The organism is Qipengyuania sp. NPDC077410 (assembly GCF_044543405.1).
GTDB lineage: Bacteria > Pseudomonadota > Alphaproteobacteria > Sphingomonadales > Sphingomonadaceae > Qipengyuania > Qipengyuania pacifica.
On the sequence record NZ_JBITWB010000004.1, the window covers coordinates 111,602 to 295,636 of the forward strand.

At 60.1% G+C, this 184,035-nt stretch carries 192 protein-coding genes, 4 tRNA genes, 2 other RNA genes and 2 pseudogenes (1 of these 200 running past the window's edge); 86 read left to right on the top strand and 114 right to left on the bottom strand.

Features of this window, described 5'->3' with window-relative positions; translation table 11 throughout:
• Positions 1-1,919: the 5' portion of an ABC transporter permease gene (locus ACIGGE_RS15940; RefSeq protein ID WP_397491079.1), read on the bottom strand. It extends 589 nt beyond the left edge of the window; the window shows 1,919 of its 2,508 coding nt (coding positions 1-1,919); it begins with the start codon at positions 1,917-1,919; its stop codon lies off the left edge, out of view.
• Positions 1,916-2,605 (bottom strand): ABC transporter ATP-binding protein, encoded by a 690-nt coding sequence (locus ACIGGE_RS15945; protein ID WP_397491080.1) that lies wholly within the window; start codon positions 2,603-2,605, stop codon positions 1,916-1,918. The genes ACIGGE_RS15940 and ACIGGE_RS15945 overlap by 4 nt, the downstream gene beginning before the upstream one ends.
• A 47-nt stretch (positions 2,606-2,652) precedes the next feature.
• Here ACIGGE_RS15945 and ACIGGE_RS15950 point away from each other — a divergent pair, with 47 nt between their 5' ends.
• Positions 2,653-3,354 carry an arylesterase gene (locus ACIGGE_RS15950; protein WP_397491081.1) on the top strand — a complete coding sequence of 234 codons (702 nt, stop codon included), beginning with the start codon at positions 2,653-2,655 and terminating at the stop codon, positions 3,352-3,354.
• Here ACIGGE_RS15950 and recF read toward each other — a convergent pair.
• Positions 3,351-4,430, bottom strand: a complete 1,080-nt coding sequence (recF, locus tag ACIGGE_RS15955; RefSeq protein ID WP_397491082.1) for a DNA replication/repair protein RecF — start codon at positions 4,428-4,430, stop codon at positions 3,351-3,353. The two genes, ACIGGE_RS15950 and recF, sit on opposite strands and share 4 nt — an antisense overlap.
• Before the next feature lie 231 nt (positions 4,431-4,661).
• On the opposite strand from recF, the gene ACIGGE_RS15960 reads away from it, so the two are divergent.
• From ACIGGE_RS15960 to ACIGGE_RS15970, 3 genes are read left to right on the top strand one after another with little or no spacing between them, the layout of a single operon-like run.
• The gene (locus ACIGGE_RS15960; protein WP_103024306.1) at positions 4,662-4,781 is read left to right on the top strand and encodes a recombination protein F; all 120 of its coding nucleotides are present in this window, start codon (positions 4,662-4,664) and stop codon (positions 4,779-4,781) included.
• Between the two features lie 32 nt (positions 4,782-4,813).
• Positions 4,814-4,930 carry a recombination protein F gene (locus tag ACIGGE_RS15965; protein ID WP_196845730.1) on the top strand — a complete coding sequence of 39 codons (117 nt, stop codon included), beginning with the start codon at positions 4,814-4,816 and terminating at the stop codon, positions 4,928-4,930.
• Positions 4,927-5,148, top strand: a complete 222-nt coding sequence (locus ACIGGE_RS15970; protein WP_196845731.1) for a PspC domain-containing protein — start codon at positions 4,927-4,929, stop codon at positions 5,146-5,148. Before ACIGGE_RS15965 ends, ACIGGE_RS15970 begins: the two co-directional genes overlap by 4 nt.
• A gap of 105 nt (positions 5,149-5,253) precedes the next feature.
• Here the strand turns inward: ACIGGE_RS15970 and ACIGGE_RS15975 are convergent, their stop codons facing one another.
• The 5 genes from ACIGGE_RS15975 to ACIGGE_RS15995 are packed head-to-tail and all read right to left on the bottom strand — an operon-like array spanning position 5,254 to position 8,738.
• Positions 5,254-6,036 carry an SDR family oxidoreductase gene (locus ACIGGE_RS15975; protein WP_397491083.1) on the bottom strand — a complete coding sequence of 261 codons (783 nt, stop codon included), beginning with the start codon at positions 6,034-6,036 and terminating at the stop codon, positions 5,254-5,256.
• Between the two features lie 2 nt (positions 6,037-6,038).
• Positions 6,039-6,584 carry an NUDIX hydrolase gene (locus tag ACIGGE_RS15980; protein ID WP_103024309.1) on the bottom strand — a complete coding sequence of 182 codons (546 nt, stop codon included), beginning with the start codon at positions 6,582-6,584 and terminating at the stop codon, positions 6,039-6,041.
• Between the two features lie 2 nt (positions 6,585-6,586).
• Positions 6,587-7,261, bottom strand: coding sequence for a TPM domain-containing protein (locus ACIGGE_RS15985; protein ID WP_370297987.1), 675 nt, complete (start codon positions 7,259-7,261; stop codon positions 6,587-6,589).
• Positions 7,261-8,103, bottom strand: a complete 843-nt coding sequence (locus ACIGGE_RS15990) for a YgcG family protein (protein WP_103024311.1) — start codon at positions 8,101-8,103, stop codon at positions 7,261-7,263. Before ACIGGE_RS15990 ends, ACIGGE_RS15985 begins: the two co-directional genes overlap by 1 nt.
• An 11-nt stretch (positions 8,104-8,114) precedes the next feature.
• Complete coding sequence (locus tag ACIGGE_RS15995; RefSeq protein ID WP_103024312.1) at positions 8,115-8,738, bottom strand: LemA family protein; 624 nt, start codon at positions 8,736-8,738, stop codon at positions 8,115-8,117.
• Positions 8,739-8,889: 151 nt separating this feature from the next.
• Here ACIGGE_RS15995 and mscL point away from each other — a divergent pair, with 151 nt between their 5' ends.
• Positions 8,890-9,366 carry a large conductance mechanosensitive channel protein MscL gene (mscL, locus tag ACIGGE_RS16000; protein WP_103024313.1) on the top strand — a complete coding sequence of 159 codons (477 nt, stop codon included), beginning with the start codon at positions 8,890-8,892 and terminating at the stop codon, positions 9,364-9,366.
• A gap of 79 nt (positions 9,367-9,445) precedes the next feature.
• Positions 9,446-9,790: a transfer-messenger RNA gene (ssrA, locus tag ACIGGE_RS16005) on the top strand.
• Between the two features lie 54 nt (positions 9,791-9,844).
• On the opposite strand, the gene ACIGGE_RS16010 is transcribed toward ssrA, so the two are convergent.
• From ACIGGE_RS16010 to ACIGGE_RS16025, 4 genes are all read right to left on the bottom strand, one after another.
• The gene (locus tag ACIGGE_RS16010; RefSeq protein WP_196845736.1) at positions 9,845-10,096 is read right to left on the bottom strand and encodes a hypothetical protein; all 252 of its coding nucleotides are present in this window, start codon (positions 10,094-10,096) and stop codon (positions 9,845-9,847) included.
• 144 nt (positions 10,097-10,240) lie between these two features.
• On the bottom strand, positions 10,241-11,494 hold the full coding sequence (locus ACIGGE_RS16015; RefSeq protein ID WP_397491084.1) for an N-succinylarginine dihydrolase: 1,254 nt from the start codon (positions 11,492-11,494) through the stop codon (positions 10,241-10,243).
• The gene (locus ACIGGE_RS16020; RefSeq protein WP_221598591.1) at positions 11,491-12,507 is read right to left on the bottom strand and encodes an arginine N-succinyltransferase; all 1,017 of its coding nucleotides are present in this window, start codon (positions 12,505-12,507) and stop codon (positions 11,491-11,493) included. Before ACIGGE_RS16020 ends, ACIGGE_RS16015 begins: the two co-directional genes overlap by 4 nt.
• Positions 12,504-13,712: a hydrolase gene (locus ACIGGE_RS16025; protein WP_397491085.1), complete on the bottom strand. Its 1,209-nt coding sequence runs from the start codon at positions 13,710-13,712 to the stop codon at positions 12,504-12,506. The genes ACIGGE_RS16020 and ACIGGE_RS16025 overlap by 4 nt, the downstream gene beginning before the upstream one ends.
• Positions 13,713-13,846: 134 nt before the next feature.
• On the opposite strand from ACIGGE_RS16025, the gene ACIGGE_RS16030 reads away from it, so the two are divergent.
• Positions 13,847-15,943: a malate synthase G gene (locus tag ACIGGE_RS16030; protein ID WP_397491086.1), complete on the top strand. Its 2,097-nt coding sequence runs from the start codon at positions 13,847-13,849 to the stop codon at positions 15,941-15,943.
• Positions 15,944-16,024: 81 nt separating this feature from the next.
• Here the strand turns inward: ACIGGE_RS16030 and ACIGGE_RS16035 are convergent, their stop codons facing one another.
• From ACIGGE_RS16035 to ACIGGE_RS16070, 8 genes are all read right to left on the bottom strand, one after another.
• A complete protein-coding gene (locus ACIGGE_RS16035) occupies positions 16,025-16,240 on the bottom strand; it encodes a hypothetical protein (protein WP_196845741.1) in 216 nt (71 codons plus the stop codon).
• Between the two features lie 90 nt (positions 16,241-16,330).
• Entirely contained in the window at positions 16,331-16,543 is a 213-nt protein-coding gene (locus ACIGGE_RS16040) for a cold-shock protein (RefSeq protein ID WP_103024320.1), read from the bottom strand.
• 247 nt (positions 16,544-16,790) lie between these two features.
• The gene (locus ACIGGE_RS16045; protein ID WP_397491087.1) at positions 16,791-17,564 is read right to left on the bottom strand and encodes a hypothetical protein; all 774 of its coding nucleotides are present in this window, start codon (positions 17,562-17,564) and stop codon (positions 16,791-16,793) included.
• Positions 17,565-17,604: 40 nt separating this feature from the next.
• On the bottom strand, positions 17,605-18,279 hold the full coding sequence (locus ACIGGE_RS16050; RefSeq protein WP_196845743.1) for a hypothetical protein: 675 nt from the start codon (positions 18,277-18,279) through the stop codon (positions 17,605-17,607).
• A 493-nt stretch (positions 18,280-18,772) separates the two neighbouring features.
• Positions 18,773-18,922, bottom strand: a complete 150-nt coding sequence (locus tag ACIGGE_RS16055) for a hypothetical protein (RefSeq protein WP_397489127.1) — start codon at positions 18,920-18,922, stop codon at positions 18,773-18,775.
• A 173-nt stretch (positions 18,923-19,095) separates the two neighbouring features.
• Positions 19,096-19,464, bottom strand: coding sequence for a cupin domain-containing protein (locus ACIGGE_RS16060; protein WP_397491088.1), 369 nt, complete (start codon positions 19,462-19,464; stop codon positions 19,096-19,098).
• A gap of 91 nt (positions 19,465-19,555) precedes the next feature.
• The gene (locus ACIGGE_RS16065; RefSeq protein WP_397491089.1) at positions 19,556-19,756 is read right to left on the bottom strand and encodes a hypothetical protein; all 201 of its coding nucleotides are present in this window, start codon (positions 19,754-19,756) and stop codon (positions 19,556-19,558) included.
• A gap of 116 nt (positions 19,757-19,872) precedes the next feature.
• Entirely contained in the window at positions 19,873-20,541 is a 669-nt protein-coding gene (locus tag ACIGGE_RS16070) for a glutathione S-transferase family protein (protein WP_397491090.1), read from the bottom strand.
• Positions 20,542-21,256: 715 nt separating this feature from the next.
• Between ACIGGE_RS16070 and ACIGGE_RS16075 the strand changes: the two genes are divergently transcribed.
• Complete coding sequence (locus ACIGGE_RS16075; RefSeq protein ID WP_397491091.1) at positions 21,257-21,922, top strand: hypothetical protein; 666 nt, start codon at positions 21,257-21,259, stop codon at positions 21,920-21,922.
• An 83-nt stretch (positions 21,923-22,005) separates the two neighbouring features.
• On the opposite strand, the gene ACIGGE_RS16080 is transcribed toward ACIGGE_RS16075, so the two are convergent.
• From ACIGGE_RS16080 to ACIGGE_RS16095, 4 genes are all read right to left on the bottom strand, one after another.
• The gene (locus tag ACIGGE_RS16080) at positions 22,006-22,704 is read right to left on the bottom strand and encodes a glutathione S-transferase family protein (protein ID WP_397491092.1); all 699 of its coding nucleotides are present in this window, start codon (positions 22,702-22,704) and stop codon (positions 22,006-22,008) included.
• 87 nt (positions 22,705-22,791) lie between these two features.
• The gene (locus ACIGGE_RS16085; RefSeq protein ID WP_397491093.1) at positions 22,792-23,343 is read right to left on the bottom strand and encodes a cation diffusion facilitator family transporter; all 552 of its coding nucleotides are present in this window, start codon (positions 23,341-23,343) and stop codon (positions 22,792-22,794) included.
• Positions 23,344-23,930: 587 nt separating this feature from the next.
• Entirely contained in the window at positions 23,931-24,875 is a 945-nt protein-coding gene (locus ACIGGE_RS16090; RefSeq protein WP_196845750.1) for a hypothetical protein, read from the bottom strand.
• Positions 24,872-25,384, bottom strand: a complete 513-nt coding sequence (locus ACIGGE_RS16095) for a hypothetical protein (protein WP_397491094.1) — start codon at positions 25,382-25,384, stop codon at positions 24,872-24,874. The genes ACIGGE_RS16090 and ACIGGE_RS16095 overlap by 4 nt, the downstream gene beginning before the upstream one ends.
• Before the next feature lie 1,012 nt (positions 25,385-26,396).
• On the opposite strand from ACIGGE_RS16095, the gene ACIGGE_RS16100 reads away from it, so the two are divergent.
• From ACIGGE_RS16100 to ACIGGE_RS16115, 4 genes and pseudogenes are all read left to right on the top strand, one after another.
• Positions 26,397-27,176: a hypothetical protein gene (locus tag ACIGGE_RS16100; protein ID WP_397491095.1), complete on the top strand. Its 780-nt coding sequence runs from the start codon at positions 26,397-26,399 to the stop codon at positions 27,174-27,176.
• Between the two features lie 106 nt (positions 27,177-27,282).
• Positions 27,283-27,339: pseudogene (locus tag ACIGGE_RS16105) on the top strand (SEC-C metal-binding domain-containing protein); the annotation flags it as partial.
• A 51-nt stretch (positions 27,340-27,390) separates the two neighbouring features.
• Complete coding sequence (locus ACIGGE_RS16110) at positions 27,391-28,269, top strand: hypothetical protein (RefSeq protein ID WP_397491207.1); 879 nt, start codon at positions 27,391-27,393, stop codon at positions 28,267-28,269.
• 630 nt (positions 28,270-28,899) lie between these two features.
• A complete protein-coding gene (locus tag ACIGGE_RS16115) occupies positions 28,900-29,412 on the top strand; it encodes a hypothetical protein (protein ID WP_397491096.1) in 513 nt (170 codons plus the stop codon).
• Positions 29,413-30,133: 721 nt separating this feature from the next.
• Here ACIGGE_RS16115 and ACIGGE_RS16120 read toward each other — a convergent pair.
• The 3 genes from ACIGGE_RS16120 to ACIGGE_RS16130 all read right to left on the bottom strand — a co-directional run bounded on the left by ACIGGE_RS16120 (position 30,134) and on the right by ACIGGE_RS16130 (position 31,553).
• Positions 30,134-30,511, bottom strand: a complete 378-nt coding sequence (locus ACIGGE_RS16120) for a hypothetical protein (protein WP_397491097.1) — start codon at positions 30,509-30,511, stop codon at positions 30,134-30,136.
• Positions 30,512-30,717: 206 nt separating this feature from the next.
• The gene (locus ACIGGE_RS16125; RefSeq protein ID WP_397491098.1) at positions 30,718-30,900 is read right to left on the bottom strand and encodes a hypothetical protein; all 183 of its coding nucleotides are present in this window, start codon (positions 30,898-30,900) and stop codon (positions 30,718-30,720) included.
• Entirely contained in the window at positions 30,897-31,553 is a 657-nt protein-coding gene (locus tag ACIGGE_RS16130; protein WP_397491099.1) for a hypothetical protein, read from the bottom strand. The genes ACIGGE_RS16125 and ACIGGE_RS16130 overlap by 4 nt, the downstream gene beginning before the upstream one ends.
• Before the next feature lie 380 nt (positions 31,554-31,933).
• Here ACIGGE_RS16130 and ACIGGE_RS16135 point away from each other — a divergent pair, with 380 nt between their 5' ends.
• Complete coding sequence (locus ACIGGE_RS16135) at positions 31,934-32,824, top strand: hypothetical protein (RefSeq protein ID WP_397491100.1); 891 nt, start codon at positions 31,934-31,936, stop codon at positions 32,822-32,824.
• A gap of 88 nt (positions 32,825-32,912) precedes the next feature.
• Here the strand turns inward: ACIGGE_RS16135 and ACIGGE_RS16140 are convergent, their stop codons facing one another.
• The 20 genes from ACIGGE_RS16140 to ACIGGE_RS16235 all read right to left on the bottom strand — a co-directional run bounded on the left by ACIGGE_RS16140 (position 32,913) and on the right by ACIGGE_RS16235 (position 55,775).
• Complete coding sequence (locus tag ACIGGE_RS16140; protein WP_397491101.1) at positions 32,913-33,179, bottom strand: hypothetical protein; 267 nt, start codon at positions 33,177-33,179, stop codon at positions 32,913-32,915.
• A gap of 52 nt (positions 33,180-33,231) precedes the next feature.
• Positions 33,232-33,471 carry a hypothetical protein gene (locus ACIGGE_RS16145; protein WP_196845761.1) on the bottom strand — a complete coding sequence of 80 codons (240 nt, stop codon included), beginning with the start codon at positions 33,469-33,471 and terminating at the stop codon, positions 33,232-33,234.
• 26 nt (positions 33,472-33,497) lie between these two features.
• Positions 33,498-37,415 carry a hypothetical protein gene (locus tag ACIGGE_RS16150; protein ID WP_397491102.1) on the bottom strand — a complete coding sequence of 1,306 codons (3,918 nt, stop codon included), beginning with the start codon at positions 37,413-37,415 and terminating at the stop codon, positions 33,498-33,500.
• On the bottom strand, positions 37,415-37,783 hold the full coding sequence (locus tag ACIGGE_RS16155) for a hypothetical protein (protein WP_397491103.1): 369 nt from the start codon (positions 37,781-37,783) through the stop codon (positions 37,415-37,417). The genes ACIGGE_RS16150 and ACIGGE_RS16155 overlap by 1 nt, the downstream gene beginning before the upstream one ends.
• Before the next feature lie 42 nt (positions 37,784-37,825).
• The gene (locus ACIGGE_RS16160; RefSeq protein ID WP_397491104.1) at positions 37,826-41,683 is read right to left on the bottom strand and encodes a collagen-like protein; all 3,858 of its coding nucleotides are present in this window, start codon (positions 41,681-41,683) and stop codon (positions 37,826-37,828) included.
• A 40-nt stretch (positions 41,684-41,723) separates the two neighbouring features.
• Positions 41,724-42,509: a hypothetical protein gene (locus ACIGGE_RS16165; RefSeq protein ID WP_397491105.1), complete on the bottom strand. Its 786-nt coding sequence runs from the start codon at positions 42,507-42,509 to the stop codon at positions 41,724-41,726.
• On the bottom strand, positions 42,509-42,880 hold the full coding sequence (locus ACIGGE_RS16170; protein ID WP_397491106.1) for a hypothetical protein: 372 nt from the start codon (positions 42,878-42,880) through the stop codon (positions 42,509-42,511). The genes ACIGGE_RS16165 and ACIGGE_RS16170 overlap by 1 nt, the downstream gene beginning before the upstream one ends.
• A gap of 20 nt (positions 42,881-42,900) precedes the next feature.
• Positions 42,901-47,322, bottom strand: a complete 4,422-nt coding sequence (locus ACIGGE_RS16175) for a tape measure protein (RefSeq protein WP_397491107.1) — start codon at positions 47,320-47,322, stop codon at positions 42,901-42,903.
• A 47-nt stretch (positions 47,323-47,369) separates the two neighbouring features.
• Complete coding sequence (locus ACIGGE_RS16180) at positions 47,370-47,666, bottom strand: hypothetical protein (protein WP_397491108.1); 297 nt, start codon at positions 47,664-47,666, stop codon at positions 47,370-47,372.
• A 62-nt stretch (positions 47,667-47,728) separates the two neighbouring features.
• Complete coding sequence (locus tag ACIGGE_RS16185) at positions 47,729-48,160, bottom strand: hypothetical protein (protein ID WP_397491109.1); 432 nt, start codon at positions 48,158-48,160, stop codon at positions 47,729-47,731.
• A 120-nt stretch (positions 48,161-48,280) separates the two neighbouring features.
• On the bottom strand, positions 48,281-49,186 hold the full coding sequence (locus ACIGGE_RS16190) for a phage tail tube protein (RefSeq protein WP_397491110.1): 906 nt from the start codon (positions 49,184-49,186) through the stop codon (positions 48,281-48,283).
• Between the two features lie 67 nt (positions 49,187-49,253).
• The gene (locus ACIGGE_RS16195) at positions 49,254-49,673 is read right to left on the bottom strand and encodes a phage tail terminator-like protein (RefSeq protein ID WP_397491111.1); all 420 of its coding nucleotides are present in this window, start codon (positions 49,671-49,673) and stop codon (positions 49,254-49,256) included.
• Complete coding sequence (locus ACIGGE_RS16200) at positions 49,670-50,053, bottom strand: hypothetical protein (protein WP_397491112.1); 384 nt, start codon at positions 50,051-50,053, stop codon at positions 49,670-49,672. The genes ACIGGE_RS16195 and ACIGGE_RS16200 overlap by 4 nt, the downstream gene beginning before the upstream one ends.
• A gap of 11 nt (positions 50,054-50,064) precedes the next feature.
• Complete coding sequence (locus tag ACIGGE_RS16205; RefSeq protein WP_397491113.1) at positions 50,065-50,469, bottom strand: hypothetical protein; 405 nt, start codon at positions 50,467-50,469, stop codon at positions 50,065-50,067.
• Positions 50,417-50,695, bottom strand: coding sequence for a hypothetical protein (locus tag ACIGGE_RS16210; protein ID WP_397491114.1), 279 nt, complete (start codon positions 50,693-50,695; stop codon positions 50,417-50,419). Before ACIGGE_RS16210 ends, ACIGGE_RS16205 begins: the two co-directional genes overlap by 53 nt.
• 9 nt (positions 50,696-50,704) lie before the next feature.
• On the bottom strand, positions 50,705-51,127 hold the full coding sequence (locus tag ACIGGE_RS16215; RefSeq protein ID WP_397491115.1) for a hypothetical protein: 423 nt from the start codon (positions 51,125-51,127) through the stop codon (positions 50,705-50,707).
• 75 nt (positions 51,128-51,202) lie between these two features.
• Positions 51,203-52,219 (bottom strand): hypothetical protein, encoded by a 1,017-nt coding sequence (locus tag ACIGGE_RS16220; protein ID WP_397491116.1) that lies wholly within the window; start codon positions 52,217-52,219, stop codon positions 51,203-51,205.
• A gap of 94 nt (positions 52,220-52,313) precedes the next feature.
• On the bottom strand, positions 52,314-52,937 hold the full coding sequence (locus ACIGGE_RS16225; protein ID WP_397491117.1) for a hypothetical protein: 624 nt from the start codon (positions 52,935-52,937) through the stop codon (positions 52,314-52,316).
• Positions 52,938-53,020: 83 nt separating this feature from the next.
• The gene (locus ACIGGE_RS16230; RefSeq protein WP_397491118.1) at positions 53,021-54,406 is read right to left on the bottom strand and encodes a DUF4055 domain-containing protein; all 1,386 of its coding nucleotides are present in this window, start codon (positions 54,404-54,406) and stop codon (positions 53,021-53,023) included.
• A gap of 37 nt (positions 54,407-54,443) precedes the next feature.
• Positions 54,444-55,775, bottom strand: coding sequence for a phage terminase large subunit (locus ACIGGE_RS16235; protein ID WP_397491119.1), 1,332 nt, complete (start codon positions 55,773-55,775; stop codon positions 54,444-54,446).
• A gap of 220 nt (positions 55,776-55,995) precedes the next feature.
• On the opposite strand from ACIGGE_RS16235, the gene ACIGGE_RS16240 reads away from it, so the two are divergent.
• Positions 55,996-56,607 (top strand): hypothetical protein, encoded by a 612-nt coding sequence (locus ACIGGE_RS16240; RefSeq protein WP_397491120.1) that lies wholly within the window; start codon positions 55,996-55,998, stop codon positions 56,605-56,607.
• A 23-nt stretch (positions 56,608-56,630) separates the two neighbouring features.
• Here the strand turns inward: ACIGGE_RS16240 and ACIGGE_RS16245 are convergent, their stop codons facing one another.
• From ACIGGE_RS16245 to ACIGGE_RS16255, 3 genes are all read right to left on the bottom strand, one after another.
• Positions 56,631-57,149: a hypothetical protein gene (locus ACIGGE_RS16245; protein ID WP_397491121.1), complete on the bottom strand. Its 519-nt coding sequence runs from the start codon at positions 57,147-57,149 to the stop codon at positions 56,631-56,633.
• Positions 57,150-57,168: 19 nt separating this feature from the next.
• Entirely contained in the window at positions 57,169-57,813 is a 645-nt protein-coding gene (locus ACIGGE_RS16250; protein ID WP_397491122.1) for a hypothetical protein, read from the bottom strand.
• A gap of 772 nt (positions 57,814-58,585) precedes the next feature.
• Positions 58,586-59,230 (bottom strand): hypothetical protein, encoded by a 645-nt coding sequence (locus tag ACIGGE_RS16255; RefSeq protein WP_397491123.1) that lies wholly within the window; start codon positions 59,228-59,230, stop codon positions 58,586-58,588.
• 562 nt (positions 59,231-59,792) lie between these two features.
• Between ACIGGE_RS16255 and ACIGGE_RS16260 the strand changes: the two genes are divergently transcribed.
• A complete protein-coding gene (locus ACIGGE_RS16260) occupies positions 59,793-60,320 on the top strand; it encodes a tyrosine-type recombinase/integrase (RefSeq protein WP_397491124.1) in 528 nt (175 codons plus the stop codon).
• A 78-nt stretch (positions 60,321-60,398) separates the two neighbouring features.
• Here ACIGGE_RS16260 and ACIGGE_RS16265 read toward each other — a convergent pair whose 3' ends face one another.
• Positions 60,399-60,914, bottom strand: a complete 516-nt coding sequence (locus ACIGGE_RS16265; RefSeq protein WP_397491125.1) for an NUMOD3 domain-containing DNA-binding protein — start codon at positions 60,912-60,914, stop codon at positions 60,399-60,401.
• 554 nt (positions 60,915-61,468) lie between these two features.
• Here ACIGGE_RS16265 and ACIGGE_RS16270 point away from each other — a divergent pair.
• On the top strand, positions 61,469-62,014 hold the full coding sequence (locus tag ACIGGE_RS16270) for a hypothetical protein (protein WP_397491126.1): 546 nt from the start codon (positions 61,469-61,471) through the stop codon (positions 62,012-62,014).
• A 105-nt stretch (positions 62,015-62,119) separates the two neighbouring features.
• On the opposite strand, the gene ACIGGE_RS16275 is transcribed toward ACIGGE_RS16270, so the two are convergent.
• A complete protein-coding gene (locus ACIGGE_RS16275; protein WP_397491127.1) occupies positions 62,120-62,956 on the bottom strand; it encodes a hypothetical protein in 837 nt (278 codons plus the stop codon).
• 252 nt (positions 62,957-63,208) lie between these two features.
• Between ACIGGE_RS16275 and ACIGGE_RS16280 the strand changes: the two genes are divergently transcribed.
• Positions 63,209-63,727: a hypothetical protein gene (locus tag ACIGGE_RS16280; RefSeq protein ID WP_397491128.1), complete on the top strand. Its 519-nt coding sequence runs from the start codon at positions 63,209-63,211 to the stop codon at positions 63,725-63,727.
• A gap of 234 nt (positions 63,728-63,961) precedes the next feature.
• On the opposite strand, the gene ACIGGE_RS16285 is transcribed toward ACIGGE_RS16280, so the two are convergent.
• Entirely contained in the window at positions 63,962-64,324 is a 363-nt protein-coding gene (locus tag ACIGGE_RS16285; RefSeq protein WP_397491129.1) for a DUF2958 domain-containing protein, read from the bottom strand.
• Positions 64,325-64,559: 235 nt separating this feature from the next.
• Here ACIGGE_RS16285 and ACIGGE_RS16290 point away from each other — a divergent pair, with 235 nt between their 5' ends.
• Positions 64,560-64,736, top strand: coding sequence for a hypothetical protein (locus tag ACIGGE_RS16290; RefSeq protein WP_397491130.1), 177 nt, complete (start codon positions 64,560-64,562; stop codon positions 64,734-64,736).
• Here the strand turns inward: ACIGGE_RS16290 and ACIGGE_RS16295 are convergent.
• The 8 genes and pseudogenes from ACIGGE_RS16295 to ACIGGE_RS16330 form a co-directional block, all read right to left on the bottom strand.
• A complete protein-coding gene (locus ACIGGE_RS16295; RefSeq protein ID WP_397491131.1) occupies positions 64,733-66,298 on the bottom strand; it encodes a recombinase family protein in 1,566 nt (521 codons plus the stop codon). The two genes, ACIGGE_RS16290 and ACIGGE_RS16295, sit on opposite strands and share 4 nt — an antisense overlap.
• An 83-nt stretch (positions 66,299-66,381) precedes the next feature.
• The gene (locus ACIGGE_RS16300; protein ID WP_397491132.1) at positions 66,382-67,056 is read right to left on the bottom strand and encodes a dihydrofolate reductase family protein; all 675 of its coding nucleotides are present in this window, start codon (positions 67,054-67,056) and stop codon (positions 66,382-66,384) included.
• Positions 67,057-67,060: 4 nt separating this feature from the next.
• Positions 67,061-67,540 (bottom strand): VOC family protein, encoded by a 480-nt coding sequence (locus ACIGGE_RS16305; RefSeq protein ID WP_397491133.1) that lies wholly within the window; start codon positions 67,538-67,540, stop codon positions 67,061-67,063.
• On the bottom strand, positions 67,533-68,162 hold the full coding sequence (locus tag ACIGGE_RS16310) for a glutathione S-transferase family protein (RefSeq protein ID WP_397491134.1): 630 nt from the start codon (positions 68,160-68,162) through the stop codon (positions 67,533-67,535). Before ACIGGE_RS16310 ends, ACIGGE_RS16305 begins: the two co-directional genes overlap by 8 nt.
• Before the next feature lie 3 nt (positions 68,163-68,165).
• Positions 68,166-68,942 carry a VOC family protein gene (locus tag ACIGGE_RS16315; RefSeq protein ID WP_397491135.1) on the bottom strand — a complete coding sequence of 259 codons (777 nt, stop codon included), beginning with the start codon at positions 68,940-68,942 and terminating at the stop codon, positions 68,166-68,168.
• Positions 68,935-69,588, bottom strand: a complete 654-nt coding sequence (locus tag ACIGGE_RS16320; protein ID WP_397491136.1) for a glutathione S-transferase family protein — start codon at positions 69,586-69,588, stop codon at positions 68,935-68,937. Before ACIGGE_RS16320 ends, ACIGGE_RS16315 begins: the two co-directional genes overlap by 8 nt.
• A 3-nt stretch (positions 69,589-69,591) precedes the next feature.
• Complete coding sequence (locus ACIGGE_RS16325; RefSeq protein WP_397491201.1) at positions 69,592-69,993, bottom strand: DUF1428 domain-containing protein; 402 nt, start codon at positions 69,991-69,993, stop codon at positions 69,592-69,594.
• Positions 69,976-70,317 (bottom strand): annotated as a pseudogene (locus tag ACIGGE_RS16330) (DUF1428 domain-containing protein); the annotation flags it as partial. The pseudogene ACIGGE_RS16330 and the gene ACIGGE_RS16325, both read right to left, overlap by 18 nt.
• 230 nt (positions 70,318-70,547) lie before the next feature.
• On the opposite strand from ACIGGE_RS16330, the gene ACIGGE_RS16335 reads away from it, so the two are divergent.
• From ACIGGE_RS16335 to ACIGGE_RS16345, 3 genes are all read left to right on the top strand, one after another.
• A complete protein-coding gene (locus ACIGGE_RS16335; RefSeq protein WP_397491137.1) occupies positions 70,548-71,240 on the top strand; it encodes a winged helix-turn-helix transcriptional regulator in 693 nt (230 codons plus the stop codon).
• A 114-nt stretch (positions 71,241-71,354) separates the two neighbouring features.
• On the top strand, positions 71,355-71,561 hold the full coding sequence (locus tag ACIGGE_RS16340) for a helix-turn-helix transcriptional regulator (protein WP_103024332.1): 207 nt from the start codon (positions 71,355-71,357) through the stop codon (positions 71,559-71,561).
• Entirely contained in the window at positions 71,558-72,217 is a 660-nt protein-coding gene (locus tag ACIGGE_RS16345; protein WP_397491138.1) for a hypothetical protein, read from the top strand. Before ACIGGE_RS16340 ends, ACIGGE_RS16345 begins: the two co-directional genes overlap by 4 nt.
• Before the next feature lie 25 nt (positions 72,218-72,242).
• Here the strand turns inward: ACIGGE_RS16345 and ACIGGE_RS16350 are convergent, their stop codons facing one another.
• Entirely contained in the window at positions 72,243-73,088 is an 846-nt protein-coding gene (locus tag ACIGGE_RS16350; RefSeq protein ID WP_397491139.1) for an oxygenase MpaB family protein, read from the bottom strand.
• A gap of 107 nt (positions 73,089-73,195) precedes the next feature.
• On the opposite strand from ACIGGE_RS16350, the gene cobS reads away from it, so the two are divergent.
• Positions 73,196-74,188, top strand: a complete 993-nt coding sequence (gene cobS / locus ACIGGE_RS16355) for a cobaltochelatase subunit CobS (protein ID WP_397491140.1) — start codon at positions 73,196-73,198, stop codon at positions 74,186-74,188.
• Positions 74,189-74,237: 49 nt separating this feature from the next.
• Positions 74,238-76,430, top strand: coding sequence for a transglycosylase domain-containing protein (locus ACIGGE_RS16360; protein WP_397491141.1), 2,193 nt, complete (start codon positions 74,238-74,240; stop codon positions 76,428-76,430).
• Here the strand turns inward: ACIGGE_RS16360 and ACIGGE_RS16365 are convergent.
• From ACIGGE_RS16365 to pyrE, 9 genes are all read right to left on the bottom strand, one after another.
• Positions 76,427-76,840 carry a PaaI family thioesterase gene (locus ACIGGE_RS16365; RefSeq protein ID WP_397491142.1) on the bottom strand — a complete coding sequence of 138 codons (414 nt, stop codon included), beginning with the start codon at positions 76,838-76,840 and terminating at the stop codon, positions 76,427-76,429. The genes ACIGGE_RS16360 and ACIGGE_RS16365 overlap by 4 nt on opposite strands.
• Position 76,841: 1 nt before the next feature.
• Positions 76,842-77,288 (bottom strand): PaaI family thioesterase, encoded by a 447-nt coding sequence (locus tag ACIGGE_RS16370; protein ID WP_103024338.1) that lies wholly within the window; start codon positions 77,286-77,288, stop codon positions 76,842-76,844.
• 67 nt (positions 77,289-77,355) lie between these two features.
• Positions 77,356-77,844 (bottom strand): Holliday junction resolvase RuvX, encoded by a 489-nt coding sequence (ruvX, locus tag ACIGGE_RS16375; RefSeq protein WP_103024339.1) that lies wholly within the window; start codon positions 77,842-77,844, stop codon positions 77,356-77,358.
• Positions 77,820-79,058, bottom strand: coding sequence for a DUF3089 domain-containing protein (locus tag ACIGGE_RS16380; RefSeq protein WP_103024340.1), 1,239 nt, complete (start codon positions 79,056-79,058; stop codon positions 77,820-77,822). The genes ruvX and ACIGGE_RS16380 overlap by 25 nt, the downstream gene beginning before the upstream one ends.
• Complete coding sequence (locus tag ACIGGE_RS16385; RefSeq protein WP_222827760.1) at positions 79,048-80,160, bottom strand: AI-2E family transporter; 1,113 nt, start codon at positions 80,158-80,160, stop codon at positions 79,048-79,050. The genes ACIGGE_RS16380 and ACIGGE_RS16385 overlap by 11 nt, the downstream gene beginning before the upstream one ends.
• 24 nt (positions 80,161-80,184) lie before the next feature.
• Positions 80,185-81,108 carry a signal peptidase I gene (lepB, locus tag ACIGGE_RS16390; protein ID WP_196845801.1) on the bottom strand — a complete coding sequence of 308 codons (924 nt, stop codon included), beginning with the start codon at positions 81,106-81,108 and terminating at the stop codon, positions 80,185-80,187.
• Positions 81,066-81,467: a holo-ACP synthase gene (acpS, locus tag ACIGGE_RS16395; protein WP_397491143.1), complete on the bottom strand. Its 402-nt coding sequence runs from the start codon at positions 81,465-81,467 to the stop codon at positions 81,066-81,068. The genes lepB and acpS overlap by 43 nt, the downstream gene beginning before the upstream one ends.
• Complete coding sequence (locus tag ACIGGE_RS16400; RefSeq protein WP_397491202.1) at positions 81,464-82,219, bottom strand: pyridoxine 5'-phosphate synthase; 756 nt, start codon at positions 82,217-82,219, stop codon at positions 81,464-81,466. Before ACIGGE_RS16400 ends, acpS begins: the two co-directional genes overlap by 4 nt.
• The gene (pyrE, locus tag ACIGGE_RS16405; RefSeq protein WP_301641435.1) at positions 82,219-82,800 is read right to left on the bottom strand and encodes an orotate phosphoribosyltransferase; all 582 of its coding nucleotides are present in this window, start codon (positions 82,798-82,800) and stop codon (positions 82,219-82,221) included. Before pyrE ends, ACIGGE_RS16400 begins: the two co-directional genes overlap by 1 nt.
• A 211-nt stretch (positions 82,801-83,011) precedes the next feature.
• Here pyrE and coxB point away from each other — a divergent pair, with 211 nt between their 5' ends.
• The 15 genes from coxB (at position 83,012) to ACIGGE_RS16480 (ending at position 94,364) form a co-directional block, all read left to right on the top strand.
• Entirely contained in the window at positions 83,012-84,073 is a 1,062-nt protein-coding gene (gene coxB, locus ACIGGE_RS16410) for a cytochrome c oxidase subunit II (protein WP_234036325.1), read from the top strand.
• Between the two features lie 30 nt (positions 84,074-84,103).
• Positions 84,104-85,816, top strand: a complete 1,713-nt coding sequence (gene ctaD, locus ACIGGE_RS16415) for a cytochrome c oxidase subunit I (protein ID WP_103024346.1) — start codon at positions 84,104-84,106, stop codon at positions 85,814-85,816.
• Between the two features lie 83 nt (positions 85,817-85,899).
• The gene (locus ACIGGE_RS16420) at positions 85,900-86,859 is read left to right on the top strand and encodes an alpha/beta fold hydrolase (RefSeq protein ID WP_397491144.1); all 960 of its coding nucleotides are present in this window, start codon (positions 85,900-85,902) and stop codon (positions 86,857-86,859) included.
• 23 nt (positions 86,860-86,882) lie between these two features.
• The gene (locus tag ACIGGE_RS16425) at positions 86,883-87,800 is read left to right on the top strand and encodes a heme o synthase (RefSeq protein WP_397491145.1); all 918 of its coding nucleotides are present in this window, start codon (positions 86,883-86,885) and stop codon (positions 87,798-87,800) included.
• A gap of 123 nt (positions 87,801-87,923) precedes the next feature.
• The gene (locus tag ACIGGE_RS16430; RefSeq protein WP_103024348.1) at positions 87,924-88,496 is read left to right on the top strand and encodes a cytochrome c oxidase assembly protein; all 573 of its coding nucleotides are present in this window, start codon (positions 87,924-87,926) and stop codon (positions 88,494-88,496) included.
• 66 nt (positions 88,497-88,562) lie between these two features.
• Positions 88,563-89,384, top strand: coding sequence for a cytochrome c oxidase subunit 3 (locus ACIGGE_RS16435; protein WP_103024349.1), 822 nt, complete (start codon positions 88,563-88,565; stop codon positions 89,382-89,384).
• Positions 89,384-89,530, top strand: a complete 147-nt coding sequence (locus tag ACIGGE_RS16440; RefSeq protein ID WP_397491146.1) for a hypothetical protein — start codon at positions 89,384-89,386, stop codon at positions 89,528-89,530. Before ACIGGE_RS16435 ends, ACIGGE_RS16440 begins: the two co-directional genes overlap by 1 nt.
• Positions 89,531-89,544: 14 nt before the next feature.
• Positions 89,545-90,117 carry an SURF1 family protein gene (locus ACIGGE_RS16445; RefSeq protein ID WP_397491147.1) on the top strand — a complete coding sequence of 191 codons (573 nt, stop codon included), beginning with the start codon at positions 89,545-89,547 and terminating at the stop codon, positions 90,115-90,117.
• Between the two features lie 50 nt (positions 90,118-90,167).
• Complete coding sequence (gene thrC / locus ACIGGE_RS16450; protein WP_196845806.1) at positions 90,168-91,559, top strand: threonine synthase; 1,392 nt, start codon at positions 90,168-90,170, stop codon at positions 91,557-91,559.
• On the top strand, positions 91,559-92,476 hold the full coding sequence (locus tag ACIGGE_RS16455) for a class I SAM-dependent methyltransferase (protein WP_222827754.1): 918 nt from the start codon (positions 91,559-91,561) through the stop codon (positions 92,474-92,476). Before thrC ends, ACIGGE_RS16455 begins: the two co-directional genes overlap by 1 nt.
• A gap of 11 nt (positions 92,477-92,487) precedes the next feature.
• On the top strand, positions 92,488-92,862 hold the full coding sequence (locus tag ACIGGE_RS16460) for a dihydroneopterin aldolase (protein ID WP_103024353.1): 375 nt from the start codon (positions 92,488-92,490) through the stop codon (positions 92,860-92,862).
• Positions 92,859-93,161: a Rossmann fold domain-containing protein gene (locus tag ACIGGE_RS16465; RefSeq protein WP_397491148.1), complete on the top strand. Its 303-nt coding sequence runs from the start codon at positions 92,859-92,861 to the stop codon at positions 93,159-93,161. The genes ACIGGE_RS16460 and ACIGGE_RS16465 overlap by 4 nt, the downstream gene beginning before the upstream one ends.
• 3 nt (positions 93,162-93,164) lie before the next feature.
• The gene (locus tag ACIGGE_RS16470) at positions 93,165-93,413 is read left to right on the top strand and encodes a MoaD/ThiS family protein (RefSeq protein ID WP_103024355.1); all 249 of its coding nucleotides are present in this window, start codon (positions 93,165-93,167) and stop codon (positions 93,411-93,413) included.
• Entirely contained in the window at positions 93,400-93,867 is a 468-nt protein-coding gene (locus tag ACIGGE_RS16475) for a molybdenum cofactor biosynthesis protein MoaE (protein ID WP_196845811.1), read from the top strand. Before ACIGGE_RS16470 ends, ACIGGE_RS16475 begins: the two co-directional genes overlap by 14 nt.
• Positions 93,868-93,941: 74 nt before the next feature.
• Entirely contained in the window at positions 93,942-94,364 is a 423-nt protein-coding gene (locus ACIGGE_RS16480) for a hypothetical protein (protein WP_103024357.1), read from the top strand.
• A gap of 62 nt (positions 94,365-94,426) precedes the next feature.
• On the opposite strand, the gene ACIGGE_RS16485 is transcribed toward ACIGGE_RS16480, so the two are convergent.
• A complete protein-coding gene (locus ACIGGE_RS16485; protein ID WP_196845812.1) occupies positions 94,427-94,942 on the bottom strand; it encodes a hypothetical protein in 516 nt (171 codons plus the stop codon).
• 202 nt (positions 94,943-95,144) lie between these two features.
• Between ACIGGE_RS16485 and rplU the strand changes: the two genes are divergently transcribed.
• From rplU to ACIGGE_RS16500, 3 genes are all read left to right on the top strand, one after another.
• Positions 95,145-95,603: a 50S ribosomal protein L21 gene (gene rplU / locus ACIGGE_RS16490; protein ID WP_196845813.1), complete on the top strand. Its 459-nt coding sequence runs from the start codon at positions 95,145-95,147 to the stop codon at positions 95,601-95,603.
• 12 nt (positions 95,604-95,615) lie between these two features.
• Positions 95,616-95,885, top strand: a complete 270-nt coding sequence (rpmA, locus tag ACIGGE_RS16495) for a 50S ribosomal protein L27 (protein WP_103024360.1) — start codon at positions 95,616-95,618, stop codon at positions 95,883-95,885.
• Positions 95,886-96,093: 208 nt separating this feature from the next.
• Positions 96,094-96,636: a GNAT family N-acetyltransferase gene (locus ACIGGE_RS16500; RefSeq protein ID WP_397491149.1), complete on the top strand. Its 543-nt coding sequence runs from the start codon at positions 96,094-96,096 to the stop codon at positions 96,634-96,636.
• Between the two features lie 65 nt (positions 96,637-96,701).
• Here ACIGGE_RS16500 and ACIGGE_RS16505 read toward each other — a convergent pair whose 3' ends face one another.
• The gene (locus ACIGGE_RS16505; protein ID WP_196845815.1) at positions 96,702-97,580 is read right to left on the bottom strand and encodes a metal-dependent hydrolase; all 879 of its coding nucleotides are present in this window, start codon (positions 97,578-97,580) and stop codon (positions 96,702-96,704) included.
• A gap of 117 nt (positions 97,581-97,697) precedes the next feature.
• On the opposite strand from ACIGGE_RS16505, the gene ACIGGE_RS16510 reads away from it, so the two are divergent.
• The gene (locus ACIGGE_RS16510) at positions 97,698-98,297 is read left to right on the top strand and encodes a TetR/AcrR family transcriptional regulator (RefSeq protein WP_103024363.1); all 600 of its coding nucleotides are present in this window, start codon (positions 97,698-97,700) and stop codon (positions 98,295-98,297) included.
• On the opposite strand, the gene ACIGGE_RS16515 is transcribed toward ACIGGE_RS16510, so the two are convergent.
• Positions 98,278-99,021: a YgfZ/GcvT domain-containing protein gene (locus ACIGGE_RS16515; RefSeq protein WP_397491150.1), complete on the bottom strand. Its 744-nt coding sequence runs from the start codon at positions 99,019-99,021 to the stop codon at positions 98,278-98,280. The two genes, ACIGGE_RS16510 and ACIGGE_RS16515, sit on opposite strands and share 20 nt — an antisense overlap.
• Positions 99,022-99,059: 38 nt before the next feature.
• On the opposite strand from ACIGGE_RS16515, the gene pyrC reads away from it, so the two are divergent.
• Positions 99,060-100,097, top strand: coding sequence for a dihydroorotase (pyrC, locus tag ACIGGE_RS16520; protein WP_397491151.1), 1,038 nt, complete (start codon positions 99,060-99,062; stop codon positions 100,095-100,097).
• Here the strand turns inward: pyrC and rarD are convergent.
• Positions 100,057-100,977 carry an EamA family transporter RarD gene (gene rarD, locus ACIGGE_RS16525; protein WP_397491152.1) on the bottom strand — a complete coding sequence of 307 codons (921 nt, stop codon included), beginning with the start codon at positions 100,975-100,977 and terminating at the stop codon, positions 100,057-100,059. The genes pyrC and rarD overlap by 41 nt on opposite strands.
• A 182-nt stretch (positions 100,978-101,159) precedes the next feature.
• On the opposite strand from rarD, the gene ACIGGE_RS16530 reads away from it, so the two are divergent.
• Positions 101,160-101,648 carry a glycine zipper 2TM domain-containing protein gene (locus ACIGGE_RS16530; RefSeq protein WP_196845818.1) on the top strand — a complete coding sequence of 163 codons (489 nt, stop codon included), beginning with the start codon at positions 101,160-101,162 and terminating at the stop codon, positions 101,646-101,648.
• Between the two features lie 217 nt (positions 101,649-101,865).
• On the top strand, positions 101,866-102,576 hold the full coding sequence (locus tag ACIGGE_RS16535) for a hypothetical protein (protein ID WP_397491153.1): 711 nt from the start codon (positions 101,866-101,868) through the stop codon (positions 102,574-102,576).
• Positions 102,577-102,582: 6 nt separating this feature from the next.
• Here the strand turns inward: ACIGGE_RS16535 and astD are convergent, their stop codons facing one another.
• Positions 102,583-103,995, bottom strand: coding sequence for a succinylglutamate-semialdehyde dehydrogenase (gene astD, locus ACIGGE_RS16540; protein ID WP_397491154.1), 1,413 nt, complete (start codon positions 103,993-103,995; stop codon positions 102,583-102,585).
• A gap of 65 nt (positions 103,996-104,060) precedes the next feature.
• Entirely contained in the window at positions 104,061-105,482 is a 1,422-nt protein-coding gene (locus ACIGGE_RS16545) for a protein adenylyltransferase SelO family protein (RefSeq protein WP_397491155.1), read from the bottom strand.
• Between the two features lie 75 nt (positions 105,483-105,557).
• Between ACIGGE_RS16545 and ACIGGE_RS16550 the strand changes: the two genes are divergently transcribed.
• From ACIGGE_RS16550 to ACIGGE_RS16570, 5 genes are all read left to right on the top strand, one after another.
• Positions 105,558-106,424, top strand: coding sequence for an alpha/beta fold hydrolase (locus ACIGGE_RS16550; protein WP_397491156.1), 867 nt, complete (start codon positions 105,558-105,560; stop codon positions 106,422-106,424).
• The gene (locus ACIGGE_RS16555) at positions 106,421-107,566 is read left to right on the top strand and encodes a glycosyltransferase family 4 protein (RefSeq protein WP_397491157.1); all 1,146 of its coding nucleotides are present in this window, start codon (positions 106,421-106,423) and stop codon (positions 107,564-107,566) included. Before ACIGGE_RS16550 ends, ACIGGE_RS16555 begins: the two co-directional genes overlap by 4 nt.
• A 117-nt stretch (positions 107,567-107,683) precedes the next feature.
• On the top strand, positions 107,684-108,484 hold the full coding sequence (locus ACIGGE_RS16560; protein WP_158246648.1) for a tetratricopeptide repeat protein: 801 nt from the start codon (positions 107,684-107,686) through the stop codon (positions 108,482-108,484).
• Positions 108,485-108,527: 43 nt separating this feature from the next.
• A complete protein-coding gene (locus tag ACIGGE_RS16565) occupies positions 108,528-109,871 on the top strand; it encodes a PQQ-binding-like beta-propeller repeat protein (protein WP_196845824.1) in 1,344 nt (447 codons plus the stop codon).
• Between the two features lie 55 nt (positions 109,872-109,926).
• Positions 109,927-111,282: a methyltransferase family protein gene (locus ACIGGE_RS16570; RefSeq protein WP_397491158.1), complete on the top strand. Its 1,356-nt coding sequence runs from the start codon at positions 109,927-109,929 to the stop codon at positions 111,280-111,282.
• Here the strand turns inward: ACIGGE_RS16570 and ACIGGE_RS16575 are convergent, their stop codons facing one another.
• The 3 genes from ACIGGE_RS16575 to ACIGGE_RS16585 are packed head-to-tail and all read right to left on the bottom strand — an operon-like array spanning position 111,283 to position 113,772.
• Positions 111,283-111,585 (bottom strand): putative quinol monooxygenase, encoded by a 303-nt coding sequence (locus ACIGGE_RS16575; RefSeq protein ID WP_103024376.1) that lies wholly within the window; start codon positions 111,583-111,585, stop codon positions 111,283-111,285. It abuts the gene before it with no gap.
• 19 nt (positions 111,586-111,604) lie between these two features.
• Positions 111,605-112,975, bottom strand: coding sequence for a glutamate--cysteine ligase (locus ACIGGE_RS16580; protein WP_397491159.1), 1,371 nt, complete (start codon positions 112,973-112,975; stop codon positions 111,605-111,607).
• 41 nt (positions 112,976-113,016) lie between these two features.
• A complete protein-coding gene (locus ACIGGE_RS16585; RefSeq protein ID WP_397491160.1) occupies positions 113,017-113,772 on the bottom strand; it encodes a 16S rRNA (uracil(1498)-N(3))-methyltransferase in 756 nt (251 codons plus the stop codon).
• Positions 113,773-113,811: 39 nt separating this feature from the next.
• On the opposite strand from ACIGGE_RS16585, the gene ubiA reads away from it, so the two are divergent.
• The 4 genes from ubiA (at position 113,812) to ACIGGE_RS16605 (ending at position 116,202) form a co-directional block, all read left to right on the top strand.
• Positions 113,812-114,726 carry a 4-hydroxybenzoate octaprenyltransferase gene (ubiA, locus tag ACIGGE_RS16590; protein WP_103024379.1) on the top strand — a complete coding sequence of 305 codons (915 nt, stop codon included), beginning with the start codon at positions 113,812-113,814 and terminating at the stop codon, positions 114,724-114,726.
• Positions 114,726-115,352 carry an SOS response-associated peptidase gene (locus tag ACIGGE_RS16595; RefSeq protein WP_397491161.1) on the top strand — a complete coding sequence of 209 codons (627 nt, stop codon included), beginning with the start codon at positions 114,726-114,728 and terminating at the stop codon, positions 115,350-115,352. The genes ubiA and ACIGGE_RS16595 overlap by 1 nt, the downstream gene beginning before the upstream one ends.
• A gap of 5 nt (positions 115,353-115,357) precedes the next feature.
• The gene (locus tag ACIGGE_RS16600) at positions 115,358-115,810 is read left to right on the top strand and encodes a tRNA (cytidine(34)-2'-O)-methyltransferase (protein ID WP_397491162.1); all 453 of its coding nucleotides are present in this window, start codon (positions 115,358-115,360) and stop codon (positions 115,808-115,810) included.
• 68 nt (positions 115,811-115,878) lie between these two features.
• Positions 115,879-116,202 (top strand): helix-turn-helix transcriptional regulator, encoded by a 324-nt coding sequence (locus ACIGGE_RS16605; protein ID WP_103024382.1) that lies wholly within the window; start codon positions 115,879-115,881, stop codon positions 116,200-116,202.
• A 17-nt stretch (positions 116,203-116,219) separates the two neighbouring features.
• Here the strand turns inward: ACIGGE_RS16605 and ACIGGE_RS16610 are convergent, their stop codons facing one another.
• Positions 116,220-116,591, bottom strand: coding sequence for a VOC family protein (locus tag ACIGGE_RS16610; protein ID WP_397491163.1), 372 nt, complete (start codon positions 116,589-116,591; stop codon positions 116,220-116,222).
• Between the two features lie 125 nt (positions 116,592-116,716).
• Here ACIGGE_RS16610 and soxR point away from each other — a divergent pair, with 125 nt between their 5' ends.
• Together soxR and ACIGGE_RS16620 are read left to right on the top strand one after the other, a co-directional pair.
• Positions 116,717-117,154, top strand: a complete 438-nt coding sequence (gene soxR / locus ACIGGE_RS16615; RefSeq protein WP_397491164.1) for a redox-sensitive transcriptional activator SoxR — start codon at positions 116,717-116,719, stop codon at positions 117,152-117,154.
• A 124-nt stretch (positions 117,155-117,278) separates the two neighbouring features.
• On the top strand, positions 117,279-117,599 hold the full coding sequence (locus tag ACIGGE_RS16620; RefSeq protein ID WP_103024385.1) for a multidrug efflux SMR transporter: 321 nt from the start codon (positions 117,279-117,281) through the stop codon (positions 117,597-117,599).
• A 21-nt stretch (positions 117,600-117,620) separates the two neighbouring features.
• Here the strand turns inward: ACIGGE_RS16620 and ACIGGE_RS16625 are convergent, their stop codons facing one another.
• Positions 117,621-118,148 carry a histidine phosphatase family protein gene (locus tag ACIGGE_RS16625; protein ID WP_196845833.1) on the bottom strand — a complete coding sequence of 176 codons (528 nt, stop codon included), beginning with the start codon at positions 118,146-118,148 and terminating at the stop codon, positions 117,621-117,623.
• Positions 118,149-118,158: 10 nt separating this feature from the next.
• Positions 118,159-120,897 carry an ATP-dependent DNA helicase gene (locus ACIGGE_RS16630; protein WP_397491203.1) on the bottom strand — a complete coding sequence of 913 codons (2,739 nt, stop codon included), beginning with the start codon at positions 120,895-120,897 and terminating at the stop codon, positions 118,159-118,161.
• A 216-nt stretch (positions 120,898-121,113) separates the two neighbouring features.
• Between ACIGGE_RS16630 and ACIGGE_RS16635 the strand changes: the two genes are divergently transcribed.
• A complete protein-coding gene (locus tag ACIGGE_RS16635) occupies positions 121,114-122,055 on the top strand; it encodes a hypothetical protein (RefSeq protein WP_397491165.1) in 942 nt (313 codons plus the stop codon).
• An 87-nt stretch (positions 122,056-122,142) separates the two neighbouring features.
• On the opposite strand, the gene ACIGGE_RS16640 is transcribed toward ACIGGE_RS16635, so the two are convergent.
• Together ACIGGE_RS16640 and ACIGGE_RS16645 are read right to left on the bottom strand one after the other, a co-directional pair.
• Positions 122,143-122,802, bottom strand: a complete 660-nt coding sequence (locus ACIGGE_RS16640) for a TrkA family potassium uptake protein (protein ID WP_234003214.1) — start codon at positions 122,800-122,802, stop codon at positions 122,143-122,145.
• Entirely contained in the window at positions 122,792-124,120 is a 1,329-nt protein-coding gene (locus tag ACIGGE_RS16645) for a TrkH family potassium uptake protein (protein WP_397491166.1), read from the bottom strand. Before ACIGGE_RS16645 ends, ACIGGE_RS16640 begins: the two co-directional genes overlap by 11 nt.
• 121 nt (positions 124,121-124,241) lie before the next feature.
• Here ACIGGE_RS16645 and ACIGGE_RS16650 point away from each other — a divergent pair, with 121 nt between their 5' ends.
• Positions 124,242-125,867 (top strand): lysine--tRNA ligase, encoded by a 1,626-nt coding sequence (locus ACIGGE_RS16650; protein WP_397491167.1) that lies wholly within the window; start codon positions 124,242-124,244, stop codon positions 125,865-125,867.
• Between the two features lie 39 nt (positions 125,868-125,906).
• On the opposite strand, the gene ACIGGE_RS16655 is transcribed toward ACIGGE_RS16650, so the two are convergent.
• Positions 125,907-126,578: a 2OG-Fe(II) oxygenase gene (locus tag ACIGGE_RS16655; protein ID WP_103024389.1), complete on the bottom strand. Its 672-nt coding sequence runs from the start codon at positions 126,576-126,578 to the stop codon at positions 125,907-125,909.
• A gap of 98 nt (positions 126,579-126,676) precedes the next feature.
• Here ACIGGE_RS16655 and ACIGGE_RS16660 point away from each other — a divergent pair, with 98 nt between their 5' ends.
• Positions 126,677-127,231, top strand: coding sequence for a cytochrome b (locus ACIGGE_RS16660; protein WP_103024390.1), 555 nt, complete (start codon positions 126,677-126,679; stop codon positions 127,229-127,231).
• An 84-nt stretch (positions 127,232-127,315) separates the two neighbouring features.
• Here the strand turns inward: ACIGGE_RS16660 and ACIGGE_RS16665 are convergent, their stop codons facing one another.
• The 3 genes from ACIGGE_RS16665 to ACIGGE_RS16675 all read right to left on the bottom strand — a co-directional run bounded on the left by ACIGGE_RS16665 (position 127,316) and on the right by ACIGGE_RS16675 (position 129,719).
• The gene (locus ACIGGE_RS16665) at positions 127,316-128,290 is read right to left on the bottom strand and encodes an RcnB family protein (RefSeq protein ID WP_397491168.1); all 975 of its coding nucleotides are present in this window, start codon (positions 128,288-128,290) and stop codon (positions 127,316-127,318) included.
• 211 nt (positions 128,291-128,501) lie between these two features.
• Positions 128,502-128,939 carry a peptidylprolyl isomerase gene (locus tag ACIGGE_RS16670; RefSeq protein WP_196845835.1) on the bottom strand — a complete coding sequence of 146 codons (438 nt, stop codon included), beginning with the start codon at positions 128,937-128,939 and terminating at the stop codon, positions 128,502-128,504.
• Between the two features lie 621 nt (positions 128,940-129,560).
• Entirely contained in the window at positions 129,561-129,719 is a 159-nt protein-coding gene (locus ACIGGE_RS16675) for a hypothetical protein (protein ID WP_397491169.1), read from the bottom strand.
• A 235-nt stretch (positions 129,720-129,954) separates the two neighbouring features.
• Between ACIGGE_RS16675 and ACIGGE_RS16680 the strand changes: the two genes are divergently transcribed.
• On the top strand, positions 129,955-131,334 hold the full coding sequence (locus ACIGGE_RS16680) for an NAD-dependent succinate-semialdehyde dehydrogenase (RefSeq protein WP_397491170.1): 1,380 nt from the start codon (positions 129,955-129,957) through the stop codon (positions 131,332-131,334).
• A gap of 65 nt (positions 131,335-131,399) precedes the next feature.
• Here ACIGGE_RS16680 and ACIGGE_RS16685 read toward each other — a convergent pair whose 3' ends face one another.
• Together ACIGGE_RS16685 and ettA are read right to left on the bottom strand one after the other, a co-directional pair.
• A complete protein-coding gene (locus tag ACIGGE_RS16685) occupies positions 131,400-132,104 on the bottom strand; it encodes a hypothetical protein (RefSeq protein WP_301641409.1) in 705 nt (234 codons plus the stop codon).
• A 65-nt stretch (positions 132,105-132,169) separates the two neighbouring features.
• Positions 132,170-133,843 carry an energy-dependent translational throttle protein EttA gene (gene ettA, locus ACIGGE_RS16690; RefSeq protein ID WP_103025173.1) on the bottom strand — a complete coding sequence of 558 codons (1,674 nt, stop codon included), beginning with the start codon at positions 133,841-133,843 and terminating at the stop codon, positions 132,170-132,172.
• A 147-nt stretch (positions 133,844-133,990) separates the two neighbouring features.
• Between ettA and ACIGGE_RS16695 the strand changes: the two genes are divergently transcribed.
• Complete coding sequence (locus ACIGGE_RS16695) at positions 133,991-135,340, top strand: M20/M25/M40 family metallo-hydrolase (protein WP_397491171.1); 1,350 nt, start codon at positions 133,991-133,993, stop codon at positions 135,338-135,340.
• 7 nt (positions 135,341-135,347) lie between these two features.
• On the opposite strand, the gene ACIGGE_RS16700 is transcribed toward ACIGGE_RS16695, so the two are convergent.
• The 5 genes from ACIGGE_RS16700 to ACIGGE_RS16720 all read right to left on the bottom strand — a co-directional run bounded on the left by ACIGGE_RS16700 (position 135,348) and on the right by ACIGGE_RS16720 (position 139,840).
• The gene (locus ACIGGE_RS16700) at positions 135,348-136,694 is read right to left on the bottom strand and encodes an MATE family efflux transporter (RefSeq protein WP_397491172.1); all 1,347 of its coding nucleotides are present in this window, start codon (positions 136,692-136,694) and stop codon (positions 135,348-135,350) included.
• 51 nt (positions 136,695-136,745) lie between these two features.
• Positions 136,746-136,822 (bottom strand) — tRNA-Pro (locus ACIGGE_RS16705).
• A gap of 26 nt (positions 136,823-136,848) precedes the next feature.
• A tRNA-Ile gene (locus tag ACIGGE_RS16710) sits at positions 136,849-136,925 on the bottom strand.
• Positions 136,926-136,981: 56 nt separating this feature from the next.
• Positions 136,982-137,983: a polysaccharide deacetylase family protein gene (locus tag ACIGGE_RS16715; protein WP_397491204.1), complete on the bottom strand. Its 1,002-nt coding sequence runs from the start codon at positions 137,981-137,983 to the stop codon at positions 136,982-136,984.
• A gap of 12 nt (positions 137,984-137,995) precedes the next feature.
• Positions 137,996-139,840: a sensor histidine kinase gene (locus ACIGGE_RS16720; protein ID WP_397491173.1), complete on the bottom strand. Its 1,845-nt coding sequence runs from the start codon at positions 139,838-139,840 to the stop codon at positions 137,996-137,998.
• Between the two features lie 228 nt (positions 139,841-140,068).
• Between ACIGGE_RS16720 and ACIGGE_RS16725 the strand changes: the two genes are divergently transcribed.
• Both ACIGGE_RS16725 and ACIGGE_RS16730 read left to right on the top strand, forming a co-directional pair.
• On the top strand, positions 140,069-140,530 hold the full coding sequence (locus ACIGGE_RS16725; RefSeq protein WP_103025164.1) for an Lrp/AsnC family transcriptional regulator: 462 nt from the start codon (positions 140,069-140,071) through the stop codon (positions 140,528-140,530).
• Entirely contained in the window at positions 140,527-140,961 is a 435-nt protein-coding gene (locus ACIGGE_RS16730) for a GFA family protein (protein ID WP_397491174.1), read from the top strand. Before ACIGGE_RS16725 ends, ACIGGE_RS16730 begins: the two co-directional genes overlap by 4 nt.
• 316 nt (positions 140,962-141,277) lie before the next feature.
• Here ACIGGE_RS16730 and accC read toward each other — a convergent pair whose 3' ends face one another.
• From accC to ACIGGE_RS16780, 10 genes are all read right to left on the bottom strand, one after another.
• Positions 141,278-142,627 (bottom strand): acetyl-CoA carboxylase biotin carboxylase subunit, encoded by a 1,350-nt coding sequence (gene accC / locus ACIGGE_RS16735; protein ID WP_196845843.1) that lies wholly within the window; start codon positions 142,625-142,627, stop codon positions 141,278-141,280.
• Positions 142,628-142,635: 8 nt separating this feature from the next.
• Positions 142,636-143,121, bottom strand: coding sequence for an acetyl-CoA carboxylase biotin carboxyl carrier protein (gene accB, locus ACIGGE_RS16740; RefSeq protein ID WP_103025161.1), 486 nt, complete (start codon positions 143,119-143,121; stop codon positions 142,636-142,638).
• Between the two features lie 72 nt (positions 143,122-143,193).
• The gene (locus ACIGGE_RS16745; RefSeq protein ID WP_397491175.1) at positions 143,194-143,628 is read right to left on the bottom strand and encodes a type II 3-dehydroquinate dehydratase; all 435 of its coding nucleotides are present in this window, start codon (positions 143,626-143,628) and stop codon (positions 143,194-143,196) included.
• A 30-nt stretch (positions 143,629-143,658) separates the two neighbouring features.
• A complete protein-coding gene (locus ACIGGE_RS16750) occupies positions 143,659-144,069 on the bottom strand; it encodes a holin family protein (protein ID WP_397491176.1) in 411 nt (136 codons plus the stop codon).
• A 112-nt stretch (positions 144,070-144,181) separates the two neighbouring features.
• Positions 144,182-146,209, bottom strand: a complete 2,028-nt coding sequence (locus tag ACIGGE_RS16755) for a proprotein convertase P-domain-containing protein (protein ID WP_397491177.1) — start codon at positions 146,207-146,209, stop codon at positions 144,182-144,184.
• Positions 146,210-146,310: 101 nt separating this feature from the next.
• On the bottom strand, positions 146,311-151,389 hold the full coding sequence (locus tag ACIGGE_RS16760; RefSeq protein ID WP_397491178.1) for a hypothetical protein: 5,079 nt from the start codon (positions 151,387-151,389) through the stop codon (positions 146,311-146,313).
• 22 nt (positions 151,390-151,411) lie between these two features.
• Positions 151,412-152,467 (bottom strand): hypothetical protein, encoded by a 1,056-nt coding sequence (locus ACIGGE_RS16765; RefSeq protein WP_301641397.1) that lies wholly within the window; start codon positions 152,465-152,467, stop codon positions 151,412-151,414.
• Between the two features lie 71 nt (positions 152,468-152,538).
• Complete coding sequence (locus ACIGGE_RS16770) at positions 152,539-153,015, bottom strand: hypothetical protein (protein ID WP_397491179.1); 477 nt, start codon at positions 153,013-153,015, stop codon at positions 152,539-152,541.
• A gap of 31 nt (positions 153,016-153,046) precedes the next feature.
• Positions 153,047-154,021: a hypothetical protein gene (locus tag ACIGGE_RS16775; protein ID WP_397491180.1), complete on the bottom strand. Its 975-nt coding sequence runs from the start codon at positions 154,019-154,021 to the stop codon at positions 153,047-153,049.
• Positions 154,022-154,289: 268 nt separating this feature from the next.
• Positions 154,290-154,366 (bottom strand) — tRNA-Pro (locus ACIGGE_RS16780).
• 202 nt (positions 154,367-154,568) lie between these two features.
• Between ACIGGE_RS16780 and yajC the strand changes: the two genes are divergently transcribed.
• From yajC to secF, 3 genes are read left to right on the top strand one after another with little or no spacing between them, the layout of a single operon-like run.
• Positions 154,569-154,892 carry a preprotein translocase subunit YajC gene (gene yajC, locus ACIGGE_RS16785; protein WP_103025153.1) on the top strand — a complete coding sequence of 108 codons (324 nt, stop codon included), beginning with the start codon at positions 154,569-154,571 and terminating at the stop codon, positions 154,890-154,892.
• 18 nt (positions 154,893-154,910) lie between these two features.
• Positions 154,911-156,509, top strand: a complete 1,599-nt coding sequence (gene secD / locus ACIGGE_RS16790; RefSeq protein ID WP_397491181.1) for a protein translocase subunit SecD — start codon at positions 154,911-154,913, stop codon at positions 156,507-156,509.
• Positions 156,510-156,522: 13 nt separating this feature from the next.
• A complete protein-coding gene (gene secF, locus ACIGGE_RS16795; RefSeq protein WP_397491182.1) occupies positions 156,523-157,500 on the top strand; it encodes a protein translocase subunit SecF in 978 nt (325 codons plus the stop codon).
• Here secF and ACIGGE_RS16800 read toward each other — a convergent pair.
• Positions 157,497-158,687 carry a glycosyltransferase gene (locus tag ACIGGE_RS16800; protein WP_397491183.1) on the bottom strand — a complete coding sequence of 397 codons (1,191 nt, stop codon included), beginning with the start codon at positions 158,685-158,687 and terminating at the stop codon, positions 157,497-157,499. The genes secF and ACIGGE_RS16800 overlap by 4 nt on opposite strands.
• Positions 158,684-159,256: a helix-turn-helix transcriptional regulator gene (locus tag ACIGGE_RS16805; RefSeq protein WP_222828795.1), complete on the bottom strand. Its 573-nt coding sequence runs from the start codon at positions 159,254-159,256 to the stop codon at positions 158,684-158,686. Before ACIGGE_RS16805 ends, ACIGGE_RS16800 begins: the two co-directional genes overlap by 4 nt.
• 92 nt (positions 159,257-159,348) lie before the next feature.
• On the opposite strand from ACIGGE_RS16805, the gene ACIGGE_RS16810 reads away from it, so the two are divergent.
• Both ACIGGE_RS16810 and ACIGGE_RS16815 read left to right on the top strand, forming a co-directional pair.
• Positions 159,349-159,822, top strand: coding sequence for a DUF6456 domain-containing protein (locus ACIGGE_RS16810; protein WP_397491184.1), 474 nt, complete (start codon positions 159,349-159,351; stop codon positions 159,820-159,822).
• 114 nt (positions 159,823-159,936) lie between these two features.
• On the top strand, positions 159,937-160,518 hold the full coding sequence (locus tag ACIGGE_RS16815; RefSeq protein WP_397491185.1) for a glutathione binding-like protein: 582 nt from the start codon (positions 159,937-159,939) through the stop codon (positions 160,516-160,518).
• Positions 160,519-160,543: 25 nt separating this feature from the next.
• On the opposite strand, the gene ACIGGE_RS16820 is transcribed toward ACIGGE_RS16815, so the two are convergent.
• The 3 genes from ACIGGE_RS16820 to ACIGGE_RS16830 all read right to left on the bottom strand — a co-directional run bounded on the left by ACIGGE_RS16820 (position 160,544) and on the right by ACIGGE_RS16830 (position 164,580).
• Positions 160,544-161,119 carry a uracil-DNA glycosylase family protein gene (locus ACIGGE_RS16820; RefSeq protein WP_397491186.1) on the bottom strand — a complete coding sequence of 192 codons (576 nt, stop codon included), beginning with the start codon at positions 161,117-161,119 and terminating at the stop codon, positions 160,544-160,546.
• Positions 161,116-162,921, bottom strand: a complete 1,806-nt coding sequence (locus ACIGGE_RS16825; protein WP_397491187.1) for an ABC-F family ATP-binding cassette domain-containing protein — start codon at positions 162,919-162,921, stop codon at positions 161,116-161,118. Before ACIGGE_RS16825 ends, ACIGGE_RS16820 begins: the two co-directional genes overlap by 4 nt.
• Positions 162,922-163,014: 93 nt before the next feature.
• Positions 163,015-164,580, bottom strand: coding sequence for an amidohydrolase family protein (locus ACIGGE_RS16830; RefSeq protein ID WP_397491188.1), 1,566 nt, complete (start codon positions 164,578-164,580; stop codon positions 163,015-163,017).
• A gap of 126 nt (positions 164,581-164,706) precedes the next feature.
• Here ACIGGE_RS16830 and ACIGGE_RS16835 point away from each other — a divergent pair, with 126 nt between their 5' ends.
• From ACIGGE_RS16835 to ACIGGE_RS16850, 4 genes are all read left to right on the top strand, one after another.
• A complete protein-coding gene (locus ACIGGE_RS16835) occupies positions 164,707-165,426 on the top strand; it encodes an SIMPL domain-containing protein (protein WP_397491189.1) in 720 nt (239 codons plus the stop codon).
• Between the two features lie 69 nt (positions 165,427-165,495).
• Positions 165,496-165,801, top strand: a complete 306-nt coding sequence (locus ACIGGE_RS16840; RefSeq protein ID WP_103025142.1) for a PepSY domain-containing protein — start codon at positions 165,496-165,498, stop codon at positions 165,799-165,801.
• Between the two features lie 96 nt (positions 165,802-165,897).
• Positions 165,898-166,578, top strand: coding sequence for a response regulator transcription factor (locus ACIGGE_RS16845; RefSeq protein WP_103025141.1), 681 nt, complete (start codon positions 165,898-165,900; stop codon positions 166,576-166,578).
• Between the two features lie 112 nt (positions 166,579-166,690).
• Complete coding sequence (locus tag ACIGGE_RS16850; RefSeq protein WP_397491205.1) at positions 166,691-168,007, top strand: ATP-binding protein; 1,317 nt, start codon at positions 166,691-166,693, stop codon at positions 168,005-168,007.
• 7 nt (positions 168,008-168,014) lie between these two features.
• On the opposite strand, the gene ACIGGE_RS16855 is transcribed toward ACIGGE_RS16850, so the two are convergent.
• Positions 168,015-168,311: a chorismate mutase gene (locus tag ACIGGE_RS16855; protein ID WP_103025140.1), complete on the bottom strand. Its 297-nt coding sequence runs from the start codon at positions 168,309-168,311 to the stop codon at positions 168,015-168,017.
• A gap of 65 nt (positions 168,312-168,376) precedes the next feature.
• Here ACIGGE_RS16855 and ACIGGE_RS16860 point away from each other — a divergent pair, with 65 nt between their 5' ends.
• The 11 genes from ACIGGE_RS16860 (at position 168,377) to ACIGGE_RS16910 (ending at position 179,706) form a co-directional block, all read left to right on the top strand.
• Positions 168,377-169,393 (top strand): polyprenyl synthetase family protein, encoded by a 1,017-nt coding sequence (locus ACIGGE_RS16860; protein WP_196845861.1) that lies wholly within the window; start codon positions 168,377-168,379, stop codon positions 169,391-169,393.
• A 28-nt stretch (positions 169,394-169,421) separates the two neighbouring features.
• Complete coding sequence (gene hrpB / locus ACIGGE_RS16865; RefSeq protein ID WP_397491190.1) at positions 169,422-171,860, top strand: ATP-dependent helicase HrpB; 2,439 nt, start codon at positions 169,422-169,424, stop codon at positions 171,858-171,860.
• A 16-nt stretch (positions 171,861-171,876) separates the two neighbouring features.
• Positions 171,877-172,155: an ETC complex I subunit gene (locus tag ACIGGE_RS16870; RefSeq protein ID WP_103025283.1), complete on the top strand. Its 279-nt coding sequence runs from the start codon at positions 171,877-171,879 to the stop codon at positions 172,153-172,155.
• 8 nt (positions 172,156-172,163) lie between these two features.
• A complete protein-coding gene (gene bla, locus ACIGGE_RS16875) occupies positions 172,164-173,066 on the top strand; it encodes a class A beta-lactamase (RefSeq protein WP_397491191.1) in 903 nt (300 codons plus the stop codon).
• A gap of 30 nt (positions 173,067-173,096) precedes the next feature.
• Positions 173,097-173,191, top strand: an RNA gene (gene ffs / locus ACIGGE_RS16880) — signal recognition particle sRNA small type.
• Between the two features lie 61 nt (positions 173,192-173,252).
• Positions 173,253-175,049: a DNA polymerase III subunit gamma/tau gene (locus tag ACIGGE_RS16885; protein ID WP_397491192.1), complete on the top strand. Its 1,797-nt coding sequence runs from the start codon at positions 173,253-173,255 to the stop codon at positions 175,047-175,049.
• Positions 175,046-175,381: a YbaB/EbfC family nucleoid-associated protein gene (locus tag ACIGGE_RS16890; protein WP_103025286.1), complete on the top strand. Its 336-nt coding sequence runs from the start codon at positions 175,046-175,048 to the stop codon at positions 175,379-175,381. Before ACIGGE_RS16885 ends, ACIGGE_RS16890 begins: the two co-directional genes overlap by 4 nt.
• Before the next feature lie 114 nt (positions 175,382-175,495).
• Positions 175,496-176,008, top strand: coding sequence for a spore coat U domain-containing protein (locus tag ACIGGE_RS16895; RefSeq protein ID WP_397491193.1), 513 nt, complete (start codon positions 175,496-175,498; stop codon positions 176,006-176,008).
• Positions 176,009-176,111: 103 nt separating this feature from the next.
• Positions 176,112-176,597, top strand: a complete 486-nt coding sequence (locus ACIGGE_RS16900; protein WP_158246690.1) for a spore coat U domain-containing protein — start codon at positions 176,112-176,114, stop codon at positions 176,595-176,597.
• Positions 176,598-176,794: 197 nt separating this feature from the next.
• Positions 176,795-179,182: an endopeptidase La gene (gene lon, locus ACIGGE_RS16905; protein ID WP_397491194.1), complete on the top strand. Its 2,388-nt coding sequence runs from the start codon at positions 176,795-176,797 to the stop codon at positions 179,180-179,182.
• A gap of 251 nt (positions 179,183-179,433) precedes the next feature.
• Entirely contained in the window at positions 179,434-179,706 is a 273-nt protein-coding gene (locus ACIGGE_RS16910; RefSeq protein WP_103025290.1) for an HU family DNA-binding protein, read from the top strand.
• 109 nt (positions 179,707-179,815) lie between these two features.
• Here ACIGGE_RS16910 and rlmB read toward each other — a convergent pair whose 3' ends face one another.
• Positions 179,816-180,604 (bottom strand): 23S rRNA (guanosine(2251)-2'-O)-methyltransferase RlmB, encoded by a 789-nt coding sequence (gene rlmB, locus ACIGGE_RS16915; protein WP_103025291.1) that lies wholly within the window; start codon positions 180,602-180,604, stop codon positions 179,816-179,818.
• Between the two features lie 141 nt (positions 180,605-180,745).
• On the opposite strand from rlmB, the gene ACIGGE_RS16920 reads away from it, so the two are divergent.
• Positions 180,746-180,831, top strand: a tRNA-Tyr gene (locus ACIGGE_RS16920).
• A 206-nt stretch (positions 180,832-181,037) separates the two neighbouring features.
• The gene (locus ACIGGE_RS16925) at positions 181,038-182,261 is read left to right on the top strand and encodes a tyrosine-type recombinase/integrase (protein WP_397491195.1); all 1,224 of its coding nucleotides are present in this window, start codon (positions 181,038-181,040) and stop codon (positions 182,259-182,261) included.
• Between the two features lie 98 nt (positions 182,262-182,359).
• On the opposite strand, the gene ACIGGE_RS16930 is transcribed toward ACIGGE_RS16925, so the two are convergent.
• On the bottom strand, positions 182,360-182,794 hold the full coding sequence (locus ACIGGE_RS16930; RefSeq protein ID WP_397491206.1) for a MucR family transcriptional regulator: 435 nt from the start codon (positions 182,792-182,794) through the stop codon (positions 182,360-182,362).
• A 68-nt stretch (positions 182,795-182,862) separates the two neighbouring features.
• Between ACIGGE_RS16930 and ACIGGE_RS16935 the strand changes: the two genes are divergently transcribed.
• On the top strand, positions 182,863-183,684 hold the full coding sequence (locus ACIGGE_RS16935) for an IS5 family transposase (protein WP_397491196.1): 822 nt from the start codon (positions 182,863-182,865) through the stop codon (positions 183,682-183,684).
• Positions 183,685-184,035: the final 351 nt, after the last annotated feature.

A 184,035-nucleotide genomic window follows, 5' to 3' on the forward strand; every position in this document is an offset into this window, starting at 1 on the left:
CAGTCGATGCGGCGCAGATTGGCGATGCGGGCGGTCCGCTCTACGCCGAGTACGCCAAAGGTCAGCATGTCGCCGACCTTCAGGCCGGCGGCGTCGGCAAAATCCTCATCGACCGAAACCAGCGGCTCGCCTGCATACATTGGGCCCCACCACGTGCCTTCGGTCAACTCGTTGCCTTCCGGCAGACGATCGGCATAGGTCAGGCCGCGTTCCCCGCGCAGGGCCCACGCGCCGTCCGGAATTTCGTCCAGATCAGCGGTGCGGGTCATTGCCCCTTCGGAGCCGAATGCGAGCACGGAGCCACGCAGTGCAGGGACCGTGCGCCAGCTTGCGCCCGGATCCGCATTGCGGACCAACGTCTCGAATTCGTCGACCTGATCGCGCGGGATATCGAGCACGAAATAGTCGGGCGCACGGTCCGGCACGCGTTTGGCGATATTGCCGTCGATGGCGCTCTGAACCGCTGCCAGCAGGACAAAGGCCGAAAGTCCGAAACCGAGCGCGGTTACCAGCGCGCCGGTGGATGAGCCCGGGCGATGCAGGTTGGCGAGCGCATTGCGCGCGACCGGGTTGCGCGGCCGGGGAAGGGCGGCGGCGAGCCGGCGAATGCCAAGGCCGAGCAAGGCGAGCAGGCCGAGTATGGCGGCGGCTCCGGCCAGGAAGCTGCCCGAAAGCATGGGGTTGTCGGATGTCAGCAGGGCCAGGGCGACGATGGCGGCGAGACCCCCGCCGACCAAAGCCAGTGCGCGGGGATCGCGCGCCAGCGGCGCGACGCGGGCGCGCATCAGCGCCATGGCCGGGAAATTGCGGGCGCGCAGCAAGGGCGGGGCCGCGAATACCAGCGCCACCAGCATGCCGTAGGCCAATGCCAACACGATCGCGCCGGGATCGATGATCACTCCGCTGGAAACGGGCAACAGACCCTGCAACGCCGTTGCCAGAAGCGGGACGATGGCGATGCCCGCGGCAATTCCTGCAAGGCTGCCCGCTAGCGTCGCCGCCACGATTTGCAGTGCGTAGATACGCGCGATGTCATTGCTGGTCGCGCCGAGGATCTTGAGGGTGGCGATCCCCTGCCTGCGCGCGTCGAGATAGGATGTGACGCCCCCACCGATACCGATACCGGCAATGACCAGCGCCGCGAGACCGACAAGCGTCAGAAACTCGCTCATGCGGTCCACGAACCGGTCGGTGCCGGGTGCGGCGCGGTCCGCCGTATCGATATCGAAGCCGGCGTCGGGAAATTGCTGCTTCAGTTCTTCGCCGACCGCCTCGGTATCGCGGCTTTGCGTGAAACGAACCCTAGTCTTGGACTGATACATCGATCCTGGCGCGATCAGCCCGGCGCGGATGGGTAGATCCTCTGCCACGATGATCGTCGGACCCAACTGAAAACCTTCGCCGAGACGATCGGGTTCATCGGCGATGATCCCGCCGATCGACAACTTCTCTGTGCCGATGTCGATAGTGTCGCCCGGCGCGACGCCCAAGCGATCGGCTGCACCCTGCGACAGCCAAGCTTCATCGGAACCTGGAGCGCCCACCGCACGGCCGTCTTCGAGGGTCAAATCACCATAAAGCGGATAGGCCTTATCGACGGCCTTCAGTTCGATCGGCGCGGCCTGCTCACCAAATCGCGCCATGGCCTGCATGCGGGTTCCGGCTGAAACATCGCCGAGCTGAGCGAGTGCAGCGCGTTCTTCATCGGTAAGGTCACGCTGCCAGAGTTCGATCTGCAGATCGCCGCCGAGATAGGTCCGGCCGTTGGTTTCGATCTCGCGCTCGATCGCTGCGGTCAGCGATCCGATCGCTGCCAATGCTCCCGTGCCGAGAAACAGACAAACGAGCAGAAGGCGCAAGCCGCGAAAGCGAGCGTTGAGATCGCGGCGCGCGATCCGCCAGGCAATCGCCCAGGTCACGCCGCAGTGTCGCTGGCGATGCGACCATCACCGAGCTGCAGCACGCGCTCGCAATGCTCGGCAAGTTCAGGATCGTGCGTAATGACGAGCAACGTCGCCCCGGTTTCGGCGCGGCGGTTGAAGAGAAGTTCCACGATTTCGTGACCCGTGGCGGCATCGAGATTGCCGGTAGGCTCATCGGCGAAGATCAGGTCGGGACGCGGGGCGATTGCACGGGCGATAGCGACGCGCTGCTGTTCGCCGCCCGACAATTGCTGCGGGTAATGATCCAGCCTGTGGCCAAGGCCAACCGCTTCGAGTTCGGCTTTGGCCCGCGCCTGGGCGTCGCGTTCGCCAGCCAGTTCCATCGGGGTGGCGACGTTTTCCAGCGCGGTCATGGTCGGTAACAGGTGGAACGCCTGCAACACGATGCCGATACGCCCGCGCCGGGCATGTGCAAGAGCGTCCTCGTCCAGCGTCGCGAAATCTTCACCCGCTACGACCAGGGTTCCCCCGCTGGCACGCTCGAGGCCCGAAAGAACGGCCATCAGCGAGCTTTTGCCCGAGCCGGAAGGACCGAGCAGTGCGACAGTCGATCCACGCGCAATGTCGAGATCGATCCCGCGAAGGATTTCGACGGGAGCATCGCTGGAGCCGAGGGTCAGGGTGAGGTTGCGGGCGGAAATCGCTGCTTGAGAGTTCGTCACGGTACTGCGATGGCATGGAGCGGAAAACTGCACAAGGAAACTCGCCGATGCGTTTGCGGCATTTGTCGATCCTGTTCGCCGCCATGGCACTGTCCGCTTGCGGCGGCGCGCAAGATGCGGCGCCATCAACCGAAGCGGAAGCGAGCCAGCAAACCCCTGCGGCCGATATCGCTGTCGAAGGGCCGGAGAGGCGCATACTGGCTTTCGGCGACAGCCTGTTCGCAGGCTATGGGCTGGAAGAGAACGAGGGCTATCCCGAACAGCTTGAAGATGCACTGCGCAAGGACGGAATCAACGCGCGGGTGATCGATGCCGGCGTTTCGGGAGATACCAGTGCAGCCGGTCTGCAGCGGCTGGCCTTCACGCTCGATGCGCAGGAGGTCAAACCCGATCTCGTCATCCTCGAACTTGGCGGCAATGATATGCTGCGCGGTATCCAGCCTGGACAGACACGCGCCAATTTCGAGGCGATGCTGCAGGAACTGAGCCAGCGAGAGATCCCTGTCCTGCTCATGGGTATGCGGGCGCCGCCGAATTACGGGCCGGAATACCAGCAGCAGTTCGACAGCCTGTATAGCGAGCTGGCCAGCCAATACGATGCGGCTTTGATCCCGTTCTGGCTCGAGAGCATCTATGAGGACCGTAGCCTCTTCCTCGACGACCGCATCCATCCCACCGCCGATGGAATTGCGGCGCTTGTGCGCGATACCATGGGCAATGTCGAACAGGCGCTGCCGCCCAAGCCCTAGGCGCGCGTCACCAATCCCGCCGTTACCGCCCAGACGGCGGATTCCGTCGCTATGCTGCTGAAAGGGGCTGGCTCGGTTCCGGTCATCCAAACCTGCGCTCCACTGCTGCGCAATTGTTCGAAAAGAGCGGCGCGGCGAACGGGATCGAGATGCGCGGCCACTTCGTCCAGCAAAAGCAAGCCTGCTCGCCCTTGTGCCGCCAGCCCGGCATGGGCCAGCGTCATGGCGACCAGCATCGCTTTCTGTTCACCTGTCGAGCTTTGCGCAGCGGGGACCCGCTTGGCTGCGTGGATGACTTCAAGCTCGTCGCGATGCGGGCCGAGCAGGGTGCGCTGTGCGGCGCGGTCGCGCTTGCGGTTGTCATAGAGCGCTTGCGACAGACCATCCGAATGATCAGGTGCGCTGGGGGCATAGGTAAGGGCGGGGCGGGCGAAAGGTTCGGCAGGCATTTCCGCCAGCCTTACCGCCAGCGTTTCAACGAGGCGCGCGCGGCCTGCCATTAGGGCGGAGCCATGCTGGACCATTTGGGCTTCGATGGCATCGAGCCAGGCGCTCTCAGGCTCTCGCAGATCGGATAACAGGCGATTGCGTTCGCGCAGGGCACCTTCGTAGCGGGCTGCATGACTGGCGTGCGCTGGTTCGAGTGCAAGCGCCAGCCGGTCCATGTAGCGGCGGCGGTCGCCGGCGGCGCCGGTGAACAAGCCATCCATGGCGGGAGTGAGCCATGTCACCGCGAGCCATTCGCCGAGGCTGGTCGCACTGCTTTCCGCCCCGTTTACCCGGACGCGGCGGCGGCCCGGGTTGGCGCTTTCCGAATATGTGGCGAGCCGTACGGCTTCACCATCCTGCAGCAGGCTGGCCCCCACGCCGAAGCCAGCATCGCTGCCATTGCGGACCATGTCGCCCAAGGCAGCGCGGCGCAGGCCGCGCCCTGGGGCAAGCAGGGAAAGCGCTTCGAGAATATTGGTCTTTCCCGCACCGTTTTCGCCCACGAGCAGATTGAATTGCGCGGTATCGCCCAGTTCGGTCGAACCGTGGTTGCGAAAGTCGGTCAGGGAGATGCGATCGAGCGCCATGAGGTGAGCGTTCGATAGCGCGCCGTCGTCACGCCCGCCACTTCAAAACATATCATTTCCAACAGTTGGGGAAATTCCCCAACCTTTCGGATTGGTGAACGACGTCTGCTCTCATGGTTCAGGAAGAATTGACGGAATTCCGCCATTTTTCGAGTTTGGCACACCCGTTGCAAAGTACTTGGCATCCCGGATGGTCCGGGAAAAACGAACCAAGGATCAAGGAGCAACACAATGTCCATCTTCGAATATGCCAGCAACCGTGCACTCGCCGCCGTCTTCGCCCTGGGTGTCTCGGCAATGTTCATGGCCGCCGCCATCGTCCCCGCAAGCCCCGCCGGTCTCGTCGCCTGATCGGCCAACCGCCCATTCTTCAGGAGGAAAACATGTTCAACTCTGACAACGGCCACAAGCTCTTCGCAGCCGCCTTTTCACTGGCCCTTTCAGCCCTCTTCTTCGCCACCGCCATCGTACCTGCATCGCCCAATGGACTTATCGCATGAGCAATCTGAAATTCCGCGAAGGGGACGATGCCGTCCGTCCAGCCAAGAGCTTTGCGCTCGATCGCACGAATGGCAAGATGATGGGGGTCTGCTCCGGCATCGCCCGCTATTTCGACATCGACGCCACCTGGGTCCGGCTCGGCTTCGTCGCAGGAACACTGCTCGGATTTGGCAGCTTCATCCTGCTTTACCTGGCGATCGCACTGATCGCAGACTGACCACGGCCCCGCGCCTACCGTCCCGGTTTTCGTGCCGGCCGTGGCTCACACAAAGAGAACCGGGAGGGGCCGCATGGCCCCTCTCTTGATTCTGCAGTCGTGGAATTACATCGCGGAAATGCCGCCATCGAGCTTGAGCTCGGCACCGGTCATGAAGCGGCTCTCGTCGCTGGCGAGATAGACCACGGCATTGGCGATATCGTTCGGCTCGCCCACGAATTTGAGCGGAATTTGCCGCGCCAGCTTTTCCAGCAATGCAGACTTGTCGAGATTGTGATTGAGCGCCGTGCCATCGAGAATCGGCGTATCGACGAAGGTCGGGTGCACGGAATTGCAGCGGATCTGCATATTCTTCTTCGCACAGTGCAGCGCGATCGATTTGGTCAGCATCCAGACCGCGGCCTTGGACGAGTTGTAGGCGGGCATGGTGTCGCTGGCGATCAGCCCGGCAATGCTGGAAATGTTCACGATCGAGCCGGGTGCATGCTCGCGCATCAACGGCAGCGCCTTCTGGCAACCATGAAAAATGGAATCGACATTGATCGCAAAGCAGCGCTTCCAATCGTCGAAATCGCAGGTCTCGATATTGCCGCCCACGCCGATACCGGCATTGTTCACCAGGACATTGAGACCGCCGATATTCTCGCGCGCAGCGTCCACGGCGGCTTCCCAGTCAATGGGATCGGTAACGTCGTGCCGGATCGCATGGGCGGTGCCGTCACCCAGATCCGCGTTGATGAGCGAGGCGGTTTCGGCAGCGCCATCACCGTTGATATCGGTGCACAGCACCCGCGCGCCCTCTTCTGCCAGCCGGGTTGCATGAGCCCGGCCGAGCCCCTGCGCCGCGCCTGTCACCAGTGCCAGCTTGCCTGCACACCGTCCTGCCATCGTCACTCTCCTGCCAATATTCCCTGTCCCAGCAGCAAGAGCACGCGCACATCGATCCCGCAACCATCGGCGCGTTTGGCGGCGGTAAAAGCGGCAATGTCGGATAGGGCGACACGGTGAACGGTGATGTTCTCTCCGCCGACCCCGCCGCCTTCGCCGACTTTCGCCAGCTGGCTGGCGCGGACCAGAGTGAAGCTTTCGCTGACCATTCCGGGAGAGGACCAGAACGTGCCCAGATCTTCGAGTACATCGGCGCGGTAGCCCGTTTCCTCTACCAGTTCCCGTCCGGCAGCAACGAGAGGGTCTTCGCCTTCGAAATCAGCCTCGTCGCCAATGAGACCCGCCGGTAGCTCGATACAGGGCCGGCCAAGCGGCACCCGGTACTGCTCCACCAGAAGCACGTGGTCGTCTTCGTCGACGGCAAGGATCACCGCCGCGCGGATGTTGCGGGGACGACCCACATATTCCCATCGACCGCGCGTTTTGGCGGTGATGTATTTGCCCTGCCAGACGATCTTCTCGTCCGCATCGTGATCGGGGACGGGCATGGTCAGACTTCTATCAGTCGGTCGGGAAGCTCGTTGCGATCGTCATCGGCGCGCGGGAAATGTTCTGCCAGTACCATGCCGACGTCGCGTACCCCGATGGCCAGGCTTTCGGCGATGTGGCCCTGTTTGAGCTCTTCCAGCATGTCCGCCATCGCTTCGCCCCAGACTTCTGCCGGCACAATTGCGGCAATGGGCTGGTCGGCAACGATTTCGGCGCGGTGTTCGCGCATGGACAGATAGAGAAGTACGCCCGTGCGGCCATGCGTGCGCTGTTCCGCGCCGACTTTGAAATGCCTGATTGCGCTGCTGTGAACGCGGGCACTCTTGACCGGGCCGGGGGTAAGGGCGAAGCGCAGCGGGTCCCAGCTCAGCAACAGCCATCCCAGCGTGAAGGCGACCAGCCCCAGGGCGATGGTCATGCTGGCGAGTTCGCCGGTCGTCCATTCGTGCATCCAGCCACCGACGAGCGAATCCCATAGATCCATGAAGGGCTGCGGGATCACCGCAAACAGGCTCATGGCCGTGAAGGCCAGCGCCACGGCCCACACCAGTACGACATCCGAATAGCCATCGCTGCGATCGGCCAGAACGGTCACGATTTCGCCGCTGGTGGTAAGTTCGGCCGCCGCGACGGCATCGGATACGATCTTGTGATCGGATTGAGAAAGATAGCCCATTACCACCCCCCGGAGGCGCCACCGCCCCCGAAACTGCCGCCGCCGCCACCAAAGCCGCCGCCTCCGAAGCCACCGCCGCCGCCGAAGCCGCCACCTCCGCCCCAGCCGCCACCGCCGCCCCAGTCGTCATCGGTGAGACCGCGTGCGATCGCCTTGCCGGCTTCCCAGAGAATGATGTCGCGTGCGGCATTGCCCCACGGTCCCTTGCGATAACGCCGCCGCCGGCCGCGCCCGCTCAGCATGGGGAGGACGAAGAAGAAAAAGATAAAGCCGAGCCAGATCAGCGCACCGATGGGGAAGCCGCCGTCGCTTTCGCGCTGTTCGTTCACCTGCTGGGCCACCTTGGCCGCTTCTTCAGGAGGCAGTTCGAGCTGTTTGATGATCTGGTCTGCCCCCCAGCTAATCCCGCCGGAATAGTCGCCATCGCGGAAATATGGCTTCATCCCTTCGACATATTCGAAAGCAAGCCCGTCAGGGATGATGCCCTCCAGGCCGTAGCCGACCTCGACGCGCATTTTCTTCTCGTTCGGAGCGACGATCAGAATGATGCCATCATTACGCTCAGCATCGCCCAGCGCCCATTCCCGGCCAAGGCGATAGCCATAGTCGGAAATGTCGTAACCCTCGAGATCGGGGATCGTCGCGATCACGAACTGGCGCTGGTTGCGCTGCTCGAACGCGTCCAGTTTTTCGGTCAGAGCGGCTTCGGTTGCGTCATCGATGATGTTCGCAGCGTCCACCACCGGCGCGGTGCCGCGTTCGGGAAAGGTCTGGGCAGCGGCGGGCAGGGCAAAGCCGAGCGCCGCCGCCACGGGCAGGATTACTGAGAGAAGCAGGCGCATGTTTGTGCCGCTCAGTTTGCGGCGCTGCTATCCGAACGCATGTCCAGGGTTGGAGCGACTTCTGCACCCTGCGTCACGGCTTCGTAGGGAACCATGGGTTCTGCACCGTGAATGATGTTGGCGCCGATGGTATCGGGGAAGGTGCGGATCGTCGTGTTATAGGCGCGCACCGCTTCGTTATAGTCGCGAATGGCGACGCGGATCCGGTTTTCCTGACCTTCGATCTGGGTCATGAAGCGGCCGAAATTGTCCTGGCTGCGCAGTTCGGGATAAGCTTCCACATTGGCCATCAGCCGCGACAGCGCGCCGCCGAAGGTGTTCTGCGCCTGCTGATACTGGGCCATCTTGTCCGCATCGCTCAGATCGTTGCCATCGAGCTGGATTTCCGGACGGGTGGCGGATGCGCGGGCCTGTATGACCGATTCAAGCGTCGCACGCTCCTGTTCAGCCGAGCTCATCACGATCTGTTCGAGGTTGGGGACCAGATTGGCGCGTTCCTGGAAGGCGGCCTCCACATCGGCCCACTTGGCCTTTGCCGTTTCTTCAGCAGCAGGCACCGAGTTGATCCCGCAGGCCGATATCGCCAGCGCAGCGGCGGCGACGATCGAGGCACGGAAAGCGGCGAATCGGTTCATTTCAAGAATCCTTCTTAGGAAGTCGGGGGACGTACTGCTTTATCTAGATAGCACACCATGGCGCCGGTTCAAGATTAACGCCCGCTTGTGACTGCCAAACCATCATGGCAGGGAAGGCGCCAGTTTTAAGGGTTAAGGGAATCATACCGCCATGAGCCTGGGAAAAGAATTCAAGAAGTTCGTCGCGCGCGGGAATGTTGTCGATCTGGCAGTCGGTGTCGTAATCGGCGCCGCGTTCAGCGGTATCGTTACGCAGCTGACCGAAGCGATAATAATGCCGCTGATCGGCTGGATCTTCGGCGACATCGATTTTTCCAACTGGTTCCTGCAGCTGGGCGAGATACCCGAAGGCTACGAAGGCGCGCTCGACAATTACGAGCAGCTCAAGGAAGCAGGCGTGGCGATGATCGGCTACGGCGCGCTCATCACCGCCGTGATCAATTTCTTCATCGTCGCCTTTGCGCTCTTCATGCTCGTTCGCAGCGTGAACAAGATCACCGAAGACATGCAGCGCAAGGCCGCCGCGACCGAGGACAGCTCGACGAACGCAGACGTGCCGACGAATCCCGAACTCGACGTGCTGAAGAAAATCCTGGCGGAACTGCGCAAGGATGGCGGCGCGGCCTAGGGCAAGGGCCTGCATCCGAAGAGGTAGGCTCGAAGAAAGGGCGGGGGGCTACACTGCCACGGCAAAAGGCGCGCTCCGCTCACTTCACATTAAGCTCCGCATCGCTATATAGGGGCTGTCGGCTTCGGCCGGATATGGCGATAAACTGCGCTGTGTAATAGGTACAACGGACCCGGGGGCAGTACCCGGCGGCTCCACCACAAACCGCCTTTTCCGGCGGGTTATGACGGGGCCGAACTAGGATCGACGTGTGCTGAAAGGCAGTGTTTTCGCCCGGGCTGAGTAACCCGTAAAACTGTTCACAACACACAAGTGCCAACGATAACGAAGCACTCGCTCTCGCAGCGTAATCTGATGGGCTAACGCCCTGATCTTACAAAGCTAAAGCGCGGTTGGACCCACCGGGCAACAGAAGCGGATTCCGGGGCTCCGGGGGTAGCTAGCAACAGAAACCCCCACCCATTTCATTGATCGGCTTTTATTCGGACGCGGCGTCACCCGGCGCTGCTTCCTGCGCTTCGCGTTCGTAGCGCAAGGCGTCGAGGATTTTCGCGCCGCCGAGGAAGACTGCGCCCGATGTCGCTGCGAAGAGCAGATAGCCGCCCACGCCGGGATATTGCAGCGTGTAGTCGGCGCCGCGGGTCATTGCGCCAAGTGCCAGGGCGAAGATGATCAGATAGGCTTCGAAGCGCGTCTTGATCACGAACAGCCGTTTCACCTTCTTCAGCACGCGCGCCTCACTCCGTTTCTTAACGCCCCGCGATGCAATTCGCGTGCCAGCGGCGCGAATCTGCGGGTTCGCCTAGTTAATGCGCGAAGAAGTGTAAAAGTGCCCGACGATGTATCTACGCGCCCCAATCTGGGGCGGTGGAAATTATGCCAGCTCGTCCAGCGACAAGACAGCCAGCAGGGCTTCGCGCGCTTCGATGACCTTTGCTGCGAGAGCTTCGGTCCCAATTTCATCGGGCTGAATTGTTTCCGGCCACATCTGCGCAATCACCGCCTCGATCCGTTCGGCCTTCGCCTCGTCCAGCAAGAACCGCGCGTCGACCGTTGCAGGATCTGCCACCACGCGCAGCCGCAGGCAGGCCGGGCCGCCGCCATTCGCCATCGATTGGCGTACATCGACGGGGATGACGTGGCGGATCGGACCGTTGGACGCGAGCATGCGTTCGCACCACGACCAGACGCTGGCGCTTTCCTGGCATTCACTTGGAACGACCAGCGCCATTTCGCCGGTGGGCAATGTCACGAGCTGCGCATTGAAGAGATAGGTGCGGATCGCCTCTTCGAGAGTAACCTGGCTTTCCGGCACTTCCACGACATGGAGGTCGGGGAATACGGCCCGGATGGCTTCGTAGGCGTCGATCTGGTCGGCAAAGGCCTGATCGTGCGTGAAGAGGACCTTCTCGTTCGCCACGGCGACGACGTCGTTGTGAAAGGCTCCGGCCTCGATGGCCGCGGGGTTCTGTTCGATGAAAACGCAGCGCCGGGGCTCGAGGCCATGCAGCCGGGCGACGGCGCGGCTTGCCTGCTCGTGCTGGCGCGCGGGAAAGCGGCCGCCGGGCCGGCCATAGACGAACACCTCCACGCCGGGTGCATCGTGACTGTCGCAAAACCGCATGTGATTGGCCGCACCTTCGTCGCCGAAGCTGGACGGGACCGCATCGTGCACCGCGAAATGCCGCTGATCACCGAATGCGATCTTCAGCTGCGCCTGCGTATCGCGCCATTCCTGGCCGCGGTGCAGCATGGTGACCAGATTGGCCGGCGTCAGATGGCAGCGGCCATCGCCGGTATCCGGCGCGGGACTGACGGTGGCGGCATTGGCAGTCCACATCGAACTGGCCGACCATGCTGCCGCCACGAGCGCCGGGTTGGTATCGTCGCCTACCGCCAGATCGCGCAGCAGGCCGAAATTGGGCCGGGGAAGGGGAAGCAAAAAGCCCTGTGCAAGCCCGCGCTCCAAATTGCCGCGCATCTTCGCGATCCCCTGCAACGCTGCCGCGCGCGGGTAGGAAGCGTTGCCCTTGTGGCTGGCGCTGGCAATATTGCCGAGACTGAGGCCGGCATAATTGTGACTGGGTCCGACGATCCCGTCGAAATTGATTTCGACCAGCTTGCTCATCGCGCCACGCTCCACACCTCGTCGCCTTCGCCGACTTCGAGTGTTTCGGCACAGATCGCGTCGATGGCGACGGATCCGTCCTCGCCCGTCTCCCGCATGCCGTAGGCGCAGCGAAACGTGCCCAGCGTGCCGGTGGCGATCAGCGCACGCTCGCCAATGTCGAGATCGGTCGCGGAGACCCGGCCCGGAGTGGACCCGGCGATGCTTTTCACATTGTCGGTGCGTGCCGTCATGGAAGGGCCGCCATCGAAGATGTCGACATAGCCTTCCGCGGCGAAGCCCTCGTTCTCCAGCATCCGCATGGCGGCGCGGCCCGACGGGTGGGGGACGCCGATAACCTTCTTCGCTTCGTCATCCAGCATGGCGACATAGACGGGGTGCTTGGGCATCAGATCGGCAATGAACTGATTGCCGTTGATGGCATTGAAATAGTCGGCTTCCTGAAAGGTCATGCCGAAGAAGCGGCCGGCCACGCCGTCCCAGAAGGGCGAGCCGCCGCGATCGTCGATCACGCCGCGCAATTCGGCCAAAATGCGATTGGCGAAGCGGTGGCGGTGCATGGCGATGAACAGATAGCGGCTGCGTGCCAGCAGCAGGCCGAGCCCGCCTGCGCGTTCTCCCGGGTGGAGGAAGAGACCGCCCACTTCGGACGACCCCTCAAGATCGGTAACCAGGCTGAGGAGTTCGGCCCGCACGGTGCGATCGAGTTCCTGACTGTGCTGGGTCAGCGTGTTGAGGCGATAGCTGTAAAATGGCCATTGCTGGCCGACCTGGCTGAAAAGCTGACAGGTGCCGCGCACCTGCCCGGTTTCAGTATTTTCGAGCACGAGCGTAAACTGGTCGTCGCCAAGTTCGTCGGCGTCGCGCGAAAAGGCATCATCCGCCCGTTCAAGCTTCTTGGTCAGCGCTGCGCGATCGGCCGGCAGATTGGTGAAACCGCCGCCGGTCAGCTTGGCCATCTCGTAGAGGTGTTCGAGGTCGCTGATATGCGCGGCGCGCAGGCGAAAGGTCACAGATGGTCTCCGGAAGATAGCTTGGCGAGAACCAGCGCGCTAAGCGCGGCGCGTTCGCGAAGGGAAGGAACGATCATGAATTCGTCGGGCGAATGAATGGCGCCGCCGCGGACGCCCATGGTGTCCACGACGGGTACGCCGGTGGCAGCGATATTGTTGCCATCGCACACGCCGCCGGTCGGTTTCCAGCCGATGTCCTGCCCGAGTTCCGCGCCGCATGTCTTGACGAGATCGAACAGGCGCTGCGCCTTTTTGTCGACCGGTTTGGGAGGACGGGTCACCCCGCCGTGACGGTGGATGCCGACCTCATGATCGGCCTCGATGGCAGCGAGAGCAGCGTCGAGCTGCCCATCGAACCGGTTCATGGCGTCGGTCGATTTGGGGCGAATGTTGAACCGCAGGATGGCAAGGTCGGGCACGACATTGTTCGCGCTGCCGCCTTCGATCTTGGCGGGGTTGACGGTGATGTCGTCCGCTTCGAGAGCCTTGATCCGCAACACGAGATCGGATGCCGCGACGATGGCATTGCGCCCATCGTGCGGATTGCGCCCGGCATGGGCGGACTTGCCCGTGAAGGTGATTGAATAATTGCCCGTACCGCCGCGCGCATGCGCCAGCGTTCCATCGGGCAGGGCGCTGGGTTCATAGGTGAGCGCGGCATATTTTCCGCGGGCCAGTTCCTCGATCAGGGAGCGGCTGGCGAGGCTGCCGGTTTCCTCGTCCGAGTTGATCATCACATCGTATCCGACCCGCTGGGCGCACTCCATCGTCTCGAACGTCTTCAGCGCATGGAGGATGACATCGAGGCCGCCCTTCATATCGGCAGTGCCGGGGCCGTTGATCGTGTCATCGTCGATCCAGCTGACCTCCTGGAACGGATGATCGACGGGGAAGACCGTGTCCATGTGGCCGGTCAGCACGAAGCGCCGTTCCGCATTGGGCCGGACGCGCAGCACCATGTGCCGCCCGTGCGGTTTTTCGAATTCGCGCCCTTCGGCGGATATGGCCGTTACGGTAGCAGGGTCGATCAGTTCGACGTCGCCCGGCAGGACGCTGAAAGCATCGGCCAGGATGCCGGCCATGCGATCCAGCCCTTCGATATTGGCGGTGCCGGTATTGATGGCTGCCCAGTCCTGCACTTCGCGCAGCATCGTATCGGCATCGATCGTGTCGAGCAGGGCTTGCGGTGCAATATCAGGTTTCATGTGCAACGTCCTTAATCCCGAGCAAGCCCGAGTCCACCCCGCGCCTTGCATTGATCAACGGCTGGCGGCATAGACCGTGCCGTTCCTCCCCGGGTCCGACATTGCCACGACTGCATCTGCCCCCGAGGAGTTTCATGACACAATACGTAACGCGCGCCGGGATCGAAGCCGACCCCAAGCTTGCCGATTTCATCGAAACCGAAGTGCTTGGCCCGCTGAGCCGCGATGTCGACGGGTTCTGGCAGGGCTTTGCCGCGCTGCTGGAGGAATTCGCGCCGCGCAACGCCGCCTTGCTTGCCAAGCGCGAGGATTTGCAGGCGAAGATCGATGCCTGGCACGGCGAGCAGGCGGGCAAGCCGCACGATGGCGGCGCCTATCGCGCATTCCTGCAGGAGATCGGCTATCTCGTCCCCGTGCCGGGTGATTTCACCATCGGCACGCAGAACGTCGATCCCGAGATCGCGACCATGGCGGGGCCGCAGTTGGTGGTTCCGATCCTCAATGCACGCTTCCTGCTCAATGCCGCCAATGCGCGCTGGGGCAGCCTGTACGATGCGCTTTACGGCACCGACGTGCTGGATGCGCCGCCTGCGAAGCCGGGCGGCTACGACGAGGAGCGCGGGTCTGCGGTGATCGCCGAAGGGCGCAGGCTGCTCGACGAGATCGTGCCGCTCGCCAGCGGGGGCTGGGCCGATCTCGCAGACCTCGATGCCATCGAACTCGCCGATCCGGCACAGCACATCGGCAGGACGGATCGCGGGCCGCTGTTCCGGCATAACGGGCTGCATATCGAACTGGTCGTCGACCCCGACAGCCAGGTCGGCAGGACGGACCGGCTCGGCATCGCGGATATCGTTTTCGAAGCCGCGCTGACGACGATCGCGGACTGCGAGGACTCGGTCGCGGCAGTGGATGCCGAGGACAAGCTCGTCGCCTATCGCAACTGGCTGGGCATCATGCGCGGCGACCTGTCGGAGAGTTTCGAAAAAGGCGGGCGCACCGTCACGCGCGAACTCGCCAGCGATGTGGTCTGGACCGACGACAAGGGAGCACAGCATTCGCTGCCCGGCCGCAGCCTGATGTTCGTGCGCAATGTCGGGCATCTGATGACCAACCCGGCGATGCGCTGGGACGGTAAGGAAATCCCCGAAGGCATCATGGATGCCGTCGTCACCAGCGCGATCGGCGCGCAGGACGTTGCTAAGCTGGGCCGCCATGGCAATTCGCGCTGCGGCAGCATCTACATCGTGAAGCCCAAGATGCATGGGCCGGAAGAATGCGCTTTCACCAACGATCTGTTCGATGCGGCGGAGGATTTGCTGGGGCTCGAACGGCACACGATCAAGGTCGGCGTGATGGACGAGGAACGGCGCACATCGGCCAATCTCGCCGCCTGCATCCATGCGGTGAAAGACCGGATCGTCTTCATCAACACAGGCTTCCTCGACCGCACGGGCGACGAAATCCACACCTCGATGCGGGCGGGGCCGATGATGCGCAAGGGGGCAATGAAGAACTCCGCCTGGCTCAAGGCCTATGAGGCGCGCAATGTCGGGATCGGTCTGGAATGCGGCCTGTCGGGCAGGGCACAGATCGGTAAGGGCATGTGGGCCGCGCCCGATCAGATGGGGCAGATGATGATCGAGAAGATCGGGCATTTGCGCGCCGGGGCGAACACGGCCTGGGTGCCGAGCCCGACCGCCGCGACGCTGCACGCGATCCATTATCACCGTGAGGACGTGTTCGAGATACAGAAGGGCCTGCCCGCCGCGGCAAAGCTGGACGAATTGCTGACCATTCCGCTGGCGGACAGCACGAACTGGTCGCAGGACGAAATCCGCGAGGAACTGGACAATAATTGCCAGGGATTGCTGGGCTATGTGGTGCGCTGGATCGATCAGGGCGTCGGCTGTTCCAAGGTCCCGGACATCAACGATGTCGGCCTGATGGAAGACCGCGCGACGCTGCGCATTTCCAGCCAGCATATCGCCAACTGGCTGCTGCACGGCGTGATTTCCGAGGAGCAGGTGATGGACAGCCTGCGGCGGATGGCCGCCAAGGTCGACGGCCAGAATGCTGGCGATCCCTTCTACCGGCCGCTGCTGGAAAACGAGGACGGTCCCGCTTTCAGTGCGGCAAAGGATCTGATCTTCAAGGGTGTCGAGCAGCCGAGCGGATATACAGAACCGCTGCTGCATGCCTGGCGCCGGAAAGCGAAGGCGTCGGGGTAGACGCTAACGTCGGCTAACGGGGCGGGCCGTGTGCCGGAAGTAAGCTTCCAGCTGACGCGCTCCGGCCCGATAGGGCGCCTGTTACTGGCTGGCGCTTTCGGCCAGTTGGCGGGCGGCGAGGCGTTCGCTCTCGTGCCTTTCGCGGTCCGCTTTCACCTTGCGGGCCTGATTGGCCAAGCCGCGCCAGGTCTTTTCAGCGCGAAGGCTGCGTTCCTTGACGTTGTCGAGCGTGGCCGCTTCTGCTTCGACGGCAGCTTCGCGGGCACGGGTATCGTAGAATTCGAATGTCTGGCTCATGATAGCGCTCCGCAAAGTGTGGTCATAGGGTAGGGTGCCCCTTCCGCGTGCAGGGTCGCACGAGCACGCGGAAGAGACCTTGGCAGGTGCTTAGTCGGCAGCCGACAGATTGATCGCACTGGCCTTGCCATTACGGCCGGTTTCGACTTCGTAATTAAGGCGCTGGTCCTTATCGAGCGAGTTCATGCCAGCAGCCTGTACGGCGCTGATGTGAACGAAGCTGTCGTCCGAACCGTCGTCGGGCTGGATGAAGCCGTAGCCCTTGTCGGTGTTGAAGAATTTTACGGTTCCGGTCTTGCTCATGATAGTTCCTTTCAAGAACGCATGGGGTTGCCCCGCCGCAGCATGCGGCAAGGTCGTGCTTAGAATCGTCCGATGAAAGGAAGTCGTCGTCTGGTTTGCGCCGGGGCTATCGAAAGCAAGCGGCGGTCGTCAAAATCCGAAGTCCGTCGCATAATTCGACGTCAGCAACTGCGTTGTAGCACGGGCGGGCCGGATTACCTAATTTTCAATTCCCGGGCCTGGATCGGCGGCGGGATACGAGCAGCCGTCAGAAGCGCCGCTGCTCGTTATCCACCGTGTCGCAAGTGCCGGAAAAAGCATAATCGGAGGCGCCCCGGATAGAGATGCGTCCGCTTCTGCGGTCGATCGAAAGCCTGGGCTTGTTGAGCCCGTTGAGACGATATTGCGCCGTGATCGTGTCGCGCGTGGCGACGACCGCGTCGAGATTCCACCAGCCATCCTGACCGCGCGAGTGGAGCGGCGGGATGAGTTTCTTGGGAAGCCGGATCCGGCCGCCCCCGTCCCACAACTGGATGCTCACGGATGCATCGAAGTCTTCGGCGGCGAGTTCCGTGCGATTGCCGTAGGTATAACGCTCCTTCTTGTCGTCCCAGGTGTAGCCGTACTTCGTCGCGAGCTGCGGCCGCTGGCCTTCGCCAAAACATACCAGGCCGAGGTTCGAAGCTGCTGCATCGGGATCCGAGGGGACTGGCATGGGGCGGACCGGTCTGTCCGGAAGAGTGGTCGGGCGAGTCTGGGCCTGGCCGCAATCCGGCGCGGGCGAGGGGGTGATTGCCTCGTAGTGGCCGTTGACCGTCGATACCGTTATGCAAACCTGCGTTCGTGGGTTCCACCAATAGGTCCACACGCGATCGTCACCTGTCTGACCGCGAACGTAATCGTAGCCGCGCGCTTCCAGCTGCGTCTCCCCGCCTGCTGCGCGGGCGCCGACCAGATCCGCGATGTCGGGAGGAGCCTGAGCCTGGCTGGGTTGAGCCGACACAAGCGCCGATAGCGAGACAAATGCAATTGCGAGTCGCATGCGCATCTCCTGTCACGATGACCGCTAAAGTGTATCACCACTAGGTGAAAAGCCAAGCCAGCCCGATGGCAGTGCAAATACCTACGGCAAAAGCGGCTGCCGCTCTTCCGGTCGCCTTTAGCCACCCGCAATGTAGGCGCCGGCGCAGCCAGCGGATTTCAAGCGCCAGGAACAGCAGTAGCGCAACGACAATCAGAAGCTGCGCGGCCAGTCTTGGCCCCTCGCCAGTGTTCGACGAGAGTATGGAGGTGCACACGCCCAGCGTCAGCGCCAGGGCAGCCACGGGGTAGCATTGTGCATAGAAGGGAGCCTGAAGGCCCTTGCGGGTCATCCGCCTTTTCCGTCCGCCGACCTGGCTTACGGCAAAGGCCATCGGGATGAGCGAGAAAACGGCCAGACGCAGGAGCAGGAACGAGGTATCGTCCTGGATCAGGCTCGCCAGGCCTGCCTGATCCGCGACGAATGTGTTCGTGCCGGAGTCGACCGACATGGAAATGGCCTGGGTGATCAGTATCGCGAGAAGCAGGAACAGTGGCGGACTGAGCGCATCCTCATATTGCTGTTCTTCGGGATCATGCAGTTCGCTGTCCGCATACTCCATCATCGTGATGGGCTGCGTAAGTGTTCGCCAGAGCGTGAGCGGGAAGAAGACCAGCCAGCTCATCACCTCGTAGAGAAGTTCATCGAGCGACTTCAGAAGCTGCATGAAATGCATAGGCGCCTCCCGCATGTGACAGAGGTACCTTATGCGCGAATTTCAAGCGGCTCGGCAATGAGGTTGTTTCCGCACACACGAAAACATCCGGCGGCGAGCCCGGACTGTAATGCCTATAGAACAAGATCACGCGGCCGGGGCGAACCTTGCGCGAGACGCGCGGCGTAGCCCGGGAGCGGGATGGCGGTGGCCGGGACGTGTCGGCGCGGTTCGCGTGGCTGCCTGCCGGGCCTCGTGCGACGGGGCGGTAAAGCCGCCTCGCACGGATATTTCATGCACTGCCGTAGCCTTGAGGCGGCAGGGCATGAACACGAACCTGAACCCCGATTATACTCGAGTGCGACATGGGCAATCGGTGCGACGGGGAGGGTTCGCCTTACAAAGCGTGGAGCCCCTGCCGCTGTCCGCGCGGGCGAAAGGGCCCCGCAACCGCTATCGTACTGCCTGCCGCATCCGGTGAAGGAGGAGAGGTGTCCTTGCGATCCGGATGAGGTCATCCGATCCCGATCTGGACGCCCGCGCCTTTCGCACCGGCCGCGTCGCCCTTCCGGACACCGCCGTCGCGGGCCATGGGGGCAAGGAAGGGGGTGCACCAGCTTTCGCGCCCTCCCGATCCGGCGGGGTCTATGCCGAAAAGATGCATGAAAGTCAAGTATTTAGCGAGAGAATAGGATTGTTCGAGAGGGGGTCCTACGGCTGGTGGCGGGGACGGCTGCGGTCATCGGCGAGAGGGCGATGACGCGCCGCGTAAGGCTGGATTCCCGCCTGCGCGGGAATGACGAGGGCGGGTGTGGGACGGAGTAGGCAGCCGTACGGCTATTGGCCGAGCTGTTCCTGAAGGCTGCGGGTGCGCGATGTGATCTCTTCACCAGTATGCTTTGTTGCAGCTGGCTCGATCAGCAGCACCCAGCATTCCTCCCGCGCGACAGGATTGTGGCGGACGCCGCTGGGTACGGTCAGGAAGTCGCCCTGCTCGAGATCGACGGCTTCGTCCTCAAACTCTATTCGAAGCGATCCTTTGACGATGTAAAAGAGCTCGTCCTGCCCCTCGTGCGCATGCCACACGAATTCCCCCTTGAGCTTTGCGACCTTGAGAAGCTGATCGTTGACCTGACCGATCACCTTGGGCGACCAGTATTCCGACACCCGGTCGAATGCGGCGGCAAGCGTTGTCGGCGATAGCATTCAAACCTCCGGGATTACGCAGGCTCGAAACCGGATCGCGCCCTGGCTCATGATCATACACGCCGGTCTTGCGGCAGCAGGTGGACGGCTGTCACTGCTTAGCTTTGGAGCCGATGACCTTTCGAAACCGCTCAGCCTGAGCCTTTGCGTTATCAATGGCCTCTTCCGAGCAATCTGCTTCTGCCAGATCATCGAGCTCGTCTGCGGCTCGTTTCACCAAGCCTTTAAGCGCGAGTTTTTCCTGCTCGGCATTCTTCAACTGATGACGAAGCTCGCGCTTTTCCTGATCCATTTGCACAAAATAAAATAGTATTTCTCGTTACACAAGAGCGACTGCTTTTGGGGTGGGAAGCGGACTTGACTGGGCGACGCAAGCGGGGCTCACTTTCCCGTAGACCAAACGCGAAATCAGAGCGGCCTATAAGAACCTCTGAGGTCGTCAAATGGAACCATTGCATTCTGTTGGTAGGCTGTCCGCTGTTGGAGTTTCTCATAATAGTCCCGCAACATTGGAAGGTCGGGACGGTCCCAATCCAGACTGAAATAGCGATGGAGGATGTGGCCACATGCAATATCGGCGAAAGTAAAGTGATCCCCTCCCACCCACTCTCTACCCCGCAGAAATCCCTCGAAAATTTTAGCTAGAGGAATGAGGTTTTCGATGGCTGCTGCCAAGAATGCAGGATCGCGAGTGGCAGGTGACATTCGAACTTCGTACACGAATATCCTTAGAACTCCTTCGGCAAAGGTATTCTTGCCCCACTCGGCAATAGCGTCGAGTGAAGCGCGGGATCGAGGACAAGCCGGCCAGAACGTTTCGCTGCCGTATCCGGCACCAAGGTAGCGCAATATCGCTGCGCTTTCGAACATAGTAACAGGACCATCCTGCAAAACGGGAACTCTGCCCATCGGGTTCATAGCTAGGTAAGCAGGAGTATTGGTCGTCTTAAACCCGTGCCCATAGTCCAAACGTTCGAAATCGACACCGATCTCATTGATAGCCCACATGACGAGTTGCACACTACTCGAATTGCGACGCCCAAGAATAGTTATCATCAAAGCGATCCAATCGTTCATGCACGATGCCGAGGCAGCGAGCGTCGAATCATAGTTCGGATATATCTCATGTGGAAAGTCTGTAATGGGGTCGTTGGCAGCTGGACCGCTTTAGTCGTGCGTGCTCGATTATCATACGGTGGACTTTTGGGCGCTGTGCGAATGGCCGTAGTGTCTGCAATTGGAGTGGGAAACCGAAATGATCTGTCGCGCTATTCTAATGTATTGCCTGCCGAGGGACGTACTTGCTCGCACTTCTGCGATCATTTAGTTCGTGCTGCTCCATGGTTGAAATCGAAAAAATCCTCTCGCGCGGAATTCTCTCGGCCGAAGTATTAGCCATTTGCAGAAGCGTTTGCTCACTAACTTGCGCGCACCACTCTTTCGACATGGTCGGAGCGAGCAAATGGAAGTTGGAAAAGTTGGACCTCAAGCCAGGCGATCGCGTGACGTTAAAAGTACGACGACCCTATCCGCGACCGGGTGAACAGTTAGTCTCTCGAAGGATCGTCTCTTTCATTTCTACCCATTCCGCTAGCAGCTAATTTACCTGAACATCTCGCTCGAATTGCATGGGCGTTCGCGTGGAAAGGAGCGGCCGCAATGGGGTCGGTTCCGGGCCGGCCACTCTTCGAACAATACTAAAGCATCGCGACTTGAACTGGGAAGCGAACACAGACTGGCAAGCAGGCATCATCATTGACAGCACTTTGCCACCAAGCGAATGAAAATGTGCATGAACTCGCTTCTTTCTTCCGCCGTTCTCTCGGCCGTGCTCGTTGCAATTCCGGAGCCAGCTTCGGTTCCGGTTGAAGAGCTTGGACGCCTGATACTCGAAGAGCGCTCTTCTCAGCCAATCGTGAGCCAGACCCTTTGGCCTCCCCGCATTTTCCGCCCCACTTCCGTCCTACTCCTCAACGAACAGGCGATACGCCAAGGGCTGCCATGTCTGCGAACACAGTGGCGCATCAGGCTGACACCGACCGGGAAGGATAGTGATAAGGAAGTTTGGTGGATCGATAGGAAAAGAGGGGTCCATAACCAACGCCAGATTGGTCCGACAGAGCCTTCGGGCGAATGTCCTGACGAGGGCTATGTCGCCATCTCTGATCATCGCCCCGATGATCTCGACCGAGCGGGGTGGGGTCTTGCTCGCTATCGTGCCTTTCTAAACGATGACGAGGCAATTGATTTTCGTTGCGTAGCTGAGGATGCGTTGTTTCTTGAAGCCTGCTTAGACGTAGAGGGCCTACGCGAAAGGTTTAGCCAGAAACCGCCAACCAATCTTGAGATCAATGATCAACGCGTTTCGATCAACATCGACAGCATGAGCGATGCTGAGATCACCTTCGCCACTCCCCACCGACTGACCGTAAAATTGCATCGTCCCGCACCGTTCTAGCTGCGCACTCAACGTGCCTAGCTACGTCCGCAATGGGGTCGTTATCTGCCCGTCTGCTTCCAGCACGGAACGCTCGAATGCGATCAGTCCCGATCAGGGGCGCCGAGGGGGAAATAGTGGCGATAGGGGCGCGCGTCGTCGATGCAGCGGGCGACCGGGGGCAAGGCGAGGATTTCGGCGCGCAGGGCGGCGACGCGGGGGCAGTCTTCGGGGATGCGCTCGACCCAGTCGGCGTAAAACAGCGCGGGCGCTGCCGCACAGGTGACGAGGCTGACGTGAGGCGGCAGGCTGCGATCGGCCAGCCAGCCTTCGAGCCAGCGATAGGCGCGCAGCAGGCCCGTGCGTCCGAGGTCGAGCTGCTCCAGATCGGGAGTTTGCGCATCGGCGATATAGGCGTTCACCACGAGTTGTGCGGTGCCCATCACGTAATTGTCGAACACCCGGTCCATCATTCGGGCGACGGCAGCCTCTGCCGGATCGGCGAGGATGAGCGGGGCCGGGCCCGGGTGATGGACGGCGAGGTGTTCGACGATCGCGGTCGCCTCGATAATGGTGGCATCGCGGTCCGCCAGCACCGGGAATTTTCCCGCGGGGTGGGCCTTGCGCACGAAATCCATGTTGGCCGGGCCATCGGGGGCGCCGGGATCGACATCGCGAAATTCGAATTCGGTGCCGTTGGCGTAGAGCGGGATCAGCGCTTTCCACGTGTAGGAGCAATCCCATAGAGTTGTATGCGCAAAATCAGTCGTGAATGACTGCTCTTGGGAATTTAAGAACCACAATCAATTGTCCGAAATTGGGGTGGGAAGCGGTATGGCAGCTTTTGAAAACGAGGTTCCGGAAAACCGCCGTTGAGCGAGAAATTATCCTTACTCGCTCTCTATCCGAGCTTTCTTCGCTTCACGAAGAATTTCGAGCGCTTCCTTGACAACGTACAATCCTATCGCTGCGCCAACAACCAGGTCGAAATAGCCGATACTGGTAAGCAGAACCGCAACGCCTGAAGCAATGACGGCAGAGTTAGCTACGATGTCCGCGCGCGTAAAGATCCATGCCGCGCGAATGTGAACCTCGTCCCGCCGCTGCTTACTCAGCAGGCGAAGAACAACAACGTTCACAACCAACGCGACCAGCGCGATAGCGATCATCCAACTGCCTTCGGGCGTTGTCCCGACAATTGCACGTCGGACGACATCCGCAAGAACTCCGATTCCGACGAGCATGAGCAAGCTACCGCTCAGCGTTGCGGCCTTGGCCTTGAAGTTCGCGCTTCGCCCAATTGCTGCCAATGCAATTGCGTATGCGCTTGCGTCGGTTAGCATGTCCAAGCCGTCTGCGATCAGGCCAGTCGACTGAGCGATAATGCCCGCCGTGACTTCGACGATGAACATGATGCCGTTTAAGATCAATGCGATCCACAAGGCACGGCGCTGCTCTTTCGTTTCGACTTCGGTTGGTCCGCACCCACAATCGCTCATAAGTTGCAGATAACCGAGTGTCGCAAAGCCGTAAACACGTGATCCTACGACGATCTAATCTGATAAACGTTGAGATTTGCCATCAGTCTGCCCATAACTCGATCACGACTGGTTACGGCGATTTCATTTGCAACCCATTGTGACTGCACCCTTGGTCGCTTCGAGATTCTGCTTATGGGGGAATGGAGGCTTAAGCTGAAAGGCAGCTTTCAGATTATACTTGCGCCACTCACAGAACGGGAGATCAGGAAAGCGGCTTATTATCAGTTAGTTAAGCCAGTTGTGCAACTGTAGCTTGTTTTATGGGGTCGTTGCCGATTCCAATTTGCGCTTAACTCATTGTATTCTAAGAACAATTATCTGTGAGCGGCAGCTTTTCCCGCTTGTGGCAGCTTTTAGGAATTGCGCGAGGTGAGGGGAATGGCCGATTTGGGGTGGCAAGCTGATGGTCTGCTATCGGTCGATCCGGAACCAATTACGGACATTATGGCGAGCGGGCCGCTAGAGAGCCAGACAGGTGCCCAGCGTAATCATGACATCCAAGAAACGCCCACCGTCTTGATCTTCCACCCGCCCGCGACCGGTTGCAGGGTGTAGCCTTGACCTTCGCCACCAAGATTTCCGGATACTCGCGCACCCTCTGCCACACATCGCTCGTTTCCGTCGCAATCGAGGTTTGCACTTACAAAAACGGCCTCTCTTTCGTCCCGCCGGAGAACCACGCCGCCATCGATCCAACGGCATTCGCTGGCGCGGTATAGCTCGTCGAAACGCTGAGAAAGGCGCGCAAAAAGTTCATTGTCGACTTCGCGCAGGCACGCCGGGGCATTTCTGCGACCCTGGTCGTCGCGTATCTCGGAAAGCACATGCATGAACAGCGCCTCGCGCGGATCATCAACGGCTCGGATGTCTCCCGCTACCGCGCCTCCAGCGTCGGCGTGACGTCTGACGGTGTCGAGAAAGGACGGCGCAGGTGGTGGAGGCGGAGGCGGGCGGTCGTCGGGCGTGTCTTTGCGAGCGGTTTCCACTATCTCGACACTGTGAAGTTGCACCGCATTGCCGGTAGCGCATTCGTCCGGCACAGGCTCATTGGTGAAGTCCGAGATTGGTCGGCGGGTAGGCAGATTGCCACCCCTGCCGCGTAGCGTGTCGCCTTCGGCTATGTGCAGGCCGGACGGCAAAACAACAGTGAGGCCGCGCTCGTCCGCGGGATTGATCATTGTGCCTTCCTCCCACAGGATCACCGCTTCTTCCGGACCTGAACTGAGGTGAAAGCACGGCCCACGGCGAATCAGCGTGCCCGCAGTGCTTGCCTCCATCGCGTCGAGCCTCTTCCGCGTCAGGATTACCGGCCAGTCGTAGAGCTCGGCGCCCGGCAATTTACCGTCCGGCACTCCCGGCACGTCCAGCCCATTCGCGCCCTCGCAACCCGCGAGAACGAGTCCTCCGGCAATCAACCAAGCGCAATTTTTCATCGTATCGTAGCCCTCAACGCCACGTCGCCTGACGGCAGATTGAGCATGCCCATCCAGACGCGCCCCAAGCAACTTTCCGGCAAAGGTTCGGAAAGTTCTTCGTTGATACTCTCATCAACCGTTACTGCGCCGCCCTGGAGCTCGATTTCGGTTCCCACAGCCGCAGCGCCGCCAGTTCTCGGATCTCGAATACGGCGCGTCCGAGCGTCCCATCTGGTGCCGGCCGCCCATACCACCGGATAGGCGAAGTTGCCGTTGTCTACCCGCAGGCAGCCATCGGAAAACACGAGCGATCCGGTGATGGAGGATAGCATGGGAGGCATCTGTCGACTCAGTGCGGAAACAGCGAACGGCGCATTATCGCCATTTTCCGATTCCGCCTTCGTTTCATGCGGCTCCTGGCCGCTCGGATTTTTGAGCCCGTCTGAACAGCTCGCCAGGTTAATCGCTACAGCGATCCCAATTAGCATCTGAATTGGTCCGTTCGGCATGATAGTTGAACCGAACATGAGACCCGCTGTTCCCGTTGGCGCATCCGGCCCAACGGTCAGCTTTCCACTCAGTTCTCACGAATACGGTCCAGCTAATTCGAATGACCGATAAGGGGTCGTTTCCTGACCGTCTGCTATTGTAGCAGCGAATTGATCGATGTGAGGGACATTGTCTGTCCAGCAGTGTCGAGGAATATCTTTCGTCCGTATTCCTCAAAACGATCATGGATCATCACCTGAAAATCGCCCGACAGGTCGGTCGGAAAGATGATTGCTCATTCCAATGGATTGAACGTGTAGACCGCGGCTGTTCCATCGTCCTATACCGGTTGACCTCATCGCTGAGATAGGTCCGGATGTCCGATTGAGGAAGCTTGCCCTGCCGCCAAGGGAAGCTTGAAACGGCAGGGCTACACCATCAGTTCGAATCGAAAAACTGAAGGCGCAGGGCCAGTTCGACACCAGCCCCTCGAATGAATATCATTGGCAAGTGCTTGATCCTAGCGAGCCTGAGCACGTCATTCGGGGAGCACTGTGACTATTCCGAAGGGTGCTGGTGCCCAGTCGAACTAAGGAGGTAGGCCAGACTGGGTGCACCATTTGAACAAGTTGAAGGCTCTATAGCGCAAGGCATACGGAATTGCCTCACCAGCATCGCTTTGAACAGCCGTTCCTGCACAACGTTCCTCAGCGTGCCTTCTCAGTGCTTGCTTAACTAGATTTCGCGGTGCTGGTGCCCTGCCGCTCTATGAAGGCAGATGCGACAGGGCGCATCATCGAACGGGTCGCTAGTGTCGATGATGCAAGGTGATTGGGACAACCCCACCAGCATCAGCTGAACAAATGTTCATCTAGTCTGTTCCTCAGCGTCAGGCGCAAACCGCCAAACCCGACATTTTATCAATGGCGAAGGCGTCGCCGGTTTTCAGGTTGTCTTGTCCTCGATAAACCTACGAGAACAGTTGCCCACTCATTAGCAGGTCTTGGGCTAGCACTTTTCTTGCGCTGTACGGCGGCATAGATTATTTCGATGACCTTTCCAGACAACATGACTCGGCTTTACGCAGGCGAGGAAGCTCTCCGAACGGAGTCACTGCGGCGCATTGGGGAGATACCCAACCTTGCGTCGCATCTGCATATGATTGAGCAGGCTATGAACCTCTTTCAAGCATTGCTCCCTGAGAAGGACAATCCTGATGACGATCAACTGACATTAGGAAATCTCGGTATCCGCTGCTTTAATGCGTTGGCGTCGTGCGCGAAGTTATCGCTTTCAGGCTACTATCAGGCGGCAGCGATCCACATCCGTGATGTTCTAGAGGTTGCTTTCCTGCTTGATTACTTCACGTCTGATGCCGCACTGGTGACACAATGGCGTACGCTATCGGATCGAGACCGCAAGAGGCAGTTCTCCCCTTTGGTGATCCGCCAAGCTCTTGATGATCGCGACCAATTCACGGGACAGAAGCGAAGAGCAGCCTACGAGCAGCTTTGCAAACTGGCTGGGCATGCAACGCCCGAGGGGGCAGTGATGCTTGCTCCAAACCCGAACGAAAAAACCGTCCATTGTGGACCTTTTTTAGAAATCACGGCGCTCCAAGCCGTTCTTTCGGAGGCCGCACTTACCTCTGTTCAGGCAGCTGGTTCATTCCGACTGCTGATGAAAGCCGATGACCTTGAGGCGCATGGGGTCCGTCTGAATTTCATGCACGCTGAAGCGGAATGGCTGAAGCAGTTCTTCGGACATGAGCCAAACCACGCATATCTGTCCGAGCTATGCGACTTGTACTCGAAAGCGCAGCAAGAGTAGCGCGCCAGTGGTGGGTGGCTGAGCGGACAAACTCTCGCAGTTTCTCCTAGGAGGCTGTTAGGAAAGGTGGCATCCGAGGGCTCAATGGGTGAGATTTGAGTTCTAGATGAGAAATAGCTTGTGTTCTTGCGGAAGCGGTAAGCGCTACAAGCACTGTCATGGCTCGTTATCGACTGCGCCAGACCCTGACCGGCACATTAGCGATGAAAGCATTATGAATGCGCTAAAACGCGCAGATGATGAGGGCATTCGACTTGGTGAAGAACCCTCAACACGGACCTTGTCAAACGTTCAGCGAGCGTTGCGGGAGTTTGGACACGAGAATTACATCCTAGCAGGCTTTGGCGCCCCTCCGATTGTTGAGCGTGCCATTAGCATCAATGAACTTCTCTTCGTTCCGAGGGAATTGCAGGTCGGCGGAATGCACTTGGGAGCTTTTTTATTCCGAGACATGTTTTGCCAGCTGTATGCTCCGGTCGGATTTGGACAAGGACGCATCGACTTCTGGCAGATGCTTGATCTGAATGATTTTCAAAAGGGGTGGCTGGCCGAAAGCACTGTTGATCTCGCGCGGTTCAAAGACCAGTCGATCGACATACTTGATTTTGGGTACGGATGGAGTGAGTTTGGTCATCAGCGCACCATCGACCCCCGGGGGAGAGATCTAATTTGGCGGGCGCATGTGCAATTGGAGGCCGCAGCCGCCACGGCAACCAAAGCGTATGATTATCGCGGTACGATCCAGAGTGCATTGCTTGGGACAGAACTGGCCTTAAAGGCTGGTCTAGCCGCACTAGGGGTTTCGAACGAGGAACTTAGTAACCGAAAAGCTATCGGTCATAACCTGCAGGCCGCCACAAAGCGCCTTGCTGAACTCTGCGGTCAATTTGATGGCGATCGTGTCATGCGGGTCGTGTCGACTTTCCCAGACTTCGTGAAAAGCCGCTATACTGCACCCTCGCCGAGCAGGGTAGAAACAGGTGAGATACTAATGGGCGCGCAATATGTGGCATCAGAAGTTACCAGACAGTTTTCCGACCGTGATAGTCGTAGAGATAATTTAGAGCTTGGCGAACGAACTTACCCCGATTGATGCCATTGCTCCGTAGGGGTTGAGATCACCTCACAATTGTTAAGCATTTTGAACTATCTAGCTATTCGAATAGCAATTGGAGTTTCGATATTTTTCGACAAGTGGTACGTCCATTTAGTGTAAATTATTGGGGGATATGATGACACAGTCGGGCAAACTACGATGGTGGTGGCTGGCCATAGTAATTTTAGGAACCTCCAGTACCGCAAATAGTCAGGCGGCACCCGAGGCAATGCAATTCGTCGAATGCGACTTCGAGAAAACTGTTCAGGTATACGGATTTCGGGAAACGCCTAGGTCGGTTGTAGATGGGTTGAACTCTGCGCTCGCTTTGGAAGTATTTGAGGTTTCAGATAGCGCAGTTCGTTTTGCGTACGAGAACCCTTTCCAAGCGATAGCTCTATACGCGATCTGGGATCCTAAGAACGCCGATGCTCCACCCGTAACGGGTCTGACTGTCGAAATTAACCGTCTTACTGGGGGTGGTCAGCTGACTTTCTCTCGTCCGCCGACAGAAGCTGAAAAAGCCGAATGCGGCCGAGACAAAGGCTGGTGCGACGACGACATAACTATCGGTTCAGTTACAGGACAATGCCGAGCAGTGAGCCGACGGTTCTAGGAGTTAATGGCATGCGACATGTAGTATTGGGGTGGGTTATTTTTTGCTTTTCTACCCAAGCAATCGCGGAGAAGCCATGGGACAAATTCTGGCTTTCGCATGGAATTCATCAAGGCATGTCGGAAGATGAGTTTAATCAGACGGCTTCGGATAACCGTTTTACCATAAAGCCTTTGACGCCGGATTCGGCTACGAAGATCGTGAAGACGGCGGAAAAAGAGTACTGGTTGTTATTTTGCGATGGTCGGCTAACTTACGCTTCGTGGATTATCGATACTAACGATGAATTGATAAAATCGCTCAACGAACGGCTGAATAACCAAGGCTTTAAGCTAAAAAGCTACAAAGCCAGTTCGCATTATAATGATGCTAGTTCTGAAGAACAGAATCAGTTTACAATGCGATTGGAAAATCCCGAAAGAGAATACTCCGTGACGTACGACATTTTCAGTAGAAACGGTCAAGTCACCGTTGAGGACACCGCCTTCGACGATACGGCCAACTGTGTCCGCGAAAAATCGTAATGAGCTAACTCAGCCGGGTTAGAGGTAGTCCGGCAATATCCCGTCCTGTTTCCGACAAAGGTAGGTTTTGCCGTTGAACGCCCCTCGCATTTGTCGAACTTTAGTAGCGCACGAAATCGCGCTCATGTTCCAGTCAACGCGCTCTTCACGCCCCCCCTCAACTGAAAAGAATGACCATTCGCCAAGACTAAGCCCAGTTGCAGATGGCCCGTATTTGCGAGCGGCATAGTAGGGGCGCGGGCGGATTACATCGTTCATGTCATTGTTATAGCTCAGCACGAAAGCGCACGGTAGGGCCACCGGTCCTTTCCACAGTTAAGACCATCGCTCAGGGCCAAAGCACGCTACAGGGTTGAAGTCGCGCTTGCCGCACTTCTGACATTTCATGCTCTCCCCTAGGCGATGTAGCTCGGTGCTCCTGCCCATTTTATGAAGCTGAGTGCGTAGCGTTACAGGGTCCACCTTGGCTTCGTGCCCACAGGGGCAGACAAGCCTAAGCCAATAGCCATTGCGTATGAGGTCCGTGAGGCTGTTATTTTTGAATGACGCCATGTTGCGGAACATACTGGCAACATAGCTACGCTGCTAGAGGACAACCCTGTGTAGAAGTTATGGAAAAGGGTGGGAGAAAACTCTCACCCTTCTGTTTGCCGCTCGAGGGATGGACTTTGAGCAGGGCTAACGATGCCTCGGCCCCTTGGTCGAGGTATCGCCTTGAGTGTCAGAAGACCGCTTTAGGGCCGGGCGTATGCGCCAAGCAGTAGCGAGCAAGGTCTTGCTGCATCTGTTCCTTCGTCTGGACCTCGCCATATTCCTGCTCAGTCCACATGCGGTAAAACAAGGCGTCACCCGTTGTCGGGTCTTTGCGATGCCGTGCATTATACGCGAACGTCATTCCCAATAAGGCTGGCCCGTTGTTAGGCCAATGTACTGCGCAGAACGCCAACACAGGGCCATCCGGTGCATCGGCAGCTTCGCGTATGTAAGAGCGCCCAAACTCGTAGATCGCCCTTATGTCCTCGTCGCTGGGGAGGGTGGTCTCACTCACGTGCGGAAAGCGTTCCTCCAATCGGCGGTTGAAATCATCAAGGCCCGCCATGGCAATGGTCCTCTTTGGACCTGAACGCTTTTTATTCACAAGAATGGCCTCCGTATGAGCGAAGGCCATTCTGCGCTAAGGCGCTAGTCTGTCAACCGATCAATCAGGCTGTTCGATATCCCACCGGTTTCCGTTTTAGACGAGAAGCGATCTAGTTAAACTATATCGCACTCTACTAGTACAAAAGCGTGAACCCGGTTGCCAGTTTAATCTAAGCAATCTGGATGTCTACTAGCTACCTCACTGGCGGCATCCGCGAACAGTTTAATAGTCCGGTCTAGTAACTCGATTAGTTCGCCCTTGTAGCCATTCTGGATGGCTTGCAACTTGTCCTTCCGTGCTTGGATTAGAACATCGGCATCTGCGATTAATAGAGCTTCGATCTTCATGCTGCACCTCCCCATTCAAACAGTCCATCATCGTCATTGTCCTCTGACTTTACGCGGTCGATGAAGCTGTTTGCTTGTGCGAGAAGTTCGGCAGTATCTTTGATGTAGGGTTCAGGGTCTAAAATGTCCCCTGCAAAGCCCTGTACGAGCGCAGTAGGGCGAGGGGCGATAAGAAACGTATTGGCATTGCAGCCGTCAACGGCACCAGCGACGCCGATCTGCTGAAGCAGTACGCTTGCCAGGCGGGTGTAACGGTTCGATCTGTTTTCATTGAGGATTGGGTTGGCCAGTGGAAATATGACTGCGAAGCGATTTTCGGTTGGTGACTCCGTATCAATAATCCAATGTGCCAACCCAATGTCTGTTAACTCCGCGAGGACGGAAGCGCGGGCGCTGTCTCTGTATTCGAGTACTAAAGCGCTGTTGAGGCGAATGGCCGACTTGTCGTGCCTTTTTGCACTAAAGCTGGCAAAACTCCAGTAACGCGGCTCTTGTCCCATTGTCTTCAAGCGGAACAAGCAATCCGCCATATAATGTGCCATGGTGTGGACTGATTCAGTATCATCGGCGGCAGGATATTTGCAGGCGTCAATGATATGGTTGGTGCGGTGAATTCGATCAAATCGAGATAGTTCTAATACAGGATAATTCATTGCATTCCCCCGAAAGCGTTTAAGTCAATATATTTATGGACTTAGGGCCAAAATAGGGGTCAAACGAAAAGGGGCGAGGGCGGTTAAATAGCTGGCTGGCGCGTACCAGCCCCCGTTGGCGCTAACGACACTTCCCCCGATTTGTAGCGAAGTAGCCAACGGGGTTATCACTACTCGTGACAGCGCAATTTCCTGTTAACCATGAAAAACGCTTGACGGATTCCAGTTCCGTGATACCTCCTGCTCATCGGTACTAACTCACTGCCGATACTATCTGAGTTTGGGGAGTGTCCCTTCTACTGGATTCGAAGCCAGCTTACTCACCAAGGCGAATAACTCGCCCTGCGCGGTAGCCGTTTGCTACTACTTGTGAGTATGGAATGACTGACACTTCTTTTAGCATCAATGAAATCCAATCTGACCTTGAAGTAACTGCCGACAATCTGGAAAAGACGGTGATGACGTTCCGCGTCTATCAAGACGTAGAGCAGAAAGCTGCCCATGAGCGTGAGCGCCAGTTCACGACGAATGAGCAGAAGAAGCTCTATGATCGACTTGCCCGCGCCTACTGGATTGCTGACCTCATCATGCAGCTTGACGAGAAGGACAAGGCTCCGCTCGATGAGCAGCTAAAGGCCAACTGTTTGCAACGTGATATGCGGCAAAAGAGCAATCCTTGGGTCGCAGTCGTCAATCTGCTTTTCGGGCGAGCGCAGGAGGATGGTTCTCTCAAAATCAACCGATCTGCGTACAAATATGCAGCGGTGTTTCGGGAGTTGAAGCGAAACAAGGTAAAGCCCTTGGATGCTGCCGAGTTCATCAAAAAGTACAAGTTCGATGGTGACACCAAGTTGCTGGCTCTGGAGTTGGCGGACAGGCATTATAGCGGTCTCACTGAAGAGCCTGTGACGAAGAAGGGATCAATCAGCACCCGCACTAATCACGGGTACTCGGCTTACGTCGAAAACGTCGAGCCGTTCGCTGAGATTGGTAAGGAAATCCTCGGTTCGCAAGCGGTCGAGAATGGCGATTATGTCGTTATTTGGGGCGAGTATCGGGACGGTAAGATCAAGCTGTATGGTACCATGCCAAATGCAGTGAATTCCGTTAACCCATACCTAGACAAGCTGAATAGCAATTTCCACGCGCTGGCCAATCAACGGCGCGAGGGGAAGAAGGAAAAGGTGTACAAGCTAGGTCCGCAAGTGACCATCCACACTCTGCCAACAAGGGTGAAGGATGGCTTCTTGAAGGAAACTGCGAAGGCTTAACGAGACTCTATCAAACGCTTTAGTGAGCGGCCCCGTTACGCCTAGGGGTGATAGTAGACTAGGGGCTGGCCGAAAGGTCAGCCCCCTTTTATTTGGATTCGACCTTCACGGTCTGGTGCGCCGGAGTGGGGTTTGCTTTCGGCACCACGGCAAGCTGAAAGCCTATCACACTTAGCGCGCCGATCAACGCGCCGACTAGGGCTGAGCCGATCTTCCAACTAATGCCCGCGCCTTGAACTCCGCCCTTGATTGCAATGCGCCACTCTTCGAGCGCTCTAATGCGCGTTTCATGCCCGTCCTGTCTGCGATCAGTTGCATCATGGCGGTCAAGTAGGTTGCGGAAACCATCGTCCACTCGCTGGTCCAAGCGAATTAGCAGGTCACGCATTTCTGTGTCAGTCTCTGGATTAGTTGGCATGGTCGATTACCTCGATCGTTTGGGCGAGGTCTGAACCAAGCACGGCCTCTTTGACGTTGTTTGCTGTCTCAGGGCCAAAGATACCGAAGGCCACCAACGCGGCGAGAATGATATTCAGGACCGGCCTGCTGAGCAGTATATTTGGAATGACAGTTAGGTAGCCCGCATTCGCTTTGAACCAATCAACGACAGTGCGATATTTGGTCCAGAGTTTGCGCAGCGCTTTCATGCACTTATTTACCTAACAACGTGCCATTATCCCGGTTGGTATGGCACGTTATTGGTCGTCTGCAGGTACTTGAACCAAGCGCTACCGGCACCGCCTGTTACGCCGGTTCCTCGCGCTGTTTCGCTGTCGATTTTCTCTTGGCGGTAGGCAATCGCAACTGCTTCAGCGTCGATGACTTCCTGACTGTTGCGGCCCATGTCGCGAAGCAGGGAAGGGCCAGCTAAAAGCTGATCCATAGCCTGTCCGTCCTTGTCGTAGACATTGCTGCCGGACTTGAACGTATCCCAGCTTGGCGCAGCGTTAGCGCCCTGTGCGGTAGCTACTGCCGCGAAGGTGTGCGGTAGGTTGGCTACGTTGCCACTGGCTGCGGTAATCTGCGCATTCGTCCAGATTGGGCAGAGGTAGTTTTCTGCGCCTGCGTTCACCAGCATACCGCCATTCAAACGGCCTGTGATGCGCTTTTCGTGAATGTCGATTAGCCAATCCAGAACAGCTTGCGCCTTTGCAGACGCACCACGGATTGCGTCATTGAACCCTAGCTTCTCGCCAACCTGTAGCGCCGACAGCCAATAACCGATGTAGAACTCATGCTGGTAGACGCTGTTGCCGTCTGCCAAGCACGGACCGAAGTATTGCGTGGCCGCCATGACCTTCAAATTGGTATCTGCGCCCGAGATCGATGCAGGCGGATTTAGGAATCCAGGGCTGCTCGCGAAGTGCAGATCGTGGAATGCTTCAAAGTCGAACACCACCCAATCGAGGACTTCCTTGCGGCTGTAGAGGCGCGATGAGTTTCTTGAAGCAGTTTTCCAAGCCATCGTAGCGTGGTTGAACTTCCAAGCTGCGCCACGCTCTGCGAACATGGAAGCGTTATCACTGTTCAGGATCGCATTGCGGTAGAGCCTCGACTGATCGAAGAACTTGGTACCTAGCATCGCGAACTCTGGCGTCTGCCAAAGTAGCGAACCCCAATGCGGGAATTGGTGCGCGTGATCGTCGTCAATTTGGTTGGTGCCGAAGATAGGCTTATTAGCTGACGCGCCGCCATAAGGCACTTGGACGGTCAGCGGATTGTAGCCTGTTGCCCATTCGTAAGGGCGGCCACCCTGCGCATAGTAAGCCTTCTCTGCCGGTGTAGATGCTTCGCCAGCGCCATAGTAGTGGTTTCGCATCGTGATACTGCGGTGCGGTGCATTCTTGAACAGCGGTGTTAGGCGACCATTCTCAAAGCAGTGGTATGGATCGCTTGCGTAGCCTGTCAGATAGTCCAGCGCGATTTGCTTCATCGGGCGGTTATCATGTGCGCGAGTTGTGCTTACGTCTCGCGCATAACGAGCCACAGGCTCAGGCATCATTTGACGGTCGTCACGTGTACCGCCGGGGCCTGTAATTGGCGAACGCCCCTGCTGGTTGAATGGCGTGTATTTCAGCCAAACAGCAGCGTTGGGTACCTGTCCTGTCTCGTTGCTGCCGACCTTCCACGGGTTGAGCGTATTCGCGCCAGCTTGAACCACACCATCATAGGTGCTGCTTTCCCAAGGCATCCAGCGGTAGTTCGCGAAGCCGTTTACCTGCGCCTCGCCAAAGATACGCATGTCGCCGCCGTTGACGGAGTAGCCTGTCTGTGAAGCAAACGGCACGGCCAGATCGTAAGTTGGAACAGTGTCCCAGATATGCGACTGCTCGTAAGCTACAGGTTCGTGTGAACGCCAAATAATACCGCTTCTGACGGTGCCCTGCGGGTAATACTTGTTGTCTTCCGTAATGATTGCAACGCCGCGACCGTCCAGCGAACCAGACCAGCATGGATTATCGGCATTGCTGTTCAGGGGTTCGCCATCCGGCTGCTCAATGCGTCCAAGCAAAGTGCCTTCCACATCGTAAATGGCCCACTTGTGCGGGACCATGTAGCTTTCCTTGTTTGAAGGATCACCAAACGGGTTGGCTGGCATTTGGGTTTGGTCCCAATCGTAGCCGAATTGTAGCTGGGTATATTCGCCAATGCGGATGCCTTCGCAGTAGTAATTGATGCCGTTGATGTTTGGCACAGGTCCTTGCGGAAGCACTTCGGTCCATGTGGACTGTGAGCCGTAAAGCGTTGCATCTTCGAAGCGGCAGTTTTGTGCTGCTGGCCTCGTCATAATCAGCTCATTGCTTTGTGGTGCTGCCGTTCCGGTTGACCAGTCCTCAAGTACCACCCTGTAAGCACTGCTAGCCGGGACGGACATTTCGCCAACCACAACTTCAATGTCATAGGTTTGAGTGCCATCGGCGGTGTAGCTTACCGTAACCGGCGCTTGCTCTGTGCTGTATTCTCTAGCGTCAACAACGAGCGCTTCTAGGTCAGCGACACTAATTGCTCCGGCAGCGACATCTTCATACGCGCTGCCCGCCATAGTTTGCCCAAAGGACACGCCAACTCGTTCAACTTCTAGGTTGTTCGTGGCGTCGTTGGTGTTGCTGGCCGAGGCGTTAACCTCAAGCATCATCGCGCGGGTTAGGCGCAGCTTAGTAGGCGTTGGTTTCGACGCGCCGAATTGGACGCCATCGATGTAAAATGTGATGAAGCCGCCGGCACCGTCTGGATTGTCCGTGTACTCGCATTCGTAGAGTTGGTTCGTACCAAGCACCCTAGCTGCGCCAGCATCGCTGTAGATCTTCGTTTCGTTGGCAGTGCCGCGCCCGCAGAAGGCGAACATGGTATTGCCATCCCAGTGCGGGCCGAATTCGAAGCGGCCAATTCCGTAATCGTATAGTGAGCAGATAGGCGGAATGGAGTTCGTTGGAATGACACCCTTGAACGACAATCTGAACGTCGATGGTGTTTCCGTGGTGGCCTCGTCAGCAGTAGGCGGGAAGTCCAGCGCTAGAGGCTGTGACTGTAAGAAGGTGCCCTTGGCTAGACGGATGTTGCCATTGCTTGCTGAAACACCATTGCCGACCACTGTTAGGGTCGTGCTTGGCGAAACTGCCCCGCCAGTTACCGCGTAAGGGTAGCCGGTAGCAGGGGTCGTCCATTGGCTTTGTACGGGTACGATTGTTTCGGTTTGGCGTTCGACCTTGAGAGGGAAGCCATTCGGATAATCAATCGTGAATGAAGAAGTGCTGTTCGCGAGATAGATGCCGAGAGGAAATACCGTACCTGGCGCACCATAAACGGTACCCGAACCCGACAAGTCCGGTTCGACTGGATCAACAGGATCAACTGGATCAACAGGGTCTACAGGATCAACAGGTTCGGTCGCTCCTGTCTTAACCAGTCCAAGCACGATGGCGATGCCTGACGTTGTGCTTTTGGCCCAGATAGCGATGCCCGAATTTGGATCATTGCTTGGGATGGTAACTTGAGCGCTTTCGGTAAGCTCAATGGGCGGATCGCCTTCAGCAACCGGGACGATGAGGTTGATGCCGGTGCCACCAGCAATCTGGCCTTCGTACTCATCTAAGTTCACGATAGCAGCAAAGCCGCCACCGCCTGTACCTTCAAGGCTGTCTAGCCACTCTTGCTCAGTGCCTTCAAAGCCGTTTCGCAGCGCGACTTGATAAGCATCGTCACCGTCCTCGCCTTTTTCGCCATTGGCGCCGTTTACGCCGTTGGTACCGTCGCGTCCGGGCGCCCCTACAAGGGAAGCCAGCCATTCCGCTTCAGTGCCAGCAAAGCCTTCGGCTTGTGCGACTGCAAAGGCACTAATTCCTTCTTGGCCTTTTGGGCCGACGAGCGATGCAAGCCATTCCTGCCTTGTGCCCGTGAAGCCGTTTTGCTGAGCGATCACATAAGCATCTGCACCAGTCAGACCAATTGGCCCCTGTGTACCTCTAGGCCCCTGCATCGCAGTAATGAGAGTGTCACTTCCGTGGACCCCGATCCGCGTTTGGCCGAGCGAGAGAGTGGTGATTACGGCAGCGGTATTACCCGTACCTTTTATGGTTGTCGTGACTGCCATTAGTCCCCCGCGTCTGGTATATTATCTGGCTCGCCAACGTATCCAGTGCGCTTGATAGTGCCTTCCCACAGGACGTAGGGTAGATCGTCTCCCATGTTGGTTTCATCGATCACCGAGAACCGCGATGGCGACTTGGTGAGCATCGCCACTTGTTGACGTTCTAAGACAATTCTTTGCCCCAAAGGATCGTTGGGATCGGGAACCAAAGGCTCTCTGATTGGGTAGGGATTGCCGTCCACTTCGAAGTAGATCGACCAGTCGGAAATATCGACTTGCTCACCGTTCGCGTTCTGCACTTTGTACGGCAGGACAAGTGAGCCGCGCCCATGGACTGCAATAGTCTCTTCTGTGATAGTTTGGTTCGCCATGCCGGTATTTAGTTGGCATGGCGCAACCTGCGTTCTCAGAGATCATTCTTCCGTCGAAATCACACCAAGTGACTGGAAGTGCGCTACCGCTCCTCGAGGACTTGAAGGCACTGTTGAGAGCGTGCGGGCGATAAGCTCAACAGTGTATTCAATCGTCGAGCCACCGCTATTATCCGTATAGGTCCAACTCGTACCCATCTGCTCGTTCCAGCGGCCCGGTTCTTCAACACCAAAACCACGCTCACAAGATACGTTGCCGCTTGTCGACCACGTAGCCACGACTGCTCCGTTTCGCTTCAGACGGACTGTTGCTGACGGGGTGCCCGAACCATCACACGCGCCGGAAATGCTGACATTGCGGTTGTTGGTATATGACACCACCACAACCCTGCTGCCGCCATTCGAACCAAATTGTCCCGTGGATACGGAAGCGTTCGCTGCAACCTGTGTGGTCCTAGCCGAATTCCTGATCGTACCTGCTGACAATGAGCCGCCAAAGTAAGCGTCGCCATTCGTCTTGAGGTAGGTAATTGCGTTGGACTCGGTGCAGTTGTTTATGCTGGACTGCGACGGTCCAAACCATTCGAAAAACTGGCCATTGCTACCAAAGCCAATGCCTTGAACACGCATATAGCCAGCATGATTGAAGATGATTTGTCCCGCCCTTATCGTGCCCATATCGGCAGTAATCGCGGACAATTCCGTGATATTCGTCTTAGCAGCCGTAACGACGCCAGCACCAAGCGCATTGGTAAGAACGGAACCTGCAACTAGCTGCCCACCGGGAATTGGCGTGGCGCTATCGATGCTCGAAACCCACGCGCTGCCTGTGTAGGTGTAGAGCTTATTGTCGCTCGTCCGGAAGACCATCCGACCTTCAAAAAGTCCAGAAGTGGGCAAGCTGCTAAGGATTTCGTAGCCGCCTTTGATCTTCCCAAGATAAAAGACCTTATCGAATACACGACCGGCATATGAGCCGCTTCCGGTTGCTCGAATGGTCAGGGTAGCGTTGGTGACGTTCGCGTTCCCAAACTGCCCTGAGGATGAACTTGCGCCTGTTATGTTTACAGTGCGGCCGGAAATGCTCGTAGTTAGGTTCTGCGGGTTGCTAACAATCGATAGCGAGAAGCTGCTCGAAATGTCAGTGCCACCAGCAAGCAACTGGAACGTGGTCGAAGCCCCCGCGAAGTTAGGTGAAAGGCCATTCGCATAGCTAGGGAGCGTCATGCCCTCAGGCTTGAGAATAGGCGTAATACCTTCGATACCGGCTGGGCCTGCTGGACCCGGAGAGCCCGGCGCACCGGGCGCACCATCCTGAACAAGAATAGTTGGTGCTGACCATGCGCTTGCGTCGATTGGCGCAGTGTCCTCGGTAGCAAGACAGCTAGCAGTGGCTTGAGTTGTCCAGAGCGGCTGGCCATTAGAAGTTGGCTGAGTGATCGACCAGCCGTTCAAGCTGCCTTGTAGCGTTGGTGGATTGGTTGCGAACTTCCAATATGTCGTGACCGTAGGGCGGGCAGGGGCAGAAGCAGCGCGCCTGTAGAGCGGTACAAGCATTGTGCGATAACCCGGTGCGCCATCCTCTCCCTGTATGCCGTCCTCACCGCGATCAGCTACCAGCGTCCAGTGAGTATTGCTGGTGGCAGTTGAGGGTGGTGGATTGTTGATGTTCCCGTTCGTTTTTGAAGAGAACGTGCGCCCGCTGTAGGTTACGGCTTCATTGACGAAGTAGGAGCGCGATGCTGACCATGCGCCTGTAAAAGACAGCGTGGCATCTTCGATCTTGCGAAGCTGGACACTATGAATGATCGTGCGGTGTGAATTGCCGGTGTAGCCAATCCAAATGCGTGGCCTGATCCTCACCGTACCAGATGGCATAGCAACAGGGTTCGCCCTGTCATTACTAGTGCCAGATGAAGCCGCGCCGGTTAGCCCGCGGAAGAAGCCGCTGTAGGTTTTCTTACCCAAACTAGGCGTCATTGGCTGGTTGCTAACCGCCACATAATTGTACGTCTGTCCTAGGTTTTGGCCGTTGTTATCCTGCGCCTCAATACCGAGATACATTTTCCCGGCAGGGTCAGCAGCGACGACTTCAATTTCGAATTTGACCTCGTACAAGTCTTCGCTGTGGTAATTCAGCCATTGGTTAGGGGCGATGTTTACAACGTCATTTCCTGAGTTATCGCCCACCTGAATAGCGCGGCCACCAATGGACGTTGTGGTGACAATCTGAGTGCTTGGAGCAGCACCCCAGAACGCATTGAAGTCAGCCGCCGTAGCGTAGACCATAGGGTCGTAGATTTCTGAGTTGCCAACTTCAGTCGCGCGCCTCGAAATACGAACCAGCAGCGTAGTGCGAGCGCTTGTAAATTCCGTCACCCTTTGGATGAGAGTAGCCCGAACGATCGTAGTCGGTTCGTCGTATTTGACGAGCGGAGGCGTCATGCTGTTGAAGTAGGTGTTCAGCGCATTGAACTTGGCGATGTAGGCGTCCTTTTCGGTCGCAATGCCAAGATCATTTGCCTGTGCTTCAAGGCTGCTTTTCTCAGCACTCCACTCGGAAAGCAGCCTGAATAGGTCCTTCTTTTCGACCGAGACGAGCTTGCCATCTGCGCCATAATCATTCGTGAGCGCGATGATTTGCTGCGCTTCAAGACTTGCTGCCGCCGCTGCTTGAGCGTTCGCTTGAATGTCCCTTTGTGCTTCCCGTACCGCATCGCTGATGTTGCTTTGCGGGGTCCAGTTTCTATCTCCGCCAACGCGGACCTTATAGGCGCGGGTAGGGCCATCTAGCTGCTTGATTGTGTCTGGACGTACGAGCGGCAAAGAAGTGCGCTTGCGGTCTATTTTGACCGGCGCTTTGTTGTTCTGGTTCCTGCCGAAGATCCAATTAGCTTGGCCGTCTGGAATAACGTAGCCGTTGATGCCTTCGAGGATCTGTTTGACTGCATCTGCTACCGTCATCTGCGATGTAGCGTAGAAGCCCGCTAGATCGTGCTGGAAGGCGTTATCTAGGGCCGAAGCACTCGCTAGCTTGTTCTCGGCAATCCCCGCTTGGGCTTTCATTAGATGGGCGCAAACGGCCCCTGCGCGCTTTGGCAAAGCTGAGCCGTCCATTGTGCCTGCAACGTCTGCGGTAATCGTGCCGACTGGTTCGCCACCGAGCCTGAACATGCCGACTGCTGGTGCTACTGCCCATTCATCTTCTGCAAGCGTGAGAGCGATAAGCTGCGCATGGTTGGAAACGACAGTCTTAGCGGGTTTCAACTGTACCGCGTTCTCATAAACAGCCGTCACGCCCTGCGTAGGGCCGTAGCCGTGGAATTGATAAACCTGCGTCAGCGGGTCTAGCAGCACGGGTGTGATGTTGAGGGCAACGCCCGAACACCAAGGCTTGAGATTGCCCTTCATATCAGCGCGACCCTCTGCGCCGCCTGAGCCGCTGTAGCTCTTGCTGAGCAAGTCTTTGTCTAGGTCTGCGGCAGGGCCACGGAAGATGATTTTTGCCTCTGATCCTTCAGAGGATAATGGCCCGCATCGACCATCTAGGATTTGGGTAAAGGTGCTGAAATCAGCCTCATTGTCGCCCATCCAGATTTTGCATTCTGCACCATCCCAATCATAGGTTTTGAGCGCTTCGAAAAGCGTTCCATCATCTAGCTGGTGGTACTGTGGGTAGGTGAGGCCAAGAGGCCCAAAGCCGGTGTCAAACCCGCCAACACCGTTCCTGCTTTGCAGCAGATAGCTGACGGTTGGAATTTCAGTAACGAGTGGATGCCATTGATAGGGCGATCCCTCAATAACGACACCCTTCGTTCCAGCTTTAGATAGGCGAACCGTTACCTGCTGATTGGTCGTGTTGTTATAGGGTTTTACTTCAACGAGAAACGTGCGAGCCATTTACTACCACCGTGCTTTAAGACACGGTATTTATTGGCTGTTATGACGCGATCCCGACGATGGTTAGCTCTGTACGCCAGCCGTCATAGTGGTCACAATCGCCGCCCGGTTCAGCCTTCAACCTGCCGAACACCACTTCGTGCTGCCACGTCTCTGGTTCATCGGGAACAGGCACGAACAAGACAGGCTTGCTGTTGCTCACCGAGTGCAAGAATGGGAAGAAAGTCTTGTCCCACACTTCCATTGGAATGTAGCTGAATTTGGCTGTCCAGCCGGGAAGTGCATCGTAATGCTCAACCGCTTCCCAACCAGCGCCTTCTGTGACGATGCTCTGGTTACGGCTAAACTGTTTGCACGAATAATCCATGTCATGCGTGGTGTTGACCGATTTACCAATCACCACACGGCTGGCCTGAATAAACCCGTCTGGATGGTTATTTGCTGTCACCGTGATGCGCCAATGTGTCGCTGTCACATCAGGCGGGAATATGATGGTTTTGGTTTTGAAAACGTCAGACTTCTCGCCGCTAAAAGCGGGTTGGTTTCTGGAATCATAAAGCGGCGCGTTCGTCGTCGCGGTGACGGAATTTGCAGCTCTGACGCGAACCAAGTCAGTGCTTCGCAGATTGCTGTAGAGCAGGGCGAAACAATCAATCACTGTACCGGCTGGAACCGTCAAAACGATGTCACTAGTAGTAACACCGTTGGTTCGCCAAACCATGTCAGGCAAGTCATTCAACAAATTGACCGTAGGGCCATTTGTGGCCTGTGAACCAGCCGACTCAACGGTAAGCGGAACAGGTTTAACGAAGCAAGATACGGCCATTATACCTGTCCTTTCCCAATGATGCTGGTGCTGTTTTCGTTGTAATCGACGGTGACTTCGATTGTGCGCAGGACAATTCCGTCTTCGCTACCAAGCCCTGTGAAATGAGCATCAAAGCGGGGAGGGCTACCGGCAAACGAAGCAGCGGTTATCGCTTCAACTCCGTCAACATCGAAGCTGCTGATCTGCGAAACCTCGTCATTGTCGTTCAATATCTCGGCAGCAAGGAAAGCCGCGCCTGATGCCTTCAACACGCTTTCTAGCTCAATCGAGCGTGCAAGCGGCTGTTCGGCCATGACAGTGTCATCCAGTGCTTCTTGCCAACTTAGTTCTCTCTGCGCGAAGATGGCGCGATCAGGATCAATTGCCATTGGTGTACCTCCGCTTTTACTTAGTATGAGTTGACCAAGTTGCGGCCACCGTAGTTCAAGCCAGGACGCCCACCGCCGCCGCTGCCACCACCAGATGGAGCATTCCCGTTGGACTGAACGGCATCGCGTATTTCGCGAAGAACGTCGATTTGCTCACTCATCAAATCATTGCTGCGGATTAGGTGCGCGTTGGTGTCAGTGGCAGTGTTCACCAACTGCTTTTCGTAGTTCGCTTCGACCTGTGACACTGCCAGTTCACTTGCGCCCATTAGGCGGCTTCTGGTGTTCTGGAATTGCGAGGAAGTCGTGCCATACAGGTCACGCGACAGGTTGAATATGTCGCTGCCAAGGCTCGTGAACTGGTTCTGGTCTACCGTCTTGCCAGCGCGAATATCCGCTTCAAAGACACTAAACTGTTGCATCATGCGGTTGAGGCGCGTCACGCCGCCAACACCGCTGCCTTCGCCGCGCAGCATGTCTTGGAAGTCACGGAGTGAAGCAGTTTGCTCTTCCATCGACTTCTTGATCTTCAGGCGCTTGTAGTCCTCTAGTTCTGCGTATTCGGCGGCGCTCGCACCTGCTTCATGGAAAAGATCGCCAAGCTGGCCAAATTCAGTCTTCAGGCTCGCAATCGCACCCTCGACCGGGTTCTTCATGCTGGCAATGTTTTTGAACAGCGTTTCGAATTTCAGCGCCTTCTCAAGCTGTAGCTCAATGTCAGTGCCAGCCTTCACAAGTCTGTTGGTTGAAGCACGAATGCCTGTGATAGCACCACGCTCAATGGCAATGCCGAGCGCAAAGCGAATTGCTTCTTCCTGACCGTCCTTACCGAAATTGTAGAGGCCCTGATTGATTTCATTGGAGCGCTCGTTCTTGCTTCGGCCAGATAGCTTACCAGTCTGCCCGGTTGTGCTGACGCGCCAGTTATCCTTGTAGGTACCAATCGACAGCCCGCCAAAGCTGCCAACGCTACCACCTAGGGTCTCTGCAATGAGGCCAAGCGTGTCATTGATGGAGTTGCCGCTTTCTACAGCCGCATCAACTCGTCCCGCGCTGTTACCGCGTGACGTTATGCCGTCAGCGGTGATTGTCGCGGTGCCGTATTTGGACTTCTTGAAAAGCCCGCCAACGATGCCGCCAAGTGCCGAACCAACGACCGATCCGATTGGGCCAAAGATGCTGCCTACTGCACCGCCAACTTGCGAGCCGGTTGAACTGAACTTGCCCCAAATTGCTTTGCCAACGCCTGCGACTGCGCTGCCGATAGCTGCGCCTTGCATCGCACCGCCAACCACATTGCCGATGCCCTGAACAAGCCCGCCGCCATTAGCTGGATTGAAGGAATTGGTAATGTCCTTCAGGCTTCCCGTCATAGATTGCAGCGGGTCTGAGAATACCTGCTCCATGCCTTGCGACATGCGGCCAATGCCACCTTCGATGGCTTTGCCAAAAGCGTTCTTGTTGTCTTGTGGACCACCGAACATGCGAGCAATGCCGCCGAGAATTCCGCCCTGCGAATAATCGCCGCGTTGTGCTGCGCTCCAAGCATCAATCGCGTCTGCAAGTCCTACCAGTGCGAGGCCGATTTTACCGCCGATAATGTCAGCAACTTGATCCAGACCGCCGATAACTTCGTCACGGAAGGCTTGGCTAATTTCAGCCATGTCTTTCTGGAATTCACGTGCGGACCCTGCGAGCGCTACGTCTACGCGCTTTGCCCAATCCTCTGGCGAGATATTGTCTGGACGCTGCGCAGAACGGATAACGGTATCGCGTTCATTGCGATCAAATGCCGCTGCGCCTCTAGCGTCAGCGCTACGGTTATAGTCGAGGATGAGGTCACGCCCCATCTTCTGCATGTCTTCCAGCTTTTGGCGCTGTTCGTCATAGGCAGCGTTCTGGCGAAGGATGCTTGCCAGCTTTTGCTCTTCCAGCTTCCAACTATCGCTTTGTATGTCAGCAAGTGCGACACCTTTATTCAGCGCGTCTAGGCGATGCTTCGCGAGAGCATCTTCAACTGTCTGCTCGCGTTCGGACAATCCAACGCGGCGCATGGAATTGATCGTCGCTTGGTTGGAAGCCTCGAACGCCTCCTGTCGCATTCCGGTCAGCGCGCTCGTTAGGCGCGTCTGTTGAACTAGCCCTTCAATCTCCTTGGCCTGAATATCGCCATACGCGGCACCGAGGATTTTCTTGGCCTCAAGCTGCTTGTTATAGAGTTCGGCTTCGTGGCCGAGCATACCAGCGAGCTTCAGCTCATCCTTCATTTTCTGGATGAGTTCAGCGTACTTTTCTGCCGCCTTTTCGATTTCCGACTTCTTGCCCTTACCACCTGTCTTGCCACCAGCCGATGGTGAACTTGGACTGGATGGGTCAGCCGGATTGGTAGAAGGACTGCTCAGTCGTGAATTGCGAATTGCAGCGCGACTATCAGCGCGCTCATTCACATTATCAAAGTAGCCTTCGACATAGCTGTTGTAACCCATGCCAGCCGTTAGATCGCCCATGGAAGGCATTGCCGGACCATTGACGCGGCCAAGGCTTACACCGTCCATCGAACCGATGTTCACGCCCGGTACTTTGTTGGCCAAACCAATCAGCTTGTTAAGGCCGTTGATGGCGCTGTTTATCGTGTTCTCGATGCCGTTGATTACGAAGTTCGCAGCACCGGTCACGGCAGCGCCAATTGCTTGCGGAATTACCGTAAAGGAATTGCCGATCAGCTTTGCGCCGTTGACGAAGAAGTTGATGATTATATCGACATAGCGGGCAATGAAGCGGACGATGCCGGAGAACGAGAAGTCTATTCCATCAGACAGCCATGAGAACGCGCCCATGACTGGCTCTAGGATGCCCGCAAACCAGTCACCAATTGGGCCGAACCAACCAGTAATAGTGTTCCATGCGTTCGCCGCCCATTTGCTAATGTCTGCCCATAGCTGACTGAACCACTTCCCAACGGCGGTGATGCCGGAAATCATGTCGTCCCAAACGACATTTGCCCAGTCAGCCAAGGTAGCCATTCCCTTGGTGCCAATTTGGATTTGATCGCTGAATTGATACAGCGCCACGCCCGCTGCGACGACAGCAGTTGCGAGGGCAACGATAGGGTTAAGCATCAATGAGGCAGTGAAGCCGTTTACTGCTCCCTGTGCCGCCTTCATCGCAACGCTAAAGACTGCGCTCATTGTGCTGGTAGCACCAAGCGCCTTCTGCAAGTTGACAAGCTGGCCAATCGTACCAGCGACGTTGGCCGCTGCCATACCAGTCTTGAATGTGAGGAAGCCGGCACCCGCCGCAACCGCGAACTTAGTTACGCTCCCTAGGTTGGTTGCCAGCAAGTTGACCGCAGGGCCTACTACACCCGCGATAGAAGCAAAGATCGGCTGGACCGTTGCGAACATCTCGGAGAGCTGCGCACCAAATGCTTTGATGGTTGGCTCTAGGTCACGTGCCCATGACTGGAATTTGGCGAGGATAACGGCTTTGCTGTCGTCAATGCCCATGCCCGCCATAAGAGCGGCAGTCCAACCCATGCCCGCGTTGGCAAAGCCGGTCTTCCAGTCGGCAAAAGTGACAGGCAGCGCGCCGAAGTTCTTTTCAATGTCGGCTACGATTTTCGGGTCCGTCAGCGCCTTGACGATTTCCTGGCCGGTGATTTTGCCTTGCGAACCTAGCGATTTGAGTTCGCCCCTCGAAACGCCCATGCTCTTGGCAAGGACTTTCATAAACTCGTCCGCGTTCTCGCTCAGGGACTTGAACTCGTCGCCGTTCAAGACGCCTGAACCGAGCGCCTGACCTAACTGTAGAATGGACGAAGCACTCTCACCCGCTGTCGCACCCGATACCTTCAACAGCATCGAGAAGTTCTGCGTAGCCATGCCAACTTGGCCTAGGGAGACGCCTAGGTTCTCTGAGTTACGAGCGATCTTGGTGTAAAGCGTACCGATCTCGTCCAGACCGCTTCGCGTCTTGTCCGCGATGTTGCGGACCTCATTCATCGCTGCGCCTAGATTGCCGTTCGCGCCAATTGCGACCTTCAAGCGCGCTTCCATGAGCGCCATCTTGTCCGCTGCGCCCGTAACGGCTCCTGCGAAGCCCGCTATGCCCCCTGTAAGCAGTCCAAGGCCCGCTACTGCTACCGTTGCCCGCCCGAGCGTTTTGAACATCGTCAAAAGGCTGGAATTGGCTTTAATCGCGTTGTTGTTTGCCGCGTCCAAATGGACCGTCATTTTGCGTGCGGCTGCGCCTGTACGAATGAAGGCGTCTGCAGAGGATTTAGAGGCGCGCTCAGTACGGCGGAATGTATTGTCCAGCCTGCTTAACGAGCGGTCAAAACTATCTGCGCCCCTTGCGTTTCGGATGAACGCTGCCTCGGTCCGCGACAGAGTTTGTACGGCACCACTACCGTCTACTTGAATTTGGACCGCTTCATTGCTCATAGAAAAACTCTCCGCTGGGTCCGGTATTTAGTCGGACCTGCGGAGAGTTAGTTTTTACCCTTGGGCCGCTTCTTTTCCCTTTCCTCCAAGTAAACCGTGTCCATCGCGGTTATATTGGAAAAGAGGTCTTCGAAGTCCCAATCGTCTATGTCATATCTGCGAGCGAAGCAGTCGATGGCTTGGAAAGATATGTATCCTTCCCCCATGCCAAAATCCCTGTCTCGGGTTAGGCGCCAGAAGGCGTCCCAATAGAACTGGTCTTCTGGTTTGAGTTTTGGGGTATCGGCATCTAGCCTTGTTAGCTCGGCAATGGCAGATGGGTTTCCGTCCTCTGCCATTGCCACCAATCGACTTCTTTGACCTTCGTCTTTCGGCCCCTTTTCGAGCTGAAAACGAAGACGCTCAATTAGTCGTTTTTTGCGTCTTCAGCCTGCTCAATGCGGAAGTTCGCCACCTCCGCTGATGTTTGGTCGATTTCCGAGAAAACCCAGAAGTTCTCAGGGTCAGCGAAATACTCCTTCAGCATTTCTGCGCTGTGCGGGATAACCTCTTCGCCCTCGCCAAGCAGCTTGCTGTCCACGATAACGTGGTCGATAAAAGCATTCATGCTCTGCTGACGGGTGAACAGAATGTCCTCTTCCGTCTTCGGATTTTCAAGACGGCGAACATCGGCTGGCTTTAGCAGCTTCTTCATATCCAGCAGTCGCTTGGTCCAACGTGGATCGCTTTGCAGGTGGTACTTGATTGTGAAGGTACCAATCTCATCGCCATCTGGATGATAGACAGTGTGCTCAATCGTATCCTTACGGGGAGCCTTCTTCTTGAAATTGTATGTCATGTAGTTCTCCGGTTTGAGGCAACCACAAGCGGTTGCAGTCTATTTATTTGCTGCTCATGGGTGTGGGGCCACCAACCGAAAAAAGTGGCCCCACGCTCGCCCTTGATAATCAGGGAATGATTAGGATAGGCGAGTTAGTACAATGTCTGTTTCAGTGGCATCATCGCGGTCTGCGACAAAGGGAACTTCAATCTCAAGCGCGGTGCCATCTTCATTGTCAGTTACGACGCCAACGGCGGCAACTGGAATGCTGAAACTATAGCCATTCGCGCCAACTTCCATTTGGAAGCTAATATCAATTCGTTCGCCAGTTAGGTTCATACCTGCGAGGTCCGAAGCGAGGAAGGTCAAGCTACCTTCAACCTGCTTTTTACCAGTACCGATGAAAGCAGCGGAAAGTGAACCAAAGCCACCCTTCGCTTCGCGCTCTGGCATAACCGAGAGGCTGAGCTTGGTTGGAATGATATCCGTCAGTCCACCGATTTTGACGTTCGTTACCTTCTCACCACGGATGAACGGCTTCGTTGACGCATCCTGATAGGTAGCATCGGCGATAGGCTCTGCTTCATGCTCAATACCAAGGCCAAGAAGTTCAAAAGTCGCTTGTGCGAAGCCATTGTATTCACACTCAAGGCTGAAACCAGCCTGCACGCCTGTCGCGCGACGAGTGGACGATGATGCACCGTCGTAGAAAGTCTGCTCAACAGTGAACGAGGTATCGGTTTTCCCGCCCTTCAGGACGTCACCGGTCCACACTCCGCAGAAAGCTGAAGCAAGAAGCAGTTCAGTTGCCGGATCGCGCTTCAATTCGCACTGGACGGTACCTTCGGCGCGGCGACCCGAAACAACCTGACCGGACGAAGTACGTCCTGCCTTACGAGTATTAGAACTTGAGGAATCGCCTTGCTCTGCGATCTTCGAACCCGGAAGGTGGTCAACCAGTAGGAACGCAGGAGTTGCAGGAGTTACACCAGTGGTAGTCTCCGCAACGATAGCGATACGTGTATCACCATTGTTAATTGCCATTTGCGGCCTCCATTTAATTAGAGTTTGCGAAGCCGCAGCGGCTTCCGACGTATTTAGTCGGTTGGCCTTAGGTACGTCGGATAGACTGGTAGTTCGTGGACACTGTCACGATGAAGTAGGGGTCGTTCTCGATAGGTGGACGGCGATCAATGCGCGTTGATCCGCAACGCATCTTCTCATCCTCACTCATCCAGAAGTGAAACATGGCCCTACAGGAATCCGCCAACTGCCATGCCTGTAGATTGCCTGTCTCGGCTGGTACGCATATCTGGACAGTAACTTGTCCTGTGCGCTCAATCACCGGATTGTCCTTCCCGCCAGCGCGGTGAAAGACTTCATTAGGGTCAACGATGAAGCGCACGAAGGTGCCTGTATCTGGCTTCTTCGAACGCATATTCTCAAGCAATCGCGGAATGTCCGAATGCTTGCTGTCCCATTCGGTTAGAAAGCGGTCTGTTAGCGCCTGTACGTCCAATTCAATGCTCATGTGCGGCTCTCCCTAACTGCGCGTTGGACAGCCTTGTTCACAAAGTCCTGAGGCGCTTGGACGGACGACCCCATGATAAGCCATTTGAGGTAGTCCACGTTGTTTACGATGTAGAGGACTTCGCCAAGTTGCAGGGCGTCGATAACCGCAAAGCAGCGCGCGATCGTCTCACTTGCCGATGTTGGATCAATGACTGAAGTTGGCGTGCTGCCAATGCCAGTTTGCCAATTGGATTGTGCCTTGCGCGTATCGACTGGCGTTGCGTTGACAAGGTGAATGACAATCGCCTTGGCAATGTCCTTCTGCCTTTTCAGAGCAGCGTCCTCAAACTGCTTCTGCCCATTCTTCAAACCACGCTTGAAGCCCGATAGGTTCTTCAAGCCGCTCGCCATTAGATGGACCTCAGGTAGAGCTTCTGACCCAATGGAACGTCGGAAAGCTCTTCTTCGTCAATGACCATGACGCGGTAGGTCCAGCCACCGAAAGTGAGCGTGTCGCCTACCTGTATCTTAACGTCATTGCGGATCGTTGCCGTTGTATTGGCAAGCCACACGCCATCGACCACGGACAGTTCGACCTCGTCGTCAAGAACGCGGATTGATGTGATGGTGTTGTCACTAATCGTGACAGTGCCAGCCCGTTCGTCCTCGACGACGCTAGAAGCACTCGTAAGGGTGGCGCGAGTGCCATAGTCGGCTATCGCCTTGTCCAGCTTTGCTTGTGCTTCTAGCGGTGTCACGTTCTTAGTCTTCTGCGTCAGCAGCTTCGGCGTCAGCAGCTTCGGCGTCAGTCTCACCAGCATCTACTGGAGCGTCTTCCTGCGCAGGCTTCTCGGCAGGCTCTGCAGCCGCGGGCTTCGATGGATCGACAGCAACGGTTTCATTCACCACATGCCAATTCTGACGGTACTCATCGCTGTGAGCTTCGAAGTCTTCCTTCGGAATGTAGGTAGAGAAGTTCGTGCGCTTATGCTGGATTTGCAGCAGAGTTACGGTAGCGACTTTGTTCTTTTTCTTTGCCATGATTACCTCTTAGTATTTGATAATTCGCATCATGCCGCTTCCACCTAAGCTGGATGAGATTAGGATTGGCTTGAGTAATGCTGTTACTTGAGGAAAACGGTCTGCCGTTGGTCGAGCGTATTCCTTGGATTCGGCTAATAAACCCTGCTTCACGCTGCTGGATTCCTTTAGAACCAGCGGAGTTGCCGCAATGCTGTTTGAAGCCGCTAACTCCGGCGCAAGCATGATAATTGCTCGCTCAATTAGGGCATCGTACTTTGCGACAGTCGCCGCACCTTCATGCGAGTAATCTCGCAATTCGTAGAAGGTGAGGTAGTCCTGCGCTTTGTAAAGTGCGGCCTCTCTCTGCTCATACGTGTAGCCCTGCCATTCTAAATGGAGCCGTGCTTCGTGATAAGCGTCCGCCGCTTCAACTGTGGGTAGTTTCGCCATGTTGGTATTTACCCCAAGACGAAAGCGGCCCGCCGCACGGAAGTGAGACGAGCCGCTTTTGTTGGTGTTGGTCTATTAGCCGTTCGACTTTAGAGCAGCGACCTTGATTGCCTTGCGGTCTGCAACACGGGTCCAGCTCGTTGCGTTCTCGTAAGAAGCAGGAACAGGGCCAGCGTCAGCGTTCGCGATTGGAGCTTTCGAGGTGTAACCCGTCGGGTGCATAATGAAACCTGGCTGACGAGTAATCAGGTCGGTCGCGCCCATGTTGCGGCCTGCGCGCTCGTCAGTGACGATCACGTTTTCGCCACCCAAACCAGCCTTAGCGCCGAAGCCAAAAGCGCCGGTGCCTAGGAAGTAGGTGGTGTATTCAGGAGCGTTGCTGCCTGCGCGTGAAGTCAGTCCATCGGTTACGAGAACTGGCTTGTTACGGTAGGTGGTGAACGGGCTAACCGAAGAAGGAGCAGCAAACTGGTCTGCCTCGTTCTTCAGTCCGTTGCCGTAAACAACGGTTGGCATGACAATAAGGCCAATGTCATCGAAGTTGTCGCCAAGCGTTAGCATGGTGTCGATAACAGCGCCGGGATTGATGAAGTTAGCTTCATTGAGCGAACCAACAGCTACGTCATTGTAGATGTTCTTCACCATGTCGCCTTCGTGGTTTGCTTCGCTGTCTGCGATGATGCCCTTCAGCTTGCGAACCAGAAGAGCTTCGTACTGGCGTAGCCAGTAGCGAGCGGTCTTCTCAGCCGATGCAGAAAGAACGTCCTCAACGCCTGAAAGCTGAGCGTCCAGCTTGGAAACACCCCATGCCTTGCTGAGGAAGTCCTTCTGGGCGATCATGTCGCCCATGTTCAGTGCGCCGACTGCGCCAGCTACGCTAGCGTCACGCGAACCAACTTCTGCGTCACCGTCTAGTTCGTCGAAGTAAGGCATAATAACCGAAAGGCCAGCTTCACCAGCTAGACGATCAAACTCTGCATTACGCGAAATAGCGGTCGAATTAAAAAGGACGGACTTGTCGAGAACTGCCTTCTCGACCAGACGTGTGTACGTCTTTGGATCAAATGCGTTTTGTAGGCGTGGAGTCGCCATAATAACCTCCGAGTTTTCTAATGGTCGAACCCAGCCTTTCCAGGTTTCCTCGGGTATTTATTATGGCGACCGCTAACCGTGCTTAGTTCAGCCGTTAGTTCACAAGGTGGTCATTTCCAGTAGCCTTTGCCCACGCTTCTGCTCCCGCAGGGTCAGTCTTACGTTGGATGGAAAACTGTTCTGCGTTAAACGGCTTGTTCGCATATGCGTCTACCGCCTCTGCGCCAGTTGAACCGCTACCACTCGACTTCGGAGCGTCGACAAAGAACTGGCCTTCCTTGCTGGCGAAGAACTTCCTCGCGTAGTCAGCTAGTGGCAGGTCTTCGATTGTAGGAGCGTCATCATCAAACACGGCCTTGCTCGTGAATAGAGCTTCAACAGCAGGTGCTAGATTAGTGTTGACGTTGTTCGCAGTGAGCGCCGCCTTAATGCCGTTCGATAAATTGGCTGACTTTAGTGCGCCTTCGGACTTATCAGCCCGCTCAACCGCTTGATCGCGTTCGCGTTCTAGCTTCTTGATTTGAGCCTGTGCCTGTTCCAGTTCAGTACCGGATTCCAACTTAGCCCTCTCGGCAGCCTCTTCCTTCTCCCGCGTTGCCGTTTCAGCGGCTGTCTTTGCAGCTTTCTCGCGGTCAATAAGTTCGCTGTTCTTAGTTTTAAGACCTTCTTTCTCAGCCTCAAGTGAGGCGATTTTAGCCTTCATTTCTTCTTCAGTCATTTTAGTAACCTCTCTGGCCAGGAGCCAACGTAAAGGGTGCGGCAGGACCGCGGCTTGTACCGGCAGGACCAGTACATCTTTACTTATTCAGGAGAGGCTAGACCGGTTGGAGAAACTGGCACTTCAACAGCAGTAGAAGCAGCAATGCGCTTCTTCTCTTCGTCGTATGTCAGCGTCTCGTCATACTGGCCACCATCGCGCAGCTTGTAGAACAGGCTTTCGTCTGAATAGCGTCCAGCTTGGTTCAGTTCGAGCAATGCCTTTATCTGGTTGGCGTCCAGATTGGCGGGAATGTAGTCCGTGTTTATCTGGAAGCGCACAGATCCTTCCTCACCGAGGAACATCGCCACGCGCTGCAACGCTTTTTCGATTGCCTCGCTCACGCTGTTGGCGATCATTGCCAGCACGGAGTTTTCAGCGCCCTGTCGCATGGCTTCTGTCTCAGCCGCTTCAGCAACCGGCTTGTGACGTGCGAGGATGCGGCTTGTCAGCGTTGCAAGACGGTCCTCAAGGGACTGTAGCTGGTGTTCTAGGGGTATCGCATGGTCAGCCGGTACGCTGACAACGTAGGGCTTTGCTTCCTTCTCGGGATCACAAAATACGCCGCCGGGAACCCAATCGATATCCGTTCCACGTTCGACACCTGAGAAGAACAAGAAGGGGCTAATGCCATAGAGCGTGAGGACCGTAAGCTGACCCTGCTTGAGGTAATGGTCTAGGTTAGTTTCAACGACATTGTCCAAGGGGCCGGTGGTGGGATGGAATTCTCCATCGAGACTGACCGGATCGACCGGAATATCGACGATGCGATTTCCGTTAGCGTCGGTGGGTTTGAATGTCTGGGTAGGCGCACCCTCAGGTGGAAATGACCCTTCCACCTTCTTGTACAATTCGATGACTACGAAACCGTCCTTGTCGAGCTTGTACAGACGGACAGTCTCGTCATTGTCCAGCAGGCGAACACGGATGGGCTTCTGCATGTTGCGAACGATGCCAACCGTGTACTCAAGGATGTGTTCGAATTTGTACAGGTTGATGAATGGGCGAATGCCTTCATCAATAGCCGTTGCGAGGCTGGTTGCGGATGAAGCGGGGTGATCTGTCACTAATAGTGCGTGGCCTGTGATGGCCTCCGCAAAAGTGTATTTGGCCAAGCGCTCTAGACTGTCGCCTCGGTTCGTGATGATCGATTTGATCTGCGATGTGCGCGGAGGTAACTCCGCAACTGGTTCCTTGCGGAAAGCCATACCCATGAAGCCGTCATGTGCGCGGCTAGCAGCAGGGTAGAACGGGACCTGCATTTTGTAGCGCTGGTAGGATTCATCATCCTCGGCTTGCTGCTTAAAAGCGCAAGGTAGGTACTTTGTACCAGCCTTCTTCACTGCTCTAGTACCCGCGATAACGTCGCGGTTGCGTTCAATACGCTCTACGTGCTTCGCAAAAATCTCACTGCGTTCATCAATCGCCACGGAAATACCTCTGAATTAGTAGTCCCGTATTTACTATTTAGAACGAGGGCAGTCCGTGTCTTACTAGTCTGGTTTCGCCAGATGCACCGCCGTTAAGGCGCAGTAACTCAGTCAGTGCCCATACTAGAGCGTCCATTCTGTCTGGTGACTTCTTGGCGTCCTCGTCATAGTCCATCATCTGCGCTTCAAGCTCTTTCAAGCCATCCAAGTGCGTCACGTTGCCGTTGCTGTACTGGATTGCCACTGGTTCAGCGCGGACGATCTTTGCGCGGGTTGCGTTCACTAGTTTCAATGGAGCATTGCGCCTTACACCGTTGATGACAGTGCGGACCATTTCGCCACCGAAGTTCTTTTCGGCCACGATGTAGTCGGCTTGCCAATCGTCATACATGGCAACGGCTTTCTCGGCCCATACTTCAGGAGTAGCTTTGAGCGAAGCGTCTTCTAAGACCCATACATGCCCGCTAGCGTCAATTCCCGCTACCACGATACCTGTGTAGTCGCCCTTGTTGCCTTGGTTGCCAGAGGGGTCAACGGCGACCACGATTTTAACGAGTTCTGACTTCTTAATGTCGCCCCATTTGAACCATTCGCGCTTGAACAGCGCCAGCGGATTGTTTGTTGACCACTCACCAAGCACGAAGCGAGCCATCTGCTTGCTCGAATGCTTGTATCTTGCTTTCAAACCAAGCTGGTAGTTCGCCGCCTGATTAGCGGCGTTGTCCTCGGTCGGCACTTTGAGCAGCTTGTACCACTCTGGATAAACGAGCGGTTGGCCGGAAAGCGGGTCTTTGTGGTCTCTGAATAGCTGGCATTCCCAATCATCCTCAAAAGCAGGGTTGCAGTCGAAGATGGTAAGGGGGCGAAGCGGGACAGGTTTGCCATCCTTGTCCAGAACAGGCTTGCCATTGTGTTCAAGGAAGCCCCTGCCGTTCATACGGCTGGCAAGCTGTAGGATTACGTCTTCATAATCCTTGATTTGGTTGCATTCGTTGACCCAAACGGTGGAGTATTCGCCACCAAGCACGTTATCGATGCGCGTCTTGTCCAATCCCTCGAAAAGTATCTCACTGCCATTGTGGAAGCGGAAGATGCTGTCACTCTTGAAGGTGCCAAAGTCTTGCCTTTTCTCCAACTCCTTCCGATAGCCCGGAAACATCATTTCGAGCACTTCGGGAAACGTGCCGCGAGCAGGGCCAAGCTGCTTATTGCAGTTGGTTAGCGTGAGACGGAAAATACCATGCTTAGTGTTTGGTGCAGCTAGGGCGCGATTAATAATAAGCGCCACGATGCCAGCGGACTTACCGCCACGACTACCACCCGCGAGTAAGATGTTTTGTACGTCAGGGTCATTCCACGCAATCGCCATAAGCGAAGACTGCGTGGGGTTCGGAGTGAATGAGCTTTGTGCCATCCACTACTTAGCTTTTTTAGTAAATGTCTTGGACTAAAATCGACGCTTTAATGGCTTACCAGCATCAATTACTAGAAAGACGAAGTGAGAAGAGAAACACTGTTATATTCTTTGGGCGGTTGACCGCGAAGAAGCGCCGATCCAATTACCGGAGAAAGAAGGAATTCAGACGCAAATGCCTAAACCAAAAGTAAACCAACCAGACAATCCACTCTTCACCAATGGCGAAAAGACAAGCATGAACGCCTGCGTGGGCGACAACGGCGGTCCTTACGTCCTTGTTGATTACGGGCGAGGCTTTTTCCGTGCAGGGAATGCCATCGTGAAATCAGCCGAGGATTACACCGATCCGGTTGATCTCGCTGTATATCCCGCGGCCTTTAGCTATCGACATGGCATCGAGCTTTTTCTCAAACATATAGTTGTCGGATTAAACTTCATTCTTGAGACAGGCAGCACATTTAAAAAGAACCATGGCATAATGCAGCTATGGAACGAGGTCGTTTCCCTAATGCAAAAGTCTGAACGCGAGTTCATCGAACCCGAAGCGATGAAGAAGGCTGGCGACGTCATCGGGAACTTTGACGCCTTCGATCCAACGGGGCAGGTTTTCCGTTATCCCGAGGATATCAAAGGAAATAGGCATTTAGCGGAATTCAAACTCATCAACTTGGATGTGCTTCGTAGTCACATGGATGAGTTGGAAGACATTCTAGAGCGCTTGGTCGACCAGATAGCCGAACACGTAGACTGGCATCTAGAAGAGCTGGCGTTTCACGGCGAGTGAAAGGGCGGGTATGACACCTGCTGTCAGCTTGGGTTGCTAAGATCGCCCCATGCTTCCCCATCGCCAAACTGCCAGCGCAGCACTTTCTCTTCGAAACGCTCGCCACAATCCATAGGCGCTGTTTCTAATGGCCGGCGCGTATAAGTGGCAGACTTCTTCTGCCGATCGATGGCTATCTCGTAGAAGTTACACGCATTGTTCGTGAAGGCTAAATCCTTGCTGCTCATTCGAATGTGCGTCTTGCTCCACTCAGAGACGGGCAGGGTTGCTTGATCGAACATACCAAGGTGCTTGGGGCCAATCTCGCTTATGGAGGTTATGTCGCACTCCATGCGGTCTTGATAGCACTGGACAGAATAGAAGCCATTTACGGGTGCGCTCTCCCCGCCTGTGAGTGATCCCTCTACGCGGACGTAATCCCGCAGGTCCATCATCTGATAGGTTGGAAAACGTACCGGCTCTTTGTCGATTTGCTTGATGAAATACGCTGATAGCCCAGCTACCACCAACGCGCCAACGGCTACCCCTGCAAAGAACTTCATCTGCTGAATTCCTACAAACCTATTTGCGCTTATCTCTGCCCTTCGCTGGACGAAGGGCGCCCCTTGTTGGCCAAAGATCCTCAAGCTCGTTGCGTGAAACTACCACGTCGTGAAAACCCTCATTATCGCCGGTCATAACCACGTTCATGTGATTTCCAGCAGCAACTTGCCTCACTATGCCTGAGAGTACGAAATAAGCCTCAATCTGAGCCGTCTGCCAAACCTCTGCATCGATGGGCTTGAGAGGATGAAGAGCCGGTTCTTGGATTCCACCGCGAAGCACATTGAAGGGGCGCCCTCTCGCTCGAAGGTCTCCACAAACCAAGCGATCTTTCAAAGCGTTGGAAACTCGGATGGAAAAGCTAGGGTCAAGAAGCAACATAGTGGGAGGAAGTGGGAAGTCGGCAAGGTACCTCACGGCATCATCGATAAACATCCATTGCTCTACTCTTGGCTTGCCTCGCTGCCTTCGCCATTCGCGATAATCGGCGATCTCATCCCAAAACCAAGCTGCGCCTAATCCCACTAGCGCAACCGCCACAAACCAGATTGCGTTACGCTGAAGGAAGTCTTGATCAACAAGCGCCCATGCTCCCGCGCCAAGAACCTCGGCGAATAAAACGAGGCCAGTCCGGCCTGCAGGGGTGTCTTTAATGCGGAGCATAGGACCTTCTTAGCGCCCGACTTGACGTTGTCGAGCGAAGGGGGCGAGTTTTCCGTAAGCCCGAATTTGAACCATTGAGTAAAAATCGTGAGAACGCCCGCACCCTACCAGACCTAGGGTGTACCCTCCTTGAAAACCAGACCATCCTGTCAACCACTCTTTCCCTATCTTTTCGGTTGACTACTATTCTGGTTGACGGCGGGACTAACTCTGGTTTCTACTACCGTTCAGGGCCTTCCTTCCAAGTCACTCTACTACAATTGATACGGTAGCATCGCCTGTCTAGTAGTCAACCTAGTAAGGTCTGCTTCTTCTACATTTTACAGACCAGTTTTGCGACGAGCCGTGTCGGTCTTTGCTCGATTTTGCTCTTATTTCTGTTACATGGGTAGAGTAGAGGAATGAGTGCCGGCGAAGGTGCCGATGGCTCTACCAATCCCAAAAGAACTAAACGGTTCGTCGCATTTCTACTAATTCTGCTCGCTTTGAGGGAAGTAGATGCTAGACATTATATGTGGGGGAATGAGTACCAAGGAAGGTGCAGATGGCTGTCACGAATGGTGGCAGCGCTTTGGCTCACAGTGGCCTGGTATCTCTGGATGAGCAATCGTGCGAACCATTCGCACCTAGACCTACCACCCGATGGGCAGTTGGAACCACGATGGCAGGAAGCGAAGATAGTCGCTTCTGTAATTGGTTTGAGATGGGCAGTTGGAAACCCATGTTGCGACACAATCGCATCTAGACGAAGGTGCCGATGGCCAGTCGGAAACTACTTGGGCTTGTGAGCGGGCTGCTCTTCCACAACGTCCACATCAAGTGGAACACCAGTATCAAGGCTTTGGTCCGTTAGCTGCTCTGGCTGTGGTGTGGCATCAATGACCTGTCCAAAGGCCCAATTGGGCAATGCGACATTGGTGTCTATCTGCCCTGACAACTCCACCTTATCGCCATACTCGGCACGGTTACGGGTCTTGGTGAGATACTTTGCAGCATCAAAGGCCAGACGCTTATCGCTGGCGCTCATTGTCTTATCGTATGGTAGATCGAGCATCATATCCGCAAGAGCGTGCTGGCCATGCTCTCTGGCATCCTTGAGGTCGGCACCAAAGCCTTCCTTGTCCTTGAATGCAGCCATGTAGACGGTTGCTGGTTCTAGCCCTAGATCGCGGCAAACGCTCTTGACGGTTTCCCCACCGTGACAGCGATACAGGATGATTGCTTTCATCTCTGGACCCAAGAGTTTCCAGCGATCTGTGGGTGACAGGTTCTCATCAGCCATCTGCTTGATGAGCTTCTGCATCTTCTCCACTTTGCTGTATTTCTTGGCCGTGTCCGTCTTTTGACGGTTTGTAAGCTGTCTGCGAGGCATGTGACCACCATTTATTTTGTTCGGTTTTACCAATATGAGTATCAAGTGGTTTCCTTCTTCCTTCGGAAACTCTTGCTCTTCTGCGACTTTCCAACAATCTGTCTACTTCTAAGGCAGTGTTCCGTCGCAACCCTATTTATTGGTCTTTCCGCCCCTGTGCGCTTTCCAGCACTTTCTGAAGTCTTGGTAGATGCCTGTTGCTATCAAGTATCTCGCAAAGTGGCTTCTTCGCTGCCCATATAACCAGTTGGTCTAGTGGACACTCAAGATACATGGCCCATTGCTTCCACGTTCGTACCATGCCCAGCCACTCATATGTCTCTCTTGCGATGCCGGTTCTTTTGTAAATCAGTGTTCTGCTTTTCATACTTGGATCATCTGCTTCCGCTGCGAAGCCATGAACCATCACTATCTCGCCACTCTTTAATCGCGCTACGAACTCGTGATAATACAAGTCGCGTCTGTTCCATGTTAGTATGGTTTCGTGCGAGCTGTCGTCTGTTTTACTCACTGCATACTTAGTAGGGTATTTTTTCTGGAGGGCAGGTCTGTTTCTTCTTGATTAGTAGATCATCTGGCTGTTCGATGGTGTGGAAGGAGATAGTTCATGCGCGCACCAAACAAGTCGGAAGCGGAATTTGATGCACTGTTTGAGTATGTTGATACTTGTTCGGATGCTTCCAAGTATCGGCTCATGTTGCTGCTAAGCATTCGTCTGGGGCTTCGTCCGAAGGAAATGGCAGGGATGCAACGCTCTTGGTTCCGTGGGGACGAACTGCGCATTCCACATGGCTACTCAAAGGGGCAGGGTGGGCATGGTAGCTTGCCTGTTTGTTCTGAGATACTTGCTGCTCTTGATGAGCATATGGGGGAGCGTGAGGGCTGTGTGTTCCTCAACCGTGCTGGTCGTCCCTTTGATGCAGCAGGTATCAGTTCGGCTTTGCGGAGGTTGTATCGCGAGGCAGGACAGGAAGGCTCCTGCTATTCAGGGCGGAGGACGCTGGCTACCAACATGGTGGATCGCGGCGTAAACCTGCTCGTCGTGCAAAAGGTGTTGCGCCACTCAAGTCCTGTAACAACTCAGCAGTATGTTGGCGTAACTCAGAACATGCTCAGCAAGGCCCTATATGGCTAAGCGCTATCCTGTTGCCCTTATGCTGGTTAGGCTCACTGTAGGGCAACACAGGGGCCGCTACGGGTTAGTTTGACAAGCTCAATCCTTCGAAGTCCCCATCGCCGCCTTTTTGGCAGCTAGCAACGCTCTGCGCGCGGCTTTGCGTTCAGGCGTCCATGCAGATTTGGAAACGCCCTTGGTTGCTTTGCTGATGGCTTCATTGTGACTAGCGCTGTTGCGCTTCCCCGTTTTGCTCTTGCTGATCCGAGCTTTGGTTTCCGCTGTATGGGAGTCGCCAGCCACCATGCGGCAGTTCTTCTCGCTCGCCTTGCGAGAGCAAATCATCGCAGTGTTGGAGTTGAATTGGCCAGTGGATACGGCCTCATAGCTGCGCCAAGTGAGAACCAATGCATCACTGGACTTCTCATTCTGTAATTGGCGCAATGTGTTGGTCTGGATGGCCCAATCCAGACCCATAAGCTGTCCCGGCGTGAACAGTGCGAGGAAATCTGGATAGGTGAGTTCTACCACTTTGCCTTTTTGCTGCTGGCGGGTGGTGGAGGTTTTGTGCCAGCTTTTTAGGTAGCTGTTCAACCTGTCTGTAATTGGATACATGTGATGCTCTTTTCGAAATAATGACCCTAGGGGAGCATCACCAACCCCTAGGGTCTCTTAGTTCTTACCTACCAGTAAAAACCGAAACTCAGTAACACGCTGATGTGATGCTCCGTGTCCAACTCTATTTATACTCCAATATACTGCCTAGCTGGTGTGCCTGTCAGTATCTTTATTGGAGCTTCGGTACTTTCCGTATATTAAACGAAAACCCGAACACGGACATTGCTTGAAGAGCAATAGACTAACACCATTACTCTCTTAGAGTAATAGCGCAAGGCCATTGGTCCTCCAAGAAATACCCATGCTCGGCAATCGGTCCTCGACGCTTCGCCAGTCGCTTTCGCGTTCCACGCTCAAGGGACCGCTCCACTAAGGACGAGTTTCTTCTAGTAGATTTCGTCTGGATGGCTTCGCCGTCGCTGCGCTCCACCTGCGGTCGGCCTTTGGCCTCCACTTGGTCGAGCCTTTGGCTCTATGATTGATCTGCCGTAGGCGAGGAATACCGGCGCGTTTGAAATGAGACATAATCCCAGCGGGCTACTTATCTGGGCTTGCTCTGTATCCACTTTGGTGCAAACCAGAGTTCAGGTACTAAACCACAGCATAACAGGAATAAGCAAATGGCACTGGAATTTCTCAAACTCACTGACAGCAAGCTGGCAGAGGACTTCAACAAAGCAGACCCCGAAACCTACATGCCCAAGCGCCGCGAGAAAGTCGCACGGCTAGCTGATCGCGCTGCAAAAGCCGCGAAGGAAAAGAAGGCTAGGGGGCCACTCGGCACCTATGCAATCAAGAACAATGCTGCCCGTGTTTCTGTAAGGATGGACAAGGAAACTGCTTTCCCGCTTTGGGGCAATGGCAAAGTCGATCACGATTTTATGCCCGCTGAGCGTGTTTCGGACTTCTACGAAGGCGTTGCAAAGTCTGCTCGCGCTGGTGAACTGGACAGCCATTTCGATTGGGAGCCTGAAAAGGAACAGAACCAAGATGCGGGCGCTGGTGGCCGCACTATGTCCGAGGAACACCGCAAGGCCATTTCCGAAGCTGCGAAAAAGCGGTGGGCGGAAAAGAAGGCTAAAAAGCAGCCAGCATAAACCGCACTGCTTGGCAAATGGGCTGCTGTTACTATTCGTGACAGCGGCCCTTTTTGTGTCAGCAAGACGGAGGGCTTCGCAACTTCTAATTGTTGAGCCTTAATCTCAGTATGTATCAGGCGATTGCGGGTAAGGGCGTTTCGGATCGGGCATGGGAAACCCAGATCCAGACCGGACGAAATAGTCGTCGCCGAGCAACCAATGGTACAAGTTTCGATACTCACGATGTGGATGCATCTTCACGCTCACGCCGCCACGGCGACCATCAACTATCTTAAAAAACGGTAATACATACAGGAAGAACTCAGCTGCTCTCGGGTGGCCTGCAAAGTGGGCTGTAGTAATGGAAACGATAAGGTCGGCGATCTGCAAAATACGCGAAAGGCCAAAGGGCATGCTGACAATCGGACAGGCAAGCTTCGTAAATTTAACGTAGTCGCTACCTGTGCTAACAATATCTGCGCAATTTGCGAGATAGTTCTCTTCATCAGTCTTACTGCCGGCGGGGCGATCAATAATGACTAGGCCGGTGTCGTTTTCTGACAAATTCCAGTTAAACCTCTCCATGGCCATCATTAGAGCGCACATCTCATGAGATGTTGCTCCGCCGAATGGCGGGAAGCTGATTTCGCAAAGAGCTGCAACGGCAAATAGATCATATTCTTGCGCAGTCAGCAAAACGTGTTTCAGAACCTCGCCTCGTTCGGAAGAGGATAGATTAGTCCTAAACCAACTGTCTTTTGATGGTGACCATTTGAATGATGCGTGAGAGGGAATCCCGAATTTGGATAAACACTCGTCGTTTAGTACCTTATGCAACTCATTTGCTTTGTCAGCAGCGACACTTATGCCTCCAATTGCGACCAGCCCATTTAAGCCATCGCGCGGAGCTTTGTTCTGCTTTGAGTCATCGAGAAATAGTAGGCGAGTGTGCCCAGTCATCTAACTTTTACCTGTCTCTGCTGCATAAGTCGTGATCACATTCAACCAGTTGATCAAGTTGGGTGGACTTAACGCGTTAAAATAATGCTAACCAAGAAGTGGGGTACATCTTTGGTTGGCCGGTAAGCAAACGTCCGTTCTTCCTCTTCATCGCATTCAGCTATAAACAGCACTCAGGGAGTTCTCCCAACATGTTTTAACACTTTAAAAATTCGATGGAGGTATCATTCGAACATCTTTGGAGGATTTGAGATGAAGTTAGTTTTTGCTCTTGCCGCTGCGGCGCTTGTCGCTTCCTCGCCCGTATTTGCTGGTAAAACGGCATACACCACAAGCAACGGCGTGATTGTCGACGTTAACGCTGATGATTTCGCGGGTAGGGCAGAATACAGCGCTCCAACAATTCAGTTAGATGGCCCTGTGATGGGGGCCGCGCTCGTGGCTGTTATAAAGAAAGCCAACGTGAAGGGGCCTCTGCATGTACAAGGCTTCGCGATGTACAACGGCGATTGGCGGTATTACACTGATGCCGTGTTCCGTGGTGGGGAGGCGGTCAACTTCAAACGGACCAATTCGAATGTCGGATCGTGCCGACGAGGCTGTACGCTTACAGAAGGCTTCAATTTCGAAATCAGTCCCGAGCAGCTTGTGAAGTACAATGAAAACGGGTTTGTGACCATTCAAGTGCGTTCGTCCAAATCCAGTGATCATTATCTCATCCGAATGCCGGTCGCGTATTTCGATGCGGTTCGCGAAGCATCGCAGGGATAAGCAGCGCAACTATAAAAGGATGCCCCTGCGCCGTAGGCTTGGGGGGCTTTCTGTATCATGGCCACAGATGCCCGAGAGCGACGGATCGGGAGGAAGGGCAGTTGCGGAGCAGTTTGCGATTAAGAGCGATCCTTGCGCCCTTAGCGGGCGGCCTACGGCCCGTTTGACCTGCTAGTCATGGTTGAAGCGAGGACTTAGCCCTCGCTTCGTTCCAAACGCTGGTTGTGTTGGGTATTAAACGACGACGCAGCCAATCCGCCTTGCATCATCAGCGTACTTGCGCAGCGTTTTCTTCGCCACAAAGTGAATGTCCTGCTCAACGCGCAAGCCGCCGGGGCCTTCCACGCTGTAGAGTTCGTGCAAGCAAACGTCGCCTATTTCAGGCGTACCAAAGCCTAGATCGCAAAGGCCGAAAGCGAGGGTAGTGCCGGGTTCAAGCTCTGTGAGAAGCCAAGTGCCAGATGCCCAAGGGATGAACAGCTTGCAGACTGGCTTGTGATCCAATTCCTTGCTGGTGCTCTTGACCTTTGCTTGCTCGCGCCAGTTGTTTTCCAACTTATCCCGCGTGTCGCCTTTTAGTATGTCGTACCAGTTCATGTCTTGCTCCGTTTTGTGGAGCCAGAGCATCAAGCACCGTCTTTTTCGAAAAGCGAACAGAAAACGATAAATAGTTGTGCCGTTTTTTCGTTGAGGCGGCAAACAAGGGAAGAGGCCCACCGGATTTGTGGATAGTCCGGTGGGTTTTTCTATTTGCGACGAGCTGCGTCTCCTTTAGGTCGTTCTAGTTCAACTCTGGCGCCACTCTACTTCTAAGAAAACAGGAGTAGACGAAATGGTAAATTGGGAATTTGTAGCAGAGCAGTTTCAAGAACATGCGGACAATGACCCCGTGCATTGGAACAGCGACGAGGGCTGCATCTACTTTGGTGAGGTTCCAGTATTTTACCAGCGCCAGGACGATTGCTTCATCCTCGAAGCACATGGCGAGGTGGTTGAACTGCCCCGCTAAAAGGCTCCACCATTTATGTATTCGCCTTCAGCATTGTACTGCCAGAAACCGTAGTCAGTTACGATGCTGAACGTCTTGTCGGCAGACAATAATACCCTAGCGTCTAGGTGCTTGAGCGCCACATTAACCTGCCTCCTCGCGTGAGTGCGTGTCGCAGCATCGTCATGCTCTAAATCACCCTTTAAGCTGTCGAGGATCGCGAGTTGATCGGAACGCGAGGGCCGGGCAGCTTCAATCGCGCGTTTGTTTGCTACTTGAGCCAATTCCCTCTCGACCGCTTCTTGCTGGACTTCGTAATCCGCGAGCCTCTTTGTGAGTGCTTTTGAACCGCCTTCTGCTAGAGCGTCTATCAAGTTGCTTATTTTTTGCGTCAGAACTTCGTTCCGACGGGTCAAATCTGCTACTTGTTCATCCAACATATTCAAGCGAGGGTTGTTGTCATTGACTGTGGCCGACAGCATCTTCTCTAGAATAGCGGTTTCAACTACTCTGTAATCGAAGGCCGCTGAGTTATCACAAGTCGCCCTCCGGCGATTGTTGTCACATTGAAGGAATTGGTATTCCTTCCGTTTGTACCGGCTTTCTGTACCATCCTTCTTCTTGTAGACGGTGTGGCCTCGCCCCTTGTGGACATAGCCAGCAGTGTGTCGGCATTCCCCGCAGAATGTGATGCCTGACAGTATGTTTCTGCGTTCCAATGTGTCGCGTCCGCCCGAACGCTTTTTGCCCTCTAAAACTGCTTGTGCTCTGTTGAACTTATCAAGCGAAATTACACGGGGGTAAAAGTCCTGTGATACCGTCTCGTTGGTTTGGTAGTTAACATACTCCCCCGTCACTGCTCGGTTCGTTAGTAGCCTGTGTAGGTATGGTTGATACCAGCCCCGCTGAGACGCAGTCCAACCCGTTTCACCCCGACTGTTGAACCGTTTCGCAATGGCGTCAAAACCATAGCCTGCGATGTACAGGTCGAAGAGTTCGTTAATGAGCGCATCTCTGCCCTCAATTACCTCGTACCCTTCTTTACCACGCTTCAGCCAAGAGGGCGGCTTTCCGATTGGGACATTCTTCTCACCACTGGCGATGCGTTTGTGGCGATTCTTCCAAGTAGCGTTTGCGCGCTCTCGCTTCTTGTCACTCTCGGCCTCGTCCATTTTGCCTCGGACGATCAGCATCAACTCATTTAATAGCCCGTCGCTGTCTTCACCGCTTATGAGGCCATCGTTCCACGTTGCCACGGCAACGTCAGCTTCGTTCAGACCCCAAACAAGTTGAGCAATCGCTTTGCTGCCTTGTCGCGAAAGGCGATCAGTTTCCTCAACGCAAAGTACCTTGCCCTTATGTAGGCCCTGTTTGGCTTCCAATTCGAATTTGTGAAGCGCAGACCCCTCGGCACGATTTCGCCCGTGGTATGCAGATCGTCCTTCATCAATCAGGATGTCGCCAAGCGTCCATCCCTTGCTTTGGATGAACGCTTTGCCCTTTTCGATTTGGCGCTCAATTGAAAGACCTTCACCCTGCTGCGCGGACGAGTATCTGGCATAAATGATTGCGATCTTTGACATAATGCCCTCGCTTTAATGCTAAGGCTTTTGGCATACAACCGTACAGGTGTAGGAGGAAAAGCGGTGGCCGTAGAGCGCCGGCATCACCAGGTTCCCGCCTCGATCCGCGCCCGCCGCGCCATCTCGCGCTCGCTGGTGGCAGGTTCGGGGGCGTGGTCGGGCATGGGCGGGATGGTGCCGTCCGGCTCGTAAGTGGTGATGACGGTCCCCTTGCCCGTGACGCGGTGGTCGACAAGCTTGAGCTTGCCGGCGGACATCGCGCCATCGAGCAGGCGCTTGCCCCTGCCCAGCACGATGGGGAAGGTCATCAGCACCAGACGGTCGAGCAGGGCCGCATGCAGCAATTGGGGATAGAGCGTGCTCGAACCCTGGATCAGCAGGTCGGGGCCGTCGCTCTGTTTGAGGGCGGGGACCTCGTCGATGGCCGACAGGCGGTGCGAGTTTTCCCATTCGAGCGGCGCGTCGCTGCTGGTGAGAACGTATTTGCCCGCCTGCGTCAGCGATTCGCCCATGAAGGCATTCTCGCCTTCGACATAGGGCCAGTAGGCCGCGAAGATATCGTAGGTGCGGCGCCCCAGCAGCAGATCGTAAGGCGCACCGAACAGCGCGCCGAGCGTTTCGTCGATGCCGTCGTCGTCCATGCGGAAGACCCAGCCGCTTTCGTCGAAGCCGCCGGTGGGATCTTCGGTCGGGCCGCCGGGGGCCTGCATCACCCCGTCGAGCGAGACGAAGGCGGCGCCGGTCAGTTTGCGTGTCATCGGATCAGTCCCCCTTGCGTGCCGCATCGATGGCGGCGACGTCGATCTTGTGCATGGTCATCATGGCTTCGAAGGCGCGGCGTGCTTCCTCGCTGCCGGCGGCCTGCGATTCCAGCAGCGTGCGCGGGGTGATCTGCCAGCTGAACCCCCATCTGTCCTTGCACCAGCCGCAGGCGCTTTCCTGCCCGCCATTGCCGGTGATCGCGTCCCAGTAGCGGTCGGTTTCGGCCTGGTCCTCGGTCACCACCATGAAGCTGACGCTCTCGTTGGGCTTGAACATGTCCCCGCCGTTGAGGCCGGAAAACGCGCGGCCGCAGACGGTGAATTCCACCGTCAGCGCATCGCCCTGTTTCCCGCCGGGGAAATCGGACGGCGCGCGAAAGATCGTGCCCACGGCGCTGTCGGGGAAGGTATCGGCGTAGAAGCGCGCCGCTTCCTCGGCATCGCCGTCGAACCAGAGCACGGTGGTGAGCTTGTCAGCCATTCTGCCGCTCCTCGATCAGTCTGGCGTCGATGGCCTTGGCTTCCTTGTAGGCCGGGCGTTCGCGCAGGCGGGCGGCGTAATCCTCGAACGCGGGGCGGCTGGGCATCGACCCGAAGGTCAGCCCCCAGTCGACCTGGCTGCCGACATAGACATCGGCCATGGTGAAGCGGTCGCCGCAGACATAATCGCGGCCCGTCATCAGCGTTTCGAACGTGTCCATCGCCTTGTCGAAGGTGCCGTAGCCGAGCATCATCTGCTTTTGCGGATCCTCGGCAGACCAGCCCATGGCGCGCGTGGTGATGGCCTGTTCGGCCGGGCCGGCGACGAAGAACAAATAGCGGAAATAATCCGCCGTCTCTTCCGCCTTCGGGGTCAGTTCGGGGGCCTGCATTGCGCCCAGGTAATGACAGATCGCCGCGCATTCGGTGATGACGTGATCGTGCCCGTTGTGATGGTGGATGAGGGTGGGGATCTTGCCCATCGGGTTGGCATCCAGCAGGGCCTGCGGCCTGTCGTCCCATTCGACGAGCTGGGTATCGTAATCCGCGCCCGCCTCGTGCAGCGCCCAGCGCGCGATCTGGCCGCGGCTCATCGGATTGGTGAAAAGGGTGTAGTCTGCCATGGCTTAAGCTCCTTTGCCGATGAGGCTGAACATCGCGCCTTGCGGGTCGATGGCGTTGAACACGTGCTCGCCGCCCGGGATTTCCATCGGGCCGTTGATCACCTGGCCGCCGTTGGACCGCACATAGTCTGCCGCAGGCTCGATTTCGGGAACGCGGAAGTAATAGCTCCACAGGCTGGCGGGCATGTCGTCCGGTTTCTGCATGATCGCACCCAGCATGTAATCGCCGGCGCGGTACATGTCGTAGGATCCCATCTCGCCCATATCCATGCTGTCGGCCTTCTCCCAGCCGAACAGGCCAGTGTAGAATTCGTGCGCGCCCTGCCGGTCGCCGCTCATCAGTTCGTTCCACGCGCAATGGCCCTGGCGCGGTTCGTATTTGGCGAAGGACTGGCTCGCTTCGCCTTCGGGTTGCATGAGATAGAAGGGCGCACCTTGCGGATCGGCGACCATGGCCATGCGGCCGACGCCTTCGAGGTGGTTGGGCCCCATGAACAGCTGGCCGCCCTGTTCCTTGAGCCTGGTCAGCGAGGCGTCGATATCGGCGACCGCGATGTAGCCGATCCACGCCGGCCGTGCACCGCCGCCGATCATGTTCTGCGTCAGTTCGAGCAGGCCGACCACTTCCACGCCGTTGGCGCTGCCAAGCCGGTAGTCCATGTCGGACATGCCGCTGCCGGCAAATTTCCACCCCAGCAGCGGTTCGTAGAATGCCTGCGCGGCATCGGCATCGCCGGTCATCAGTTCGTACCAGACGAAATCGCCATGATTGTCAGCCATCTGACTTCTCCTCTCGGTTTGCATCGGCGACCGCGAAATGGGCCAGCTGGTCGGCATGCGCCTTGCGGAAGGCGGGACGGTCGGTGACGCGGCGGACATAGGCTTCGCTTGCCGGCCGATCGCCGTGCTTGCGCACCAGATCGACGCGCAGCACGTCGGCCATGATGAGGTCGGCGGCGGTGAAGGTATCGCCCACCAGCCATTCGCGTTCGGCCAGCACGGCTTCGATCTGAGCGAGCCGCTTGTCGAGCCAGCCGGTTATGCCGGCGAATTCCTCGTCCGACCATGTAAGGACCACCCAGGGCATGGTCACCATCTCGATCGAATTGAGCGCGGCCATGATCCACTGCAGAACCTTGATCTCGCCCTTGGGATCGGCCGGGATCAGTATGCCGCCCTTGCGCGCGAGGTGGATGACGCAGGCCCCGCTTTCGAACAGGCGCAGATCGCCGTCCTCCAGCATCGGCACCTGGCCGAAGGGCTGCCGGTCGAGGTGGTTTGTTTCGCGATCGTCGAACGGGACGGTGGCGATGCGATAGGGAAGGCTCGCCTCCTCGCACGCCCAGCGCAGCCGCAGGTCGCGCACGAAGCCGCGCGGCGTTTCGGGCACCCAGTCGAGCGTCCAGATGGTGACGGGATCGGCCATGCGTCAGCGTGCCTGCAGGTCGACTACGGGCCGGAAACCGCCCCAGAACATGCGTTTTCCGTCGAACGGCATGTCGCCGCCGGGGCCATCCTCCTCCATCATCTTGGCCCAGCCGGCATCCCGGGTGGCCTTGTCTGGCCATTCCACGAAGGAGAAGACGACGTTCTCGCCATCTTCCGCCTTAACGGCGCGGCGGAAATCGGTGACCTTGCCGTCGGGCAGATCGTCGCCCCACGCTTCGACCACGCGGGTGGCGCCATAGCCGCGGAAGACGGGCGCCATCTTTGCGGCGAGCGCGCAGTAATCCTCCTTGCGCGCTTCGGGCACGGGGACGAGATAGCCATCGGCATAGTCGCCGCCGCCATCGCCTTCGTCGACCAGCGTGTCGAAGCCGCCGTAGATCATCCGCTTGCCATCGAAGGGCATGGGGTTGTTTTCGGGATCCATGCGCGGATCCGCCATCCATTCTTCCGAACGCGCCATCACATCGTCACGGTGGGCCTTGTCGGGCCATTCGACCCACGCGAAAACTATTGTCTCGTCGTCCTTTGCCTGAACGGCGCCCTGAAAATCGGTGACCTTGCCCTTGGGCACATCGTCGCCCCAGGCTTCCACGATGCGAAGGGCCCCTTCATCCTGAAACACGGCGTCGCCCAGCGTGGCATGGGCGATGAACTTGTCCTTGTGGGCGGTGGGCACTGCAAGCACGAAACCGTCGAAATAACTCATCATCTCTCTCCTCGGGGATGGGGCGCGGGGCCGTTTATTATCGTTGGCTGTGGTTTGGCGGGCGGCTCCTCATGCGCGACTTTTCCAAGAGTGCGGGGGCGCCTGGAACAGGGTCGCGCGACGCGCCCCTCTGGCAGGTCTGCGAATTTCCTCCGGGTCATCGATGCCTCTCCCTCTCTGGCCGACTCGCGACTTGCGATTTGTGAACCTGCGGGTTACTAAAAGCAACTATGAAGTTACAAAAAGAAACTAAACCACGTCGGGCGGATGCCGATGTGCATGGAAGGTGGTATAATGACGCCTGCGGCACGGCGTTCGGAATGGAACTGGTCGGCGAACGGTGGTCGTTGCTGATCGTAAGGGAATTGATGTTCGGCGCACTGCGGTTTTCTGCGCTTCGCGCCAATCTGCCCGGTATTTCGGCCAAAGTGCTTACCGAGCGGCTGGAAAAGCTCGAGGGTGCGGGTGTTCTGGTACATCGCACTCTGCCAGCGCCGTCGAGCGCGCGAGTCTATGAGCTGACCCGGTGGGGCTACGCGGCCGAACCGCTAATCCAGGAACTGGGACGCTGGGCCGCGCAATCTTCGCAGCACGACTCGACATTGCCGCTCTCGCCCACCAGCTTCCTGCTGTCGCTGCGCACGATGTTCGATAAGGACAGGGCCGCTGGACTGGCGATGCGGGTGGGTTTCAAGTTCCCGGATGTGAGCTTGGTTGCCGATCTGAAAGACGGTGCCATGGCGGTTTCCCGGACCGATGCGGACGGGTGCGAAGTGGTCTTCCATGCGCCCGACGGGCCGGCGCTGGCCGGGGCATTCTATGTCGGCATGCCGTTGGCCGATGTGGGCATCCGTCTCGATGGCGATCCCGAATTGGCGGAGCGGTTCATGGACATATTCGAACTGCCCGAGAAGATCGGCTGATCTTCTTTGCCTGAGGCGGAAGGAGTTTGCGGAGCCGAGTGCATCTGTAAAGAGGTCTTGACTGACAAGAATTCTTTACAGTAAAGAGCTCTTGTCAGGCAGAAGGATGAGTCGTTGAAAAACCGCTTGAAGGAATTTCGCGAAACACATGGCTGGAGCCAGGGTGAACTCGCGCGCCGGCTGGGTGTGTCCCGGCAGACGATCAATGCGGTCGAAACCGACAAATACGATCCGTCCCTGCCTCTGGCGCTGCGCATGTCGAAGCTGTTCGGCGTGCCGGTGCCCGAACTTTTCATCGACGACTGGGAGCCACAGCCATGAACATTGCATCGACAGACCTTTCCCAACCCCCGCACAAGGGGCGCAAACTTGCGCTGATGATCGGCGGCGGCGCGCTGACCGGCTTTTTCGGGGCGCTTGGACTGATGACGCTCATTGATAGCGGTGCGCTAGGCTCGCTCGGTCCTTCGCGCGAGATCGCATTGCTGGTGGCGATGCTGTATGCCTTCATGGGCGTGCTCGTTGGCTTCGGTGCATTGTCGCCGCGCCTTGGAGCGCGATTCCTCAACGTTCAGGATGCCGAGGAATTGCGTGAAATGAAGCAAAGCCTTTTGGCTAGCGGAATTGGAAGTGTAGCCTTTGGCGGGGTGCTCGCAGTTCTTGCCCTGACCGGTCCCGGTGCTCTGCTTGCGCCCATGGCAGGCGCTGTCGCGGCAGGTGTCCTCCTGGTGATCGCGACGCTTGCATCCGTGCGATCGATGAAACATTCCGACGAATTGATGCGCACGGTTTCGCGTCAGGCAGGATCTACCGCCTTTTACCTCGTCTTGCTTTTCATAGGCGGCTGGGCGGCGCTTTCGATCTTCGGTTTTATGCCACAGCCCCAGATGATCGACATTCTGACGCTGATCTGGGCCATACTGATCATCGCCACTTTCGGCGTATGCGCAAAACGCGGGATGCTCGGCATGAGGTGAGCGCCTCAATAGAAGGCCAGCCTTCTCAATTCTGACGGAAAGCCCAGCGCAGGGTTTTGCCCATTCCCCAGGTCGCGGCGCGGGCAGGGATGGCGGCAAGGCCGGGACGTTCCAGCGCAAGCATGGATCGCGCAAACGGGGGCAAGAGGGCAACCGCTTCTGCGCCCAGCAGGGCCTGAACAGCAGGGGGCGATCCTGCGGGCTTCTGCGTCAGGACCAGTTGCGCAATTTCGCGTGCAGCGGGCGAAGCGGTGAGATCGGCGCGCAGGTCGCGAAAGATCGCTTCGGCTTCACGCCGGTCGATCGGCACCGGATCGGCGCCCAGAGCGCGGGCGATCACAGCGAACTGACGATAATATTCATCCTGCTCGCTGCCGGGCATGTCGGGGCGGACGTGGCGCAGATAGGCCGCCAGAAAGCTGGTCGCTTCCGCAACATGGACCCAGGCGAGCGTGCGCGGATCGGTAGCGGAGTATGCCGTGCCGTCGGGCAGGGTGCCGCCGACCTTGGCGTGAATGCGGTTGACGCGGTCGACCGCAGCCATCGCATCGTCCCCATGGCCGAAGGTCGTCACGGCGATGAAACGCGCGGTCCGGCGCAACCGACCATGCATGTCCGTGCGGAAGTTCGAATGATCGAGCACACCCTGTAGCGCATGCGGGTGGAGCATCTGCAGCAGAAGTCCGCGCACCCCGCCGACCATCATGGCGACGATATCGGCATGGACCATCCGGATCGGCGAATCCTTTGTAAACAGCGCCTCATCGGATGTCGGCACCGGCTGCTGGCCGCTTTCGACATCGTTGAAGACGCCGCGTACACGCTCGACCAGCTTGAGGCGCAGACGTTCGGAAAGCGGGGGCGGTGGCATCGCGGGCGATTATGCGGCGGGGCGGACGGCGAGTCGAGAGCGGCTTGGGGCCCACAGCGATTTCGTTGCTTGCAGCCACCTATCCATCCGTCTAACCCGCCAATAAGATGAATGACATGACCGACAAGACCTTCGACGCATCCGCCAAAACCGTGCTTGCCGCGCCCGACATTACCGTGGACGTTCGCGAGACCTTCGGGATCGATATCGACTGGCAGGTTCCGGCGTTTTCCAAGCCCGACGAACGCACGCCCGATCTGGACGAAAACTATGTTTTCGACCCGGACACGACCCTGGCGATCCTGGCCGGATTTGCACATGATCGGCGCGTGATGGTTCAGGGCTATCACGGTACGGGCAAGTCGACGCATATCGAACAGGTTGCCGCGCGTCTCAACTGGCCGTGCATCCGCATCAACCTCGATGCGCATATCAGCCGTATCGACCTGGTCGGTCGCGATGCGATCGTGCTGCGCGACGGGCTGCAGGTTACCGAATTCCGCGAAGGTCTGCTTCCTTGGGCGCTGCAGCACCCGGTCGCGCTGGTATTCGACGAATATGATGCTGGCCGCCCGGACGTAATGTTCGTGATCCAACGCGTGCTGGAACAGCAGGGCAAACTTACCCTGCTCGACCAGAACCGCGTGATCCGCCCCGATGCGAATTTCCGCCTGTTCGCCACCGCCAATACGGTTGGCCTCGGCGACACGTCGGGCCTGTATCACGGCACGCAGCAGATCAACCAGGGGCAGATGGACCGCTGGAACATCGTGGTTGCGCTGAATTATCTGCCGGCTGAAACCGAACAGAAGATCGTCGAGGCGAAGAACCCCGAAACCGATCCCGAGCTGGTTGCCGACATGATCAAGGTTGCCGATTTGTCGCGGCAGGGCTTCATCAATGGCGACATTTCGACCGTCATGAGCCCGCGTACCGTCATAACCTGGGCGGAGAATGCGGCGATCTTCAGGAATGTCGGCCTCGCCTTTCGCCTCAGCTTCCTCAACAAATGCGATGAGGAAGAACGGATGCTGGTGGCCGAATATTATCAGCGCGTTTTCGGCGAGGACCTGCCCGAAAGCGTAGTCGGCAAGAGTTAAGCTTGCGCCCCCTATCATTGGCTGTGTTGTTGGGTTAACACAGTAGGCGATGGGCGTTCTCGATTCCCTTTTGCGCAGATCCGCTCCGGAAGCGGACCACCCGCCGCATCGCGGATATTACGCGACGCATGACGCTCTCGATTACGGCGACTGGGACGATCGGCTGGATCGGGTCGACTATGCCCTCGATGCCGACGAGAAGCGGCGCCGGCGCTGGTGGCAGCGCGATTACTGGCTTGGCCGCCGCAAGCGCTGGTGGGCGAGCCACATCCTTGCCGCCATCATCGCCCTGTTCATACTGCTGGTCGCATGGCTGGCGATTACCGCGCCGCTGTCCAAATCGCTCGAGCCGATTGCCGCGCCGCAGATCACTCTGCTGGCAGCAGACGGGACGCCGATTGCCCGGAACGGTGCAATCACGGATGAGCCGGTCGAAGTGTCGCAGCTTCCACCGCATGTGGTCGAGGCCTTCCTGGCGACAGAGGACCGGCGGTTCTATTCGCACTGGGGCGTGGACCCGCGCGGGATCGCGCGCGCCGCGTTCACCGGGACGGGCGGGGGCAGCACGATCACTCAGCAGCTCGCCAAATTCACCTTTCTTTCGCCGGAGCGCACGCTGACGCGCAAGGCGCGCGAGGCGCTGATTGCATTCTGGCTGGAAAGCTGGCTGACGAAGGACGAAATCCTCAGCCGCTATCTGTCCAACGCCTATTTCGGGGACAATGTGTATGGCCTGCGCGCGGCGAGCCTGCATTATTTCTACCGCCGGCCGGAGAACCTGAAGCCCAATCAGGCCGCGATGCTGGCCGGCCTGCTGCAGGCGCCGAGCGCCTATGCCCCGACGAAGCATTATGCGCGGGCGGAAAAGCGCATGCGGGTCGTGGTCCAGTCCATGGTCGATGCAGGATACATTACCGAAGCCGAGGCGCGGCAGATGAGGCCGCCGACGCTGGACGTGCGCGCGCGCAACGAATTGCCCACGGGCACATATTTCGCCGACTGGGCGCTGCCCGAAGCGCGCGAGCTGACCGAGCAGGGCTATTCCCGCCAGACACTGACCACCACGCTGGACAGCCGGTTGCAGAACATCGCCCGGCGAGTGACCCAGAATGCTCCATTGGGCGGGGCACAGGTGGCGCTCGTCGCGATGCGTCGCAATGGCGAGGTCGTAGCAATGATCGGAGGCAAGGATTACGCGAAATCGCCCTTCAATCGCGCCACCCAGGCCAAGCGCCAGCCAGGATCGACTTTCAAGCTGTTCGTATATCTTGCCGCGCTGCGGGCAGGGTGGAGCCCGCAGGACAGGATCGCGAATACGGAGATCACCGAAGGCAGTTATCGCCCCAAGAATTCCCGCGGGCGCTATTCGGAAAGCCTGACGCTGGAAGAAGCGTTTGCGCAGTCGAGCAATGTCGCAGCGGTGCGTCTGCTGGGCGATGTCGGTAGCGCCAAGGTGATCGCGACCGCCCGCGATCTGGGCGTTACGGCACCACTGCCGGAAGGCGATCCGAGCCTGGCGCTGGGAACATCGACCATGTCGCTGCTCGAACTGACGTCCGCCTATGCGGCGATCGCGGCCAATGAATATCCGGTAGAACCGCATGCGTTCGCGCGCCCGGAACGGGGTTTCTTTGCCAATCTGTGGGATGGACCTTCGAGCTTTTCATCTTCCACCCAGTCGGAAATGGAACAGATGCTGCGGGCAGCCATCAATAACGGAACGGGGCGGGCAGCCATGCTGTCGGGCCCCAATTTCGGCAAGACCGGCACGACGCAGGACAATCGCGATGCACTGTTCGTCGGCTATGCCGGTGACCTGGTTGTGGGCGTGTGGATCGGGAACGACGACAATTCCCCGCTGCAGGGCGGGATCAGCGGCGGGGGCCTGCCTGCACGGATCTGGCGTGATTTCATGAACAGCGCGATGAACGTCAGGGGTGTGCCAAGCCAGCCGAAGCCGCGCGAACAGGCGGACCCGGGCACACCGATCGAGCCGCTGGACGTGCCCGATCTCGGCGATATTCCCCTCGGGGACGGAAATTCGCGCCTGCGCATCCGCGAGGGTGAGGCGGTACTGTCGACCGAGATCGATGGCATCCCCGTCGATATCAGCGTGGGCGATCAGGGCGTAGCGGTCGACGAGGCGGCGATCGAGGAAGCGCGCAGACGTGTAGACGAAAGACGATTCGAAGCCCGAAACCGGCGCGAGGAAAGCGCAGGGTCGGGCGGAGCGGCTAATTAGCCGGAAGGTTCGGCCATCAGGACGTTCATCACCGCGGTCGCGATGGGCCGGGCTGGATCGTCCTGCCAGGCTTCGACGGTGATGTTCGCGCTACGGCGGCCAAGCTTGGTAATCCGTCCGCGTGCATAGCTGGTGCGACTTTTGCCGGCGGCGAGATACTGTACCGTGATATTGATCGGCTTGAGAACGGCCTCGCGCTCCAGCCGGGCGAGTTCGGCACGCAGCGCTGCATAGCCTGCCGTTTCGAGCAAGCCGCCGGTAGCACCGCCGTGGTAGTGATCCGGCCGGCCCTCTACCACCTCGTCGAAGGAAACGGCCATGATCGGCGTGCCGTCTTCCCAGCGGTCCAGCGCAATGCCGAGCGAGCGGGCGTAAGGCGTCAGCGCTTCGATATCGGGAATGTCCGCCATGTCAGAGCCTCGCCGTGGGTGCGATCTTCATGAAGACCGCCTGGATATGGGCTACAGGATCATCTGCATCGCCGTCATGGGCGAGGCCGCGCACGAAAGCGGCGCTGCGCGTCAGGCGATAGCATTGCGAGCGGCCGAAAACGCTGGCCCCTTCGCGCGCGGGGCGGACGTAATCGACGCGCAGGTCGAGCGTCGCGATGGCAGTGAATTCGTCCATGGCGCGCCAGATGGCCATGCCGCTGGCCATATCCATCAGGCTGAGAATGGGACCCGATGCCAGGACGCGTTGCCCGTCTTCGCCGAGCAGGTCTTCGCGCCAGGGCAGTTCGAGTTCGACCCAGTCGTCGCCGTGGTCCGAATATCTGAGGCCGAGCCAGCCTGAATGACCGCGTCCGGTGAAGAACGCGGTGGCTTTGGCCGGATCGAATTTACGGTCCTGTTCGCTCATGATGGAAGGGCGATAGCGAGGCTGCAGGCAAGTTGACAGGGTGTTTGTGAAGCCGCCATGGCCGCTATCAAAAGCCGCCGCCCGCCAGCGTGTCGATGGCGCCCTGAAGGATCACTGCCGCGGCATGGCTGTCGATCCTTGCGGCACGTTTGCTGCGGCTCATGTCCTGGCCGATCATGGCCGCTTCCGCGCTGGAAGTCGACCAGCGTTCGTCCCACAGGAGAACCGGCAATTCCAGGGCGGCGGAGAGGTTCCTCGCATAGGCGCGGCTGGCCTGCGCGCGCGGACCTTCGGTTCCGTCCATGTTGCGGGGCAGGCCGATGACGAGGCCACGAATAGAGCGTTCCGTAGCAAGCGCGCGCAAGATGCCGCAATCCTTGGTGAACTTGCCGCGCGCGATCGTTTTGCCCGCGGTCGCATATCGCCACCCCGCATCGCAGGTCGCAACGCCGATTGTCTTCGTGCCGAGGTCGAGACCGAGCAGCGCGCCACCTTCCGGTAGCACGTCGCCATAGGTCAGGGCGTTGTCCGTTACGAGGCCTGCGCCGCCGTCCATGCCTTCACCCGTGTAACGACGTCTTCCTGCAGGTTCTTCCAGAACAGGGGGATGTCGTAGACATGATAGTTACCGCCCGGAAGGACGCCTTGGCCGAGCTCCGGCGGATCGCCGATATAAAGCAGGCCGTTCTCGCCACAGCGTGCGGAAACGACGCCTGCGACCAGTTCACCCTTTGACAGGTTTTGATCGGGGATCAGCGTGCCGAGATTGGCGCTGGCGGGAGCCGAGCCCCCCGTGGCCCCGGTCAGCGGGTTGACGCACAGGATCGGCCCGGTGCCGCGCGGCTGGCCGTCGTAGCCCACGGTTGCTTCGTAGCGGCGCATGATCAGATCGGCATCGCCATCGTCGGAAAATGCCGACCAGGCGAGCAGGCACTGCGCTTGGCCAGCTGATGCACAGGCCGGGAATGGCAGCGCGGGAAGATCGTGTTCGACCGACACCGGCCACCCCGGGGCATAGACGGCAGCGATGCGCGCTTCGAGCGGCGTACCGGCAACCTTTTCCTGTAGTAGCCGCAGAACATGGGAAGCGCCCTGGCTGTGACCGGCTAGTACGATCGGTTTGTTTTCGTCCACGCTATCGATGAAATAATCGAAGGCCTGGGCGACATCGGCATAGGCCGCATCGATGGCCTGCTGCGCTTCGGGCTTGTCGGTCAGGAAAGCCCCTGCGGCCGCCTGCCGGTATTTGGGCGCCCAGAGTTCATCCGCGCGATTGAACGGGCTGGCCAGCCCTTGAAGGAAGATGCGCGCACGATTGTTGGTGGTCGCATCGTCGATCTTGGAATTCCAGTCGCCACCGGCCTGAATGTAACTGGTGGGAGGCACGAAGAAGACCGCAAATTCGGGCAGCGTCTGTGGATCGGCCGCCTCGCCGGTGACGGTGCCGGTAGTCTGCAGAGGGTTGCCTGCATCAAGGCTCTGCTCGGCAGCCGGGGCTTGTGGCGAAGGATCCTGATCAGCCGGATCGGGAGCGGTTTCCGCGATGGCAGGCTGGTAGCGCGAAGGATCGTTCGTGCCGAGGCCAGGCCGCGAATACCACATGTTCGGGTCCTGATAGGCGTTTTCGGCGAACGGTTCCTGCTCGACGAATTCGCCGCGGGGCACGAAGGCGATTTCAGTCGCCTCGCGTGACCAGATCGACAATGCGATTGCTCCCAAGATGACCAGAACGATGCAAACGGCAATAAAATACAGAAACTTACGCGCCATTCGTGGCAACCTCTTCACGTTTGTTTTCATGCGCCTGTTCCGCCCGGCGTTCCAGCGCAACCTTGATCATCGCCAGTAGGGGGTCGGCGAGGAAAAGGCCGAGAATGCCGAACAGAATGCCCATGATCAGCTGGAATGCGAGCACGAGCGCGGGGGCCAGATCGACGGTCTTCTTCGCAATCATCGGGATGATTACATAGCCATCGAAGTTCTGGACGAAGAAATAGACGGTGATGGTGTAAATACCCATTTCGACCCCACCGGAAAAGCCCACCAGAACCATCAGCAGACCTGAGATGATCGCGCCCAGATTGGGAATGAAAGCGAGCAGGCCGGTTAGGATGGCGAGCAGTGCTGCCATCGGCACTGCGCCAATGCCAACCATCGGCGCGACCACACCGAGCATGATGTAGGTAAAAACGGCCTCGACCAGCATGCCGAGGAGGCGACCGGCCATCAGCCGGCGCATCGTCTTGCCCATGCGGGCAAGGGTGACATGGAAACGATCCCGTTTTTCGCTTGGCAGCATCCAGGCGACGCCGCGTTCGTAGAGTTGCGGGTCGATCGCAACGTAGACGCCGATTACGAGGATGAGGACTATCGTTGCCAGCCCGCCGACCAGCCCGCTCAGCGCGCGAGTAACGGTGCTGATCCCGCTGCCGATATTACCGAGATAGTCCTGCAATTGCGGCTGGTTGATTTCAAACCCTTGCGAACGCGCCCAGGAGATCAGTTCGCCCACCTGACGCTCGATAATCTCGGGAAACTGGGCCGCTTCCTGCGAAATCGTCGATCCGGCGAAATATCCGAGCCACGCCAGAAAGGCGACGGTTGCGGCCAGTACGATCGCGACGCGCCACGCACGGGCGATGGGAAGGGCGCGGCCAAGCAGACGAGCGCCGCCATCGATCATGGACGCAAAAACCATGGCGCCGAAGATCACCAGCAGCGGGCGAGCAATCCAGACCGCCAGCGCCACGGCGCCGACGACACCCACCCAGACGACGGCGCGCGCTATTTCCTGACGAATGTGCGGGTCGTTGATGCGGGAGGGGCTGGTGCCGAGGTCCGCTTCGTGGATATCCTGCGTCTTATCGGCCATGCGCGCCCCCTGTATTGTGTGGCTTTAGCGCTCGGGAGCGGGTTTTCGTTCCGCAATGGCGGGACGCAGGGTCGACCAGGCCCGCCCTTCGCGCAGGCTGGTCCACCAGCTGATCGGATTGATCGTGGTCGTACCGTCGAGCGAGAAGGTGATGAACTCGGCACGTCCGCCGATATTTTCGAGCGGAATGGGGCCCAAAAGGCCGCGCGGGTGGTTCAGTTCGCGGCTGTCTGCCGAGTGATCCCGATTGTCGCCCATCACGAAGACATGATCTTCGGGAACGGTGATTTCGGGGAAGTTGTCCAGATCCTGATTCTGGTGGTCGATGATGAGGTAAGTCGCGCCATTGGGCAGCGTTTCGCGCATCACGGGTACGCGGCAAATAGGTTTGCCATCGGCGTTGGTAGAGCGGAAGTCGTCGAAACCGAAGCCGTCGCAGCGCGAGTTGGCATCCAGCGGCAGGGCGATGGCGGGTTCCACCTTCTGTTCGACCGGGGTGCCGTTGAGGATGATCTGGCCGTTGCGTACCGCGATCCGGTCACCCGGGAGTGCGACAACGCGCTTGATGTAATCCTCATCGCGTTGCGGGTGCACGGGAATGACGATGTCGCCATATTCCGGAGTAGAGCCAAACAGGCGCCACTTGCCACGCGGGGCAAGGTGAAAGCTGATCGACGACCAGTTCCAGCCGTAGGGATATTTGCTTACCACCAGCCGGTCTCCGACCAGCAGGTTCGGCATCATCGATTCCGACGGGATATAGAATGGCTTCGCGATAAAGCTGTGAAACGCGAAAACAGCCAACAGCATTAACGCCAGACCGCGGATTTCCGCGATCCAGTCGACCTTGTCGTCAGCTTTCTTTTTCTTTTTGCTGGTGTCGTTCACTGCCGGTGTGCCGGTGGTCACTTGGGTAGGGCCTCGATGATGACGTAGGCCTGAGCCCATGGGTGATCGTCGGTGAGGGTGAGGTGTATGCGCGCCTCATGGCCCTCTGGCACCATTTCCGCAAGCACGATTGCGGCGCCGCCCGTCAGTGAAAGCGTAGGCGCACCCGATTTCGCGTTCACCACACCGATGTCCTTCATGAAGACCCCGCGCCGGAAACCCGTGCCGACAGCTTTCGAAAAAGCTTCCTTGGCCGCAAAACGCTTGGCGTAAGTGCCGGCGATGGTGAAGGGGCGGCGGCGTGCCTTGGCGCGCTCGATCTCGGTAAAGACGCGATTCTCGAACCGCTCGCCAAAACGATCCAGCGAATTCTGGATCCGCTGTATATTACACAGGTCGGAGCCCAGGCCGATGATCATGAGCGTGCCTCGTCCATCAGATCGCGCATGCGCCGAACTGCCGTTTCCAGCCCGACGAACACGGCCTCGCCGACGAGATAGTGGCCGATATTGAGTTCGGCGAGTTCGGGGATCGCGGCGACAGGTTTTACGTTCTCATATGTCAGGCCGTGCCCGGCATGCGGCTCGATCCCCATCTGGCGAGCCATCTTCGACATGGTGGCGATGCGTTCGAGTTCGCGCGCTTCGCGCTCTTCATCACTGTCGAGCCCGGCATGGGCATATTCGCCGGTATGAAATTCGACCACCGGCACACGCAGGAGTTGGGCCGCTTCCAACTGTCGTTCGCTCGCTTCTATGAACAGGGACACGCGGATGCCGTTGTCGGCCAGCTTCCACACGATGGGCGCGAGCTGATTGTGCAACCCCGCCGCATCGAGCCCGCCTTCGGTCGTCCGTTCTTCGCGCTTTTCAGGCACGATGCAGGCGGCATGCGGTTTGTGGGCGAGCGCGATGGCCAGCATTTCCTCGGTCGCCGCCATCTCGAGGTTCAACGGAAGGTCGGTGGCCTTTTGTATGCGCTCGAGGTCCGCATCGCGAATGTGGCGACGATCTTCACGCAGATGCGCCGTGATGCCGTCCCCGCCGACCTGCGCCACTATTTCTGCCGCACGGACAGGGTCCGGATGATCGCCGCCGCGCGCATTCCGGATGGTTGCGACGTGGTCGATATTGACGCCCAGTCTCAGGCGTTGGGGATGCGGCAGATCGATCAAGCTGCCCTGCTTCCCGGCTTGGTCACCGGGATGGCTGCCAGATCGGCGGGAACTTCGTCTTCCGCGTATGTGGGAAAGTTGATGTCCACGAGCGGATAGAAAGGCACGCCGAGATCGGCCGCGCCGTTCGAGCGATCGACCAGCGCGACTTCGGCAACGACTTCGCCGCCTTCGCGACTCACGGCCGCGATCGCCTCGCGGCTGGAAAGTCCGGTCGTGACGACGTCTTCGACCATCAAGACCTTCGCCCCCGGTTCGAGGCGGAAGCCACGGCGAAGGTGAAACGTGCCTTCGGGCCGTTCGAGGAACATGGCATCCTTGCCGAGGGCGCGGCCCATTTCCTGGCCGATAATGATGCCGCCCATGGCCGGGCTGATGACCACATCGATCTGGTTGCGCAGTTCGCGCGGGATTTTCTGGGCGAGGGCAAAGGCGAGCCTGCCCGCCCTTTCCGAATTCATAAGTACGCGCGCGCATTGGAGATAATGCCCGCTGTGGCGCCCGCTCGAAAGCTTGAAATGGCCTTCGAGGAGAGCTTCGCTGGCGCGGAATTCGGAGATAATTTCGTCTTCAGTCATGATGCCTGCGTCCAAAGCGCGTCGCGCACATTTTCGCAAGAGGCAAAGGTGCGTGCACATTTTTATCGGCCAGCCGCTTGAGGCAAGCGCGATCCCTGCCTATAGGGCGGGCGCAACCGGGCCCTCGCAGGGGCGCGTCTTGCCGCGTACGCTAGATTCGCGCAGTGTGGCAGGCCCGGAACGAGACACGACACGAAAGAGTGCCAAGACGATGAAAATTCTCGGCTCCCTCCACGGGTTCCACCGGATTGTCGCCAGCCTTACGATGGCGGCGATGCTGGCTTTCGGCGCGCAGGGCGCGATGGCACAGGATGCCACCGAAACGACTGCGGCGCAGCAGACTGAAGAAGTCGCTGCGGCCGATGTTGCGCAAGCTTCGAGCGAGGATGTCGGCCCCGGTGCCGATGCCTATACGCCGATGAAGCCGACCGAAGGCAAGGGCATGCCGATCGCCAAGGCAATCGATGTCCAGCAGCAGTTTTCGCCGATCGGCCACCAGGCGAACGCTCTTCACATCGGGCTGGTCTGGATCATGGTCATCATCAGCCTGTTCGTGCTGGCCCTGTTCGTCTGGGTCATCCTCAAATATAACAAGCGCTCCAATCCGGTGCCTTCGAAGACCAGCCACAACACGCTGATCGAAGTGATCTGGACTGTCGTTCCGGCGTTGATCCTGCTCGGCATCGCCGTGCCTTCGATCGGCCTGTTGAGCGCGCAGTACAAATCGCCGCCCAAGGATGCGATCACCATCAAGGCCATCGGTTACCAGTGGTACTGGGGCTATTCCTATCCCGACAATGGCGAGTTCGAAGTCGTTTCGAACATGCTGAGCAAGGAAGAAGCCGACGCGGTGGGCGAGCCCCATCAGCTGGCCGTCGACAATCGCATGGTCGTTCCCGCCGGTGTGCCGATCCGTCTGCAGACGACTGCAGCCGACGTGATTCACTCGTTCGCGGTGCCGAGCCTGTGGTTCAAGCTCGACGCGGTCCCCGGCCGCCTGAACGAAAAGATGCTCTTCATCGACGAACCCGGCGTCTATTATGGCCAGTGTTCGGAACTGTGCGGTGCGCGTCACGGCTATATGCCGATCGCGATCGAAGCGCTGCCGATGGATCAGTACAATGCCTGGGTCCTGGCCCAGGGTGGCACCATCGCCGGTGCCGAAGAGGAAGAAGCGGCAGCAGAACCTGCCGCCGCTCCGCTGCAGCAGCCCGAAAGCGCCGAACCCGGCGCTCCGGGGGCAGGCGCTGCTCCTGTCGCACCGACCGCTTAAGATTTACGATTAGCTCGAGAGTATAGCACGATGGCTACTACCGCCGACCACTTCGAGGCCCACCACGAAGATCACGCGCATCACGATGCGGACCACAAGCCCGGTTTCTTCGCGCGCTGGTTCATGTCCACCAACCACAAGGACATCGGTACGCTCTACCTGATCTTCGCGATCATCGCGGGTATCGTGGGTGGTGCGATCTCGGGCATCATGCGGATGGAGCTGGCTGAGCCGGGTATCCAGTATCTGCAGTTCTGGGCTCAGTTCATGGGCGGCAGTGCCGATTTCGACACCGCACTGCACATGTGGAACGTGTTCATCACCGCTCACGGCCTGATCATGGTGTTCTTCATGGTCATGCCGGCGATGATCGGCGGCTTCGGCAACTGGTTCGTCCCGCTGATGATCGGCGCGCCGGACATGGCCTTCCCGCGCATGAACAATATTTCGTTCTGGCTGACCGTTGCGGGCTTCTGCTCGCTGATGTTCTCGCTCTTCGTGCCGGGCGGCACGGGTCCGGGTGCAGGTACGGGCTGGACGGTCTATGCGCCGCTTTCGACCACGGGTTCGCAAGGCCCGGCCGTCGATTTCGCCATTTTCGCGCTGCACCTTGCCGGTGCAGGTTCGATCCTGGGCGCCACCAACTTCATCACCACCATCTTCAACATGCGTGCGCCGGGCATGACCCTGCACAAGATGCCGCTGTTCGTGTGGTCGGTTCTGGTTACCGCCTTCCTGCTGCTCCTGGCCCTGCCGGTTCTTGCTGCAGCGATCACCATGCTGATCACCGATCGTAACTTCGGTACGACGTTCTTCGATCCGGCCGGTGGTGGCGACCCGATCCTCTACCAGCACCTGTTCTGGTTCTTCGGTCACCCCGAAGTGTACATCATGATCCTGCCGGGCTTCGGCATGATCTCGCAGATCGTCTCGACCTTCAGCCGCAAGCCGGTGTTCGGTTACCTCGGCATGGCCTACGCCATGGTCGCGATCGGCGTCGTCGGCTTCGTCGTGTGGGCGCACCACATGTACACCGTCGGTCTCGATGTGAACACGAAGATGTACTTCACCGCAGCAACCATGGTCATCGCGGTTCCGACGGGCGTGAAGATATTCAGCTGGATCGCAACCATGTGGGGCGGCTCGATCGAGTTCAAATCCCCCATGGTCTGGGCGATCGGCATGATCTTCCTGTTCACCGTCGGCGGTGTGACGGGCGTCTATCTCGCCAATGGCGGCATCGACGACGTCGTTCACGACACCTACTTCGTGGTCGCGCACTTCCACTACGTGCTGTCGATGGGTGCCGTGTTCTCGCTCTTCGCGGGCTTCTACTACTGGTTCCCGAAGATGAGCGGCAAGATGCACTCTGAACTGCTGGCGCACCTGCACTTCTGGGGCTTCTTCATCGGCGTGAACGTGATCTTCTTCCCGCAGCACTTCCTGGGTCTGCAGGGCATGCCGCGTCGCTATCCCGACTATGCAGATGCCTATGCCTACTGGAACGAGATCAGCTCCATCGGCTACGAAATCATGGCCGGTTCGATGATCTTCTTCTTCGCCAACCTGGTCTACGCTTTCGTGGCCGGGAAGAAGGCTCCTGCAAACTACTGGGGCGAAGGCGCGACGACGCTCGAGTGGACGCTGTCCAGTCCTCCGCCGTACCACCAGTTCAGCGAGCTGCCGGTGATCGAGGATCACCACACATCCGACGACCACATCAGCAAGGCCCATCCGGCCTGATCCACGCTCGAAAGACTGGACATGAAAGCGCGGCCGGTTCCATGGTGGACCGGCCGTTTTCATATCTCGACGGGAGAAACCGAATGCGTGAAATGCGGACGATCGATACGGGTGACGCAAGCCTGCGCTGTGCAATCGACGGCGAAGGACCGCTGGTCATCATGGTCCACGGCTTTCCGGAAAGCTGGTACAGCTGGCGACACCAAATCGGCCCGATTGCAGCGGCGGGGTTCACCGCCTGTGCGATCGATGTGCGCGGTTATGGCGGTTCGGACAAACCGCATCCGATCGAAGCCTATACCTTGCAGCGGATCGTCGGGGATCTCGTTGGACTGCGCAACGCTCTTTCGCCCGATGAGCCGGCGATACTGATCGGGCACGACTGGGGCGCGCCCATCGTGTGGAATTCCGCGCTGACGCATCCGGAACATTTTCGCGCCGTCGCGGGACTTTCCGTTCCCTTCGCAGGCGTTCCCAACCGCCCGTTCACGGAGGTGTTTCGCGAACATTTCACGTCCAAAGGGCGGTTCTTCTATCAGGAATACTTCCAGGAGCCGGGCGTCGCCGAAGCGGAAGCCGAGCGGGATCCGCGCGAATGGGTGGCCCGCATGATGTATTCGATCAGCGGCGATGTGCCGCCCGGAGATTATTTCGACAAGCCGCTGGGTGCCACCTTCCTCGAAGGGTTGCCCGATCCAGCGCCGGTGGGTTGGCTGACCGAGGACGATCTCGATTTTTATGAAGCGGAGTTCAAATCCTCCGGCTTTCGAGGGCCGCTCAACCGCTACCGCAACCATGAAGCCGACTATGAATGGCTACAGGGTTGGGCGGGCAAATTGATCGAACAGCCCGCTTTGTTCATCGGCGGCACACGCGATCCGGCCACTTTCCTGTTCGGTGCGGTCGAGGATCCGATCGGATTGGTGAAGATGTTCGTGCCGAATGTCGAAGGTCACATACTCGACGGAGTGGGGCACTGGACCCAGCAGGAAAGGCCGGACGAGGTGAACCGCATCCTGATTGACTGGCTAAAGCGCCTCTGACGCCCTATAGGCCGCTCGATTCCATGACCCAGACCGTTCCCACCCAGCTCCCCACGGAATGGCGCGACTTTTTCGCGCTGACCAAGCCACGCGTCATGAGCCTGGTGATCTTTACCGGCTTATGTGGTTTGCTTGCCGCGCCCGGGCATATCAATCCGGTACTCGGCTTTACTGCGATCCTGTGCATCGCGCTCGGCGCGGGCGGCGCTGCAGCGCTCAACCAGTGGTGGGAAGCCGATATCGATGCCGGCATGAAACGCACGGCGGCGCGGCCGCTTCCTGCAGGCCGCATGACCCGCACCGATGCGCGCGATTTCGGCGTATTGATATCGGCTGCTTCGGTCATGATCATGGGTCTGGCGGTGAACTGGCTTTCAGCGACGATCCTGGCGCTGTCGATCTTCTATTACGCGGTGATCTATACCGTCTGGCTCAAGCCGCGCACACCGCAGAACATTGTCATCGGCGGCGGGGCGGGGGCCTTTCCGCCGATGATAGGCTGGGTTGCCGTGACCGGCGATATCACGCTCATGCCAGTGCTGCTGTTCCTGATAATCTTCATGTGGACGCCGCCGCATTTCTGGGCGCTCGCCCTGTTCGTGAAGACCGATTACGCCAATGTCGGCATTCCCATGATGCCCGTGGTGCGCGGCGAAACGTCGACGCGGCACCAGATCCTTGCTTACGCCGTACTGCTTGTGCCGGTCGCGGCGGCGCCGTGGTTCATCGGCGGGACCGGTTATGTCTATGGTGTTGCATCGCTTGCGCTCTCGCTTGCCTTTCTTGCCCTTTCGTTTCCCGTCGCTTTCCGCCACACTGGCGAGAACGACACGATGAAGCCCGAAAAGCGCCTGTTCGCATTCAGCATCATCTATCTTTTCGCGTTGTTTGCCGCACTGGTGGCTGACAGGGTATTGGCCAATCTGGGATGGATCGCATGACCCCCGAAGAAGAAACCGAATACAAACGCCGCCAGAAGAGCCGTAATCTCGTGCTGGGCGGTATTCTGCTGTTTCTGGCCGTTCTATTCTACGTGATAACCATCGCACGGATGTGAGGGACGCATGACGGCTGCAACTCTCGATTCACGCAAGAACCGCACGGCGATCTTCGCATTCCTGGGCGCTCTGGGCATGCTCGGCCTGGGATTCGCAGCGGTCCCACTCTACCAGATGTTCTGCCAGGTGACCGGTTTCGGCGGTACCACGCAGCGGGCCAGCGAAAGCGACGCCGCCCTGGCCGAACGACTGGGCGCCAGTGCGGGGGCCAAGACCATTTCGATCCGTTTCGACGGCACGACGGCCAATGACGTGCCGTGGAGCTTCCGGCCGGAACAGGTCACGGACACGGTAACGATCGGTCAGCGCGATATGGCGATCTATCTTGCCAAGAACAATTCCGACGAAACGATCACCGGTACTGCGACCTTCAACGTCGAGCCTGAACAGGCTGGCGCCTATTTCAACAAGATCCAGTGTTTCTGTTTCACCGAACAGGTGCTGAAACCGGGTCAGGAAGTGCGCATGCCTGTGCTCTATTATGTCGATCCCAAGGCGCTCGACGATCCGAATATGGATGATGTCGAGCAGATCACATTATCGTATACTTTTCACCGGGCTCTGGAATCTGCCGAGTAGCCCCTAGACCAGCGGGCATTGGCGCATTAAGGGCACCCGCAAAGCGAAACCCAGGACGCGAGTACAATGGCTGGCAACGTCAATCACCAATATCACATTCTCGAACCCGATATCTGGCCCTTCGTCGGCTCTCTGTCGGCGCTGGTCTTCACCAGCGGCATGGTGCTCTACATGCACGACATGGCAAATGGCCATCTCGTGCTTGGTCTGGGTATCGCAGGCCTGATCGCCACCTTCTTCAGCTGGTTTTCCAACATCGTGAAGGAAGCCGAGCGCGGCGATCACACGCCGGTCGTGCAGTTGCACATGCGCTACGGCATGATTTTGTTCATCGCTTCGGAAGTGATGTTCTTCGTTGGCTGGTTCTGGAGCTGGTTCGATTTCGCGCTGTTCCCGAGTGAGATTTCCGAAGTCGTCGGCGGGGTCTTCCCCCCGGTCGCCATCGAAGCGGTCATCGATCCATTCAGCCTGCCGCTGCTCAACACGCTGATCCTGCTCTGCTCGGGCACGACGGTAACTTGGGCCCATCACAGCCTGATCCACGGCGATCGCGAAGGGCTGAAGAAGGGGCTTTGGCTGACCATTATCCTGGGCGCGGTCTTCACCATGATCCAGGCGTATGAATACATGCATGCGCCCTTCGCCTTCGGCGGGAACACCTATAGCTCGGCGTTCTACATGGCGACCGGCTTCCACGGTTTCCACGTGCTGGTCGGCACGATCTTCCTGATCGTCTGCCTGATCCGTACGTACAAGGGCCACTTCACGCCGCGTCAGCACTTCGGCTTCGAAGCGGCCGCCTGGTACTGGCACTTCGTCGATGTCGTCTGGCTGTTCCTCTTCGTCGCCATCTATGTTTGGGGCGGTTGGGGTGCTGCCGTCCACTAATGGGCTCGGCAGAATTCGAAACACGCGAAGGGCAGCCCGGTCTCACCGAGGCTGCCCTTCTCGGTTTGGCGCAGGGATTCCCGGCGATGGTCGCGACTGGTGAGCAATTGATCGACGGGCGTCACACTGGTGCCCGCGAGGGCTGAAGCAGGATTTTCTGATGCGCGTTCCCATTCTTCCCACGCTTGTCGTCGCTGCGGCCATTGCCACCATGATCGCGCTCGGGATCTGGCAATTGGGCCGAATGGATGAGAAGGCTGCGCTGATCGCACGGGCAGAGCAGGCCCTGCAGATGTCGGCGGAGGTTGACTATCCGCGCTCGCCAGATGCGCTGGATGAGGTCCTCTACCGTCGCACGAGCGTCGATTGCGCCCGTGTCGATGGCATCACGACGGTTGCCGGTACGAGCGAGCGCGGAGAAAAGGGCGTGGCTCAGCGGGCGACCTGCCGCTTCGGGAGCGGTGAGAGGGTAATCATCGACCTCGGATTTTCACGCGACCCGGCGCCGGTGAGCTGGGACGGCGGCATGGTTCGCGGTACGATTGCGCCCGGCGGCAGGATCGTCGCGAGCGAGCCTGTTGCGGGACTCGAACCTCTCGCCTCTCCAGATCCGCGCGATCTGCCCAACAATCACCTGGCTTATGCCGGGCAGTGGTTCTTTTTCGCGCTGACTGCTCTGGTGATTTATGTGCTGGCGCTACGGCGCAAGGCGACGCGGGCTAGGGCGGATTAAAGAGCGGCTTGCTTGCCCGCTCCAGTTACCGGCGCTAACCGGCTGACACGATGCAATATGTCTCTACTCGCGGCAGCGCCCCGACGCTCGATTTTGCTGGCGTCACGCTCGCCGGCCTCGCCAATGATGGCGGCCTCTACGTTCCGGCGGAATGGCCGCAATTCTCGCGTGACGAGATCGCATCGATGCGTGGCCTGCCCTATGCCGAATTGGCGGCCCGGGTCATGCAGCCCTTCGTGGGCGACTGCCTGACGCCGGAAAGCCTGCGCGGGCTGACGGCCAAGGCTTACGGGCGCTTTGCCCATGCCGCGGTGACGCCGTTGACGCAGCTCGACGAGCGGCAGTGGCTGCTGGAGCTCTTCCACGGTCCGACACTCGCCTTCAAGGACGTGGCGCTGCAGATGCTGGGCCTGCTGTTCGAGGAATTTCTCGCGCGGGAAGATGGCACGCTGACCATCGTCGGCGCGACGAGCGGGGACACCGGCAGCGCGGCTATCGATGCCGTGGCAGGTCTCGACCGGGTCGAGATTTTCATGCTTCACCCCAAGGGGCGGGTCAGCGACGTGCAGCGCCGCCAGATGACGACGGTGCGTGCGCCCAATGTCCATAACATCGCGATCGACGGATCGTTCGATGATGCGCAGGCGATGGTTAAGCGCATTTTCGCCGATCGGGACGTGACGGCGAAGCACCGGATCGGGGCCGTCAATTCGATCAACTGGGCGCGGCTTATGGCGCAGGTTGTTTATTACTTCGCGGCATCCCTTCAATTGGGCGGGCCGGAGCGCGAAGTGGCCTTCAGCGTACCCACGGGCAATTTCGGCGATGTCTTTGCCGGGCACGTTGCCGAACGGATAGGCTTGCCAATCAAACGTTTGATTGTGGCGACGAACACCAACGACATACTGTATCGAGCACTGTCGAACGGCGACTATTCGACCGGAACAGTCACGCCGACTGCTGCGCCGAGCATGGATATCCAGGTCAGTTCCAATTTCGAACGGCTGCTGTTCGATGTCGGAGGGCGTGACGGGATCGCCCTGGCCGAACAGATGCGCGGTTTCGAAGCGAGCAAAGCGATGCAGCTGACCAATGCACAGCGCGATGGGGCGGCTGCGCTGTTCACCAGCATGCGCGCCGACGAGGACGACATGGCGCGGGCCATGCGCTGGGCGTGCGAGGACTGTGCCGAGATCGTCGACCCGCATACCGCGATCGGCTTGCATGCAGCGCGCGCGGTGGAGCTTCCTCACGACGTGCCGGTCGTCACACTGGCGACGGCGCACCCGGCGAAGTTTCCCGATGCCGTCGAACGTTCCACCGGGACGCGGCCGTCCTTGCCCGCGCGGGTCGGCGACCTGTTCGCGCGCGAGGAAGCCTATACCGAGCTTCCCGGCACGTACGAGGCGGTGCGCGACCACATTCTGGGGCATGCTGCCTGATGGCGGAGTTGATGCGCGATCCGGTTTTGATGGTCGGCGAGGGCTGGGATGCCTATCGCCTGCTCGACAGCGGCCATGGTCGCAAGTTCGAAGAATACGGACCCTATCGCTTCATTCGCCCCGAACCGCAGGCCATGTGGTCGCCGCGCTTGCCCGAATGGAATGCGGATGGCGAATTCGTGCCTGGCAGCGACGAGGACGGCGGAGGCCGCTGGCAATATTCCGGCGAAGTGCCGGAACATGGATGGGAACTCGGTTGGGGCGACGAGGCGCGCTTTACCGCGCAATGTACGCCCTTCCGTCATCTTGGGTTCTTCCCCGACATGGCGCCGGTGTGGGACTGGATGGGTGAGCAACTGGCCGGTGCCACCGACGCCGAGACCATGAACCTGTTCGGTTATACCGGGGTCGGTACACAGGCGCTGAGCCGGTTCGGCCGGGTTACGCATGTCGATGCGAGCAAGAAATCTGTAGCGCAGGCGCGCGAGAATGCGGCGCTTGCAGGGCTCGACGATCGCCCGATCCGCTGGCTGGTCGAAGATGCGATGAAATATACGGCGCGCGAAGTGCGACGCGGCCGGCGTTATGACGGGATCATCCTCGACCCGCCCAAATTCGGCCGCGGACCCGACGGCGAGGTATGGCGGTTGGAAGAGGGGCTTCCGGGCCTCGTTTCGGACTGCCGCCAGTTGCTGGATGCAGACAGCCGGTTCCTGTTCCTGACCGTCTATGCCGTGCGGATGAGCAGCCTTGCCCTGGGTGGATTGCTGGAAGAACTGTTCGCCGGATTGCCCGGCAAGATCGAGCATGGCGATCTGGCAGTGCAGGAAGACAGCCTCGAACAGGCCGATGACGAACAGCGGGCAGGGCGCCTGCTACCCACCGCGATTTTCGCGCGCTGGTCCAATCCGCGCTAGGAGGCGCGCGCATGAACGATTCGCTGATCCTCGAAGTGGCCGAGTTCGAGCACGATGTGCTCACCGGTATTTATTCGGAAGAAACCGGCCGCCCGCAGCCGCTGCGTTTCACCATCAAGGTGCGGATGAAACCGCTTCGCCGTTACGATCCGGACACGCCGCTCGACGATTCGAAGAATTACATGGATCTGAAGTTCGCCGCATCGGGTGCCTTGCCCGAAGGCGTGCACTTCAAGCTGATCGAGGCCGTAGCCGATCACGTGTGCGAGACCCTGTTCCTGCAGGACAGAAGGATCGAAGCGGTGACGGTGAAGATCGTCAAGCTGGCGATTGCGGAGGCGGGCGAGCAGATCGGCATCACCCTGCACCGCGAGCGCCGGGAATGAAGCGAATCGCAGTAGACGGCCTGCCGCAAGACCCGCTCGCCGCGGCGGGCGCATTCCACCAGCACTGGCTGGAGCAGGTCGAGCAAGTCCTGGATGGGGGCGACGATGCGTTGATACTGGTCCCGCCTGCCGATCACACCCATAGGCAGTGGCGCCTGGCCATGGTTGCAGGGCTTGCCCGTAAATACGCGCCGTGCCGGATCAATATGGTTGCCGGCGATGCGGGCGAAGCTGTCGATGCGACCGAAACCTATCTTGCGGCGGCACCCGGAATAACCGGGCAGTATCTGGAGACCTGATCGATGGGTGTACGCATTCTTTTCCTTGGTCCGCTGAGCGATCTGGCCGGCGAATCGGAAATCGAAGTTGCCGCCCCGCTCGATTGGGAAGGCTTGCTGGAGCAGGTCGACGCCGAGATTGCGCAGCAGCTTCGCGAGACGCGGGTGAATATCGCGTGCCAGGGACGGGTGCTGGCGGACAAGACCGCCCTCGATGCCCAGGACGGCGATGAAGTCGCCCTGCTGCCCCCGGTGAGCGGTGGCCAGGCTTAGCATCTCCGTCCCGCTGGACGTTCGACTGCTCGACAAGGGACTGTCGGTGGGCGAAGCGCTGGCGGCGTTCAACGCCGCGCATGGCGAGGCGGGCGGGATCGTGTCCTTCCTGGGCAAGGTGCGACCCGACGGCAATGTCAAAGCGCTCGAACTGTCGCATTACGAACCACTCACGCTGCCCGGCATGCAGGAGCTGACGCAAGAGGCGCAGGAGAGATTTTCGCTGGATGGCGCGCTCGTGTGGCACCGGGTCGGTGTCATGGCGCCGGGCGATGCCATCGTGCTGGTTGCCGCAGCCGCGCGGCATCGCCGCGACGCCTTCGAGGCCGCCGATTTCCTGATGGACCATCTCAAATCGGCGGCTTGGCTGTGGAAGCGCGAACGGCGCGGCGATGGCTGGCACTGGATCGAACCGCGTGGACAGGACCACAGCGATCTGGCGCGCTGGAAATAATTCGGGTTTCTTGATCCAGATCAAGGAAAGCGCGATCTGACCGGCGCATCACTGCTCCATCAAAGGAGCACGCCATGTCCAAGCATTTCACCCGCGAACTCGTTGCCGAACAGGCGATCATCCTCGATTCGCCCCAGGTAACGCACGAAGTCGATCGTAGCTTCGAACTGCCCAAGGGGCTCTATGTCGCGACCGTGGGGCTTTATCTCGGCTTTCTCGCGGTCATGGCGGCTGGACTGTCATCGCCCGGGCTCATCATACCGATGGTGATCTTCACCCTCTTCATTGTCGCGGGATTCGGCCTGCCAGCGGTGTGGACACGGATGGCACCGGAACACCGGGGGCGGAACATGAGCTGGGCAAAGCTCGTCCGCGACGGAATTGCCACCCATACGGGCCGGGTGACTGCGCGCGATGCCGCGGTGCAGGTACTGATCCTGCCGGTGCTGATCTTCTGCTGGGGAGTGACCACGGTAACGATCGCCGCGCTCGTCTGAGCGGTACCGGTTTATGGGGGCGGGGGCGCGGAGCCGGGAAACCGGCTTCGTGCCCCTGGCGTTCAGCGAACCTGCGCGCGCAGCCGTTCCAGCACCGAATCTTCTTCCGATACGAGAGCGATGACCGTGTTGCGCGCTTCGACGATCGCCGTGGCATCTTCTGCCTGCACCGTGGCAGCGGTGTACAGCGTATCGAGTTCGCCCAGCACGATGGCCGCATTGCTGCGCGCCGAATCGAGATCGGCAAGAGCGACCTGAGCCGCTGCCCAGCTGTCGCTGCCGATACTGCTGCCCGACGCGGCCCGCACGCTGCGTTCTGCCGCAGGGACGGCGTCGGTGAAGGCGGTATGGGCGGCCTGGGCGTCTGCAACCAAGGATGTGAGGCCCGCGCCGAGATCCGGGCCGACATCCACCTCTACCTCGGGAACGTCGAGTTGCGGGCCCGGTACGGGGTCGAACGTACCTTCCGCACGTTCCACATCGCGCACGGCCAGCGAAGGATAGCGGTCCGAGGAGGCGGCACAGCCTGCCACCAGAAGTGCGGCGAACGGAAAGACAAGATGCTTGCGGTCGATCATCACACCCTCCATATCACGCGCGTCGCAGCGCGCCAGCGAGGATGCAAATTTCCTCGTACCGGGCGTTGACTTGGGACCGCCTTTGGCCTAACGGCACGCTTCTTTCCGGGGCTGCTTCTGGCGGCCTGACGGGCGCGCCGTTTATTCGCAAGAGTTCGTCTTGTGGGTTAGGGCACAGCAAATTGAACGAGAGACACGTACCATGTTCGCAGTAGTGCGCACGGGCGGCAAGCAATACCGGGTTGCCGCCGGAGACAAGATCGCGGTTGAGAAGCTGGCTGGAGAAGCCGGCGACACCATCACGCTGGGTGACGTCCTGCTTGCAGGCGAAGGTGAGAAGCTTTCGGATGCCGGCAAGGTTACCGTTTCGGCGGAGATCATTGCGCAGGCCAAGAGCGAGAAGGTGCTCGTTTTCAAGAAGCGTCGCCGCCACAACTATCGCCGCAAGAACGGCCACCGCCAGCAGATGACGCTGCTGCGCATCACGGCGGTCGGCGATTCGAAGGCCGAAAAGAAGGCGGCTCCGAAGAAGGAAGCGGCTCCGAAGGCTGACGCCGACGAGAAGACGGCTGCTCCGAAGACGGAAGCTGCCGACAAGGCACCGGCCAAGAAGGCAGCGCCCAAGAAGGCCGCAGCCAAGAAGACCGAAGACAAGAAGTAAGGAGCACGGACGATGGCACATAAGAAAGCAGGCGGTTCGTCGCGTAACGGTCGCGATTCAGCCGGTCGTCGCCTTGGTGTGAAGAAGTTCGGCAGCGAGAACGTCGTCGCCGGCAACATCCTCGTGCGCCAGCGCGGTACCAAGTTCTATGCCGGTGCCAATGTCGGCATGGGCAAGGACCACACCCTTTTCGCGCTTACCGATGGTATTGTGCGATTCCACAAGGGCAAACTCGACCGCAAATTCGTCTCGGTCGATATGATGGCCGAAGCCGCGGAATAACCGGACGCTCCGATAACGGGATCGTCCAAACGGGACGGTCCCAGCCGGGTCCATGATCCGGCAACCGAAGAGGGAGATGGGACCAACCCGTCTCCCTCTCGTCGTTTCTCCCTCTTCGATTTCGTCGGCGAAAAATCCTTTCGCCGCCACGCAATTGTCACGCGTCCGGCCTAGGAGCCCGGAGCGTGGAGATACGGGGAGAATACCGATGTTCCATGTTACCGAGAGGCTGCTGCTGCGGCCTGCCTGGCCCGAAGATGCCGATGCACTTTTGCGCGCGATTGCCGACGAAGGAGTCGTCCGCAACCTTGCCAGCGCGCCCTGGCCCTATCTCCCCCGACATGCGCACGAATTCGTGATGCGCAACACCGATCCGTTCTATCCGCGTTTCCTGATCACCCTGCCGACGCCGTCAGGGTCGGAGATCGTCGGATGCATCGGCATGGATCCGGACGAGAACGGCCAGACCGAACTGGGATACTGGATTGCGCAGCCATACTGGGGGCGCGGTTTCGCCACCGAAGCGGCCCGCGGCGTGCTGGAGGTTGCGCGGCTGCTGGGCCACCAGCGAATCGAGGCGGGCCATTTCACCGACAATCCGGCGTCGGGCCGCGTTTTGCGCAAGATCGGCTTCGTGCCGACCGGCAAGATCGTTCCGCGCCACAGCAGGGGGCGGGGTAGCGACGCGCCCTGCGCGCTTTACCGGATGCATCTGTCCGATGAGACGTTGATGCCGCTTCAGGCCGCCTGACCGAACGGAAAAGGCCCCGCGATCATCTCGCGGGGCCTTTCTTCCAACAGTTCTTGGGCGGAAATTTATTCCGCGGGCATCAGGGCGTCGGAAAATTCGCCCTCATAAACATTGATCAGGGCGCGATCGTCGTGATCCCACGGATGGAAGCCCGGTTTGAAATAGGCGAGCCATGCCGGGAATATGCGCCGCACGACGCCGGGGCTGACGGTCAGATATTTGAACAGGCCCCAGCGGGCTTTCCAGCCGGTGATGCCATCCTGCTTGAGCAGGGCGAGCGAATCGGCCCAGCGATTCTTGAAGAACCGGACGGTCACGCTGAGCATGACGATGCTGCGCACACGCCAGCGCTTGCCGTCGCTCCAGTCCTTTGTCGCGTGGTTCCAGGTATCGAAGGCAACGCCCTTGTGCTCGATTTCCTCGACCGCGTGCCAGCGCCACATGTCGCGCACTTCCGGATCGGAATCGGCGAAATGCTGCGGATTGGCCAGGAATTCGGCGGCCATCATGGCAGTGTAGTGTTCGAGCGCCATGGTCACCGCCAGATTGGCGATGGCGGGACGATCCTTGGTCAGCGCGAGCAGTTCGGCCACGCGCTTGTCGATGCCCTTGATATCGTAGCCGTGATCTTCGGCCAGACGATTGAAGGCGATATGTTCGCGGGTGTGGTTGATTTCCTGCTTCACGAAGGCGCGAATTTCGGCCTCGAGCTTGGGATCGGCCCCGTCGCGATGAGCCTTCACCGCTTCGATGAAGAAGGCTTCGCCGCGAGGAAAGGTGGCCGACAGGGCATTGTGCCAGGCGGTGCCGAACGCATCGCCGGCCCACCACCTACGCGGTGTCGAATCGCGATTGAAGCGTTCGTCGCGGACGGTGATGGTAAGGTCTTCCGGCGTGGGCGCGGCATTGCGGACGTCGGGGGAAATGGAAACGGGGGCGTTCATGGAAAGCTCCGTGGGGTTAACTGACATGAATGTAAGTAAGTCCTACTGACATTACTGTCAATAACATGCGGTTAACGGGTTTCCCACTTGCGATGAATGGGATACTTCGTGAGACATATGGCAACGCGTAAACGACTTTCTCCAGAAGAATCGCGCCTGGCTGCGCTGGAGGCGGCCCGGGGCCTGCTTATCGAAACAGGCCCGCAATCGGTCACGCTGAAGGCGGTGGGCGCCCGCATCGGCCGCACCCATGCCAATCTGCTGCATCATTTCGGATCGGCCGCCGGCCTGCAGAAGGCGCTGGCGGGGCATCTGGCGGGCACGGTATGCGACACGATCATCGATGCCGTGCGGGCGAGCCGGGCAGGGCTGGGCAGCCCGCGCGAAGTGGTCGATCTGGCATTCGATGCCTTCGACAAGGAAGGCGCAGGCGCGCTGGCCAGCTGGATGATCCTGACCGGCAATGAAGATGCGCTGACGCCGATCGTGGAAACCATTCACCAGCTGGTCGACGAAATCGCACCGGGTGAGGCCGCTCATGGCGCGGCGCCGATGCAGGTCCATGAAGAAACGCTGGCGCTGGTACTGATGGCGATGGGCGATGCGCTGATCGGCACGGCACTGTCGCGGTCGCTCGGGCTTCCGGAAACAGCCGCACGCGACAGGGCGGAGCGGATGCTGGTCCGCTCGATGGAGCTTACTCTTCCGCAGGGGTGAGCCCGGGGCGCATCCATTCCGGGGCCAGCGCGGGGTCGATATCGGCAACGCGCAAATGATCGACGGCAAGCCCGTGCGCAGGATATTCCGCCTTGCGCCGCTTTTCATCCGACTGATCCAGCGGAACGACAATTAGCCGCCGGTTCACCTTGCTGCGCCAGTTCATGCGCGCGGTGTTTTCCTGGCCGATGTAGCAGCCCTTGGCAAAGCTGACGCCGTTGAGTTCGACTGCATTGGTTTCGAGCCAGAGGATATCGCCAAGTTCGGCGCTGCCTTCGGGCACGCCCATGGCGAGGCGATGGGCCTGCCAGGCGTCGTCAGCAGCTTCATCGCTATCTTCTGCAGGAGCGAGCCAGCGCTGGCCGAGCGCGCCCAGCCGAGGGTCCGTCGCCGCGCCATCGCCCATCTCCGGGCGCCAGTGGACACCGACATGCGGATCGACGGCAATCGCGATCTTGCGACGCAAACGGTAGAGCGACAGACGCTTCGCCAGATCCTCCGCCGCGCCCGCTTCGCAATCGATCAGCAATTCGCCTGCCGGACCCGGCCACACGATGAAATCGAAGAGGGTCTTGCCCTGGGGCGTCAGCAGACCGGCATAGGCGGGAAGGGTCCCGGCGATGTCGTTTGTCACGAGACCCTGGAGGAAGGACGCGACGTTTTCCTCCGCATCGTCGGTCGACAGGCGGATCACCGCACGGTTCATCAGTCGAGTGGCAGTCATGGGTGACAGATAGGCCGCCCGCCGCCATAGGCAACCATATGGTCGAATCGCTGACAATCCGCCGCCCCGACGACTGGCACCTGCATTTCCGCGATGGCGATACGATGCGTGCCGTAGTGCCGCATACCGCCCGCCAGTTCGCCCGTGCGATCGTGATGCCGAACCTTGCCCCGCCGGTGACTACCACCGCGCTCGCTTCGGCATACCGCGAGCGGATTCTGGATGCAGTGCCCGACGGCACCGATTTCACCCCGCTGATGACCGCATATCTCACCGACGAGACCAACGCCGACGATCTGGCTGCCGGCCACGCGGACGGCGTCTTGACCGCAGCCAAGCTCTATCCCGCAGGTGCGACGACCAATTCGGCGCACGGAGTGACCGATGTGCGCAATATCATGGGCGTTCTCGAACGGATGGCAGAGATCGGCATGCCGCTATGCGTTCATGGCGAAGTGACCACGCCGGACATCGATATCTTCGACCGGGAGGCGGTGTTCATTGACCGCGTCCTCCAGCCGCTGGTGGACCGGCTGCCGCAGTTGAAGGTGATCTTCGAACACATCACTACCATGCAGGCGGTGAGTTTCGTCGAAAGCGCGGGCCCCAATGTCGCTGCGACGATCACGCCGCAACACCTCCACATCAATCGCAACGACATTCTGGTCGGGGGGATACGCCCGCATATGTATTGTCTGCCCGTCGCGAAGCGCGAGCAGCACAGGCTGGCGCTGCGCGGTGCTGCGACAAGTGGATCGCCAAAATACTTTCTCGGTACCGACAGTGCGCCGCACCACCGTCACGACAAGGAAAGCGACTGTGGCTGCGCAGGCATTTTCAATGCCCCGTTCGCACTGGAAAGCTACATTCAGGTATTCGACGACGAAGATGCACTCGGGAATTTCGAAGCCTTCGCCAGCCTGAACGGGCCGAACTTCTATGGCATGGCGCCCAACGAGGAGCGCATCACTCTGGAGAAGGCTCCGGTCGATGTCCCTCAAGAAGTAGACGGCGGAGCAGCGCCGATCGTGCCCTTCAACGCGGGGGAAACACTTGCCTGGCGGCTTGTTTCCTAGACCTCGCCACCAGATCCCAGACGAATATCGCCGCTGCCAGCCAGATGCAGGCGAAGCAGGCAATTTCCGCCGGATGAAGCGGTTTGTCGAAGACGGTCAGCCCCAGGATGAAGACGATACTGGGCGCAAGGAACTGGATGAAACCGAGCATCGAATAGGGCAGCTTGCGAGCCGCGATTGCGAACATCAGCAGAGGAACGGCGGTTAGTACGCCGCCCAGCATGATGGAAAGGCTCAGCTCGGTCGAGACCGCGAAGGACGAACCCTGCGTCTGGGCATAATACCAAACGACGCCGATCGAGGGGAGCAGGAGCAGAAGCGATTCGATCGTCAGGCCGGGGACCGATCCCACCACGACGCGCTTCCGGATCAAGCCATAGGTACCGAAGGTGAGGGCCAGAGTGAGGCTGATCCATAGCGTCGTCACCGCGCCGGCCGCGAGAAGCGATACACCGACGGCTGCGATGCCGACTGCGAGCCATTGCGGCCGTGTGAGCCGTTCGCCGAGCAGTGCGGTGCCAAGCAGGACATTGACGAGCGGATTTATGTAATAGCCAAGGCTTGCCGCATAGACTTCGCCTGTCTGGATCGCCCAGACATACACCACCCAGTTTACGGCGATCAGCGACGCGCTGAGGGCGAGCCAGCCGACCGTGCGGCGATTACCGAGCGCCGCGCGCAGTTCGCCCCCCTGCTTTCGGAACAGTGCGATGAGCAGGCAGAGCGGCAACGTCCAGATAATGCGCCAGCCAACGAATTCGAACGCCGGCACGGTCTGCACGAGAATCAGGTAAAGCGGCAGGAAGCCCCAGACAATATAGGCGCCGAACGCCGCTGCCAGACCCTTTCGGTCATGCTGAGAAGGGCCACCGGCATCCATCGGGCCGCGCTAGGCGGCTTGCAAATTGCCCGCAAGCCTCAATTCGTCACCTGCAGAAACTCGCTTCGTCGAAAATTTCAAATCTGACTGCGGCGTTGCATTCCGTTCAGGTTAACCCCTTTAAAGCTTAACGACATCGCCGGAGCCCCCCTCCGTCCGTTGGAAGAGAAAAGGAAAAAGCCATGTCGAAACTTTTCAAGACCGCCACCATGGCCATTGCCGCTTCGGGCCTCGCATTCGCCATGCCAGCCAGTGCTGCACCGGCCCTCCATGCAAATCCTAACGCCCATGCTGCCGTGACCGGCGACATGACGTTCGAACACCAGCGCGACCGCCGTTATCGCGACCGCGACTACCGCGATCATCGCGGCCGCGACTATCGTGACCGTCACTATCGCGGCAACCAGTCGCGCCCCTATTACATGGGTTACGACCGCAATTACGGCCAGCCCGTTCGTTCGAACACCCGCGTCTGGCGCGGTAACGACAACCGCTATTATTGCCGCCGCGACGATGGCACCACCGGTCTGCTGGTTGGTGCTGGCGTAGGCGCGCTGCTCGGTCACGAAGTGGCCGGACGCGGTGACCGTACCATCGGTGCGCTTCTGGGCGGCGCGGCGGGTGCACTCCTCGGCCGTACGATCGATCGCTCCAGCACCCGCTGCGGCTAACCACTTCGCGAGTTCCGGCCGCGCCCACCCGTGGCCGGAAACCACGGTTCCCACCGAGCCGTGAGGGCGTCGTCCGAACCCCGAAAAGGGGGCGGGCGGCGCCCTTTTCCGTCAGGCAGCGGGCTGTCCCGCAATGGTGCATGCATCCGCATCGGACTGGAACGGGTGCGGGTTCAGGCGTTAGTCGGTCAATGCTTTAAAGCCGAAAGGTCCATTGATGAAACGTCGCCTGCTTGCCTCCGTTCTGCCGTTTGTCCTCATCGCCGGGTGCGGTGACAAGGGCAATGACAAGGCCGAAGCCGATGCGATGGACCCGGCCAGCGAACAGGCGCTCAATGACGAAATGATGACCGACCCCGATATGGCCGGTCGCAACGAGGCCAATGCCGCCCTTTCCGGTACCGGCAACACGGCGATTCCCAATATCGACAAATCGGCCAGTGCCGTGGAAGCTGCGCGCGATCGTGCGGGCGAACTGGTTGGCGGGCGCAGCAATATGGTTTTTGCACCGGGGGCCAAGGCGCTTGGCAATAATGCTACGCCGAGCCGGGCCATGGTTGCCGCGGCCAAGGCAGCGGTCGCTCCCGGCGGCGAAAATTGCGGTGAGAAAATAAATTACACGAGTGCCTGGGCAGCGAAGCTACCACCGGCTTTCCCGGTCTATCCGCGTGCCAATACGCAGGAAGCTGCCGGAACGGATGAAGGCGCCTGCGCCCTACGCATCGTGTCGTTCTTCACCCCCGTCGCGCTGGATGAGGTTCTGGCCTTCTATTACACCCGCGCGAAGGGCGCCGGTTACAGCGCCGAACATGTCACGGCAGCAGGCGACAACATTCTTTCGGGAATGAAAGGTGATGCCGCCTATGTCGTTTATGGCAAACGGCTGCCGCAGGGTGTGACCCAGATCGACCTGGTCACCACCAACTGATACGGCTCACTCGTTCTTGAGACCCACGCCGATAGTGGCGCGTGGTTGTTCCATCTCATTGCTGGCAACCGGATAGGCGCAATAGTCTGCGGCGTAGAATGCCGCCGGGCGATGATTGCCGGACAAGCCAACGCCGCCGAAAGGCGCTGCGGATGAAGCCCCGTTGGTCGGCCGATTCCAATTGACGATCCCGGCGCGAATCTCGCTCCAGAAGGTCTCGAAATCTTCGGGCTGACCGCCGATGAGCGAGGCCGAGAGCCCGTAACGCGTGTTGTTGGCTTCCTTGATCGCTTCTTCGAAATCGGGGACGCGAATGACCTGTAGCAAGGGCCCGAACAGTTCGATGTCCGGCCGTTCGTGAATATCGGTAGCGTCCAGGATGGACGGCGAAAGAAACGGCAGGCTCTCGTCAGGCCTTTTCATATGCATGATCGGGCGGCCACCGCGGCTCATAAGCGCAACGAAGCTTTCCGAAAGGAGATCGGCCGTGCCATTGTCGATCACGCAGCCCATGAAGGGCTGGGGATCGGCAAACGGTTCGTCGACGATCAGCTTTTCCGCCATTTCCTTTACCGCGGGTACGATCTTGTCGAACATGGAATCGACGACGATCAGCCGACGTGCGGCCGTGCAGCGCTGGCCAGCCGTGGTGAAGGCCGACTGGATGATCGTGGCCGCAGCATCTTCGATCTTCGGCGTGTCGAGCATGACGATGGGATTGTTGCCGCCCATCTCCAGCGCGACGATCTTGCCCGGGTCCGTAGCCAGCTTGCGGTTGATGGCGATGCCCGCACGAGCCGAACCCGTGAACAGAACGCCATCCACCATCCAGTGTTCGACGAGCCCCTGACCAACTTCGACGCCGCCGTGAATGCACTGGATCACATCTTCCGGCACCTTGGCTTCGTGGAAGCAGCGGGTAAGGAATTCGCCCACGGCGGGCGTCTTTTCACTCGGTTTGAAAATCACGACATTGCCGGCAATCAGCGCGGGAATGATGTGTCCGTTCGGCAGATGAGCCGGGAAATTGTAGGGCCCCAGAACCGCCATCACGCCATGCGGCTTGTGGCGTAGCGCCGCCGTTCCCTGAAGCGCGCTATTGAGCTTTTTCTGGCCGGTACGTTCCGCATAGGCGGTAACCGAGATTTCGACCTTGCCGATGACCGCTTCCACTTCGGTCCGCGCTTCCCAGAGCGGCTTGCCGGTTTCACGGGCGATGAGTTCGGCAAATGTTTCGGAATGCTTGCGAACCTGATTGGCAAACCGCCGCATGAGCTCGATCCTGCGACCCAGAGGTTCGCGTGCCCAACTGCGCATCGCCACTCTCGCGCGTTCGACCGTCTCATCGACATTGCCGGATTGTCCGTGCCAGATTTCCCGGCCGGTTGCGGGTTCGGTTGAGACCAGGTCGGTCGCCATCTTGATGTGGTTTTCCTCTATGGGGGCGCGAAGTAGGGCCTAAGTGGGAGGTAACAGGCTCCGCGTCAATTCAAGTCGTCGGCCTGGGGTGGCAAGTGGCCCTGGGGAAGCGGAGGGGTGCCATGCGCGTCGCCCATCCGACGAAGAGCGGCGACCTTGTCGTGAAGGGGTGCCCATTCATCGCTTTCGGCAATCGCTGCCCAGATGGATTCGACCTCTTCGATCAGCATCGATTCAGGGCCGTCGCCATGCCAGTAGGGATGGGTGTCGCCGACCGGCTTGAAGCCTTGCATGATCTCGGCCAGTGCGCCGGTCGCGCTGCGTCCGCCGCGATGATCGAAGAAGAATTGATCGGGCGCGATACCGCTTTCGGTCATCTGCTTTTCGCATGCATTCACCAAATCCGCGTTGGCCTCGGCATCGCGGCTTTCCAGCCCCAGTCGCCAGCACCAGCGTCTGCCGATCGCCTCCATGTAAAGCGGACCGAAGCGCTCCATCGCTGCGATCAGGGGCGGGGCGTCAGTAAGGAGGCGCAAGGCGACGGCGAACTGGCCGCAGTTCCAATGAAGCGCTTCGGGCTGGCGCCCGAAAGCATAGAGGCCCTGATGGTCGAAATAGGCGGCGGTGAAGCTTGGATCCCACTTCGGCAGGAAACGCCATGGGCCATAGTCGAAGCTTTCGCCCGAAATGTTCATATTGTCTGTGTTCAGCACGCCGTGGACGAAGCCGGCCACCATCCAGCTGGCGGCGAGATCGGCCATACGTTCGACCACCAGGTGCATCAGGCGCACCGATGGATCGTCGCGGTCAGGAGCATCGTCTGGCGGGGGAGGGCCGGGAAACTGCTCGAGGCAATAATCGATGAGCCGTGCCATGTGCTCGGCTTCTTCCAGAGCAAGGAGGCGCTGGAAGGTGCCGATGCGGATATGACCGTGGCTGAGGCGGGTCATGACGGCTGAACGCGTCGGGCTGGGTTCGTCCCCGCGCCACAATTCCTCGCCCGTTTCCACGACGCTGAATGTCTTGGACGTGTAAACGCCAAGAGCTTCGAGCATTTCGGTGGCGAGGATTTCCCTTACCGCGCCTTTCAGGGTGAGCCGACCGTCGCCTGCACGGCTCCACGGTGTCCGGCCCGATCCCTTGGTGCCGAGATCGAGCAGGCGATTTTCTCCATCGCGCATCTGTGCAAACAGAAAACCGCGGCCATCGCCGATTTCCGGATTGTACACGCGAAACTGGTGGCCGTGGTACCGCAGGGCCAGCGGACGGGCGAGATTGTCTGCCAGAGGCTCGAACCGTCCGAAATGATTTTGCCACTGGTCGTCGGTCAACCCGTCCAGTCCGACACCTGCGGCGTGCCGGTCGTTGCGAAACCGCAGGCGGGTTTTCGGGAAATCGGCAGGCGCGACGGGATCACCCAGCCAATCGGCCAAAGATTCGATCGGCGTGTCGGGGCGATAGCTCACGGCTTGCGGTTCGGCGCGCATGCAGCGATAGTGGGCGGCAAGCCCATCTGTTACAAGGGCACCTGAGACAAGCCACCAAGGTTTTCGCCGCCAGACATGGATAAAAGCTTTACCGACCGCCACTGGCAGAGCGCCGACGGTCTCACCCTGCATTTCCGGGAATATGGCAGTGCCGGCAATCGCCCACCGGTGATCTGCCTGCACGGCCTGACGCGCAATGCGCGCGATTTCGAAGATCTTGCGCCGCACATTGCGGGGCAGGGCTGGCGTGTGCTGGTCCCTTCGATGCGGGGACGCGGCGATAGCGACTATGCCGAAGATCCGGAGAGCTATCAGGTCGGCACCTATATGCTGGACGTTCTGGCCCTGCTCGATACAGAAGAAATCGACAGCTTCGTGTCGATCGGGACATCGATGGGCGGGCTGATCACATTGGCACTGGCCGCGGTCCACCCCGATCGCATCAAGGGGGCGGTACTAAACGATGTCGGGCCCTTGCTGGAAACCGCAGGGCTCGATGCGATCAAGACATATGTCGGCCAGGGTCGCAGCTTCCCCACCTGGATGCATGCGGCCCGTGCGCTCGAGGAAGTGCATGGCGATGCCTTTCCCGACTACGGAACCGAAGAGTGGATCGCCATGGCCAAGCGCACGCTGACGCTGTGCAACAACGGTCGGATCGCCTTCGATTACGATATGAAAATTGCAGAGCCGATCATGGCTGCGGACGAGGCAGCGGTTCCGCCGGACCTGTGGCCGGCATTCGGCGTTCTGGCTGGCAAGCCATTGGCGCTGTTGCGCGGCGAGTTGTCGCAGCTCTTGTCGGTACAGGCCTTCGAAGAGATGCAGCGCCGCGCCCCCGGCGCCATTGCTGCCACGGTTCCCGCAGTCGGCCATGCGCCAACGCTGGACGAACCCGAGGCACGTGCGGCGATCGACGCTTTGTTGGCGCGCTGCGCATGACGCGGGCACGACCGGGCACGGTGCCGCATATCCTGCACCTGCATTCCACCTTTGCGCCCGGCGGCAAGGAACTGCGCACGGTGCAGTTGATCAATGCCCTGGGAAAGAAGGCGCGGCACACGATCGTATCGGGCGAACCGGCGGAGCAGGGCGCTGCGGACCGGATCACGCGGGGTCTGGAAGTCGGCATGCAGCCGGAATTTCCGAGCCTGAAGGGATGGCCCCTGCCGGGCCGGCTGCAGAAGCTGGCCAAGGCCATGAAGGGCTACGATCTCGTCTGCACGTACAATTGGGGCGCGATGGATGCCGCCATGGCGCACACGCTGTTCAAGGATCTGCATGGCCTTCCGCCGCTCATTCACCACGAGGACGGTTTTGACGAAACGGAGCTGAAAAAGCTCAAGAAAAGCAGGACGTGGTATCGCCGCATCGCATTGGGCAAGGCGTCGGGGCTGGTCGTTCCTTCCGAACGACTGGAAGAAATTGCGCTGGTCGATTGGCAGCAGCCGCTCGGCAGGGTGAAGCGCATCCCCAACGGGGTCGATACCAAAGCCTTCGCCATGCGACCTAAAAAGGACGCTCTCCGCCTGATAAAGCATCCCGGGGAGTTCTGGGTCGGTACACTGGCCGGATTGCGCACGGTCAAGAACCTGCCGCGACTGGTTCGGATCTTTACCGAACTTGATGAAAACTGGCATCTCGTGATCCTTGGCGAGGGCGAGGCGCGCAACGCCATCCTCGCCGAAGCCGATCGATTGCAGATCAATCACCGAGTCCACCTGCCGGGCGCCGTTTCGGATCCGGCACGCGTCGTCGGGCTGTTCGACATCTTCGCACTGTCGAGCGATTCGGAGCAGTTCCCGCTGTCGGTGGTCGAAGCAATGGCGGCCGGACTGCCCGTTATTGCCCCCGCGGTGGGCGATATTGCGAATATGGTCTCCGACAGAAACGCCGAGTTCATTGCCAGCGCCGGAAACGAGGAGGAACTGGGCGCGGCGCTGGCGAGGCTGGCCGGGTCGAAAGACCTGCGCAAGGAGGTTGGAGAAGCCAATCGAACCAAGGCCGTAGCCGAATTCGACGAAGCGAAGATGATCGCGACCTATCGTCGACTGTATTCCAGTGCGATGAAAATTGATCTCTAAAGCGTTTCAGCCGCGGTTAACCCGGGCGGGGACAGGCTTTAGCGACCATTGCCCTTGTCCGCGCCTATCCTTAAAGAGCCGCGCAAACCGATATCTACCGAGATGGAGCCCGGCCCTGTGGCCCTGACACCCAAGAACCAACTGACCCGCCAAGACAAGCGCGCCCAGCAGGATAACGCCCAGCAGGAAGCGCTCATGCGCGAAGTCGACGACGCCGTCCGTCAGGGCGACGCCGAAGAATTCCTCAGCAAGTGGGGGAAGCCGCTTTTCGCACTCCTGATCGTCGGCCTTCTGGCATTCGGCGGTTACCTCTTCTGGCAGAGCCGACAGGAAGCTGCGATGGAGCGTAATTCCGAAGCTCTCGTCGCAGCGCTGGATCAGGTCCAGGCCGGCAATGTCGATTCCGCTTACGATCGGCTGGAGGAACTGGCCGCTTCGGACAAAAGCGGGGCAGGCGTTGCCGCGGCAATGATGCGCGCGGGGATTGCCCAGCAGCGCGGCGATGCCGCGGAAGCTTCCACCATTTTCAAAAGCGTGGCTGCAAACGACAAGGCGCCGCCCGCGATGCGCGAGCTTGCCCGTCTGCGCGATGTCACGCTGAATTATGACAAGATGACGAGCGCCGACATCGTCGCCACGCTCAAACCGCTGGCCACGCCCGGCAACGCGTTCTTCGCGAGTGCGGGCGAACTGGTAGCCCACGCCTATCTCGATCAGGGAAAGCGTGCCGAAGCGGGCGCCTTGTTCGCGCAGATCGCGAAAGACGAAAACAGCCCTGAATCAGCGCGTTCGCGCGCGCGGCAGATGGCCGGAGTTCTTGGCGTCGATGCGATCGAAGATGTCGATGCATTGCTCGAAGCCCAGGGAATCGGACGCGATAATCCCGAAGGCGCCGGCCCCTCGGTAGAAACCGAATAGGAACGCCCTGGCTTTGCCGAATACTGACGAAACGAGGAAACAGATGAACTGCAGCAATATTTCGCGCACCGCGCTTGTCGCAGCACTGGCCATCGGCCTCGGGGCTTGCAGCGGCGGGCTTTTCGGCGGCGGCGACGGCAAGAAGGTCACGCCCACGATGGGTGAACGCCAGCCGATCCTCTCGCGCATCGAAACCGGCGCGAAGGTCGATCCGGCGCTGGCGGATGTGTCGGTGGTTCTTCCTCCTGCGCGGGTCAACGAAACCTGGGCGCAGGCCGGCGGCAATGCGGCCAAATCTTACGGGCATCTGGCGCTGGCCGATACACCAAGCCGGCTCTTCAGCGTCAATGTCGAAGGGGCCAGTCAGCGCCGTCGTCTCGGCGCATCGCCGGTAATCGGTGACGGCATGATGTTCGTGGTCGGCGGGGACGGCGCTCTGACCGCCTTCGACGCCCAGACGGGTGCGCGGCGCTGGGGCTATAATCCCGGTGTCGCCAATAATCTCAAACCGTCCGCATTCGGCGGTGGTGCAAGCTACGACAACGGCAAGATCTACATGACCGACGGTGTCGGCGATGTGGTCGCGCTGAACGCCTCCGATGGTTCGGTAATCTGGAAGGTAAAGCCGTCCGGCCCGCTGCGCGGTTCGCCAACCGTAGCCTTCGGTTCCATCTTTGTCATGACTCAGGATAACCAGATATTCGCCCTGAACGCCACGAACGGCGAGGTTCAGTGGCAGGAATCGGGATCATCCACTCAGGCCGGGGTCTTCGGCGTCGCCGCACCTGCGGCAGGACAGGGTACGGTTATCGCCGGGTACAGTTCGGGCGAACTCATCGCTCACCGCTACGAAAATGGCCGTACATTGTGGGCGGATGCTCTGGCACTCACGTCGATCTCGACGCAGGTCGGATCGCTCACCGACATCGATGCCGACCCGATCATCGACAACGGCCGCGTCTATGCGCTTGGCCAGGGTGGCCGGATGGCTGCGTATGAACTGGTCAGCGGGCAACGCATCTGGGAGCTCAATCTCGCGGGCATTTCCACGCCGGCCATCGCAGGCGAATGGCTGTTCACTCTTACCGACGATGCCCGTCTGCTGGCGATCGCCCGCTCCACCGGCAAGGTGCGGTGGCTGACCCAGCTGCCGCGCTGGCGGAACGAGAAGAAGAAGGAAGATCCGATCTTCTGGTCCGGTCCGGTCCTTGCCGGCAACAATCTGTGGGCGGTCAATTCCGAAGGCAAGGTGTACCGGATCAGCACCGGCGAAGGTGCAGCGTCCGAATTCACGGACCTGAAGGAGCCGGTATCGCTGGCGCCGGTCGTTGCAAACAACACGCTTTATATTCTTGACGATAGCGGACGGATTACCGCCTTTCGCTGATTTTACTGCTACCGTGACCCGTGTGTTAACCAATGAAGGCTAACGAGCGACGGTCATGACTGCGATAGCGCCAGCACCACCCACCCGGCCGAAGAGCGACGTCTCCTCGGCCGTCGGGTTGGTGGGGCTTGCAGGGCTCATTGCCTGGGTCGTTTTCGCCCGATCCTTTCCGGACATCGCCGAGGCTTTCGATCTGGCCGTCCCTCGCGAGACATTGGGCGGCCCCAATTCCGCATTGTTCGGCTTGCTGGCGGCCGCGCTGCCCATGGCGGCGTGGTCCGTTCTGGTCGATAAGGTCCATCGGCGCCCTTCGACCGGGCTCGACTGGTCGCTGGTACGCAGCCGAAAGCCGGACCGCGGTGTAACCCTGGTCAAACTGGCCGGGTTATGGGCGACATGGGCCATCATCGCCTGTCTGTATTGTCTGTGCCGGTGGTATTGGGACGGTCAGTATGTCTTTTCGATACAGGTGCTTGCTTACGCCGCCATTCCGCTTGTGGTGCTGTCCCTCCCGTACATGTTCTGGATTGACCGCGCGCTCGTAAAGCAACGCGATCACACCTGGCATTTCGGCGCCCTTTTGCTGATGCGGCCCGGCTGGGACACGGAAGAAATCAAGAAGCACTGGCGCGCGTGGATCATCAAGGCCTTCTTCACCGCCTTCATGATTTCGATCATTCCGTTCGCTTTCCGCACGGTCGTGACGGCGGACATCGCCGAAGTCATGGCGCGGCCGGAACGGGTGGTGCTGACGGCTATCGAAGCGATGTTCATGATCGATGTGATGATCGGCACGGTCGGATACATCGTCACGATGCGACCGCTCGATGCGCATATCCGGTCGGGCAATCCCCTGCTAGCAGGATGGGTCGCTGCACTGATCTGCTACCCACCCCTGGTGTGGGGCATTCTGGGTGACGGCAGGGCGATCAATTACGAACAGAACGCGGCAAGTTGGCTCCACTGGCTTGCGGGCCACGATACTCTGATCGCCGTGTGGGGCGGGGTGCTGGTCCTGCTTACGGGCATTTATGCCTGGGCCACCTTTGCTTTCGGGCTTCGGTTTTCCAATCTCACCTATCGCGGCGTGCTGACGAACGGCCCCTATCGCTTCACGCGCCATCCCGCCTATCTGTCGAAGAACCTCTTCTGGTGGTGTTCCGTCCTGCCGTTTCTCGTCACCACCGGTTCGCCGGTAGAGGCGATACGTAACAGCTTCTTTCTGCTGGTCGTGAACGGAATCTACTTCTGGCGCGCCAAGACGGAGGAGGCGCATCTCCTGGCCGAAGATCCGAAGTATCGGGAATATTACGCGTGGATGGCGCATAACGGCCTGATAACCGCGCCGCTGACAAAATTGTGGAACCGCTTCAGGCCGCGTCCCGCGATTTCGGCGGAAGCGGCCCGATAATTATCCGAGCGGCTGGCCGTCGTCGGTCTGGTACATACGCAGATCGCGCTTTTCGGGCGGGTTGGCCGCCATCACCTGACGGAACTGCTCCATATGGGCGGATTTGCCATGGGCATCCAGCGCCTGCTGATCGCGCCACCGTTCGAACAGGACCAGCGTATCGGGGTCTGCAAGATCGCTGGCGAAGCTGTAATCGATGCACCCGTCCTCTGCGCGGCTGGCGCGCACCATTTCGACCAGTGCCTTGCGCGTTGCGGCGTCGAGCGGGCGACCCAGCTTAATCATTCCGTTGATCTGGATCATTGCCGTTCTCCCAGGCCTGTCAGAAGCTGTATTTGTAAACGCGGCTGATGTCTTCGCCCCATTCACCATGATAGCGGTTCAGCAGGACCTGAGCCGGCACTCTGCCGCTGGCCACGATTTCGTCCAGCGTTTCCAGAAAGCCCGTTTCATTATCGCCGGAGGAGTTGAGGCGCGCCCGCTTGGCAAGACCGGAGCGGGCAATGGGAAGCACCTGTTTTGCAAGCTCGCGCAATGTGCCACCGCCCGGGATCGGCGCGTCGAGCGCCAGTTTGGGCACGGCATTGCGCAGGTCTTCGCGTTCTTCCACGGTCCAGTCCTTGACGAGATCCCATGCCGCATCGAGCGAGCTCTGTTCATAGAGCAGGCCCACCCAGAATGCGGGGAGGGCACAGATCCGGCTCCACGGGCCGCCATCGGCGCCGCGCATTTCCAGGAAGCTTTTGAGGCGGACTTCGGGAAATGCGGTCGAGAGGTGATCCCACCAGTCGCTCTGCGTCGGTTTTTCGCCCGGCAGGACCGACAGCCTGCCGTCGAGGAAATCGCGGAAACTGAGGCCGGCGGCATCGATGTATTTCCCATCACGGAAGACGAAATACATCGGCACGTCGAGCATGTAATCGACCCAGCGTTCGTAACCGAAGCCGGCTTCGAACACGAAGGGCAGCATGCCGGTACGATGCGGATCGGTATCGCTCCAGATATGGCTGCGATAGGACAGGTACCCGTTGGGCTTGCCTTCGGTGAAGGGCGAATTGGCAAACAGTGCCGTGGCGAGCGGCTGGAGGGCCAGGCTGGTGCGAAACTTGTGCGCCATGTCCGCCTCGCTCGAATAATCGAGGTTTACCTGGATGGTGCAGGTACGCAGCATCATGTCGAGGCCGAGGCTGCCGACGCGCGGCATGTGCCGAAGCATGATGTCATAGCGGCCCTTGGGCATGATCGGCAGATCTTCGCGCGTCTTGTCGGGCCACATGCCGAGGCCGAGGAAGCCGACACCGAACCGTTCGCCGACTTGTTTGACCTGGTCGAGATGGCGCCCAGTTTCAGCACAGGTCTCGTGAAGGTTTTCGAGCGGAGCGCCGGACAGTTCGAGCTGTCCTGCCGGTTCGAGGCTTACGGTCCCGTCGTCGCCGCGCATTGCGATGACCTTGCCGCCTTCTTCGACAGGCTCCCAGCCGAACTCCCGCAAACTCAGCAGGATATCCCGAATACCTCCGGGCTCGTCATACGACGGCGCCTTGAACGTCTTGCGACAGTAGACGAGCTTTTCATGCTCCGTACCGATCCGCCAGGCGTCTTTCGGTTTCTCCCCACCGGCCATCGGGGCGACGAGCTGGTCGCGCGATTCGATGATGGGATCTTCACTGCTGGAGGTGTCGCGCGTGCTCATGCTGGTTGCGATAGGAAACCGAACCTTGCGTGGAAAGGAAATTATTCTTCGCCGAGCCAGTCGCCTGCCTCGGCCATCCAGACCGATATTCCCGCAATGGCTGCCGTCTCGCCGCGCAGGATGCGCGGGCCGAGGCTGATCGCCACAGACGCTGGATGCGCACGGATGGCGGCGCGTTCCGCATCGTCGAAGCCGCCTTCCGGACCGACCAGCAAGGCAGCGGGGCCTTCGGCATAGCAAAAGGCATCGGCAGCCGCTTCGCCGCCTTCCTCATCGGCGAAGAACAGATGCCGTTCCTGCGGCCAGTCACGCAGCAGCGCGTCGAGCTTCGTGACGGGAGCGATCTCGGGCAGCGCCGTACGGGCGCATTGTTCGGCCGCTTCTGTGACGATCGTATCGGCACGCTCGGGATTCAGCTTGTCCGCCACGCACCGCCGCGTGACGATGGGCGAAATGCGGGCGACCCCCAGCTCGGTCGCCTTTTCGAGGACGATGTCGAACCGGTCTTTCTTCAGCAGAGCCGCGCAAAGCCAGAAATCCGGCACCGGCTCGCGCGGGCGCAGATGGTCGGTGGGCTGCAGCAGGACATGGCGTTTGCCGGTCTCAACCACTTCTGCCGCCCATTCACCGCTGATATCGTCGCATAAAATCACGGCATCGCCTGACGAAACGCGCATGACCTTTGCAAGGTAGTGCGCCTGATTGCCTTCGACCTGCACAGGCTGTTTCGACGACAGTTCCTGTTCGACGAAAAGGCGAGGAGCGGATCTGGGCGGCCATTCTGGTGTTGCGGGCATGGCTTTGCAGGTGGCACGCCTGCGGTTAGGGAGCAAGCGATGAGCGAAACCGCCAACATGGATGTCGTACCCGACAGCGAACATCGCGGCATCGTCGCGAGACTGCCGCAAGTGCCGCGCGATCTTGCGCAATTGGCGCGTTTCGATCGGCCGATCGGCTGGTGGCTGCTGTTCTGGCCCTGCGCCTGGGGCGTGTGGCTGACAGGGGCGGGTTGGCAATTGGAACTCGTTGCCTGGCTCCTTCTTGGGAGCATCGCCATGCGCGGCGCAGGCTGCGTCTATAACGACATCGTCGATGCGGATCTGGATCGCAAGGTGGCGCGCACCGCGGCCCGGCCCGTGGCGAGCGGGCGCATTTCGAAGAAACTGGCATGGGGCTGGCTGTGCGCTCTGGGCGCTGTCGGACTGCTGGTGCTGCTGCAACTGCGCCCGATCGCGCAGGGCGTGGCACTTGCCAGTGTCCTGCTGGTGGCGGCCTATCCGTTCATGAAGCGCATCACATGGTGGCCGCAGGCCTGGCTGGGGATGGTGTTCACCTGGGGACTGCTGGTCGGCTGGACACAGTTGCGCGCAGACAATCTGGACGCGCTGGCCGCCATGTATGCCGGCGCGGCGCTGTGGGTCATCGGATATGACACGATCTATGCCATGCAGGATCGCGAAGACGATGCGCTGGTCGGCATTCGGTCGTCCGCCTTGCGTATGGGTACCAAAGTGCGCGGCGGGGTGGCATTCTGCTATGCTGCGGCCGTGGCACTTTGGGCGCTGGCCTTCTGGCTCTACCGGGCAGACTGGGTTGCACTGCTGGCGCTCCTGCCGGCAGCAGGACATCTCCTCTGGCAGGTTGCGACGCTCGATGGAGAGGCGCCGGGCAATCCGCTGGATCGCTTCCGTGCGAACCGTTGGACGGGCGCGCTCGTCGCTGCCGCGTGCTTCGTCGTAGGCAATGCCTGATGTGCAATCTCTACCGCATGACCAAGGGCAGGGACGAGGTCGCCAGATTGTTCAGGGCGGTGAACGATCTGGGCGGCGCAAATTTCGGCGAGGAGGTATTTCCCGGCTATCCCGGTGCCGTGGTAGCCGAAGGCACGCTCAGCCAGATGACCTGGGGGTTTCCTCTCATCCTAAAGGGCAAGAATGGTCAGCCCTTGAAGCCCAGGCCGGTCAACAACACGCGCACCGACAAGCTCGACAGTTTCTTCTGGCGCTACAGCTTCGAAGAGCGGCGCTGCCTGATCCCCGTTACCGCCTGGGCCGAAGCCGAAGGCCCAAAAGGGGGCAAGACCCGTACCTGGCTGTCGCGTCCGGACGCGGACCTTTTCGCCGTAGCGGGCGTATGGCGCGAAAGCGACGAATGGGGGAGGTGCTATTCCATGGTCATGACCGATGCAGCGGCCGCCGCTGCCGAACTTCACACGCGAATGCCCGTGCTGCTGCGAGAGGAACAGTGGCCCGTGTGGATCGACGGTTCGCCCGCGGATGCGCGCGCCTTGTGCGAGCCGTGGTCGGGCGATCTGGTTATCGAGCGGACCGATCAGCCTTGGGCTGGAGAGCCAGCGCCCATGCAGCGACTGCTGTAACGCCCATGCGCATTGCCCTGTTCGAACCCGAGATTGCGGGCAATGTCGGCAACGTCATGCGCCTTGGCGCATGCATGGGCGCAGGCATCGACCTGATCGAACCGCTTGGGTTCCCCTGGGACGACAGGCGGGTTCGCCGCGCCGCCATGGATTACATCGATCACGTCGAGATTATTCGCCACGCGGATTTCTCCGCATTCCGGAAAGCGCGCGCAGGTGCTCGTATTGTCCTCTTCACGACGCGGGCGACCCAGTCTTCTTACGATTTTTCCTATCGCTCTGACGACGTCCTGCTGTTCGGCAAGGAAAGCGCAGGCGTGACCGATGCCGTGCGCGCAGTGGTGGATGCGAGCGTGCGATTACCGATGCGGGCGGAGGTCCGATCGCTCAATCTCGCCACAAGTGCGGGCATGGCTCTGGGCGAGGCGCTGCGGCAGACGCATGGTCTGCCCGGATGAATCCTTGCCGTGGACAACTCCCGCGCGAGAATTGAGCGACTCGGCAAGGCATTCTTAACCTTGCGGGCATGACCGACACCTTCGCCGCTCTTTCGGATCCAACGCGTCGGCTCCTGCTCGATCGGCTGAGCGAGAAGGGGGGCTTGACGCTCTCTGCTCTGGCCGAAGATCTGCCGATGACGCGGCAGGCGGTGGCCAAGCACCTCGCCGTGCTCGAAGCGGCCGAACTGGTCGCTACCGAGCGCGACGGGCGCTGCAAGCGGCACTATCTCAATCCGATGCCACTGGCGAAAATGGCCCGCCGATGGCTCGGCCGGTTCGAGGATGTTCCTCTGGCCGCGATGGCTGGATTTCACGGCGCACCGGGTGCGGTTCAGGTGGCGCGAACATAGGCTCCCTGGGCAGCAGCTCATTCATAGCTGACCACCTCGAATTCGATCCCGTCCCAATCGAAGAAGTAGAACCTCCGGCCCGGTTCGTAATCGTCGTGGCCGAACGGTTTGAGCCCGTAGAACGTCACGACTTTCTCCGCCGCGTCGAGATCGTCGACAGTGAACGCCACGTGATTGAGCGGATTGCCCTTCGCAAAGTCGCCGGTCACGTGATCGCCCGTATAAAGGGCAATGTAGTCGTGCTTCTCACCCACATGGATCGAGCGTCCACCCATCTTGGATTGGCCGCGCCAGCGTTCTTCCCAGCCGAGCAGATCGATGAGCAGCGCGGCGCTGCGGTCGGGATCCGTGACCGATATATTCGTGTGTTCAAGCCGTCCGATGGGCATTGTGCATCTCCTTTTTGGCAGGCGCTCGAACAGGGTTCGGACACATGCCTGCGGTTTCGATGCACACCCTATGCAACCTCAAGCTTACTTGAGGTCAAGCTTCAATTCGCCTATCAGAGAAATCGATGAATCCGAACGATCTGCTCACCATCGGCGACCTTGCGCGCAGGACCGGTCTCACCCCCTCGGCGATACGCTTTTACGAAGACAAAGGGCTTCTCCAGTCGCACCGTACCGGCGGTAACCAGCGGCGCTTCCTGCGCAGCGATATCCGGCGGCTGAGCTTCATTCTCATCGTGCAGAAGCTCGGCCTGTCGCTCGAAGAGATAGGCGGGCATCTGCGCAGCCTACCGCAGGGCCGGACCCCGTCGAGCTTCGACTGGTGGAAGATCAGCGAGGCCATTCGTGAGAGTCTCGACCGCAGGATCGCCCAGCTCCAATCGCTTCGCGACAATCTCGATGGCTGTATCGGATGCGGTTGCCTGAGCCTGAAGACTTGCAAGCTGTACAACCCCGACGACGTTGCTGCCGAGGGCGGACCGGGGCCGCGGGTTCTGCGGTAAAGCCGGCAAAGCCGTCAGCCGCATTGATTCCCGGCACAACCGAAGGTATCAAATCCACGCGGAGACCACGTTCCCGCCTCTGACATTCAAGACCGGGACGGCCCGGCGATTTCAGGAGGCTGTTATGGCGTGGCTCGCTTTGTTTTTCGCAGGGCTTTTCGAAATTGTCTGGGCAACCGCGATGAAGCAGTCGGAAGGCTTCACGCGCTTCTGGCCCACCGTCACCATGATCGTTGGAATGATCCTGAGCTTTGGGCTGCTGGCCTGGTCGATGAAGGTGCTGCCGCTGGGAACCGCCTATACGATCTGGACGGGGATCGGCGCGCTCGGGGCCTTCATCATCGGGATTGCCTATTTCGGCGAAGCGTTTTCATTCGCCCGCGTGACGGCTGCCGTCCTGATCGTATGCGGGCTCGTTCTCATGAAAATATCGACGCCGGCCTGATCGGGCGACGCCGCTGCCGGGTCAGTATTCCGGTCCCAGATCGGCGTCGAGGTCGCGCGGGCGGGCGAAGTGCACCAGCTTTCCGCAGCCGTCCCGCAGATCCGCCCAGTCTTCGATGTCGAGTTCGAATACGGCGAAAGCGGCGGTGGGAAATTTTACCTTGGCTTCATCGTACAGGGCGTTTTCGTTTTTCGGAGCCACCAGTTCGAACAGCATGTCGCCAAGGCCGGGATTGTGGCCCGACACGAGCAGTGTGTCGGCATCGCCGCCTGCTTCGCGGATCACTTCCATGATGGTATCCGTTCCTGCGAGGTAGAGCCGTTCGTCCCATTGCGGTTCGAGATCGGGAATACCTTCGGACAGGGTGAGCTTCACCCGCTCTGCCGGACTGGCGACGAGCTTGTCCCACTTGATCCCATGTTCGCGGATATGATCGCCGACGACCTGCGCGCCCTTGCGGCCACGGGTGTTGAGGCCGCGGTCGAAATCGCGCTTGTCGCTCTGGCCCCAATCGGACTTGGCATGGCGCAGCAGGCCGAGAATTTTCATGCGTGCGTCTTCACTGAGGCTGCTTCTCCGCTGGCGAATGCTCGGGGCTAACAACACCGTTGGCCACGCGCTGTAAAGCTTCTTCGAGTGTCAGCCTCGTGACGGGTGTGCCTTCGGGGAAGGCCGACAGCAGCCGTGTCGGGAATGCGGGAGAGAGGACCACGAAATGGCCGGAGTCCTCGCGCGTGCGGATCAGGCGCCCGAAAGCCTGCGCCAAGCGTGCGCGAATGATCCGGTCGTCATACCGTTTCGCACCGCCATCCTGCTCGGCGGCAGCAGCGCGGCGGGCGCGGTGGAGAATGGTCGGGCGCGGCCAGGGCACACTTTCCATCACCACGCAGCGCAGCGACCGGCCGGGCACGTCGACCCCGTCGCGCAGCGCATCGGTGCCGAGCAGGCTGGCGCGCGGATCGTCCCGGAATATGTCGGTCAGCGTGCCTGTATCGATCGGGTCGACGTGCTGCGCATAGAGCGGCAGGCCTGTGCGGGCGAGCCGGTCCGCGATGCGGCCATAGACCGCGCGCATGCGGCGGATGGCGGTGAACAGGCCCAGCACGCCGCCGTCAGATGCCTCGATCAGCCGCGCGTAGGCGCCGGCGAGGGCCGGGATGTCGCCTTTCCGGATGTCGGTGACGATCAGGACTTCGGCACGGCTGGCATAATCGAATGGGCTGTCTGCCTGCGCTGTCTTTGGAGCGAGTTCGAGATGGGGTGCGCCGCTCTTGGCGATGGCATGAGGCCAGTCGGGCCCGGTTTCGTCGCGATCGGTCAGGGTGGCGCTGGTCAGCATCACCCCGTGAGCCGGCTCGAGCACCACCCGGGCGAACGGCTTCATCGGATCGAGCCAGTGGCGATATAGCCCGACGTCGAATTCGCGGGCATCGTTGCGGTCGACCTGTAGCCAGTCGACGAATTCGGGGTCCGCCGGACCGCCCAGCCGTGACAGCAAGGCTTCCCAGGCTGCGATGAGGTCGATCCGCCAGGCGAGCGAGTGGCGGGCCCCCTCGATCCGGGCGCGGCCCTGGCCATCGAGCCAGTCGGGCGCGTCTTCCATGATGGCTTCCAGACGACCGGCGAGTTTCAGCAGGGGCGTGCGTATCGCCGCAAGCGCCTGTGCGGCGGTCCCGGCCGCCTCGACAAGCTCGCCCGGTAGCTGCGCGCATTCGGTTTCGATCCCGTATCCAGCTTCCAGACCGCTTTCGTCGCGCGCGAATGTGGTTGTGCGCACGGCAGCGAGCAATTCCTCGAGCGGGCCGAGGGGGGCAGCTTCGGCCAAACGTCCCAGCCAGCCTTCGGAGGGTAGCGCCTGGGCGGCGTCGACTGCGGCTTCGACGGCCACGCCGCCTGCATCGTCATAGCTTGCGACATCGGCGAGCCGCGCCGAAAGCCCACGGCGACGGCCGCGGCTGTTCTTTTCCGGGCCGATGATCCAGCGGCGCAGTTCGATCGCTTCCTGCCCGGTAAGCGCAGCGGAGAACGTGCTGTCGGCGGCATCGAACACATGATGCCCTTCGTCGAAGACGATCCGCGTCGGACGGCTGGCCGGATCGCGCCCCCGTGCTGCGTTGACCATCACCAGCGCATGGTTGGCAATCACGAGATCCGCCTGCGCCGCATTCCTGGCGCTGCGTTCGATGAAGCATTTCCGATAGTGCGGGCAGCCGGCGTAGACGCATTCGCCGCGCTGGTCCGTCAGAGCCGCGATCCCGCGTTTGCGGAAGAGCGTACCGAGCCAGCCGGGAAGATCGCCGCCGATCATGTCGCCGTCCTGCGAATAGGCTGCCCAGCGGGCCACGAGATGGGCCAGGATTGCGGGGCGTCCGGCAAACCCGCCTTGCAGCGCATCTTCCAGATTGAGCAGGCAAAGGTAATTTTCCCGCCCCTTTCGCACCACGACTGGCGGTGAGCCGTCCGGGCGCGCTGCCGGCCATGCGCGATTGCTTTCGCGCCGCAATTGCCGCTGGAGGTTCTTTGTATAGGTCGATACCCATACCGTCCCGCCGGAGCGTTCCGCCCACAGCGACGCCGGAGCGAGATAGCCGAGCGTCTTGCCGATGCCGGTCCCGGCCTGCGCCAGTAGCACATGCGGGCGTTTTTGCCGGTCACGGGGCCCGAAGACATGGCCCGCACCGCGCGAGAAGGACCGCTGGCCTTCGCGCTGTTCGGCGCCTTCGCCGGTCAGCCGGGCAAGCTGGGCCTCGATCTCAGGCTCTTCGATCAACACTTGCGCGGGCTGGGGACGCTCGGGCGTTTCTTCCCATTCGGGCAGGCGGCTGAAGAGCCATTTTTCCGCCCGTTCCGGCCTTCTTATATGGGCCGAGAGAACACCGGCCCATGGCCAGCGCAGTCGGGCGAGCGACTGCAGCGAAGACCATGCGCCTTCGCGTTCGGCCCAGTCTTCGCTTTCGCACGTGGCCATCAGCACGCCTGCCGCCTGCTGGAGCAGTAACGGGACCGATGCGTCGTCCACCGGCTCATCCAGTGACAGCGCATGGGCGAGGCCTTTGGGGGTCGGCACGCAGAACTTGGCCGGGTGGATAAAGGCGAACAGTTCCAGCAGATCGAGGCCGGAAAGGTCGGGGTAACCCAGCCGACTGGCAACCAATGGCGCATTCATCAGCAATTGGGGCGTGTCGGCGGCAGCCATCACGGCTTCGCCTTTCGAACAGCCACGCGTGCTGCCGTTCGCATCGCGCAGCCAGGTTCCCGCGTGGCTGGCGTGAAGGGCGGGAAGAGGCAGGGGCTGGATCACCGAAAGACCATGAAAGGGAGGGAACGAAAAGTAAACAGAAGCTGGCAGAACTATGCCGAAGGGTGCTCGGTTCGTCGCGATTGGTCGCCGCTTAGCCGTGAAACGGATTTGATTATCCGCTGTAAAACAGAAGGATAGAGTTTTCTGAACGGTCGTTCATCGGAACTGTGGCGAAAAGATGCCCGTTTTATAGTCATGAAGAAGACATGCCACTTGATCGCCAGCGCCCCCATTGCGATTGCCGCGATGGCCGCGCTCCACACCACAGCAGCAGGTGCCCAGGAAGCGCCGACCATCGTGCTCGACATACCCGAGGAAGCGCCTGCCGCATCGACTGCGCCGGTCGTGCCGTCGACCGCGCCGGTAGCGACGACATCGCCGGTACCCGCGCCGATCACCGTTCAGCTTCCCGAGCCCGAGCCGGTGGCAGAGCCGCCAGTCGTGAACGAGGCAGAACCGGTTGCGACAACGCAGACGACCCGTGCGGCTACTCGCGAAGCGCCAGCACCAGCTCCGGTCGCCGCCACACAGCAGGCCGAGCCTACGACAGCGCCGTTCGTGAATAGCGAGCCCGAGGCCGCCGGCCAGCAACCGCTCGCCGCCACGACCGCGCCGGAAAGCGCGACGCCCGCAGCCGAGCTTACGCCGGTACAGGACCCCGTGAGTGATGGGTCGGGCGCGGCGCTGCTGTTTGCTCTTCTGGCCGTCGGCGGTGTTGGCCTTGCCGCGTTCCTGCTGTTCCGTTCGCGTCGCCGTAAGCGGGACGAGGAAGTCCCCGTCATCGAGCAGCCGGTGGTCGCTGAGCCTCTGAGCCGGGACACTGAAATAGTGGGGACGACTTATAACAGCGAGCCTGCCCCGGCGATGCGTGCAGAGCCGATCACGCCCGTGACGAGCAACAAGGACGTGGCCGTCGAACTGCCGAGCGAAGCACCGCGCAATCCGGCGGAACGCGATCGCCTGCTGAAGCGCATGATCGATGCAAAGCCGGACCGCGCCAACCCCTTCGCCTCGCACAAGGCCCGCGCCAAAAGGGCCCGTCTGATCCTGCAGTCGCTGGGTACCCGCTTTACCGATCGCAAGCCGGGCATCGATCTCAGCCAGTACACCAATGTCTGGCCTGAGCTGCGCGGCTGGCGTCCTGCGACGGCCTAAAAACCCACCCGACCCTCAAAGGTGTCGCAGCGGAAGGGGCGTCCACTACCGAGTTGGGCGTCCCTTTTGCGTGCCAGTTGCCGAATTCTAGATTGCCGAGAACTTTTCGATATCGGCGATGCGGCCCGAGACGACGAGTTCGTCGTCTTCGAAGATGATCGTGTCGGGGACGGCGTGAATGAAATTCTCGCCTTCCCGCTTCACGCCCACGACCGTTACATCGAACTTCTTGCGGCACTGGCTGGTGATCAACGGCAGACCCACGATCGGTTCGGGAGCCTTGAGCCGCGCGATGGCGAATTCCTCGCCAAAAGAGATGAAGTCCAGCAGGCGTTCGTTCAGCAGGTGCGCGACGCGTTCGCCCATGCGCTGTTCGGGAAACACGACATGGGTCGCCCCCGTGCGTTCGAGAATGCGGGCGTGCTTGTCGTTGGTGGCTTTCGCCCAGATGTTGGTCAGACCCAGATCCGACAGCGCGAGGACAGCCAGTACGCTGGCTTCTATGTCCGTGCCGATGGCCACAACGGCCGCTTCGAAATCGGACACGCCGAGCTGTTCCAGCGTAGTCACTTCGGTGCAATCGGCTTCGACCACCTTGGTCAGATCGCCGGCGAATTCCTGCACCAGCCGCGGATCTGTATCGGCGCCGAGAACTTCATGGCCCATGCGTTCGAGCGTGCGGGCGATCGCCCCCCCGAACCGGCCGAGTCCGACGATCAGGACGGGTTTGCGTGTTTTAGCCGACAATGGGGTTCTCCTCGGGATAGCGGTAGGGCCGCTCGCGGCCGCCCAGGGCCAGTGCGGTCGCCACGGTAATGGTGCCCACCCGCCCGATGAACATGAGCGCGCACAGAGCGATCAGCGCGCTGGGCGGCAGATCGGCGGTAATACCCGTCGACAGGCCTACCGTGGAAAAGGCCGATATGCATTCGAACAGGATATCGTCCAGGGGAAGGGGGCTGATCGATGCGATATAGGTGGTCACGGCGAAGACGAGGGCGGCGGCCAGAACGGTGACCGAAAGGGCCTGACGTTCGACCGCCCGACCGAAGCGGCGCTGGAACAGACCCGCATCGCGGCGACCCAGCACTTCCGACAGGACGATGGCGAACAGGACGAGGAAGGTGGTGACCTTGATACCGCCCGCGGTACCGGCGCTGCCGCCGCCGACGAACATCAGGAAGTAATTCGCCATGATCGTTTCGTCGTGAAACGATCCGACGTCGAGGCTGTTGAAACCTGCCGTCCGGGGCATGACCGAATGGAATGCCGCGTTCAGCATTTTCGCGCCCGTTGTCATGGGCCCGAGCGTGTCCGGATTGTCCCATTCCATGGCAGCGGTCGCAACCAGGCCGAACAGCAGCAGGGCCACGGTGCCCGATACGGTGATCTTGGTATGAAGCGACCATTGCCGCCAGCGCAGCCTGTGCCGGCGGATGTCCTGCATCACCGGGAAACCGAGCGCGGTGAGAATGACCGAAAGCATGATCGGTCCCAGTATGACGGGGTCGGTCTGGTAGCTCATCACGCTGTCGGAAAAGCTGGAAAACCCGGCATTGTTGAAGGCGCTGACCGAATGGAACACCCCGTGCCATATGGCGGCAGGGATAGACATGCCGTGCGTGATGGCGAAGCGAGCCGCCAGCACCAAGGCGACGGCGGCTTCGACGTAGATGGTGATCTTGAAGACCAGCTTGAGCACGGATGCGGCGTCGCCCGTTTCGAGCCGGTTGCGTTCCACCTGTGTCGCCATGCGATCGCGCAGCCCGAAACCGCGCCCGACCATCAATCCGAACAGGGTCGCTGCTGTCATGATGCCGAAGCCGCCGATCTGGAACAGGATCATCACCACACTCTGGCCGAAAAGCGACCAATAGACAGGCGTGTCCTCCACGATCAGGCCGGTAACGGAAACTGCAGAGGTAGCGGTAAAGAAGGCCGTAAGCAGCGGCGCGCGTGTTCCGTCCGCGGTCGCAAGGGGCAGGCTGAGTATGGCGGTGCCAACGATGATGAACCCGAGAAAAAGCACCGGGATCAATCGAATCGGATCGCGAAAGCGAAGCATGGCGGCCGCCCTTGCTCCCACCTTTCCAACCAGTAAAGCCTAATTGCAGATCGCGGCACTGGTCGATCGCCTGCGCCTTCGCGCTTGCAACCGCGATGCGACTGGGCAAGAGGCAACAGCCATGAGCATGACCGATCTTATTACCGCCGCACGCGTTTCCAAGGCCTGGCCTTTTCAGGAGGCCCAGCGCCTGCTCAAACGCTATCCCGACGGTGCCAAGCCGGACGGTTCGCCGGTCCTGTTCGAAACCGGGTACGGACCCAGCGGTCTGCCGCATATCGGCACGTTCCAGGAAGTGCTGCGGACCACGCTGGTGCGCCGCGCCTTCGAAGCCATGATCGGCGCAAAGCCGGAAGACGGCAAGACGCGCCTCGTCGCCTTCAGCGACGACATGGACGGGCTGCGCAAGGTGCCGGACAATATCGCCAACAAGGACGTGCTGACAGCCAATCTGGGCAAGCCGCTGACACGTATTCCGGATCCGTTCGGCACGCATGAAAGCTTTGCGCATCACAACAATGCGATGCTGCGCGAATTCCTCGACCGGTTCGGTTTCGAATATGAGTTCATGTCCGCCAGCGACCGCTACAACTCCGGCGCTTTCGACGACGCCCTGCGGCAGGTGCTGCGCAAGAACGGCGCGATCCTCGACATCATGTTGCCGACATTGCGCGAAGAACGGCGCAAGACCTATTCGCCCGTCCTGCCCATCAGCCCGACCACGGGAGCGGTGTTGCAGGTGCCTGTGGAAGTGGTCGATGCCGAAGCCGGCACGATCCGCTTCACCGACGAGGATGGCAGCGTGGTCGAGCAGTCCGCGCTTGGCGGCATGTCGAAGCTGCAGTGGAAGGTCGACTGGGCGATGCGCTGGTATGCGCTGGGCGTCGATTACGAGATGTGCGGCAAGGACCTGACCGACAGCGTCACGCAGTCGGGCAAGATCGTGCAGGTCCTGGGCGGGAAGAAGCCCGAGGGGCTGATCTACGAACTCTTCCTCGACGAAAAGGGCGAGAAGATTTCCAAGTCCAAGGGCAACGGGCTGACGATCGAGGAATGGCTGACCTATGGCAGCGAAGAGAGCCTGGGTTTTTACATCTTCCCCAATCCCAAGAGCGCCAAGCAGCTCCATGTTGGCGTGATCCCGCGCGCGGTGGACGATTACTGGCAGTTCCGCGAACGCCTGTCCGAACAGGATCTGGACAAGCAACTGGGCAATCCGGTGTGGCACCTTGCGCGCGCCAATGGTGGCTTCGAAGGCAGCGAGGCACCGGGTGCGGGCGAAAGCCTGCCGGTGACCTATGGACTGCTGCTGAACCTTGCCAGCGTGCTGGGCGCCGAAGCGAGCGAGGCATCGCTGCGCGATTATCTGGAAAGCTATATCGGTGCAGGCCAGATCACGCCGGAACTGGAAGTGCTGATCAGCACTGCGGTTGCCTATACGCGCGATTACATCGTGCCCACGCTCGACAAGCGCGCGCCGACCACGAACGAAGCGGAGGCGCTCCGCACGCTCGACGCCTATCTGGCCCGTGCGAGCGAAGATACGAGCGCGGAAGATTTGCAGACGCAGGTCTATGAAATCGGCAAGCGCGAGGAATACGGGTTCGAGAGCCTGCGCGACTGGTTCAAGGCGCTGTACCAGACATTGCTGGGCAGCGAGCAGGGGCCGCGCATGGGCAGCTTCATCGCGCTTTACGGCGTGGCCAACACCCGCACACTGATTGCCGAGGCGCTGGCGAAGGCGTAGTCGCTCCGGCCTGGGGCCGGGCCTCGGCGGCCTGACGGTTCAGGTGTGCTTGCGCGTGCGGTACCATTTGGTCAGCACGTATTTCTGACCCTTGATGACCGGCGTACCGGCGTGAAGCGTATCTTCATTCGGCAGGCCTTCGGGTGTGGCGTTGTTCCACACCAGCAGCACGCCGGGCTTGGGTTCGATCGAGGCGCCCACCTCGACGAAGTGGGTGTGGCCGCCTTCTTCGACTTCGTTGAGGAAGGCCATGGCGGTCCAGCAACGCTGGCCGCCCCGCTTGCGTTCGATGTTCCAATATTCCTGATCGGTATAGAACCAGTCGTTATGCGGCTTGAATTCCTGACCCGGCAGATAGCGCTGGCCCTGGATATTCTCGCCCACCTTTCCCGGCAGGCCGAGCGCATCGTCGATGCGGCGCGAGATCGATTTGACGAAGGGATCGTGGGGATCGAAATTGCCTGAATAGGACGTGCGGAACTTGGCCACATAGGCCGTTTCGTGAAGCTGGCTGGGCCGGGCAACGGCATCGATCATGTGCATCAGGCGCTGGCATTCTTCCGGCGTGAAGAAATCGCCGATGGCGTAGATGTCGGCCTTGTCGGTCGGGACCCGGTAAGCCTGCGGATCGGCATCGAGACGTTTGCGAACTCTGGCGCCGACGCGCTTCAGAGCATCCTGATCGGGAACGGGGGCGGTCTTGGTAGTCATGCGGGACGTGTAGCAATCGCATCGTCTGCGACAAGACGTGACTTGCCAGTTTGCACGCGCCCGGTAGGTAGGGGTGAAACGTTCCGGGGGAATGGACCATGACCGACACGACTGCGCGCCGCTATTCTGCAGGGGCGATGATATTTCACTGGCTGATCGCCATACTCGTCATCGCCAACTGGCAGATCGTCGAACGTGCCCATGATTTCGAAGGCGCGATGCGTGGCACGGTCATGGGTTATCACAAGGCCGTGGGCATCACGATCCTGGTGCTGACCGTGGGACGGCTGCTGTGGCGTTCCACGCACAAGGTGCCGCCCCTGCCGTCCGATCTTGCCGGATGGGAAAAGACGCTGGCGCGCACCGTCCATGTCATCTTCTACGTCCTGCTCATCGCGCTGCCGCTGGGCGGCTGGCTGGCCAATTCGCTGACCGGGCGAAGCATCGATTTCTTCGGCCTGTTCACCATTCCGCAGCTTCCGGTGGGTGAGAACAGGGCGCTGGGCGGCACCATCTTCGACATGCACGCGCTGGGCGGATCGATCTTCATCTATCTGATCGCGCTGCATATCCTCGGCGCGCTGAAGCATACTTTCTTCGACAAGAACGGCGGGATTTTCCGCATGCTGCCCTTCGGCAAGGTCCCGGGCTGAGGCCCACGAAAAAGCCCCCGCCGATCACTCGACGGGGGCCTCATTGCCGACCGGACCACTCTCAAGCCGGCCGGCGGAAGGCGGTTACCAGAAGAAGTCGTAGATCACGTCGACCACTTCGCCGCTGTAGATATCGACCAGCATCACATCGTCGTAATAGCGGACCCAGCGATAGGGGCCGTAGACGGCGGGCAGGCGATAGCGCCACGGATCGTTGATCTGATACCGGCTGCCGAAGAACAGGCTGCCCAGCTGGAAGCCGATGCTCAGGCGGCGGTAGCGGTAATCGCGATAGGGCGAGTAGTAGCGGCCGAGGCGATAGACGTTCCGGTTGCTGTGCCGGTAGCGCTGCCAGTCGTAGCGGTTGTTGTTGCGCCAGCCACGCGAATCCCAGCGATTGTAATCGTGCCAGCGGCGGCCGTCGTAATAGCGTGACTGATGCTGGTCGCGGCGGGCTTCGCGGTAACCGTCCCGGTATCCATCGCGGCGGATGTTGCGATCTTCATACCGGTCGCGGCGACGTTCGGCCTGACGACCGTTGCGATAGGCATTGTCGCGAATGCGGCGGTCTTCGCGAACGTCCCGCCGACGTTCGTCACGGCGGCCGTCGCGATAGGCCTCGCGCCGCGCTTCCTGGCGGCGGTCGACACGGTTGCGGTCGGTGTAGGAACGGTTGCGATCGCCGGAGTAGCTGCGATTGCGCTGCTGCGCTTCCGCCCGGGCGGCCTGTTCGCGCGCCTGCTGGGAGCCACGATTGTCACGATTGAAATTGCGGTCGCCGCGGCTGATCGTGGCATCGCCGCGATTGCCCTGCCATGCTTCGCGGCGCTGTTCGCGACGTTCGCTGCGTTGCTGGCGAGCCTCGCCGCGCTGGCGGGCTTCACCGCGATTGCCGCGCTGCTGGCGCGCACCGCCGCCGCGATTACCACGGTCGCCGCGATCTGCGCGTTCCTGCCGGTCGCGGGATTGCGCCACGGCTTCGGCGGGGAGGGCGGTGATCGCCATCGCCGCCGCGAGAGCGCCGAGCGCGCTGCCCTTCATCAATTTGGTCAGTTTCATGGAGCGAATCCTTCGTCGGTACTGCCGCTCCACCACCTGCGGCTGTTGTCGATGTCGCAACATGTAACACAACGGGCTGACCCGTAAGTGAACCGACTTGACGACCTTACGTTCATCTTGAGGCCGCGTAACCTGAACCTTGCGTAAGAGATCAGGAGGTGGCCGGGCGGCGAAGCGCTCTCCTTGGAGCGCCGCCGCCCGGCCGGATCGATCAGGCAGCCTGCTTGATATCGCGCAGGGTAATGTCGAAGGTAAGATCTTCGCCTGCGAGCGGGTGGTTGCCATCGGCCTTGATCGTCTGATCGCCGACTTCGACGATGTAGAGCGTCATGGGCGAACCGTCCTGCGCCTGCGCCTGCATGGCCATGCCGGGCTGCGGAGCGGGTTCGGGCGGCAGGTTTTCACGCGGGATGTCGATCACCAGCGCATCCTGGCGCGGGCCGAAAGCATTGGCGCAATCGATCGACACGCTCTGTTCTTCGCCGACGGCCATGCCGGTCAGTGCTTCTTCGATCTGCGGAAAGATCTGGCCGCTGCCGATGGTGATGTCCTGCGGGCCGGCCTGCTGGGTGTTGCCGACTTCTTCGCCGTCGGTGCGCTTGAGTACGTAGTCGATGGTGACGGTGTCACCGCTGTTGGGAGTGGTCATGAATATCCTTCAAGATTTCGTGTTCGCAGCGCGAGGGTTGCACTGCTCGGGAAATGCACCCGCGGACCGGGCGCGTCGCGCGCGAGTCTGTCAAAAATTGGTGGGGGGAGTCAAACGAAGCGGACCCGAGCCCGGAATTTCCGCTTTGGGCAGACCATCACGCACGGTGAATGGCAGTGGTGAAAGAACGTGGGTGGTCGGACACACGAAGACATCCGGCGGCGAGCCCGGACTGTAATGCCTACAAAACAAGATCACGCGGCCGGGGCGAACCTTGCGCGAGACGCGCGGCGTAGCCCGGGAGCGGGATGGCGGTGGCCGGGTAGTATCGGCGCGGTTCGCGTGGCTGCCTGCCGGGCCTCGTGCGAAGGGGCGGTAAAGCCGTATCGCACGGATATTTCATGCACTACCGGAGCCTTGAGGCGGCAGGGCATGAACACGAACCTGAACCCCGATTATACTCGAGTGCGACATGGGCAATCGGTGCGACGGGGAGGGTTCGCCTTATGAAGCGTGGAGCCCCTGCCGCTGTCCGCGCGGGCGAAAGGGCCCCGCAACCGCTATCGTACTGCCTGCCGCATCCGGTGAAGGAGGAGAGGTGTCCTTGCGATCCGGATGAGGTCATCCGATCCCGAACTGGACGCCCGCGCCTTTCGCACCGGCCGCGTCGCCCTTCCGGACACCGCCGTCGCGGGCCATGGGGGCAAGGAAGGGGGTGCACCAGCTTTCGCGCCCTCCCGATCCGGCGGGTGCTATGCCGAAAAGGTATATAAAAGTCAAGTATTTAGCGCAGAAATAGGATTGTTCGAGAGGGGGTCCTACGGCTGGTGGCGGGGACGGCTGCGGTCATTGGCGAGACGGCGATGACGCGCCGGGCCACGCTGGATTCCCGCCTGCGCGGGAATGACGAGAGCGGGTGTGGGACGGTGGGCGAAGCTGTTCGACCGATTACTGATGGAACTTTCGGGGGCGCTCGTTCCTTGAGTCGGTAAACAGACACGAAAGAGAAACCCCCATGTCCACCATCACCACCGTCAATCCCGCAACCGGCGAAAACATCGAGAGCTTCGAGATGATTTCCGCCAAGGACGCCGCGGCCAAGGTCGAGGCCTGCCACGAGGCCTTTAGCGAATGGAAGCTGAAAAGCCTGGAGGACCGGGCTGCCGTAATCGGCGGCATCGGCAAGGCGCTGCGCGACAACAAGGAAGAACTTGCGCAGCTGATGACGCGCGAGGTCGGCAAGCTGATCGGCGACAGCCGTGACGAGATCGAGCTGTGCGCCGGCATCTGCGACTATACCGCCGCCACCGGGCCGAAGGAGCTCGCCGACGAAAAACGCGATCCCAGCAATGCGGCGCGCGGCATCGTCACCTATTCGCCGATCGGCGTGATCTACGGCATCCAGCCGTGGAATTTTCCCGCCTATCAGGTGATCCGCTATGCCATCGCCAGCCTGATGGCCGGGAACGGCGTGCTGCTGAAGCATTCCTCGCTCTGCACCGGCAGCGGACTGATGATCGAGAAGATATTCAGGGAAGGCGGCCTGCCCGAGAACCTGTTCACCGTGCTGGTGATCGATCACGACACGTCGGACGAAATCATCGCCCACGACAAGGTGCGCGGCGTAACGCTGACCGGATCGGACGGGGCGGGGCGCCACGTGGCGGAGAAGGCGGCCAAGGTCATCAAGAAGACCGTGCTGGAGCTGGGGTCGAACGATGCCTATCTGGTGCTGGAAGACGCCGATCTGGCGAAGGCAGCCGATGTGTGTGCGCAGGCGCGCCTCTACAACAACGGCCAGACCTGCATCAACGGCAAGCGCTTCATCGTTACCGACAAGGTCTATGACGCGTTTCTGGAAAAGTTCGTCGGGCGTTTCGAAGGGGTCAAGCTTGGCGATCCGACCGACAAGGATAGCGACATGGGACCGATGTCGTCGGCGGACTTGCGCGACGATCTGCAGAAGCAGGTGGACGAATCCGTATCCAAGGGCGCCAAGATTGCCTGCGGCGGCAAGATCCCCGACGGACCCGGCGCGTTCTATCCGGCGACCGTCCTCACCGATGTCGCACCGGGACAGCCGGCCTATGACGACGAATTGTTCGGCCCGGTCGCCAGCGTGATCCGCGCAAAGGACGACGAGGACGCGATGCGCCTCGCCAACGACAGCCGTTATGGCCTTGGCGGCGGCATATTGTGCGGCGATACCGACCGCGCGATCGAACTGGCGAGCAAGCATTTCGACACGGGCATGGTCTACATCAATACCTATGGTGTGGCGGACCCATCGATGCCCTTCGGCGGGGTGAAGAATTCGGGCTATGGCCGCGAACACGGCGGCTTCGGCGTCAAGGAATTCGTCAACGCGAAGGCGATCTTCATCGGCGCGGAGTAGCTAGCTCGTTCATGCTTACACGGATCGCAAGCCGACGTTGGCTTGCGATCCGCCTGTCTGCATACTTACTTTAGAATACGTGCCTGATCGCCGGGCATGTTCGTAAACGCACCGCCGTCTGCATCCGCCGTGAATTCTATCGCGACTTCTACTGTGCGGTCGCATATTTCAATCGGCCAGATCTCCGTCCATTTGCCCGAATAGCGGACGCCGTACACATCCATGCCAAGGTCTTCCCCTTCAGATGCGACGCGCGTGACGCCCAGCGACCCTTTGCTATCATCAACACTGCACGGCTCGCCGGCACGTTTAAGCGCCGCAGCGGCAGCGATGTTTGCGAGTGGCAGAGTGTCGCCGATCAGAGATTCCCAAGCGTAGGATCGGCCTCGGTTGACCCTAATCGTCTTGAACTCTCCTCCGGTGTTCTGAATCATCATGAACCGCACAGGCGCATCATCACAATCCGGGATCCGCGTAGTCACGAACCAGGCATTGCGTATCGTTCCGCGAACCAAGGCGGTAAATGCAAATCGATCGGCCGCAGCCGACCTTGCATCTTCGATCTGCAATCCGGTAGCGTTACAGCGGCCAGCGGTAGAATAGATATCTGCAATCGCATCGCTGATTTCGGCAGCGAGAACGTCGTTCGATGGCTGAGGGCTGGCTTCGTTCCAAGTATTTAGCCGCTCAAGGATCAACGGGTGTTGCGCGTTGGCAGCAAAGCTGTGCGATAGGAAAACAATCGGCAAAAGCGCGCGAACAATATTCAAGACCAAGTCCCCCCATGAGACGCATATGTTGATCTATTTTAGCGCGCTTTCACCGATACCGCCAGTTATCTGGTAAGCTTCTTGTAAGCCAACCTTGTCGGACGGTCCGCAGCGTCGCCCAGGCGGCGGCGCTTGTCTTCTTCGTAGGCTTCGAAATTGCCTTCGAACCATTCCACGTGGCTGTCGCCTTCGAAGGCAAGGATGTGGGTGGCCAGACGGTCTAGGAAGAAGCGGTCGTGCGAGATGACCACGGCGCAGCCGGCGAAGTTTTCGATCGCCTCTTCCAGCGCGCCCAGCGTTTCCACGTCGAGATCGTTGGTCGGTTCGTCCAGCAGCAGCACGTTGCCGCCTTCTTTCAGCATCTTGGCCATGTGCACGCGGTTGCGTTCACCGCCCGACAGCTTGCCGACGTTCTTCTGCTGGTCGGCGCCCTTGAAGTTGAACGCGCCGACATAGGCCCGCGTGCTGGTGTCGTGGCCGTTGACCTTCATGTAATCGAGCCCGTCGGAGATTTCCTCCCACACGTTCTTGCTCGCATCGAGATGGTCGCGGCTCTGGTCGACGAAGCCCAGATGGACGGTCGAGCCGATTTCCACGGTGCCGCTATCGGGTTCTTCCTTGCCGGTCAGGATCTTGAACAGCGTCGATTTGCCCGCGCCGTTCGGGCCGATCACGCCGACGATGCCGCCCGGGGGGAGCATGAAGGACAGGTCTTCGAACAGCAGCTTGTCGCCATAGGCCTTGGTGATGTTCTTGGCTTCGATAACCTTGCCGCCGAGACGTTCGGGTACCTGGATGACGATCTGGGCCTTGCCGGGCTTGCGATCCTTCTGGCCTTCCTGGAGTTCCTCGAACTTGCGGATACGCGCCTTGGACTTGGTCTGGCGGGCGCTGGGCGTCTGCCGGATCCATTCCAGTTCGCGCGAGAGGGCTTTCGACCGGCCGCTTTCCTCGCGGCTTTCCTGTTCGAGGCGCTTGGCCTTCTTTTCCAGATAGGTCGAGTAATTGCCTTCGTACGGATAGTAGCTGCCGCGGTCGAGCTCGAGGATCCATTCCACCACATTGTCGAGGAAGTAGCGATCGTGGGTGATCATCAGCACCGCACCCGCGTAATCCTTGAGGTGGTTTTCGAGCCACTGAACGCTTTCGGCGTCGAGGTGGTTGGTCGGTTCGTCCAGCAGCAGAATGGAAGGCTTCTGGATCAGCAGGCGGGTAAGCGCGACGCGGCGCTTTTCACCGCCCGACAGGTCGGTGACGGGCCAGTCGCCCGGCGGGCACCGCAGCGCTTCCATCGCGACTTCGAGCTGGTTGTCGAGCGTCCAGCCGTCGACCGCGTCGATCTTGTCCTGCAGTTCCGACATCTCGGTGCTGAGGGCGTCGAAATCGGCGTCTTCCTCGCCCATTTCCATGCCGATCGCATTGAAGCGTTCGACCATGTCGGCGATGCCGCGCGCGCCGTCCTTGACGTTTTCGAGGACGGTCTTGCTCTCGTCGAGCTCGGGTTCCTGCTCGAGATAGCCGACGGTGATGTTCTCGCCCGGCCATGCCTCGCCGGTGAAATCGGTGTCGATGCCGGCCATGATCTTGATCAGCGTCGACTTACCTGCGCCGTTGGGGCCCACGATGCCGATCTTGGCGCCCTGGTAGAACTGCAGGTTGATATTGCTGAGCACCGGCTTCTGGGCACCGGGGAAGGTCTTGGTCATGTCCTTCATCACGAAGGCGTATTGCGCGGCCATCTGGCGAATCCTTTTGGCGAGATCTGGAGTGGGGCGGGGCACCGCCCGCGTGACATGGGGCCGCAGATAGGGATGCAGGCGCAAAGGAGCAAGCGGAACGCGCAAAGCGGTGGACAGCGCGGGCCAGGCGACATAGCAGATGCGGCCATGCACAAACCCATCCTCGCGCTTGCCGCGCTTTCGCTCACCGCTCCCGCCCATGCCGACACCGCCGACGACGCGCTGAAAAGCGATACGATCGCGTGGGATTTCGTCGAGGGAATCACGACGGAAGTGGGTCCGCGTATGGCCGGTACCGAAGCCGAAGCGCGCGGGCGCGCCTGGGCGGCGGAATGGCTGAGCGCCAACGGCTTCGCCAATGTCGTCGAAGAACCTTATGATATGCCGACCTGGGTGCGCGGGGAAGAACGCGCCGAGATCACGGGTCCGTTCCCGCAGCCGATGCAGATCACCGCACTGGGAACCAGCGCATCGACTGGACCGAAAGGCATCGAGGCGGAAGTGGTCTATTTCCCGAGCTATGCCGATCTGGAAGCGGCGGCACCGGGCAGCCTGAAGGGCAAGATCGCCTTCATCAGCCACGACATGCGCCCGACGCAGGACGGTTCGGGTTACGGCTTTGCCGGCCCGGCGCGCTGGACTGGCGCGGGGCTGGCCGCCAGCAAGGGCGCCGTGGCCACGGTCATCCGCTCGATCGGCACCGAAAACCACCGCACACCGCATACCGGCGGCACGAGCTTTCCCAAGGGCGTGAAGGCGACGCCCGCCGGCGCGCTATCGAACCCCGATGCGGACAATCTGGAGCGCATTTTCGCACGCGCCGATGGCCAGCCGGTCACCATGCGGTTGACCATGACCCCGCGCGATGTCGGCACCACCAAGAGCGGCAATGTGACGGGCGAGATCGTAGGGCGCGATCCTTCGCTGCCGCCGCTGCTGCTGGCCTGCCATCTCGATAGCTGGGATCTTGGCACGGGCGCGATCGACGACGGTGCAGGCTGCGGTATCGCCGCGGCCGCCGCCAAGCATGTCGCCGCCGCCGGCCAGCCGCTGCGCACGATCCGCGTGCTGTTTGCAGGGGCGGAAGAAACCGGCCTGTGGGGCAGCAAGGCCTATGCCGCGGCCCACGCGGACGAGCCCTTCATGGTGGGATATGAAAGCGATTTCGGTGCCGACCGCATCTGGCGCATCGACAGCAATTTCACCAAGAGCGATCCCGAACTCTACAAGGCTCTGGCGCAGGCCGTGGCGCGTTTCGGCGTTGCACCCTCTGCCGCTGTGGCGACGGGCGGGGCCGACATCAACGTTATCCGCGAGCAAGGCGCCGCGATCATCGATCTGCAGCAGGACGGCACGCGCTATTTCGACCTGCACCACACGCCCGACGATACGCTGGACAAGATCGACCCCGAACAGCTGCGCCAGAACGTGGCTGTGTGGACGGCGGTGACCAATGTGCTCGCCAACCACAACCGGCCGATCGTAGTCGGGGAGTGACGCCTGCCTAGGGCCGGGCAGCGCGGAAATGCCGGGCGATCAGCCTGCGCATTGCCACCAGTTGCAGCCCGGCCCGAAGGACCAGGAAGGTGGTGAAGCTGAGCCACAGCCCGTCATTGCCGAGCGGCCAGGTCAGCGATAGCAGGACGGCATAGCCCGCGACTGCGCCGACCATCGTCAGCAGCAGGGCGCGCGTCCAGCTTGCCCCCACAAAGACGCCATCGAGCACGAAGCCCGCGAACCCTGCCAGAGGGATCGCAACGAGCCACGGCCATAGCTGGCGCGCCTCGCTCGCAACGGCAGGCGTAGCGGCGAAGCTGTCGGTAATCGTGCCGCCGATGGCGGCGAAGACAAGGGCCAGCAGGGTGGCAACACCTAGGCAGCGCCACAGGATCAACCGGATATAGGCCGTGAAGCCGACGCGGTCTTCATCGCCGGCTCGTTCGCCGTTGATGACCTGCGCGGCGTTTTCGAACCCGTCGAGCAGCAGCGCCGAAAGCACGAAGAGCTGGTAGATGATGCCGTTCGCCGCCAGGACGACGGGCCCGCGTTCCGCGCCCAGCCGGGTGAGGGCAGTGATGGCGACCATCAGCACCACCGTGCGCAGGAACAGGTCGCGATTGACGGCGAGGAAGGGCTTGAGAGCGGCGAGCGAAATGCTTGTTCCCGACCGTAGCGCCTCGCCGATCTCGCCCCCGGCAATGCGCCAGATGACCAGCGATGCGATCGCCAGCTTGGCAAATTCGGCCGTGAAGCTGGACCAGCCGATCCCGGCGATGCCCCAGTCCAGACCAAGCGCCAGCCACAGGCCGAGCGCGACGTTGAGCAGATTGTAGAAAACCTCGATCGCCAGCACTTCGCGCATCCGGCGACGACCGACGAGAAAGCCGACCAGCGCGAAATTGGCCATGACGGCTGGTGCGCTCCAGTACCGGATGTCGGCATAGACCACGGCGGCCGTGCGCACGCGGGCTTCGGCCCCGAGGGCATCGAGCAGCAGCGGCATGAGCACCGGTTTGGCCAATAGCAGCAGGGCGGCAATGGCGCCGCCGACGACCAGACCCTTTATCAGAACCGCCGCCTGCGCCTGCGCGCCGGAGCGTGTGCCCGCCTGCGCAACAAGGCCCGTGGTGCCGGTCTTCAGGAAATTCATCACGGTGAACAGGGCGGCGAACAGCTTGGCCCCGATATCGACCGCGCCTTGCGTCGGTGCATCGCCAAGCTGGCCGACGATCCACATGTCGCCCACGCCGATCAGTGCCGTGGCGACATTGGTCACCATGGCGGGCAGCGCGATGGCCCAGATCAGACGGGTGTCGAAAGTGGGGGAGGGTGCGGCTGTCTGGCTAGTCAAACGGCGCACCTCCCGTGCTTCGCTTGCGACATGTCTGCCCTGCTGGAAATCTGGTCGGGGAGACTGGATTCGAACCAGCGACCCCTTGTACCCAAAACAAGTGCGCTACCAGGCTGCGCCACTCCCCGACCGATTTCCCGCATAGCGCCGAGCTTGGTGGGCCCGGCAGGACTCGAACCCGCGACCTAGCCGTTATGAGCGGCCAGCTCTAACCAACTGAGCTACAGGCCCCCAGCCACGCCGTGCGGAAAAGCGCGCCTAGCCGCGGTGCGTGGACGTTGCAAGCTCTAGCGAACAGCAGAGGCGATGATTTCTTCAACCGTCGTCGGGCGGACGTCGCGCGCACGCAGATAGGAATAGACGCCGCGCAGCCAGTCATACAGCCGATCCAGATCGTCTTCATCATGGACGTAGGGCGTATGCCCCGGCGCGAGCGAGGGGCTATGAAAACTCAGGACCAGCAGCGGCAGATCATCGTCGACGGCGATATCGACGGCGCGCAGCGCTTCCTCGAGCGTGATGTCTTCGGGTGTCAGGCCGATTCGTTCCAGCATCCCGGTCTTGGCGAGTATGCTGCCGAGCAAGGGGTAGCGATGTGCGAGCGGGTACAACTGCTGCCCCTGCTGACGCAGCATGCCCCAGAAGGACGTGGTCAGCGGAAGTTCGAGCAGGGTTTTCCCTGCATCGGCCCAATAGGGTGCAACCGGATGGCGGCTGTAATCGGGGCCCCCTTCATCCGTGTAATCGAACCGGGCGCGCACCGAACTGTCGATGGCGATACCGCCTTCACCGAGAAGTCCCGCCGTATGCGGGCCAAGGCCATAGCGGCCTGCACGGTAGATCAGCGGGACCGCGCCGAAGTTTTCCTCCACCAGATCGCGCAGGCGATGAAATTTCTCGGCTTCGAGTTCGGGAGGAAGATTGCCGGCGAAGCTGTTGCGGCGGTTTACCTCTTCGTGGTGGGGCGGGTTGACCCAGGGGTGTAACTGGACGCCGATTTCCGCCTGTCCGCGGCGTATGGCATCGCCGATGATCTCCTGCGCACGGGCATCCTGGGCCACGGGCCAGTCGACGAGATAGACGGGAGAGACACCGATCCCTTCGCAGAATTGCTGAAAACCGGACAATGCCGCGATATGGTCGAGACCATAGCCATCTGCGCGAAAGGGCGCTTCCCAGTCGAATTCCTCTTCCGTGTCGATCGTCAGCAGCGAACGCTGTCCGAACCCATCGGCAAAGCGCGCAGTCTGCGATGAGGCCGGCGGAGTCAGGAGGTCGACTTGGCTGATGGCGTAGGTTTCCTAACCGGCCGCGCGATCGGGCGCACCGGCAGGGCTAGGCAGGGCATCGCTGACGGTCAAGAGAGGGAGGGTAAGGACGAGCGAATCGCCTGCGCGTGCCAGTTCGCCGCCTGCGGCGCGCGCTTCTGCCCGGGCAAGGCGGAGAGAGAAGCCGGCCCCGAAGATACCGGAGCTGAGCGTGCCGCCACCGGCCCTGACTTCCGACGCGAAGATGTTGTCGGCCTGCACCAGCTTGGACGGAAGCTGCGCGCGCAGGGCAACCTGTTCGCCATCGAGATCCAGCGACAGGGCGACGTTTTCGCCAGCGCCTGTGGCGCCCGCCAGTGTTGCGAGTACCCGCCAGCCGAGCATTTCCGCTTCGTTCTGGGCCAGGGCGAGCCGGGCGGGCATGTCGGTCAACCTGGCATCGAAGCGCGCCACACGAGGGCCGAGTACTGTCTGGAGCTGGCCAATCTGCGCGCGTGCGATCGCGGCGAAATCGCTTTCGCCCGATTCAAGATCAAGCGCGCCGGTTTCCAGCCGCGCCAGCCGGTCAAGTTCGTCGAAACCAGCAAGAATGCGCGCGCTGTCACCGGCAATGGATGCGGCAAGCGCGCGATATTCGTGCGGGGTAGGGCCGAAGACCTGCTGCTGGATCACTTCCGCATAGCCCTGCATCGCATTTACCGGGGTGCGCAGTTCGTGGAGCAGCTGGCGCAGGCGATCCGCGCTGCGCTGGGCCCGGTCGTCGACCGGTGCGACCGCGCGGCGGAAGCGGCCAACATAGCCGTAGAAGCGCCCGTCGCCGCGGGTGAAGCGGGGGGCGGCATCGACAATCCAGTCGCCTTCGATAGCGTCGGCGCCGCGAAGCGCGATGGCAAGTTCGTGAACCGGCTGGCGGTTGGCGAACGCCGCAGCGAAGTCGTCCGAAGCCGCGTCTCCGTCGCGGCGCTGCGACAGATCGAGCCCGACGACCATGGGGGCAATTTCCGGTTCGGCCCAGTCGATCCTGCCTTCGGAATTCGTCCCGAAGCTGAAAGCGTCGAGCTGTCTGCGCGGCTGCGTATCTTCCAGACCGGCAAGCGGGAGGGTGGGGGCATCGCCGTCCCGCGGTTGCGGGCTGCGCGCCTTGCGGAAGGTCTCGATCCGCTCCACCAGAGCGCGGATGCCGTCCGATCTGCCCGAAGGTTCGGCAGCAGCACGGGGGGCAGAAGGCGCGGCGACAGGCTCGGGCCGGGCTGATGGTTCTGCCGGTGTGGGAATGGGCGTGGGCTGTTCCGGCTCGGCTATCGGCGGATCCGGTTCGACGTCGCTTGCAGGTGTGGCCTCTTCCTGGCTTTGCGGAAGCACGAGGGGTTCGACATCGTCGAAACCAACCGCTTCTGCCGGGATATCCCCGGCAGGTTGAACAGGCTGCGCGGCAATGGGCTGAGGCAGGGCGCGGTCGGATACGCCCAGCCGGTCGAGCACGCGCACAGCACCATCGGGCAGATCCCGGCGATGGCGCAGGAAGCCGCGCGCCCTGATCGGAAGGCGTGGGATCAGTTCGGCCCATTCCTCTCCGGTTAGCTGCGCGCGGTACAGTGCCGCCCCGGCAATCGAGGGGTGTGCTTCGCCAAACCAGCGCACCAGTTCAGGATTGCGGAAGCGCCAGCCGTTTTCACCGACAATGGCTGCGCGTTCGGGAGTGGGGATCATTTCCGCCAGCGCGATCAGGCGCAGATAGGCGGCCGCTTTCAGAGCAGGGTCGCCCGCCTGCGGCCGTTCGCCAAGCAGGTCGAGCAACTGGCGGAACTGTGTCTTTGCCGCGCGCGCACTGGCGGCGCGGTGGCGCAGCACAGTAGCAAGGCGGTCGTCAAAATGCATCGATACTCCGGTGACAGGCAATAGTTTGCGATACGTAAACCATCGCTCCGTGCAGGTTCTAACCGTGCAAAACTTACGCTGAACGGAAAGTTGCCTGCGCGTTGCAAAGCGAGACAATTGCTGGCAAAGATAATAATGTTAGCCAAGACGGCTGCATCGCGTTGTCAACATTTCGTGGAAGTTTCGCGATGCCCCGCCGGTGGCGCTAGGGTAGCAGGAACGTATTATATGGCCAATCTCGACGAAATCGACCGGCGATTGCTCGGTGAACTCCAGAATGAAGGGAGAATCACCAATGTAGAACTCGCCCATCGCGTCGGACTGACCGCGCCGCCCTGCCTACGCCGTGTGCGCGCTCTCGAAGAGGACGGGGTAATCCGGGGCTATCACGCCGAACTCGACCCGTCGAAGCTGGGTTTTTCCATCACGGTTTTCGCCATGGTGAGCCTGAAGAGCCAGGCGGAAGATTCGCTGCGTGAATTCGAAATGGCGATGCGTGACCTGCCCGAAGTGCGCGAAGTGCACATGCTCAACGGCGAAATCGATTTCATCATCAAGATCGTCAGCCGCGATTTGCAGAGCTTCCAGGAATTCCTGACCAGCAAGCTGACGCCTGCGCCCAATGTGGAAAGCGTGAAAACCTCGCTCACCATTCGGACCAGCAAGCACGAGCCTGGCGTCCCGCTGTGACCGGCACTGCGTCGATCGAAGGCCACTGCCTGTGCGGCGCGGTGACGATCACGATAGACAATCCGGTGCAGCAGGTCGAAGTTTGCCAGTGCGGCATGTGCCGCCGATGGGGCGGCGCATTCTACAGCGCGCAAAGCGGAGACAACCCGCAGGTAACAGGCGCAGACGAGATTACCGAGTTTCGTTCCAGCGAATGGGCAGAGCGGGCGTTCTGTTCGAAATGCGGCAGCAATCTATGGTTTCGCTTCCTGCCGACCGGTAATCGCAGCTTTTCCGCCGGGCTATTCGATGCCGCAGCCACCCACGGGATCGAGAAGGAGATATTCGTGGACGAACGCGCAGATTGGTGCAGGATCGAAGGCGACCATCCGCGCCGGACGGGCGATGAGGTGATTGCCGAAGCGAGGGCGGCTGGGTTCAGCTTCGATTAGCGGGGATGGGTTTTTTTAGCTCAGCAGAACGAGGCTGCCTGCTAGCTCTGGGAGAATCTTCTATCCAGCCGGCTTCGGCATTTTCCCGCTTCGATATCGACGCCGACTTGGCGACTTCCCCAGACCTCGGCGATAGACTCTCAGGAGATCGGCAAAGCCAAATCGTTGCGCAGATCAACGGCTGAGCATCGGGAAATACTCATCGTGAGTCTTCCCGATGTCAACCGGACCACTTGGCGACCATATCCAGAAAGATTGGCCCGCGCAGTTTGCACTGCCATCGGCTTACATTTTCAAGCGATGGCGGGCGAGGCGCCTATATATCTCGCGTCTTGAGCCATTCTTCGAGCCATTTGATCGAATACTGGCCGGTTTTCACATCGTCCTGCTGCAAGAGCTCCTGGTGCAAGGGGATGCTGGTTTTGACACCCTCGACAACCATTTCTTCCAGTGCGCGCTTGAGGCGCATCATGCAGCGTTCGCGGTCGCGACCATAGACGATCAGCTTGGCGATCATGCTGTCGTAATAAGGCGGGATCGAATAGCCTGCGTAGAGCCCGCTATCGACGCGCACATGCATGCCGCCCGCGGCGTGATAATAGGTGACCTTGCCGGGGCTGGGCGCGAAGGTGAAGGGATCTTCCGCGTTGATGCGGCATTCGATCGCGTGGCCCTTGAACTCGATCTGATCCTGCCGACAGGACAGTTCCTTGCCCGATGCGATGCGGATCTGTTCGCGCACCAGATCGATACCGGTGATCATTTCGGTCACCGGGTGTTCGACCTGGAGGCGCGTGTTCATCTCGATGAAATAGAACTCGCCGTTTTCCCAGAGGAACTCGATCGTGCCGGCGCCGCGGTAAGCCATGTCGCGCATGGCCTGGGCGCAGATTTCGCCCATGCGGTCGCGCTCTTCGGTCGAAAGGACGGGCGAGGGCGCCTCTTCGAGGACCTTCTGGTGGCGCCGCTGGAGCGAACAGTCGCGTTCGCCCAGATGGATGGCATTGCCATTGCCGTCGCCGAAGACCTGGAATTCGATGTGGCGCGGATCGCCGAGATATTTCTCGATATAGACGGTGGCATCGCCGAACGCGGCTTTCGCTTCGCTTCCCGCCTGCTTCATCAAGGTTTCGAGCTGGTCTTCGCTTTCGCAGACCTTCATGCCGCGGCCGCCGCCGCCGCTGGCGGCCTTGATGATCACGGGATAGCCGATTTCCGCCGCGATCTCGCGCGCTTCCTCAACCGTTTCGACCGCGCCGTCGGATCCGGGCACGAGCGGCAGGCCAAGGGCGCCGGCCGTTTTCTTGGCTGCGACCTTGTCGCCCATGGTGCGGATATGCTCGGGCTTGGGGCCGATCCACGCGATGTCGTGCGCTTCGACGATCTCGGCAAACTTCGCGTTTTCGGACAGGAAGCCATAGCCGGGATGGATCGCATCGGCATGGCTGACTTCGGCGGCCGAAATGATGTTGGCGATGTTGAGATAGCTGTCGGTCGCGGCCGGGGGGCCGATGCACACGGCATGATCGGCCAGACGGACATGCATGGCATCGGCGTCGGCGGTGGAGTGCACCGCGACGGTTTCGATACCCATTTCATGAGCCGCGCGGTGAATGCGCAGCGCGATTTCGCCCCGGTTGGCGATCAGGATACGGGAAATGCTCACGGGCGACCTCAGCCGATGCTGACGAGCGGCTGGTCGAATTCGACCGGCTGAGCGTTCTCGACGTGGATCGCCTTGACGGTCCCGGCCTTGTCGGCGGTGATCGGATTCATGACCTTCATCGCTTCGACGATGAGGAGGGTCTGGCCTTCCTTCACGCTGTCACCGACTTTGACGAAGTCGGGTGCGCCCGGTTCGGCAGCGAGATAGACGGTCCCGACCATGGGCGATTTGATCGCGCCGGCAAAGTCGGCAGCGGGCGCTTCGGGCGAAGGCGCGGCGGCCGCAGGTGCCGCTGCAGCAGGAGCGGGCGCGGCCATCTGCATCGGCGCTGCCATCGGAACGCCGCCGCCGCGCGAAACGCGGATCTTGCGCTCTCCGTCTTCCACTTCGATTTCGGTGAGCCCGGTGTCGCCCAGCATCTCTGCCAGTTCGCGAACGAGAGCGGTATCGACGTTCATGCCGGACTTGCCGGCGCTGCCCTTATGGTCGGCCATGGAACCCCTTGAGTGTTGTTTGGCCCGCCTATGCTCGCGCCGCGCAGATAGGGCAAGGGGGCAGGGACGCTTTTACAGGGCTGCTGCCTTCTCCAACGCTACGGCATAGCCGTTTGCGCCCATGCCTTTCACCTCGTCCACCGCCGCCATGCCGACATAGGAGAGGTGCCGAAACCCTTCGCGTGTCGCCGGGTCGGACAGGTGAACTTCGATTACCGGCACGTCGATGGCCTTGATCGCATCGAGCAGGGCTATCGACGTGTGGGTATAGGCAGCGGCGTTCAGCAACACCGCCTTGGCGCCCGTGGTGTGCGCCTCGTGCAGCCAGTCGACCAGTACGCCTTCATGATTGGTCTGACGGAAGTCGACGGTCAGGCCGATCTCGCCCGCCTTCTGTTTCAGCATCGCAGCAATATCGGCCAGGGTGGTCGAACCGTAAATCTCTGGCTCACGCGTGCCGAGCAGGTTGAGATTGGGGCCATTGAGGACGAAGACAATATCGGTCATGCCGCGGGTTTAGCGGCAATCGGCAGGACCTCAAGCGTCGGTACCCTTCGCTTTGCCCCATTGCCGGGCGGCAGTGTAGCCGAGGTACCCCGTACCGAAGAGCGCGTATAAGGATTCCGGCAGGGCGGCGAGGTAGTCGGTCATGCCTTTCGCGATGGCGCGGGCGGTGGTCGGATCGAAAGCGGCAATTATTCCCATCGGCAGGCTGAACAGGATCAGCGCATACATGACATAGAGAAAGCTCGGCCGTGCGCGGCTGGTCCACCCATCGGCACTGCGCGCTTCGGCGACTATGGCGGAAAGCCGTGCTTCGATCGTACGCAGTTCTTGCGTTCCCTGCAGCGCGAGCAGTTCGAGTTTCGCTTTTTCGCGAGCTTGTTTGTCGGGGATCACCTTGTCGATGATCGCTGCGATTGGTCCGATAACTGTTTCGAAAACCATGTTTGCCTCCATTAATAAAGAGGCGGTTAAGATAACCATATCGGTTCGTGTAGGAAACATGATTATGTCCAGTGAAGCGCGTATATCACCAAAAGGGTTCTCGTGCGATTGGCTATTTCACCATGAATCGTGCCCTGACCGTGGCGGCGCGCCCCGCGATCAGGACGCCGGTGGGTCTGACGCGAAAATCGGACACTGCCGGATCACATCCGTCGGCATCGGGCGTGGGCGTGTAATTCCACGTCGTCCCGCCATCGTTGGAGAATTGCAGGTTGTCGGTCGTATTTCCCAGCGCGACAAAGCTGTAGCCAAGGCCCGATGCCGGGCTGCCGCCTGAAAAAAGTACCGGACCGCTTCCCGGACCAGCGAGATTCGCGAGACACATCTTCGCGTCGGCGGGCGCGTCGTCCGTGATGATCACCGTATTACCGTCGGTGTTGTCGCTGCCCGTATTGCTGACGGTGATAAGGTATTCGATCAGCGCGCCCGGGATAGCCTTCGGATTGGACGTCCCGTTGACCGGGTCGGAAATGACCGAACTGACCTTGGTGACGGCGAGAGTGGTATAGGGGCGGCAGAAATTGATATCGTGCAAGGCTATGCCCTGCTGGCCGGGATTGGCCGGGGCGTTGGTATGGTTGCCATAAGTGATGACGATCGTGTCGATCTTTGTGGTGAAGGTGACGACCAGATTGCCAGCCGAAGAATCATTGTCCGATGCGCCGTCGCCGATCGCCGTATTCCCGGTCACGTAATTGGCATTGCCGTTGCTGAGCGTCGGCATCACCGACGCACCGCCATTGGTACCGGTCACAACCACCCTGTCGGTGAACTGGTTCGCGGCATAGTCGACATCGAAAATCGTGAACTGGACGCCGTCGAACGCGCGCGGCAATGTGACGGTGATGGTGACTGCACCGTTACGGCTCGACTGGTCGGATACGACCGCCAGGCTCCGCTGTGCTGGTGAAAGTCCCCCCGTGAACGCGCTTTGCAGCGTGGGTGACTGGCCACCGAAAGTGGCATTGTTAAGGTAGGCACCATCATTGCTGAGGTTGAAAGCGATGTTGCCGAACGCCCCCAGCGCGTAGGTATTGCTGGTCGATCCGGCTGCCCAGCTGATGGCGGGCGAATCCCAGTCGAACAGCGTGGAGCCGTTAGGGCAGTTTACTGCCGGTACGATTCCAGCCGCGCGTCCTGCGACGACGGTGAATGTCGCCGATGCGAAATCGTCTTCCGTCGTTATGCCGTTATCGGGCGTGGAATCGCTATCGATGATGCTACTGGAAATGATTTCGGCGGTACTGGTGATCGTGGTCCCGGCATTGGCCGAAATCGTGCCCCTGATATCGAGCGTTGCGCTGGCCCCCGGCGCGAGCGTCGGGACGGACCAGACCCTGGTGCCGGCGTTGAAACTGCCGGCGCCAGAGGCGGACGAGAAAGTGAACTGGCCGGGAAACGTATCCCGCACCGCGATACCCGATGCAGAAGAAGGCGAGTTCGATGCATTGCTGACCGTGAGGCGATATATCGCCTGGCCGCCATTGGCCGGCGGGTTGCCGATGAGAACCTTCGTCAGCGACAGATCGGCGTAATTCGCAGGCGCCGACCTCAAATAGAGATCGGCCCGCACGAATTGCCCGTTATCGGCTGCAGGATAGAGATCGCATATTTCCAGTCGCCACGTACCGGCGGATGTCTCGCCGTCGAATGCGGAAAGCAGGCTGCGGGGCTGGTAGGTGTTCTGATAGGGCGGCGCGCTTGTCGAATGGTTGCGGTTTGCCCCGTCCGTGTTGACCAATTGCGTTGCCGCATCGTCGAGCAGGACGTTGAAGTTGTCGCCGCTGATGCTTTGCGTGTCGCCATTGGTCAGTTGCACGCGCGTCCCGGTCGGGGATTGAAGCGTGAACTGCAGATCGCCGCGCCAGCCATGCGTGGCCAATATGCCGATGTTCACGTCGGCCACCGTGAAAGTGCTGCCCACGGCAAAGGTGCGAACCAGCGGGGCGGTGCAGACGGTCGTGCCGTTGATCGTCCCGCTGGTGGTATTGGAGAAAGTCGATGTCGACTGTGCACCGGCGGGCACGGCAACCGCCGTCAGGACGGTGAATATCAGCAGGCGGACGAAATGGGCCGCCATCCTCCGCCAACTGCCTGAAGCGATCCCCTTCATTATGCTACAGGCATACGCAAACATGGTTAAGAGCCGGTTTAGATCATGGTAACCCATCGTCTCGCCACCTATCGGCCCAGGCCGAGGAAGGAGAAGGTATCGGCATCGAACTTGATCCGGATCGAGGCGTATAATCCCTCATCGGTTTCGCGCGCCGCCGAGAAATCCTGGTCGCGAAAACCTGCGAAATTGTAGCCCACCGTTATCAGAGCGTTGTCCGCTGGACTGAACCCGACGTTCGGACCGATGGCATAGCTCGTAAGGCCGTCCTCCAGACCTTTGCGAACCGTGCCTCGCGCGCCGATTTCGAAACGCTCGCCAAGGCCGAACTTTGCATCGAGGCCGCCCAGCAGCGTGGTGCCGGCATAGTCGTAACCTTCGAATTGATCGAAATTGTGCCGCGCACCGATGAAAATGCCGAATTCGTGGCGACGGACCATCTGGCCGCTCGCATCCCGTCCCTGTGGCGACCAGTTGGTCGAAAGGCTGGCGATCAGGCGGCTGGACTTGGCATCGCCGTCCACCAGCAATGCCGTATTGCCTGCAGCGCCTGCTTCACCGGCCACGGCATCGGTGACTTCATCGCTACGAAACTCCAGCTTTCCGAGGAAGGCGAAGGCGGATTCGGCGGGACGGTGCGCGATGGCAATCGCCGCGTCCATGATTTGGGTTGCAGCTCCATTGTCGGCTTTCGCTTCCGTCCAGGTAAAGCCCGATCCGACGATGCTGCCTTCGCCCAGCTGGCGGATCGCACCGAGGGTCAGGCCCTTGCGATCGGCGAATTCGCCATCGCGATATTCGGCGCGCCCCGTGGCGCTCCACCGATCCTTGCGCCACGCCATGCCAAGGGTGACGGCGTTGAAGTCTTCGAACAGCGTGCCGTCCTGTCCCAGTTGCCCCCCGCTAGCCACGGGCTGAGCCGGATTGACGACGTCGGAAACCGTGGTGCTGCCGCCCAGAGTGCGATTGCCGTCGATCGTGGCATCGATCGTCAGGGCAGGCGTTACCTGAAGCGACTGGGCCAGGCCAAAGGCGGCAAAGCTGCGATTGCCATATTCGCCAATGTCCTGCCGGCCCAGCGAGGTGACGGCCTTCGCGCCTTCCCATGGGGTCACCTCAAGCCCGCCCTTTATAGTGCGCGCGTCGATCTCGGCACCGTCCGCCAACTCGTAAAGACCGACAATGCGGACATTCTCTGTCAGCGCATATCGGGCACCAATCCGGTGCCGCGCCGGTAAATCGATTGATTCCGCACTGTCCAGAGCGATGCTGGTGGATGCACTCAGCTCGAGCCGGTTGTCGAGCAGGCGCTGGGTAACGCCCCCCTCGAGGACGGTTGAATCATTGCGTGTGCCATCGGCCAGGCGATCGGCGAAGTGCGCGATGCCCAAACGCAGGTCGCTCGTCTGCGTCGTATAGCCCAGCTGGATCTGCGCTGCCCGGCGGCGGCCGTCATCGGTGAGGCTGTCATCCTGCCACAGGCTGCCAAGGATCGAGAGGTTTTCGCCCAGCTTGATCCGCGCATCGGTGCCGAACTTGCGCCGACCCTGCTCGGCGCCATTCTGCTGGCCGACTCCATATTCTGCGTCGAGCGAGCGGGCATAGGCGATCACGTCGACCGATCCGGTCTGGTGCTGTGCTTCGACCAGCCAGCCGGTAGACGTCTCTCCATCGCGGCGGCTCGCAGCGACTTCTGCACGCAGTTCCGTGCTGTCGCCGAACCTGGCACGCAGATCAACAGCACCCATGTCGGTTCGCGATCCGTCACCCTTGTCCGTCACGGCAGTCGCACCGATGCGCACGGCGCCGCCCGGCGCAGTCCAATCGGTCCGAAGGCCTGCATTGAGTTCACCATCGGAGAATCCGTCGATCTCGTAATCCACCACCAAGAATTGCGGATTGAGGTCGAAGTCCCGGCTGAGAACGGGTTCCTTGAACGTGATCGTTCCGGATAGGCGATCAATGTCGTAATCGATGAAGCGGACCAGTTCCTTAGAAGAAACAATCAGTTCGGAACGAAACCTGTCACGAACTTCGAGCACAACCTTTTCGCTGTTGGCGATCAGACCGCGGCTCGAGAGGCGGTAGGGTCCGGTAATGCCCTGTCCCTGGATTTCGTCCCTGCGGAAGCGGGTGGCGATTTCTGCTGCGAAACCCTGCGCACGGAACTGGCCCAGCCGCGCTTCCGCCTTCACGCCGGTTGCGGTGCGGTTGTACCGGGCAAGGCGGGTCTGGTCGAAGCCGGTTTCGAAATCGCCGTAAAGCGCATAGAACGTGGCCGTCTCCACCCGCAGATAAAGCTTCTCACGCGATGCCGCGTCGAAGCGGCGGGTCGAAGCATCGCCGAACACCGTGTAATAAGCGTCCGGATCAAGCGTACCGAGCACACGCTGGTCTTCGGCCTGCTTCGCGCTGTCATAGGCGAGGGTGACGAGATATTTCCCGAGCACGCGGCCCTTGGCATAAAGGGCCACGCGTGCTTCGTCCCCAAGATCGTTGTCGAATCGCCCGGCGCGTTCCATGTTCTCGGCAACGGTCCGGGCGCCCACAGACCCTTCGGCGAGACCGATCACCGTCCATTCGATGTCGCCGGGCACGATCCATGTCTCGAGTTCCTGTTCACGTACGATTTCGCCATCGTCGAACCGGAAGTCGAGCCGGACCGAGCCGCTCACCATGGTCGGGGCAAGTTCGATCAGCGCAATCCCGTCGGTGCCGCCGACGACCCAGCGGGCCGAGCTCGCTTCGAGGCCGGTCAGTTGATCGAGCTGCTGGCGTTCGATCTGTTCGGCGCTCTGATAGGGGGCGCTGAGCGTAAACTCGCCGGCCACGCCTTCGCGCAAGGGCCGGTTGTTGCGATCGAGCACGCGCACGGCAACCACGGGCCGTGTACGCCCGTCCGCCACGAGGTTCGACAGCTCGGGTACCAGTTCGACTTTCGCGGGAGCGGTGGTGAAGAAGACCTCGCGCTCGATCGTCTCGTTGATTTCGCCGAAGCTGTTTATGATGTCTGCGCTCAGCATCGTGCGTTCGTGCTTCAGCGGAATGCCGCGCCACTGGCTCACAGCGTATTTGCCGGCCTCTGCCTCGCGGGTGCCTTCGAATTTGAGGCCGCTTACAGGCTGGCCGTCGACACGAAGCGCGATTTTCTGTCCCTTGCGGTGCCGGATCGCGACGCGAATAGCCGGGGCACGTGGATTGTGACCGATTTCGGGGGTCAGCCAGCCATCGGGGCCATCGCCCAGGGCGATCCAGTCGGTCGCCGGGCCGTTTGCTTCAGGCACGACGTCGCCTTCGCGCTCCGCGTCCGCTTCGTCCTCGCCTGTCTCGACGACCTCCTCGACTGCCGAAGGGAGGGCGTTTTCAGGCAGGCGCGCATGGAAATCTGCGACGACAAGCGATCCGCCCTGCCCAATGGCGAAGCGCGACGTTGCGCTGCCCGCGTTGCGCGTGTCGCGATGACAATTAACGAATTCGCCGCCCTCGGGCAGCGTCATGCGGGAAGCCTGAACCACGTGCGTGCCCGGCACGACGCCTTCGAAGTGATAGCGCCCCTCGCTGTCGGTCATTGCAAAGCTGCCGTCTTCGAGCATGACACGCACGCCCGGAATGCCGCGCCGAGAGTCGATGAGCGAACAATCGCCTGCAGTCACGCGCCCGATGATGGTCATTCGGCTCGCAATTGCCTCGCGTTCGATTTCGACGCTGGTGCCGGCAATGATTTCCCGCCCGAGAGAGTCGATCGCCACAGCGCGATTTTCGGCATCGCCCGGCGGCGCATCGGGGCGCACGGTCATGGCGTAGGTTACGCGGCGCGTAGCACCGCCGGCGATGTCGCCGAGTTCGATCCGTAACTCGCTCCCATCTGCCGAGAACTGCGCTGCGTCCTCGACACTCGCGCCGTCGACCCGCACCGAGTCGCGGCGGAACCTCAACCAGCGTGACGGGGTGTCGACAAGCACGACATTGCGCTTCACGCGCGAAGCGTCGGGGTTCTGCACTGTGATCGCATAGAAGATCACATCGCCCGGCTCGGCGCGGTCGCGCGACGCTGTTTTCGCGACCGTCACTGCGCCGCCCGACCAATCGAGCGGAATGTCGATACGGCGGGGAACCTGGTCGACAAGGACGAACCTGTCCCCGAAGGAGCCATCGACTATGACGAAGGTGCTGCCGTCCTCGCGCACAAGCTGCTGAAGCTGCGCCGGGGTCGCAACCGAGGGGGCGGTATACATGTCTGGTGGCTCGACCAGGACGCGATAGCTCCCCAGCGCGGTGAGGGGGAACCAGTATTCGCCGGGGCCAATCTGATATGTATTGCCCGCCGCATCCGTAATCGCCTGTCCGCTGATAACGGTAGAAGGCCAGCGGGTTATCCCATCCTCGGCGAAGACCGTGGCGGGCTGGCCGGTCGCCGCATCGATCAGCGTCACGCGTGCGCCGCTGATCTCTTCGCCGGTTTCGCTGTCGAACACTACGCCGAAAGGGTCCGCCAGCACGTCAACCGTCGCCGTTGCAACGATGACCGCGCTCCCCGGCGCATGAATCTCGATTTCCACCGTCCCGCCATCCTTCACCCCCAGCCGGCAGTCCGTGGCCGACGGGGCAGGGGGAACATGGTGTGTGAGGATGCGGCCGATGAAATGGCCCGTATTCTCGCCGGTTTCGAAAATGGTCAGGCGTTCGCTGTCCCCGGCACTGCTGATTACCTGGACATCTACCGAATCCACTACCCTCGGATCGATATTCGCCACCGGAACCAGCACGTCGAAAAGAATGGAACCGCCGGGAGAAACCTTGTCGGAAGTCTCGACGATGGCGGAAATCAGCTCGGCATCGGTATTGCCAGCTTGCTGTGCAACCCTTGCCGATGCGATCGACGCGGTATCGCAGCGCGGTGCGCGATAGGATATGCCGGTACCCGATCCCGTGGTCGGCCGGTAAACGGTGATAACCGGTTTTGATCGGTCCACATCGACCGATACCGTATTGGATGTTGTTTCGTAAGTGTCGCCGCCAAATACCCATCTTGTATGGGCAATATTGTCGATCGTCTGTGCGTGAACGGCTTCTCCGGACACGACGACCGACAGCAGCGCTGCAAGGAGCGCTGCTGCCAGAAGCCGGAAGGAAAAGCGGAAACGCATTGTTTGGAAGTCGCGCTGGCGATCAGTCGATCGTGACGCGGAAATAGACCGAGCGCGATTGCGAAGGGGCGATGTTGCTGAGGTCCGCGGTGATCTCGTGCGTACCGCTGATGTAGCTGGCCGTCGGCGTGGGCAGATTATCGCCCCGTGTTCCGCTGGCGCAGCTGGCATTGCCATCCACGAAGATACCGAATGCAGTCAAATAGGACACGTCAGCCGGCAGATCGTCGTTCACATCGATATTCGTGCCCGTCGCCCCTCCGGCCGCGTTCGACACGACGATGCAATATTCGATCGTGGCGCCCGGAATTGCCTTGGGATTGGTCGGCCCGTTTACGGGGTCGCTGACGATGCGGCTGGTCTTGCTGACCGACATGGTCGCGCCCGCAACGACATATTTGCCGACATCGGAATAGGCTCCATCGCGCGCTGCATCGGTGGTGCCCGCCCCATCGGTGAAGACGGTGTCGACGCCTGCCGTATTGGCCCCGGCCGTCTGAGTGATGGCCGCGCCCTGCGTCCCGGCGGTGCCGCCTTCGCGGGCGGTGCCGGTCAACACGACGTCGAATTCGTTACCGTTGACTGCACCAAGGCCGATGTCGGCGATGACAATCACGGCGACGGTTCCGTCGGCAGCGACTTCGTCGAGATAGGTGATCGGGCCTGCGGCCAGCTCGGCGGCGCTCAGGCTACGGTCACCATTGGTGTCGCGATAGACTTCGAAATTGGCGATATTGGCGGCGTTGCCCGCATTGAGCGCTGCAGCCAGCCGGATGTCGACGACGGCGTTCGACAGGTTCGTCACGTCGAAAGCGAGAACCTGGTTCTGAGCCCCCGGGGCGACCGACGTTGCGGCTGTCCCGGCAAAGTCCACCAGCACGTCGATCTTGCGATCGACCGTAAAGGTATTGGATGCGGTTACGGCCGTCTGTGTCACACCGCCCACGTCGAAACTGACGGAGACATTGTTCGTGATCGAACTGCCCGCGGTACTGCCCCCCGCCAGAGCGGGGCTGGCGCTGAATGCAATGAGCGCAATCGTGCTCACTGCCCCCAGCAATTGCTTGCTGCGTTTCATTCTACTCTTCCTTCTGATGTACCCTGCATTCCCCTGTCCGCCCGCAAGGTGTGGCGGTTATCGTCCGCCGGTCAGCGGATGATGGCTGGATATTCGAGACGCCCGCTTTCCCCCGGTGCGACCGAGGGGAGTGTCCAGCGGACATGAGTGACATCGGCCTGATCTGCCGGACGGGAGCCGCCGTCCTCGGCCATGACGGACAGCTGCGAAAGCGTGCCGAAGCTCTTGCCGCCGTCGACCGATACGATCAGCGTGGTGTCGGCATCCGGCGCCAGGCGTACTGCCGGCGGCAACGGATTGGTGACGACGAAGTTATCGACCGCTTCGTCGCTGCCATTGTTGTAGTCCGTCCCGAAGATCAGCCGATCGCCCGGGACGATCGTGTTGGGCTCGACCAGCTCGGTAACTTCTTTACCGGACGCGTCGAGTGAGACCGTTTCATGCATCACGCTGCCTGATAGCGATATCGCCTGATCCTGCGCGGACAGCGGAGCAGTGCCCGCCGCTGTTGCTAGAATCGATATAAAGAACATGAGGAAAATACGCATAGTTCAGACCTTTATGATCGAATGCTAAGTATCAATCTATGGTAACCTGGAATGTCACGGTACGGCTCGATCCGCCCGACACGGTGCCGAGATCGACCGAAATTCCGCTCGTGCCGAAGCGCCCGGCATCTGCGTCGGCAGCGTCGGTGAGAGTGGCCCCGTCGAGTTTCAGCGAACCTGCAACATAGGTGGTGTCGGCGGGCGCAGCGTCGGTGACGACAAGGTCGGAAACCGACCCGCTGCCTCTGACTTCTGCGCGGATCGCGTAGGTGATGGTTGCGCCCGGCACGATGCCGGTACCGCCGAACGGATCGCGCACAGTTGCGGATTTGATAAGGTCCACATCGGTGATGCCGACGCTCAACGATCCGGTTGCAGTGGCATTGGCCCCGGTTGAACCGACGATGGCGTTGCCGCCGCCGGCACCCTGGCCTGCGAACGCCGTGCCCGGTGCCCCGGTCCCGGTCACCGCTTCGGCAAGCAGGCTCACATCGCTCTGGTCGCCATCGGCAACTCCGCCCGGAATGGTTACGAGGACGAAGACGGTCAGGCTCGCATCGGCAGCGATTGCCGCTGTCGTGGCAGGCCCTGTCAGCATTTGATCGACGCCCGGGTCGTACACCCCGTTGCCGTTCGTATCGACCGCTATGCCATTGACCGTGGTGTCGAAGTCGTTGCCTGCCACGGCGGGGTTGGCGGTAAGCGTATAAGCCTCTGGCCCGTTGCCCGTGTTGGTCAGTTCGAAAGTCAGGACTGCCGATCCCGGCGCGGCCGAAACGGGTCCGGAATCGCGTGACGTGACCGTCACGTCGAGCAGTTCGTCGACCTTTACCGTGATGGTGTTGGAAGGGATCGTCACCGGGCCCGCTCCACCGTCATAGGTGGCGCTCGCGGTGTTCTCGATCAGTGTCCCGGCCTTTACGCCGCCGGCATGTGCAGGCGTCGTGATCAGGGCTGCCGCGATGGCCAGCGGGGCGAGGGCGAGGCGGAATGGCGCTTTTGTCATGCGCCAGAAATTAAGGGAAAGTGGTAATGGAACCGTTAAAACATACGCGTTTTTGCGTAAGCTTACCGCGCGACGCGATGGTAAACGCGATCCTTACATTCGCACCACTCGCTTAACATATCGTGCGATTGGGCGCGCGCGCATCCGTTGGCTAGACCGGCTGCACCGGAATACAGCCGCGCAAAGACCCGCGCCGATACCGGGGTGGCGGTAGGGCCGAACGCACTTGAAGCGCTGCATGAAATGATCGTGAAAGGGGGGAAACCACTGGTCGGGATGACTGGATTCGAACCAGCGACCCCCACACCCCCAGTATGGTGCGCTACCAGGCTGCGCTACATCCCGAAACCAGTGGAGGCGGCCCTATAGGGCCCGTGTCTGTGCATGGCAAGCGTACTTCGCCGCCAATTCGTTGCCCCGGCACCGCAATACTGCTAACCGCGCCGCACTTCCGCATATGGAAGGCGCCCGGCCGCTTGAACAGCGGGCAGGCGTCACCCAATTGCGGACCCGACAGATACTGCAATTTCCTACAGGTATACCTTCGATGATCGATATTCTCGCCGCCGCCGGAAGTGCTTCCGCAGCACCGGCATGGACCGGCTGGGTGCTGCCGCTCGGCATGCTCCTGATCCTGTGGTTCCTCATCCTGCGTCCGCAAATGCGCCAGCAGAAGCAGCACCGCGAACGTGTTGCCGGCCTCGCCAAGGGCGACGAAGTGGTTACGGCAGGCGGTCTTGTCGGCAAGATCACCAAGGTGGACGAGCATTTCGTGCATGTCGAACTTGCCAAGGGCATGACCGTCAAGGCGGTCCGCAACACGATCGGTGAAGTGCTGTCCTCGCGCAGCACACCGGCCGCGAACGACTAAGCAGGGGCGCAACCTTCCATGCTCGAATTTTCTACCTGGCGTAAAGTCTGGTTGTGGGTGGTGACGCTGCTATGCGTCGCCGCCGCGCTGCCTTCGCTGCTGTCCGCAACCAGTGTACGCTGGCCCGACTTCCTGCCCGACCCGATGGTCAATCTCGGCCTCGACCTTGCAGGCGGTAGCCACATCCTGCTGGAAGCGGATGCGTCGCAGGTAGCCACGCAGCGCCTCGACAACATGGAAGAAAACGTGCGCAACACCATGCGCAACGCCGAACCGCGGATCCGCATCGGCGACGTTTCGACTCGTGACGGACGACTCAGCTTCGTGCTGGACGATCCTTCCCAGATCGATCGCGCGCGCGAACTTCTGCTGCCGTCGATCAACGGAACCGGCCTCGTCCGCGAATGGGATATGGCGGTCGAAGACGGCAATCGCATGATCCTTACGCCTACGCAAGAAGGGACCAACACGGCGGTCAGCGATGCGATGGAAAGCGCCACCGAAGTGGTGCGCAAGCGTATCGACGAACTCGGAACGCGCGAGCCGACCATTATTCGTCAGGGCGATGACCGCATCGTGGTGCAGGTTCCGGGCCTGCAGGATCCCGAAGAACTCAAGGCGCTGCTGGGCCAGACGGCCAAGCTGGAATTCAAGCTGGTCGATCAGAACGCCCTGCCGAGCGATGTGCAGCAGGGTCTTGCGCCTCCCGGATCGGAAATCTTCCCCTATTCGGAAACGTCGGACTTCGCCGGCACGTCGCTCGCCGTTCGCCGTCTCGGCGGCATCCGTGGCGACAGCCTGACCGGCGCACAGCAGAGCTTCGATGCCCAGACCAACGAACCGGTCGTAACGATCCAGTTCGATAGCGACGGCGGCCGCCGCTTTGCCAAGCTGACGACGGAAAACGCAGGCAAGCCCTTTGCCATCATTCTCGATGACAAGGTACTTTCGGCGCCCAACATCAATGAACCGATCCGTGGCGGCACAGCGCAGATTTCTGGCGGCTTCACGGTCGAAACGGCCAACCAGCTCGCAATTTCGCTGCGTTCGGGCGCGCTGCCGGTCGACCTTGCGGTGATCGAAGAACGTACGGTCGGTCCCGATCTCGGCGCCGATTCGATTCAGCGCGGCATGCTCGCCATGGGGCTCGGGTCCTTGCTGGTCATCCTGCTGATGATCGCCAGCTATGGCCGCTTCGGCGTCTATGCGACGGTCGCGCTGGTCATCAACATCGCCATGCTGCTCGGCATCATGGCGGCGCTGAGCACGACGCTGACCTTGCCCGGTATCGCCGGTTTCGTTTTGACCATCGGCGCCGCGGTGGACGCCAACGTGCTCATCAACGAACGTATTCGCGAAGAACGAAAACGCGGGCGGCGTGTCGTGGCAGCCGTGGAAACCGGTTATCGCGAGGCGAGCCGCGCGATCTACGATGCCAACATCACCAACTTCATCGCGGGTGTCCTGCTTTTCCTGTTCGGCAGCGGTCCGGTGCGCGGCTTTGCGGTGGTGCTGGTCATCGGCTTGTTCACCTCGGTCTTCACCGCCGTCACGCTGACCCGCATGTGGGTCGCCGGCTGGCTGCGTAAGGCCAAGCCCAAAGACATCTTGCTTTAGGAAGGGCGAGGATATGAAACTGCTCAAGCTCGTCCCCGACGACACCAACATCAAGTTCCTCAAATGGCGCATTCCCTTCTTCGCGGTCAGCATCCTGCTGATCGCCGCAAGCTGGGCGCTGGTTCTCACCAAGGGCCTCAATTACGGCGTCGATTTCGCCGGTGGCCTCGAAGTGCGGGCAACCTTTACCCAAAGCGCGGAAGCCCCTGTCGGCGAACTGCGCGAAAAGGTGGCGACGCTGGGATATGGCGATCCGGTGGTTCAGCGTTTCGGCGAGGACAACCAGGTATCGATCCGCGTGCGCCTGCCTGATGATGTGTCGGCCAACAAGGAAGCCGCGCAGGCGGCGGCCAACGACATCGTCAGTACACTGCAGAGCGATTATTCGGACTTCCGGCTCGACGGTAACGACAATGTGTCCGGCAAGGTCTCGGGCGAATTTCGCGAGAAAGCCCTTCTGTCGCTGCTCGCCGCAATGGTCGCCATTGCGCTCTACATCTGGATTCGCTTCGAATGGCAATTCGGTGTGGGCGCCCTGTTCGCGCTGTTCCACGACGTCAGTCTGACGCTCGGCATGTTTGCCCTGTTCCAGATGGAATTCAGTCTGCAGATCATCGCGGCCATTTTGGCGATCATCGGCTATTCGCTGAACGACACTATCGTCGTCTACGATCGCATCCGCGAAAATTTGAAGAAATTCCGCAAGATGCCGCTGCCGGAATTGCTCGATCTCTCGGTCAACGAGACTCTCGCCCGTACGGTGATGACCTCGCTGACGCTGTTCGTCGCGCTGATCCCGCTTCTGCTGTTCGGCCCGGCCAGCCTGTTCGGCATGGTTGCCGGCATTACCCTCGGCCTGTTCGTGGGTACTTACAGCTCGGTCTATATGTCGGCACCGATCCTCGTGTGGCTGGGGGTGACCAGCGACAGCTTCGTCCCCACCGAAACGGCGACCGACAAGCAGGAAAAGAAGGCGCGCGGCGTCGTCTAGACCAGCGTGTCGTAATAGGCGGCAAGCGCCTTTCCATTTGCCGCCCAGCTGAATTCATCGACCGCCGCCGCCACCTTTTCGGGTGAGCGGGGGCGGGCGGTCACCAGCTCGATCCCCTCGCGCACCGCGCGGCAATTGCGCGCCACGATCACCCCTGCATCTGGCGTTGTCACTACTTCGCGCGCGCCTCCCGTATCGGTAATGACGATCGGCGTCCCGCAGGCCAGCGCCTCGATCCAGGCATTCGCCAGTCCTTCGCTGGCAGACGGCAGGACCATGGCATCGGCAGCGGAAAGCAGCGGCGGCAGCACTGCCGGGTCGAGGCTGCCGAGCATGTGGACACGGTCGGCCACGCCCACATCCCGGGCCAATGCCAGAAGGCTTGCCCGGTCCTCACCCTTGCCGATCAGCAGCAACCGCCCCTTTGGCAGATGCGCCAGCGCCTTGATGACCAGCGCCTGCCCCTTCCGCTCGATCAGCGCGCCGACGGTAACCAGCAGCAGGTCGTCATTCGTCAGCGGGACGTCGAAGGTCTGCGCCAGCCGCGCGCGCAGCCCTGCATGATCCATCGGCCGGAACAGGTCCCTGTCCAGCCCGGTGTAATGAACGCGGATCTTCTCCCGCTCTATGCCGAGCATCGCCATATCGTCCGCCAGCGCTTTGCATACGGCAAGCACGCCGGCGGCAGCCCTGGCAGTCTTGAGCAGCGCGTCGCGGCCATATCGGCGGGCGCCCCAGTGATGGATGTCCGACCCGCGTGCCTTCACCGTGAAGGGCAGCCCCAGATCGCGCGCGATCATCATCGCGGCGGGGCCATCGGGATAGAAGAACTGCGCATCGACAAGGTCGAACGGATTTTGCGCGTGGAGCTGCCGGACAAGCGGCAGCACCGCGCGCGCTATCAAAGCCGGGTTCAACCTCCCGCCGATCTTGGGGATCAGGCGAAACACGGGACGATGGATGGAAATGCCGAAATCTTCGCTATCCTGTGCCGCAGCAGCCAGTTCCCGATATCGCCCCAATGCGACCGGTGGCAGGCCGATGGGATTGATCACGGTCACATCCCACTGCGTATCGCGCTGCAGCGCCTCCAGCGACCGCGCCACGAAGATGCCGAACCGGGGCTGGGCAGGGTTGGGAAACAGCGTCGACAGCGACAGGACGCGGCGCGTCTTGGGCGTTTTCACAGCGTTCGCACCAGCATTTCCGCAACCGCGATCCAGGGTGCATCCTTGATCACATCCTGCTTCTGTCCCTGTCCGGGCGGCAGTATTCCCAGCAGTTCGCCGCGGCGGTCGATCAGCCGCCCGAAGGCGAAGCGTCCCCCCTTTTTCGGCACCAGCACATCGCGGTTGATGGCGCGGCCCGCATCTTCCGGGTCCAGCTGGCGCAGCCAGAGCTGGTCGCCCGGGCGATATTCGCCATGCGGATAATCGACGTCGAGCACCATCAGCGCACCGTCCCCGCCAAGATCGGTAGACAGGATCGCATCGCGGGTTCTGGAAAGCGCTTCGGGTCCGTCCTTCGCCAGCTTCGCCACGATCTGCGGATGACCGGCCCGTTCGCTGCGGACCAGCATGTCGGCTTCGACATCCAGCGCGGCAGCTATCCGCTCCATCCATTTCAGCGACAGGTTCCGCATGCCCGTCTCCAGCCGCCCGACAGTCTGCGGCGTGGTCGGCGGATCGCACGCTTCGGCCAGATCGGCCAGCGTCATGCCCTTCTGCTTGCGAATGTCGCGGATGCGATTGATCACTCGGTCACTCCCCTTGATAACCGATTTGGTTTTTTCACTTTCCTACAGGAACCGGGAGCGCGCAAGGCGGAATTTTCACAGTGGAGAATCCGATGCGTAATCTCGTCGAACGCGAACTCACCTCAGCAGGCCCGCGGCGCACGGGCGGGGCAGTCTCCGGCCGTCGCAGCGTAACCGTCAATCTTGCCGAAAGCCCGCTCACCTGGCTGCATTCGCGCGGTCATCTGACCGATCGCCAGTTCGATGCCGGGGAACGGCTGCGCAGCGATTACGAACGCGCACAATTGCCGCCATCCGTCACCATGCGCTGGGATCCGGTCAGGGTGGACAACGGATCGTGTGGCCATGGTCTCACGGAATCCGAACGCCAGATTGCTGCCAAGGATCGCTTCGATGGCGCCATGGCCGAAGCAGGTCCGGGTCTGTGCGATATCCTGTGGCGCGTCGCCTGTGCGGGGGAAGGTGTGCCTGCTGCGGAAAAGGCGCTGGCATGGCCGGTGCGAAGCGGGAAACTGGTGCTCTCGCTTGCACTCGATCGGGTCGCACAATTCTATCGGATCGCCTGACCGTCAGGACAGTGTCAACCTGTCAACTTCACGGCTTGAAAATGAACGGCAGAAACTCAGGACCAAGCAGGGAACCGGGACGTTGCTTTGATAGGAATTGAAGGAGAATTGAACGTGAAACTCTATTATTCGCCCGGCGCCTGCAGTCTCGCCTCACACATCGCTCTCGAAGAATGGGGCGGCGATTACGACACTGTGAAGGTCGATCTGGGCAAGCACCAGACCGAGGATGGCACCGATTTCTATTCAATCAGCCCGCGCGGCTACGTGCCGGCCGTTTCCAGCGACGAGTTCGATCTGCTGACGGAAAACCCCGCTGTCCTGACCTATGTCGCGGAAAAGACCGACGCGCTCCCCACCGGCAACGATCGCTTCAAGCTGCTCGAATGGATTGGCTTTATCGGCACCGAGATTCACGGCGGCTATCACCCGCTGTTCGGACAGGACACGGACGATCGTCAGGCCAAGGCCAAGGACAAGCTGGCCGAAACCTACCGCCTGACCGAAAAACTGATGGATGGAAAAGACTGGCTCGTCGGTGATGGCCCGACGGTGGCGGACAATTATCTGTTCGTCACCCTGCTCTGGGCCGACAAGTTCGATGTCGACTTGCCGCAATCGCTGGTCGATTACCGCGAACGCAACAAGCAGCGCGACGCGGTCGGGAAAGCCATGAGCGCCGAAGGCCTGCTTTGACGGTAACGGCGTTGCGCGGCCGATTTCAATCGCCGCGCAACGCTGTACCCACGCTGTCCCGTAAAACAGGGAGAAGGACTTCCTCGAACCACGGGTGCTGACGCATGAACAGCGTGCTGCGCCATGCGGGATGCGGCAGTGGAATGAAATCCGGTTGGAATTCGCGATGGCGGCGCACGCGCTCCGCCATCGTCCAGTTTCTGGTTTGCGGTAGGTAGGCGCGCTGCGCGTATGTGCCGACCAGCAAGGTCAGCCGATCCTGCGGCAATTCGGCCATCACCCGCTCGTGCCACGTCGCGGCGCATTCGGGGCGAGGGGGCTTGTCGCCGCCGCTTGCCTTGCCGGGATAGCAGAAACCCATCGGCACCAGCGCTACGCGGGCGGGATCGTACATGTCGTCCTTGGACAACCCGGTCCATTCGCGCAGCCGGTCACCGCTCGCATCGTCCCAGGGGATACCGCTTTCGTGGACCTTGCTGCCCGGCGCCTGCCCGATGATGAGCAGCCGCGCAGTGGACGAGAAACTGGCAACGGGCCGCACCCCGTGCGGCAGATGTTCCGCGCAGATCCGGCAGGCCGCGATCTCCGCCTTCAGGCTCATCCCTCGACCAGTTCGGCGAGAGCCAGCCAGCGCTCTTCCGCCGCATCCTTTTCATTGCGGGCGTTCTCGATGCCCTTGGAAATATTGGCGAATTTCTGTGGGTCTGTCGTGTAGAGATCGGGGTCCGCCAGTATTTCCTCGCCCTTGGCGATGGCCACCTCCAGCTCCTCGATGCGCGCTGGCAGCAGCTCGTAATCGCGCTGATCCTTGTAGGACAGCTTGGTCGATTTCGGCGGTGGGGGGGCAGGGGGCGAAGCCTTGTTATCGCTTCCAGCGCTACGCGTCTTGCCGGTAATTGGTGCCTGCCGTTTGGCCATCCAGTCTTCGTAGCCACCGGCGACAACATCGACATTGCCCGTGCCGTCGAGGCCCAGGGTGATGGTAACCGTCCGGTCGAGGAAATCGCGGTCGTGGCTGACGATCAGCACGGTGCCTTCGTAATCGGCGATGACTTCCTGCAGCAGGTCGAGCGTTTCGAGATCGAGATCGTTGGTCGGCTCGTCCAGCACCAGCAGGTTCGATGCCTTGGCGAATTCGCGCGCCAGCAGCAGGCGGCTGCGCTCGCCGCCGGAAAGGACGGATACGTTCATCTCGACGATCTTGGGATCGAACAGGAAGTCCTTGAGATAGGCCTGCACATGCTTGCGCACGCCGCGCACGTCGATCCAGTCGCCGCCCTCGGCCAGCACCTGTCGCACCGTCTTGTCGGCGGTTAGCAGCTGGCGTTGCTGATCGATCATCACGCCGGTCAGCGTCTTGGCGATATCGACCGTTCCGCTGTCGGGTTCCAGTTCGCCGGTCAGCATCTTCAGCAGGGTCGTCTTGCCCGCGCCATTTGCGCCGACGATGCCGATCCGGTCGCCGCGCTGGATGCGCAGGCTGAACGGTTTGATGATCGTCCTCTCGCCATAGGACTTGGTGATATCCTGCACCGCAATCACCGATTTCGACTTGAACTCCGCTTCGGTCGCCAGCTGCAGCTTGGCAGTGCCGGCGGCAGTAATCATCGAGGCCCGCTGCGCGCGCATCTGGCCGAGCTTTTCCAGCCGGCCCTGATTGCGCTTGCGCCGGGCCGTCACCCCGCGCTCCAGCCAGTGCGCTTCCAGCTTTAGCTTGGCGTCCAGCTTGTCCGCGGCGCGCGCTTCTTCGGCATAGACCTGTTCTTCCCAGGCTTCGTAGCCGCCGAAACCCACTTCCTTGCGCCGCAGGTTACCGCGGTCGAGCCACAGGGTCGTGCGGGTCAGCCGCTTGAGGAAAGTCCGGTCGTGGCTGATCACGACGAAGGCGCCCTTGTACCTGTCCAGCCAGCTTTCCAGCCAGTCGATCGCACCCAGATCGAGGTGGTTGGTCGGCTCGTCCATCAGTAACAGGTCAGGGTCCTGTGCCAGCGCGCGGGCGATGGCCGCCCGGCGCTTTTCGCCGCCGCTCGCGCCCTTGGTTTCGCGGCTCATATCGATGCCGAGTTGGCCCGCGATGGCCTCGACCTCATGTTCCTGGGGGGCATGCTCGCCCACCAGTGCCCAGTCCATCAGCGTGGCATGACCGGTCAGGTCCGGATCCTGCTCGAGCAGCACGACGCGCAGGGCTGGCTTGGTCTTGCGAATGCCGGCGTCGGTCTCGACCTGCCCGTCGATCATGCGAAACAGCGTGGTCTTGCCCACCCCGTTGCGCCCGATCAGCGCGATCCGGTCGCGCGGTCCGATATGCAGGTCCAGCGGATCGTGATCGGGCCCGCCGAACAGCCATTTGCCGCCCTGTTGCAGGGCGATGCCTTCGAGGCTGAGAATTGGGGGCTGTGCCATAGGCCGCGCGAGGTAGTCGCGCAGGGGCGGTCCGGCAAGCCTTCACCGATAAGGTCAGTTGTGGGAGCCTGAGAACGATTGGCTCCCGGCGACTTATTGCTGAGCTGCTGCCCGCTGCTCGTCGGCCATGCGGGCAACATCGGCGAGCAATTGCTGCGCGTCGTAGATGATGCCGTCCTTGATGGTCCAGCGCACGCCGCCGACCTGCTCGATCGTCTCGTCTTCGCGATTGAGGCGCGTATGGCCGGTCCCGTACAATACCTTGAAGTTGGCCAGCGGATTCTCGGGCACGATCACCAGATCGGCCAGCTGGCCCACGGCGATCCGGCCCATCGGCGGCGCTTCGCCGCGCGGCTCGTAGATTTCGCGCGCACCGTCGATGGTCGCTGCGCGGATCACGGCGAGCGGCGACAAGCCGGCCTCGCGCAGCATCTCCAGCTCGCCGATATAGGCAAAGCCCCAGGTCTGATAGATATAGCCCGGATCGGATCCGGCAGTGACCCGCCCGCCGCGTTCGTGGAACTCCTTCGTCAGCTTGAACCATTTCTGGTAGAACTTGCGCCAGGCGACCTCGTCCTCGGTGGTCCAGTCCTTGTAATAACTGCCGTGATTGGTGGCGCTGGGGGCGTAGAAATCCATCAGCGACGGGATCGTGTATTTCGCGTGCCAGTCACGCGTCTTCGCCGCCATCACGTCGCGGCTGGCGGAATAGATGTTGAATGTGGGGCTAAGGGTTACCCCGCTGTCGACGAGAAAGTCGATGTACTCGTCCCATTTCTCGCTGCCCGGCTCGACTGCCTGCGGAGCGAGCTGCGCCACCCACGCAAAGCGCGACTGCTCGTCGAAGTAATTGTAGTTCTCGGGATAATAGGGCAGCCCGTCCTTCAGCAGGCTTTCGAAATGACCGTAGAAATGCGTCACGCCGCCAAGGCCCAGTTCCACGGCCGTGCGGGCGTTCACTTCGGCAACGCCGGTCTGCGCCAGATGGGCGACAGTCCCCATCTTCTGCTTCTTCGCTTCATCGAGCGCCGCACCCAGCACCTCGGGACTGGAGGAGTTGAAGAACTTCACTCCCCAATAGCCCTGCGTCTTCGCCCACCGCACCCACTCGCGCGCCTTTGCAGGCGTGTCCGGATTGCCGCCGGACCATTTGTCCCCGAACACGATGTAGGGGATCAGGCGCGGCGCGGTAATCGTGTTGGCCGCGCTGCGGCTGGCGTCCGACAGGTCAGGTGTGCCGGGGCCAAAGTAAAAACTCACGCCGCGCACGGTCGTGACGCCGTGCGCCAGCCACAGCTTGTATCCATAGGATGGCTGCGCCGCCTTGCCCTCATCCCCGTTATGGCCGTGCACATCCACGAAACCGGGCAGCACATACATGCCCGCGGCATCGACCACGCGCTGGGCGCCCTGGGCTTCGCTATCGGGCGCACCGCCGGGGTAGAGCGCGGCGATGCGATTGCCTTCGACCATGATGTCCACCGGACCTGCGGGCGGGGCGCCGCTGCCTTCGATAACCGTCGCGCCGCGGATCAGCAGCTTGCCGAACGGGCCTTCGCCTTCGTCCGATGCACGGTCGGGCACACGCTCCATTTGGGCAGCGAGCGGTTGCAGGCCCATGGTGGCCAATGCGGCGAGTGCGACTTTCCAGACTTTCATGTTTCCCCCACGTTTGGTCCGGTGGGCTAGCGCCAACGACGCGCAGAGGAAAGTGGGAACACATCCGTTCAGCAAGCCGTAAAGCCGAAAGGCCGACTAACCATCCGAACAATGAGGAGTATTTTGATGATCCGTTACGCAATTCCTGCCTTGGCTGCTGCGGCTATCGCCTCCAGCGCACAGGCGGCAGAGGTCCAGATCCAGTCGCAGGGCCCGGTTGTCGAACTGTCGGTCAGTGAAAGCGTCGATGCCAAACCCGATATCGTCGATATCGGTGCCGGTGTCACCAGCCAGGCGAGCACAGCGGTCGAAGCCATGCGTATCAATGCCCGAGAGATGAATGCGGTGATCGATCGCATCAAGGCGCTGGGCATCAAGGACAAGGACATCCAGACCACCGGCATCAACCTGAGCGCGCAATACGATTACGATCAGAGCACGAGCCGGCAGGTCTTCCGCGGCTATCAGGCATCGAACCGGGTCAATGTCACCCTGCGCGAAGTGCCGCGTGCAGGCGAGGTGCTCGACGCGCTGGTCGCTGCCGGGGCGACCGACATCAATGGCCCGAACTTTGCGCTCGACGACGATACCAACGCCCGTGCACAGGCGCGCAAGGCCGCCTTCGACAAGGCGCGTGCGCAGGCCGAGGAATATGCACGCTGGTCGGGCTTTTCCGGAGTGCGCCTGCTCGAAATCAACGAATCCGTCGCCGCCGGCCCGCCCATGCCTTACGCCCAGTCGGCCGAACGCAAGATGATGGACGTGAGCGCCGCGCCCACCCCGGTCGAACCCGGCCTCGTCGGCACGATGGTCTCGCTGACGGTCAAATTCGAGATGACTCGCTGAGACTTAACGCGCTTAGCCCGCCAGCATTCACACCTTGTTCAACGCTGGCGGGATAGGCATGGTCGCATCATGAAGCGCATCTTTGCCTCTCTCCTCGCTTTCGGGCTGGTTGCCGGTCCGATAATGGCCGAACCTGCCTTTGCGCAGCGTCGCTCCGAACAGGGCGAAGCGCGGCGGGAAATGAGCGCGGGCAACATCCTGCAACTGCGGGAGATCGAGGCGCGGGTTCTGCCAAGCATGCGCGGCGCCGAATACCTCGGCCCGGCTTACGATTCGACTGCGATGGCGTACCGTCTCAAGTTCATCAAGGACGGGCGGGTCATGTATGTCGATGTGGATGCACGCACCGGCAAGGTGCTGCGTCGCAGCCGCTAAACGGGCTGCGCGGCATTCCCATTGAAACCCCGTTCATGTTGACGCGTTCATCTACATGAACGAAACGCGTGATAAATTATCCGAGGACGGACATTCATGAGGATCCTGATCGTCGAGGACGAGCCTACGCTCGGCCAGCAACTTAAATCGACGCTCGAACAGAACGGCTATGCGGTGGACCTATCCACCGATGGCGAGGATGGGCATTTCCTGGGCAGTACCGAGGAATATGACGCCGTCATCCTCGACCTCGGCCTGCCGGAGATCGACGGGCTGACGGTGCTGGGCATGTGGCGCAAGGAAGGCCGCAAGTTCCCCGTTCTGGTGCTGACCGCACGTGACAGCTGGTCCGACAAGGTCGCCGGTCTCGATGCCGGCGCAGACGATTATCTTGCCAAGCCTTTCCAGACCGAAGAACTGATCGCGCGCCTGCGGGCGTTGATCCGCCGCGCATCGGGCAATACCTCCAGCGAACTGACGGCAGGCGATGTGCGTCTCGATACGCGCTCGGGCCGCGTCACCCTGCAGGGCGAGCCGGTCAAGCTCACCGCGCAGGAATACAAGCTGCTGTCCTACCTCATGCACCACAAGGGCAAGGTGGTCAGCCGCACCGAACTGATCGAACATATCTACGATCAGGATTTCGACCGCGATTCCAATACGATCGAGGTCTTCGTTACCCGCATCCGCAAGAAGCTGGGTGCAGACGTGATCACGACGATCCGTGGACTCGGTTACAGCCTCGACGATCCCGCCGACCAGCCGCGCGCATCCTGACGGAGACGGCGGCGAGGCGGCGGCGGTCGGGCAGGTCCCGCCGGCGTCCCCGCCTGCCGAAAATCCGGTGACCATCGCCCACCCGGCGGCGCGGCGCAGCCTTGCGCGGCGCATGATGGTTATTGCCGCGCTGTGGATCAGCGTCCTGTTGCTCGGCGGCGGCTTCGCGCTCGACCGTACTCTCGTCCGCCTGGTGGAGGATAATTTCGACGAGCAGTTGGAATACGTCCAGACCGCGCTGATCTCTACGGCCGAAATCGACAGTTTCGGCGATGTGCAGCTCTATCGCTCCCTCGGGGACCAGCGCTTTCTGGAACCCAACAGCGGGGTCTACTGGCAGGTCACGGGCGAGGGGCATCAACCTTTTCCCAGCCGCAGCCTGTGGGATCGCAGCCTCGAACTGCATGGCGATCACGTCGACAAGCAGCCGCATTTCTACAATTCCGACCAGTTCGAAGGCGAGCCCCTGCGCATTGTCGAACGTACGGTCATGCTGCCCGACAGCGATACGGAATGGACCTTCGCCGTCGCCTCCGCCCGCGGCGAACTCGACTATCAGATCACCCGGATCCGCTCGATCCTGATCTGGAGCTTCGCGGCGCTGGGCATGGGCCTTCTCACCCTCGCCATGCTGCAGAGCTGGTACGGTCTTTCGCCGCTGCGGCGCGTGCGCAACGCCATCCAGGCCATGCGCAGCGAAGGCGCGAACCGCATTTCCGAACCCCTCCCGCTGGAGGTCGAACCTCTGGTGGAGGAGATCAACGCGCTCCTCGCCCATACCGAACAGCAGGCGGAAGAAGCGCGCATGCATGCCGGCAATCTCGCTCATGCTCTGAAGACGCCGCTGACGGTGCTCACCAATGCGGCGACCGCGCACGATCCCAAACTGTCCGATCTGGTGTGCCGCGAAACCAAGACGATGCAGCGCCATGTCGAACACCATCTCGCCCGGGCGCGGGCCGTGGGGCGGCGTGCCACCGGCCATTCGCGCGCCGAAGTATGGCCCAGCGCCGAAAGCGTGCTGCGCGCGGTGACCCGCATCTACGATACGACCCGCTTCGATCTCGACGGGAATCGGAACGCGGCCGTCTCGATCGAGCGGCAGGATCTCGATGAAATCCTCGGCAACCTGATCGAAAACGCCGCCAAATACGGCGGTGGCAGCGTGTTCGTCACCATCGATGCGCAGCGCGATTCGAAAGAATGCATCATCTGGATCGAAGATGACGGGCTGGGCATTCCCGAAGCCGACCGCGCCCGGATATTCGATCGAGGTGCGCGGCTCGATACGGGCAAGCCGGGCACCGGCCTCGGCCTCGCCATCGTGCGCGATGTCGCGGAAATCTACGGCGGCTCGGTCGAACTGGCGGAAAGCGAGGATCTGGGTGGCCTGCTCGTGCAGCTAAGCCTGCCGCGCAGCGCGCTGTAAGGCCTGCCTAACGCTGCGCCGCCTGTTCGTGGTGGCGGATCACCTCGTCGATGATGAAGCGCAGGAATTTCTCGCTGAATTCCGGGTCCAGCTCGCTTTCTTCCGCCAGCCGCCGCAGCCGTTCGATCTGTTCCTTTTCGCGGGTGGGGTCGGCCGGGGGCAGCGTCACCTTCGCCTTGTATTCCCCCACCGCCTGCGTGATCCGGAAACGCTCCGCCAGTATGTGGATGAGCGCGGCGTCGATATTGTCGATGCTCTTGCGAAAACCGGCGAGAACGGGATCGGGCTGGGGCGATGTGGTCATGCTGCCACGCTAGCGATAAATCCCGGCTTGCCAAGAAAGCTTGGGCAGACCATGGCCAAGCCGAAATGTCAGCCGAAGTTATCCCCCTGAAGCGCAAGGAGCTGGAAGGCTCCATCGAACCCATGCTGTCCCTGACGGCGCATGGCATGAACCAGGTCAATCAGGTGATCCTCGATCGCATGCAAAGCGAAGTGCCGCTGATCCCGGCGCTCGCAGGGCACCTGATATCGGGCGGCGGCAAACGCCTGCGCCCGATGCTTACGCTCGCCGGGGCGGACCTCGTCGGTTACAGCGGCACACGCCACTACAAACTCGCCGCCGCGGTGGAATTCATCCACACCGCCACGCTCCTGCATGACGATGTCGTCGATGGCAGCGATCTCCGGCGCGGCAAGGCTGCGGCCAACATCATCTACGGCAATCCCGCCACCGTTCTGGTCGGCGATTTCCTGTTCAGCCGCTCGTTCGAACTGATGACCGAAGACGGCAGCCTCAAGGTGCTGAAAATCCTTTCGGGTGCCAGCGCGATCATTGCCGAAGGGGAAGTCGACCAGCTGACCGCCCAGCGCAAGATCGACACCAGCGAACAGCGCTATCTCCACATCATCCGCGCCAAGACCGCGGCCCTGTTCGCGGCCGCCAGCCGGATCGCCGCCGTAGTTGCCGAATGCAGCGACGAACAGGAACAGGCGCTCGACGAATATGGGCGCAATCTCGGCGTGGCCTTCCAGCTTGTCGACGATGCGCTGGATTACGATTCCAACGCCGCTGCCATGGGCAAGGACCGGGGCGATGATTTCCGCGAAGGCAAGATGACGCTGCCCGTCATCCTCGCCTATGCCCGCGGGACCGAGGAAGAACGGGAATTCTGGAAAGCTGCCATCGGCGGTTTCCGGACCGAAGATGAAGATCTCGATCACGCCATCCAGCTCATCGAACGCCATCAGGCGGTCTCCGATACCAAGCTGCGCGCGCGCCATTTTGCCCAGCGGGCGATCGATGCCCTGTCGATCTTCCCTGACGGCAAGGCACGCCGGGCGATGACGCAGGCCGCGCTGTTCGCGGTCGCGCGGGGGTATTGATCCCGTCTCCACGTGATAGGGCGCTCTCGTGAATAACGATCTGCCCATTCGTGCCGTCCTGCCCGAACTGCTCGGCGCGCTTCGTCAGGGCAGCGGGGCTGTGCTCGTCGCCCCTCCGGGTGCGGGCAAGACTACGGCGGTCGCTCCTGCACTGCTGAACGAAGACTGGTGCACCGGCACCGTCATTCTCACCTCGCCGCGGCGCGTGGCGGCACGGGCCGCCGCGGAACGCATGGCGGAAACGCTGGGCGAAAAGCCGGGGGAAACCATCGGCTATTTGACCCGGCTCGACAGCAAACGCTCGGCCAGGACCCGCGTATTGGTGGTGACCGAAGCGATCTTCGTGAACACCATTCTCTCCGATCCCGAACTGGCGGGAATATCCGCCGTCCTCTTCGACGAAGCGCATGAGCGTCACCTCGACAGCGATCTCGGCCTTGCGCTCGCGCTCGAAAGCCGCGCCGTCCTGCGCGACGATCTGCGCGTTCTGGTCATGTCGGCCACCATCGACGGCGCGCGGTTCGCACAGCTTCTGGGGGCCGATACGCAGGTGATCGAAAGCGCGGGCCGGGCGCACCCCTTGCAGATCAGATGGTTCGGATCGTCGCCGCAGCTCCCGGTGGAAGATGCCATGGCGCAGGCCGTCGCTTCCGCCTGGCGGGAAGAGCAGGGCGATATCCTCGCCTTCCTGCCCGGCGTACGGGAAATCGAACGGGTGCGCGAACGTCTGGAAGCGCGTCTGCCTTCTGCGCTTGTCCTTCCGCTTCATGGGCAGGTCGATCCCGCGGGGCAGCGTGCTGCCATCAGGCGCGATGCCGAAGGGCGCCGCCGCATCGTTCTTGCCACCGCCATTGCCGAAACCTCGCTGACACTCGACGGCGTATCCGTCGTGGTCGATGCCGGCCTGTCCCGCCGGGCCGAATTCGACCGCGCGGCAGGCACAACGCATCTGGTTACCCACCGCGCCAGCCAGGCCGCGGCGGCCCAGCGCGCCGGGCGCGCGGCGCGGCAGGGGCCGGGCATCGCCTATCGCCTGTGGGAAGAGGCAGGTCATGGCGGGCGGCCGCCCTACGATCCGCCCGAAATGCTCACCGCCGATCTTGCTCCGCTGGTGCTGGCGCTGGCCCAATGGGGCAGCGGCGACCCGCTTGAACTCGGCTGGCTCGATCCGCCGCCTGCTGCCTCCATCAGCGCGGCCCGGCAGACACTGGTGGCGCTCGGCGCGCTCGATGCAGATGGCCGGATTACCGAACGCGGCTCTCGTCTCGCGCAGCTTCCGCTCGACCCGCAAGGGGCCGCGACCATTCTTTTCGGCGCGGAACATGGAGCGGAAACGCAAGCGGCGCGGATCGCCCTGCTGCTTCAGGAACGCGGTCTCGGCGGCCAGGGAGAAGACCTCGAAGCGCGCCTCTCGCGCTGGAACGGCGATCGCGGCGCCTGGGCAGAGGCCAGCCGCAAGCTCGCGGCCCGGTGGGCAAAGCAGGCGCGCGGTCTGGCACAGGCGCCGCCCGATGGCGAGAGTGGGCACCGCCCGCCGCCCGGCATCCTGCTTGCCGCGGGACGGCCGGAATTCATCGCCAGACGGCGCGATGCCAGCGGTGAAAACTGGATTACCGCCGGGGGCAGGGGCTTCGTGCTCGATCTGGCATCCCCACTCGCCCGTGGGCAATTTCTGGTCGTGGGCGATGCGCAGGGGCAGGCGAAAGGCGCGCGGATCACCTCGGCCATCGCGCTGGAAGAAGCCGATCTGGAACGCTGGCTGCCGGACAGGATCGAACGCAGACATGTGCTGCGCTGGACGGGCGAGCGGGTGGAGGCGCTGCTTGAGCGCAGACTTGGCGCGATCACGCTGGCGCGCGGACCGGACCCGGCACCCAATGGGCAGGCCATTGTGGACATGCTTGTGGAAAAAGCTCTGGAAAACCCGGCAAAGATCCTCCCGGCAGAACTGCTCGCCCGGGCCGGTCATGCGGGCGTCGCCGGGCTGGAGCGCGACGGCCTGGCTGAAAATGCTCCGCTCTGGCTCGCACCATTGCTGCAGGGGCGGCGCGATCTGGATCTACCCAAAGGTAAACTGGTCGATGCCTTGCTCGGCCAGCTCGACTGGGACAGCCGCCAGCGGCTGGACCGGCTGGCACCGCGCGAATTTACCTCTCCTGCGGGCACTACGCACCGCATCGACTATACGGGCGACGATGCACCGAGCGTCGAGGTGCGTGTGCAGGCCCTCTTCGGACTGGAGAGCCACCCCATGGTCGGCGCAACGCCGCTGCTCCTGAAGCTCACCAGCCCCGCCGGTCGGCCGATCCAGTCCACCCGCGACCTGCCGAATTTCTGGCGTGGAAGCTGGGCCGATGTGCGCAAGGACATGAAAGGGCGGTACCCCAAGCACCGCTGGCCGGAGGAACCATGGGCGGAAAAGCCCAGTTTGAAGACCAAGAACGCCTTTTCACGCTCCGAAGGTTGAATTACAGGGTTAGTCCATGACCGCGAGAATCTACCAGCGACCGAAGAACGCCATGCAATCGGGCCGGGCCCGCACCGATGAATGGGTGCTCGAATTCGAGCAGTCCGAAGCGCGTCGGGCGGATCCGCTGATGGGGTGGACCGGCAGCAGCGACACGCAGGCACAGGTGCAGCTTACTTTCCCGAGCAAGGACGAAGCGAAAGCCTATGCCGGGAAATACGGCATCGCCGCGCGCGTTCACGCTACGCCGCCCAAAAGTCTCAAGCTTCAGGCCTACGCCGACAATTTTCGCTGACTTGGCGGGTGAGGGCTCTTTTCCTCCCCCTGCTGCTTGCAACGGCAGCCTGCAGCGTCAATCCCCAGGGTTCGCCTGAACAGGGCAACCCCGGAACATCTGCCGCGCAGCAGGATCTTGCAGCGCGGATCTCCGAAATCGAAACGGCTTCCGGCGGGCGGCTGGGCCTTGCCTTGCATTCGCCGGACAAGGGCCTCGTTTACGCCTATCGCGGTGACGAACGTTTCGCCATGTGCTCGACCTTCAAGCTCGCCCTTGCGGCGCTGACGCTGGATACGCCGGGCCTGCGCGAGAAGCGCCTCCACTTCGGGGCAGGGGACATTCTCAGCTATGCTCCCTACGCAAAAGAGCGCGCATCATCCGGCTGGATGAGCGGGCTGGAAGCGGCGCATCACGCCGTCACCCTCAGCGACAATACGGCGGCCAATCTGCTTCTGGCAGAGGTAGGCGGGCCGGACGGATTTACCCGCTGGCTGCGCTCCATGGGGGACGAAACGACCCGCCTCGACCGGAACGAGCCAGCGCTCAATGAAAATGCGCCGGGCGATCCGCGCGATACCACAACGCCCACAGCGCATGCGGACCTCGTCGGCGCGCTTTTGTGGGGCGACCGGCTCGCGCCGGCCGACCGCGCCCTCCTGGAGGAATGGCTCGTGGAAACGACGACGGGGATGAACCGTCTTCGCGCCGGCCTGCCCGGTGAATGGCGCGCCGGAGACAAGACCGGCACCTGCGGGACCGGCGCTCAGGGCGAAGTGAACGATATCGCGATGTTCGAAACGCCCGATGGCTCGCGCTACATCCTCGCGGCTTATCTCGACCGCGCGGATGGCTCCGCATCCGATGCCGAAGCCCGTCTGGCAGAGGCGGCCCGCGCAATTGCCGACTGGCTGCAGCAGATGGGAGCTTGAAACTCCTCTGACATCCGGCCATATGGCGCGCCGGGAGTCGGTCGGACGTTTGCGTTCGCTCACCGGGTCAGATCCGGAAGGAAGCAGCCCAGGTGGATTGCGGCGGGTCGGCCGGCTCCTTTTTCACCCACATTTCGTGACTGTGATGGCATGACATTCCTGCCGTCAGTCCCTACCTGTTCCAACATGGGTGATTCACCGGACAATCCAGATGGCCTTCCTTGGGAGAGCGAAGCGGACGCTCCCGACGCGCCGAGCGCTGCCGAACTCGAGGAAGCCGGACAGGAAGCCATGTTCGGCGCCGAACAGACGCCTGCGGCGGCCGATCATACGTATGATCCACATGCCTCCACTGTTCGGCAGCCGGCTCAGCCCTACCGCGTTCTGGCCCGCAAATACCGTCCGCAGACCTTCGCCGAACTCATCGGTCAGGAAGCGATGGTGCGGACGCTGGCCAACGCAATCGCCCGCGATCGGCTCGCTCACGCCTTTCTGATGACCGGCGTTCGCGGGGTGGGGAAGACCTCCACCGCGCGCCTTATCGCCAAGGCTCTGAACTGTATCGGGCCCGATGGAAACGGCGGTCCCACGATCAGCCCCTGCGGCGTATGCGAACCCTGCCGCGCCATCGCCGAAGGCCGCCACATCGACGTCATCGAAATGGACGCCGCCAGCCATACCGGCGTCGATGACGTGCGCGAAATCATCGAAGCGGTGCGCTACGCCGCCGTTTCGGCGCGCTACAAGATCTACATCATCGACGAAGTTCACATGCTGTCCCGCAATGCTTTCAATGCGTTGCTGAAGACACTTGAGGAACCGCCTGCGCATGTGAAGTTCCTCTTCGCCACGACCGAGGTCGAAAAGCTGCCGGTCACGGTGCTTAGCCGGACCCAGCGTTTCGACTTGCGCCGCATTCCGGTCGAACTGCTCGAAAGCCACTTCGCCGACATCTGCGCCAAGGAAGGCGTCGAAGCCGATGCGGAGGCTTTGCACATCGTGGCCAACGCCGCCGAAGGGTCGGTTCGCGATGGTCTCTCGATCCTCGACCAGGCCATTGCCCACGCCGATCTCGACACCGAAGGCAAGGTAACTGCCGCCCGCGTGCGCGATATGCTCGGCCTTGCCGACAAGGGCGCACAGCGCCGTCTTTTCGGGCACATTCTCGAAGGCCAGGGCCGCGAGCTGCTGGCCGCGATCGACGAGCAATATGCCCTCGGCGTCGAACCGCTCGCCCTCATGCGAGCCCAGATGGACCTCGCCCACCGGATCACCGTGGCGCAGGTTTCGGGCACCGAACCCGAAGGCGTCAGTCCCGATGAGCGCGAACAATTGGCGGGCTGGGCTGCACGGCTCCCGGCGGGTCAGTTGCATCGCCTCTGGCAGTTGCTGCTCAAGGGCCATGATGAAATTCGCTTGGCGCCCGACCCCCTCATTGCTCTGCGCATGGCGCTTCTGCGCACGCTCCATGCAGGCCAGATGCCCGATCCGGGGAAGCTGGCGAAAAAGATCGAGACACTGGCTGAAGCTGGCCCCGTCAGGCAAGCTGCGAATGAGGGAAGTGCGGTTGCAGAAGCGCCGCAGGCGTCGCTGGATTGGCAGGAACTGGTCGATGCGATCGATGCATCCGGGCTGATGCAGGAAGCCAGCATCATGCGCCTGCAGGTGCGCGTAGTGGAACTGGCAGACGGCGTCCTCCGCTTCGGCAGAGATGCGAAATTCTCGGATGATGTCATCCCGGTGCTGAAAGAAGCGCTACACCGCCACACCGGGAAGCGCTGGACCGTGGAAGAGGTTGCCGGGGGAGCCGGGGCTCCTTCGCTCGTCGAAGTACAAGTCAGCGAGCGCGATGCCGCAGCAGCCGCGACGCGCAACCACCCGCTGGTCAAAGCGGCCTTCGACGCTTTCCCGCAGGCAGAACTGATCGACGATGGCGGCGCAGCTCCCCAGCGCCGCGAAATACCCTGGAGTAGAAACGCATGAACATGGAAGAAATGCTCGCGCAGGCCCAGAAGGCTGCTGAAACGATCCAGAAGCAGATGGGCGATGCCCAGGCCAAGCTTGACGATATCGAGGTCGAAGGCGCGGCCGGTGGCGGTCTCGTCAAAGTCCGCGCCACGGCGCGTGGTCGCATTCTCGGCGTCTCGATCGACGATAGCCTGATGAAGCCGGAAGAAAAGCAGATGGTCGAAGATCTCGTGACAGCCGCTTTCAACGATGCCCGCGACCGCGCCGATCGCGTATCTGCCGAAGAAATGGACAAGATTCAGCAGGGTGTTGGCTTGCCGGCAGGCTTCAAACTGCCGGGCATGTAATCCCGGCTTTGCCCACCAAAGCGGCGTTTATGCCTAATTTTGTGGTAACGGCCGCTTAGGTATTTTTCAAAAGGTGTCGCCTAATCTTCCCGGACGAATCGACGGGAAGACGGCGTGGGCAAAACGGGGATCAGGACTACTTGTTCGGCACTGGCCGGCGCGTGCGCGCTCGCCGGTCTTTCCTCGCCCGCGGCGGCTGCGCCCAATGGATCGCAGATGCAGGTCGGCGCGCAGGTCGAGGGGCGCTGCTCCGTGTCGACGACGGATATGGCATTCGGGGTTCTCGATACGAAGAATGTGACCCGCGTCGACACGAACGCCACCGTTTCGGTGTCCTGCGCGGGCCTGCTCACGTTCTTTCGCCTGACCATGGACTGGGGGCAGAATGCGTCGGGCGAGCAGAGGCGGATCAAAAACGCTTCCAACGACTACCTTCCTTACGAAGTCTATCGGAATAACAACCGTACGCAGCGCTGGGGTCAGCGAAACAGCGAGAGCCGCACCGGGGTGATACTGCTCGGTATCGGCAATGAGGACTTCGAAGCTTATGGACGTTTGTCCGGCATCACCCCCTCCACGCCAAAGGGCCGGTATACCGATCAGCTTACGGTCACTATCACGTTCTAGGCGCGGGCGTGAGGTGCTGCGACACGGCGGAGCGCCTTCCGAATTAACCGATATTTAGCCGAGTTGTCCTAGAGACGTCCTCTCGATTTCCAGAGGGGTACTGGTGGTTTCTTTTCGTTCCGGATCGTTGCTGTGGGCGCTCGGCGCCGTCTGCCTTCCGGCGGTCGCTCATGCGCAGGCAACGCTTACCCCGACTGTCGAAGTGATCGATGGCTGCACGGTTCTTACCGCGGAAATGGCTTTCGATATCAGCGCAGGCGCCGGGGCAGGGCCGGTAGACAGCACCACGCAGATCGATATCGAATGCACCCGTCTGGCCCTGTTTCGTGTCGATATGGACCGGGGCAGCAATGCCAATGGCACCCAGCGTCGCATGCGCAACGGCTCCGGGGATTTCATTCCCTATGGCATCTTCCGCAATACCGCCCGCACGCAAACCTGGGGCAGCGGTTCGGGAAATGCTCCGCTGGGCATCGCCTGGGGGCGGGGCAGGGGCAGCATGACCGCCTATGGCCGGATCGCATCCGTACCGGCCAACCTGACTCCCGGTGTTTACGAGGATATCGTGACCGTCAGCATCACCTTCTGAGGTCCAGCCTGGATTCTGCCTCGCGCGAGGCTGGGCGATGGCAATTTCTTCTCGGCCACACGCGGTTTTGTCACTGCGACGCGGTCAGGCGCGAATCCATCTCATCCACATGACTTTGGCGCGCGACGTTGCGGAGCGCGACTGGTCTCACCATATTCCGAGCGAACGGCCTTACCGGCCCCGAATGGAATTGATTGATGACCCAGACCTTCCCCCTCCTCCCCTTGCGCGACATCGTTATATTTCCCGGAATGGTGGTGCCTCTGTTTGTCGGACGCGACAAATCGGTCGCAGCCCTCGAAGCGGCAATGGAAGGCAGCAAGGACATCTTCCTGCTCGCTCAGCTCGATCCGGGTTGCGACGACCCCGAACGAGATGACCTGTTTGACGTCGGCGTGATCGCGCAGGTTCTGCAGTTGCTGAAGCTGCCCGACGGCACCGTCCGCGTGCTGGTCCAGGGTACGTCGCGCGCAACGCTCGAACAGCTTGCACAGCGCGGTGAGCATGTCGAAGCCACAGTTTCCTCGCAGGACGAGGTAACGGCATCCGGCAGTGAAGTGACCGCCATGATGCGGCAGGTCGTCGAACAGTTTGGCGAATATGCGAAGCTCAACAAGAAACTTGGCGAAGAAGCCGCCGAGCAACTGGGTGACATCGACGATGCCAGCGAACTGGCCGATTCTATCGCCGCTGCGATTTCCGCGAAGGTTTCGGACAAGCAGGCGCTACTGGTCGAAAAGGACCCGCTCAAGCGGCTCGAAATGGTGATGTCCTACATGGAAGGCGAGCTTTCCGTGCTGCAGGTGGAACGGCGCATCCGCGGCCGTGTAAAACGGCAGATGGAGCGTACGCAGCGCGAATATTATCTCAACGAACAGCTGAAAGCGATCCAGAACGAGCTTGGCGGTGACGAAGACGGCAGCAACGAGATTGCCGAACTGACCGAAAAGATTGCCAAGACCAAACTCAGCAAGGAGGCGCGCGAAAAGGCCGAAGGCGAACTCAAAAAGCTCAAGGCCATGCAGCCGATGAGCGCCGAAGCGACCGTCATCCGAAACTACCTCGACGTCCTGCTGGGTCTGCCCTGGGGCAAGAAAAGCAAGGTAAAGAAGGACATCGGCACGGCGCAGGAAGTGCTCGATGCGGATCATTATGGGCTTGAAAAGGTCAAGGATCGTATCGTCGAATATCTCGCCGTCCAGGCCCGTACACGCAAGTTGAAGGGCCCGATCCTCTGCCTCGTCGGCCCGCCAGGTGTGGGTAAGACTTCGCTCGGCAAAAGCATTGCGAAGGCGACGGGCCGTGAGTTCGTACGTCAGTCGCTTGGCGGGGTACGCGACGAAGCCGAAATCCGGGGTCATCGCCGTACTTATATCGGCTCGCTTCCGGGCAAGATTGTGAGCAATCTGAAGAAGGCTGGCAAGATCAACCCGCTGTTCCTGCTCGACGAGATCGACAAGCTGGGCCAGGATTTCCGCGGCGATCCGGCATCGGCCCTTCTCGAAGTGCTGGATCCGGAACAGAACAACAAGTTCCAGGACCACTATCTCGAGCTCGATCTCGACTTGTCGGACATTATGTTCGTCACCACTGCGAACAGTCTCAATCTGCCGCAACCGCTGCTCGACCGTATGGAGATCATCCGGCTCGAAGGGTATACGGAAGACGAAAAGGTCGAGATCGCCAAGCGTCACCTGTTGCCCAAACAGATCGGCGAACACGGCCTGAAAAAGGGCGAGTTCGAACTGACCGAAGATGGGCTGCGTGATCTGATCCGGTATTATACGCGTGAAGCGGGTGTCCGGACGCTCGAGCGGGAACTTGCCCGACTGGCCCGCAAATCGCTGCGCAAGATTCTCGAGAAGCAGGTTGAGAGCGTCACGATCACGCCTGAAAACCTGAGTGAGTTCGCCGGCGTGCGCAAGTTCAAGCACGGCATGGGCGAGGAAGAGCCGCAGGTCGGTGCGGTCACTGGACTGGCATGGACCGAAGTGGGCGGCGAATTGCTGACCATCGAAAGCGTCACTACGCCGGGGAAGGGCGACATCAAAACGACCGGCAAGCTCGGCGAAGTGATGAACGAAAGCGTTGCCGCCGCCTTCAGCTTCGTGAAGGCGCGTGCGCCGCATTATGGTATCAAGCCGAGCCTGTTCCATCGCCGTAACATCCATATTCACTTGCCAGAAGGCGCTGTTCCCAAGGACGGGCCCAGCGCGGGTGTCGGTATGGTGACATCGATCGTCTCGACGCTTTCGGGTATTCCTGTCCGTCCAGATGTCGCGATGACGGGCGAGGTTACGCTGCGTGGGCGTGTACTGGCGATCGGCGGGCTGAAGGAAAAGCTGCTCGCGGCACTACGCGGCGGAATCAAGAAAGTCCTGATACCGGAAGAAAACGTGAAGGATCTCGCGGAAATCCCGGGCAATGTGAAAGATGGCCTGGAAATCGTCCCCGTTTCGCATGTCGACGAGGTGCTGGCGCATGCACTGTGCAGCGTGCCCGAGCCGATCGAGTGGACCGAAGCGGACGATCTGGCGAGCCAACCCGATCACACGCTGCGGGCGCCATCGCCGACTGCACATTAGGCCGGGCGAAACTGGACGAGCGAATCGGGAGCTTTAGCGACCTTCACGGCGCGGTAATTTCGGTGTGTGCAGTGCAGCATCGGCGGATAGCGGGTCGCTTTATCTCAATTTTCCCGTCTCCGACCCCGTAAACCGCCGATTTTGGCCGAGAATGCCTTTGACAGAGGTCCGAAAAAACTCTCAATTCGTTCGCCTTCGCCGAGGCGATTCAGCCGAATTGATTTGATGATAAAAACTAGGGGGTTTCTCTAATGAACAAGAACGACCTGATCAGCGCAGTTGCCGATTCCAGCGGTCTTTCGAAGAACGATGCGTCGAGTGCCGTCGAAGGCGTTTTCGACGCTATCACCAAGGCCCTGTCGAGCGGTGACGAAGTGCGCCTGGTCGGCTTCGGCACGTTCTCGGTCGCCAAGCGCAAGGCTTCGACCGGCCGTAACCCGCGTACGGGTGAGCCCATGACGATCAAGGCGTCCAACCAGCCCAAGTTCAAGGCTGGCAAGGGCCTGAAGGATTCCGTCAACTAACTCGGAATTTTCCGGTTCGCCCCCGCATATTGCACAACGCAGCCGGTTCGATACTCGCCGCGCTTTCCCGGTCGGAAAGCGCGGCGTTTTCGTTTTCCCTACACAGAGATCACCGCGTCGCGATGGCGTAGAGCGCGATCGCACCGGCGTTGGAAACGTTGAGGCTCTCGATCTCTTCGCCAATGGGCAGACGGGCGAGGGCATCGCAATGCGATTCGATATTCTGCCGCATTCCTTCGCCCTCGGCCCCAAGCACGATGGCTACCGGACCTGCGGGAAGAGCTTCGGCGAGCGTTGTTTCGGTGGCCCCTGTCAGCCCTATGCGCCAGTATCCTGCTTCCGCCATCTGCTCCAGCGCTCGCGCCAGGTTGACTACGCGGACCCACGGCAGGATTTCCAACGCACCCGAAGCCGCCTTGCCAATGACGCCGCCTTCGGGTGGGGCGTTGCGATCCTGCGTCACCAGGGCAGCAGCGCCGAAAGCCGCTGCCGATCGCATGATCGCGCCGACGTTATGCGGGTCGGTCACTTGATCGAGGACGACGATGGGCCGGTCGGCATCGCCGCTCAGAACTTCATCGAGATGGATATCTTCCAGCGGCGCGCATTCGAGCACCAGCCCCTGGTGCGGCGCATCCTTTGCAACAAGCCGCGCCAGATCCTGCACATCGGCATATTCCAGCGGGAAGTCTTCGGGCAGTTCACCATCAAGCGACTCGATGGCTTCGCGCGTGGCCCATAGTTTGCGATGAACCCGGTTGGGGTTCTTGAGCGCAGCTTCTACCGCATGGCGGCCCCACAGGCGAACCTGTCCACTACTCGCGCGGCCACTGCCTCGTCCGCCCTGCATTCGCCCTGCGCGGCCTCGCAAAGCCCGCTTGCGTTCACCCTTAGCCATCAAATCCGTCCTGTCTGCAACATTGGCTGCGGCCTGTGCCAGTGGGGGCATTGACAGGCAAGCGCCGCTTCGCCAAAGGGGCGCCTCTCGGCACGGGATCGCCACGCGATCTCACGATTTCTTCGATGAAATGGCCCGTGTGGACAGGTGGCCGAGTGGTTAAAGGCAGCAGACTGTAAATCTGCCCGCGCAAGCGTACGCTGGTTCGAATCCAGCCCTGTCCACCACCGGCCCTTCTTTCACCATCCATCAGCATCCCCAGAAAACCATGGAACCCCTTGGGTTTCTGCGTTATTGTGCGCGTACTTAGTCCCCACTCGGCCGCCGATATCCACCCGCATCCGAGGCCTAGTGTGGGGAAGGTGTGGGGAAAGGGCGGTCCTTCCCCACACTTGTATCTTCCGGAATGGCATGCGGGAATGTGGGGAAGGAAATGGGCAAACTCACGGCAGTTGCGGTCAAGGCGGCTTTTGAGAATCCCGGCACCTATCAGGATGGGGACGGTCTTTTTCTGAAAGTGGGAAAATCTGGTTCCGCCTCCTGGCTTCTTCGTCTTCAACAAGACGGCAAGCGACGAGACATAGGGGTTGGGAGCGCCAAACTGGTCACGCTGGCGCAAGCACGTGAGAAGGCGAACGAACTGCGTAAAGCTATAAAAGTAGATAAGCGCGATGTTCTCATGGAGCGAAAGGACGAGGCTGCCGCCAAAATTACTTTCGGCGAAGCAGCCTCTCAGTATCATGCAGACAACGAAGCGGGCTGGAAAAGTCAGACATATTCCCGGCAATGGTTGGCGAGCCTGGAAAATTACGCTTTTCCAAAGCTAGGCAATATGCCGACCGGCACCATCACTGCCGCCGACATTATCGATGTCCTCACGCCCATATGGCAGGAAATTCCCGAGACCGCCCGCCAGGTACGCAACCGAATCTGCGCGGTGCTGGACTACGCACACGCCAAGGGCTGGCGTTCGACCGAAGCGCCATCGGGCAATAGCAGTCTGAAAGCGGGGAGGGGCCTGCCCCGGCAAATCAAGAAAACCCAAAATCGTAAAGCGATGCCCTACGTCGCGATACCCGCTTTCCTGACCGCCCTGAGGCGCAAACCATCGTTTGGGCGCTTCGCTCTCGATCTTCTCATACTCACCGGCACCCGTTCGCAGGAAGTCCGTCTCGCTACATGGGACGAATTCGATCTGGATGAGCGCCTATGGACCATCCCTGCGGAACACATGAAGCGAAGCAAAGCACACGTCGTCCCTCTTTCAGATGCGGCAGTGGCTGTTCTCGCGAAGGCTGATGCGTTCAAAGTCGAAGGGGCTGAAGTCGTCTTCTCTGGCGCGACGGGCAAGGCGATGTCCGACATGACGCTTCTGAAGGTTCTGCGTGACATGCAGGAACCCTTTCACGTCCATGGCTTTCGTTCTGCCTTCACAGATTGGGCAGCGAATGCAGGCTTTCCGAACGCAGTGGTTGAAGCCGCACTTGCGCACAAAACGCCCGACGCAGTCCAGGCCGCGTATCGCCGCACCACCTATCTTGGCACAAAGGAGGATCCCGGCATGCGTGTGAAGCTAATGAATGCTTGGGGAGCATACTGCTCCGGTAGGGTGACCATAAAAGAGGCTCTCGACGCCTCCGGCCAAAGCGCGGCTTGACGACTCAACTGGCAGGCTATTCACATAGCGGATCGGGCTCGATCACAGCGCAAAAATGCTTCCAGCATCCCTCCAGAAGCAAGCCCGATTTCGGTTGGTTAGCGGGCAGTTTTCTTCCGGCGACCGCGAGGCTGTCCTGGCATGCGTCCGAGACCGATCTTCACCGCCAGTTCGCGGCGTTTCTCTGCATAAGCTGGAGCGACCATCGGGTAATCACCGGGGAGCCCCCAGCGTGCGCGGTATTGTTCGGGCGTCATATTGTGATGAGTCATGAGATGCCGCTTAAGCATCTTCATCTTCTTGCCGTCTTCGAGGCAGACAAGGTGATCGTGCTTAACTGAAGCGCGCACCGTCACTGCCGGTTCAAGGCGCTCTTCTTCAGCTGGAGCGTCATCGCCCAAACCAGACAGGGCTTTATGAACATTGGTGATGAGCAAAGGCACGTCTTCGACCTTAACATCATTATTGCTCACATGCGCCGCGACGATGTCGGACGTCAGAGCCTGACCCGAAACTAAGTTGGGTGATATCAGCGAGTTAGCTTGACGGCCAAATCCAGGGCTGATTCAGGAGTTTTGCGAAGAACTTCTGGAGATCAGTGATGTGGACCGATACCACCCGTTCGCAGTATGCGCGCAAGGGGCTGGCTTTGCCAAGCGATTTGACGGATACGGAATGGGCGCTTCTGGAGCCCTTCTTCCCCGCACCGTCCGATACTGGTCGTCCGCGCAAATGGCCGATGCGGCGCGTGGTGGAGGCGATCCTCTACCTTTTGCGTGGTGGCCTGCCGTGGAGGATGTTGCCGCCCTGCTTTCCACCAGTCTCGACAGTTCAGCGCTGGTTCTACCAGTGGCGCGATGCGGGTCTGTGGGAACTGATCAACCATTACCTGTTGCAAGACCTTCGCACTGCGCAAGGCCGGGAGGCATCGCCCAGTGCAGGAGTGATCGACAGCCAGTCTGTCAAAACCACTGAAAGCGGCGGTCCGTGCGGCTATGACGCAGGCAAGAAGATCAAGGGGCGCAAGCGCCACATCATCACCGATACCGACGGCAATCTGGTTCATGGCATGATCCACACTGCCGACATCCAGGACCGCGATGGTGCTCCGCTGGTGCTGGCCGAGATTGTTACATCCTTCCCGTGGCTACGGCATCTCTTCGCCGATGGCGGTTATGCAGGACCGAAACTGAAGCGCGGCATCGCCCGTCTCGGACAATGGACCATTGAGATCATCAAGCGATCCGACAAGGCAAAAGGCTTCGAGGTCCTGCCTCGGCGCTGGGTCGTCGAGAGAACCTTCGCCTGGCTGGGCAGAAACCGCCGCCTCGCTAAAGACTTCGAGACCACCATAGCATCAGCCCGGTGCTGGCTCTTCACCGCGGCCGTGCAGATGCTCACTCGCAGACTGGCAAGCCTATGAACTTACGCCAGATAGTTTCGAGTCAGACTCTCAGAGTAATGAGTAGCTGCGTCGCATCGTGTTCGATCTGATCCATAAGTATCGGCCCCGTGTTCGTTGTTTGAGAACCGGCGCTACCAACTGCCAAGAATTAGGTCCATTATGGATGTAAATATTCCAGGAAAACATTTTTTACGATGTGATCTATTCGCCGAGCGAATACCCTTAGGCGATCTCCGCGATTGGACGTTGCAGCGCGGGCCAGCACTAACGGTTCTGACGTGACCCCCTGATTTTCCTCCAGTCTCGATTAGAGTCCGGCCCTGACAGAAGGACGGACGAGATGAAGAGAACGAGGTTTTCAGAAGAGCA

Bases quoted from the DNA above. Each gene is read 5' to 3' on its own strand.
- ACIGGE_RS15950 (WP_397491081.1), top strand. From the start codon at position 2,653: ATGCGTTTGCGGCATTTGTCGATCCTGTTCGCCGCCATGGCACTGTCC.
- recF (WP_397491082.1), bottom strand. From the start codon at position 4,430: ATGGCGCTCGATCGCATCTCCCTGACCGACTTTCGCAACCACGGTTCG.
- ACIGGE_RS15960 (WP_103024306.1), top strand. From the start codon at position 4,662: ATGTCCATCTTCGAATATGCCAGCAACCGTGCACTCGCCGCCGTCTTC.
- ACIGGE_RS15965 (WP_196845730.1), top strand. From the start codon at position 4,814: ATGTTCAACTCTGACAACGGCCACAAGCTCTTCGCAGCCGCCTTTTCA.
- ACIGGE_RS15970 (WP_196845731.1), top strand. From the start codon at position 4,927: ATGAGCAATCTGAAATTCCGCGAAGGGGACGATGCCGTCCGTCCAGCC.
- ACIGGE_RS15975 (WP_397491083.1), bottom strand. From the start codon at position 6,036: ATGGCAGGACGGTGTGCAGGCAAGCTGGCACTGGTGACAGGCGCGGCG.
- ACIGGE_RS15980 (WP_103024309.1), bottom strand. From the start codon at position 6,584: ATGCCCGTCCCCGATCACGATGCGGACGAGAAGATCGTCTGGCAGGGC.
- ACIGGE_RS15985 (WP_370297987.1), bottom strand. From the start codon at position 7,261: ATGGGCTATCTTTCTCAATCCGATCACAAGATCGTATCCGATGCCGTC.
- ACIGGE_RS15990 (WP_103024311.1), bottom strand. From the start codon at position 8,103: ATGCGCCTGCTTCTCTCAGTAATCCTGCCCGTGGCGGCGGCGCTCGGC.
- ACIGGE_RS15995 (WP_103024312.1), bottom strand. From the start codon at position 8,738: ATGAACCGATTCGCCGCTTTCCGTGCCTCGATCGTCGCCGCCGCTGCG.
- mscL (WP_103024313.1), top strand. From the start codon at position 8,890: ATGAGCCTGGGAAAAGAATTCAAGAAGTTCGTCGCGCGCGGGAATGTT.
- ACIGGE_RS16015 (WP_397491084.1), bottom strand. From the start codon at position 11,494: ATGAGCAAGCTGGTCGAAATCAATTTCGACGGGATCGTCGGACCCAGT.
- ACIGGE_RS16025 (WP_397491085.1), bottom strand. From the start codon at position 13,712: ATGAAACCTGATATTGCACCGCAAGCCCTGCTCGACACGATCGATGCC.
- ACIGGE_RS16030 (WP_397491086.1), top strand. From the start codon at position 13,847: ATGACACAATACGTAACGCGCGCCGGGATCGAAGCCGACCCCAAGCTT.
- ACIGGE_RS16035 (WP_196845741.1), bottom strand. From the start codon at position 16,240: ATGAGCCAGACATTCGAATTCTACGATACCCGTGCCCGCGAAGCTGCC.
- ACIGGE_RS16040 (WP_103024320.1), bottom strand. From the start codon at position 16,543: ATGAGCAAGACCGGAACCGTAAAATTCTTCAACACCGACAAGGGCTAC.
- ACIGGE_RS16045 (WP_397491087.1), bottom strand. From the start codon at position 17,564: ATGCGACTCGCAATTGCATTTGTCTCGCTATCGGCGCTTGTGTCGGCT.
- ACIGGE_RS16050 (WP_196845743.1), bottom strand. From the start codon at position 18,279: ATGCATTTCATGCAGCTTCTGAAGTCGCTCGATGAACTTCTCTACGAG.
- ACIGGE_RS16055 (WP_397489127.1), bottom strand. From the start codon at position 18,922: ATGCATCTTTTCGGCATAGACCCCGCCGGATCGGGAGGGCGCGAAAGC.
- ACIGGE_RS16060 (WP_397491088.1), bottom strand. From the start codon at position 19,464: ATGCTATCGCCGACAACGCTTGCCGCCGCATTCGACCGGGTGTCGGAA.
- ACIGGE_RS16065 (WP_397491089.1), bottom strand. From the start codon at position 19,756: ATGGATCAGGAAAAGCGCGAGCTTCGTCATCAGTTGAAGAATGCCGAG.
- ACIGGE_RS16070 (WP_397491090.1), bottom strand. From the start codon at position 20,541: ATGAACGATTGGATCGCTTTGATGATAACTATTCTTGGGCGTCGCAAT.
- ACIGGE_RS16075 (WP_397491091.1), top strand. From the start codon at position 21,257: ATGAACTCGCTTCTTTCTTCCGCCGTTCTCTCGGCCGTGCTCGTTGCA.
- ACIGGE_RS16090 (WP_196845750.1), bottom strand. From the start codon at position 24,875: ATGAAAAATTGCGCTTGGTTGATTGCCGGAGGACTCGTTCTCGCGGGT.
- ACIGGE_RS16095 (WP_397491094.1), bottom strand. From the start codon at position 25,384: ATGTTCGGTTCAACTATCATGCCGAACGGACCAATTCAGATGCTAATT.
- ACIGGE_RS16100 (WP_397491095.1), top strand. From the start codon at position 26,397: ATGACCTTTCCAGACAACATGACTCGGCTTTACGCAGGCGAGGAAGCT.
- ACIGGE_RS16110 (WP_397491207.1), top strand. From the start codon at position 27,391: ATGAATGCGCTAAAACGCGCAGATGATGAGGGCATTCGACTTGGTGAA.
- ACIGGE_RS16115 (WP_397491096.1), top strand. From the start codon at position 28,900: ATGCGACATGTAGTATTGGGGTGGGTTATTTTTTGCTTTTCTACCCAA.
- ACIGGE_RS16120 (WP_397491097.1), bottom strand. From the start codon at position 30,511: ATGGCGGGCCTTGATGATTTCAACCGCCGATTGGAGGAACGCTTTCCG.
- ACIGGE_RS16125 (WP_397491098.1), bottom strand. From the start codon at position 30,900: ATGAAGATCGAAGCTCTATTAATCGCAGATGCCGATGTTCTAATCCAA.
- ACIGGE_RS16130 (WP_397491099.1), bottom strand. From the start codon at position 31,553: ATGAATTATCCTGTATTAGAACTATCTCGATTTGATCGAATTCACCGC.
- ACIGGE_RS16135 (WP_397491100.1), top strand. From the start codon at position 31,934: ATGACTGACACTTCTTTTAGCATCAATGAAATCCAATCTGACCTTGAA.
- ACIGGE_RS16145 (WP_196845761.1), bottom strand. From the start codon at position 33,471: ATGAAAGCGCTGCGCAAACTCTGGACCAAATATCGCACTGTCGTTGAT.
- ACIGGE_RS16150 (WP_397491102.1), bottom strand. From the start codon at position 37,415: ATGGCAGTCACGACAACCATAAAAGGTACGGGTAATACCGCTGCCGTA.
- ACIGGE_RS16155 (WP_397491103.1), bottom strand. From the start codon at position 37,783: ATGGCGAACCAAACTATCACAGAAGAGACTATTGCAGTCCATGGGCGC.
- ACIGGE_RS16160 (WP_397491104.1), bottom strand. From the start codon at position 41,683: ATGGCTCGCACGTTTCTCGTTGAAGTAAAACCCTATAACAACACGACC.
- ACIGGE_RS16165 (WP_397491105.1), bottom strand. From the start codon at position 42,509: ATGGCCGTATCTTGCTTCGTTAAACCTGTTCCGCTTACCGTTGAGTCG.
- ACIGGE_RS16170 (WP_397491106.1), bottom strand. From the start codon at position 42,880: ATGGCAATTGATCCTGATCGCGCCATCTTCGCGCAGAGAGAACTAAGT.
- ACIGGE_RS16175 (WP_397491107.1), bottom strand. From the start codon at position 47,322: ATGAGCAATGAAGCGGTCCAAATTCAAGTAGACGGTAGTGGTGCCGTA.
- ACIGGE_RS16185 (WP_397491109.1), bottom strand. From the start codon at position 48,160: ATGACATACAATTTCAAGAAGAAGGCTCCCCGTAAGGATACGATTGAG.
- ACIGGE_RS16190 (WP_397491110.1), bottom strand. From the start codon at position 49,186: ATGGCAATTAACAATGGTGATACACGTATCGCTATCGTTGCGGAGACT.
- ACIGGE_RS16195 (WP_397491111.1), bottom strand. From the start codon at position 49,673: ATGAGCATTGAATTGGACGTACAGGCGCTAACAGACCGCTTTCTAACC.
- ACIGGE_RS16210 (WP_397491114.1), bottom strand. From the start codon at position 50,695: ATGGCAAAGAAAAAGAACAAAGTCGCTACCGTAACTCTGCTGCAAATC.
- ACIGGE_RS16215 (WP_397491115.1), bottom strand. From the start codon at position 51,127: ATGGCGAAACTACCCACAGTTGAAGCGGCGGACGCTTATCACGAAGCA.
- ACIGGE_RS16220 (WP_397491116.1), bottom strand. From the start codon at position 52,219: ATGGCGACTCCACGCCTACAAAACGCATTTGATCCAAAGACGTACACA.
- ACIGGE_RS16225 (WP_397491117.1), bottom strand. From the start codon at position 52,937: ATGACTGAAGAAGAAATGAAGGCTAAAATCGCCTCACTTGAGGCTGAG.
- ACIGGE_RS16235 (WP_397491119.1), bottom strand. From the start codon at position 55,775: ATGGCGATTGCGTGGAATGACCCTGACGTACAAAACATCTTACTCGCG.
- ACIGGE_RS16240 (WP_397491120.1), top strand. From the start codon at position 55,996: ATGCCTAAACCAAAAGTAAACCAACCAGACAATCCACTCTTCACCAAT.
- ACIGGE_RS16245 (WP_397491121.1), bottom strand. From the start codon at position 57,149: ATGAAGTTCTTTGCAGGGGTAGCCGTTGGCGCGTTGGTGGTAGCTGGG.
- ACIGGE_RS16250 (WP_397491122.1), bottom strand. From the start codon at position 57,813: ATGCTCCGCATTAAAGACACCCCTGCAGGCCGGACTGGCCTCGTTTTA.
- ACIGGE_RS16260 (WP_397491124.1), top strand. From the start codon at position 59,793: ATGCGCGCACCAAACAAGTCGGAAGCGGAATTTGATGCACTGTTTGAG.
- ACIGGE_RS16265 (WP_397491125.1), bottom strand. From the start codon at position 60,914: ATGTATCCAATTACAGACAGGTTGAACAGCTACCTAAAAAGCTGGCAC.
- ACIGGE_RS16275 (WP_397491127.1), bottom strand. From the start codon at position 62,956: ATGACTGGGCACACTCGCCTACTATTTCTCGATGACTCAAAGCAGAAC.
- ACIGGE_RS16280 (WP_397491128.1), top strand. From the start codon at position 63,209: ATGAAGTTAGTTTTTGCTCTTGCCGCTGCGGCGCTTGTCGCTTCCTCG.
- ACIGGE_RS16285 (WP_397491129.1), bottom strand. From the start codon at position 64,324: ATGAACTGGTACGACATACTAAAAGGCGACACGCGGGATAAGTTGGAA.
- ACIGGE_RS16290 (WP_397491130.1), top strand. From the start codon at position 64,560: ATGGTAAATTGGGAATTTGTAGCAGAGCAGTTTCAAGAACATGCGGAC.
- ACIGGE_RS16295 (WP_397491131.1), bottom strand. From the start codon at position 66,298: ATGTCAAAGATCGCAATCATTTATGCCAGATACTCGTCCGCGCAGCAG.
- ACIGGE_RS16300 (WP_397491132.1), bottom strand. From the start codon at position 67,056: ATGACACGCAAACTGACCGGCGCCGCCTTCGTCTCGCTCGACGGGGTG.
- ACIGGE_RS16305 (WP_397491133.1), bottom strand. From the start codon at position 67,540: ATGGCTGACAAGCTCACCACCGTGCTCTGGTTCGACGGCGATGCCGAG.
- ACIGGE_RS16310 (WP_397491134.1), bottom strand. From the start codon at position 68,162: ATGGCAGACTACACCCTTTTCACCAATCCGATGAGCCGCGGCCAGATC.
- ACIGGE_RS16315 (WP_397491135.1), bottom strand. From the start codon at position 68,942: ATGGCTGACAATCATGGCGATTTCGTCTGGTACGAACTGATGACCGGC.
- ACIGGE_RS16320 (WP_397491136.1), bottom strand. From the start codon at position 69,588: ATGGCCGATCCCGTCACCATCTGGACGCTCGACTGGGTGCCCGAAACG.
- ACIGGE_RS16325 (WP_397491201.1), bottom strand. From the start codon at position 69,993: ATGATCTACGGCGGCTTCGACACGCTGGTCGACGAAGGCGATGGCGGC.
- ACIGGE_RS16335 (WP_397491137.1), top strand. From the start codon at position 70,548: ATGAAGTTACAAAAAGAAACTAAACCACGTCGGGCGGATGCCGATGTG.
- ACIGGE_RS16345 (WP_397491138.1), top strand. From the start codon at position 71,558: ATGAACATTGCATCGACAGACCTTTCCCAACCCCCGCACAAGGGGCGC.
- ACIGGE_RS16350 (WP_397491139.1), bottom strand. From the start codon at position 73,088: ATGCCACCGCCCCCGCTTTCCGAACGTCTGCGCCTCAAGCTGGTCGAG.
- cobS (WP_397491140.1), top strand. From the start codon at position 73,196: ATGAATGACATGACCGACAAGACCTTCGACGCATCCGCCAAAACCGTG.
- ACIGGE_RS16360 (WP_397491141.1), top strand. From the start codon at position 74,238: ATGGGCGTTCTCGATTCCCTTTTGCGCAGATCCGCTCCGGAAGCGGAC.
- ACIGGE_RS16365 (WP_397491142.1), bottom strand. From the start codon at position 76,840: ATGGCGGACATTCCCGATATCGAAGCGCTGACGCCTTACGCCCGCTCG.
- ACIGGE_RS16370 (WP_103024338.1), bottom strand. From the start codon at position 77,288: ATGAGCGAACAGGACCGTAAATTCGATCCGGCCAAAGCCACCGCGTTC.
- ruvX (WP_103024339.1), bottom strand. From the start codon at position 77,844: ATGGACGGCGGCGCAGGCCTCGTAACGGACAACGCCCTGACCTATGGC.
- ACIGGE_RS16380 (WP_103024340.1), bottom strand. From the start codon at position 79,058: ATGGCGCGTAAGTTTCTGTATTTTATTGCCGTTTGCATCGTTCTGGTC.
- ACIGGE_RS16385 (WP_222827760.1), bottom strand. From the start codon at position 80,160: ATGGCCGATAAGACGCAGGATATCCACGAAGCGGACCTCGGCACCAGC.
- lepB (WP_196845801.1), bottom strand. From the start codon at position 81,108: ATGGGCTCAGGCCTACGTCATCATCGAGGCCCTACCCAAGTGACCACC.
- acpS (WP_397491143.1), bottom strand. From the start codon at position 81,467: ATGATCATCGGCCTGGGCTCCGACCTGTGTAATATACAGCGGATCCAG.
- pyrE (WP_301641435.1), bottom strand. From the start codon at position 82,800: ATGACTGAAGACGAAATTATCTCCGAATTCCGCGCCAGCGAAGCTCTC.
- coxB (WP_234036325.1), top strand. From the start codon at position 83,012: ATGAAAATTCTCGGCTCCCTCCACGGGTTCCACCGGATTGTCGCCAGC.
- ctaD (WP_103024346.1), top strand. From the start codon at position 84,104: ATGGCTACTACCGCCGACCACTTCGAGGCCCACCACGAAGATCACGCG.
- ACIGGE_RS16420 (WP_397491144.1), top strand. From the start codon at position 85,900: ATGCGTGAAATGCGGACGATCGATACGGGTGACGCAAGCCTGCGCTGT.
- ACIGGE_RS16425 (WP_397491145.1), top strand. From the start codon at position 86,883: ATGACCCAGACCGTTCCCACCCAGCTCCCCACGGAATGGCGCGACTTT.
- ACIGGE_RS16430 (WP_103024348.1), top strand. From the start codon at position 87,924: ATGACGGCTGCAACTCTCGATTCACGCAAGAACCGCACGGCGATCTTC.
- ACIGGE_RS16435 (WP_103024349.1), top strand. From the start codon at position 88,563: ATGGCTGGCAACGTCAATCACCAATATCACATTCTCGAACCCGATATC.
- ACIGGE_RS16440 (WP_397491146.1), top strand. From the start codon at position 89,384: ATGGGCTCGGCAGAATTCGAAACACGCGAAGGGCAGCCCGGTCTCACC.
- ACIGGE_RS16445 (WP_397491147.1), top strand. From the start codon at position 89,545: ATGCGCGTTCCCATTCTTCCCACGCTTGTCGTCGCTGCGGCCATTGCC.
- thrC (WP_196845806.1), top strand. From the start codon at position 90,168: ATGCAATATGTCTCTACTCGCGGCAGCGCCCCGACGCTCGATTTTGCT.
- ACIGGE_RS16455 (WP_222827754.1), top strand. From the start codon at position 91,559: ATGGCGGAGTTGATGCGCGATCCGGTTTTGATGGTCGGCGAGGGCTGG.
- ACIGGE_RS16460 (WP_103024353.1), top strand. From the start codon at position 92,488: ATGAACGATTCGCTGATCCTCGAAGTGGCCGAGTTCGAGCACGATGTG.
- ACIGGE_RS16465 (WP_397491148.1), top strand. From the start codon at position 92,859: ATGAAGCGAATCGCAGTAGACGGCCTGCCGCAAGACCCGCTCGCCGCG.
- ACIGGE_RS16470 (WP_103024355.1), top strand. From the start codon at position 93,165: ATGGGTGTACGCATTCTTTTCCTTGGTCCGCTGAGCGATCTGGCCGGC.
- ACIGGE_RS16480 (WP_103024357.1), top strand. From the start codon at position 93,942: ATGTCCAAGCATTTCACCCGCGAACTCGTTGCCGAACAGGCGATCATC.
- ACIGGE_RS16485 (WP_196845812.1), bottom strand. From the start codon at position 94,942: ATGATCGACCGCAAGCATCTTGTCTTTCCGTTCGCCGCACTTCTGGTG.
- rplU (WP_196845813.1), top strand. From the start codon at position 95,145: ATGTTCGCAGTAGTGCGCACGGGCGGCAAGCAATACCGGGTTGCCGCC.
- rpmA (WP_103024360.1), top strand. From the start codon at position 95,616: ATGGCACATAAGAAAGCAGGCGGTTCGTCGCGTAACGGTCGCGATTCA.
- ACIGGE_RS16500 (WP_397491149.1), top strand. From the start codon at position 96,094: ATGTTCCATGTTACCGAGAGGCTGCTGCTGCGGCCTGCCTGGCCCGAA.
- ACIGGE_RS16505 (WP_196845815.1), bottom strand. From the start codon at position 97,580: ATGAACGCCCCCGTTTCCATTTCCCCCGACGTCCGCAATGCCGCGCCC.
- ACIGGE_RS16510 (WP_103024363.1), top strand. From the start codon at position 97,698: ATGGCAACGCGTAAACGACTTTCTCCAGAAGAATCGCGCCTGGCTGCG.
- ACIGGE_RS16515 (WP_397491150.1), bottom strand. From the start codon at position 99,021: ATGACTGCCACTCGACTGATGAACCGTGCGGTGATCCGCCTGTCGACC.
- pyrC (WP_397491151.1), top strand. From the start codon at position 99,060: ATGGTCGAATCGCTGACAATCCGCCGCCCCGACGACTGGCACCTGCAT.
- rarD (WP_397491152.1), bottom strand. From the start codon at position 100,977: ATGGATGCCGGTGGCCCTTCTCAGCATGACCGAAAGGGTCTGGCAGCG.
- ACIGGE_RS16530 (WP_196845818.1), top strand. From the start codon at position 101,160: ATGTCGAAACTTTTCAAGACCGCCACCATGGCCATTGCCGCTTCGGGC.
- ACIGGE_RS16535 (WP_397491153.1), top strand. From the start codon at position 101,866: ATGAAACGTCGCCTGCTTGCCTCCGTTCTGCCGTTTGTCCTCATCGCC.
- astD (WP_397491154.1), bottom strand. From the start codon at position 103,995: ATGGCGACCGACCTGGTCTCAACCGAACCCGCAACCGGCCGGGAAATC.
- ACIGGE_RS16545 (WP_397491155.1), bottom strand. From the start codon at position 105,482: ATGCGCGCCGAACCGCAAGCCGTGAGCTATCGCCCCGACACGCCGATC.
- ACIGGE_RS16550 (WP_397491156.1), top strand. From the start codon at position 105,558: ATGGATAAAAGCTTTACCGACCGCCACTGGCAGAGCGCCGACGGTCTC.
- ACIGGE_RS16555 (WP_397491157.1), top strand. From the start codon at position 106,421: ATGACGCGGGCACGACCGGGCACGGTGCCGCATATCCTGCACCTGCAT.
- ACIGGE_RS16565 (WP_196845824.1), top strand. From the start codon at position 108,528: ATGAACTGCAGCAATATTTCGCGCACCGCGCTTGTCGCAGCACTGGCC.
- ACIGGE_RS16570 (WP_397491158.1), top strand. From the start codon at position 109,927: ATGACTGCGATAGCGCCAGCACCACCCACCCGGCCGAAGAGCGACGTC.
- ACIGGE_RS16575 (WP_103024376.1), bottom strand. From the start codon at position 111,585: ATGATCCAGATCAACGGAATGATTAAGCTGGGTCGCCCGCTCGACGCC.
- ACIGGE_RS16580 (WP_397491159.1), bottom strand. From the start codon at position 112,975: ATGAGCACGCGCGACACCTCCAGCAGTGAAGATCCCATCATCGAATCG.
- ACIGGE_RS16585 (WP_397491160.1), bottom strand. From the start codon at position 113,772: ATGCCCGCAACACCAGAATGGCCGCCCAGATCCGCTCCTCGCCTTTTC.
- ubiA (WP_103024379.1), top strand. From the start codon at position 113,812: ATGAGCGAAACCGCCAACATGGATGTCGTACCCGACAGCGAACATCGC.
- ACIGGE_RS16595 (WP_397491161.1), top strand. From the start codon at position 114,726: ATGTGCAATCTCTACCGCATGACCAAGGGCAGGGACGAGGTCGCCAGA.
- ACIGGE_RS16600 (WP_397491162.1), top strand. From the start codon at position 115,358: ATGCGCATTGCCCTGTTCGAACCCGAGATTGCGGGCAATGTCGGCAAC.
- ACIGGE_RS16605 (WP_103024382.1), top strand. From the start codon at position 115,879: ATGACCGACACCTTCGCCGCTCTTTCGGATCCAACGCGTCGGCTCCTG.
- ACIGGE_RS16610 (WP_397491163.1), bottom strand. From the start codon at position 116,591: ATGCCCATCGGACGGCTTGAACACACGAATATATCGGTCACGGATCCC.
- soxR (WP_397491164.1), top strand. From the start codon at position 116,717: ATGAATCCGAACGATCTGCTCACCATCGGCGACCTTGCGCGCAGGACC.
- ACIGGE_RS16620 (WP_103024385.1), top strand. From the start codon at position 117,279: ATGGCGTGGCTCGCTTTGTTTTTCGCAGGGCTTTTCGAAATTGTCTGG.
- ACIGGE_RS16625 (WP_196845833.1), bottom strand. From the start codon at position 118,148: ATGAAAATTCTCGGCCTGCTGCGCCATGCCAAGTCCGATTGGGGCCAG.
- ACIGGE_RS16645 (WP_397491166.1), bottom strand. From the start codon at position 124,120: ATGCTTCGCTTTCGCGATCCGATTCGATTGATCCCGGTGCTTTTTCTC.
- ACIGGE_RS16650 (WP_397491167.1), top strand. From the start codon at position 124,242: ATGAGCATGACCGATCTTATTACCGCCGCACGCGTTTCCAAGGCCTGG.
- ACIGGE_RS16655 (WP_103024389.1), bottom strand. From the start codon at position 126,578: ATGACTACCAAGACCGCCCCCGTTCCCGATCAGGATGCTCTGAAGCGC.
- ACIGGE_RS16660 (WP_103024390.1), top strand. From the start codon at position 126,677: ATGACCGACACGACTGCGCGCCGCTATTCTGCAGGGGCGATGATATTT.
- ACIGGE_RS16665 (WP_397491168.1), bottom strand. From the start codon at position 128,290: ATGAAACTGACCAAATTGATGAAGGGCAGCGCGCTCGGCGCTCTCGCG.
- ACIGGE_RS16670 (WP_196845835.1), bottom strand. From the start codon at position 128,939: ATGACCACTCCCAACAGCGGTGACACCGTCACCATCGACTACGTACTC.
- ACIGGE_RS16680 (WP_397491170.1), top strand. From the start codon at position 129,955: ATGTCCACCATCACCACCGTCAATCCCGCAACCGGCGAAAACATCGAG.
- ettA (WP_103025173.1), bottom strand. From the start codon at position 133,843: ATGGCCGCGCAATACGCCTTCGTGATGAAGGACATGACCAAGACCTTC.
- ACIGGE_RS16695 (WP_397491171.1), top strand. From the start codon at position 133,991: ATGCACAAACCCATCCTCGCGCTTGCCGCGCTTTCGCTCACCGCTCCC.
- ACIGGE_RS16720 (WP_397491173.1), bottom strand. From the start codon at position 139,840: ATGCATTTTGACGACCGCCTTGCTACTGTGCTGCGCCACCGCGCCGCC.
- ACIGGE_RS16725 (WP_103025164.1), top strand. From the start codon at position 140,069: ATGGCCAATCTCGACGAAATCGACCGGCGATTGCTCGGTGAACTCCAG.
- accB (WP_103025161.1), bottom strand. From the start codon at position 143,121: ATGGCCGACCATAAGGGCAGCGCCGGCAAGTCCGGCATGAACGTCGAT.
- ACIGGE_RS16745 (WP_397491175.1), bottom strand. From the start codon at position 143,628: ATGACCGATATTGTCTTCGTCCTCAATGGCCCCAATCTCAACCTGCTC.
- ACIGGE_RS16750 (WP_397491176.1), bottom strand. From the start codon at position 144,069: ATGGTTTTCGAAACAGTTATCGGACCAATCGCAGCGATCATCGACAAG.
- ACIGGE_RS16755 (WP_397491177.1), bottom strand. From the start codon at position 146,209: ATGGCGGCCCATTTCGTCCGCCTGCTGATATTCACCGTCCTGACGGCG.
- ACIGGE_RS16760 (WP_397491178.1), bottom strand. From the start codon at position 151,389: ATGCGTTTCCGCTTTTCCTTCCGGCTTCTGGCAGCAGCGCTCCTTGCA.
- ACIGGE_RS16765 (WP_301641397.1), bottom strand. From the start codon at position 152,467: ATGAAACGCAGCAAGCAATTGCTGGGGGCAGTGAGCACGATTGCGCTC.
- ACIGGE_RS16770 (WP_397491179.1), bottom strand. From the start codon at position 153,015: ATGCGTATTTTCCTCATGTTCTTTATATCGATTCTAGCAACAGCGGCG.
- ACIGGE_RS16775 (WP_397491180.1), bottom strand. From the start codon at position 154,021: ATGACAAAAGCGCCATTCCGCCTCGCCCTCGCCCCGCTGGCCATCGCG.
- yajC (WP_103025153.1), top strand. From the start codon at position 154,569: ATGATCGATATTCTCGCCGCCGCCGGAAGTGCTTCCGCAGCACCGGCA.
- secD (WP_397491181.1), top strand. From the start codon at position 154,911: ATGCTCGAATTTTCTACCTGGCGTAAAGTCTGGTTGTGGGTGGTGACG.
- secF (WP_397491182.1), top strand. From the start codon at position 156,523: ATGAAACTGCTCAAGCTCGTCCCCGACGACACCAACATCAAGTTCCTC.
- ACIGGE_RS16810 (WP_397491184.1), top strand. From the start codon at position 159,349: ATGCGTAATCTCGTCGAACGCGAACTCACCTCAGCAGGCCCGCGGCGC.
- ACIGGE_RS16820 (WP_397491186.1), bottom strand. From the start codon at position 161,119: ATGAGCCTGAAGGCGGAGATCGCGGCCTGCCGGATCTGCGCGGAACAT.
- ACIGGE_RS16825 (WP_397491187.1), bottom strand. From the start codon at position 162,921: ATGGCACAGCCCCCAATTCTCAGCCTCGAAGGCATCGCCCTGCAACAG.
- ACIGGE_RS16830 (WP_397491188.1), bottom strand. From the start codon at position 164,580: ATGAAAGTCTGGAAAGTCGCACTCGCCGCATTGGCCACCATGGGCCTG.
- ACIGGE_RS16835 (WP_397491189.1), top strand. From the start codon at position 164,707: ATGATCCGTTACGCAATTCCTGCCTTGGCTGCTGCGGCTATCGCCTCC.
- ACIGGE_RS16840 (WP_103025142.1), top strand. From the start codon at position 165,496: ATGAAGCGCATCTTTGCCTCTCTCCTCGCTTTCGGGCTGGTTGCCGGT.
- ACIGGE_RS16845 (WP_103025141.1), top strand. From the start codon at position 165,898: ATGAGGATCCTGATCGTCGAGGACGAGCCTACGCTCGGCCAGCAACTT.
- ACIGGE_RS16850 (WP_397491205.1), top strand. From the start codon at position 166,691: ATGATGGTTATTGCCGCGCTGTGGATCAGCGTCCTGTTGCTCGGCGGC.
- ACIGGE_RS16855 (WP_103025140.1), bottom strand. From the start codon at position 168,311: ATGACCACATCGCCCCAGCCCGATCCCGTTCTCGCCGGTTTTCGCAAG.
- ACIGGE_RS16860 (WP_196845861.1), top strand. From the start codon at position 168,377: ATGTCAGCCGAAGTTATCCCCCTGAAGCGCAAGGAGCTGGAAGGCTCC.
- ACIGGE_RS16870 (WP_103025283.1), top strand. From the start codon at position 171,877: ATGACCGCGAGAATCTACCAGCGACCGAAGAACGCCATGCAATCGGGC.
- ACIGGE_RS16885 (WP_397491192.1), top strand. From the start codon at position 173,253: ATGGGTGATTCACCGGACAATCCAGATGGCCTTCCTTGGGAGAGCGAA.
- ACIGGE_RS16890 (WP_103025286.1), top strand. From the start codon at position 175,046: ATGAACATGGAAGAAATGCTCGCGCAGGCCCAGAAGGCTGCTGAAACG.
- lon (WP_397491194.1), top strand. From the start codon at position 176,795: ATGACCCAGACCTTCCCCCTCCTCCCCTTGCGCGACATCGTTATATTT.
- ACIGGE_RS16910 (WP_103025290.1), top strand. From the start codon at position 179,434: ATGAACAAGAACGACCTGATCAGCGCAGTTGCCGATTCCAGCGGTCTT.
- rlmB (WP_103025291.1), bottom strand. From the start codon at position 180,604: ATGGCTAAGGGTGAACGCAAGCGGGCTTTGCGAGGCCGCGCAGGGCGA.
- ACIGGE_RS16925 (WP_397491195.1), top strand. From the start codon at position 181,038: ATGGGCAAACTCACGGCAGTTGCGGTCAAGGCGGCTTTTGAGAATCCC.
- ACIGGE_RS16935 (WP_397491196.1), top strand. From the start codon at position 182,863: ATGTGGACCGATACCACCCGTTCGCAGTATGCGCGCAAGGGGCTGGCT.